Origin of the sequence: Candidatus Poriferisodalis sp., assembly GCF_965208555.1 — a bacterium.
GTDB lineage: Bacteria > Actinomycetota > Acidimicrobiia > Acidimicrobiales > Poriferisodalaceae > Poriferisodalis.
This window is the reverse complement of the sequence record NZ_OZ242342.1, coordinates 284791-515476: the sequence shown is the minus strand read 5'-3', so window position 1 is coordinate 515476 and position 230686 is coordinate 284791. Positions and strand designations below refer to the sequence as shown.

Below are 230686 nucleotides of genomic sequence, written 5' to 3'. Positions count from 1 at the left end.
CAGATCCGACTCGTCGAAGGTGGCGTGCATGTCGGGAAAGCCGTCGAGCACGCCTGAGCCCGGCGCTGCGACAAACGATCGGTCGTAGGCGAGGCTGAACACGGCGGCTGCATGGCCGGTGCCGTCTTGGGCGAAAGCGGCCGGCAAGTACTTGCCCCGTGCGAGACCGAGATGGTCGGGCCACAGCATGCGGACGCGTTCATTGGCCATAGGTGTTCCTCATCGCTGTCTGGGCCGGGACGATCAGCAGAAGCTATACGAGCCTTTCTCGGTGGAGGGCTAGCATCGGCTCGATCCATGGGAGGGGCTCATCATGAAACGACGCATCTTGGCTTTGCTGGCCGTAGTTGCGCTGCTCGGTGCCGCGTGCGGCAGTGACGACGACACCACAGAGGCCAGCGAGTCAGCCGGCGCGACGATGTCCAGCATCGATATCGACCACATCCTCAGCGCCGATCTGTCGGCGTGTGAGGAGGCCCCGACCGGCGACCCGATCCGCGTCGGCATGGCGATGGACTTCAGCGACGTGGTCGGCTTCGTCGACATCCCGGGCTCCAAGCTGGTGCCCTACATCGCAGAGCTCGCGAACTGTCGCGGCGGTTTCAACGGTCGGCCAGTCGAGGTGCGGGTCGCCGAAGTCGGTGACGACGCTGCGCTCGCCACCGAGGACCTCCTGGACTGGGGTGCGCACTTCCTGATCGGCCCGCCGTTCGCCGACTTCGCCCTCCCGATCCTGCAGACCACGGGCGGCACCGTCCCGCTGTTCGTGGCGGCATCCACCGAGCCGACCTTGGCAGACGCTGCCATCAACTCGTACCTGGTCACCTTCGACGATCACCAGATGTCGGGTGCTGCTGCCCAGTGGGCGCTGGACCAGGGCATCACCCGGGCCATCGTGTTCACCGAGGGCGAGGGCATTCCCTACACCGGCGTCAACCCAGATGCGTTCATCGCCGCATTTGAAGCCGGCGGCGGCGAGGTGGTGAGCGTGCAGACCTATGTCTGGTTCGTGGACACCGACTTCTCCTCGCAAGTGAACGAGATCGCCCAGATCTCCGAGAACAACGAGGTGGTCTTCTCGGCGGCATTGGGCTTCCAGGTCACCGCGCTGCGGGGCCAGCTCGAAGGCCAGGGTCTCGACAATCTCACCTACGTCGGCACCGACGCACTGGACGCCACCGGCATCCAGGTGGAGGCGAACAACGAGGGCATCGCCCACACGCCGCACACCAGCATCACTGCGGGCGACCGCATCGACTCGATGCTCGCTGCGTTCGAGGCCGAGAAGGGCGAGGCGCTCGAGAGCCGTGGCTTCATGGCGCTGTACGTCGACTCGATGTTCATCGGCATCCAGGGCATGCTCGACTGCGGCTGCGACGACACCGCTCAGATCGGCGAGGCCGTCCAGCAGCTCTCTGGTTTCCAGGGGCTGTCGGGCGAGATCACCTACGAAGGCACCAACGGCATCCCGCCGAAGGCAGTGCCGATCAACCGCATCGTGAACGGCGAGGACGTGCTCGTCGACACGATCACCATCAAGTAAGCGCACCATCAAGTAAGCACACGATCAAGTAGGTCCGTGCTCGAAGTCGAAGGCCTCACCGCTCGGTACGGCTCCATAGCCGCACTGCGCGGCGCGGCCCTCCGCGTCGGGTCCGGTGAGGTCGTGGGCCTCATCGGGCCCAACGGCGCGGGCAAGACGACCCTGCTGTCATCCATCGCCGGTCTGCTGTCGCCGGCCGAGGGCTGCGTGACCTTCGAGGGGAAGGACATCACCGGCAGTTCGCCGGAACAGCTCTTGCGCTCGGGCGTCGCGCTCGTGCCCGAGCACCGCCGCATCTTCGCCGACCTCACGGTCGAGGAGAACCTGCGGATCGGCGGCGTCACCGTGCCGGCCGCGAAGCGCGCCGAGCTGCTGGACGAGATGGCCGAGCGCTTCGTGGTGCTCAAGGAGAAGTGGGACGTCCCAGCCGGCTACCTGTCGGGCGGCGAGGCGCAGCAGCTCGCCATCGGGCGAGCGCTGATGTCGGCGCCTCGCTTGCTGATGATGGACGAGCCCTCGCTGGGCCTCGCCCCGGTGCTGGTGGACCTGGTGTTCGAGCTGATCGGCACGCTGCGCGATCAGGGCCGTACGTTGCTCGTCGTGGAGCAGAACGCCGCCCGGATGCTCGAGGTGTCCGATCGTGCATACGTGCTGCGCAGCGGCGAGGTGGTGGCCTCGGGCACGGGCCGGGAACTGAGCCAGCGCGACGACCTGTTCGACACCTTCGTCGGATCGGTCGTGGCGCCTGGCGAGGGTCAGCCCGCCGCAGGCTCGCCCGCTGCGAACGGCACCGGAGTCGGCACAGCGTGACTGAGCTCGCACAGAACCTCATCGACGGCCTCGGCCGGGGCAGCATCTATGCCCTGCTGGCGCTGGGCGTGGCAGTCGTGTTCGGCGTCATGCACCTGCTGAACTTCGCCCACGGCGAGCTCATCACCGTCGGCGGCTACGTCGCGCTGTGGACCCTCGGCGCAGGCTGGTCGTGGTACATCGTCACGCCGCTCATCGTGCTGAGCGCCGTGCTGACCTCGCTGGCGATCGAGCGGGTCGCCTTCTCGCGGGTGCGGGGCAGCTCCGACTTCACGCTGCTGCTGACGTCGTTCGGCGTCCACTTCGTGATCTCCGCCATCTTCCTGCTGTACGTGTCGGCCTCGGTCAAGCCGTTCGACCGGCCGTCGTGGGTCACCAACACCTACTCTGTCGGTCCGCTCAACATCGAGGTGTACGACACCGTCGTCATCGTCGTGACCGTGCTGACGCTGATCGGCACCACGCTGCTGCTGCAGCGGACCATGTTCGGGCTGTCCCTGCGGGCGGCAGCCGCAGATTTCGACACCGCCCGGCTGATGGGCGTGCGCTCTGACACCGTGATCCGCGGGGCCTTCGCCCTGTCGGGCTTGCTGGCGGGCATCGCCGGGGTCTTCTGGTTGATGCGAGCCGGCAGCATCAGCCCCAGCGCCGGCATCACGCCCATGCTCAAGGGCGTGCTGGCAGCGCTGATCGGCGGTCTGGGCAGTCTTCGGGGGGCGGTGATCGGCGGACTGGTGCTGGGGCTGGCGGAAGTGCTGCTGCGCTCACGCCTGCCCGACAGCGTCGCCAGTCTCACCGAAGGCGTGGTGTTCCTGCTGATCGCCCTGCTGTTCATCTTCAGGCCGCAGGGTCTCGTCACGGTCAAGCACGCCGTGCGGGTGTGATCGAGCTGCCCTGATGTTCCCGCGGCCCGGACGTGACGTCGGCTTCCCCGTAGCCGGATGCGCCCTGCTCTTCGCCGTCTTCCTGGCCGGCGGCCTCATCTACGAGAGCTTCCAGGGCCGAGCCGCCGAGCGCCTGGTGACGGTGATGCTGATCGATGCCATCATCGTGCTCGGCATCCAGATCTACGTCGGCAACACCGGCGTGCTGTCGTTCGGCCACATCGGCTTCGGTGCCATCGCCGGCTACGCCTTCGCGGTCTTCGCCATCAGCCCCGAAGAGAAGCTCAAGCGGATCCCCGACGCGCCGTTCGGCTTGAACGATGTGCTGCTGAACCCGGCACTGGCGGTTGGGGTGGCCATCGGGGTGACCGTGCTGGTCGCGCTCGTGGTGGGCATCGGTTTAGCGCGCTCGGGTGCGGAATCGGGGGCCGTCGCGGCCACCGTGATCACCCTGGCGCTGCTGTTCGTCACCCACGAGGTGGCGCGCAACTGGCCGGATCTGACCGGCGGCAACCGTGCAGGCCTCACCTTCAAGGTGGGGGCCGCGCTCGACAGCAGGCTTCCGATCTACCTGTGCCTGCTGGGAGCACTGATCCTGGCGCGGCTGTTCGCGCAGAGCCGCAGCGGCAAGCTCGCCGTTGCCGCTCGTGAAGACAATCTGGCCGCACGCGCCATGGGTGTGAACCCACTCGTGCAGCAGACAGCGGCCCTGCTCATCTCGGTCGTGGTGGTGAGCGTCGGTTCATCGCTGCGGGTGTACGAGAACGGCTCGATCTTGCCCGACGACTTCTTCTTCAACTACACGCTGCTGACGCTGGCCATGCTGATCGTCGGCGGCCGCAACAGCGTTACCGGAGCGCTCGTCGGCGTTGCGGTGATGACGATCGGACGCGAGCTGGCCCGCCGCCTCGGGCAGGACGGCTTCGAGGTGTTCGGGCTCGGTCTGGATGCGGCGCCGCTCGACTGGATCTTCCGCGAGAACCTGCAGACGGTCTTTTTGGGCCTGGCGATGCTCGGCTTCATGATCTTCCGGTCCGAAGGGCTGCTGGGGGACCGGGAGTTGGACAGCTGGCTGTGGCGCCTGTGGCATCGCCGCAAGCCCGAAGAGCAACCCGAGCCGCTGGCGGAAGTCGCTCCCGTGGGCTTGCACGCCGAGGTGCCCCATGAGGGCGCAGCACTGGAGGCGGGTGACATCGTCGTCGACTTCGGCGGCTTCCGGGCGCTCGACGGTGCCGGCCTCATCGTGGCGCCCGACGAGGTCGTGGGGCTGATCGGCCCCAATGGCGCCGGCAAGACGACGCTGGTGAACGTCATCACGGGGATGGTGGAACCCGCGGAAGGCTGGTTCAGGCTGGGCGAGCGCGAGCTCACAGCAGCTCCGAGCCACGAGATCGCCCGTGCCGGACTGCTGCGCACCTTCCAGAACCTGCGACTGTTCGACGCGTTGACCGTGCGCCAGAACGTGGAGCTGGCCGGCCGAGTGGCAGCACGGCACCGGCCGGGACGTCATCCCCAGGCCGATGCGCTCATCGGCGAGGCCGGATTGTGGGACGTACGGGACCGCCGCGCCCGCGAGCTGGACTACGGCAGTGCGCGGCGACTGGAACTGGCCCGAGCGGCGGCCATGGCGCCGACCTACCTGCTGCTGGACGAGCCCACCAGCGGCATGAGCGATGCGGAGTCGAACGAAATGATCCGGCGCATCCGGCATATGGCTGCCGCCGTCGATGCGGGCGTCCTGGTGATCGACCACGATCTCAACTTCATCACCGGCATCAGCGACCGCATCTACGTGCTCGATCAGGGCCAGGTGATCAGTGTCGGCACACCCGACGAGGTGCAGGCCGACCCCGCCGTGCGGGCTGCGTATCTCGGAGCCGAGAGCGACACCCAGACCTGACGCTGAGTACTCTCGGGAGCACTATGAGCACCGCAACGCTCGAACGGACGTCAGAGCCGCAGCGAATCTGGCATGAGGGCGACGCCGACATTCCCGCCGAGTTCCACGAGCTGCTGGTGCGGATGCTGAGCTACCACGTCGAGAACAGCGCGAACCCGCACTACACCGATCTGCTCACCAAGCTGTGGGACCGCTGCCTGCGGTTCGCGCCCGACGAGGCCACCAAAGGCCTGCTAGTCAAGCTCATGCAGCAGGAGGTGGAGCACGGCATCATCAACGCCCAGATCCTGGCCGGCCTCGGGGTCGACCATGTCGACCGCCCGATCGAGCAGTACGCGTTCCGGCACCCGATGGAGACCTTCTGCGACCTGTCGTACTTCCATGCGCTCATCGATCGGGTGGGCGTCTACATCGGCGAGACCTGGGACGGCGTGCCCTACAAGCCCCTGCTTGACATCGCCACGCGAGTGCACAAGGAAGAGCTGTTCCACTGCACGCTGGGGCTGCGGAACCTCCGCCTGATCTGCAAGACGCCCGAGGGACTTGCCGAGGCGAACGAGAAGATCCACTTCTGGTGGCCGGCGGCGCTCGACATGTTCGGCCGTTCCGATTCCGACTTCGGCGACGCGTACGTGCGGTGGGGTCTGCGGAAGAAGAACAACGCCGATCTCCGGCGGCAGTACATCGCCGACACGAGGCCGTTGCTCGACGAGCTGGGGATCGAGGTGCCGCCGAACCGGTTGAACCGCCGGTTCCTCTAGCCGGCTATGGATCCTGCAGCCGCGGGCGGACTCGCGGTCCGGGTGACGCGGCCGGCGCCGGAGGTGGCTTTCATCGAGACGTCGTCGTCGGCCCACTGGGAGTGCTTCTGGGTGGCTGAGGGGGAGCACACGCTCGTGGTGGGTGCGTTCGACCGGGGCGACAAGTCGACCCCCGAGCCTCGCATCCACGTGATCAACAAGCCCTATGGCTGGGACATGCGACCCGAATCCGATCCGCCCTCAGCCGGCGACGACCAAGACCTGCTCGTGGCGGTCTGGCAGCTGCTGAGCTCCAACTGAGCGGGTCGAGCGGGATTGCGTGTAGCGAGGTGTCGGGGTGAACCTGGAGACACTGGGCCAGGTGCTGGTCGAGACCGAGGTGGTCGTGGAACCCGAGTCGGTTGCGATGCTGGTGGATGCGCTGGGCACGTCCCACGCCACCGAAGTGGCGCTGCGGCTGCCGTTCTTCGGGCCGACGGTGGGCGGCGGCGATTCGGTGGTCGGGCCCATCGATCTGAGCCTTGAGCGGGGTCTGGCCGGTGGTCAGTCGTTCGAATGGCACCGCTCGTTCCGCCTGGGCGAACGGGTCTCGGTGGTGGTGTCGGTGGAGGACATCATCGACAAGGGCACGCTGCATCTGGCGACGGTGCTGTCCGAATACCGAGGCGCCGACGGCGATCTGATCCAGCGGCAGCGGACGGTGTTCGTGGAGCGAAAGCCGCCGGGAGAGCAGGCGCAGACTGCTGCGGCAGGCGACGGCGACGAGGCGGGGGAGTCCGCGTCATGAGCGAGCTGGACTTGACACCGGCGACCGCGCCCGCCATTTCGAGGGAAGCCATGCGCAGCTTCGTCGACGGTGTGGGCGACCCCAACCCGGTGCACACCGACCCCGAGTTCGCGGCCAAGGCCGGGCTGCCCGATGTGGTGGTGCAGGCCTCGCACACCACCGCGATCGCGCTCGACGCCCTCATCGCCCAATTCGGCGCCGACGAGATCCTGAATCTCGATATCCGGCTGCGCGGACCGGTCTTTCCCGGCGACGAGGTGACGGTGTCGCCGGTGAGTTTCGGCGAGCTGGATCGAGGCGTGGAATTGCGCAACCAGCGGGGCGACGTGGTCGCCACCGGCATCGTGGTGATGCGCGGCGACCCCGACGAGTGACCCCCACGACAAGAGAGAGCCCATGAGCTACGAGCACCTGCTGACCGAAGACCGCGATGGCGTACGCATCCTGACGCTGAACCGGCCCCAGAAGTTCAATGCCTGGAACGCCGCCATGCGGGCCGAGATGCGCGACGCGGTCGAGGACACGGCGATGGCAACCGGCATTCGAGCGCTCGTCATCACGGGCGCTGGCAGGGCGTTCTCGGCTGGCGAGGACGTCTCCGAGATGGGCGACCTGACCGAGATGGGGACCCGGGGCTTCCGTGCGGTGGCCCGCGGCATCCACTCGGTGTTCGATCTGATCGAGGCGCTCGAAATGCCGGTCATCGCCGCGGTGAATGGCGTTGCAGCGGGCGGCGGATTCGAGCTGGCGCTGTCGTGCGACTTCCGGGTGATTGCCTCCAATGCCCGTTTCGTCATGCCCGAGGCCAAGGTGGGGCTCATTCCCGGTTCGGGCGGCTGTTCCCGGCTGGTGCACTACGTGGGGCTGGGCCGTGCCAAGGAGCTCGTGATGCTGTCCCGCAACGTGGGCGCCGACGATGCCAAGGCGATGGGCCTCGCCACCGAGGTAGCCCCCGAAGGCAAGGCTGTGGATATCGCCTTGGAGCTCGCCGCGGAAATGGAGGCCTTCGCGCCCCTGGCACTGGGCATGGCCAAGACGGTGCTGAACACCTGCACCGACGTCGACCACGAGACCGGCCGGCGCCTTGAGCGTCTGGGCCAGAGCGTCCTCAAGACCACCGCCGACCACGCCGAGGGCGCCAGTGCCTTCCTCGAACGCCGCGCCCCCGACTGGCAAGCCCGCTGAGGCGCGTGCCAACCGATGGCAACCTTTGACGACGTGCGCAGGCTCGGGATGGAGCTGCCAGAAGTCGTTGAGTCGACCTCGTACGGGACTCCGGCGCTCAAGGTTCGCAAGAAGGGCTTCTGCCGGATGTGGGGCGAGCGCGAGCATCGTCGCGATGAGGTTTTCGACACCGAGGTACTGGTGCTGTTCTGCGATCTCGAGATGAAGCCCGTCTTGCTGGCAAACCATCCCGACGCGCTGTTCACTGTCCCGCACTACGACGGCTATGGCAGCGTGCTCGTGCGGCTCGCCGATGTCGACCTTGACGATCTCGCCGAGTGGTTGGAGGAGAGCTACCGCACCAAGGCGCCCGACACGCTCCTGCGCCAACTCGACGCCGACTGAAAACGACCTCCGCGTTCGGAAGACTGCTATTCGGAGACGAGGCGGGCGGGGAAGCCGCCTTTCGAGATCGGGCCCCAGCTCTCGATATGGAGCCGGAGCAGTACCTTGCCCTGGCGGTTCATGGCCTCGCGGTACTCGTCCCAGTCGGAATGCTCGCCGCTGATCACCCGGAAGTACTCCACGAGGCCGTCCATCGCCTCGGGAAGGTCGAGTACCTCTCCGCGACATTCGAGCTGGACCCACTCACCGTTCCAAGCATCCGACATGACGACAACCCACGCCTGTGCGTTGCGTCGCAGGTTGAGCGACTTGGCCCGGTCGGGGTAGCTGCTGACGAGTACCGCATCGCCGGCCTCGTCGAGACCCATGGTGACCAGCGATGCCTGCGGGCGGCCGTCCCGCCGCAGCGTCAGCAGCACGCCGTGATGCCGTTCCCGCACGAAGTCCCGCAGCTCGTCGCGTTCCACGATCCGGTCGGTCGCTATCGACACCATCCGGTCCTCCCTGGCTCGGCCCAACAGCTCCGGCAGTCTCGCCGAAGTCCTGCCGCTTGGCACTGCGACGCACGCTCTCAGAGCCCGCCGGTTCGCATGGCATGCGCGTACAGGGAAGAATCAGCCCCACGCCGTGCGCCGAGCCGGCGCAGATGAGGGGTGAAGTTCGAGATGTTGGAGCACTACCGGGTCTTGGATCTCTGCGAAGGCATCAGCCAGTTCGCCGGCTACCTGCTGGCAAGCCTGGGCGCAGAGGTGATTGCAGTTGAGCCGCCCGGGGGCGTGCGCAGCCGCCACGACGGGCCCTTCGTCGATGACCAGCCGGATCCGGAGCGCTCGCTGGGCCATTGGGCTTACAACCAGGGCAAACAGAGCGTCACGGCAGATCTGACCACCGACGAAGGTCGCCAGCGGCTGCTCGAACTGGTGCGGGGCGCTGATGCCCTCATCGAGGACGCGCCGGTGGGGCACATGGGCACGCTGGGTTTGGGCTATGACGACTTGGCCGCCGTCAATCCGGCCATCGTGCATGCCTCGATCACGCCGTACGGTTCGACCGGGCCTCGCAGCACGTGGGCCGGCTCGGATCTGACAGCGGTGGCCGGCAGCGGTTTCCTGCACGCCAGCGGTGACAAGGACCGTGCCCCGGTGCGTGTTGCGGGCGTGCCCCAGAGCTTCCTGCAGGCTGCGGCTGATGCGGCAGCTGCCACGCTCATCGCGCTGCGGGAGGCACAGCGCAGCGGCCGCGGTCAGCACGTGGACATCTCGGCGATGGAGTCCATGACGCACGGCCAGCCGGCGAATCTGTCGAGCCGTGTCAACGCCAACGCAGTGAATCGACTCGCCGGCGGCCTCAGTCTCGGCGGCGTCGACGTCCCGATGCTGTTCCCGTGCGCCGACGGCAACACGATCTGCGTAGCGCTGATGGGTGCTGCCTTCGCGCCCTTCACCGAGAGGCTCGTCGCGTGGGAGACCGAGGAGGGCTTCGCCGACGAGGAGCTGCAGGCCGTCGACTGGGAGACCGTCGCGACCGAGGTGCTCAGCGGCCAGCGCTCTCCGGACATCATCGCCAAGTCGTTCATGACCATCGCCCGCTTCATGGCAACCAAGACCACCGAGGAGCTGTGGGCCGCAGCCTTTGAACGGAATCTCCTGATCACGCCTTCGGCGTTGGTCAGCGATCTGCTCACCAACCCCCACTTCGCCGATCGTGACTTCTGGCGTGACGTCGACCTTGACGGCGGGCGCAGCGCCCGCTTCTGCGGTCCGCTGGTGCACTTCAGCGACGACGCTCCCGAGCGCACGCTGGTGGTGCCCAGGCTGGGCAGCGACAACGGCAGCATCGACACCAACCGGCAGCCCTACGCGTCGGCCGCGGCTGCCGCAGGTGACGGCCCTGCCTCGGACGGCGCCGAGTTGCCGCTCGCGGGCCTCAAGGTGGTGGAATTCTCGTGGGTCATCGCCACGCCGTCAGCGGTGCGCATCCTCGCTGACTACGGCGCCACCGTCGTCAAGGTCGAGACCGAGAGCCGGCCCGACACGATGCGCACGGTCAACCCGTTCGTCGACGAGGAAGCCCATCCGGACAACAGCGTCGGCTACGGCGTGTACAACGCGGGCAAGCGCAGTCTCAGCCTGGACCTCAGCAAGCCCGAATCGCGCCAGGTAGTCGAGGATCTGATCCGCTGGGCCGACATCGCCACCGAGTCCTGGGCGCCGGGCGCCGCAGCACGCATGGGCTTCGGCTACGACGACTTCTCGGCGATCAACCCCCAGATCATCATGCTGTCGAGCTCGTTGCTGGGCCAGAGCGGGCCGTACTCGAGCCTCGCCGGCTACGGGTTCATGGCCGCCGCCATCGCCGGCTTCTACGAGATCACTGGTTGGCCCGACCGGGGCCCCGCCGGCCCGTATGGTCCCTACACCGACTTCTTGGCGCCCCGCGTGATCGTGGCGTCCTTGATGGCGGCGCTGGAGCGGCGCGACCGCACCGGCGCCGGCTGCTACATCGACATCTCCCAGACTGAGGCAGCGCTGCACTACCTCGCGCCGGCCATTCTGGACGCCTCGATCAACGGCCGAGATCCGCAGCGGTGCGGCAACGAGGACCCGCACATGAGCCCCCACGGCGTGTATCCGAGCGCCGGCGAGGATCAGTGGGTGGCGATTGCTTGCACCGACGACCGCTGGCCGGCACTGGCCGGAGCGGTGGGGCTGAACGGCAACGGCGCGGCCGGCTGGAATCAGCCAGCCCGGCGGGAGAGGTCCGGCGAGATCGACGACGCCATCTCGGCGTGGACCTCGGAACGCTCCAATGTTGAGGCCGCCAAAGCGCTGCAGGCGCACGGCATCGACGCCTACCCGGTCAACAACTCGCAGGGATGCTGCGACGACGAGCAACTCACCGCCAGGGAGCACCACATCAACGTGCCTCAGAGCCATCGCGGCACCATGTGGACCCAGAACTGCCGGACACGCATGTCACGCACACCTCCCGTCGTGCGGCGGGGCGGCCCGTGCCTCGGTGAAGACAATTTCGAGGTGCTCACCGAGTTCCTGGGCTACGACGCCGACCGCATAGCCGATCTCGCCGCGGCCGAAGTGCTCGGCTGAGGAGCAGCGGTGGTCGGGGGCGGTTGGTGCCGGGCACAGTCGCCCGCGACGATGTCGTTGATCCGGTCGACCCTGGCGCCTTCAGAAGCGGGCACCGGCGCGCCGTTGAGGTCGAGCAGGTGGGGATGGAACGACCAGCCCAGAATCTCGTCGCCGTCGAAGTCGATCTGCAGGACGCCAGTGTCACCAGTGATGCCAGACCGGTAGTGCCACACGAAGTTGCCAAGCGAGTAGGCCACGAGCCTGCCGTCGTCGAACACCACCGGCTGCAGCACGTGCGGGTGGTGGCCGATGACCGCATCGGCGCCGTTGTGCAGCAGCTCGAAGGCGAAGTCTCGCTGCCGGCCCTCTGGGCACGTCATGCGCTCGATGCCCCAATGGACTACGGCGATCACCACGTCGGCCTCGCTCGCAGCCACCCGAACGTTGGCGAGCACCCGGTCGCTCTGGTACGCCGACGCGATCCCTGGACGTGTTTGGCTAGCAGGAAACGCGAGCGGCACCACCATCGAGGCGCCCACGAACGCAACGCGCACACCGGGGCGCACCTCGATCACCCGATGCCCGTACGCATCGCCGCTGGTCGCGCCCGCACCGAGCGCTATCACGCCGTTGGTCTCGAGGAGGTCGACCGTGTCGACGAGTGCATCGGGGCCGTAGTCCATGGCGTGGTTGTTGGCCAAGTTGGCGACATCCACGCCAGCCGCAGCGATCCGCTCGGCCGCCGACGGCGGCGCCCGGAATACGTACTTCTTGTCGGCGGGCTCACCGCGCTCGCTGATGACCATCTCCACATTCACGACCGCAACGTCTGCTGATTCCAGAGGGGGCTCAATGCCGGCGAACGGGTCGATGCCGGCTGCTTCGCTGCGATCCATCAGCACATCTCCGCCTGCCAACAGCGTCCACGTCAGGTCGGGCTGTGTCGTCGTCGGCATGACGGCAGTCGTGGAGGCTGCCGCAGACTTCGTTGCCGCAGCCGAGGTGACCGGCGCAGCCGATGGTGTCACCTCGTCCACCGCTACGTTGGACCTGGCTTCGCCAGTTGCTGGCTGGGCGACGGCCGGAGCTTCCGATGACGTGGGCGGAAGGGGCACGACCCGCACAGGGCTGGTGCTGCACGCCACCGCCAGAATGGCGAGGCCCGCCATGCCCGATGCAACGAGTGGCCGCCCCACCATCGAATTGAGGGTACGGCGGACGCGAGGCGGGCGTCCCTTGCTCATCGGCTGCGCGCCGCGACCTCTCGCACCAGTGGATGGTCGGTGTCAGTGGCGTCGCGACTCCGAACTAGCGTCGCGCTCGCGGGGCCGGTGCACGCCCTGCGCAGCGCTCCGTCCAGCCCATCAGGAGGCCTCAGATGTCACTCGGAGACACAGTTCAAGGGATTCTCGACCGGGGAGTCGCCGACGGTGATGTCGTGGGCGCGGTGGCCAAGGTCATCAGTGCCGACGGAGAGATCTGCTCGGCGGCGGCCGGCACCCGCGGCGCCGACAGCGACGTCGCCATGTCGAATGACACCGTGTGCTGGATTGCCTCGATGACCAAGGCCATCACGGGCACAGCGGCGATGCAGCTCGTCGAGCAGGGCAAGCTCTCACTTGACGGTCCGGCCGCAGAGGTGGTGCCGCTGCTCGGCGAACTCGAGGTGCTGACCGGGTTTGACAGCGACGGCAACCCGGTCACCCGTGCCCGCAACGGCGACATCACGCTGCGTCACCTGCTGACCCATACCGCCGGCATGGGATACGACATCTGGAGCCCCGAGCTCGGCCAGTACGAAGAGGCCACCGGGACGCCGGGTGTCATCGAGTGCCAGAAGCAGACGCTGACCATCCCGCTGCTGTTCGACCCGGGCGATCGCTGGTTCTACGGGACTGGCATCGATCACGCAGGCCAGATGGTGGAGGCGGCGTCAGGCATGTCGCTCGGCGAGTACATGGCCGAGAACATCTTCGGACCGCTGGGCATGACCGACACGGCGTTCAAGATCAACGACGACATGCGCTCTCGCATCTCGGCCATGCAAGCGCGGATGGAGGACGGCTCGCTGGTGGAGATGCCGTTCGAGATACCGCAGGAGCCAGAGTTCGAGATGGGCGGCGGCGGCCTGTACTCCACCGTCGACGACTACTGCCGCTTCCTAGCCATGATGCTGAACGGCGGCAGCCTCGACGGCAACCAGGTGGTGTCGCCGGGCACGCATGAGCAGATGGTCAGCAATGCCATGGGCGATCTGCGAGTCACCATGCTGCCGACGGCCATCCCGCCGTACTCATTCGATGCCGAGTTCTTCCCCGGTGTCGAGAAGTCGTGGGGCCTGACGTTCCAGATCAACGAGGAGCAGGCCCCGACCGGGCGCCCTGCCGGGGGCCTCATGTGGGCCGGGCTGGCCAACTCGTACTTCTGGATCGACCTGCAGAATCAGGTAGCCGGCTGCTACATCAGCCAGCAGGTGCCGTTCGCAGATCCGCGTTCCTACGGGCTGTACGAAGCCATCGAGACCGCCACCTACGACAGCCTCTAGGGCTATTCACGGCCTCACGCGGGGCCGAGCACGATGCAGCCGTTGTGGCCGCCGAAGCCGAACGAGTTGCTGATCGAGGGACCCGGCTCCCAGTCGGCCGCCTGACCGGTCACCAAGCGGAACTCCGCGAGCTCGGGATCGGGAGTCGTCCAGCCGGCCGTCGCCGGGATCTTGCGGTGGCGCATCGACAGCAGCACGGCAATTGCCTCCAGCGCCCCTGCTGCGCCGAGTGCGTGCCCGGTGACGCCCTTCGTGGAGGTCACGAGCGGACCGTTGGGGCCGAACAGCTTGTTGAGCGCTTCGGCTTCGGCGGCGTCGTTCAGCGGGGTCGACGTGCCATGGGCATTCACGTGGACGATGTCGTCGGGCGTGAGGCCAGCGTCATCGATCGCGAGCTGCATGCAGCGCAGCGCTCCGGCGCCGCCGGGCGCAGGTGCCGTGATGTGGTGGGCATCGGCATTTGAGGCGGTGCCGAGCACTTCGCCCCAGATCGTCGCACCTCGCGCGACCGCCGAGTCCCATGCTTCGAGCACCAGGGTGGCAGCGCCCTCCGTCATCATGAAGCCGTCGCGGTTCTTGTCGAACGGCATCGAGATGCCGCTGGTCGACAGCGCGGTCATGTTGACGAAACCAGCGGTGCCTACCGGCGTCATCACTGATTCGCATCCGCCGGCAATAATCACGTCAGCGACGCCGAGGCGGATCAACCGCGCCGCATACCCGATTGAGTGCGTCCCGGCTGCGCATGCGGTGGTGAGCACCTCGCAGGGCCCGGCCAGCCCATACCGCATCGAGATGGCGGCTCCGGGGGCGTTGGGCATCATCATCGGGACCATGAACGGCGACACCCGGCGCGCGCCCTTGCGATCGAGCACGAGCACTTGGTCTTCGAATGTCTGCAAGCCGCCGACACCTGTGCCGTAGATCACGCCGCAGCGATCCGGATCTGACGCGAGCTCGCCTGCGTCGGCCATCGCTTCAGCGGCCGATGCCATGCCGAGCTGAGTTGATCGATCGGCCCGTCGAGCTTCCTTGGGATTGTCGTAGAACGGCGCCGGATCGAAATCGTTGACGCGGCGTTCGCCCTCCGGCGGCTCGGAGTTCAACCCCTGCCAGAAGTCGTCCACGCCGGTTCCGGCGCACGAGACGACGCCGAGGCCGACGACAGCTACCCGACGCCCGTCAGTCATTGGCGTGACGCTCGCTGTCCATGACCCAGCAGGACAGTGCTCACAGTTTCGATTCGACCAGCTGGATCGCGTGGGCGACGGTGGTGACGTCTTCCAGTTCTTCCTCGTCCACGCTGATGTCGAACTCCTCTTCCAGAGCCATCACCAGCTCGACGAGGTCCAGGCTGTCGGCGTCGAGGTCATCGGCGAAGCTCGCCTCGGGCGTGACCTGCTCGGGATCCACGGCCAGCACCTCGACGGCACAGTCACGGAATCGATCCAACGTGTCACTCATGCTGATCCCCTCATGTGTGGGCGGTCTCCGCACGAGTCCCCGACGGCCGTGCGAACGCGAAGTGTAGGTGCCGCAGCGCTACGGCCCTGCACCGATTCGCCCTGCACCATTTTGTGCGGCACTCAATGGCCCATTCCCAGGCCGCCGTCGACGGGCAGCACGGCGCCGGTGATGTACGCGCCCTCGTCGGATGCGAGAAACGCCACTGCAGCGGCAATCTCGGACGGTTCAGCCACCCGGCCCAGCGGCACTGCGTCGGTGATGGCGGATTGTTGCTCGTCGTTCAATGCACCGAACATCTCGGTCGCGACCGGGCCGGGCGCCACGACATTCGACGTGATGCTGCGCGAACCGAGTTCCCGAGCAAGTGATCGGGCCATGCCCACCAGACCTGCCTTGGATGCGGCGTAGTTGACCTGTCCGGCCGAGCCCAGCAATCCGACCACCGAGGACACGAAGATCAGCCGCCCCCAGCGTGCGCGCAGCATCGGCCGCGCCGCCCGCTTGGCCATCCTGTACGCGCCGGTCAAGTTCGTGTCGACGACGGCTGCGAAATCGTCATCGGCCATGCGCAGCACGAGCTGGTCGCGGGTGATGCCGGCATTCGCCACCAGGATCTCCACCGAGCCCAGTTCTGCTTCGATGGATGCGTAGGCGCCGTCGACCGCATCGCTGTCGGCCTGGTCGCACGCCACCCACAGCAGGCGGCTGTCGTCGGGAGCCTCAGTGCGACTGGTGACCGCTACCCGGTGGCCCGCGTCGGCGAACAGCTGGGCAGTGGCCAGACCGATGCCGCGGCTGCCGCCCGTGACGAGGACGGTTCGTGGTGTTGCTAGGGGCTGATTCATCGTGGGCCGTGCACGTGACGCTGACAGTCGATTCGCGCTCAAAGAGGCTCTGGCTCGGGATCCGGCGCTCAGAAAGCCCGGGCGGGAGCGCCCGACCAGCGCAGCAGTGCCGACGCCGAGGTCATGCCGGCGCCGAAACCGACGAGCAGCACGTTGTCGCCCTCGTTGATCCGGCCGCTGCGCACAGCGTCGTCGAGTGCGAGCGGGATCGAGGCCGATGAGGTGTTGCCGGTGCGCTCGATCACCATGGCCGCCTTCTCATAGGGGATGCGCAGCCGCTTGCAAGCAGTCTCGACGATGCGGACATTGGCCTGATGGGGCACCACCACGTCGATGTCGTCGGCCGTCAGGCCTGCCTGTTTCATCGACTGGCGCGCCGATTCCTCCATCACCAGCACGGCCTTCTTGAACACTGCCTGACCGGCCATCTGGATGTAGCCGTCGTGCTCGCAGTACAGCTGCTCCTCCATGGAGCCGTCGCTCGCGACGTGCCAGCCGAGCAGGTCCGAGCCTTGCTCGCTTCGCTCGAGCACCGCGGCGCCCGAGCCGTCGGCGAACAGGATGCAGGTGGCCCGGTCATTCCAGTCGGTGATCCGGGAGAGCACTTCGGCACCGATGACCAAGACTCGCTCGTGGCCCATGGCGATCATGCCGTGGCCGGCCACCAGCGAGTAGACGAATCCCGAGCAGGCGGCGTTCACGTCCATGGCGCCGCAATCGAGGCCCAGCGCCTCCTGCACACGCGACGACGACGCCGGAACGCAGCGATCCGGCGTGGTCGTGGCCAGGATGAGCATGTCGATGCTCGACGGATCGACGCCGGCGACCTCCATCGCCGCTGTTCCGGCGCGTGCGGCCAAGCCGGCGGTGGTGCCGCCGATGTTCCGCTGCTTGATGCCGGTGCGCTCGATGATCCACTCGTCGGACGTGTCGACCATCTCGGAGAGATCTTCGTTGGTCACGACGCGCTCTCCGAGCGCCGTCCCGATGCCGACAATGCGCGCGCTTGATGCGTTTCCCACGCTGAGCGTCATCTGCGGCCTCCCCTTCAGGTACCTGCGGCTGTTCGCAGCCACGCGACAGGCTGCCGGGCCGTGACCCGTTCGCCTTCGACGGCCATAATCCCCATGACAGTACCCGCGAATGCGGAGCGCACTTCCTCTCCGGCCACATGGCCGATGACATCGCCCACCTTGACTTGCTGGCCGTCGCCGATGTGCGGGCTGAGCGTGAAGATGCCAGCGCATGGGCTGACGATGAGGCGCTCGGTGACATACAGGTTCTCGCCGCCCAGCACGGTCGGTGCCGAAGGCGCATCCGTTGCGAGCGCTTCCATCAGCGCGTCGATGTCAGCCGGCGTGGCGACCGCCATCGATGTCGCATCCCGATGCGTCCGCTTGGTCATGCCGGTCAGCACCTTGCCCGGGCCGAGCTCTACGAAGGTGGTGACGCCGGCGTCGGCGAGCGCATGGAGGCTGGCGCGCCACAGCACCGGGCTGGTGAGCTGCTGTGCGAGCAGCGTGCGCCATTCGTCAGCATCCGAACGCGGCCGTGCGTCGACATTGGCGACCACCGGCACGCTCGGCGCCCGAATCTCGACCTCGGCCAGCGCCTTGCGCAGTCGATCCCTGGCGGGCTGCATGAACGGCGTGTGGAATGCGCCGCCCACGGGCAGTTGCATCAGCCGTTTCGCCCCAGCCGCCTTGGCTTCGTCGCCGGCGACGGCAACGGCGTCCGGTGCGCCTGCGATGACGACCTGGCCCGGGGCGTTGTAGTTCGCGACCCAGACATCGCCGGGCGTGGCATCGCACGCCTCAGCCACGAGGTTGTCATCGAGACCCAGCACCGCAGCCATGGTCCCTTCCCGCTCGTCGGCGGCCACCTGCATCGCCTCGCCGCGCTCAGCGACCAGGCGGACGGCGTCGTCGTACGCCAGCGCACCGGTGGCAGTCAGGGCGCTGTACTCGCCCAGCGAGTGGCCGGCTGCACACGAGAACGTGGCGCCGGTGCGCTCGACCGCGTCGAGGACGACCATCGACAGCACGAACGTTGACAGCTGCGAGTTGCGTGTGTGGCGCAGCTCATCGGCGTCGGCCTCCAGCAGCAGCGCTGCGACGTCACGCCCGCAGGCGTCGGATGCCTCGGTCACCAGCTCCCACGATTCATGGGCGGTCCAGGCTTCGCCCATGCCGGGCTGCTGCGAGCCCTGACCCGGGAATGTGAATGCGAGCACTCGGCCTCCTACACAGCGCCGGTGCCGAACAACGGGTTGCTCCCGGGTGGCGACGCAGTGAACGCGGGACAAATGGTAGGTGGATCGGGGAACGGCGAGGGTGACAGTTCTGCCCTGAGGCGAAGCCGGGGCCCGAGCGGCCCGTGAGCGCAGCGAACAAGAGCGGGCAATGACTGGTGTTTCAGCGGGAGGGCTCGGACCGGCGCGTCGCCGCTGGATACGCTGAGGCGCCCCATTGCCCGGGTGGTGAAATGGCAGACACGGGGGACTCAAAATCCTCTGCCCTTGCGGGCGTGCGGGTTCGAATCCCGCCCCGGGCACTGAAGACGAGACACAGAATTCCGCAGATGGCTCATAGCTCGACCGGTAGGCTGACCGGTCCGCAGCCGCCGGGCCGGTAGTGCCGACCCCTTCGACCCAGCCGCGAGGAGAGCGCGAGTGTCCAAGCGAGTCGTGATCGCAGAGGACGAGGCCATCATCCGGCTCGATCTGCGCGAGATGCTCGAAGACGAGGGCTACGTCGTCGTGGCGGAAACGGGCCGCGGCGACGAAGCGGTGGAGCTGGCACGCCAGCACCAGCCCGAGGTGTGCATCTTCGACATCCAGATGCCTGGCCGCGACGGCCTCGATGCGGCACGCGAGGTTGCCGGAGACCGTACGTCTGCCGTGCTCATACTCACTGCGTTCAGCAAGCGCCATCTCATAGCGGAGGCCCGCGATGCGGGCGTGCTCTCGTACCTGGTGAAACCGTTCCAGCGCGAAGAGCTGGTCTCGGCCATCGAGGTCGCGTGGGGCCGCTTCACGGAGATGAGAGAGCTCGAGGACACGGTCGAGAGCCTCGAAGAGAAGCTGGAGACGCGCAAGGCCGTGGAGCGTGCGAAGGGCCTGCTCATGGACGATTTTCAGCTCTCCGAGCAGGACGCCTTCGAGTTCATCCGCAGTACGGCAATGGCCAACCGTGCGAAGATGCGGGACATAGCGCAGCAGATCGTCGACGGCCTGCTGACGCCCTGAGCATCCGAGGCGACTGCAGCGTCACCGAGTTGGGAGAGTTCCGATGTCGAAGCTCCTGCTGCTCGACGGGAATTCGCTGACCTACCGGGCGTTCTTCGCCATTCCCGAGGATATGGCCACCCGTTCGGGCCAGCCCACCGGTGCCGTCTTCGGCTTCACGTCCATGCTGGTCAATCTGGTGCGGGATCACCGTCCTGACGCCATTGCCGTGTGCTTCGACCGCCCCGAGCCGACGTTCCGGCATCAAGCCGAACCGCGGTACAAGGCACACCGCGACGAGACCCCCGCAACGCTCATAGATCAGCTCGGCCTGGTGCGGCAGGTGCTCGAGTCGCTGAGCATCCCGGCGGTGGACTGTGCCGGTTTCGAAGCCGATGACCTGCTGGCCACGCTGGCATCCGAGGCAGCAGGGCGCGGCGATGACGTGCTGATCGTCAGCGGCGATCGCGATGTGTACCAGCTGGTGGCTGACCCGCACATCCGCGTGCTCTACAACCGGCGGGGCGTCACCGACTACGCCCTCTACGACGAGGCGGGCATCGTCGAACGCACCGGCGTCACCCCAGTCCTCTACGTGCAGTACGCGGCGCTGCGCGGTGACCCGTCGGACAACCTGCCGGGCGTTCCCGGCGTCGGCGAGAAGACCGCTGCCAAGCTTCTCAACAAGTACGGCAGCGTCGAGGCACTGCTGGCTGCGGCATCCGAGCAGAGCCCGAAACTGGCCGAGAATCTGGCGTCGCACCAGGATGACGTGCGCCGCAACGTCGAGCTGATGGAGCTGCGCACCGACGCGCCGATCGACGCCACGGTCGACGACCTCCGCTGGGACAGCTTCGACGCCGACCTGGTGACGCGCACGTTCGAGTTCTTGGAGTTCGGCACCCTGCATGCCCGGCTGCGCGAGGCACTGGCCGGCACATCGCTCGACGGTCTGCTCGAGCCTGCCGCAGGCGCCGAGACGACCTCGCGGCTCGCCGATGTCGAACTGGTGCCGTTCACGGATCCGGCGGAAGCGGCGGCCTTGCTCAGCGGGCTGGCGCAGCGGTCCGAGCCCGTGTCGATGGGCTGCGCGTTCGAGCCCGACGGCTCGCTGGGGGTGCTGGCGGTCGCCGTGGATCCGTCAGCAGGCAGCGTGCTCGCCCTCGCTCCAGAGCTCCTCGAGATCGCCGAGGTCGCAGCGTCGATCGCGGAGCTGGTCGGGCGTGACGGACCCGGCGTCCACATCCACCAAGCGAAACCGCTGATGAGAGCACTCGCTCGGCTGCCAGGCGATGTCGAGGCCGGTGAAGCGCTTGCGGGGCTCGAGATCGATACTTCGATTGCGGCGTACCTCATCCATCCCCCCGAGGGCCGTGGCGAGCTGAGCACGCTGCTCGCGAGACACTGCAGGGTGGAGCTCGTCGAAGCCGAGACCGAGGGCCAACTCGACTTCGATGCCGTGGATGCCTCCGGCCCCCTCGGGCAGGCCACCGCGAGCCGCGACGCGCTCGCCGTGGCGATGCTCGCGCCGGTGCTCGACCGCGAGCTGGCAGATCTCGGGATGTCGGACCTCTACCGGAACATCGAGCGTCCGCTCATCTCGGTGCTGGCGCGCATGGAGGTCGCCGGAATCGGGGTCGACCGCGAAGAGCTGGAGACTCTGCGCGATCACCTCACCAGCGAGGTGTTCGCGCTGGAGGCGGAAGTTCGGCGGCTGGCGGGCCGGGACGATCTCAACGTCAACTCGCCAAAACAGCTTGCAGAGGTGCTGTTCGAGGACCTGGGGCTGCCGCCGCATCGCAAGACCAAGACCGGCTACTCCACGAACGCCGCAGCGCTGGAATCGCTGCAGGGTCTGCACCCGATCGCGGACCAGCTGCTCGCCTACCGGGAGGTGGAGAAGCTGCGCTCCACCTACGGCGTCGGCTTGCTGGAGTGCGTCGGGACGGACGAACGCATCCATGCCACGTTCAACCAGACGGTTGCCCGTACCGGCCGGCTCAGCTCGGAGGACCCGAATCTGCACAACATCCCGGTGCGCACCGAACAGGGTCGGCTGTTCCGGCGCGCGTTCGTGCCTGCAGACGGATTCGAGATGCTCATTGCCGACTACAACCAGATCGAGCTGCGGGTGATTGCCCACCTCTCCGGCGACCCCGGCCTCGTCTCCGCCTTCGAGGCGGGGCGCGACATTCACAGCGCCACCGCGGCGTCGCTGTTCGGCATCGACGCCGGCGATGTCTCCCCGCATCAGCGGTCCGTCGCGAAGATGGTCAGCTACGGCCTCGCCTACGGGATGGAGGCCTATGGGCTCGGGCAGCGTCTCGGCGTGCCGACCGACGAGGCGGCGGGAATCCTGAACGCGTATTTCGAAGCCTTCCCGCATGTGCGGTCGTTCATGGATGGGGTGGTCGAGCAGAGCCGCGAGCGGGGGTACACCGAGACGGCGTTCGGGCGTCGCCGCCCACTGCCCGAGCTGACGTCTCGCAACTTCCGCGTGCGTCAGGCTGCCGAGCGCCAGGCCATGAATGCCCCCATCCAGGGCTTGGCGGCGGACATCTTCAAGGTGGCGCTCATCCGGCTGGATGAAGCGCTGCGAGATCGCGCCGCCTCCAGCCGGCTTGTGCTGCAGGTGCATGACGAGGTGATCCTCGAAGTGGACCCGGTCGAGACTGCCGAGGTGAACGAGCTGACGGTCGACATCATGCGCAATGCCGCCGATCTGGCCGTCCCGCTGGAAGTTCATGTCGCCGTCGGCGCCACGTGGGCAGACGCCAAGGGCTGACAACTCGGTAGCCTTTCCGTGCGCTGTGTGCGGCATGCTCGGCCGCCTGCGCCCGTATTGCCGACCTGAGCATTCCCTCCGTGACCGACGCACTCGCCCCCGCCCCAGACATCGAAGAAACATCGCTCGAAGATCCCGCTGAGACTCCGCCAGACCCGCCGGGTGGCGAGAGCACCGGCGATGAGGGGGGCAACGGAGCCTCGCAGGGCGACTTCGGCACGTTCACCGATGCGGGCGACTACGTGCCGCGGACCGTCACGATGGACGATCTCGGCGACACGTCATTCGAGGACGCCATTGCGCAGACCATCGTCGAATTCGACGACGGCGACATCGTGGCCGGCACCATCGTGCGGGTCGACCGCGACGAGGTGCTGCTGGACATCGGCTTCAAGTCCGAGGGTGTCATCCCGTCTCGTGAGCTCTCCATCCGCCACGACATCGACCCATCTGACGTGGTGGAGGTCGGTGATCAGATCGAGGCGCTCGTCCTCCAGAAGGAGGACCCTGACGGCCGCCTGGTCCTGTCCAAGAAGCGGGCGCAGTACGAGCGTGCATGGGGCCGCATCGAGGAGATCCGCGAATCCAACGGGATCGTCAAGGGCCCGGTCATCGAGGTCGTCAAGGGCGGGCTGATCGTCGACATCGGCTTGCGCGGCTTCCTGCCCGCGTCGCTGGTGGAGCTGCGCCGTGTCCGGGACCTTGCCCCCTATGTCGGCCGTGAGCTCGAAGCGAAGATCATCGAACTCGACAAGAACCGCAACAACGTCGTGCTCAGCCGGCGTGCCTGGCTGGAAGAGAGCCTCAAGGAGGAGCGGGAGGGTTTCCTGCGAGATCTCCAGCGCGGCGAGCGGCGGACCGGCCGGGTCTCATCGGTGGTCAGCTTCGGCGCATTCGTCGACCTCGGCGGCATGGACGGCCTCATCCATGTGTCGGAACTGTCCTGGAAGCACGTCGATCACCCCAGCTCGGTCGTCAGCATCGGCGACGAGGTGACGGTGGAGGTACTCGAGATCGACCGTGAGCGCGAGCGCATCTCGCTCTCGCTCAAGGCAACGCAGCAGGACCCGTGGGAGGCGTTCGCGAACTCGCACCGGGTCGAGGAGCTGGTCTACGGCCGGGTGACTAAGCTCGTCCCGTTCGGGGCCTTCGTGCAGGTCGGCGACGGCATTGAGGGCTTGGTGCACATCTCGGAGATGTCCGCCCACCATGTCGAGCTGCCTGAGCAGGTGGTCACCCCCGGCGAGGAGCTGTGGGTGAAGATCATCGATCTCGACCTGCAACGCCGGCGCATCAGCCTGTCGATCAAGCAGGCAGCCGAAGGCGGTGTGGTCGCGGAGGAGTACCGCGAGGCGTTCGGTGATCACGCCTACGACGAGGAAGGCAACTTCATCGGCGAGTTCAGCTACGAGACACCTGCCGACGGCGAGGAGTCAGAGGCCGAGCGGGCGTGGCGCGAGTACTACGAGGAGCATGGCGAAGAGGCCTACCGCCAGGCCCTCGCGCACTACGAGAATCAGGGGCCGGAAGGCGAGCCCGCCGCGGCCGCGCCCGAGAGCGACAGCTAACCCGTCAGCTCCCTGCTGAGCCTGCACCTGCTGCCGTCGAGCCCCATTCGGTTGACTGCGGCCTGATGATCACCGTCGGGCTGACCGGTGGCATCGGCAGCGGCAAGAGCACGGTCGCCTCAGGCTTTACCCGCCGCGGTGCGGTGCTGATCGATGCTGACGCCATCGTTCGCTCACAGCAGGCACCGGGCAGCCCGGTTCTTGCGGAGATGGTGCAGCGATTCGGGGACCACATCGTGGCTCCCGATGGCACGCTCGATCGCGGCTCAGTCGCGGCCATCGTGTTCAACGATCCCGACGCACTCGCCGACCTGAACGCGATCACCCATCCTCCGGTCGGCCGGGAGATCCGTCGCCGGTTGGGCGAGATGGAGGGCACGGACTGCCTGGTCGTGCTCGACATCCCGCTGCTCGGCGAGGGGCTGGCGAAGGGTCAACGGCCTCGATACCGCACCAGCGGGATTCTGGTGGTGGATGTGCCGACTGACCTAGCAGTCGAGCGGCTCGTGACGTCGCGGGGATTTTCCGCCGATGATGCACGTGCGCGCATCGCCGCACAGTTGTCGCGCGATGAGCGACTGGCCATCGCCGACTGGGTCATCGACAACTCCGGCAGCCCGGACGAGCTTGAGGCCGCGATCGACGCGGCATTCACCTGGGCGAGCGCGCTGCCGCACATCGATGCAGCCCCATAGGAGCCGCGCGAGGTCTCAGTAGGCGATGGGCGTTCCGCAGTGGGGACAGCTGGGCTCGGGTGCTCTCATGTCGAATTGGGAGGGCTTGACGAGCAGGAAGCAGCCTTCGCAGAGGATCTCGTCTTCCTGCTTGGACGCTGAACGCGAGCCGCTGACGATGCCGATGTCGTCGTCGTCATCATCTTCGTCCTCGTCCTCTGACGCCAGTCGCTCCTTGAGGATCTCGCCGAGATCCGCCTCGAGCTCTTCGTCGTCATCGTCGTCGTCTTCATCGTCAGCGGGGCGCACTCCGGCGGGCACTTCGCGGCTCGGCTGGGCGCCGTCGTCGGACGACGCTGCCTGGCCTGCGTCCGAGCCGTCAGCATCCATCCCGCCGTCATCCAAGCCGTCGACGTCGTCCAGATCGTCGTCGAGGCCCGCCGCGTCCAGTTCCTCGTCTTCGAGGTCGTCGGGCACCGGTTCGAATTCGTCGCCCAGCAAGTCAGGCTCAAGCATGTCCTCGTCGAGCGCGTCGTCCTCGGACTCAGGTGCGTCTGGTTCGTCGCGGCTCATGGATGGTCTCGGGTCGTGGAGGGGTCGTGTTTCATCAGGTCGGCGGTCAGCGCGGCAGGATAACCACACCGGCTGCCCGCAGGGGAGCATCCCGGGTTTAGCCTCGCCCCATGGCATCGGTTTCGACGGCTCCGCTGCAGCCTGAGCCCGATCCTGACGCATCGCGGCAGGTCCGCCCCTGGCTTCCGACGCCGACAGCCGCCCACCCATTCCGGGTCAGCGCAGGTTTTGAGCCGGCCGGCGACCAGCCGCGCGCCGTGGCTCAGCTGGCGGACGGCGTCATCCGAGGGGACCGGTTCCAGACGCTGCTCGGCATCACCGGGTCGGGCAAGAGCGCCACGATCGCGTGGACGATCGAGCGAGCCCAGCGTCCGACGCTGGTACTCGCACCCAATAAATCCCTGGCGGCACAGCTGGCAAACGAGTTCCGTGAGTTCTTTCCCGACAATCGCGTGGAGTACTTCGTCTCCTACTACGACTACTACCAACCTGAGGCCTACATGCCGGCCTCGGACACCTACATCGAGAAGGACTCGAGCATCAACGACGAGATCGACCGGCTGCGCCACTCGGCCACGGCGGCGCTGCTGACCCGTCGAGACGTGATCGTGGTGGCATCGGTGTCTGCCATCTACGGGCTCGGAGCGCCCGAGGAGTACCTGCGCCAGATGCTGTACCTGCGCGTGGGCGAGATGGTCGACCAGCGCGCGGTGCTGCGTCGGCTCGTCGACATGCAGTACGAGCGCAACGACACCAACCTCGTCCGCGGCCGCTTCCGGGTACGCGGCGACACGCTCGAAGTCCATCCGGCGTACGAGGAATTCCTGGTGCGGGTCGAGCTGTTCGGCGACGAGATCGATCGCATCAGCCGCATCGACCCGCTCACCGGCGAGCGTCTCGGCGATCTCGAAGAGGTCACGGTCTTCCCGGCATCGCACTACGTCACGGGCGAGGACAAGCTGAGGGCGGCGATCGCCAAGATCGAAGCTGAGCTTGCCGAGCGGTTGCGCTACTTCGAGCAGGAGAACAAGCTGCTCGAGGCGCAGCGGCTCCGGATGCGCACCGAGTACGACCTCGAGATGCTCGCCGAGTTGGGCTACTGCAACGGTGTCGAGAACTACTCCATGCATCTCGACGGGCGGGTGTACGACGAGGCGCCGTACACGCTGCTGGACTTCTTCCCCGACGACTACCTGCTGGTCATCGACGAGAGCCATGTTGCCGTGCCCCAGTTGCACGGTCAGTTCGCAGGCGACCGGCGGCGCAAGGACACCCTGGTGGAGCACGGCTTCCGGCTGCCGTCCGCTCGCGACAACCGGCCACTGCGTTTCGACGAGGTGATGGACCGGCTGAATCAGGTGGTGTTCCTGTCCGCCACGCCGGGCGACTACGAGCTTCGCACGAGCTCGGCGGTGGTGGAGCAGATCGTCCGGCCCACCGGCCTGGTGGATCCCGAGATCGTGGTGCGCCCGACGAAGGGGCAGATCGACGACCTGATGGGCGAGATCGAACGCGTCACGGCCCAAGGCCAGCGCGTGCTCGTCACCACGCTCACCAAGAAGATGGCCGAGGATCTCACCGACTACCTGCTGGAGCTCGGCGTGCGGGTGCGCTACCTGCACAGCGAGATCGACACCATCGAGCGGATCGAGATCCTCCGGGACTTGCGGCTCGGGCATTTCGACGTGCTGGTGGGCATCAACCTGCTGCGAGAAGGACTCGACCTGCCCGAAGTGAGCCTCGTTGCGATTCTGGATGCCGACAAGGAAGGGTTCCTGCGCAGCGAGACCTCGCTCATCCAGACCATCGGGCGAGCGGCGCGCAACGTCGACGGCCAGGTCGTGATGTACGCCGACGAGTTCACCCCGTCGATGAACCGCGCCGTGTCCGAGACCAATCGCCGCCGCGGTCTGCAGCAGGCATACAACGCCGAGCACGGCATCGACCCGCAGACGATCCGCAAGGCCGTCACCGACATTCTCGAAGTGCTGCGCGGACCCGCCGAGGAAGCGCCGGTGCCCGAGAAGCTGGCCTCCGGCCGTGTCACTGCAGAGAAGGTGCGCGCCGCCTACGGCGACCTGCCCGCCGACGACCTGACCCGTCTCATCGCCTCGCTGGAGGAGGAGATGGCCGAAGCGGCAGCAGATCTCAGATTCGAATACGCGGCGCGCCTCAGAGACGAGCTGCGAGAGCTGCGCCGGGACCTACGCGACGCGAGCGCCTAGAGCACGACGACGGAGCGCAGGACCTCGCCGCGCTCCATCTTCTCGAAGGCTTCCTCGACGCCTGCGATGCCGATCGTCTCGCTCACGAACTTGTCGAGCGGCAGGCGATCCTGCAGGTGAAGGTCGATGAGCATCGGGAAGTCGCGGCTCGGCAGGCAATCGCCGTACCACGAGCTCTTGAGCGAGCCGCCGCGCCCGAACACCTCGATCATCGGCAGCTCGATCTTCATGGTGGGGTTCGGCACCCCGACCAAGACCACGGTCCCCGCCAGGTCACGCGCATAGAAGGCCTGCTCGTAGGTCTGGGGCAAGCCCACCGCCTCGATGGCCACATCGACGCCGTTGCCGTCCGTCAGCGCTTGGACGGCTGCGACGACCTCGTCGTTGCTCAAGCCCGACGAGTTGATGGTGTGGGTGGCGCCGAAGGATCGAGCCCACTCGAGCTTGCGCTCGTCGATGTCGATGCCGATGATCGTGTGAGCACCCGCGAGCCGCGCCCCGCAGATCGCGGCATCGCCGACTCCACCGCAGCCGAAGACGGCCACGCTGTCGCCACGCCCGACGCCGCCAGTGTTCATGGCGGCACCCAAGCCGGCCATGACGCCGCAGCCGATGAGGCCGGCAACCTGGGGCGGGGCCGCGGGGTCCACCTTGGTGGCCTGCCCCGCAGCCACCAGGGTCTTCTCGGCGAAGGCTCCGATGCCGAGGGCGGGCGACAGCTCGACGCCGTCGAGGGTCATCTTCTGCGTTGCGTTGTGCGTGGCGAAGCAGTACCACGGGCGGCCCCGGTCGCAGGACCGGCAGTTGCCGCAGACGGCCCGCCAATTCAGGATCACGAAATCGCCGACCTCGACGCTGGTGACCCCGTCGCCGACTTCTGACACGACGCCAGCGGCTTCATGCCCCAGCAGGAACGGGAATTCGTCGTTGATGGCACCCTCGCGGTAATGCAGGTCGGTGTGGCAGACGCCGCACGCTTGAACGTCGACGATGACCTCGCCGGGTCCGGGGTCGGGGACCACGATCGTCTCGACCGTGACCGGTTCGCCGACGGCTGCGGCTACGACACCTTGTACTTCGTGTGGCATGACCGCGACCCTAGTTCTGCTGATTACGGCGTCAGGTGCCCCCACAGCTATCGCGTCGGTGCTGTCTCTCGGACCGGCCGCACGAACTTGTGTTTGTGTCCGGGCTGCGGGAGAGGGTCACAGGTAGGATCGCCGGGATGGGTGAGCGGCTGATCGTCCGCGGGGCGCGGGAGCACAACCTGCGCAATGTCGATGTGGAACTGCCCCGCGACCGCATGATCGTCTTCACCGGCCTGTCGGGCAGCGGCAAGTCGTCGCTGGCGTTCGACACCATCTACGCCGAGGGCCAGCGGCGCTATGTCGAGTCGCTGTCGGCCTATGCACGCCAGTTCCTGGGCCAGATGGACAAGCCAGACGTGGACTTCCTGGAAGGCCTGTCACCGGCGATCTCCATCGACCAGAAGAGCGCCAGCCGCAACCCGCGTTCGACTGTCGGAACGATCACCGAGGTGTACGACTACCTGCGATTGCTCTACGCCCGCATCGGCATCCAGCATGATCCGCAGACCGGCGAGATCGTCCAACGGCAGACGGCGCAGCAGATCGTGGACCGGATCACCGAGCTCGCCGAGGGCACTCGCTTCGAGGTGCTCGCACCGGTGGTGCGGGGCCGCAAGGGCGACTATCACACGCAGCTCGGCGACTTCGCCCGGCAGGGCTACGCCCGCGTGCGTGTCGACGGCGAGGTGCTCGATCTCGGCAACGTCGACGAGATCGAGCGGCTCGACCGCTATGTCAACCATGACATCGAAGTGATCGTCGACCGGCTGGTCATGCGTGGCGACATCGAGCAGCGCTTGACCGAATCAGTCGAGGCTGCGCTGGGGCTGGCCGATGGACACGTATGGATCCACCTGGTGCCCGGCGGCGCCGGCGCTTCCAATGGAGACAGCGCTCCAGACGATGCGCCCGACATGCTGACGTTCAGCCAGCACCTGTTCTCGCCGGGCACCGGCCGCTCTTTCGAAGAGCTGGCGCCTCGCAACTTCTCGTTCAACTCGCCATATGGCGCATGCCAGACCTGCGACGGCCTCGGCACCCGCTACGAGGTTGATCCCGAGCTTGTCGTGCCGAATACCGAGCTGTCGGTGGCGGCGGGTGCGCTGGCCCCGTGGGCTGGGGCAACCGGCAAGTGGTTCACCCGGCTGCTCGAGGCGGTCGGCGAGCAGCACAGCATCCCGCTCGATGTGCCCTGGGCTGAGCTCGAAGCCGACCAGCGAAAGCTGCTCCTCGAGGGTGCTCCGGCGGGCGAGCAGATCACCGTGCGCTATCGCAATCGCTACGGCCGGTCGCGCAGCTACACCACCCGCTACGAGGGCGTCATCCCGTTCCTGCGCCGCCGTCACGCCGACACCGAGAGCGATTGGTCGCGCAACCGCATCGAGGGCTACATGCGAGAGGTGCCGTGCGGCACGTGCCACGGCGCACGGCTCAACGAGGTGTCGCTGGCCGTGCGGGTCGCCGGCCGGAACATCTTCGAGCTCTGCTCGGCATCGATCGGCGAGGCGGCGAAGATCATCGACGGCCTGGACCTCACCGAGCGGCAGCGCATCATCGCAGCACCGATCATCAAGGAAATCGATGCGCGGCTGAACTTCCTGCTCGACGTCGGTCTGGACTACCTGACGCTGAACCGCTCGGCGGCGACGTTGGCCGGCGGCGAGGCTCAGCGCATCCGGCTGGCGAGCCAGATCGGCAGCGGATTGGAAGGCGTGCTGTACGTGCTCGACGAGCCCTCCATCGGGCTGCATCAGCGCGACAACCGCCGCTTGATCGACACGCTGCTGCACCTGCGCGATCTCGGCAACACCGTGCTGGTGGTGGAGCACGATCTCGAGACGATCTCGGTGTCGGACTGGGTGGTCGACATCGGCCCCGGCGCCGGCGAGCACGGCGGCGAGATCGTCTACAGCGGACCGGTGAAGGGGCTGGCGTCCGCACCGGGCTCGGTGACGGGGGAGTACCTGTCCGGCGTCCGGGAGATCCCGATCCCGCCGCAGCGCCGGCCCCGTGGCGACGACCGCCTCACTGTCCGGGGCGCACGCGAGCACAACCTGCGCAAGATCGACGTCGAGTTCCCCCTCGGCTGCTTCATCTGCGTGACCGGCGTGTCGGGCTCGGGCAAGAGCACCCTGGTGAACGAGATCCTCTACAAGGCGCTGATGCAGCGGATCTATTCGTCCAAGCAGGTGCCCGGCCTGCACACGACGATCGAGGGCGTCGAGGCGCTCGACAAGGTCATCGATATCGATCAATCGCCGATCGGCCGTACGCCCCGGTCCAATCCGGCCACCTACACCGGCGTCTTCGACCACATTCGCAAGCTCTACGCGGCCACCAACGAGGCGAAGGTGCGGGGCTACCTGCCGGGGCGGTTCAGCTTCAACGTCAAGGGCGGGCGATGCGAGGCCTGCTCGGGCGACGGCACCATCAAGATCGAGATGCACTTCCTGCCCGACGTGTATGTGCCCTGCGAGGTGTGCAAGGGCGCTCGGTACAACCGCGAGACGCTCGAAATCCGGTTCAAGGGCATGACCATCGCCGATGTGCTGAACATGCCCTGCGAGGACGCCCTGGAGTTCTTCTCGGCTCAGCCGCCGATCCGCCGGCACATGCAGACGCTCGTCGACGTGGGCTTGGGCTACATCCGGCTCGGGCAGCCCGCCACCACCCTGTCGGGCGGCGAGGCGCAGCGGGTCAAGCTGGCCAGCGAGCTGTCGAAGCGATCCACGGGGCACACGATCTACATCCTCGATGAGCCCACCACCGGTCTGCACTTCGAGGACATCCGGCGCCTGCTGGGCGTGCTCGACCGGCTGGTGTCGGGCGGCAACACCGTGGTGGTCATCGAGCACAATCTCGATGTGATCAAGACCGCTGACTGGATCGTCGACATGGGTCCCGAAGGCGGCATCGGCGGCGGCACCGTCGTGGCTGCAGGCACGCCGGAACAGGTCGCAGCGACGCCGGAATCCCATACCGGCCGGTACCTGGCGCCGCTGGTCGGCTGAGCGACCACGGAATGCGCACGAGAGCCAAGGAGGACTCAGATGAGACTGCCCGAGATCACGCCGGAAGAACTGACCGGCGGCGGGCGCGAGGTGTACGACGCCTTGCGCAGCGGCCCGCGCAGCGCGGCGACATCCGACCTGAACGTCAAGAGCATCGTCGGCCCCTATGGCGTCTGGGTGCGGGCACCTGCCATCGGGGGCCCGACCCAGGCGCTGGGCGCCGCTGTCCGGTTCGCGGGCGGCCTCCCCGAACCGGTCAAGGAAGCGGCCATCTGCACGGTCGGGGCGCACTACCGGTCGAAGTTCGAATTCGCCGCCCATGAGCGTTTGGCTCAGATGGCCGGGATCGAACAGCGCCATCTCGACGCTCTCCGCGAGGGCAGGCCCGCCGAGTTCACCGGGCAGGAGGCGGTCGCTCACCGGGTCGCGGCGGAGCTGCTCGAGTCGCACCGCATGAGCGACGAGACCTACGCCGCTGCCGTCGCGGAGTTCGGCACCGAAGGCGTCATCGAGCTGGTCACCACGGTGGGCTACTACTGCTTGATCTCGCTGACGCTGAACGCCTTCGAGATCCCGCTGCCGCCCGATTGGGACGACCCCTTCCCCGACTAGGTCGCTGCTGGGGCGTCGGCTGCGTCGACCGTCTCGACCGGCGCCGAGCGCTCGAGCGGCAGCTCCACGGTGAATTCGGTGTACACACCGGGCTCGCTGTCCACCGAGATCTGGCCGCCGTGGCCTCGCACGATGTCGTTTGACATGGCCAGGCCGAGCCCAGTGCCCTCGTTGGTGGGCTTGGTGGTGAAGAACGGCTCGAAAATTCGCTGAACGACATCCGGCGGGATGCCGGTGCCGTTGTCTCGCACCTTGATCACGGCCGAGTCGTCGGTGCGTTGGGTGCTCAGCCAGATGGTCGGGAAGTAGGGCGTGTCGTCGCCCTCACCCAAGGTGACCATCTTGCCCGGCTCGCCGCCGAGGTCCCGCCAGCGCTCGTTCGCCGCGTAACCGGCGTTGGTGACCAGGTTGAGGAACACCCGGCCCATGTCCTGCGGGATGACCTCGAGCTCGCCTACCTCGGGGTCGAAGTCGCGCTCGATGGTCACGTTGAAGTCGGCATCCTGCGCTCGTGCGCTGTGGTACGAGAGCATGGCGTGCTCGTCGAGGAGCGCATTGATCTCCACCGGGCGGGACTCGCCGCCGCCCCGGCCCATCATGAGCATGCTCTCCACGATGCGGTTGGCCCGGTCGCCGTGCCCGCGGATGCGTGTCAGGTTCTCCTTGAGGTCGCCGGTGATCTCGGCGATGTAGTCGGCCTGATCGTCTTGCGGCTCCGGATCGGCGATCGCCTCCAGCAGTTCCTCGAGCAGCTCGTCGGAGGACTCGGCGAAGTTCTTCACGAAGTTCAGCGGATTCCGGATCTCGTGGGCGACGCCGGCGGTCACCTCGCCGAGGGCCGCCAGCTTCTCGTTCGCCACGATCTGATCCTGCGCGCGGTCCAGATCGGCGAGCGTCTGGGAGAGCTGCTCGTTGCGCTCGCTGAGTTGGCCCGCGAGTTCTTCGACCAGGTTGAGCCGCTGCACCTCGAGCGCGGCCTGGCGGAACTGCTCGAGCGCATCCGCCATTTCGGCCACCTCGTCCTGGCCCCCGGTCTCGACGGGCGTCTCGAGGTCACCGCCTGCGAGGGCCCGCATGCGATTCGAGAGCTGGCCGACGCGCCGCAGGATCCGCTTGCCGACGAACAGCCAGCTGATCAGCAACGCGCCGAGGATGCCGACGACGCTGATGACGACGAGCAGCAGGCGCCCGGTGCTCACGGCTTGTGCCGAGGCCTCGGTGGCCACGTCGACATCGGTTTCCACGGCGCCGACAAGCGACTCGATCTCGCTGACGAGTGCCACTCCCAAGTCCTGGTTCTCGGCCAGCTGTCGGCGCTGCGACTCCTCGATCTGCAGGCGTCGCTGCGTGACGTCGAACACGCTGCCGTCGTCGAGCCCGAGCGCGAAGAGCTGATCCACAGCCGGCCTCAGCTCATCGCCGCCCGCCTCGCCGAGCGTGGCGACGCTGATCTCGATGCGATCTCTCGCCGATTCGAAGCTCTCACGCAGCGGCTCGATCAACGCCGCCTGCGACGCGCTGAACGCGCTGGCGAGCAGCTCGGCGGATTGCGCCACATCGCCGCCCAATGCGGACCAGTGGCGGTACAGACGCACCTCTTCATCAGACCGGTGCACGGCCTCCGCGACCGGCGGGGTGCTGAGGTCCCGCTGCCCGGCCACGAGATAGAACAGCTGGTCGTCGAGTGCCGGCACGATCTGGTGTTCCAGCTCGCGCACGGCCGCATTCACGTCGGCCCGGAGATCATCCGCCTCCAGCCCGAGTTCGAAGAACTCGGGCATCTCGGCCTCGATAGCGGCGATGTTCGAGTTGAGCTGTGCGGCGTAACCGCGCATCTCGCCCAGCCACATTGATCCGGTGCCGCGATTCCACAGCAACTCCAGCTGGGTTTCGAATTCGGATCGTGCGGCCGCGATTCCCTCGACGACGCTCTCGAAATCCTCTGGTGTCGAAGACACGAGCGCCGGCCCGCCGGCCACAAGCCGGTTGCTGGACTCGGCGACTCCGAACGCGGCGCTCAGCTCTGGAATGGCCCCCTCGTTGACCTCCTTCTCGGCCTCGCCGACACGGGTGAAGGAGATCCAGGCGACGAGGCTGGCTGCCAGGGTCAGCAGCAGTGGCGCGGCGATGCCCGCATACATCTGGGTCGAGATCCGGTGATGTATCGCCGGCTTGCGGCCCTCACGCACCCTGTCGCTCCTGGAGATGTCGTCCTCGGTCACGTCTGCATCCGGGGCCGTCGTCGCTGCGTTGGTCATGGCTCTGTTCTTGTCAGCGTGTCGAGCGAGCGGTAGTTGCCGTCCGGATCGATCTGGGTGACGAAGACGGCATCGGAGCCTTGGTTGTCTTGGGTGATGGTGTCGCCGTCGCCGAAGTTCATCGTGAAGCCGTCGATGTCAAGGTCGTCGGCCCCCAAGATGGCGTCCAGGAAGCACTGACGGGTCACCGAGTTGCCGCATTCCTCCAAGCCTGCGATCGCAAGCCTGCCCGCGATGTAGCCCTCGAGCGAGACGAATCCCGGCACAGCCCCGGGATCGACCTCACGCAAGGCGGCTTGGTAGGAGGCCACGATCGGGATGGACTGATCAAACGGGAACGGCACGACTTGGGTGACGAGCACTCCCTCGCCCTCGGCGCCGAGCTGGTCAGCCAGCGCGTTCGCGCCCACGAATGACAGCGTGATGAACACGGGGTCGAACCCGGTGTTGCGCGCCCAGGAGATCAGTGTGCCTACCGGCCCGTATGCGCCAACCATGATCACGGCCTCGGGGTCGCCTGCCCTCAAGTCCAGCAGAGCGGACTTGATGGCCGTGGTGTTTCGGGGGTAGAAGCCGATCGCTACCGGTTCCATGTCGCGCCGCTCCAACGCCGCGAGGGCCCCGAAGTAGCCCGCGCGGCCGAACGAATCGTCCTGGAAGAGCACGCCGATGCGGTCGATGCCCAGGTCGGTGGTGAGCCGTGCCACCATCTCCTCGGTCTCCTGGGCGTAGGAGGCGCGCAAGTTGATGATGTTGGTCCAGTCGTCGTTCCGCAGGAAACCGGCCCCGGTGAACGGTGCGACATAGGGCACATCGGCGGCGGCGGCGACCGGCGTCGCGGATCGGGAGGTGGGTGTCCCGACCGCACCGATGAGGGCGAACACCTCCTGTTCCTCGATGAGCGCGCGGGTGTTGGCAATGGCCGCCTCGGGCTCGTACTTGTCGTCGAGCGACACCAGGTCGAGTTGCCGCCCGTTCACGCCGCCTGCCCGGTTGGCCTCCTCGAATGCGGCGAGTATCCCGAGCTGCATGCCCAGGCCGAGTTCGGCTGCGGCGCCGCCGAGGGCGGCGGACTGCCCGAACACGACCCGGTCTGCGTACACACCGGTCTCATCGCTGAGATTGTCGGGAACGGTCGGTCGGGTCGGCGCTGCGATCGTGTTGTCGGGGCCATCGCCGCCGGAGCTCGAGCCGTCGCCGGAGTCACTGCAGGCGCCGAGCAGGGCAGCGGCGGCAATGGCAAGAGCCGCCGCCGGGGCGCCTGCGCGCCGTCGCAATGGCAGGCGCAGGCGCATGGGCGTGCCGTCAGGCACCAGCCCGTGCGACCAGCGTCAGGTGGTTCTTGCCGTCGGCGTGCTTGTAAGCGAGATCTTCGGCCATCGTGCGCACGAGGTGCAGACCCAAGCCGCCGATCGATCGCTCCTGCAGCGGCAGATCGGTGTCGGGAGCCGGTTTGTCGTTCAGGGGATCGAAGGCAGCCCCGTCGTCGACCAAGGTGATCGTGACCGAGTTCTCGCCGCTCTCCAGCGTGATCTCGATGTCGCTGAGCCCGGTAGTGCGCCCGTGCGTGAGCGTGTTCAAGATGAGCTCTTCGAGGATGAGGTTGGACCGCAGGACCAAGTCCGGCGCCCAGTCGTCCAGTTCGGCCATCTCCTCGACGAACGCCACGATGCGCGGCAGCGCCTCGGCTGCCGCGGCGCCCGGCACCGGCGTGATGTTTAGCGAACGTCTCACGAGGCACTCCGGTGCAGTGCCAGGCAGGTGATGTCATCGGAGGCGGGCGCTTCGCCGGCGAACCCGTGGACAGCATCGAACACGGCGGTCATCGCTTCGTCGGCGCTCTTCGGCGGATTGCCAGCGAAGAGCTCGAGGAGTCGGGCGGTGCCGAACTCCTCGTGCTCCATGTTCATGGCCTCGCTGACGCCGTCGGTGTAGAGCAGCAGGGTCTCGCCAGGTTCGAGCGTGAACGTGTGCTCTTTCAGGTTCATCTGGAAGACCTGCTCGGGCGCCACGCCCAAGGCGATCCCGCCCATGGCGGGCAACCGCTCAGCGCTCCCGTCGACTCGAACGACGACTGGCGGGTCATGGCCTGCGCTCGAGTAGGTGACCTCGCCGTTATGAGGGTCGAAGACCGCCATGATCACGGTGACGAACATGAGCGTCGGGTTGTCGGCCTGCAGGACCCGGTTTGCCTCGATCAGCGCCTCCCGCGGCGAGCCGGTGCCGATGGCAGCACCCTTGAGGGCCGTCCGGCTCGACATCATGAACAGGGCAGCAGGAATGCCCTTGTCGGAAACGTCGGCAACGGTCGCGAACATCCGGTCGGTGGGAACGCCGACGTAGTCGTAGAAGTCGCCACCGACATTGCGCGCCGGCACCATATTGGCGTTGATCTCGTACCTCGCCGTCATCGGGAAGTCGGTGGGCAGGATCGACTGCTGAACGTTGGTCGCGATGTCGAGCTCGTTCTGCAGCGTCACCAGCTTGTCCCGCGAGGCCGTTGCCTCCCGCCACTGCCGTAGGTGTTCGACGGTGCGATCGATGGTGATCTGGAGATCGTCGAAGTCGACGGGCTTGGTGACGAAGTCGAACGCGCCACGGTTCATGGCGGTGCGGATGTTGCCCATGTCGCCGTAAGCCGAGATGATCACCGCCCGCAGGTCAGAATCCAGCGAGCTGAGCTGCGACAGCAGCGTCAGCCCGTCCATCTGCGGCATGTTGATGTCCGAGAGCACCAAGTCGATGGTGTCGTCGGCCCGCAGCTTCTCGAGTGCTTCCAAGCCGTTTCCGGCGAACTCGAATTGGTACTTGCCGCTGCGGATCTGTCTCCGCATCCGCTGCAGGACGAGCGGTTCGAGATCGGGCTCGTCGTCGACGACGAGGATGCGCCAGGGCTGGGACATGGGCGTGACTACGCCAGCTGTGCCTTCGCCTCGTCGAGCGTTCCGAACACCGTGATGATCTGATTGAAACCGCTGATGCGGAACACTTCGTCGACCGAGGCTGCAAGCGAGCAGACGGCGAACGGCGTCGAACTGCCGCCCAGATGCTGAGCGAGCAGCAGCAGGACGCGCAGGCCGGCGCTGCTGATGTAGTCGATGCCGCCCATGTCGAGGATGACGCGGCTGTCATCGCCCGAAAGAGCAGCCATCAGCGACTCGTGAAATTCGGCGGAGTTCGATCCGTCCACCCGGCCCGCGGGACTGATCACGTTCGTGCCTGCGTCCCGCTCCTGTGCGAGTTCCATATTGTGCAGCCTCCTGCGCAGCTACGAGATGCGGTAGGACCGCATCATGCCAGCCCCGGGGCAGGCCACAGACGGCTCCCCAAGATCAGGCTTCCGACGGCGAAACCTACTACACACCTTCGCGGTCTCCACCTCTTCGGCCCAGCCTCTTAACCTGCGAGTGTGGGTCTGCGTCCTGAAGGGGGATCAGTACCGGATGCGCCGGGCAGCTACCAGTTCTTGGACGCGGACGGGCGGATCATCTATGTGGGCAAGGCGAAGAGCCTCCGGTCCCGCCTGAACAGCTACTTCGGCGATCCCGCCGGTCTGCACCCCCGTACCGCGCAGATGGTGGCCTCGGCTGCGTCCGTCGAGTGGATCGAGGTGTCCACCGAGGTCGAGGCACTCATGCTCGAGTACAGCCTCATCCAGCGGCATCAACCGAGATTCAACGTCAGGCTGCGCGACGACAAGTCGTACCCGTTCCTGGCGGTGACGTTGCTCGACGAGTGGCCTCGCGCCATGGTCATGCGAGGGCGGCGCAAGCGCGGCAACCGGTATTTCGGCCCGTACGGGCATGCCTACGCCATCCGCGAGACGCTCGACCTGCTGCTGCGGACGTTCCCGATCCGCACCTGCAGCGACAACAAGCTGGCTACGCACCAGCGGCTCGGCCGGCCGTGCCTGCTGTATCACATCGAGCAGTGCGCAGGACCGTGCGTGGGCGAGATCGGGCGCGACGAGTACGACCGGCTGGTCCGCGAGCTGGTGCGTTTCCTCGAGGGCGACACCGATGCGATCGTCAACGACCTCGAACAGCGGATGGCCGACGCATCCACCGAGCTCGAGTTCGAGCTGGCCGCCCGGCTGCGAGACCGTCTCGCCAGCGTCCGGCGTGCGATCGAGAAGCAGCAGCTCGCCGGCACGCGCAACGAGGACTTCGACGTGATCGGCATCAGCGACGACGAGCTGGAAGCGGCAGTCCAGCTGTTCTTCGTGCGCAAAGGACGGGTGATGGGCCAGCGGGGGTTCGTTGTGGACAAGGTGGAGGCGCTCGACGGCCCGCAGCTTGTGTCCCGGGTGCTCTCGGGGCTGTATCACGAGGAGAACCCGCTGGGCTGGCCCAAGATCGTGCTGGTGCCCGAGCTGCCGTTCGAGCCCGGCCTGTACGAGCAGTGGCTGAGCCGCCAGCGCGGCTCCCGGGTGACGCTGCGTGTCCCGCAGCGGGGCGACAAGCGCGCGCTCATGGACACCGCACGTCACAACGCCCGGGAGTCGCTCGCACGTCACCGCTTGCGCCGCGGCAGCGACCACAACAGCCGGGCGCGTGCCTTGAACGAGCTGGCTGAGCATCTGCAGCTCTCCCGGCCGCCGCTGCGCATCGAGTGCTACGACATGAGCCACCTGCAGGGAACCAACTACGTCGGCTCGATGGTGGTGCTCGAGGACGGCCTGCCGCGACGCAGCGAGTACCGGCACTTCCGGGTTCGCAACGTCGCGGGCAACGACGACTATGCGGCCATGGACGAGGTGCTGCGCCGCCGGTTGCGGAACTACCTGGCCGAGCGCGATCTGCCGGCGTCCGAGCAGGGCCGCTTTGCCTACCCGCCGCAGCTGCTGGTGGTGGACGGCGGCAAGGGGCAGCTCGGCGTGGCGACTGCGGTGCTCGACGAGCTCGGGCTGCGCGAGCAGATCCCCGTGTGCGCCCTTGCCAAGCAGTTCGAGGAGGTGTTCGTGCCGGGTCGGTCGGAGGCGTTGCGCATCCCCCGCCAGTCCGAGGCGCTGTACCTGCTGCAGCGCGTGCGCGACGAGAGCCATCGCTTTGCCGTGTCGTACCACCGCAGGCTGCGCAGCAAGGCCATGAAGCGGGGAGTGCTCGACGGCATCACCGGGCTGGGGGACAAGCGGCGAGCGCGCCTCGTGCGCGAGTTCGGCAGCGTCGGAGCGGTCAAGTCGGCCTCGCTGGACGATTTGCGTGCGCTGAGCTGGCTGCCCGATGCCGTCGCCGAGGCGGTGTACGCCGCGGTCCACCCTGCCGAGGTGCTGACGGGTTCCTGAGCTCCTGAGGGGCTGAACCCCCGTACGCTCGTCGCATGGCTGGGGGGCCAGAGTTCGTCATCGTGGCCGGATCATCGGGCGCAGGCCGCTCCACTGCGGCCAATGCGCTCGAGGACGTGGGCTGGTTCGTCATCGACAACCTGCCGCCCCATCTCATCGGCGATGTGGCCGACATGGTGGCTCGCCCCGGCGCTCGCCTGCGGCGTGTGGCATTGGTGGCCGGCACCCGCGAATACCGGGAAGACCTGGTCACGGCGATCACCCAGCTGCGTGAGCGCAATGCCTCGGTGCGGGTCGTGTACCTCGATGCGCCGACAGACGTGCTGGTGCGACGCTATGACGACACCCGGCGCCGCCACCCGCTGCACACCGGCGATCAGCCGGCGGCGGTCCTGGCCGGGCAGCCGTCCAGCGCAGAGCCGGTGGCCGAATCGGTCGTCGACGCCATCGAGCTGGAACGGCAGCTGCTGGCCGATGTCCGTGAAACGGCCGATGTCGTCATCGACACCGGCGCCCTGAATGTCCATGAGCTGCGCGACCGGGTGCGTGACGAATTCGGAGCGCCGGGCGACGAGCCGCAGATGCGAACGGCGGTCATGTCGTTCGGCTACAAGCACGGTGTACCTACCGAGGCTGACCTGGTGTTCGACTGCCGCTTCCTGCCGAACCCGCACTGGGTGCCCGAGCTGAGGCCCTACACCGGGCTCCATCCCGGCGTGCGCGACTGGGTACTGGGACAGCCGGCCACCAGCACCTTCCTCGAGCACCTCATGCCGCTGCTCCAAGCGCTGCTGCCCTCCTATCGCGCCGAAGGCAAGTCGTACCTGACGATCGCGCTGGGCTGCACCGGCGGACGGCACCGCAGCGTGGCCATCGCGGAGCAGGTGACGCACTTGCTCGCCGGCCAGGGCCACGATCTCCACTGTCGCCACCGCGACATCGCCCGCTAGCCGCCGCTGGCCCGCTAGACAGCTAGCGACAGAACGGGCCGGGGCACAGGCAGCTCGCCGGGCTCGCAGAGCGAAGAGGACAGCAGCAGATGAGCGTGCGCGTGGGCGTCAACGGCTTCGGCCGGATCGGGCGCAACTTCTACCGGGCGGCTGACCGCCCCGACTGCGACATCGAGATCGTGGCGGTGAACGATCTCGGCAACACCGCCACCATGGCCCACCTGCTCAAGTACGACTCGGTGCTCGGCAACCTTCCGCACGACATCGCCGCTGCCGACGGCGGCATATCGATCGACGGCGAGATGCTGCCGGTGCTGTCAGAGCGCAACCCGGCCGATCTGCCGTGGGCCGACTACGGCGTCGACGTGGTGGTGGAGTCCACCGGCATCTTCACCTCGCGTGACAAAGCGGCGATGCATCTCGACGCCGGCGCGCCGCTCGTGATCGTCTCGGCTCCGGCATCCGGCGCCGACGCCACGTTCGTGGTGGGCGTCAACGACGCCGACTTCGACCCTGGCGCGCACAAAGTCATCTCGAACGCGAGCTGCACCACCAACTGCTTCGTGCCGATGGTGCAGGTGCTCGACCAGGCCTTCGGTGTCCAGCAGGGCCTCATGACCACCATCCACGCCTACACCGGGGATCAATCGCTGGTCGACGGTCCCCACGGCGACCTGCGCCGGGCCCGTGCGGCGGCCGTGAACATCATTCCGACCTCGACCGGTGCTGCACGAGCGACCGGGCTGGTGCTGCAGGCCATGGACGGCAAGCTGGACGGCACGTCGCTGCGAGTGCCGATACCGGACGGCTCGATCACCGATTTCACGGCAACGCTCGATGCCAGCCCCAGCGTCGACGAGGTGAACGAGGCCTTCGCAGCCGCTGCTGCCAGCGGGCCGCTCGCCGGAGTCCTGGACTACTCGGAGGATCCGCTCGTGAGCAGCGACATCGTGGGCAACCCGGCGAGCTGCGTGTTCGATGCGGGCCTGACCATGGCCATGGGCAGCATGGTCAAGGTGCTCGGCTGGTACGACAACGAGTGGGGCTACTCGAATCGGCTGGTGGACCTGGTGGGCATCGCCTGCAATCGATGAGCCCAGAGACGAACGGCGGCGGCAGCCTGCCGGCGCTTGAGGATCTCGAGCAGCGGCTCGGCGGGCTCGACGGCCGACGCATTTTGGCCCGCTGCGACTTCAATGTGCCGCTGCGCGACACGCCCGACGGCCGGCGCGAGATCAGCGACGACCTGCGCATCCGGGCCGCACTGCCGACTCTGCGCTGGCTGGTCGAACGGGGCGCCGCTGTCACCGCGTGCTCACACCTGGGCCGTCCCGCTGGCGCGATCGACGAGCGCTACTCGCTCGCGCCCGTAGCCGAGCGTCTTGCTGAGCTGGTGCCCGGCGTCGCGTTGGCCGAGAACCTCCGCTTCAGTCCAGGGGAGGCGTCGAACGACCCGGCCTTCGTGGACGCACTCGTCACTGGCGGCCTCGGCATCTCCTTCGGCGGTGCGCCGGTGGGTTCGGCCCCCTTCGACGGCTACGTCAACGACGCCTTCGGTGCCAGCCATCGGGCCCACGCCTCCATCGTGGGGCCGCCGCAGCGCCTGCCGAGCGCGGCGGGCCGCCTGCTGCACCGGGAAGCCGAAGTGCTCGGCGGTCTGCGAGCCGATGCCCAGCGACCGTTCGTGGCTGTGCTGGGCGGAGCCAAGGTCAGCGACAAGCTCGGCGTCGTCGAGGCGCTGCTGTCGGTAGTCGACACGCTGATCGTCGGCGGAGGCATGTGCTTCACGTTCCTCGCCGCACTGGGCCACCCGATCGGCGACTCGCTCTGCGAGCCCGATTTCATCGAGACCTGCGAGCGACTGCTGCAGGCCGATGCTCAGCGAGACAGTGCCAACGTCGTGCTCCCCAACGACATCACGGCACTGGATGCGGGGGGCACGGTGCGCCAGATGGGCCGCAGCCTGCCCGACGGCTGCCGCGGTCTTGACATCGGCCCCGGCTCGGCGGCCGAGTTCGACGACGTGATTGCCACGGCCAGAACGGTCTTCTGGAATGGCCCCATGGGTCTGTTCGAGGATGAGCGATTCGCCGCCGGGACCCGTGCAGTCGCGCAATCGATGGCCGATTCCCGGGCGTTCACCGTCGTCGGCGGCGGCGACAGCGCAGCAGCCGTGGCCCAATTCGGCCTTGCCCCGTACATGGATCACATCTCGACTGGGGGAGGGGCGGGCCTCGAGCTCATCGAGCACGGAGATCTGCCCGGTCTCGCCGCCCTGCGAGACTCACCGCAGCAGTGAGCGAGGCAGGGAGAGCCGCGATGAGCCGAACGCCGCTGATCTCGGGCAACTGGAAGATGCACCTGAATCATCTTGAGGCAATCCAGCTCTGCCAGAAGCTGAGCTACGAGCTGGCTCGCCACCGCTACGACCAGGTCGAGGTGAGCCTGCACCCGCCGTTCGTGGACCTGCGCAGCTGCCAGACGGTCATCGACGCCGACCGGCTCGAATTCAAGCTCGGGGCACAGAACTGCCACGACCAGGGCCAAGGTGCCTACACCGGCGAGATCTCGCCATCCATGCTGGCCAAGCTCGACGTGAGCTACGTCATCGTGGGCCACAGCGAGCGGCGGGCGCTCTTCGGCGAGACCGACGAGTTCATCGCAGTGAAGGCTGCCGCCGTCGCCAAGGCGGGCATGACACCGATCGTCTGCGTCGGAGAGACGCTAGAACAGCGTGAAGCGGGCCGGGCCGAAGAGGTGGTGAGCACTCAGCTTCGGGGCAGTCTCGCCAAGCTCACCAAGGCCCAGCTCGAAACCTCGGTGGTGGCCTACGAGCCGGTCTGGGCCATCGGAACAGGCCGGAACGCCTCCCCTCAGGATGCCCAGGACATGTGCGCCGCAGTCCGCGACGTCGTCGAGGGAATGCGCCGAGGCGCCGGCGCCCAGGTGCGCATCCAGTACGGCGGCAGCGTCAAGCCGGTCAACGCTCCCGAGCTGCTCGACCAGCCCGACATCGACGGCGCCCTCGTGGGGGGAGCCTCCCTGGACGCGGTGCAGTTCGCCCGCATAGTCCAATCGGCGGTGCATTTCTAGGTTGCAAGTTGTTCCCGCAGTGGGTACTATTTCTAACAGTGTCGGTGACCCCCGCCGGCACTTCCCCCTTCCAGGAGCAAGCCACATGGCCGTTCTCGATTCCATCCGCGACATGCAGGACCGCACCCTCGAGCAGATGAAGACTGCTCAGGAGCAGTTCGTGTCGATGAATGAGCGCGTCGCTGAGGCATGGCTGTCCGCCGTGCCGGCAACGTCGAGCCCCTTCGCGGAGTACCTGCCCAAGCCCACCGAGATGATCGACACCTACTTCGGCTTCTGGAGCCAGGTCCACGAGGCCAACAAGGACTGTGCTGCTCGCATCGCCGCAGCGTGGGAGCGGGCCAGCGAGGACGCCCAGGCCTGATGGCCGCTTCCGACCCTGACGCCGCTGACGCGGACGATCAGCGGTCGGCAAACCCGTTCCCCGGCTTCGATCAGCTCGGGGACTTCATCCGGGCCCAGCGCGAGTTGATGGAGTTGAGCCAGCGTCAGCTGGCCAAGATGGCTCACCTGTCGAACCCGTACCTCAGCCAGATCGAACGCGGCCTGCACGAGCCTTCCGTACGGGTGCTCAAGGCGCTGGCGGAAGCCCTCAACGTGCGCGCGGCCACGCTGCTGTCCTACGCCGGCCTGATGGACCGTGAGGACGTACCCACGGTGGTCGAGGCGGTCCAAGCCGATCCGAACCTCACGGACGAGCAGAAGGCGGCGTTGCTGGGCGTGTACCGCAGCTTCGACACCGGCGGCGAGTGACACCCGGTGAGCGGGTCCATGATCGCCGGTGACAGCATGTGGAATGTGGCCTTGCGCATGGGGGCTGCCGATGTGGCGCTCGGCTCGGCGCGCTGGTGGGCCTCAGTGCAGTGGGGTCTCGGCAGCGCTTCGGCGGTCACGGCGGCGGCACTGCGCTTCGGCGGTCGCACGGCGATCGTCGATGATGCCGGCTCGGTCGACTACCGCACGCTCGACCGTGCGGCGTCGAGCGTGGCGGACCGGATGCGAGCTGATTCGACACTGCCCGACGGCGGCCTCGGCGCCGTCGGCATCCTCTGCCGCAACCACCGGTGGTTTGTGACGGCGCTCGTGGCGGCCGAACGCGCCGGTTGCGACACCGTGCTGCTCTCGACAGCGCTGCCGGCGTCGAATCTCGCGGAGGTCTGCGAACGAGACGGCATCGCCGTGATCGTCGCCGATGAGGAATTCGCCGGAGTCGTTGCCCAGTCGGGAACGAAGGCCAGGGTGCTCGTCGCCGACGGGAGCAGCCCGGACGCGATGTCCCGCATCGCAGCGGAAGGCCGGCCGTGCTCGCCTCCCTCGCGACGGCCCAAGCTGGTCTTGCTGACGTCGGGCACGACCGGAGCGCCGAAGAGTGCCGTGCGGACGCTGAAGACGACGCGCGTGGGCGGGGTCGGCATGCTGCGACGCGTCCCGTACCGGCTGGGCGACCGCTACTTCATCGCCTCGCCGCTCTTCCACGCCTGGGGTTTGAGCCAGCTCGTCGTCGGCCTTGCCACTGCCAGCACGCTGGAGATGAGGCGGCAGTTCCAGGCCGCTGAGGTCGGTCAACTGCTCTGCGAGCGGCGCTACGACGCGCTCGTGGTCGTCCCGCTGATGCTGCGCCGCATCCTCGACCTACCGATCGAGCCCGATGCGATGCACCGGCCGCGCATGGTGCTCAGCAGCGGCAACGTCCTGTCCGGCGAGCTCGCCCAGGAGTGGATGGACCGCTTCGGAGACCGCCTGTACAACGTGTACGGCTCCACCGAGACCGCCATCGGGACCATCGCCGATCCCGTCGATCTGCGCGCGGCGCCGGGCACGGTGGGCCGCCCGCCCGATGGGGTGACGCTGACGATCCTCGACGATGACGGCATGCCGGCACCCAACGGCAACGCCGGCTGGGTTCATCTCGCCAGCACGGCCCAGTTCCTCGGCTACACCGACGGGAGCGACGGCGACCGGGCCGGCACGCTGATGTCCACCGGGGACATCGGCCGCCTCGATGCAGACGGCCGGCTTCACATCTCGGGACGTGCCAACGACATGATCGTGACCGGCGGCGAGAACGTCTTCCCTTCCGGCGTGGAAGAGGTGTTGGGACGCCATCCCGGCGTCGAGATAGCCGCCGTTGTCGGCGTCGACGACCCCGAGTTCGGCCAGCGGGTGGCGGCGTTCGTCGTTCCGCGCCCGCGCCGGCGCGTCGACGCCGACCAGCTCCGCGCCTGGGTCGCCGAGAACCTTCCGAGTTTCATGGTGCCGCGCGACATTCACTTCGTGGACGCACTGCCCATGACCACCACCGGCAAGGTGGTGCGACACCGTCTGGCGGTGCTGGGCCAGCCGGAGCGCGTCTAGCCCCTCCGGCCGGAGGCCGGAGCGTCAACCCGGGGCGGGCGGCCGGAACCTCAGCGCGGGGGCGGCGCGGGCACGCGGCCGAAGGTCTCGGCGGCGGCCCGGTCCACGTAGCGGGCAACTTCGCGCTCGAACGGGTAGGACAGATGCGAGCCCTGGTACCAGAGCATGTCGGGCCGATCCCAGTGCTCCCAGAGCGTCTTGACGTTGCCGGGCCGGACCCAGCGGTCGAGCAGCCCGGCGAAGATGTAGCGCCGCTGCGGGGGGACCTTGCACGGAAGCGACAGCGGCGACACCACAGACAGGATCTGCTCGTACGGCTCCCATGACAGCCCCCACTGCTCGTAGAACGGCGGGAGCAGCGGTTCGACCTGCCGGCGGGTGCCGCGAGCCAGGTCGCTTTCGGGGACGCCCGCGATGACCGCTGCCAGGTCGTCCTCCAGCGCCGCAGTCATGGCAGCCATGTAGCCGCCGAGCGAGATGCCCGACACCGCGACGGCAGGCGCCTCGAGCCGGTCGCGCACCCAGCCGATCACCCGGCGGATGTCCCAGGCGCCCTGCGCCACCGTGAACACCGTGTTCATGGCGCCGGCGTGGATGACCCGCGAACCGCTGACGCCGATGGCCCGGGGGCCGTGCAGCGGGAGCACCACGGCGATCACGTTGAGGCCCCAACGCCGGTGCAGGCGGTGCGCGTACAGCATCCACATGTCCATCTCGGGCTCGCCGGTGCGGTAGCCGTTGACGGCCACGACCCAGGGCCGGGGCCGATCGGGGTGCTGCAGCATCCACGCATGGGTGGTGCGCACCGGCCGGTAGCTCATCCAGCGGTCGCGCCCCGGCTCGCCGGGCCACGGCTCGAACTCGCTCGCGAAGCGGACGTGCCAGAAATCGGCATCGCCCGCAGAGGTAGCGCTGATCTGCACCCCGCTGTCGAGCGGCGGGGGAGTGCGGTGGTAGGCGGCCGGATCGTCGAGCCATCCGCATTCGGCATACAGGCTGCGGGCCTCAGCCAGCTCAGAGCGAAGCCGCTGGCGGAACGGCCCGTCGGGGATCCTCATGCGAGCGGACGCCAGCTCCAGCTGGATCGACCATTCGTCGATCATCCACTTCCACGCAGCCGCAGGCGTCTGGCGTACCGCAGGCAGGTCGTTCTCGTTGTGCCCGCGGATCCACTCGGCCACTGAGCCTGCTGCTCGGCAGCCGGCGCGCAGCGGCGACGCCGTACCTCGCGAGGCCGTGCTGCGGCTCGTCGGAGCGTCGGCGGTCATCGGCGGTCGGACATCCCTCTGTGATCGCTGGAACTCGCTCTACAGCGCCCGGGCATCGAGACGGGCGAGTGCGGCATCGGTCGACACCAGCATGCGCTCCAGCAAGTCTGCAAGAAGTTCGCGCTCGCTGGTGTCGAAGACGGTGAAGATCTCCTCGTAGATGCGGTAGGCACGGTCGACGAAGTACTGGTGGCGGGCCGCGCCGAGATCGGTCAGCTCGACCAGTACCTCCCGGTGGTCGCGGTCGGCCCGTCGCTTGAAGACGAGACCGTCGGTCTCGAGCCGGACGACTGCGCGTGTGACCGTGCTGGGTTCGACGTCCATGATGTCGGCGAGCGCCCGGATGGAGACAGGGCCCTGCCCCGCTACCGCATCGAGCGCTCGGAACTGACCGGGTTCGATCGACTGGGACCCGCCCCCGAGCACGTGCCGGCGCAGCCGTTCGACGGTCGGCCCCAGCCGCGCGGCGCGCCACAGGGCAGCGACTTTGTGATCGAGATCCCATTCGTCGCCCCAGTCGGCGGACTCGGGCGCCCAGGATTGCTGCGCGTCACGAACTCGTGGCAGCCCGAGGGTGCGACGAGTGCCGCTGCCCGTGGACTGCGCTGGGCCTCCGGCGCCCTGCTGGTCCGTATCGATCAAGTTCATCGGCTGTCTTCATAATCTAGCCGATCCGCTGCCTGCCCGCCAGCAGATCATTGCAGCGTGTCACACAATTTCCAGAAGCGAAATGCTCTTGTGACCTCGTCGCAATCTAGATATAGTTGCATAACGTCATGCAATTGATGGGCGACGAAGTCGGTCCCATCAGTTCATTCATTCGTTCCGGCAGGTGTCGAGCACGCCGCCGGCATTCGTGACAGCACACCGGACCCCCCCCCCCCCTGTATTCCGGAGGAACCAGACATGGCCAAGCAATGGCGTGAGATCTACGACGAGTGGGAGAAGGCCGTAGCGCCTGGTCTCCAGCAGTTCACCGCCTCGGACGGCTTCCGCGACTTCATGGCCGCCAGCGCCAAGGTCACCAGTGCCTTCACGGCTGAGTTCGAGCGTGCCAGCCGGCGTTGGCTGCACTTCTGGAACCTGCCCGCCGCCACCGATGTGCGCAAGCTGCGCCAGCAGGTCGCAGCGGTCGACCGTGAGCTGAAGGGTCTCAAGAACCTCGTGTTCGAGGTGGCTGCCGCTGCTCCCGGCGATGCGCCGCCGGCGACGAACGGCGCCGCACAGCCGATGTCGAGCAAGCCCTCAGCCAAGAAGGCGACGGCCAAGAAGGCTCCTGCCAAAACGGCATCGACTGCCTGAGCCAGCCGGCGACCCGTATCACCCCTCATCATCCTGAAGGAACACCAATGCCCCCGACCACCCTGACCAAGCCCGTGTCCCGCAACGGTGCCACGGGCGCCTCGCCGCAGACCGATGCCGCTGCATTCAACCCGTTCACCGGTTTTGTCCCGTTTGCCGAGATGTGGGAGACCGGCATGCGGCGCTGGTGGAACCTGACCCGTCATGTCATGGGCATCGACCGTGCCCCGGTCGGCCAGACTCCCCGTGACGCCGTGTGGAGCAACGGCAAGGCCGTGCTCTACCGCTACCGAAGCGAGAACCCGACCGTTCGCCCGCCGCTCCTGCTGGTGATGAGCCTGGTCAGCCGATCGTTCATCTTGGACCTGCAGCCGGGCAACAGCTTCATCGAACGGCTCGTCGCCGAGGGCTTCGATGTCTTCCTCCTCGACTGGGGCGTGCCCGACGAGGAGGAGGCCAACAACACGCTCGAGACGTACTGCGACGAGCTGCTGCCCCAGGCAGTGGCCAAGGTGAACCAGATGGGCGGCGAGGTCGGCATCACCGTGTTCGGCTATTGCTACGGAGGCCTGCTGACGCTGCTGTACGCGGCCGGCCACCCAGACGATCCCATCCGCAACATCGTGGTGATGGCCACCCCGGTCGACTTTGCCAAGATGCCGACGGTCATGACCGGTGTGGGCAAGGGCGGCATCGATCCGGAGCACCTGATGGATCACACCGGCAACGTGCCCGCCGAGGCCGTGCGGGCCTCGTTCACGCTGCTGACGCCCACTTCAGACCTCAGCACGGTCATGGACTTCTGGGAGCACCTCGACGACGACAAGTTCCTGAGCTCGTACCAGGCGATGACGTCGTGGACCCGCAGCCATATCCCGTTCCCGGGCGCCACGATGATCCAGACCGCCGAGATGTTCATCGAGGGGAACGGATTCGTGACCGGCGATCTGGTGCTCGGCGGCCGCAAGCTGGATCTTGCCGACATCACGGCGCCGTTCCTGAACGTGATCGCCGAGCGCGATCACATCGTGCCGCCTGAGTCCACCTACGGCCTCGACGAGATGGTCGGCTCCGACGATGCCACCGAGATGCGGCTGCCCGCCGGCCACGTCGGGCTCATCGTGGGCAACGGCGCCCGCAAGCGCTCGATCCCGTCGATGATCGGCTGGATGCTCGAGCACAGCGACGTCGAGGCCTAGAGGCGCAGCCGTGGCCCCCCGCAGCGTTGCGCTGGTGATGGGCTCCGGCGGCATCGTCGGCGGGGCCTTCCATGCCGGTGTGCTCAAAGCGCTGGAGGACGCGTGGGGGATCGACGCCCGAGAAGTCGACCTGATCGTCGGTACGTCCGCGGGCTCGATCTCTGGCGCGCTGGTTTCCGCGGGGCTCAGCCCCAGCGACCTCTTCCGCCGCGAGACGCGACAGCCCCTCAGCTCTGACGGCGAGCGCCTGCTCGGCGCCGCACGGGCACGGCGGGGCCCGAAGCGCCAGGCCACCGCCAGCTTCGGGGCGCCGATGGCACCGCACATCTGGATGCTGGCGGCGATGATGCCGGGCCGCGTGGCACCGGGTACGGCACTGGCCTCGCTGCTGCCCCGCGGCAGGGTGCCGACAGCGCACGTGGCTGACATGGTGCGCGGGCTGTTCGACGGGGAGTGGCCCACCCGGGTGGAACTGCGTGTGCCGGTGGTGGAGCTGGACGCGGGCGAACGGGTGGTCTTCGACGCCGACGGCCCGGCGACGCCCGCACAGGCAGTCGCAGCGTCGTGCGCCGTGCCGGCCGTGTTCGAACCTGTCGAGATCGACGGCACCGCGTACATCGACGCGGGCGTGCACTCGTCGGACAACCTCGATGTGCTTCGGGGAGAGTCCTACGACTTGGTCGTGGTGAGCTCCCCGATGGGCATCGCCGAGCTGCCCTCGGCAGCGCAGCCGTGGGAGATGCCAATTGCTGCAGCCATGGACTCCGGCGCGATGACGCTGGGCTGGAGCGCGTTGCGCGTCGCCAGCCGGATAACCACCGAATGCGAACGACTGAGCCTGACAGAGTGCGAGCGTGTGGAAGTCGTGATGCCGGCATCGGCCGACCTCGATGCGATGGGAAGCAACCTGCTGGACCCACGACGCCGACCGGCGGTAGCGCTGCAGGCATACGCCACGGCGAGCGAGCAGTTCACCGCCCATCCCCTGTAGCCAGCCAGCCCTGCGTTGGCGCCGGCTGCGCAGGCCGAGAGGCCGCATCGAGGGTCTCAGATCTAGAGTCTCAGCGTGCCTGCTGAAGAACCGACCGCTGCCGCTGAGCGGCCTCCCCTCGTCGATGGCCTCGTGGCCTTCGTGAAACGCGACTGCCCGACCTGCCGCGACGTCGAGCCAGTGCTGGCCGAGCTCGCCGACCACGCAGTGCGCAGCGGGACGCGCCTGACCGTGTTCACGCAGGACGATCCCGAGTTCATGGCCGGGCTCGGCGGGCAGTGTGCTGAGGTCACCCATGACCACGACCTGGCCGTGTCCTGGCATCACGACATCGAAACGGTGCCGACGCTCATGGCAGTGATGGACGGCCGTGAGATGGCCCGCACGGTGGGGTGGGACCGTCGCAGCTGGGAAGCGCTGAGCGGAGCCGACGCTCTCGGATCAGAGCTGCCGGACATGCGGCCGGGCTGCGGCTCGATGTCGGTGGACCCACTGCTCGCCGATGAGCTGGCACTGCGCTTCGGCGCGACGTCGTTCGCGAGCCGCAAGGTGGAGCTGGCATCGGCGGAGGACCCCATCGAGGCCGGATACGACCGCGGCTGGTCCGACGGGCTGCCAGTGGTGCCGCCGACCGAAGTGCGAGTGGCCGCCATGCTGGCGGGAACCACCCGGGCGCCCGGCGAAGTGGTCGCGGTGGTGCCGCCCGCCTTGGTCGAGTGCACGGTCGAGAAGGTGGCGGTCAATGCCGTCATGGCGGGCTGCAAGCCCGAGTACCTGCCGGTGGTACTGGCCGCCGTCGAGGCGGCATGCACCGACACGTTCAACATGCACGGGCTGCTGTGCACGCTGTGGTTCTCGGGGCCGATCGTGATCGTGAACGGCCCCATCCGCCGACGCATCGGCATGAACACCGACAAGAACTCGCTCGGGCAGGGCAACCGTGCCAACTCCACCATCGGGCGTGCCCTGCAGTTGGTGATCCGCAATGTCGGCGGCGGCAAACCGGGCATCGGCGGCATCGACCGCTCGGCGCTGGGGTCGCCCTCGAAAGTGGGCTGGTGCTTCGCCGAGGACGAGGAAGGGCTGCCCGACGGCTGGCCGCCGCTGTCAGTCGCCCGCGGCTTCGAGCCCGGCCAGGACACGGTCACGCTGTTCGCCGGGCACGGCCCGATCGGCTGCATCGACCAGGTGTCCCGGACGCCTGATTCGTTGATCCGCACGATCGCCCAGCAGCTGATGTGCGTGGGCAATCGCAAGCTGCCCACCGAGGCGATGCTGGTGATGACACCCGAGCACATGTCGACGTTCGCGGACTCGGGCTGGACGCGGGAGCGCTTCTACGAAGAACTCGAGCCGCTGTTGCAGATGGACCTGGACTTCGCAGTCAGCGGCGCTGGCGGCATGTCCGAGGGCCTGCCCGAGGGCTTCGTGCGACAGCTTCTGGGCGCCGAGGTTGCCGGAAACCAGAGCGGCTCGGTCGACGGCGGGCACGTGTTCGGCTCGGCCGAAGGCGCCGCCAGCGGCGGCCTGCGCAAACTGCCGCCGTGGTCGCCCATGGTGGTGCGCGCCGGCGGGGGAGCGGGCGGTTTCAGCGCCATCATCGAAGGCTGGGTGCCGGGCGCCAAGGGCAGCACCCCCATAACTCACCTGATACGCCCATAGACGGGCCTTCCCGACTCGGGGCCGCCGACAGGTGCCGGTAGCCTCAGACGCCGTGATGACGTGGATTGTCGGCGGGATTCACCTGCTGTCCGCCTTCGGGCTGATCGGCCTGGTGCTGCTGCACAGCGGCCGCGGCGGCGGCGTGTCCGACATGTTCGGCGGCACCGTGGGATCCACGGCGGCGGGCTCGACGGTCGCCGAGAAGAACCTCAGCCGCATCACGGTGGTGGTGGCCGTCTCATTCGGCTTCACCACGCTGATACTCGGTTTGCTGCTCGCCTGACGGCCTGGGCTTGCTGCTCGCCTGCGACAAGGAGCCCCCATGGGACGTCACGCCATCAAGACACCGCCGCACCACGCCACATGGCCGGAGTACTTGGCGATCTGGCAGGCCGCCGACGAGATCGAGGTATTCGAGTCGGCGTGGAACTGGGACCACTTCTATCCCTTGGCCCCGCCCTATGACGGTCCCAACCTGGAGGGCTGGACGATGCTGGCGGGCTTGGCGCAGGCCACCACCCGGATCCGTCTCGGCGCGATGGTCAACGGCATGCATCACCGCCACCCAGCAGTGACCGCCAACATGGCGGCCACGCTCGACCACATCTCGAACGGTCGCTTCGAGCTGGGCATGGGCGCCGGCTGGAACTTCATGGAGAGCGACGCGTACGGCATCGAGCTGGGGCCGCTGCGGGACCGCTCGGATCGGCTGGAGGAGGGCATGGAGGTGATCGTCAAGCTGCTGACCGAGACGACGACCACCCACAAGGGACGCTTCTTCGAGCTCACCGATGCCTGGTGCGAGCCCAAGCCGATCCAGGAGCGCATCCCGATCGTGATCGGCGGCCAGGGCCGGGCGCGGACGCTGCGAACGGCGGCCATGTACGCCGACCAGTGGGACATGACGTTCCCGCCCGATGTCGCTGCGTGGCGGGAGCTGGACGACGTCTTGCGGGCCCACTGCGAGCGAGTCGGACGTGACGAGGCTGAGATCGACCGGTCGATCCACCTCGGCTTCGAGGCCGACGGCGATATCGACAAGGCAGTTGCGGGCGCGCAGGATTTCTTCGACGCCGGCGTCGACATTGTCGTGTGGTCGTGGCGCGGCGAGCTGAACCCGGTGAGTCTCGATGCGCTCGCGACAGCTATTGACGAGGCCTGAACCCCGCCGATGATTCCGGGGCGCAGCGCTATGCTGACGCGCCCCGAAATGGCTGCGCAGCCAGCGGTTTCGGGCCTTCAGTCGGAGTGGCGGAATTGGCAGACGCGCTAGATTAAGGATCTAGTGCCCGAAAGGGTGTGGGGGTTCAAGTCCCCCCTCCGACACCCGGGAACCATGTCAGGGATTCCCAGGAGTTCCCAAAGGCACTGGTCAGAGGCAGTTTCTTGAGATTGCGGCCTCTCGGCAGTTCCCCCCTGTTACAGTCAGTTCCCACCTGAAGGGGGAACGGTTCCCCCCTCAGCAGGCGCCAAGGCGGAGCACATGGGGAATCTGTCGGCCAAGACCGTCGAGCACGCCCCGCGCGGCAAGCATTCGGACGGTGACGGGCTGAGCTTGGTGGTCAAGCCGAGCGGAGCGCGGAGCTGGGTCGTGCGCGTGAGCGTAAATGGCCGCAAGCGCGACATCGGAATCGGGCCCTGGCCGGCGGTCGGACTCGCGGGGGCGAGACAGCGACGAGACGAGATCAAGGCCGACGCGAAGGTGGGCAGGGATCCGACCACTCAGCGCTCCGACGTGCCGACTTTCGGACAGGCTGCTGAGCGGGTCTGCGACATGATGCGGCCGACTTGGCGGGATCCGCGCCACGGCGACATTTGGCTCGGAAGACTCCGAAGGCACGCCGCCCCGCTCTGGCACATTCGCGCCGATCGGATCACCCGGTCCGACGTACTGGCCGTGTTGCATCCCATCTGGCACTCCAAGCCCGAGATTGCGCGAAGGATCCGTCAAGGCATCCGCAAGGTGCTCGGTTGGGTCATGGCTCATCACGAGCACATCGTCGCCAACGCAGCGGGGGAGGGAATCGATGCGGCGCTCCCTCGCACCCCAAAGGTCGCGAATCACCAACGGGCCATCCACTACGACGATGTGCCTGACGCCATGCGGCGCATCGAGCACTCCGAAGCCTCGCCCGCGTCGAAACTGTGCCTGCAGTTCCTGATCCTCACTGGCGTGCGCAGCGGCGAGTCTCGGGGCGCGCAGTGGCCCGAGGTCGACTTCGACGGCGCCATTTGGACGATCCCCGCGGTCCGCATGAAAGGCGGCAACGTCGAGCATCGAGTTCCGCTCTCCAAGCAAGCCCTCGACGTGTTGACCGAGGCCCGTGAGCTCGACGACGGCTCCGGTCTGATCTTCCCCAGTCCGCTCCGGCACGGCCACGAATTGAGCTGGCAAGCGCTCCTAAAAGTGCTCCGTACGAATGGCGTCGACTCAACCGCTCACGGGTTCCGAAGTTCACTACGGCAATGGCTCCTCGAGTGCTCAGGCGCATCGTGGGCGGTGGCAGAAGCGTGCTTGGCGCACACACTCGGCAACAGCGTTGAGCGTGCCTACGTCCGGCAGGCGGACCTGTTCGACCAACGCCGCCAGGTCATGTCCGACTGGGCCAACTTCGCCGTCTCGTCGCTACGTTGAGAGCCGTCGCCGAACAGTCACTCGACGAACCGAAGAGAGCGGATGTCTCATTGGAACGCCTGCAGACCACTACGCGAGCTGACGTACATGCTGCGGTCAAGCGACGGCGACATCGGCGCGGCCGTCGACACAGCTGCGCATCGGCTGTCATATTGCGCGAGGTTGCGCGCGTGATGCAGGTGGGCCGGCGACGGCCGTGTGGCGTCGGTGGCTGCCTCTGGTACTGGCGGTCGTCTACACATTGTCCAAGGCAATCCGGGTGCCTGTAGTCACGACGACGTGTGTGTTGTGTCCGTTGCGCGGGAAGTGGCCGACGCGAATCACCGACCGGGACGGTCGCCCGCCGCTCTTCGTAGCGCCGATCCGTGGATCTGCCGTCCGCGTAGTCGGCGACATCGTGGCGTGGGCTTCCAGCCACGATGGCACCAATAGCACAAGGCGCGCCGCGGAACTCTTGGCTTAATTTTGCCTTGGCAAAATCCAGCGGTCGCCGGTGCATCAAGCATTACAGTGATGTGCATCGCCGTTGAAACTCCCATCGCTCTTCTCTGGCAGGCACCGCTAGCGTGTGTCACGGCCACGTTGTAGGCACGGGCCCAAGCATGGTGAGCGGTCGTCACTGCACCGCGAGGTCCGCTGGGGCGTCGGCTCAGCGGCCAACCTGCCTGGCTTGCAGTGGCTGACGCGCTAGTTCTGGACCGCGCTCGCGGCTTTCTTGAGGCCGTGGGCTACACCGGTGACCTACTGCAGGGCAACTATCCCGTGTGGATCCCAGGTTCGCGAGACGTCGAGATAGCGGAGCTTGTTGCGTTCGCAAGAAGTGCACCGAAGGACATGACGACGGCGCTAGTTGTTGTAGATATTGAGGACCCCGCACGGGCACTTCGCGTCGCGCTGGCTCTCGGTGCGCCATTCATCGTGCGGCCGCAAGGCGACCGCTTCGATTTGCGAGTCGCCGATCCCGAAGCCGCCGGAGCGCCCACCGAGTGGCGCATCGTTGATCAAGAAGCAGCCTCGGAGTTAAAGCCGTTACTGCAGCCCGAAGCAGCCACCAAGATCAAGGCGGGCTTGCGTCAGCTGCCATTATTTGAGTTACCGGTAAATTTCCTGGCAGCTGCGAGATCTGACAGCACTAAGAACCTGGGTGAGATTGTAGGAGACGCCCTCAGTTGGACTGCTCAGGCGCTCGCTCATTCGGGCGAGCGCAGGCGTAAGGCAACGCGTCGAGACCGACGTGACGCTGCACGCCTGGTAGTCGGGTCGCTTACGGCGCTTGTTTCGAGAGATGCCGTTCCTTCCGAGTTCGCGGGGTACCCAAACGTGCGTCATGATGCACTTGACGTTATCGAGCACGCGGCGGAGAGGTACCCCGATACATTTTCGTGGTTGAGATATGCGCCACCTAGCGAGCTGAATGTCCTCGCAGAACTAACACATGAGTTAGGGCTTGGCATCAATTACCGCAGTATGGATCCGCTCGTTCTGTGCCATGTCTATGAGCAGTCTCTTGTTGACACAGCCGAGCGACGCCGTTTAGGCATCCACTACACTCCGTCGGACTTAGCTACTCGCATGGTAGCTGAGCTACCGATCGAGCTAATTGATCCTGAAGATCGTTATGTGCTTGATCCGGCATGTGGCTCAGGATCGCTTCTAATCGCTGCTCACGAGCGTTTACGCCAACTGCAACCGCCAGACCGTACCCTCGAGGAGTGCCATCGAGATCTTCAACAACGTTTGCGTGGCTACGATATTGACCCATTTGCCGCCGAGCTCGCGCGGCTGGCGCTGCTTCTCAAATCGCAACCTGCAGGGAATGGATGGCGCATTGAGGCGACCGATACTCTAGCGATCTCGGATCTGCAAATGCGCCCACGAATCATCGTCATGAACCCGCCATGGAAGTTAGAGCGTAAAGGCAAACGACGACAACGAGCAGATCAGTTCATGAGATGGGCGGCCGATGTCTTGGTTCCGGGTGGCCTGCTAGGTGCCATCGTCCCAACATCTTGGCTGTCGGCCCGCAATAGTGCTGGTACTCGACAGCTCCTTGAGACCAATTTTGAAGTCTTTGACATTTGGAGATTGCCCCAGAACACATTCAAAACATCTCAGCAATCGCCATCGGTCATCTTGGCGCGCAAAGGCCGCAGTGCGTCCATTCCTGGATTTCGGGTCGTCAAACACGTTAAATCCAGCGAGCGCAGCACATTTCTGGCCGGATCCCCTCCTCAGGCCAACTTCTTAATCGGCCCTACCTCAATGCCATTGAGAGTGGGCATATCGCCGATGGAGTTCGGAGCAATGTCGAGTCCTCTCGGCGACATGGCATTGGTCGTCACGGGCCAGCAGCGGCTCGCAGGAGCGGAGGATCGAGGCGTTGGAATCCACTATCTTCCGAACTTCGAGAACACCGATCCGTACTCGCGAGTGTCCATAGAGGGACTTTGGCGCCTTAGATTCCCTCAGGACTTTCAGAACGCCCGCGGTAAGTCGATCTTGGGCCGCAAGAAGGTGCTAGTTTCTGCGGCTGGGGACCCAGGAACCCCGTGGAGACTTAAAGTAGCACTGGATCTTGACGGCATCGGATGCTCTAACGGTATGCGCGGCATCGCTCCGCTAGATCAATCGAACTCGGAAATCCTCTACGCGCTTATTGCGATCTTGGGCTCCGGTTTTGCAAATGCATATGCCGCGCAGTTTGGAAGCGATAGGAATATTCCGGCAGCGGTCATAAAATCGTTCCCAGTTCCAACTGATTACTTTGCGCTTGAGCGACTCGCTAGGCTTGGTAAAGCGGCAGTTGATGCTGCGACTAGTCCAGCCGCGCGACCCAACGAGCTCCATCGCTTACTCGATGAGATAGAGGTAGAAGTGTGGAGCACATATGACGTTGACGAACGCTGCATGGCTAGAGCACAGCGACTACTCGCCGATCATCTGGCTCCAGAGGGGCGAATCCGGTACACTTCGACGCCGATTCCTGACGCTTCAGAGAGTTCTATGATGTGGCGGGTAGGAGCAGTGCACGATGTTGATGGACCCGATGTCCGGATCTGGATCAACGGAGTCACACCGCTTGATGGTGTTTCAGTAGAACTACCACATCGAATGCCTGGATGGCTGATAAGGCCCGGCACAACCTTTGAAGCACGACACATCGAGGCTCCTGAAGATATCGAGTGCGCCGAATTCAAGTTTCAATCTATGTCGTGGCAAACAGATCCATTTGAGGATCTGCCAACAACGACTGAGAGAAATCAGGCCTAGTCGATGTCGGCGTCGGTGATGGTGGTTGATGTTGGACAAGGTGACTGCACGGTTGCGGTCGATACTGCCACTGGCCATGCCCTGATCGTCGACTGTAACATCGGTTGCTATGAGCAGGCAATCATAGCACTCGGACAGTTGGGTTTCACAGAAGTGCGTGCCGCAGTTGTGACCCACTCCCATATGGACCATTTTGGCGGGATGATTGAAGTTCTGACCTCGTTGGAAGAGCGGTTTACGGGTGTCCTGTACCTCAATCACGACACCATGATTGCGAATCCCGGAACCGTTGAGAGCCGCACCGGATTAAAGGGCCTACTTAAGCGAGCTTTGGTGTACGGCGATCGCGTTAGCAGAGCCCACGCGGATATCGGGCGCCAACAACTCGGAGACACAACTTCCTGGACATTGCTGGCGCCGACATATCCGCAACTCTTGCGCGCGGTCGCGGCGGGGCAACCCAACGCGGGCAGCGGGATAGTCCTGATCGAGTCCGAAGGCAGGAGCGCGATCATTGGTGGAGATGCTCAGATCAGTGCTTGGCGGGAAGCCATACGAATGATGCCCTCCCGATCGATTGTCCGCTGGCCCCACCACGGTGGAAAGATCGGCTCGGTCGTCTCAGCCGATGCTCACGGCGAACTGTTTCAATTGCTCGACCCGGCTGCGGTTCTTGTCAGCGTCGGTGCCAACAACAATCACGGGCATCCGAGTCCGGAATTCTTCCGCGCCGCCCAATCGCACAACAGCCAACTCCTATGTACCCAGGTGACTGCGCAATGTACCGGGGGGACGCCGGGAGGAGTATGCGCTGGCTCGATCCGTGTCGATCTCGCCGGCAGTCGACCACCTCACCCGACACCGTCAGAGCCAAACCACAGTGCATTCGTGCAGCAATTGCCAAATGCACATTGCGTTTAGGCGTCGTCGTTCGCAAGGGCCCGCACTAGCCGATGCGGCACGGCCCTCAGGGCGCGCTTGCTGTCGTGGAGATGGAGGCTGGTAGCAGGGTGATGGGTTGAGCTTCTTGCGCGAGCGTGGTGCTTGCGGGAACAAGCACGCCGCCAGGAGTCTCGAAGTCTCACTCCAATGCTCGCTCGACGCCCGCCGGGCGACGGATGCTGATGGAGTGGATCGAGGCCAGCACCACCCCGGCGGAGGTGGCTCGCCAGATGGGTGTGTCCCATGGCACGGTGGCGAAGTGGAGGCGCTGGTAAGGGGTCGAGATCGTGGCGCGGTTGCTTGAGCAGTGCAACCGGCCGTATTGCTCCCCGATGCACACTGATCTCAAGGGCGAGGAGCGGGCTTGTCGGCTGGGGCGCTCGGCCAGGCGAGGTCCTGCGCAGGTGACGGCGTGCACCGGTGTGCCCTCCCCTTGACGGTGTGGCAGGTGCGTAAGTGTCATGGGCCATGAACCTGCCAAGCTGGATGGATCGCCCACCGGACGGCTGATCCGTCGCTACGAGCGCACCGCGCCAGGCGAGCCGATCTATCTGGACGCGAGGGAGGTCGGCAGACTCTCGCTCGGCGGGAGCTGATGGGTCCACGGCGGAGGATCACCCAAGGCCAAACGTCGCTGCGAGCGACGCGACTACACCTACCTGAACGTCGCTCCCGACGACTACTCCCAGGTCGCTTACGTCGAGGCGGCTCGACAACGAATGGGCCGACACCTTGCGCTGGTTCTGGCGGCGGGCCCAGGACTGGTCCTGATTCAACGACCTCGCTGACGACGAAATCCTCAGCGACAGCGGCCCCAACTTCCGCTCGGACAAGTTCGCCGAGCTGCTCGCCGAAAGGCGAAACACCAACCGCCGCGCCGAGCCGTATCGGCTACAGGACAACGGAATGGCCAAGCGGTTCAAACGCACATTCGCTGACGAGCTCCTCCACGCTCGCAGATTCCGCTCAGTGACCGACCGCAGGGTCCGTTTGCAGCGCGGGGCGCACAACGAGAACTGCCACCGACAACGTCACCGAGCCGCCGCCTGACTCCCACAATCCCGGTGCAACAACAGGGGTCCAGGCCACCCTTGGCCCGAATCTGGGACCCCTGTCAGCGTCGTCGCCCCTCAGGTTCATATGGGGTTGCCGGCAAATGGCGAGCCTCGGACGGGACTCCGTCTTTTCTCAGGCACAAGTAGGACTACAGCAACTCAACTGCGGTGCGCGCGAGAAGACGAAGGACCGTGCTCACCGCTTGCCGACGCCGTCGATCCGAGGGTTGGCGCTTGTGTTCCTGCCTTGTCGAGGGTGTCTAGGTTTCATTGCTGCATCATCGTGGTGCCACGACGCGGGTTCTCAGTCGGCTGTGATCTCGTGGGGTGCTAGGGCGGGAGGTGCGAGTCCGGTCCAGCAGGCATGGATGGAGATTCTGAGGATGACGACGCGGCTGAATCGTCGCATGACGCAAGCGTGCCGAAGCCGAACGTGGCAAACCCGCCAAAGACAGCGGCAAGCGCCAATCTTCCCAGCTGATGGCGCCAGCTAATGGTTCTCTCCAGCCTCAGAACGCGGTCGGCGAGCACTTGGGGGGTGTGCACATCTCCCAACATGTCCTTCGTATCTCTGTCGCTAAACGCGCGGCGTCCTCCGTCTCCGGTGTAGGGATCCCGTGTGGCCTTGTCCAAGGCAGCGAACCAGATCAAGAATGTGGGCGTACCGCGTGAGATGACGACGGGCGACGGTCCTGCGTTGTAGACGGAGAAGCGGAGTCGGCCCTTAAAGCCAGGATCGACGTGAAATCCCGATACGTTCACCAGTCCGAGGGACTTGACGCGCGACTTCATCGAAATCAGGCCGAGAGTGTCTTTGGGGACGCGCACGACTTCCTCAGTCATGAGCTGGGCAAAGTGACCTGCTGGAATCTGGAGCTGCTCGCCGACTTCGAGATCCCTGAGGACCCTCTTGTCGCCGGTGACCAGCGCTTGCGGTCCCATCGTCAGCTCATAGGCGCAGTGCTTGACAAGCTTGGGGCTAAACGGGTCCACCAGTCGGTCGGCGCGGATGCGGTCGAGGATTGTCTCAGACGACCAAAAGCCGCTCATGCAGTTACCCCTGAGTTTTTCGCAGCGTCAATGCTCGCGAGCCTCTGCGCCCCACCGTCGATCCGCTGTCGCGCACGCTACGTCAGGTCAACTGAGGTTGATGGAAGGCGTTCGTTGCACACGGTTGCGAGCTTGACCCCGAAGACGGCAATGTCCGCCAACCGCTCGTCGCGAAACGAGTCCCAAGCTCCTAGGTCGACGGCATCTAGGAGCAAGCCCGCGAGCTTTGTCACGTGGAACGTGTAATGCCGCAGCTGGTCGACCTTCGAGAGCCCAAACACGTCCGGATGGAATCGGCGGTCGTGTTCCACCTGCGCGATCTGGACCTCGTCCCAGCTATGGGCTTTGGCGAGAGCGTCGGCTCCGACCAACTCCATCCGTTCCGCGCCGGTGCTGTGGGCGAGGAGGCTGGACGCCTCAACGCTCCGAATTCTGTCTTCGTACAGCTGACGTAGGGACAAGCCAGACTGATCGGCAAGCTGTGCGGCGACGCGTCGCATCACCTGTGCCGCTGCTACGACTTGGTGCGTTGTCGTCGGTTCGTTGTGTTCGATGTGCTCGCAGAAAGCGGCGCAAGCAGCTGCAGCGCGGACGAGGGCGCGAACCGCTTCAGTGAGCTCACCATCGTGTGGCCCGGTTCGAGCTTCTGTTTGGGAGTCGTCGATGACCATATTCAACCAGACCCGAAATTACATGCACGTAACTCTATCGCCAAGGGCACCGAGTATGGGACGGGCTGCAGAGACGTGGGTCCAAAGCGGCTCAACGCTAGGCGACGCCTCTCATAGGCGATCTGACGAGCATGCCAAGGCACACACGGCGGTGCGCCGAGCATGTAGGACCCTGGTTCGAGTGACATCGGTCGAGCACTGTTGGGAGTGTTGTGGAAACTAGAGGATTCCACACTCCCAGGCAGTCCTAGGACGCATCAGAAGAAGACCGGGCCGTGGGCCAAGTGGTCGCCCTGCCGAGGAGTCACCGAGAGTCGTCACTGCAACGCTGCAGCACCGGAATCAGCAGGGAGACGTTGCGTCGCCGCAAGTGCTGGCAACCCGGGTCGCGAGTCTCGAACGCATTGTCCGAATCTCGGCCTGGGTCGTAGGCACGGTCGCGAGCGCCGTCATCGCAGCGCTGATTGGTTTCGCTGTGAACTCCGCCCTTTCGAATGATGGTGACAGCGATGGCGGTGCGCCGGCTCCCAGCGAGCAATTGGGTTCGATTGCGCCAGACTCGTGGACGCCGGTCGCGCAGGCGCTCGCAGCTGCGACGGATTGGGTCAGCCGCGGGGTTTGTTGACGCGGCCGAGCTAGGCCCAGCTGAATGGCCGCCCGCAGAAGCCTTGTCCGAGGAGCGGCTCCGCCCAGCGGACGAACGCCGCGACCTGATCGTCGGTGAACGTTGAGCGGTGTCCGCGTCTGGCGAGGGTGTAGTGGAGTTCTGCCGGCATGACGGGTCCTGAGCCACCCCAGTACGTGTAGTGGTCAGAGACGAGCACTCGGTCGACGCCGGTGTCTTTGTTGAGATTGAAGGTGTTGGTTGCACCGCCGGCGAGGCTGTGGTGAGAGTCCATCTGGACGAACTTCCCTTGCGAGTTGGTGCAGTAGATGTTGTCGCCGTACTGGCGCTTCCTCGTTGCGTTCAGGATCGGGCGCTTCGGTTCGAAGCGGGGATCGTTCCAGAACTGGTCGAAGCTGAGCACCTCGCTGACCCTCATCACATAAACGACCTGGCCAGGCGGGAACCTGGTGGTTGTTGCCGTGCCGACGATGTGGTCGCCGACCTGCGCGACTCTTCTCACGATTGGTTTGCAGCAGGCGACTGTGCAGAAACCACCGAAGGGGTTCGGCGCGAAGCCGTAGTCCCTAGTGACGACGTACGAGAACAGCCGAGTCAAGAATCAGCACTGCTTGATTCGCTTGAGAGGCTGCTCGGGCCTTGGCTGTCCACCTGGCTCCTGCCAGCAGTCCTCGCCGTTGATCGCATCGACGATCTTGTCGCCTGTCCACACGACCACTGCGTCGGCGTAGTCCTTCGCTGCCTCGGGCAGCTCGACTCCGGCCTCACCGTGTTCGTACACAGCGACGATCCGTGTGCCCGTTTCTTGGGCGTACTCGATCTCCCAGTTGACCCAGTCGCTGTCCTTCGTGTCTTCTGAGACAAGGACCACCAGACAACTCGCCCAGTCGATGCGGGGCTTGAGGATCTCGTTCTTGATGTACTGCTCGTTCTGAGCGTCGTTGAATTTGTCCTCCGTGATGGACCCGTTCCTGACGTCCATGCCCTTCGTGGCGAGCAGGTCCCTGAGTTTTGCGACGTGCTCGTCATCTTCATGGATGTGGCTGATGAAGATATGGCGTTCGTCAGACATGGCCCACCTCCTAGAACCAAGTCGGATGGGTCCGACGCTAGCGAGGGGGTGTGACAGGTCTGTGTTCGCCGGTTGTTCGGCATGGTCCGACGAAGTGCGTCGCGGCTAGGGCCGCTTCTGGGCCGTCGACTCAAGTCGACTCACGACAAAGCTGAAGTGTCGGGCTCGGAGCAGAACAGTTCCGCTTGCCCGCATGATGCGTGGGCAGAGCTGGGGCTGAAACGTTCGGATCGGCCCAACTCCGTCGTCGCCGGGACGAAGGGCGCGTCCGGTACGTGCTCATTGAGCCCCCACTTCGGCGGGAACCACACCTCGAGAGGCGAGGGGTCAGCCTGGAAGCGCTGCTTTATTCTCGTGCGACCGGCCCGGCTCGCAACCTCAGGGTGCACGACCCTTGCGTACTTGTCCACCTCGCAGAACAGGTTCTGACAGTCGATGAGTTGGAGCGGCCGACCCCAGAGGTCCATGAAGTCCAGCCCGCGCTTTCGCACCTCGTCTAATTGGCGGTCAGCCGTCCAACGAATGACGTCCTCGACGGAATAGTCACCGAGGTCCGAGAAACACTTCTCGATCCCGCTCCGCGCCCCAGGGCCCGCCATCACGAACTCCATCTCCGAGTAGTCCAGCGCCGCGGTGTAGTTGATGTCTGTGACGAGCTGGTACGCCAGGAATGTGCCAACCCCCCGAAGTCCGAGGAGCAGCCCGAAGGCGTCAGCCATCGAAGCAGAACCGAGAAGCTGATCGGGCAGCCGGTCCTCCAGCATGGCCTGGATCAGCTGTAGGTGGCTCGAGTGCTTACGACCGCCACCTCGGGAGGCGGGCGGCATGATGTACGCCGCGGAGTAGAGCCGCTGCCCATTCCCGATGGCCTTGGTCATGACCGAGTCGTATCGTTCGACGTCGAACCCGGCAGCGGTGATCTCCCCGATCTCCGACTCGAGAAGTTCCCAGGTCGAGATCCGGTTGAACAGCTTGAACAGCAGCACCCGGAACACGACTTCCTCGGCCGACTGATCTCCTTGGTACGCCACGTGTCGGATCAGGTACTGGCTCACTCGGTCGGCTGCACGGTACGCATTGGTGAACCGAAACTCCCTCAGAACCGGGTCGTCCGTCCACGGGGGCGGAGCACCCTCCACTCTCTGGTGGAAGATCTCCTGTCTGCGCGTCGCGAACGTCCAATAGCTGTCGAAGACGACCGTCGGCGTGGGCGGCTTCATCGCGGCCCGCAGCGGCCTGCTCACTGCCGCAAGAGAGCAATCACCATGACCAGGGCGACAGCGCCAATCAGCGTCAGGTGAAACGCGATGATCGTTGGAGAGAGAGCGACCTTGAACCAGGTTGCAACCCTGTCAGCAACGGACCGCGTATCCATCGAGAAATCAACGTCGGCATCCTCGACCTCGCGCATCTCGTCGTACAGCGCTCGATACAGACGTTCTTGCCGGAGGAAGTAGGCATCGAGCCACCAGAAGGCGATCGCAGGTAGGTAGGCCAGGTAGACGAACAGGATCTCAGAATCGCCCGCTGCCAAGGCGAAGAGAGCTGATACCAAGACGACGGTCCAGCCCTTGAGCAGGAATGAGTTCTGACTCAGGCGATTGATGACGCCCTGAATGATCTGTAAGTGGGCAACTCTGTCGCTCATGATGGCCTTGAACGGCAAGAAGTGGCTTGACCCGGGCCATCGGATCGAGCCCTCTTCGCCGGATCGTACCGGGAGACGCGTCACCGATGCGGCCTCATCCCCGGGTATGAATTCGCCCGGCTACGTAAGGTGCCGATGTTGATCTGGTCGCTGACGCCAGCTCCGCCACCACCCCAGCGCCCGGCCGGCCCGTCTCGCCTAGATCGGCCACACGCCGGCGAAACTCCGCCAGATAAGCCCTCGGTGCCATCAAGCCTCCTCAATATTTATGACAACACAATCGAGCAACTTCCCCGCGCGACACCCAGGCTGCACCAGGTGTCAAGGAGTAACGAAGTTGGCCCAGTTCTGCATCAGCTGCCGGCGCTGATCCAAGAGGTCCGAGCGGATGTACGAGGCTTCGACACTATTGCCCACCACGTGGGCTAGCGCTGCCTCCCCGACTGTCCAAGGAGTAGCGGCCTGCTCCACACACCAGGTCTTGAATGCTGATCGGAAGCCGTGCACGGTCGTGGCCAAGTCCTGCGTGCGTAGCAGCTGGAGCAATGCCTGCGAACTCAGCGGTTCGCCTCGGCGTTGGGGGCTCGGGAAGACGAGTCCGCTGCCGTCGTCCAGTGGTAGGGCTGCTTCGAGCACCTCGAGGGACCGGCCGCTGAGGGGCACGCGGTGCTCGCGGTCGGCCTTCATGCGTTCGGCGGGAATCGTCCAGGTCGCGCGCTCGGCGTCTACTTCGGTCCAGCGCGCGCCGCGTGCCTCGCCTGACCGGGCAGCGGTCAGCACCAAGAACCGCATGCACAGCTTGGACGCTTCGCTCGCTTGCGATCGGGAGATCTTTTCCAGTGCTGCGGGAACTTCGGAGTAGGGGAGTGCCCGCTGGTGGCTCTTGATCTTGGGCATTGGCGGCAGCGCGCCGTCGATGACATCGCCAGCCGGATCGATGTCGACCCATCCGTGTGCCATGCCGTGCTGCATGACTTTGCGGATGCGCTGGCGCACTCGGCGCGCCGTCTCGGGCTTCGTGCCCCAGATCGGCATTAGGACAGCGATGATGTCGTTGCGAGTGATGCGCTGGAGGGGAACATCGCCGATTGTCTCGAACGCGTATCGCTCGAGGCTGGCGAGCCACTCGTTAGCAGCGTGCCTATTGCGCCAGCGCGGCAGATTCATGTCGTGAACACTCTTGGCCGCGACGGCGAACGTCGGGGCACTTCTGGCGCGACGAGCGCCGGCTGAACTGCGTCCCTCGACGAGGTCGGCACGCATCAGCGCGGCGCGCAGTCGGGCGTCGGCGAGGCTGACACCTGGATAACCGCCGATGCCGAAGTCCCGTTGCTTGCCGTCGACGGTCAGGCGCACGACCCATGATCGTGTTCCGCTGGGCTTGACGACCAGCGTGAGCCCGCATCCGTCCGTGTGCTTCCCAGGCGGTGCGTGTTCGACTGTCTTGGCGGTGAGGCGCTTGGAGGGTCGCACGAGTTCCCTTTTCTGGTTCCCTTTTTCCTTGGGAACTGGCGCCAACGCATGGGAACTGCTGGGAACGCCAATTCGCCCGAATGCGGTTCTGACCTGCGGTTTCGGGAACTCGTGGGAATTCCTGGCAGGTCGTCGACGTGGAGCTAAGGGGAACGAATAACTGCTGGCCAGCGGCGATTTCCGGCTCTGGTTCCCTAGAAATTCCCTAGGGATCGCTTGGGTTCACCCTTGTGTAGGGAGTTCTTCCGCTGAGGAACGCCGCGATTGGTCATGCCAGATCCGGTGTGGGCCTGCGACTGGTGGTCCCACTCGCAGCGGGCGATCTCAGTAGTCGCATGTGTCGCAAACTGGTCACGCTGCGATGACGAGTTCGGCGGTGGTGCTCCCTGAGTTTCGTATAGGCAGTGAGGCTCAGCCGCCGGACTTGACTCCCAATGGCTGTCCAGCGACACGCTCTTGGGCCTCGGTTCCGGCGCATTCTCGGAGACCTGCCCAATATGGGCTATCCCGTTCGCCTCTGATCTACGATCCACGCCCGGCGCCGAGCGACCATCGGCGCGCAGGGAGGTTGACGTGGACTTGGAAGAACGGCTCGCCAAGGTGCATGCCGAGTTGACCTCGGGGAGACTGAGGCTTGAGACGAACGTGCAAGTCAAGGTTGTGCGCCCGATCCTGCGCAGTCTTGGCTGGGATGACGCGGACTCCTCTCATCTGCGGGCCGAGTATCCGACTGACAATGGAAGGGTCGATGATGCGCTGCTCGATGGTTCGGGTCATCCTGCGGTCTTCGTTGAGTCCAAGAGGCAGGGTCATCTGCAGGATCCCGCTCGCCGTGACAGCGCGGAGCGGCAGTTGTTCGGCTATGTCAGGCATCAGCCGCCGCAGGTCTTGCTTCTGACCGATGGCGAGACGTGGGATTTCTACCTTCGCAGGGCACTTGGTTCGCCGGCCGAGCGCCGGTTTCTGTCGTTGTTCCTCGCCGAATCGTTCAATCTTGAGCGAGCAGCCTCGGAGCTGCGCACGTTTCTCGGTCGGGACGCTGTGGTCCAGGGTGATGCTCTTCGGGCAGCCCAGGCGCGACGGGCGCATGAGAAGCAACGCGATGCGAGGCGTCGCGAGATAGGGGCTGCGTGGCGAGCATTGCTGCAGTCGGCTGATGCGGCGGCGCAGTCGATGCTGGCCGACCGGGTCGAACAAGATGCCGGCCGAAGGCCTCCTCCTGCTGAGATCGCCAACTTTCTTCGCGAACAGAGCGATCTGACGTTGCCTCACGGTGATCTGACACCGACATCGCGTCAGTCGTACACCTACGAAGAGTTGTTCCCAGACGATCGGCCGAGAACTGACTATTCCCGGGACCAGCTTGAGCAAATGTCCTCCGTGGAAATGGCCGATGTCGTCGAATGGTGGGTCTGGTGGGAGATCGAGCGAGACGCGGAGCTTGACTCGGAGCCAGACGAATCGAGCAAGGACGTAGCGTTCGTGCTGCAGGCTCAGCGCACGTATGACGGTTGGGCGGCTGCCGCCAACGAGATCCGCCGAGCCGCCGAAGAGCATGTGGACATTCCGGCGTACCTCGAGTCTCTGAAGGTTGTCGAGCTGAGGGATCGGGCAGCGCAGCTCGACCTTGGTGTAGCTGGCTTGCGCAAGCAGGATCTCGTTGACGCACTCGCACAGGCGATCGAGTGGTTCGGAGACTGACGCTGCGTCGGCTCGCCGGCGACGGGGGAGATGAGATCATGCGGCCGTTAGCCTCCGATGCCGCATGCAGCTCGGAGTCGGCGCGGGAGATCGGATCGAGCGCTTCTTGCGCTCTCACCCGACCGGGCGGCTCGTCGTCTGCGTCGGTTCGGCAAGCGTCTCGGGCTTGGTCTGGTTGGCCGAACGCGCACCTCAGCGCCCGGTGACATTGCTGATCGGCGATCTGCAGGGCCGCAACTTCCAGCATGCGACGGACGCCGATCGCCGTGCGGCCTTGGCGTTCGTACAGAGAAGCGATGTGGATGTGCGCAACTGGTACCGCACTGCGCGCAGCTCAGCAGGCCGCTCCGAGGCTCACCTCAAGGTGTGGGCTGCATGCGATGAGCGTGGGGCACCGCATGCCTATCTCGTAGGTTCGGCCAACCTCACAACGGCCGGTCGAGCTGAGAACGTCGAGTTGATGACTGTTGTCGACAGTTCCGAGCACGACTACTTGGGTGGCGTGTTGGAAGCCCTCCTGGAGAAGTCCTGGTCGGCACGGGACCAGCTCTTGGAGCGAGTCGCGGGTCCCGATGCACGGGCAGACACTCCGCGACCGCACCGCCACGAGCCAGCAGCTCCGAAGGCTCAAACCGGCTGCCGGAAGCAGGCGGCAGCTCTCGCGGCCTGCGTGCTGGGATTCGGGGTGGCCGTTCTGGCGTCGGCAATCCGAGTGTCCGGCTTCCTCCGACACTCCAACTGACTCCCCGGTCAGTGAGCACACGCGGCAGCGCGTGCAAGACTCCGCCGACAGTGAGTAGCTAAGCCGTGAGAGACAGCAGTGCCCACTGCTTCGAGTCCAATCAGCGCGCAGCCGAGCACCTGACGATTCAGGCATCGCCAACTGGACCGACTATCGGGTCCCCGTCAGCCTGCTACCAACCTCTATGTCCAGAACACCTAGAAGTTCCCTAAGGCCCGCATGGGCTCACCGGTGTGCAGCGGAGCCTCAGCTCGAGAAACGCGGCAAACAGCCACGCTTAGTCGAACTCGCTGCCGAGCAAACTCGGTTTCCGGGTCAGACCCCGCAGCAGCCCATCCAGGTCACCGTGCGACAGAGACCTGAACACGCACTATCGGATGCACGATCGATGAGTCGGTACTCATACTGCAATGGTCCCCAGCACGACTCTGCCGTCGCCGAGTTCAGCTACCGGGCCGGAACTCAGGTCGACCTTCAAGCCCAACTTCGACAGCCATCCATCCGTAGCGCCGGGGCTGTCCGCGATCCTCACTTGGGCGTCAGTGAGCAGTGGGTCGTAACTCAACCACAGTTCGACAGGCAGGAACTCTTGACGGGGTATGCCCTTGAACCTCGGGGGCGGCGCGACTTCGGCCACTACCCAGGCTTTGCGGGTGTCCTCGCTCATCAGATCTCTCCTTACGCAGGCTGGGGTGGCCGCATCACTCCACGCAGTCCGGCTACAGGTCGCCTTCGGTGCAGCCATCGCCTTGAGTCCCGACGGTCAGCCGGCGCTAGTCGCCGGCACCCACGCCGACGCACCACCGTGCCCAGAAGTAACACAATATTGCTAACTTTTGTGTGCTGCTACACAGGATCACACCAAGCCAACGGCCGTTCGGGTCAGAGCCCGATGCACGCGCACATAGCGATCGCCTCCGAGCGCCCGGCTCCGCGCATGTACTTCCACAATGCCACTACAGGAGAGGACGATGGAGTGACGGGCAACATTCACACTGGGTCCCTTGGCCTGCACGAGTTCATGCAAGACCTCTTAAGCAACTGAGCATGTTTCGCGTGTGGCCAGAGCACGGCTTGCACCGAAGTGCCGGTCCGAACGGCAGTCAACATGGTGTCTTCCATGACTCACCTGCCTCCGTGGGGTCCATACCGTCGCGCGCCAACACCGATGCGCGGTGGCGCCTCGGCGCCAGGGCTACGCAATCCCACCCTTAGTCAGGAGTAGCACTGCCGTATGAGCTGGTCCACGGGAGCCTTTGCGTTCCTGCATCTGTCCCCGCAATGCACCGAGCGGGTACAGCGGTTCTTGCGCGATGAATGCGGACTGCCGAGCGACAAGCTGGTCGATGATCCGCACCTCACGGTGTACCACGCGCGTCGACCGCTCCCGAATCTTCGGCCCTGCGTCACTGAGTCGACGATTCGTGCCGATGTTCTTGAGACGCGATTCATGGTCATGGCACCTGGAGGCGAGAATCCACGACCGGAACTGAATCCCTCCCGTCGTTCGATTGGCTTGAGACTGACACGACGCAATGCCGCGATTCCGAAGATTCAGGATCTGAGAGCTGAGTTCTTCAAGTACGAGACGCCGAGAGTTCTCGGAAGCCGGGCTCCGAGCACGGCGTGGTCCAATGCATTCGGGGCTCGTCACTACCAGCCACACATCACGCTGCTCCGACCTCGGCCCAAAGTCCCAGTCAACCTCCGCGAACTCGGCGAGCTATTCCGTCAACAAGTTCAATCGCTCGAATTCGATCGATTCGAGATCAAACTCGTCTCGCGACGAGAGTACGAGTCCCGAGCTTGAGCCGGCCCCGCCCCCAGAGCCCTTGGCGCGCAGTCGACGACGCGACTGCCGTCTGTCCGCGCCCCTTACCCGCCCGTTGAGCGGTCTTCACTCCAGCTCGCGGGCCCTATGGTCGATTGTCTTTCTGAAGGCCATAATGTGCCCGCGAATCGACTCCAGCGTGGCGTTCTCTGGACCGACTATCGGGTCCCCTTCACGTCCGCTGAGCATCACTGCCAATACGATGGCGCTTGAACCGGTCACGGCATCGGCGACGGTCGTCCCGAAATCACAAGGCTGAGGCAGATCGCTCGAAACTCCCGCCACCTGACGCGAAGGGGTTCTCGTCGCCGTCCGTCGAGCGGTTTGCCGGCTTGCCCATCGCCTCTTCGATCTGGGTCACGAGATTCTCGAAGCGCTGATTGAAGAATGCGGCGAAGTTATCGTGGCGAAGTGCCATCGGATCGACTCCGTGTGACCGGACGATGGCGTTCAGCTCGGCCGGATCAATCCCGTCCCGCTCTTGCAGTCTTGTGAGGTACCGACTTGGCGCATCGCCCCCGATGATCTGGTTCGTCCGGGAGTCGATCGCCGTCTTGTTGACCACGCTGTCCAGAATGCCGCCCTCGATGCCGTGGTCTGCGCACCACTTCTTGGGAAAGATGTGGTGGATGTCGATGTTGTCGTCGAAGTAGGCGAGGACGTCGATGGGCTTGCCTGTTCGGAAATCGCGGCCGCCACGCTGCATTTGCAGCGCGTACAGCCCCTTGTAGGCGGCGCTGTTGCGAGTACGTAGCGTCAGCAGCCGTGCGGCCTGAAACTGGGACGCCGCGATCGTCCGGGGCGTCGGGCCGTTGCGCTGCACCCAGTCCACGACATCCTGCAGATCGATGCCGAAGCGGGTTTCGGTGGCGCCGCCGTACATCTCGCCGAACACTCCGCACCAGTACCACTGGCGAAGCCGTTGGGCGTTGCCGAGCCCGTCGGCCTCCGGGCCGAGCACTGCGAGAATCGAAGAGAGAGGCACCAGCTGTGTCGTGTACGGCAGGTCCCTCCCTGCGAAGATGCATTCGGAGTGCAGGAAGGGAACCCCCCTCAGCACGGCGTTGGTCGCGATGCCGGCCCACTTTTCGTAATCGGCCCGAGTGAGACGAAGCACGTCCTTGCGCTTGCACGAGACTGCCGGTGCCCGGTCGCTCTCGTGACCGCTGGCAACGTACGCGCTGCGCGCTTCATGTGTAGCTAGCAGCGTCACGATCTGAAGAAAGTCCGTGGCCTCGAACCGCGCAAGCACCGAGTGTTCGTTGAACTTGGACTTCCTGGTGTTCCAGTCATCGCGCAGATTGAAGTTCTCGGCGGCGAAAGTCGCGGTGAGTAATTCGAACACCGTGAGAGACACTCCACCGGTGTTGACCTTCTCGAAGACTTGACAGACAGCTTCCTTTGGTGTCGAGCTCGCCAGCTCGATCGCCGGCACCTGGTAGGACGTGAACGGCTTCACCACGGCTTCGACAAATCGCTTCCACTCATCCAGCCGCTCGTCGCGTTCACCTGGGCCGTTCTCCAGATAGGCAATCTGCCAGTCCATCGTCTCGCCGCCGTCGAGAACGATGTCGAGCGGAAAGTGACCAGCTTCGATTTCGGCTTCTCTGGTTGAAAGGTCGAGATCGACCTGCCGTCCAAAGTCCGAAGTAATCTTGCGATTCTCCGGCACGCTGACGATGCCGTCGTCCTCGCGATCGGTAGATGGGTCTATACAGGCATCGATGTTCGCGTAGTAGTGGCGCAATGTGTCCCGCCCCCCGGAATCGCGCGTCGGCACTGGGGCCGACGAATGCAGTGCCAGGTACAGCGAAGTCATCCGCTGCTGTCCGTCAAGCAACATGAACTCCGGCTCTTGGGGCTGATCGAGCTTCACGCCCTCGATGGGTCGAGGCCGAAACTGCACCTCCGGGTTACCCGTACGGAGCGTCATCACCGCACCGATGGGGAACGAAAGCGAGATCGAAGCGAGAAGACTCACGATGTGAGCGTCATCCCACACCCAGCCGCGCTGGAAGTCCGGTAACTGCAGCAGTCCGTCTGACGCCTTGCGAAGCAAGTCAGCAAGCGGCTCCTCGTTGCTCGTGAACTTCTTATCCATTCCGTCACACTCCAGTCTCAATGAACTTGGCGGCGAACCTACGGTGAGTCAGGGAGTGCCGCCGTTCCTCTTCGTGAGTCGTTGGCTGGGCGTGGCTCATCGGTTGCCGGATCTTCGGATCCGTCGCGTTCGACGAGCGCTTTGGTTCTCCGAGCGGCTGATTCGCCTGCAGAACGAGCTGCTGCGGCCGCGGCTGCGCCAGCGCGGCCCGCAGCCTGCGCGGCATCGGCCGTGGCTCTTCCGGCAGCAGCTGCCGCTCCTGCTGTTGCGCTTCCTGCTGAGGCCGCTCCTGAGGCGACTGCACGTCCAGTCTGCGATGCGTGTTCGCCGACGGCGCCGGCAGCCGCGGTCGCCGCTCGAGTAGCCGCACTTCCTGCTATCGCAGCGAGGTTGGCAGCGTTGTCGCCGACGCTGACAGCTTGGGCGGCAATCTGGCCCATCACTGAGCGCGCCTCGTCCTTGACGAAACGGCAGATCGCCTGGCGGACCACATCGAGATCCGCGGTCAATTCCATCTCTCTTGTGAGCTTGCTTACGAGGGCGCCCGCCATGATGCCCGTCAGCATCGCAACGCCAGCAGGGCCACCGGCGACCCCCACCAGCGCTATCGCGCCGAGGCTGGCGCCGGACGTGACAGCGCCCCGAAACGCACCGTCGACCAAATCGCCGTACTCGCCAGCAGATCGGGCCTTATGGAACGCACGACCCAACGCGACCACCGCGATCGGCATGAGCACCGGGTTCGTGCTGAGCGCCGTGCTCAGAGCCATGGATGCGGCGGTTTGAGAGAAAGTCTCGGTATCGGCGCGATTCCAGCCGAAGATCACCGAGACTGCCCCGACAGCGCCGCCGAGCAGGTCGGCAACGTCGAAGGTGTTGAGGTCGTAGAGCCACTTCTTGGGAATGCCGAAATTCGTGTCCAGCGAAGCAGCTACGGCGTCAAAGGTCTCCTTGTCCCACGTGGCGAGTGGCAGGCCCATCGGGGTCGACACGTCCCGCAGCAAGCCCTGGATTGCACCGAGCGTTTCTTGGACGAGAGTGTCGTCGGGGGACGCGTTGTGAGACGCTTCGAACGCTCCGAAGACCGTGTGCCCGCCGTCGAAGAGCCGGTGATACTTGCCACCGACGCCGGTCTCGATGAACTTGGCGTCCATGGCTCTGTCGTAGATGGTTGGCGCGCCTTTGACAGCGCCAGCGACGATGTCGTTTACGGCCGACGACAGGTCGCTGGCCACGATCGCCTGCGCAGAAGAGAACGCCTGTGCGGTGGCCGCGCGGGCCGTATCGAACACCCACTGTGCACCCCGTCCGACAGCGCGACCGGCCGCAGCTCCTGCCTCGGCGGTATCGCTGCTAGGAGCCCGCGCCACCGATGCGCCGGTCGTCACCGCCGATTTCGCACCTTCGCCGACAGCCCGAGCTGATGCAGCTGCGGTCGAGCCCGTCGCTTCTGCCGACCTGCGGCTACCTGAGACCGTCGCATGGGCTGCCTGCTTGCCAGCGGCGAGTGCCGAGTTGGCGAGGCGTCTCAGGCGTCCAGATTCATCATGCTCGACATCTGTTTGATTTGCGTCATCTGGTTCAGCTGCATTGGCGCGCTCAATCTTGGGCATAGCTCACTCATGCTATGGCGTCCACGGTTGCGCTGATCATGGGGATTGGGATCGCGGCACCGCCCCACACGGTCGGCAGTTGGCTCGCGGCCCCGGGGTAGGCGCCGACCACACAGATCGACGGAGCTGGCCGCCACCTGCAAGCGCCGTCGCTTGGCCGTGCCTGCGTACGTCGCGGGCTGTTGACAGAGAGATATCCCACGCAGGGGCAGGCGGGGTATTCCAGTGAGCTGGCAATCACGGGAAAACGACAGCGAGGGACGCAGCGGCTCGGCGCGCAGAGGAAGTCGCGAATGGTGGCGCCGATGAGGGGAGGGGGCGGTCGAACAAGCCATCAGCAACCTCCTCTTGAGACTGCTGGTGGTCATCGTCCTCGGGGTGCTGGCGGCTGTGCTCGGACTTGGAGCATGGCTTGGCGGCTGGTTCAGAGCCGACCCGCTCGTGCCAACAGACGGCGTCGAGCGCATCGAGTTGCTCGACCAATCCGAATCCCGTCCAGATGTGACCACGACGACTGAGTCCGAATCGGCGGCAACGACCACCGCACTACCGGCTGTCGCAGCGTCCACCGTGACGGTTGGGCCAGATGTCGCGAGACTCCAAGGGAACTACCGAGCGGCCGTCAAGCCCGGGGGCTGTGCTGGGGCGCCCGGAGACATGGAGGGTGACCAGTGGTGTTTCAAGATCGGGTACTCGACGTCCTATGTCGCTTGGCGGCTGAACAGCGAGCATGACTGGGCGATTCCGTTCGCTTTGCGGTCGCCTCCGGGCGACCCGACGCCCAACTGGGGCAACGCAGGCAATTGGGAACGCACAGCGATCCAGATCGGGATCGAGCCCCACGCTGAGCCCGCCATTGGCAACGTGGCCTGGTGGTCCACAGCGAATGCTCCCCCGTACGGGCACGTCGGAATCGTGGAGCATGTCGGCCTCTCCGAAGCTGGGAGCATTCGCTCAGTCGCAGTCTCGACTCTTGTGGATGATGAGGTGGTGATCTTGTCGGAGATGTGCACGAGCCTTGGCGGGAGCCTGCGATGCGGGTCGGTCGGCAGCCTTCTCGCAATTGCCGACTACTTCGACACCATCGTCGAGGAATAACGTCGATCGGCGACCGGTCTTGTCGGCATGGCCGGTCGGGCCGGATCACTGTCTGACACTCATTCCCTTCTCCTCTGCAATCTGGGCATGTGTCATGCCTTCGGCTCCGTTGTGGGGAACGCATGGACGCTGTTCAACCGTCGATGCTTCAGGCGCCATAGGTGCCATGCCTCGCGCAGTGCCGACAGGTCGCCGTCCAGCACGGCTCGCGCATTCGCGGCTTTGTATCCGGTGCGGTGGTCGACCACGAGCTGGCCAGGGGACAGCACGTAGCTGCGTATCTGGGACCCGAACTCGGCCGGGACTCGCTGGCCGACGAGTTGGGCGATCTTGGCAGCCTGCTGCTGACGCAGTCGGTGCGCCAGCCGGCTGAGCAGTGCCTCCTTTGCCATCGCCTTGTTACGGGCCTGACTACGCGACATGTCGCATGTGGATTGCAGACCGGTCGGTTCATGCACGATGCGGACCGCGGTGTCGGCCTTGTTGCGATGTTGACCACCGGGCCCTGAAGACCTGAACGTGTCGATCCGCAGGTCACCCTCATACAGTTCGACGTGGGCATCGTCCGCCGGCAGCACCGGCACCACCTCGAGGCTCCCAAATGACGTCTGCCGCTTGTCGCCGGTGCCATAGGGGGACATGCGCGATAGGCGATGCACACCGTGCTCAGCTAGCAGTAAACCGTACGCGCCCTGCCCGCTGACTCTGAGCTCGACGGCCGTGCAGCGGTCGCTCGCGTGCTGGGGCGATCTGGCGATCAGGTCGACGTCGTAGCCGCATCGCTTGCACCACTTGACGTACATATCGGCGAGCATGTGCGCCCAGGCTTGAGCCTCAATGCCACCGGCCCCGGCGGTGATCCGCAAAAGGGCATCGCAGTCGTCATGGTCGTCTGCCCGGCGGCAATGCGCCTCGAGTTCGTCGCATCGCTGCTCGATGTCTGCGAGGAGCGACTCAGTGTCCGGGCAACCAGTGGGGGAGCCTCCGGCGAGGTCTCTCAGTGCAGCGATCTCGCCACGGACAGCGTCAATGAGGTTTATCAGCCCGCTGGTACGCGACAGTTCGGCAAGCGTCGCTGCCGCGGCGTCTCGTTGGACCCACAGGCCGGGTCGGCTGGCTTGGGTGGTCAGCTCTGCAGCACGCTGTCGTAGTCAACGCTCGTCGACGGCGTCGGCTGCAACCGAGACGCGGTCCGAAAGATGGTCAATTCGTGCTGAGAAGTTCATCGCAGTGCTCCTGCGCCGTCATCGCGACGCCGCCACCAGCCTAAGCACGAGCATCGACGGCTGCGCTCCGCATGGCCCTGCTGGCTGGCCGCCGAAGCACCACTCGTAGTACATGACGCTCTCGGTACGTGGGCGCCTGCCATGGTCGATCGAATCGCGACGTCCGGCTTGGAGAACACTGGGTCTGGATACGTTCATTAATTCTTAGTATTTTCTGATGCATCAGAATATGCTGGCACGTGTGTGCCGGTTGCGGCCGCACGCAACGCGAGACCAAGGAGGAGACGCTAGTGCCAGCCGATCACATGCCAGATGTTCCTGCATTGCCAGCAGGCGCCGAAGACGCCACACCGGCCTCGCCGCGACTCGTGGGCGGCACATCGACGGTGCCCGACCGGGCGTCGGCTCCCGCGGCGGGGCCGCTGCGGGAGCTGTGGGTGGGCCGTGGGACGACCCCGAGTCGGCTCGCCTCGGTCACGATCCGCGTTCGGCATGCGTGGAGCGCTTCTGGATCGCTGTCTTGGGCCCGAGTGCCGTGTGGCTACTGCGGTTGCTTGCACGGGAGTTCGACGAACTGGCGCCGGGCGAAGACCTACGGCTGGATCTCGAGCTCACCGCCGGCAGGCTTGGGCTTCAGCACCGGGGCGGTCGCACGAGCACGTTCATGAGAACGACCGACCGCTGTGCCATGTTCGGTCTGGCGTACTTCACAGTTGACCCTGTGCTGATGGTGCGAACGCACCTGCCCGCAGTGCCGCGCCGGCTGCACGATCGCATCCCCCAAGAACTGCGCGACGAGGTCGAGCGCTGGATCCGCACGGGCGAATGCCCCGACTTCTCGCTCGGAGAGACACGCCTGCTTGCTTCGTGCATGCTGATGCTCGGCCACGGCCTGCACGAAGCAGCCGAGCGCCTCGTCACCCTCGGAGTGGCGCCCAACGCCGACAACGAGGCAACCGCATGGGCACGGGCGCAACGATGCACCCGACCCCACCCACGCCAACAACGCTGATCACCTACTGGGCCGTACCGACCGACAACCAGTCATCCACCGGACCGCATCGGGTCTGGCTCGGCTTCTTGGCACCGTCGCCGTAGTCCGAGCATTCCCGGGTCGACGTTGAGGTCTGCGCACACGGCGGCGCGCTCCAAGCCGTACGCCTGTGGCCCGCCGAGGTGCGTAGCCCGAGAAACGTGCGGGACGGTGAGCTGAATTCGTAGCAGGCAAATTCATGCCCAGTGATGGCTAGGCGCTCAAAGCTTGGCTCGTTCCCATGGGGCAGCCGCGCGCGCAGTTTGCGCCCGGAGAACGGACCAATTCCTGCGCGGATTCCGCCTCGATCGATGCAGTCCTTTGCCGCTTGGTGCTGACTTGAACGTGATACACACTCATATCTGCCGATACAGATAGGTCAGAACAATGCAGGCAAATTCGACACCTAGAACCTCCATGCGAAGGCTCAGCCGGCTCAACGCGGCGGCAATGGCCGCACTGCTTGTCGCAGGCGTGCTCGCATCCATTGCACTGCCCGCGAGCCATGTCGAAGCGCACCCCCAACGCGTACAGCGCTGTGCCTATGACCCTGTGCCCGTGTGCTGGTGGGTGAACGTTGCTCACACGCACGCACCACCACCCACCACGACACCGCCGGGTCAAGGCCACCCGGGTGGGACTGACGCAGAACAGCCGGACGAGGACGGGGATGACGGTCAGGGCGATCAGGATCAGTCGGGCCAGGGTCATCCTGGTGGGACGGATGCCGAGCAGTCGGATCGGCCCAACAATGACGGTCAGGGCGGCGGTCAGGGCGATCAGGATCAGTCGGGCCAGGGTCATCCTGGTGGGACGGATGCCGAGCAGTCGGATCGGCCCAACAATGACGGTCAGGGCGGCGGTCAGGGCGATCAGGATCAGTCGGGCCAGGGTCATCCTGGTGGGACGGATGCCGAGCAGTCGGATCGGCCCAACAATGACGGTCAGGGCGGCGGTCAGGGCGATCAGGATCAGTCGGGCCAGGGTCATCCTGGTGGGACGGATGCCGAGCAGTCGGATCGGCCCAACAATGACGGTCAGGGCGGCGGTCAGGGCGATCAGGATCAGTCGGGCCAGGGTCATCCTGGTGGGACGGATGCCGAGCAGTCGGATCGGCCCAACAATGACGGTCAGGGCGGCGGTCAGGGCGATCAGGATCAGTCGGGCCAGGGTCATCCTGGTGGGACGGATGCCGAGCAGTCGGATCGGCCCAACAATGACGGTCAGGGCGGCGGTCAGGGCGATCAGGATCAGTCGGGCCAGGGTCATCCTGGTGGGACGGATGCCGAGCAGTCGGATCGGCCCAACAATGACGGTCAGGGCGGCGGTCAGGGCGGCGGTCAGGGCGATCAGGATCAGTCGGGCCAGGGTCATCCTGGTGGGACGGATGCCGAGCAGTCGGATCGGCCCAACAATGACGGTCAGGGCGATCAGGATCAAGATGGAGGCCAGGACCAGGACGGAAACCGGCAGGACGAGAGCCAGGACGCTGGGGGACACCCCGGCGGGACTGACAGCGAGGATGCTGATCGGCCTCCATGCGGCGCAGACCAGGTGCTGCACCCCATTGAGAACGGACGTTGTGAGTCCTCTGATGACCCGCGCGGCCCTGCGCTCATTTCTTCGGATCTTGACTACAGCCCCGAAGCGGTGACGGTCGATGTTGGCGCGGACTGCAGCCTGACGTCAACTCACGGGAATCGTATCGTCCCGGTGCACGGCCCGGTTGCTTCGTTTGACACAACCATTCGCTACGAATGTGAGTTAGCGCACATGAGCATTGGGGCGTCTGCGAACGGCATCATGCTGTGCCTCGAAGATCGTGCAATTGGAAGCGGCACGGTTGATGCGGAACGCGATTCGTGCTTGGTCTTCTATGCCCCGTGGTGTTATGACGCCGACGATCCAGGTCAGCAGTACTTCACCCCAGCCCCGTATTCCCTTGATGAGAACCATGATTACTCGAGGCACATCAACTACGAACTGCCGTGCGGGACAACCGACAATGTCACAATCCTGCCTGAATCGGAGAGTGTCGTCCTTCATGTCGACCTCGTGCTCCAGCGTGAAGCCATCGTCGAGCGACCTCAGGCGCACGATAGGGACATCACGGCCACCTTCTCGGACAGCGGCGCGCCGAAGCATGCGATTGGGTCGACGAATGCATGGGTGACGGTGACCGATACCGTGACCGTGCTTCGTGCGGACACGAGCCCCACGCAGTTTGATGCCCCCTTGGTAGTCACCGGGGAATGCTCAGTCGACCAGCAACGTCAGATCAACCACATGGTCTGGGCTGGGCGATGGGCCTATGACCGATACGCGAATGCGGTCAGGGCCGGGGAACGAACAGAGGACCGCACGGAACGAGCTCGGCTGTGGTCGGCCATGATCGACGCAGAGGACGCACTAAGCGACTGTTCCGCCAGCCGCGCGCCGTAACCGGTACTCAACGGCAATCGGTGGAGTCAGTGCGCCAGGCAGCGCGTCAGTCGACCGCCGCGCTGGCTTCGCCCTCGCCGCGCGGGGCCGTTCAAGCAGCCCGCATTGAGGCCGATGTCGCCGACGAGGCGCGCTACTCCGTCGAGTTTGCTGCACGTGCAGGCTTGTGTGTCCATGCGTCTGGATGCCGAATCAGGCCGACATGTTTGTGTGATCTGATTGTGCAGGGGTAGTGTTCGCGGTCATGAGAAACGCTCGTATGCTCCGGTTGGTGTTGGCAGTCGCGGTGTGTGCGGCCGTGGTCGTCGTGTCCCCCGGGGGGGGGGGGGTCGGCGCCCAAGGAATGGGCTCCGACGAGGAGCCTTTGGACCCGTGCGCTCGCGTCGCTGCGGCCGAAGTAGCTGCTGCGGCTGATGACGATGAGATGGTGACGGTTCCCGATCCGGTGCTGTTGACGGCGCTGGACCATCATCTGGGCCTCGGGACCGGCGAGCCGGTCACCTGCGGCGCTCTGCGGTCGCTGTGGTAGCTCTCGACATCGCGGGTGGACACCCAAGCGGCGCCGATCCGGATCCTGGAGGGCCTGCAGTACGCGACGGGGTTGCGCGAGCTGTCGCTGTGGGGCAACGAGATCACCGATGCGCGGATGATCAGCTTCGCGGGGTTCGACTCGCTGTGGTACCTGTCGCTGGGCGCGAACCGGCTTACCGAGGTCGACCTGTCAGAGCTCGGGTCCCTGGGAGACGCTGTCGCTGAAGGCCAATCGCATCACGTCGCTGGACGACCTCAACGGCCTGGGCGACCTGTCGCGGCTGAAGCGGCTCAATCTGACGGCGAACCCGCTGTCGGGCACGCAGTCGATGCCGAACCTCGAGTGCCTCGAGACTCTGCACGTCCGCGAGGCCGGACTCGGGGGCATCACCTTGGCGAGCCTGCCCAAGCTGCGCGAGCTGAACCTGCGGGGCAACACGCTCAGCGCGCTGAGCCTGGGCGACAAGCCCGCCTTGGAGACGCTGGTGCTGACCCGCAACCGGGTCAAGTCGTGGGCGTTGCCCGCCCAGAGCGCCATCCCGTCGCTGACGAAGCTGCTGATCAACGACCAACGAGTCGCCTACACCTCTCTCGACGGCGACCGCATGAGCATCACCTTCCCCAACGCCAACAGCACACTCGAAGACCTCCATCTCCAGTACAACGACGTGCTCAACGATCTCGACATCGCCAATCTCACCGGACTCCGAACCCTCGACATCACCGCTAGCCGAATTTGCAGCACGTATGGAGATACGGGACCCAGCACAACCGTCGTGAGCAAAAAAAAGATCACGGGTAGCTGTCACTGCGGGGAGCGCACAGAGCGGATTCGGAGACTCCCAATCCCCGCACAGCATTTCGGTGCCCGGCGGCAACACCATCTCCATCAGTCGCGAAGGGTCTGCCGAATTCCGGCACATTGAGTGCCCGCCGGAGTCCGTCACCGCATCTCAGCTTCAATCGACCACCGCCGACTATGTCGGCGGGCTCTGAGCCGGGTTCCCCGTCGGGCGAGGCGGGTGAGCGGCGCAGTCGAAGAGACGTGGTGACTACGCACAGATCGACAGCCTTAGCGGGCGCCTATGGAGGCTCCCGGGAACCCCGGCTTCCTAGATTCGGCGTGGATGCCGGAGCGCTCGAACGCCCGCTGCGAAGTCAGTGATGTGGCGGTCGCCACGCGTCCCGGGAGGCGCGCTGTCGGCGCCCAACCTGGGCAGGGGCGATGCTGCATCAGCGCCACGCCCCCAGTCGGCCCTGATCGACCTGCCGAGCGCCGACAGCGGGATTCTCCCCGGCATCGGTTTGAGAACCCGCTCGCAGCGGCTGAATCAAGCGCTGACACCGAATTCGCAGCCACCGTCGGCATCCTGGGCCTAGACCTCACGGACCCCAGCCGTGCCATGCCGCGCATCGCCAAGGACGAAGCGGCGACAGCGGCCATCAGCGACGCCGTGAGCGGCCTGGGCACCGAGCACCGGGTCGTGTGCGCCGAGTCCGCCGATCCGCAGCCGTGGCGCCGAAACGTCGAGCGGGCAGACCTCGTGGTCGCATCCCCGCCCCACTGGAACCTGAAGGAATACCCGCTTTGGGACGGCCAGCTGGGCTGGATCAGCGACTGCGAGGAATTCCTCGAGCGGCTCGCGCCGGTGTGGCAGTGCTGCTTCGACGCACTGACGCCCGGAGGCCGCCGCCCGTCACGAGGGCCGAAGCGGCAAGGGCTCATACCTCGGCAAGCCGTACGAGCCGAACTCGGTGATCAAGAACGACGTCGAGCACATCCTGATGCAGCGCAAGCCCAGCAGGTACCGCTCGGTGCCGCTCGAGAACAGTGTCCTCAGTGTTATCCCCAGGGATATCCACAGCCGATGTTTCCGCGAGATCTGGGACGGGCCGCCCGGCGCGTCCACCAGCGAGGCCCCGGCTCCGTTCCCCGAGGAGCTGTCGGACCGGCTCGTGCGCATGTTCAGCTTCGTCGGCGACACCGTCGCGGACCCGTTCGCAGGCACCGGCACCACGCTCGTCAGCGCCGCAAAGGGGACGCAGCGGCATCGGCTTTGACATCGAGCCGGCCTATGTCGAAATGGCACGCCGACGCATCGGGCAGAGCCCGAACGCCCGAGTTCTCGGCTGAGGATCACACGACAACACGCGTTCGGACTGCGGCCAGCAGCACAGCGGGATCCGGCGCGGCCTCGCCGTCTTGGGCGCCCGCCGCGCCGTTCCCTACTGCGGCCTGGTGATCCCCGCCTTGACGAGCACATCGGCGGGCACGCCGAACTCGCGCCACGTCGCGCACTGGATCCCCTTGCGCGCCCCGTAGCTGGCGGCGTGGGCGACGAAACCCGCTTCGGCACTGCTCATGTCGGGCTCTGCCTGAAGAGCTTCGAGCTGGGCGTCGTTGCCACGGACGGCTTGCATCGCCTCCAGCCGCTTCATCGCTCTGAGAGAGCCCGACGCGAGCTCATCATCCAGCGCGGCGCTGCTTCAGTTTCTCAGGGCTCATTCGCCGCCCGGGCTTCGGCCTGGCCGACTCCAGGGCTTCTAGGTAGTCCCTCACCGCTGAGGCCTCGATCCGGCCGGCGGCGATCGCCGCCTTGTGCTTGTCGGTCATGGTTCGTTCCGCAATGGGGTCAATTGTGGCAGCGTTCGAGGCTCAGATCGCGTGGATCCCGCACGCGCGCAGGCGGCGCCGGCATCGGCAGGCGCAGACTGGCTCGCCGTTGCCCGGCGAACCGGCTCGACGCCGGGGTGCCCGCAGCCGTCACAATGTCAGCGCGAGTGTGGACCAGGGCCGGTCGCATGGCGGTATGCAATGCGACCGGCCCGAATTCGACGCACGACAGGCGACGTCGCCGCCGAGGCCCGCCCGCTAGTGTCGCGATCCCCGAGTGTGCCCCGTACGTCCACGATGCTCAGCCCGGTTGAGCCGCCCAACGCCCTTTGGCGCTACGTCCCGGCGTTGCGCAGGGAGAACGAAGAGTGGCGGCTGCGGCTCGTGCTGCACGACTTCGGCCTGGTTTGGGAGGACACCCCCGTGGCCGAGTGCACCGCGCTCGTCGCCACAGAGCCCGAGAGCATCGATCCCCGATGGGATGCGTTCCTGGCGGCCTATGCGGAGCATCGCTGCCTCGAGGACGGCATCGAGGTGCCGGAGTGGGCGGTGCAGCCCGGGCGGTACCTGCGCACGTTCTGGTACGCGGGCGGCTGCCCCGAGTACGACCGGGTGAGGACCATCGTCACCTGCCCGATCACCTTCGAAGCCCACGGCATCTGGTTCCCCAGAGAAGAACTCAAGGTCGTCTAGGCGCCGACCGGTTCGGCGGGACCGGCTTGGGAGATGTTCGCCGAGAACGGCGCTGTCGCAGGAGTCGGGCGGGGCCAGTGGCAGCGCTGCGACATCGAGGCGCCCGCAGCCGAATGCCGCACGCCTCATCCGTTCACGCCCGCCTGGACGAACGCCATCGAGTGCCTGCTCGATGCAGTCTTCAGTGCTGCGCCGCGTCGGTTGTCTCACCTGACGGCGCTCGAAGCCGCAGGCGTGCCGCTGGTCGCCCGGCCGCAACTGTCGTTCCCGCGTGAATCCGCCAGGACGGCGATGCCTCTGGGCATCGCAGTGTTCAGCGAACCCCGCGACCGCCTGTGCCTCTTCGCTGCGAGGCTGACCGAGCGCACGTGGATCTCGTCGCCCGAACGCGCTGCAATCGAGACTGCCCAGCACGACATCGCAGCGCGCCGATGGAACGAACGCATCGCATGGGTGTTGGCCGAGGGCGGCGGCAGCATTTTCGACGCCGACGAAGCCGTCGAGGCCAGCGACGCGCTGCAGATGCGGGCGGGACTGCGGCGTCTGTCGTTTATCGCGCACGCACTGCGTCAACTCGCTGCCAGCGACGCCTTGGGTCGTGTCCCAGACGAGTGGGCGGACATCGTGCGCGCCAGACGAGGCGATAGGTGGATTCGGCTGCGCCGGTCCGGGCCCACAGGTCGGACCGGCTGGCGAGGGCAGTCAGCTCAGCAGCGCGCTGGCGCAGTCAACGCTCGTCGACCGCGTCGGCCACAGCCGACATGCGGGCAGAGAGAAGGTCGATGCGTGCTGAAGAGTTCATCGAAGTGCTCCCTCGCCGTCGTCATGACGATGCCACCAGCCCAAGCAGGAGCAGCCAGAGCGGGGCTCCGCATCGCTCTCCTGCCTGGCTGCTATCGCTCGAGGTCGCGGTAGTAGCCGACGATGTCGAAGAATGCACCGATGTTGCCGCACTGCAGGCCGTCGCTCGTGGGTGCGCACGTGTGGATCTCGACCACGACGCGGTGGTCGATCATGGTCGAGACCGTGACGCTGTAGACAGATCCGTCGCCGGCGAGTTCGACTTGCTCGACGATGCCGACTCGGCCGTAGGCAGGGGCATCGGCTCGCGACCACCACGCGACATGGCCTTCAGTGGGCGTCTTCATTCGCGGGATCCTCAGCCGGTCGGCCTTTGCAGCCCAGTCGCCGGCATGGCCCCAAGCAGGCTCCGGAAGCACCGGAGGGGAGTTGTTGTTGAATGTGTCGTCTCCGGGGAGTGCGCTGTTGAGTCTCGACGCAACATACGAGGTCGAGTAGTCGATGTAGAAGCACCACTCGTCAATCATGAAGCTCTCGGTACGAGGGCACGCGCCAGGATCAATTGCATTGCGGTACTCGGTTTGCAGAATGCTTGCGAGCGAGGCCACTGTGCCAGGCGAGTCCGGCGCGGATGCGCTCGAGGCGTTGTCTGCGACCGTTGCAGGCGCTGTTGAGGTGCTCGCTTCATGCGGTGTCGGGCCGACTGGTTCGGGCGTCGACGGCAGCGTGCCGGCGCTAGTTGATGTGGGGCGAGCGGCCGGAGTGGTGGCCGCTGATCCTGCAGTCGCCGTCACCTCAAGCTGGCGCGACACGCTCTCGGTCGCTGATTCCGAGCCGCCCCACCAGCCCAGGACCCATCCCCCCAAGCCGAGAACCAAGAGGAAGACCCCGACGCCCACCTTGTAGAACAAACTGCCGAGAAACGCCTCAAAACCGCCACGCAGGCGATCCCGAATCCACTGGCCGGACTTGCCTGCCGGCTCGAATTCAGGACTCGAGGTCATAGCACCGATTGACGACCCTCCGGCCTCCCGATGGGCTTTCCGAGCGAGTGTCCAGGCGCACGACGGCGATTGTAGATCTGGATGTCCACGGCGAGCACCGGCGAGGGGCGGGTGCGCTGCTCTTGCGCAGCTCAGACGATCGAGACACCGCTCTAAGACATTGTTATTAATTTTCAGTGTGTTTTGATATACCAAGATATGCTGGCATGTGCGTGCCGATTTCGGCCGAACGTGACACGAATCCATGGAGGAGACCCCAGTGCCTGCTGATCACATGCCAACGATTCCCGCATCGCCAGCAGGCGCCGAGAACGCCGCACCGGCTGCACTGCGGCTTGTAGGCGGCACTTCGACGGCGCCCGACGCAGTGCTGGCGAGCACAGCGGGGCCGCTGCGCGAGCTGTGCGTGCGCCCGTGGGATGACCCCAAGCTGGCCCGCCGCGGTCACGATCCGCGCTCGGCATATGCGGAGCGCTTCTGGGTCGCGGTGCTGGGTCCGAGCGCCATGTGGTTCTTGCGGCTGCTCGCACGCGAGCTCGACGAGTTGGCACCGGGCGAAGACCTGCGGCTGGATCTCGACTCCACCGCGCGGCGTCTCGGGCTGCAGCATCGCGGCGGTCGCACGAGCACCTTCATGAGAACTGTCGACCGCTGCGTCATGTTCGGTCTGGCCCGCTTCGCCGATGACGGAACGCTGATGGTGCGAACGCACCTGCCGCCGGTGCCGCGCCGGCTCCACGATCGCCTTCCTCGGGAACTGCGCGACGAGATCGAGCACTGGTTCCGCACGGGCGAACGCTCCGAATTCTCGCTCGGAGAAACCCGCCTGCTGGCTTCGTGCATGCTGATGCTCGGCCATGGCCTGCACGAATCGGCCGAGCGCCTTGTCACCCTCGGAGTGGCGCCCAACGCCGCCAACGAGGTAACCGCATGGGCGTGGGCGCAACGATGCACCCGACCCCGCCCACGCCAGCACCGCTGACTGCCTACCGGGCCTTGACCGACCGGCAACCAGTCATCCAACAGACTCCATCGGATCCGGCTCGGCTCCTCGAAGCCGTCGTGATTGCTGAGTCGTCAAGGCTCCGGGCTTGAATTTCTGGATGAGCCGGGTATCGACATTGCCCAGCGAGGCATGCTCCTCACAGCCCGTCAGCGGGGACTGCTTTGGCGACGGATGCAGCCCGCAGCGGCGCAGCGTTGGCAGGCGCCCCGACGTGACGCGCCAGCCACCGACGCCGGATGCCACAGGGTGCTGACACATTTTGACTTTTGTGTAGTACACACGCGCGTGTACCCACACAGATAGGTCAAAACAATGCAACTGAACCCGACACCGAGAACCACCGTTGGAATGCACCGGCGATTGAGAGCGGCAGCCATGGCAGTGGTGTTTGTGGCTACAGCGCTCGCCGCTGTAGTGCTGCTCGCGAGCAGTGCCGAGGCGCACCCCCAACGCGTTCGGCGCTGCTCGTACGGCCCATTTCCCGTGTGCTGGTACGTGAACGTTGCTCACACTCATGAAGCGCCGCCCACCACCGATCCCCCAGATCAGAGTGATCCTGACGAGACTGACGTTGAGCAGCCGGACGTTGATGACGATGAGGGCCAGGACGGAGGTCAGAGCGAGGGCGATCAGAGCCAGGACCGCCCTGACGAGACTGACGTTGAGCAGCCGGACGTTGATGACGATGAGGGCCAGGACGGAGGTCAGAGCGAGGGCGATCAGAGCCAGGACCATCCTGACGAGACTGACGCTGACCAGCCGGACGTTGATGACGATGAGGACCACGGCGACATCCAAGCGGACGGCGGACGTCCCGGCGGAAGCGACAGCGAGGACGCCGATCTGCCACCGTGCAGCCGAGACCAACTCCCGAGCTCCAATCAGGAACGGATGCTGCGAGCCCTGTGATGACCAGCGCGGTGAAGCGCCCTCGGGGAGGAAGCGGCGGATTGAGGCCGCCAATTCAAGGGGACCTATACGTACGGATGGCTGCACACGGGGTCACTATGAGGATCGTTCCGTCACTGCTGTTGTCCGACGCGTTGTAGAACGTGCCGTGCGTCTCCATGCTGCCCGGATCGTTCAACACTCCCCGGATGAGCGCCTCGAAGCCCTCATGGTTGCCGTCCCACGCTGACACGCACGGCTCGAACGCTTCCGCTGCCGTAGCCGGGAACGCACTCGCGGGCTGCGTCGCAAGCGGCGCTGCGGTCGTGGCGGCAGCTCTACCCATGTGGAGCTGATCCGCTCACACGACTTGCCTCTCACCAGGCCACATGCAACTCGGTGGGTCCGCGGAAGGTGATATTGGGGAAGTAGTCGAGATCTTGACCTGTCGAAGCTAGTTTCAGCGAAGGCAAGCGCTGGGAGAAGATCTCGGTGACGGTCTGCGCTTCGAGCTTGGCGAGATTGGCTCCTAGGCAGTAGTGCACGCCTTTGCCGAATGAGATGTGCCGGCCTGCGTTGGGACGGCGAATGTCGAAGCTGTCAGGTTCGCTGAAGGTGCCCTCTTGTCGGTTGGCTGAGGCGAAGTTCAATAAGATTGCTGTGCCGGCGGGCACGTCGACGCCAGCGATGATCGTGTCACGGGTGGTGATGCGCCGCCACGAGATTTGGCTCGAGTTGAATCTCAAGACCTCGTCGACGGCGTTCGGTATCAGCGTGCGGTCCTCGCAGATCGCAGCCCACACGGTGCGACGGGGCAGCAGACACAGCAGGGTGTTGCAGATGAGAGCGGTGACCGCTTCGTGACCGGCGAAGGACAGGCCGTAGATGACTGATTCGACCTCGCGGTAGCTCAGATCGTCGGGGTTGGCCTCGTGGGCGTCGATCAGTTCGGACGTGAAGTCGTCGCCACGGTTGCGGCGCTTGTGCGCGGTGAAGTCCCGGCAATACCTCCAGTAGGCCAACATGTTCTCGGCGATCTCGACTTGCTCGGCTGCTGTGGGGCGTCCCCAGGAGAAGGCCTTGCGGTCGCCGCACCAGGCCTTGAGCTTCTCGTCATCGCTCTCGGGGAATCCGATGAAGCGGAAGATTGTCTCGCCTGGAAGCGGGAATGCGAAGGAAGTGACGAACTCCGCCGGCGGTCCGCTGGTGATCATCGCGTCGATCAGCTCGTGGCTGCGGCGCCGAATGTAGGGCTCCAGAGAACGAATCCTGCGATTCGAGAACCCTTGGCGGGTGTATCGGCGGATCCGACCGTGGTCCGGCTCGGGTCGATTTGACATCACCGCGGCCGGGTCGAAGTCCTCTGCTGAGAGGATCGCGGCCGCCTCGGGGGACAGCGGATACACCGGGTCTTGGACGTTTGTCGACGCGAATGTGTCGTGATCCGAGAAGACGGCTTCGATGTCGGCCATTTCGGTGACGACCACGCAGCCCACATTGGGGGCGTAGAACACTGGGTGAGCGGATCGCAGTGCCGACGCGATGGGGTATGGATCGGCCAAGTAGTCGTCATCGAGCGGACTCCATGTCCTGTGCACGGGACACCCTGCTGGAGCTGGTGGAGTCTCGGCCGGCTGCTGGTGGTAGGTGTTCTCGCTCATGGGAAGCTGCTCCTGCGGCTCGCCGGTGGTTCGCTGCCGCCGGCCGCTCCGCTCTCGGTGGTTCTGGCCGCGGATCGGCCGGAGCGGCTGCTGGCGGAGAGGTCGGACTTCGGCGCACTCAGGTAGGCGGCGCGCAGCAAATCAGGTCGCTGCTGGACTTGCCGCGCCGCGCCCCGCATTGCGATCTCTCCGCGGGCCATGACTACGGCGCTGTCGCCCACGTTCAGTGCCTTGTCGGCGAACTGCTCCACCAGCAGCAGTCCTATGCCGGTGTTGGCCAGACGTTCGACGGCTTGCAGCATCCGGTCGATGACGGCGGGAGCGAGTCCCAGCGAGAGCTCGTCGATCATCAGAACCCGCGGTTGCCGCAATATCGCTCGGCCCAGCACGACCATTTGCTGCTCGCCTCCCGACAGAAGGCCCGCGGCGACCGACGCTCTGGCCTTCAATTCAGGGAAGAGTTCAAAGGCGGGGCTGAGATCGGCGCGGCCCGCCGTTACGAGGAAGTTCTCCTCAACGGTCAGTTCTTCGAACACGGTTCGCCCTTGTTGGACGTACGCAAGTCCCGCTCGCACTCGGTGCTGCCGCGATGACCGTGTGATGTCCTTCTCGCCCAGCAATACTCGGCCGGCGCTGGGATGCACCACGCCGCTGATTCCGTCCAGAAGCGTGGACTTGCCCGCGCCGTTGGCGCCAAGCAGCACCGTCACTTCTCCAAGGGCAACCGATAGGTCGATGTTTCTGACTATTGACTGACCTAGCCGGTCGACTCGCAATCCCTCCACCCGCAGGACGGCAGGCTGCTGGCGTTCGGAGTGAGTTCTTTGGTGCTGTCCAGCTGAGGTCACTTCTCGGCACCCAGATACGCGGCCACAACCTTGGGTTCATCGAGTACATCCCGGGGCGAACCAGTTGCAATCAATTTGCCGAAGTCGAGTACGGCAATCGAGTCGCACAATTCAAGAATCACGTCGATGTCGTGCTCGATAAGCAGAACAGCCACGTCCAGGCGCGCCGTGACCGCCGCCAGGCAGTCCACGAAGGCTTCTCTGTCAGGTCCGGCCAGACCGGCCGTCGGCTCGTCGAGCAGTGCGATCCTCGGTTGAGGCATCAACGCGCCGCAGACTTCGAGGATTCGCCGTGATCCCACATCAAGGGTCGAGATCGGGGTCTGGGCAGCGGGGAGCGGGAACCAGTCGAGCGCTTCCGCCACTGGCGTGCTCTGTCGTGTCATGCACAAATCGAGGTAGCCGCCGACGGTCAGGTCCCGCGGCGTATGGCCCTGCTGGAAGGTCCGTCTGAGACCCCGCAATGCACGTTGGCGGGGCGGGAGCGCAGTGATGTCTTCACCGTCGAGAAAGAACCTTCCGGCATGGCCCGTCGTGAAACCGCTCAGTGCGTCCACCAGGGTCGACTTGCCGGCACCGTTGGGACCGATCAACCCGAAAATGCCCCCCTCGGGAACGGACAGGCTGACATCATCCAGCGCCTTGACCGCGCCGTAACTCACCGATACCTGCCGGATCTCGAGCACGGTGCCGTCGCTGCCGGCGCGGCCATGTCTTGGCGCCGACGGGCGCGACGCTGAAGTGTCGGTCCCCATCGAAGGGTTCTCGTGCCGCACAAGAGGCCTGCGGACAGCGGCCCGCACGGCTGCCGCTAGGCCGCCCTCGCCGCGGCTCAGCGCGACGACTCCCCCGACGGCGAAGAGTATCGGCGCGATGTCTCGCGGAAGCCCGATGTCGCTCAAGAAGTTGGGAACGAGATGGCCGAACAGTCCAGTGAGCAAGGCGCCCTCGAAGTGCCCTGCCCCGAACATGAGGGCTGAAGTGAGGATGGTCATGGACTCGATCGGCTGGAAGCTGGCCCCGCTCACTATGCCGTTGAGAGCAAGCAGCAAGGCACCGCCCACACCTGCGATGGCAGCACTGACCGCGAAGGCGGAGATCTTGGTGACAACGACGCTGCGGCCCATCGCGGCCGTGGCCCTCTCGCTGTGGCGCACCGAGAACCACCATCGGCCTATACGTGAACGCCGTAAAGCAGTTACCGCAGCCCCGATAACGCCGAGCACTCCAGCGCAGAACAAGAAGAAGCCCGCGTCGCTGTCTGCGAAGCCCGGCGGATTGACCCGATTGCCCTCGATCAGACCCGGAAAGCCGTCGGCGAACACAACCCTGGCTACGGCTGCGCTGAACAGCAGAGTGAACACCGCCAAGTTCAGGCCGCGCAGCCTGAGTGCGGGGACTCCGACGGCGATGCCTACCGCGAAGGGCACTGCTGCCGCGAACGGAAGCAATGCCAGATATGGGAGGCTCGTCTTGAGGTTCAGCCATCCAACGGTCCAGGCGCCTATCCCCGCAAAGGTCATCTGGCACAGCGACAACAGCCCGGCGTTGTCGTAGATCACGCCCACGCTCACTGCGACCACAGCCGTGATTACGGCGCTGGTCAGCAAGAACAGCCAGAACGGCCCGGCCAACTGCGACACGAATAAAGCGGCGGCGCAGTATGCCGCAGCGGCGGTCACATCAACGCGCCGCATCCCACACCTCCTTGCGCTGAGTCCACAGCAACACAGCGGCCGCGACCAGGAACGGGACGGCGCCTCGGAATTCCGACCATGTCTCGCGATAGGACGACACCGCCTCAACCACGCCCACGGAGATGCCGCCGATGAAGCTCAGCCCGAGACTGCGAAAGGCCCCGACGAGAGCCGCAGCCATCGCCGGGAAGACGAGGAATCCCAAGCTGGAGAAGCTGCCGGGAAGGTTCGACGCCACCACGAGCATCCCCACGGAGGACACGAAGCCGGTGAAGCCCCACACGAGCGCAGTCCGGGAGAACAACGGAACTCCGAGCAACTCAGCGACTACGGGCCGCTCTGAGATCGCTCGCACCTGAATGCCGACCCTTGTGGATCTGAGGACCCAGCCCATCGCCAGCACCGTCGCGAATGCGATTGCCAGCACGATCACAGTCGCTGCGGTGACCACGACACCGCCGATAGACACTGAGGCACCGGGGAGGATTACAGGTACCGCCTTAGGCGCGTCGCCGAACAGACGAAAGCCCACAGCGAATAGCCCCACCGTGGTGGCGATCATCGCAGCGGTTCGGATCGCGGCTCCGGCTTCGCCGAAGAGCCGGGCGAACAACAGCCCGATGGCTATTGACAGCGTGGACGATACGGCGATACCCGCCACGGCCGCCCACAGCAGCCCCCAGCCGCGTTCAACGGCGCCAGCGGCCAAGTAGGCGCCGAATGCGCCCACCACCGTTTGGCTGAAGTTGACCACGCCAGCCATCCGATGCAGGACAACGATGCTCACGCCCAAAATGGCGTAGGCGCCTCCCGCAGCGAGTCCGGCGAAGACCAGCGTTAGCACCGCCGCCCCTGCGGCTCAGCGGGGAAGTATCACCCACTCGTCGGCCGCGGTTACCCATCGGCCGTCGCGCAGCTCCACGAATTTCGACGCCTGGTTCGGAGCGTGGACGTCGCCGGGCCCGAAGGCGTATGGCGTCCCCAGCAGCGGCGTCTCGTATGGCTCAAGATTGAGCATGGCTTCGGCCACCGACTCCCGGTTGACCTCCCCGTCGATGCCGCGCAGAGCCTCGACGAAGATCGTGGCCGCCAAATAGCCGCCCTGAGCGAACGACGTGAGCGGCACACCTGCGCTCGTCATCAAGGCCTTCCAGTCGTCGAGCGCCGGAGAGTCCGAGCCATAGGGCTCGAACTCCGAATTGGCCTGGAGCCCGTTGCCGGCACTGCCCAACTGGGAGGCGATGGAATCGGTGTAGTAGGAGGTGAGTCCGATCCAGACGATGTCATCGAGACCCTGCGCATCGATGGCCCGCCCCACGGCCAATGCGTGCGGCTCGACGCCGTCGATGACGACCGCTTGGCAGCCCGCGTCGCGAGCCTGCAGCATCAGCGGCGTCGGATCGTCCTCGAGCGTGGCAGCCTTCACTCGGAAAGCAAGAGACTTGCCAGTAATCGACTCCCAGCGTGCCACCGCAGCATCAAATGCGGGCGCAAGGTCCGGGATGACAAACAGGTTGATGTTGCAGACCCGTTCCAGCGCCAAGGTCTCCGACGCGTAGTACAGCGAGACCGTAATGCCCGCGTATGGCCCGGTGTTCACCGGGGAGATGTTCGATGACAAGAAACACAACGGGTCCACGCCGGTGCCCTGGATCGAGTACACACCCTGCTCGGCGTAGAACCCCGAGTTGACCGCACACTCGAGCACGCTCGCTGACCCGACGAGAGCGACGACGTTGTCTTGTTCGACCAGCTTGCGAGCGGCAGCTGCGGCACCTTCGGGCGCGCCGCCGTCATCTTCGACAATCAGCTGAAGGGGCCTTCCGCTGATCCCGCCCTGATCATTGACGCGATCGAACACCGCCTTGGCCGCAGCCGACGCTTCAGGAAAGAGCGCTCCGCCGGTGAGTGAACTCACATTGCCGACCTTGATCGGCTCCCCGTCGGCCATTTCAGGCTCGTCTTCGGGTTCCTGCGAAACGGCCGCTGACGTATCGTCGGCTTCGCTGGTGCCGGCCTCATCCGGCGCGTCATCCCGAGTGGCCTCGGTGGATTCGGAGGAAGGTTCGCTTGCCGGCGCCGAGGTCTCGCCGGCGTCGGCTGCCGGCACCGTTTCTTGCGACGGTGCGCCGTCCTGGTCGTCACCGCACGACGCGGCAAGCAGACACACCGCGAGCGAGGCAGCCAACCACGCATGCAGCCTGAGGCGGCCATTGTGTTGTCTCATTGTCGTCCTCCTTGGGGTCTTCTGTCGGCAACGTGTAGGTGCATGTCTCACGACGCGCCTGCCAATGGCGAGGCCACAGTTCCAGCGACATGAACGCCTCCGGCCGGTATCGCGGCCACTTCGTGCCAGAGTCGAAGCTCGATCTCGAAGCCCAGATCGGCGACCATCGACAAGAAGGAGTCGAATATGGCTAGATGCGTCGGGTGCGACTTGGACCAGTCCTCCAGCGCCTTGAGGTCCCGAAACCAACCCACGAAACTCGTGGACTCAAGATCCTCGCCGTCGATGGTCTGCTCGCGAAGGAATCGGCTCGAGATGCAGCCCGTCTCAGGATGCTCGGCCAAGAAGGCAATCCCGGCAGCCAGGTTGGGCTCGACCTCAGTGAAGTAGAGGCGCCGCTCTGCCTCTCCGCAGTGCGCCCAGACTTGGCCCGATCGGATCAGGCACAGATTCCCAGGCAGCGGTTCCGCGGGTTCCGAAGCCAGATCCTCTTGGGCGCTGGCTGGTATGCGGTCGCGGGCCGCGCCCCAGTACTCATGGACATCAGTGATGTCGGCCGCCAACAAGTTCCGCACGCCTGGGGTTTTCTCGGGAGTGGAGTGAAGGGTCTCCCAACGATCGGATGGGATGATTGCGGTCTCGAGCATCACCCCGGGCCTGCGCAGGGCCTGGGAATGTCGACACCACCGCGTCTGCGACTCCGGGTCAGTCCAGTATCCGAGGAACACCGTCACCCCGTCATTGGTGTTGACGAGGCGAGCACGCTCGAGGTGATCGGGATTATCGGCGCCGCTGGTCAGCTCTGTCTTCAGTTCCTCGACAACCGCAGAGTCGACCTGGCCCCACACCAAAATGATCGAAAAAGCCGTGCGGGCGGGCAGATCGACAGCGCTCCAGGCCGGAACGTTGGGCACATGGTCCTCAGGCCGGTTGCCGGTCATCACTACCCCTCGTGCCGGTGTTCAGCCCGCCGGCAGCAGGGACGTTCCGTCATCCGTCCCGGCGCGGGCGTCGGCGACAGCCGGTACCGGCGGATCCGGCTCACCGACGATTTCGACCGCGGGCTGGGGACGCTTGTCGAACAAGAGCCGGGTGGCGTCGGGACGGGAATAGTGCCCGCTGGGGTCGGCAGCCATTTTCGAGATGGCGATAACCGACAGGTCGATTTCGGCGTAGACGAGCCCCTCGGCGTGCTCGTCCAGCAGATCGGAGAGGAGAGATCCGTCGGGACCGTAGACGCGGCTGCAGCCTCCGCCGCCGCCTCCAAGAAAAGCGGCGTGCTGGTCGTTGTCACAGAACAGCTCCATGCCTGCGGGGCCTGTGACAGTGGTCGCTGCGAGAGCGAAGTTCGAACCCTCCACCGCATAGAGCTGCGTGGCGTTCATGTTGACCTCCATGCCGAGGGCGTGCGCGCCGCCGCGATACAGGCAGAAAGAAGGCCAGCTGGCGACGTGGACTTGCTCGCCCTGGCTGTACATGGCGAACTTCGACAGCGGTTGTAGATGCTCCCAGCAGTTCAGTGCCCCGAGGCGGCCTATGCCCGGCGCATCGAGCACGTGCAGGTGGCTGCCGTCGCCTTCGCCGAACATGGCCCGCTCGACATGTGTGGGCTTGAGCTTGCGGCGGGTAAAGAGAATCTCGCCGTCCGGGCCGAAGATGAACTGTGCCATGTACAGCGAGCCGAAGTCCTTCTCGCTGGCACCCATCACCACGGTGATTTCGTTGTCTCCGGCAGCCTGTGCCAGACGGTTGAATCTGGCATCGCCGACCACGATCGAGTTGGCGTGATACCGGGGAACGAACCGCATGCCGATCGCCTGGGCGTCGAGCCACAGGAAGTGCGGATAACCCGGAATCCACAGCTCAGGGAAGGCGACCAGCCTCGCGCCCTCGGAGGCAGCTTCCGCTATCAGGGACACCGCCTTCTCGATTCCCGCATCGACATCAAGCCAGCACGGCTCGGCTTGGACGGTTGCTACCTTGAATGGTCCATCGACGCTCACCGTCAGCACCCCCTGAATTGCTTGCGGGCGCCAGAACTCGGCACCGTTGCACATCGGTGCTTGGCAACGTAGGGAGCGCGTGCGATCAGCCCTTCCCTGTGAGCGTGCAGTTCTTTGTCTGTCAGCGCACACATGACCCACTGCGCGCGGCCGAATCGTCGCTGCGCTTAGTCTCTGTTGTGTCAGCGCGCCAACTAGTGGCGGGGTGCGACATGAGCATCGCAGCGACAACTGACTCGGTATCGGCCAAGGAACGGTTCGACTTCTGGCACGAGGTGATTTGCACGGCGTTCGTTCGTCTCGAGGCCGAAACACTTCCGTCAGAGCAGCCCTTTAGAGCCGAGATCACGAGTTCAGATCTCGGCCCACTGACCCTCAGCCGAGTACGCGCCCAGCCTCACGCAGTGCAACGCTCCGCCAGGTTCATCAACGAAGAGCCCCGAGACGAGGTGCTGGTCTCGGTGCAGCTCCGAGGCAATGCCGTCATTCAGCAGGACGACCGCCAAGCGGTGCTCGAACCCGGGGACTTCGCAATGTACGACGCCACCCGGCCCTACGACCTCGTCATGCGCGAGCAGTTCGAAATGCTCGTGTTCCAATTCGACCGTCGATTCCTGATGGAGCGCTGCCCCTCACCCGAGCGGTTGACAGCGGTGAGGATGTCCAACGACACCACGGTCAGTGCCCCCGTCTCGGCCTTCCTGCGCTCGCTGGCGCCGTATGCGCTAGAGGACGAGAACTCGGTGTCGCGTCAGCTGGCTACGAGCGCACTTGACCTTCTCGGCGTGGCACTCGCCGACCGCTTCGGGGCAGACGGAAGCCCCAACGCCGGGCGCACCAAGCATTTCCTGAGAGCGTGCACCTACATGAATGCGTACGCATCGGACCCCGACCTTTCTCCGGCCCGTATCGCATCGTCGATCGGTGTGTCGTCCCGCTACTTGCACGCCATATTCAAGGATCACGGCATGACGGTGAATGAGTACCTGATGAAGCGCCGCCTAGCTCGATGCATGGACGATCTGCTCAATCCCACCGCCGTGAATCGCACGATCACCGACGTTGCACACAACAACGGCTTCAAGACATCCGCCCACTTCTCGCGTCGCTTCACCGAGGCCTACGGTTGCTCCCCCAGTCAGGTGCGACCAGCGGTTGGTTCCCGCAGCTAGCACCTGGGCCGGGGTGGACTGGTGGCAGCGGACGCCCAGGCGAGACGGCACGCCGGCCTCTTGCCGCAGACAGCCGACTTCGCTGCGAACCTTGAAGCCAGCCGCCGACACCTCGCCCGTTTCGCGGCAGCACCCACGCTGCACCTGATCGGCGGTGTGCCAACCGCCAGCGCATCGGGTGAGACCTTTTCCAACCAATCGCCCATCGACGGCACGCACCTAGGAGAAGTGGCCGCCGGCGATGCAGCCGACGTCGCCGCGGCGGCATCAGCGGCCCAAGACGCCTTCGAGGAGTGGTCAGCCAAGTCGGGCGAGCAGCGCAAGCGAATCCTGCACACTGTGGCCGACGTCATCATGGCCCGCGCTGACGAGATCGCCATCGTGGAGTCGGCGGACACCGGCCAGACCATTCGGTTCATGTCGTCAGCCGCAGTGCGGGGAGCGGAGAACTTCCGATTCTTCGCAGACCGGGCCCCCGCCGCATCAGACGGACTCGCCCTGCCGTCCGAGCACCATCTCAACTACACCAGCCGCCGAGCGATCGGCCCGGTCGGAGTGATCACCCCGTGGAACACCCCCTTCATGCTTTCGACGTGGAAAATCGCCCCTGCGCTGGCCGCGGGCTGCACAGTTGTCCACAAGCCCGCCGAGTGGAGTCCCCTGACAGCCAACCTGCTGGCCGAGGCAGCCGCTGATGCCGGCCTGCCAGCGGGGGTGCTCAACGTCGTCCACGGCTTCGGGGAGACCGCGGGTCGGGCCTTGACCGAGCACCCTGATATCAAAGCCATCGCATTCGTCGGCGAGTCGGCAACAGGATCGGCTATCCAGGCTCAAGGAGCGCCCACGCTCAAGCGAGTCCATTTTGAGCTCGGGGGGAAGAACCCGGTGATCGTGTTCGATGACGCCGATATGGAGCGGGCACTCGACGCGGTGGTGTTCATGATCTACAGCCTCAACGGCGAGCGCTGCACCAGCTCCAGCCGCCTGCTGGTGCAGGAGTCCATTCACGATGAATTCTGCGCACGAGTTGCTGAGAGAACGCGAGCCGTGCCTGTGGGCCACCCGCTGGATCCGGACGCGGTGATCGGGCCGCTGATCCACCCGCGCCACTGTGAGAAGGTCCGCTCATACATGGACATAGCGAGGGCTGAGGGTGCCATCGTTGTCGAAGGAACGCCGTGGGCTGACGCGCCTCGGGATGGCAACTGGACGGTCCCAACGTTGATCACCGGCGCTTCTCCCCGCATGCGAATCGCCCAAGAGGAGATTTTCGGCCCTGTGCTCACCGCGGTGCCGTTCAGCGGCGAAGCAGACGCCATCAAGATCGCCAACGACACCGACTACGGCCTCGCGGCCTACATCTGGACGAGCGAGATCGGTCGCGCCCATCGAGTCGCCCAAGCCTTGGACGCAGGGATGATCTGGGTCAACAGTCAGAACGTCCGCCATCTCCCAACCCCGTTCGGGGGCACCAAGGCATCGGGAATCGGCCGCGACGGCGGTGACTGGAGCTTCGACTTCTACATGGAAACCAAGAACACCAGTATCGCCCTCGATACCCACCACATCGCCAGGCTCGGTGTTTGAACGCGATGAGCCTGTACTACGCGCAAAAGTTCCTGTACCAGCTCAACCGAGACACCGCCGTACAGGACGCATACCGCAGCGACCCTCACAGCGCGCTGACCGGATATGAGCTGACCGACCAGGAGATCGAGGCTCTGACCGCCCCCGACATCGGCCTGCTCTACGTCTTGGGAGTAAACGGCCAGATCTTGATGCACTTCGCCGCATTCCACCAAGTCAGTTGGGCTGACTATCTCCAGCTGATGCGGGATGGCATCGCCGAACACGGTCCGGTGCGAGCAGGCGTCTACGCGATGACAGGTTACGAAGGAGTGGACAGCCGCGCAGCCGGCCTGGGCCAACAGAGCCGTGCCATTCATGGCATCGGAAATCCCAGTGAAGCAGGGTCCCAGCAATGACCTTGGTCTATGCAGGCTGCGTCAGCCACGCGCCGGGAATAACCGGCCGCGCAGAACAGGCCGACCCCGAATTGCGTGACGAGTTCTACGCGGCTTACGACGACATGCGACAGGCCATCGAAGCCAGCGGCGCAGAGGCGATGATCGTCCTAGCAGCTGAGCACTTCGCAAACTTCTTCATGGACAACATGCCCAGCTTCGCCATTGGTATGGCCGACTTCTACAACGGCCCCATCGAGGACCCAGCGTGGTTGGGCATCGACCGGTTCCGAGCTCCAGGCGACCGAGACCTATCGCAGCGGCTCATCACACAAGTCATGCAAACCGTCGACGTGGCCTACGCCGAGGAGTGGAAGCTCGACCACGGAATCGCCGTGCCCCTGCACTTTCTGACTCCTCGTTTCGACCTGCCCATTGTCCCGACCAACATCAACTGCCAGGGACCGCCTCTCGCGCCGCTGCACCGAGCCTGGGCTTTCGGCGAGGCACTACGACGGGCTGCCGACTCGGTGCCGGAGAATATCGCCTTGGTGGGCACCGGCGGCATCTCCCACTGGCCAGCCACACCTGATTCGGGCACGATCAACGAGGCTTGGGATCGCGAATTCCTTGATCGGTGGCAGCGAAACGACCGCGAGTCGCTGCTTGGCTATGACGACCTGTCTGTATACGCGGAAGCCGGCCAAGGCGGCTTCGAGATCCGCACCTTTGTCGCCATCAGCGGTGCAGCCAGCGGCGCTACCGGCACAGTTCACTTCTATGCCCCGATTCCGATCTTCGCGGTCGGCTGCACCGTGGCCTCCTATGACCTCGCCCTAGGTGCTGTGCCCAACTCTGTCTGAAAAGCAGCTCACACGGCAGCACCAAGAGCGGCACTGCGCACAGCCCAAGTTGAATCATGCTGCATTTGCTGTCCTGCTGGGCTGATTTGTCAGAGTCGGCATATGTGTGTGACCTGTCTGTGCAGGGGTAACGTGCGCGGTCATGAGATTCGCTCGTGTGTCGGCGGGCTCTGAGCCGGGTTCCCCGCTGCGCGTGCCGGCTTCGACCGATGCCGCCGATCACGGCAGCCGCGCTGGGCGGATCGTGGCGGGAGCGAGTCCGGCTGGTTCGCTCGGCGGCGGGGGTGACACCGAGCGTCCGCAGGGGGCGTGAGCAGCCGCGGCGCAGGCCGTGCCGCAGCGGCAGCGGCGCTGCTGGCGGCGACTTCGTGGCTGGCGGTCGGCGTCGGCGCCGACCCCTCGGGCGCAGCCAACACCGCCGCCGAATACCTGGTCGACGGCGACGACGACGGGGTCGCCGGCAGCCGGCCCTTTGCCGGCCGCGACCGCTACGACACGGCGCTGCTGCTGGCGCGCCGGTACGCCGCAGTCCGGGGCGGCCTGGGCTCAGTGCGCACCGCGATCGTGGTGTCCGGCGAGTCCCCGCCCGACGCCGCTGCGGTCGCCGGCCTCGCGGGCATCGAGAATGCACCGGTGCTGCTGGTGCGGCCCGGGGGACTGCATCGGGCAGCGGCGGAATTCCTCGAAGACCACGACGTGAAGCAGATCTTCGTCGTCGGGGGACCCGCAGCGGTGCCCGACGACCTGGTGCCGCAGCTCGCCGGCCTGGTCTCGCAGCCGCAGGTGACGCGCCTGGCGGGCGAGGACCGGTACGCGACAGCGGCAGCAGTCGCGTCCCACATCGGCGGCAGGGCGACCTGGTGCACCTCCAACGACTCGACCGCGGTGCTGATCAACGGCGACGCGCGCTCCGCGATCGATGCGGCGGCCATCGGACCGCTGACATACGCCTTGGGGCTGCCGACCGTGCTGACACGCACGTCGCGACTGCCCGAGGCAACAGCACGGTTCCTGCGAGAGCACGACATCGACCACGCGGTGGTCGTCGGCGGTGCTGACGCAGTGGCTGAGTCCGTCATCACCCAGCTCGGCCATGCAGGAGTGCCACACACAACGCGCCTCGAAGGCTCAGGCGCCGCGCAGACCGCAGCCCGCATAGCCGACCTGATGCACGGCGACTGCGCCTTCGCGAGCGGCCGGCGCGCCTCGCTGGTGGCGCTGGTCGGCCGCGAGGCGGCGATGGACGGTCTGGCTGCAGCACCGCTGCTCGGCGAGGGCCTGGGCAGCGGGCGGGCGCTCCCCGTGCTGGTTGCCGGCGACTCGCTTCCCGCCGACACGGCGACGTGGCTGGCTGCCACGCCCGTCGAGGCGGACCGGCTGAAGACCCACCTGCGCATCGTGGCGATCGGCGGCAGCGGCGCCGTCAGCAGCGAGGCGATGGCCGCCGCCGTGAAGGCCGCCACGACCGGGGGGCCGTTCACCGCGACCATCGCGGCGCGCGCCGGCGAGCGCAGCTTCACCATCACCACCAGCGATGCGCTCAACGTGGAACTGCCCGACGCGCAGGGCAAGGCACATGACCTGCTGTACATCAACGACGTACCCGTGCATCTCGCGCCCGTGGGCGGCCTCGACGTCCTCCCGGGCGAACCGTGTCTCGAGCCCCGACGGTTCAAGATCAACCTGCGGCACCCGCTCGAGGCCGGCGACGTCATCGAGCTGCGGCCGACCGAGGTCAGGTTCGGAGCGCGCGACGACCGGAGGCCCTTCAGCCCGGCGAGGCTCGTGGTGCCCGAACCGGCAGTTGACACTGCGGCGCCCAAGGTCCGCATCGTCGCCCCGGCGGGCAGCGAGTCCCTGCTTGCGGTCATCAGCGACGACAGCGAGCTCGACGAGATCATCGTCAATCCCCGCCAGGTCAGGGTGATCACACGACGCGGCACGGCGGTCGTCGCCGCCGAAGACACCCCGGAGGTGCTCCCCCTGCACGAGGCAGCAGTGTTCGCCCTGAGGCTGACCGCGCCGACGGGCTACACACGGCCCGCGGCCGGCGGCAGCGGCAGCGAACTGGTCGCACCGGGCGGCGCATACCGGCTCGAACCCGGAGACCGGATGCTCCTGCGTCACGGCGTCGCCGTCGACGCGGCCGGCAATCGCAGCAGGGCCGGCAGTGTCAACGTGACCGCCCCGCAGCACTCGCTGCGCGCGGTCAGCATCAGCGTCGCTGCGGCCAAGACGCGCGACGAGGCCTCCACGGACGCGGTCTCGGGGGACGCCGACGACGACCTCTCGGGCGCTCAGGCGCTGCTGGCCGGCACGCTGCGCATCACGGCACGAGATAGCGGCGACGCAGCGGGAGCGCTGGGCATCACCTGGGAGGTCCGCACCAGCCGTCTCAGCACGCACGATCCCGCCGTCGAGCAGATCGGCATCGACATAGCAGTGTCGAGCCGCGACAAGATCATCAGCATCCGGTTCGCCAGCGGCACGCCGAATTTCGGTCAGCTCGCCGACGCGCTCAACGCCGACGCCGGCTTCGCACGGCACTTCGAGGCGGACACCCCCGAGGGGATCTGCGCGGGCCGCGCTCAGACCGTCGACCTCGCCCACCCCGACATGGACGGCGCCACCCGACTTGCCGGCGGCGTCACCGTCGCCGAGGTCACCGTCCGGTTCAACAACCTCGTCCGCCGCTACCGCAGCGAGAGCCAGAACCTGCCGTGTCCTCAGTCCGGGACGGGGGTCGGCCAAGAGGCTGTAGCGGACGCGGAGGCTGGGGCACGCGAATTCGTCGAGCACGTCCTCGCGGGCATCGTGACCGATTTCACCACCCTCGCCGCTGCAGAGGGGGCCGGCGACATCTTGTTGTTCGAGGCGCCGGTGCCCTATGACCAGATGAAGTTCAGGTACACCACGCTGGACCCCTCACGCGGCTCGCTGCTCGGTGTCTCCCGCTACGACGTGGTCGAGATTCCCGCCGGCGCGATGTGCGGCTATGGGGCCGATGACCCGGCCACCGGCGAGGACGAGAGCCTCAGCGTCAGTTCACGGCTGAGACCGCAGCGACGCTGAATCGCCCTACAGATCGCACTGTCACCCGGGTGCTTCCGTGCGCTCGGCGACCATTCCGTGGCCCTTGAGCCCAGCGGATGGCCTCGCTGGAGGCGGGTGCCGGTGCTGTGCCGATCGTGCCGTGCTGACGGAGCCATGCTGATGCTGTGGTGATGGAAGAGTGCTGACCTGAGTGTGCTGTAGAGTCGGCCCAACAGTGTCGGCAGCTACTCGGTGTCGGCAGTTGCTTCGAAGGAGCGAGTGGTGGACGGTGCGATCGGGCGTTCTGTGCGGGGAGGATCAGCGCGATCGGCGCGCCGCCTCGCAACGGTCTGTGTGGTTGCGGCCGCGCTCTTGGCAGCCGGCTGCACCGCAGACGACGAGCCGCAGGCCGACATGCCCGACGCGTCCGTCGTCGAGACCGAAGAGGTCACTGCGGCGACGGCCGCCCCAGCTACAGCACCGAGTGCGACGACATCGACGCCGGCAAGCGCAGAAGCCGAGCCGGAGCCGGCGGGCGATGATGTCGATTCAGAGCCGGCGGGCGACGATGTCGAGGCCGAGCCGGCGGGCGACGACGCCGAGGCTCAGCCTGACGAGGCAGCGGTCAGCGACGGGCCGCCGCCGAAGTCGGATGCCGCGGCCTACACCCGGTTCGTCGTGAGCCAGGCCATCGACCTCTACGACAGCGCAGGGTTGGATGCCCTGCTTGACGAGGTCAACAGCCCCGACAGCGTCGACGGCCAGTGGTACGTCTTCGTCGTCGACTCCGACGACACGATCATCGGTCACTACGACGACAACCGCCTGGGGGCTGACCTGAACGGCTGGATCGGCACCGACGTCAACGGGTACGTCTTCGGAGCCGAGATGCTCACGGCCACCCAGGCCGGCAAGTGGGTGCCCTACGTCTTCTCCAATCCGGCGAGCGGCGCACTCGGCGACGAAGACTCGTTCGAGTTCAAGAACGCCTGGGTGGTGCGTCACGACGGCCTGTTGTTCGGCTCGGGCTGGTACGTCGACACCGAGGAGTTCGCGCCTCAGCTCTTCTCGGAGGCGGCCGAGCATTTCCGCAGCGGCGGGCTGGAGGCTTTCCTCGAGTTCTCCACCGAGCCCGGAGGCGTCAACACAGGCCTCATACCGCTCGCGGAGTACTACAACCGCACCGTCACGCTCGACGGGCTCTTCACGGGAATCGCCGCTGCTCCCGACGGCACGATCCTGGCACACATCGATCCCGGGCTCATCGACACCGACATTGAAGATCTCCTGGGGCCCGCAGTGCGCAATGCCACCGCCGAAGGCGGCTGGATCACCGCCGACGACAACCCTGAAGGCATCGGCCCCGAGACCATGCGCATGTGGCTGATCGACGTCGACGGAACCCTCATCGGCGGCGGCTGGTACCGCCTCGCTGAAGGCGGCTGAGCCGCGAATGGGGGACAGCTCTGCGCCCGCTCAACGGAGACCGCTCGTTCTGCAGACGCCGCGAATCGTCCGCGGCACCGCCTGAGAAAGGAACCGTCATGGACAGGTCGATCCGCGAAGCTCGCCAGCGCGAGGGTTCTGCTCGGAATTCGCTCGCTCATTGGCGAACGATGCTGTCGCTTCTTGCAGCATTCGTGCTCATGGTGGCGACGACGGTGAATCCCGTCGGCGCTCAGGAATCGTCCGAGTCGTCGCCCGAAGACTCTGTCGGTGACGATTCAGAGACGCAGACAGAGTCGATGCCGCCGCTGGTGATCGGCGGGGGCAACTCCGCCGAAGTTCCCAGCGGGTTTTCTGGCGTCTTGGGGCGGTTCCACATCGTGGCGGATCGTGTCGTAGCGGATGACGACTCCGCTGTCGGCGACTCTGCTGACAGCGACTCGGCGGATGACGACTCCGCTGACACCTGTGCGGACGACGACAATGCTGACGATGAGGTTCAATGGTCGCTGTCCGGCCCCGACAGCGACCTCTTGCAGATCAGCAACAGCGGCGTGCTGTGCTTCGCGGCGCCGCAATATGCGCAATTCGTGGGCGGAAACGACGCCAATGGCGACGACGTGTTCGAGGTCACGGTAGAAGCCAGCACCAGCGCTGGCCGCTCCGGGTCTGCCGACACAAGTGTAGGCGTCATCGGCGACGGACCCCGGGTGATCGACATCCATCTGGGTCCTCCGAACCCCGACGAACGCTTGATCCTCAAGGGCGAGCGTTCTGTCTACTATCCCGGCGACACCATCAGCGCCACGGTCACGTTCGGCTACGGCGACGCTCCGATATCAGTTCGTGTCGGGGGCTCACCTCGGCTGATGCTGAATGTCGGAGGCACAACCCGAGTCGCCGAGTACAGCTCGTCGCATCAGTCGCAGGTCTTCTTCGAATACACCGTTGCCGCCGACGATGAAGACGCTAATGGAGTTTCGATTGACAAGAATTCTCTGCGCCTCAATGGCGGTTCGATAGCCGACAGCAACGGAAGCAAGTCGCCCTTGACGTATTCCCAGGTGGCATCCAGTCCCGATCACGTGGTGCGTCCGGTGCCCTTCGAGATAACGGGTCCGACATCGTTGACGAGGTACGGGGGGGCCAAATTCGTCTACAGGTTCACCACGGCTGAAAACAAATGGGTGAGGTGGATTCTGATTGGCCCAGACAGCCAGCACTTCCAAGCATCAGGCGAAGTCGGTGACAGCGGCAAAACAGTCGATCTGCTTTTTGCCAGCCCCCCAGATCACGCCACGCCGCTCGATGGCGACGGCCAAAACGACTACGAAGTGACCATCGTCGCCATTGCGGAAGAAGACATCCTCCATGCGGAAGAAATCGGCTTCGACATCGGCAGAATTGGGGGATACGAGGCGTCTATTGACCTCGTGGTGACTGTCGTCGCTCCTCCTCCCGAAATCGACAATATCTCCTTCGGTCAGAGTCCTGGCAGGAACGTCTCATCGGGTACGAGTCTTGATGACGGCAACTACGCCGTCGGTGACGTCATCACGGTGAATGTCGAATTCGACACGAGCGTCACGGTCACGGGCACGCCTCAGATCGCGCTGGACATCGGCGGGGTCGAACGCCTGGCCGATTACCACAGCACTGACGCAGCGGTGGTCGTGTTCCGCTACACGGTCGTCGAAGGCGACGCCGACAGCGACGGCGTGACGATTCCTGCGAACTCCCTGCGGCTCAACGGCGGCACGATCGCCAACGCCGATGGAACCGCAGCCGAGTTGAAGCACACCGCGGTCGAAGGCGGCTCCTCTCAGAGGGTCGCCACTCCAGGCGGGCTGTAGAGCCCCGATAGATCTGGTCCGCAAGCAAGGAAGTTGACATGGACCGGCCAAAGACCCAATTTCGGAGGCCCCAGGCCGAGAGGATTGCCGGGCACAACAGCTCCCTGACTTCGGTATCCCGGCGGCTGATACAGCTTCTTGCTGTGTTGGTGCTCCTGCTGGCAGCGGCGGTGAGTCCCGCCGGCGCCCAAGAATCAACTGAATCGCAGCCCGAGGACGCTGGCGGAGAAAGCGCCGTTGACGACCGTGCCCGCACGCTGACGCCATGGCTCCACAGGGTGAGCGAGTCGGGCACCGAGACGAACCGCACGACAGTGCGGGCTGACTTCATTGTTCGTGTCGCATTTCTTCGCGACGGGTCAGCAGTGCAAGTGACAGATTTCGACTTGGACAGTGTCGAAGTGGTCAATGGAACCGTCTTGAGAGCCATCGATCATCATCGCGGCCCGCATATCAAGTTCTTCGAGATTCGACCCGACTTCGGCGCCGACTCTGAGACTTTGACGGTGTCGGTTCCGGCAGGGAGTGTGGAGTTCGAAGGCGAGACGAATGAGGCGGGCTCGATTGAGTTTACGATTGGCGCCCCGTTGACGGTTGCTTGGGAATTGCAGTCTCCCGAGCCGATTACCGCTGCCGAATTCGATGTTCAACTGCGCCTTTCACACCCGGTGGTTACTGCCGCTGATGATGGTACGGCCTTCGAAGCATGGTCGGATATCGACGTCACGGGAGGCTGGATAAGCGATGTTCGGGGCCTGAGCGATCCGCAGCTGTACCACCTCACGCTACGTCGGACTGATCTCGGCCGAGGGTCGGTAACGCTCCATGTGCCCGCGAAGCGGTTCGTGATACGTCAGGCGAGCCAGGTTCATGAGTGGAATCAGGAATCGGAAATCCTGACGGTGACGACGCACCCAGTGCCGCTGACGCTCCAAGGGCGCACGTCCTATGCGGTCCCCAGCGGGTTCAGCGGCGATGTGGGGTCTTTCAGTGCGACAGGTACCAGCGAGAACGTCGAATGGTCACTGTCCGGTCCTGACAGCGACATGTTGCAGATCAGCAGCGACGGCGACCTGGGCTTCGCCGCCGCGTACCAGTACTCAGGCGGCGACGACTCCGACGGCGACGATGTGTACGAGGTCACCGTGGAAGCCAGCACGAGCGGCGGCCGCTCCGGGTCCGCCGACGCAACCGTCACGGTCCAGGGCGACGGGCCTGCGGTGCTTGGCCTCGATTTCCGCCTAGCTGGAGGCCCTGTGTTCTACCCCGGTGACACCATCCGCGTCAGGGTCCACTTCGGCGACCCCGCGGCTCCGCAATGGGCTCAGCTCGAAGAGCCAGTGGTGGTCGACGGTGCACCTCAGTTGCTGCTCAACGTCGGTGGCACTGCACGAACCGCCGAATTTCTCTCCGCACGCGGGCCATATGTATTTTTCGAATACACCGTTGTCGACGGCGATGAGGACAACAACGGCGTCTCGATTGACTCCACTTCCCTGCGGCTCAACGGAGGCTCAATCACTGACAGACGGGGAAGGCACTCGCCGCTGACGCACGGCCCAGTGACGGACAGTGCCCCACACCTGGTTCAGCCGCCGCCTTTCGAGATACTGGGCTCGTCATCGGCGACGGTCTACACCGGAACCGACGAGTCAGTCGGCACCTTCAGCGTTACGAAGTACGGCGCGTATGTGTCTTGGTCCTTGGAAGGCGCAGACAAGGACGACTTTCGACTCACCGACGTCGATGATGGGGTTTCACTGGAGTTCGCCAGCCAGCCGCATCACGCCGAGCCACTCGATGCTGACGGTGACAGCGACTACGAGGTGACCATCGTTGCCAGCTCGCAAGTCTTCGAGGGTTACGAAGCGACGCTCGACGTCGTGGTGACCGTTTCGGCAGCTCCTCCCAGGATCCAGAGTGTCGAGTTCAGTTCGAGTCGCGTCGGCGGCAACTATTTCGTCGGCGATGTCATCACGGTGAATGTCCGATTCGATTCCGGTGTCACGGTGACGGGCACCCCGCAGATTGCGCTGGACATCGGCGGAGTCGAACGCTTGGCCGACTACGCAGGCAGCGACGGAGCAACGGCCGTGTTCCGCTACACGATCGTCCAAGGCGACTCCGACAGCGACGGCGTGACGATTCCCGCGAACTCTCTGCAGCTCAATGGCGGCACGATCGTCAACGCCGACGGAACCGCAGCCAAGTTGAAGCACAGCGCGGTCGAAGGCGGCTCCTCTCAGAGGGTCGCCGCTCCAGGCGGGCTGTAGGCCCCGACAGGTCACCGAGAACTACCGAGAAAGCGAAGTCGGCATGAACAAGAAAGGCATCCTGATGCAAGGGTCAACAGGCCGAGACAAGAAGTACAGGTTGACAGCCGGGTTAGCCGGCCGGCCGTCCCGACTGCTGATGTCGCTATTGGCTGTCTTCGCGCTCCTGGTGGCGACGGCAGTGAACCCCGTCGGCGCCCAAGACTCGACCGAGTCGACGCCCGAGGAGTCCAATCCAGACCGGGATCCCTCGCGCGATCTTCTGAACCTTGACGATGACGGCCGTCAGTCTCCGAGATTGCAAGGCATCTGGTCCGATGGCAGCACCGTGTGGGTGAGCGACGGGCATATTGCCGACAAGATATTTGCTTACGACTTCGATTCCGGCGAACGCATTGCCGGCAAGGACTTCGACGGGCTGCGAGTCGACTGGCACAGAAGTGTTCGTGACATGTGGTCTGACGGGACTATCATGTGGGTGGTCATAGACGACGGCCCCGATTGGCTGTTCGCCTACGAGCTCGAGTCCGGCCAGCGCCGGAGCGAGCGAGACATCGACCTCAAAGAAACGGTAGCCCATGGCCAAGGAGAGTGGGACTCGAGGGGCAACGATATTCCGATAGGACTGTGGGGGAACGGCACTACTGTGTGGGTGTCGGATGACGATGGCGTAATTTATGCCTACGACTTGGAGTCGGGTGACTTCTTGGAGGAACGGTCCTTCGGCACCGGTGTAAGCGAGCGAAACTCGGCGCGTGGCATTTGGTCTGACGGACTCACCATGTGGCTCCTCGAAGGCAAGTCCAAGCAGATCCTGGCCTACGAGTTGGCCACCGGCCGCCGTCAGCCCCACTATGACATCGACGCCGACGTCGATGCCTTCTCGCAATTCACCTACGGAAGCGATACCGGTCCGGCAGGCCTCTGGTCTGATGGCGTCACCATGTGGGTGCCATTGGTCGAATTCGTCCTCAACGAAGGAACCTACGCCGCTAACCAAGGAATCTATGCCTTTCATATGCCCGAACGGCCGGCCCTGAAATCGCTCGGACTGAGCGACGCCGGCATGTCGCCCCGGTTCTCGACCGAGACCACCAGCTACCAGAGCGGCACTGTGCCCACCTGGCTCGACTCCGTCACGGTCACCGCCGAGGCGACGTCATTGACCGTCTCCGGCGATGCTCCTTCGGGCATTGTTTCCATCGAACCCGCCGACGCCGATCCGGACGAGGACGGCCACCAAGTAGACTTGAGTCCGGGAGCCAACACGATCACCGTCACCGTCACCGCTGCGGGCGGCACAGCCAAGGTATATTCGATCGAAGTCGAGCGAGACTATCCCGAGACCTTTGACCGGGTGCCAGAGCACGATGTCGAGTTCTCGCCAGAATTGGTCCAATCTCACGGGGGCAATATCAATCCTGGCGGCCTGTGGTCGGATGGCACCACCATGTGGGTTGGCGATTATCATTCAAACAGTGTGTTTGCCGTGAACCCCAAGACCGGGGAGCATGAGCCCGCACGCGATATAGGTGTCAGCTACACGATATGGTCATCGGACGGCTTGTGGTCGGATGGCACTACTATGTGGATATCCGACCCGTCTAACCCCAATGAGAGGCGGTTGGCCGCTCACAATCTCGAGTCCGGAGACCACGAGCCTGAGCATGACATCGAACTGCCAGTCGAAAACGGGCGTCCGAGCGGATTGTGGTCTGACGGCACAACTATATGGGTAGCCAACAGATCCAGCCAGCGGATCTTTGCCTATGACCTCGCGACCGGCGTTCTGGATGACACTTTGAGCTTCGAGACGGCCAGCGGCAATCGGAATCCGTCCGGGTTGTGGTCCAATGGAACCACGATGTGGGTGACCGATGACAACGACAAGACGACGGTCTATGCCTACGCGCTGGAGAGCGGCGCCGCGTTGACCAACTTCTGGTTCCACCCGGATGGCGATGGCGCCAACACGACGAAGCGCTCGCTGTGGTCTGACGGAGACTTCATGTGGCTGGGAGAATTCGCCGAACCCGAAGGCGACGACTTCTCTGGCACAGGCTCGCTCAAGGCCTACAAGATGCCCCCGAGTGCTGCGCTGGAATCACTCGAGATCGGCAGGGCCGTCGATACTGGGAGCGGAAGCGGAAGCTCAGCCAAGTCATCTACTGCCGCGACACCGGCAGAATCGCAAATTGAGTACATCGACTTCGGCACGTTCGCGCCGTTCACTCCGAACTACCGGGCGACCGTGAACAACCGCGTGAGCAATGTGTTCGTATCAGCGACCAGTGAGGTGAGCGACGCCACTGTCCAGATCGAGCCCGGCTCCGGCACTGGAAATCGGCACCAAGTGAACCTGGACGTGGGCGAGAACGAGATCACCATCTTGGTTCATTCCGCGGACGGCTCGAACTGGCAGACCTACACGGTCACGATTCACCGGAACCCCGTCGGGGGGCTCTAGGAGAGGCACTGTCAGACCGTCACCCCCCGGCATGACGGCCCTGGCAACCCCGACAGTGACACTCGGGAAGTTTGTGTAAGCGGCGTGGTCTGAGGGTCCGCAGCTGAGGGCTGAGGGGCGTTTTGTCGCGGCTGTGGCGGGTTGGTTCGGGCGTGCTGTGGGTAGTGTGTGTGGGCTGGCATGATGGTGTCAGGCTGGTTTGGCTGGGGGTTTGGGGTGTCTGTTCGGGGTGCGGTTGGCGGTGTGGTGCGTCGGTGGTGGTCGGCGGTGTTGGCGTTGGTGTTGGTGGCCGGTGTTGCGGCGCCGGCGGGGGCTGAGGATGTTGGTGCGGGCGATGGTGACAGGGCGTGGGTTCGTGTGGGGGGCAGCGATGTTTCGTTGGGCGCGGGTCATGTGCTGCCGTATTCGCTGTGGTCTGACGGTGTGACGCTGTGGGTGAGCGATCCGGTGGCGGGCAGCGTGCTGGCCTATGACCTGGGGTCGGGCGAGCGCCGCGCGGATCGTGATGTGGACGGGTCCGCGGTGGGGTTCTGGATGCCGATGGGCGTCGGCGGGGACGGGTCGGTGCTGTGGGTGAGCGATCTGGCGAGCGAGAAGGTGTACGGGTTCGATCGTGCCAGCGGTGCGTTGTCGCCGGCGCGCACGGTGGTGCCGGGGTTCTCGCCGCGTGATGTGTGGTCTGACGGGGTGACGCTGTGGGTGGCCGATCCCGACGGGGGCGTGTTGGCGGCATTCGACGCCGCCACCGGCGAGACGCTGGCGGGTCGGTCGCTGGCAGGGGTGGTGGGGTCGGGCACGCGTGGGCTGTGGTCCGACGGGACCACGATGTGGGTCGCCGACGGCCCCGCGGCGGCGATCCGGGCCTATGAGGTGGGGTCGGGCGAGCCGAGGCCGCAGTCGGGGTTCGACGGTCTGGCCGATGCGGGGAACTCCGAGCCGGCGGGGATCTGGTCCGACGGCGACACGATGTGGGTGCTGGACCACCTGCAGCACCAGGTGTTCGCCTACCGCATGGCACCCAACAACGCACAGCCGCCCCAAACCCAACACCAACACCAAGCCGACCAGCAACACCAAGCCGACCAGCAGGACCAAGGTCAGCAGCAGGGCGAGGAGCAGCAGCAAGAGGCCGACCAAGCCGATCAGCAGCAAGAACAAGCCGAAGACAACGCCCAAGAGCAAGAGACAGGCGACGAGCAGCAGGACGCCGACCAGCAGGACGCCGACCAGCAGGACCAGCAGCAGCAGGGTCAGGCTGATGGGCAGGCCGACGAGCAGCAGAACGGCGACGAGCAGCAGGGCGATCAGCAGCAGGTGGTGGTGCGGGCTGAGGACGAGATCGGCGAGGTGGTGGTGTCGAGCGGTGCTGCGGGTGAGTTGACGGTGTCGTGGGAGGCGCCGGTGCTGGTGCCGTTCGAGTATCGGGTGAGCTGGGCTCGTGAGGATCTGGAGTTCTTGTCGTTCCGGTTCGCGAACGAGGCTCATCGCGGCAACGAGTGGCCCTCAGGTGATGCCACGTCGGTGACGCTGAGCGGTCTCGAGGAGGGCGCCGTCTACAAGGTGCAGCTGCGGGCGCGGTTCCGCGACGCCCGGGGCAAGGTGTCGGCGTCGCCGTGGACCGACGAGACCACAGCGACCCTGCACTCGGCGACGACGCTGCTCGCCCAGCAGCAGGCCGACCAGCGCGACGAACAGGACGACGGCGAGTCTGCCCAGCACCAAGGGCAGGGCACCCAGGACGAGCAGGACGCCGAGGAGCCCCAGATCGAGCTGCCCCCACCGCAGATCGAGTTCGTCGAGATCGTCGAACAAGACGACGAGGAAGAGCCCGTCGCCGCCCAGCAGAACACCGACGACGAAGCCGAGGAGTACGTCCCATTCGCCTCTGACCGCGACAAGAACTTCGTTCCGGCGCTTCCGAGGCTCGGTTCGGCCGGCCAGTTGGTGGACGTCCCGACGGACCTGTGGTCTGACGGGACGACGGTCTGGGTGCTCAGTGGGGGGCGCAAGTGGGTCTATGCGTTCGATTGGGACACCGGCACGCTCCTCAGCACACTCAATCTCCAGCAACTGCTGGGAAACTCGAACGTCAAGGGGATCTGGTCTGACGGTGAGACCCTGTGGCTGGCCGACGACTACGGCCTCAGGTCGAAAGTCGTCGCCATGGACATCGACACTGGCAGCTTGCTGCCCGACGAGGACTTTGCGCTCCCTATTGACCCGTGGGCTTATCCGGCCGATCCCGAGTCGCTGTGGTCTGACGGAGTCCTCATGTGGGTGCTCGACCAATTGACGATGCGCATACATGCCTACGAAGTCGACAGCGGCGAACGGGTGAGTTCCCGCACCATCACTCTCGCCCCGCAGATCGCGCAGAAGCGGGTGGCTCAGGGCATCTGGTCCGACGGCGTCACCATGTGGGTCGCGAACAGCTCCAAAGGCAAGCTGTTCGCCTGGGACTTGGCGACCGGCGTCCGCCGCAGCCAGCTGGATTTCACAGTGAGCAAGTACCGGAGCGAAGGAATCTGGTCCGACGGCGTCACCATGTGGGTCGCGAACAGCTCCGACGGCAAGCTGCACGCCTACAACATGCCGGTCTCGGCGGCGCTGGAGTCGCTGTCGGTGGCGGGTGTGGACTTCGGGGTGTTCCAGACCGGCACGTTCGCCTATGCGGGCACCGCAGCAGCCGGCACCACGTCTGTGACGGTGACCGCTGCGGCGGCATTCCCCGACGACGCGACGGTGACGGTCGCGTGGGAGGCAGCCGACGGCACGACCGGAACGGGGACCACGGCGACGCTCAGCGCTGGCGACAACACGATCACGGTGACGTCGTCCTATGACGCCGACGGCGACCCTGACACCGACAACGCGGATGTGCGCGTCTACACGGTGACCGTGACCGTTCCGCCGGCAGCCGACGACAACAGCTAGCGAGCGGCACCGGGCACACGCCGTTTCGGAACGAGCGGTGACACGCCGGCGGGCGCTCGGGCGACTGACGGGCCGAGCCCGCGCGAAGCCGCACCAGTCAATAGCATGTTCCTACCAGCACTTGAGTGTCGGCACAGATGTAAAATCGGCTCAGGATGAGCCCGAATCGGATCGTAGGTGGGATGCTCATGGGAGCCTTGGACAAGTCATTGCGGAGCGTCTGGCCGCCACGCCGGACCGCTCGTCGAATAGCTGTTGCGGCGCTCGCATTCGGGCTGCTGGTGGCCGTCGTGGCGGTCGGACCCGCCTCCGCGCAGGACGAGGAGACCGACTGCGCTGCGAGCACGGCGACTACGTGCTCGGTGACCGTTGGCGGCGCTCAGGTCAGCGGCACGCAGACGTCTGACGACGACGTGGACTGGTTCTCTTTCTCGGCCACAGCGGGACAGAGCTATCTGGCGATCCTCGGGTCGCAGCGGTACCTCACCGGGGTGTATGACAGCACGGGCAATTTGCTGCCGGGCACGAACCGGCCGTACCAACAGAATGGCGGCCTGGGCCAGATCAGCTACGCGTTCGACGAGCGGGACCGCCTTGGCAACTACCAGGGCTTCTCGGTCAGCGAGACCGGTACGCACTACATCTCGGTGAACAGAGGGGGCCTCTCGTTCCATGACTCGTATTACGTGGAGCTCAAGACGCTGACCGACGACTTCACCTCGACCACTGCGACCACCGGGACGGTGGCCGTGGGCGGCTCCATTGACGGGAACGTCGACTTCAGCTTCGATGTGGACTGGATCAAGGTTGTCTTGGAGCAAGACGTCAACTACGTCGTGACCATGACCGCCCGTCCCTTCAGCTCCGCTATGCGTTACCACTTCGGGCGGTCCCACATGATGGCGGAGATCGTCGGCATCTACGACTCCTCGGGCGCCAAGCAGGCGAGGACCTCGGCAAAGCCGGCCAATGAAATCGACTACGACTTCGACGAGGCCATCGTCAGGTTCGAGCCTGCTTCGGCAGGGAACTACTTCATCGCCGTCACAGGGCACGGCACCGACAACGGCCCCTACGCGGTCTCGGTGGTCGGGGATACGGCGATCAAGTTCGGCTCGCCGGCCTATGCGGCTGTGGAGGGCGGCACCGCAGTCACCGTGGAAGTGGTCGTTTCCGAGGCTCCCACGACAGCGGTGACGATCCCGCTGAACGTCTCCTATGGCGGCGACGCCACAGCCGAAGACCACTCCGCGATCCCCGCGTCGGTGACCTTCGACGTGGCTGCGACCACGGCGACCTTCACCGTTTCGGCCAGCAACGACAGCGACGACGACGACGGCGAATCGGTCACGATCAGCTTCGGCGACCCGCCGTCGGGCTACGCCGCCGCGGGGTCCACCACGGTGAGCTTTGTGGACAACGACGGCCCGGTCCTGGTTGGCAATACCGGCCAAACCGAGAAGTCCGCCGAAGCCCTCGTCGACCATGACTACGCGCAGCAGTTCACAACCGGCAGCAACACCGGCGGCTACAACTTGACCAGCGTCGATGTCCGCCTCGAAACCGAGCGCGGCAGCAGTGTCGCTGCCCCGACGGTGAGCCTCGTCAGCGGCACATCACCCAGCACCGGCACCGCGACCGCGCTCACGGCTCCCGCCTCGCTCGATGCAAGCTCGGCCCCCAAGAAATACACCTACACCGCCCCGTCGGGCACCAGGCTTGACGCTTCCACCAGCTATTGGATCGTTGTCGAATCTGCCGCGACCGGCGGCGAACACGTCCATTGGACGGTCACCGAGTCCGACGGAGAGGACCGCTTCTATCCCGGCTGGAGTATCGAGCACGAAGTGTGGCGCCGCAGCGCATCCGCCGTCGGCTCCTACACGGCCCAACCAGACCCAGGCCGCTCCATGATGCTCCAGATTCACGGCACGCCGGTCGGCGGTCTGTAGCTCCACAAGGTCGGGTGGTGATGACTCGGTTGGGTGTGTTCGGGCGAGGCTGGCTGGGCCGGGCGGCGCGGCTGGTTGCGGTTGCGGTCGCGGCTGGGGTGCTGGTGCCGGTTGGGTCTGGTGGCGCTGGCGCGCAGGAGCCTGCGGCGTTCTCCCGGTTGCCGGATGCGGAGCTTGACACGCTGGCTGCGGCGGGCAATGAGTATCCGAGCGCGTTGTGGTCGGACGGGGCGACGCTGTGGGTGGCTGATCTGGTCGAGGACAAGGTGTTTGCGTACGATCTCGCGACTGGCGTGCGCCGGCCTGGCGATGATGTGGATTCGCTGCGTGGGGCGGGCAACACGTATCCGATGGGAATGTGGTCGGACGGGTCGGTGCTGTGGGTGTCCGACGGCGCCGATTCCAAGGTGTACGCGTACGATCTGGCCACCGGTGCTCATCTGCCGTTCTTGGGCATCGAGACGCTGGATGAGGCCGGCAACAATTGGCCGCGGGGGCTGTGGTCGGACGGCTCGACGCTGTGGGTGGCCGATTACTGGGACGGCAAGGTGTACGCGTACGATCTCGCCACCGGTGAGCGTCGGCCTGATGATGATGTCGATTCGCCTGATGCGGCGGGCAATGACCGTCCTACGGGGTTGTGGTCGGACGGCTCGACGCTGTGGGTGGCCGACATGGCCGACGACAAGGTGTACGCGTACGACTTCTCGACGGGCGCGCGGCGTCCTGCTGGGGATTTCAACACCTTGGCCGCTGCGGGCAACGGCCGTCCGGCGGCGCTGTGGTCGGACGGGTCGACGCTGTGGGTGGCCGACAGCGGCAAGTCGAACGACGACGGCGAGTCGAGGCTGTTCGCGTACCGGATGCCCGACAGCGCGCTGCTGCAGTCGCTGACGCTGAGCGGCGTGGACTTCGGGGTGTTCTCCGCGGGCCGGTTCTCCTATTCGGTGCGGGTGCCGTCAGCGACGACGCAGACGACGGTCGCCGCTGCGGGCTCGGGAGCGTCGGTTGTCATCGCGCCCGCGGACGCCGACAGCAGCACCGACGGCCACCAGGTCGACTTGTCGCCGGGCGCGAATGCCATCACGGTGACGGTCACCAACGGGACGCTGACCGAGACCTACAACGTGGCCGTGGAGCGCTCCTCGCTCGGCGCGGTCGACGACGACGCGTCGCTGAGCGCCTTGAGCCTGAGCGGTGTGGACATCGGCACGTTCGACGCTGCCGATCGCCGCTACGAGGCAGTCGTGCCGTCCACGGTCGCTTCTGCCACGGTGACTGCCACCCCCACCGACGCGGACGCGTCGGTCAACATCACGCCCGCGGACGCGAACTCGGATCCCGACGACGGCCATCAGGTAGCGCTCGGGGCGGGCGCCAACAACGTCGCCGTCACCGTCACCTCGTCGGATCTGACCGTGTCGGCGGTCTACACGGTGCGCGTCACCCAGGTCGACGCTCCCGCCGTCACCGACGACGCTTCGCTGAGCGCGCTCACCGTGGCCGAGACCGACACCGACACCGCAGTCGGGATCGGCACCTTCAGCGCCGACGCCTACTCCTATGCCGCTGCGGTGGACAGCTCGGTCGGCTCGGTCACCCTCGCGGCGACGCCTGCTGACCCGCACGCGTCGGTCACCATCACACCCGACGACGCCGACACCGCAACCGACGGCCACCAGGTCAGCCTCGCCGCGGGCGCCAGCACCGCCGTCACCGTCACGGTGGTCTCCTCCGACCTGTCCGCCACCGCGCAGTACACGATCAGCGTGGGACGCGCCTACACCGACGGCGTCATCCGCCTCGACCCCGACACCACGCCCGTCGCGTCGATGTGGTCCGACGGCGACGTCTTGTGGGTCACCGGCCCCGACTGGGCCCACGCCTACGACCTCGACACCGGCGCACGCCAGACCGACCGCGACTTCCGGCTCACCCACGCCCACGACATCCACGGCGACGACCTCAACGACGGCAGATTCGAAGGAGGAGGCCTGTGGGGCGACGGCGAGCACCTCTACGCCCTCGAAGGCCTCTACGGCGGACTCTACGCCTACGACCCCGCCACCGGCGCACGCCGACCCGCACACGACCGCAACGGAACCAGACCAAACCGGCCGTCGCTCAACATAGCGGAAATCGCCAATCCTCATCCTGAGGGCATCTGGTCCGACGGGACCACCATGTGGATCGCCGACAGCGACTTCAATCGCGTGGTGATCATCGACCTCGCCACCGGCAGCTATCAGAGCACGAAGATCAGGGGTGTCGGAAGGCGCCATGGCAACAGCAACCCCCGCGACGTGTGGTCCGACGGCGACGTTATGTGGATCCTCGACGACGAAGACGACAGGATCTACGCCTACGACATCGACGACGCCGACCGGCATACCAGCCTGGAGATAGGCACGCTGGGCAGAGTCGGCAACGACGATCCCGCTGCAATCTGGTCCGACGGCGACACCATGTGGGTGCTCGACAGCGAGGACCTCATCGTCTACCCCTACACGATGCCACCGCGTGCGCGGCTGGCGAGCCTCTCGTTCACCGACGTCAGCTTCGGCGGTCTGCGCAGCGGCGTCGACAGCTACAATGCCGCAGCCGCCAACACCGTGAGCGCCACCACCGTCGCCGCAGCCGCCACGGAATCCGGCGCGACGGTGACCGTCAGCCCCGCCGACGCCGACAGCAACACCGACGGCCACCAGGTCAACCTGTCGCTGGGCTCCAACACCGTCACCGTCACCGTCACGCTCGGCGCCCAGGTCAGGACCTACACCGTGAACGTGGTCAAGATCAACGTCGCGACCCTTTCCTCGGACGCATCGCTCAGCACGCTCAGCTTCAGCGGCGCCTCCACGTTCACCCCCGGTGATTGCCCCTGCAGCGCTCAAGTCGACAACGACGTCACTCAGACCACCATCACCGCTGCTGCGACCGACGCCAACGCGACGGTGACCATCAGCCCCGCCGACGCCGACGCCGACGCCGACGGCTACCAAGTGAGCCTCGCACAGGGCAGCAACCGCATCACGATCACCGTGGTGTCCTCTGATCTGTCCACGAAATCGGTGTACTCCGTGAACATCTATCGCCGCGGCGCGGTCCGGGTCGGGGGCACTGATGTGAGCTTGCGCGGTGTGTGGTCCGACGGCAAGGTCCTCTGGGCGGTCGACGGAGTGTCGGACACGCTGCTCGCCTTCGACTTGGAGACCCTCGAGCGTCTGCCCGACCGCGACTTCGACCACTTCGAGAGTGGCCGCTGGCCGACCGGGCTGTGGTCCGACGGAGAGACGATCTGGATCATCATCCACAAAGACAAGACCGCTCGCGCATACTCGCTGGCCACCGGGGAGCGCCTGCCCGATAGCGACATCGCGATCGCGTTGGCTCGGTGGGGGTGGGGCCTGTGGTCCGACGGCGACACCATGTGGGTCACCGACAGGTACCTTGACCGGCTATTTGCTTTCGACATGTCTCCTGGGCCATGGGACCGCGACGACGGGCGTTGGATCCGATCGAAAGACCTCGTCCGGCTCGCCAACTTCGGCCGCGATACTCCCGACCACTACGGCAACGACACTCCGGGCGACCTCTGGTCCGACACGGTCACGATGTGGGTGCCCGACTTCTACGACTCGAAGCTGTACGCCTATGAGCTTGCTACTGGTGATCGCCAGCCGCAGCGCGATGTCGACGTCCGGGGGACGAACGGCGAGCTGACCCAACCGCAGGGAGTGTGGTCTGACGGCCACACCATGTGGGTGACCGACAGCCGCAGCGACAGCATCGTGACCGTGGATGCGCCGGTGAGCACGTTGTTGGCGTCGTTGGCGCTGAGCGGCGTCGACTTCGGCACTTTTGACAAGGGGACGAGGGATTATTCGGCGACGGTGGCCGCCACGGTGAGTTCGGCGACGCTCACCTATGAGGCGTTCGACCCCGATGCCGAGGTCGTCGTCTCGCCCGCCGACGCCGACACCGACACCGACGGTCACCAGGTCGGTCTTGCGGAGGGCGCCAACACCATCACGGTGACGGTGACGGCGCCCGACGGCACAGCCACGGTGTACACCGTCACCGTCGAGCGGGCCGCGGCGTCGCCGCCTCCGAATGTGCGATTCGTGCCCGGTGAAGACCTCGCTGCGCAGAAGCAGTCCGAGGAGAAGCAGTCCGAGGAACAGCAGTCCGAGGAACAGCAGTCCGAGGAACAGCAGTCCGAGGAACAGCAGTCCGAGGAGCAGCAGTCCGAGGTGGAGGGGCAGGGGGAGTCGGAGCAGCGGGTGCTGGTGCTTGATGAGATCGGTTCGGTGGTGTTGTCGAGCGGTGCGCCGGGGGAGCTGTCGGTGTCGTGGTCGGCGCCGGGGCTGGCGCCGTTCGGGTATCGGGTGATGTGGGCTCGGGAGGATCTGGGGTATCTGTCGTATTGGCAGTCCGATGAGACCCATCGGGGCAACGTGTGGCCTGCGCCGGATGCGTCCTCGGTGACGCTGTCGGGTCTGGAGGAGGGCGCGACGTACAAGGTGCAGATCCGCGCACGGTTCCGCAGTCTGGAGGGCAAGGTGTCGGCGTCGCCGTGGACTGATGAGGTCACGGCGGTGGTGTCGTCGTCGCCGGTCGCCCAGCAGCAGCAGGCCGACGAGCTGGGCTCCGATGAGCAGCAGTCTGACGAGTCTGAGCAGCAGGCCGACGAGCCCGAGACCGAAACGGACGGGTCCGGGTCGGGGTTGCCGGCGTTGACGGCGAGTTTCGAGGAACTGCCCGATGCGCATTCGGGTGCGGGCACTGATCTGGTGGTGCGGGTGCGGTTCAGCGAGCCGTTGGCGGTGAGCTATGTGACGATGCGCGACGGCGGTGCGGTGTTCGTGCAGTCCCCGCATCGGGTGGTCAAGGCCAAGCGGGTCGAGGGTCGCAGCGATCTGTGGGACATCACCATCAGGGTCGGCGACGATCGCAGGCTGTCGGTGACGGTGTTCAAGGGCTCCGGCTGTGACGGCGAGCATGCGGTGTGCACCGCGGACGGGCGGCCGGTGTCGCAGGCGGCCCAAGTCTTCATCGAAGGGCCCGGCTCTGATCCCGACGGCGACCTCTAATCGGTGTCTTCGATGAGCTCGGCCAGCAGGTCGAATGCGGGAATGCTCTGGTATCGATACCACGCATAAGACCATATGGACAGACGGAAATCGCCGATGGACCAGCCCTCGGCTGCATCCTCGTCAAGCGATTTCGTGCCCTGAACGACCCATCTCTCGCCCTCTGCGCGGAGGTCCTTGTTGTGAATCGTGAACGACAACCAGTACGTGGTGTCGGGCTCGAGGATTACCGAGCCCGACGGCACCGTGAAGACTGCGTCAACGATGGTGTGCACATTCGCGTTCAGCGACCAGCGGTCGCAGTAGGGAAGCGGCAAGAATCGACTCGGATCGGTGAGGGTCGCCAGCAACGTGCCACATCCGCCCCCGTCCCATGGGACTGACCGGTCGGCGGACTCCCATATCACACCGCCGGGCGCGGAGCCGTCGTTGCTGTGCAGCGTCACGAGCGGGTCCGGAGTTGTGCAGAGACTGTCCCCGCGCCGACCGCGTACCTTGATGCCGTTGAACCGGTACCGCCCAGCGCTGCCGGTGGTGAACGAAACCACCTGGGGCGCCGGCCCCACGGTCGCCTCGCCACTTCTGACATAGCCCTCCCACGGCCCGTCGCTGTTGCCGAAGCGAAGATTGGAGACCAAGACCCCTTCGGCCAGCTCGGCTTCTTCGTCGTCGGTGTTCTGCTGGGCGGCGACGGGCTCTTCCTCGTCGTCTTGTTCGACGATCTCGACGAACTCGATCTGCGGTGGGGGCAGCTCGATCTGGGGCTCCTCGGCGTCCTGCTCGTCCTGGGTGCCCTGCCCTTGGTGCTGGGCAGACTCGCCGTCGTCCTGTTCGTCGCGCTGGTCGGCCTGCTGCTGGGCGAGCAGCGTCGTCGCCGAGTGCAGGGTCGCTGTGGTCTCGTCGGTCCACGGCGACGCCGACACCTTGCCCCGGGCGTCGCGGAACCGCGCCCGCAGCTGCACCTTGTAGACGGCGCCCTCCTCGAGACCGCTCAGCGTCACCGACGTGGCATCACCTGAGGGCCACTCGTTGCCGCGATGAGCCTCGTTCGCGAACCGGAACGACAAGAACTCCAGATCCTCACGAGCCCAGCTCACCCGATACTCGAACGGCACCAGCACCGGCGCCTCCCACGACACCGTCAACTCACCCGCAGCACCGCTCGACACCACCACCTCGCCGATCTCGTCCTCAGCCCGCACCACCACCTGCTGCTGATCGCCCTGCTGCTCGTCGGCATTCTGCTGCTCGTCGGCCTGATCCTGCTGATCTGGCTGCTCTTGCTGCTGTTGGTCCTGGTGGCCTTCGGCTTGCTCTTGCTGCTCCTCGCGCTGCTGCTCCTCGGCGGCGTTCTGCTCGTCGCCCTGGGCCTGCTGGTCGTCCTGCTGCTGACCTTGGTCCTGCTCGTCGGCGTTCTGCTCGTCGGCTTGGTCCTGCTGGTCGGCGTTCTGCTGGTCGGCTTGGTGTTGCTGGTCGGCTTGGTGTTGGTGTTGGGTTTGGGGCGGCTGTGCGGTGTTGGGTGCCATGCGGTAGGCGAACACCTGGTGCTGCAGGTGGTCCAGCACCCACATCGTGTCGCCGTCGGACCAGATCCCCGCCGGCTCGGAGTTCCCCGCATCGGCCAGACCGTCGAACCCCGACTGCGGCCTCGGCTCGCCCGACCCCACCTCATAGGCCCGGATCGCCGCCGCGGGGCCGTCGGCGACCCACATCGTGGTCCCGTCGGACCACAGCCCACGCGTGCCCGACCCCACCACCCCTGCCAGCGACCGACCCGCCAGCGTCTCGCCGGTGGCGGCGTCGAATGCCGCCAACACGCCCCCGTCGGGATCGGCCACCCACAGCGTCACCCCGTCAGACCACACATCACGCGGCGAGAACCCCGGCACCACCGTGCGCGCCGGCGACAACGCACCGCTGGCACGATCGAACCCGTACACCTTCTCGCTCGCCAGATCGCTCACCCACAGCACCGACCCGTCCCCGCCGACGCCCATCGGCATCCAGAACCCCACCGCGGACCCGTCCACATCACGATCCGCGCGGCGCTCGCCCGACCCCAGGTCATAGGCCAGCCCACACACACCACCAACGCTGCGGAAGCGTGCGCGGACCCGCACCGTGCAGGCGGCACCCTCCTCCTAGCCCGTGAGCGTCACCGAGATGGCTCGGGGGAGTCTGGTCCAACGGCGCGACCACGGCCGACAGGATCAACGTGCTCGACGACGCATCATCGGCCGCCGGCGGATCTGAGCTCTGTGCGCCCGCAGGCACTGCGCCCGCCCGACACCGCGTCACCCAGAGCACCCCTATATCGATGGATCGGCATGTATGAGCTGGTCAAATCAAGGTGAGCTAGCCTCGATGGGTGTCCCGGGACACGCAAAACCCGAGGTGAATCATGGCCCCAAACGCCCAGAAGCTCGGTGCGCCGCGCAGGCGCACCGCGATCGCAGTCGGCGTGCTTGGGCTGGCCGCGATGGCCGGTTCGGGGTTGGTGCCGCCGGCCTCGGCGCAGCCGCACACGGCCCTCACCGCGCTTGAGCTGTCGGGTATCGCTCTGCCGGACGGGTTCTCGGCGGACACCTATCACTACGAGGTCCGGTTGGAGAGCGCCGACTCGGTGTCGCCCACGACGGTGTCGACAACGACAGTCCCCGGTGCCGAGGTTGCGATATTGCCCGGCGACGCCGACCCCGACACCGACGGCCACCAGGTCGAGCTGTCCGCCGGACCGAACACGATCGGCGTGATGGTGCTGCACGACGCCCAGGTCGACGTCTACACCGTGGCGGTCTTCGTGGCCGGCACGGCCCTCAGCGACACGGCGACACTGTCGGCGGTCTCGTTCAGCGGCGCGCAGCCGTTCGATTTCGACGGCAGCGATCTCGACAATGCCGAATATGTGCTGGCGCTGCCGGCGTGGCAGCAGTACACCACCGTGAGCGCGGCGGCGACCGATGCATCCGCCGAGGTCAGGTACCACCCGCGTGACGCGGACATCACCACCGAGGGCCACCAGATCCGTCTCGACCGCTGGCTCGCCACCACCGCGCGGGTGGAGGTGGTGTCGGGGGACGGCAGCACCCGCAACGAGTACGTCTTCCGCCTGGGCCGGGACACGGGCCCGGTCGGCGCCTACGGCGATCTCCATCCTGACAACGACGCTCCGAGGGGCGTCTGGTCTGACGGCGAGGTCATGTGGGTCATGGACACCAAGGACGTTCGCGTCTACGCCTACGACCTCGAGACAATGGCGCGCCTGCCCGAGCGCGACATCTCGGATCTCTCCCGTGTGCGCACCGGCGACTCGGCTGTGCCACGACGACCTGCCGGCGGCCTCGCATCGGACGGCGAGGTGATGTGGGTTGCCGAGCGCCTTGTCGAGTCGGGGCTGAACCGGTCTCCGAGGCAGTCCAGCGCGGCCCGGGTCTCCGCTTACCGGCTGGACACCGGCGAGTACGCCGGATCTGAGTTCTGCCTCGGGAAACTGGGCAACTACGGGTATCACTACCAGAACGAGGAGGCCACGGGCCTGTGGGTGCACGACGGCATCTTGTGGTCCGCCGACCCCGAGGTTGCCTGGAACACCAGCCACGAGGCCTCGCTGTGGGCCTACGACATTTCCACCGCGAGCTGCAGCACCGACGTCAGCGTCATCGGCGACTACACCTCGCGCATACACCTCGAGCGTGCGCTGCTCGACACGCTGTACCTCGAAGGCAACACCGACCCCGCAGGCGTGTGGTCTCCCGACGGAAGGCACATGTGGATCGTCGATCCCGCCGACGACCACATCTACGTGTACGACAACACCGCCGAGTCGTACCCCTACGCAGGGATATCGAGACCGTCGCTGGACACGCGCCTCGAGCACCTGGAGATCGACGCGTCGCTCATGCACGCGGTGGGCAACGACGACCCGTGGGGCATCTGGTCCGACGGGTGGCGGCTGTTCGTGTCGGACACGGTCGACCGCCGCGTCTATGTGTACGAAATGCCCACGGCGGCGCTCGAATCGCTCGAGCTCACCGGCATGGACATCGGCGAGTTCGACTCGCTCGAACCCGTCTACGACCTCGTTGCGCCCGCAGCCACGACGTCCACCACGATCGCCGCCGCGGCTCACATGGCGGAGGCGAACGTGACGATCGTGCCCGAAGACGCTGACCCGGCCGACGGCCACCAGGTGGAGCTGGCCGAAGGCGCCAACGAGATCACGGTCACGGTGGCCAACGGCGGGATAGCGCGCACCTACACCATCAATGTCACCCGGCTCGCCGAGATCCCTGCCCAGCAGCAGGGGGAGCTGTTGGGTGAGGAGCCTGAGGAGTTGGTGGCTGCTGAGCAGCGGTCCGAGTCGGGGTCTGAGTCTGAGTCGGGGTCTGAGTCTGACGGGTCTGACGGGTCGGGGTTGCCGGCGTTGACGGCGAGTTTCGAGGGCGTGCCTGATGCTCACGGGGGTGTGGGCACTGATCTGGTGGTGCGGGTGCGGTTCAGCGAGCCGTTGGCGGTGAGCTATGTGACGATGCGCGACGGCGGTGCGGTGCTGGTGAGTTCTGAGCATCGGGTGGTCAAGGCCAAGCGTGTGGAGCGGCGCAGCGATCTGTGGGCCATCACGATCCGGGTCGGCAGCGAGGGCACGGTCGCGGTGACGGTGCCCGAGGGGTCGGGCTGTGAGGGCGCGAATGCGGTGTGCACCGCGGACGGACGGCCGGTGGCGGAGCGGGCGCTGGTGTTTGTGCCCGGTCCCGGCTCTGATCCCGACGACCCGCGCGTCGACGGGTTCGGGCCCCACGCCCTCGACGCCGGCTGAGGGCGAGACCGACGCCCACCAGCCCGACACCGACAACGCCGATGTCCGCACCTACACGGTGACCGTCACCGTTCCGCCGGCAGCTGAGGGGCGTCTTGTCGCGGTGTCGCGGGTTGGTTCGGGCGTGCTGTGCCGTGGTGGCGTGTATGGGCTGGCATGATGGTGTCAGGCTGGTTCGGCTGGGGGTTTGTGGTGTTTGTTGGTGGTGCGGTGCGCCGGTGGTGGTCGGTGGTGCTGGCGGTGGTGTTGGCGGCCGGTGTGGCGGTGCCGGCGGGTGCGGGCGTGCGGGGCCGCGAGATCGGCGAGGTGGTGTTGTCGAGCGGTGCGCCGGGGGAGCTCACTGTCTCGTGGGAGGCGCCGGGGCTGGCGCCGTTCGAGTATCGGGTGAGCTGGGCCCGCGAGGATCTGGAGTTCTTGTCGTTCCAGTCCGAGAACGAAGCCCATCGCGGCAACGAGTGGCCCTCAGGTGATGCCGCCTCGGTCATATTGACCGGCTTGGACGAGGGCGCGACCTACAAGGTGCAGATGCGTGCGCGTTTTCGCAGCGTCGAAGGGAAGGTCTCGGCGTCGCCGTGGACCGATGAGGTCACCGCGGGGGTGTCGTCGTCGCCTGTTGCTCAGCAACATCATGGTCAGCAGCAAGATCTGCAGGTTCAAGGCCAGCAGCAGGGACTGCCCGATGAGCAGCAGGGGAGCGAGCTCGGCGAGAACGAGATCGGCGAGGTGGTGTTGTCGAGCGGTGCGCCGGGGGAGCTCACTGTCTCGTGGGAGGCGCCGGGGCTGGCGCCGTTCGGGTATCGGGTGAGCTGGGCCCGCGAGGATCTGGAGTTCTTGTCGTTCCGGTTCGTGGATGAGGAGGCTCATCGCGGCAACGAGTGGCCCTCAGGTGATGCCACCTCGGTCACGCTGAGCGGCCTGCAGGGGGGCGCGACCTACAAGGTGCAGATGCGTGCGCGTTTCCGCAGCGTCGAAGGGAAGGTCTCGGCGTCGCCGTGGACCGCCGAGACCACAGCGGCGGTGCTCGCCCAGCAACAGGCCGAATTGAATCGGGTCCTCGCGCCAGGATTCGTGAGGAGTCCGGAGCGTGATGTCCTTCTGCAGCGGCACTCCACCCACCCGAATCCCACCGGCGTGTGGTCTGACGGGGTCACCATGTGGATCGCCGATGACAGAAACCTCGACAGGGCCTACGCCTACGAATTGGCCACTGGAGCCCGTGACGCCAACAAGGACATCAGCACCCTCGACGATGCCGGCAACGACTTTCCGCGGGGTCTGTGGTCCGACGGCACCACCATCTGGGTCGCCGATGCGGGCTACGGCCAAGAGCTCTACGCCTACGATCTCGACACCGGCGCCCGCGACGCCGGCAAGGACATCAACGCGTCGTGCTCAGCGGGGAATTGCGACCCCATGGGCCTTTGGTCCGACGGCACAACGATGTGGATTGTCGATTGGGGGGATGCCAAGATCTACGCATACGAACTGGCCACTGGTAACCGCGACGCCGACAAGGACTTCAGCACCCGGCGCGCCACCGGCAACGGTACGCCGCGGGGGCTGTGGTCTGACGGGCTCACCCTGTGGGTCGACGATGCGTACGACGACAGGATCTACGCCTACGACCTCGCCACAGGCAACCGCCGGGCCGATCTGGACTTCAACACCCTGGCGGCCGCCGGGAACGGCGATCCTGTGGGGCTGTGGTCCGACGGGACGACTATGTGGGTCGTCGACCACCAGGACGAAAAGATCTATGCGTACAACATGCCGGTCTCGTCGGCGCTGAAATCGCTGTCGATCTCGGGTGTGGACTTCGGATTGTTCCAGACCGGCATCTTCGCCTACTCGGGCACGGCAGCGGCAGGAACGATGTCGGCGACGGTGACCGCGGCGGCGGCATTCGCGGACGACGCGACAGTGACGGTCGCGTGGGAGGCAGCCGACGGCACGACCGGCACAGGAACCTCGGTGACGCTGTCTGAGGGCGAGAACACGATCACGGTCACCTCGTCCTATGACGCCGACGGCGACCCCGACACCGACAACGCCGACGTCCGCACCTACACGGTGACGGTCACTGTGCCCCCCGCAGCCGACAACAGCTGACCGGCAGCCAGCAGCAGATCGACTCTCGGGGCTCGCTGTCGGGCTGAGAGTGTCAGCCTTGGGGGTTGGCGCCTGGGCGGGTGGCGCCGGGCTGGGCGCGTGCTGCTGGGTTCGAGATCGCCAGTGCGGTTGCGCTGCGTCTGTGCTGGTTCGTGAGTGCCGGTATGGGTGTGCTATAGGTGGGCGCGGTGTCGGGTGGGTTCGGCTCGTCGGGCATCGATGAGCACGGGAGGGGTGTGCTGTGAGGGATGGCGCGGTTTGGGAGGGTCGAGACGGCACGGCTGTGGTGCCTGCCGCCGGTGTGTGGCGGCGTCGTGGCCGTTCGGGGCTCGTGGGTCCGTCGGGCCGTTTGGTTCGTTGGGGTGCGCTGGCGGCGGCGGTGGTGCTGGCGGCTAGTGCGGTTCCTGCGGGGGCGCAGAGCACGGACCCGCCTGAGGACTCGATGACGGATCCGCCGCCGGCGGCCGATGATGCGTCGTTGAGCTCGTTGAGCCTGTCGGGTGTGGACTTCGGCGGCTTCTCGGGGGAGGTGCTGGTGTACGCGGCGAACGTGGCGGGCGATGTGCCGGTGACGACGGTGACGGCGACGGCGGCCAATTCGGCGGCTGAGGTGTCGATCCTCGCTGACGACGCCGATACCGAGACCGACGGGCATCAGGTGGGGCTGATTCGGGGCCGCAACTGGGTGCGGGTGTCGGTGACTTCCGCGGACGGGATGGTGCAACAGCAGTACGAGGTGATGGTGGTGCGTGATCCGGGGGAGGCGCTGAGCCGCAATGCCGACGCGGACATCGGCATCCACGGCGACCCGCCGCAGGACGGATGGGCCTATTTCAAGGGCGTGTGGGGCATCAACGACCGGCTCATGCTGATCGGCCATGGCGGCAGCCCCCAAATCCGGGAGGCGTGCACGATCCAAAGCTACGACTTGGCGACGGGTCTGCAATTGGATCCTCGGCTGCTGGATGACCCGTTCCTGCCGGGGTGCAGTCCCTTTCCCACGCTGAACGCGGTCGTCAACGGCGCGTGGTCTGACGGGGAGATCGTGTGGGTCTCGTATCTGCATCAGAAGGTCATCAGGGCCTACAACCTCGAGACAGGCGCGTTCTTGCCTGAGCGGGCGATCAGCACGTCCAAGGCGAAGTCGGGGTCGCAGCTGCTGCGCGGGGTGTGGTCTGACGGCGAGACGATCTGGGTCGCCGAGAACTATGCCTTGAAGGTGTTCGCGTTCGATCTCGGCACCGGCGAGCGCCGGCCCGATGCCGACATTGCGCTGGAGACGGGGGCTGACAGAGTCGACGCCGGGCTGGCGGAGAGGTACAAGATCTTCGGGCTGTGGTCCGACGGGAAGACGATGTGGGTCGGCGAGGGCTGGGCCGCCTCACAGATCTTCCCGGGACCCAACCGCATCTGGGCCTACGACCTGGAGACAGGTGCGCGAAAGAGCGACCTGGACATCCCCGACCCGCTCGGCACCAACAGCACCGCATACGACGGAGCCAACATGGCGGGGTTCTGGTCTGACGGCACCACGTTGTGGGTCAGCGAGACCCGGTATTCCGAGTCCATCAGGGCGTTCAACATGCCCGCCAACGCGCTGCTGGCCTGGCTCAGGCTCAGCGACGCGGACATTCCGTTCTCCGCGGACCGGTTCGAGTACTCGGTGCGCGTGCCGCTGGAGGTGTCGCGGGTGACGTTGTCGGCTGCTGCGGCGTTCTCCGACTCGGAGGTGTCGTTCTCTGTGGCGGACGCCGACGCGGAGGTGGGCGGCGTGCAGGTGGACTTGGCGGAGGGGCTGAACACGGTGGTGGTGACGTCGGCGAACGGCGGCGATACCCGCACCTACACCGTTCGGATCAATCGCGCTGACCCGCCGCCCCCGCCGGTGCCGTTCAGCGCGGAGCTGTCGTCGTTGGCGGTGAGCGGTGCGGAGCTGACGTTCTCGGCGGATCAGCTGATCTATGAGGCCGAGGTGGCTGCGGATGTGGAGAGCGTGACGGTGTCGGCTGTGGCTGCTGATGAGCGGGCGTCGGTGACGGTGCTGCCCGCGGACGCCGATCCGGTTGCCGATGCGCATCAGGTGAGCCTGTCTGTGGGCGCAAACGTGGTGACCATCACCGTGAGGGCGGGCGAGGAGATACTCACCTACACGGTGGTGCTGACCCGACCAGCCGGCACCGGCGACGACAGCGACGACGCTGTGGGCGGCGAGAGCGACAGTGACGGTGACGGCGGTGAGGGACCGGTTTCGCTGCAGAAGGAAGAGCCTGAGGAGTTGGCGGCTGCTGAGCAGCGGTCCGAGTCGGGGTCTGAGTCTGAGTCGGGGTCTGAGTCTGAGTCTGAGTCTGAGTCGGAGTCGGGGTCTGAGTCGGGGTCTGAGTTTGACGGGTCCGAGCCGGTGGGGCCGGCGTTGACGGCGGGTTTCGAGGGTGTGCCTGATGCGCATTCGGGTGCGGGTTCCGATGTGGTGGTGCGGGTGCGGTTCAGCGAGCCGTTGGCGGTGAGCTATGTGACGATGCGCGACGGGGGTGGGGTGTTCGTGCAGTCCCCGCATCGGGTGGTCAGGGCCAAGCGTGTGGAGGGTCGCAGCGATCTGTGGGACATCACCGTCAGGGTCGGCGATGATCGCAGGCTGTCGGTGACGGTGTTCAAGGGCTCTGGCTGTGACGGCGAGCATGCGGTGTGCACCGCGGACGGGCGGCCGGTGTCGGAGGCGGCCCAGGTCTTCATCGAAGGCCCCAGCAGCTAGCCAGTCGCCCGACGGCGACCGCCGCGACGGTGACCCGGCAAGGCTGGGAAGCGCCGCTGCTCGCTGCGGCTGGATGTGCGTCGTATCGGTAACAGTGCGCGCGTCGTGTTGGTGCAGTAGAGGCCGTCGGTTTGGTTCGATAACGTTGCCCGGAATGGGGCCGGGAGTGCCGGACGGCTATTTGCCGCGGATCGTGGACAGCGAGCTCGACGTGCTGTGCGCCGAGCTGCCCGCTGTCGCGTTGGAGGGACCGCGGGCGGTCGGCAAGACCGAGACTGCGCTGCGCCGGGCGACCACTGTGCATCGCTTGGACGACATCGCCGAATTCGACATCGCTCGCGCCGATCCCTCGCGTCTTGCCAAGGGCCATCCGCTGGTGCTCATCGACGAGTGGCAGAGGTTGCCGGAGTCGTGGGATGTCGTGCGCCGTGCGGTGGACGCTGACCCCCGTACGCCTCGGTTCTTGCTGACCGGCTCCGCAGCGCCGGCACAGGCGCCGACGCACTCAGGTGCAGGCAGAATCGTCACGGTGCGCATGCGGCCACTGTCGCTCGCAGAGCGCGGCCTTTGCCCCCCCACGGTGCGTCTCGGCAGCCTGCTCGCAGGCGGCGGCGCGGCGGTGGAGGGAGCTAGTTCGCTGCGGCTGGAGGATTACGCCGAGCAGATCACCGGATCGGGCTTTCCTGCGCTTGTCGGGAGTTCCCAGCGGGCAGCAAGGGCCTTCTTGGACGGTTACCTGGACCGCATCGCCGAGCGTCACGTCCACGAGCAGGGCCGCACGCTGCGCAACCGGGCAGCCCTGCGTCGATGGATGGCCGCCTATGCCGCCGCTACCTCGACAACCGCGGCATTCGAGAAGATCCGGGACGCGGCATCGCCGGGCGAGGCTGACAAGCCGACCAAGGCCACCACTATCGCCTACCGCGCGGCGCTGGAGGGTCTGTGGGCGATCGAGGAACTGCCCGCGTGGCTGCCCTCCCGCAACCATCTGCGCCGGCTGGCCGCAGCACCCGTGCACCAGCTGGCCGATCCGGCGCTCGCAGCGCGCCTGCTCGAGACCGATGCCGACGCCCTGCTCGAGGGGCGTGACAGCGGCCGGCGCATTCCCCGCGACGCCAGTCTGCTCGGCGCGTTGTTCCAATCGTTGGTCACCTTGTCAGTGCGCGTGTACGCGCAAGCGAACGAGGCCAAGGTGTTCCATCTGCGCACTCAGGGCGGAGAGCACGAAATCGACCTGATCGTCCAAGGAGCAGGCGGTCGCGTCGTGGCGCTGGAGGTGAAACTCACCCAGACCGCCTCCCACAGCGACACCCGTCACCTGCGATGGCTCGCAGAACGCATCGGACCCACGCTCGCCGATGCCGCAGTCATTACCACCGGGCCCGAGGCGTACCGGCGACCCGACGGCATCGCTGTCATCCCTGCCGCACTGCTCACCGCTTGAGCACCGCTGTGCACGTCCATGCCGTCTTGACACAGACCTGCCTGTCGCCGCCGCGAATAGACTGACATCAGTGCGCCAGCACGGGGTATCGCCATCACGAGCGCGCCGCAGACTCGAGCGGTTGCAGAGCGCATCGCGGCTCTGAGGCATCGGGGAACAACATGATCAATCGCAGCAGTGCGGGATTCGGCAGCCTCGTTCGGCAGCTGTTCGGTTCTGCTGCAGGACGAGGGCCACGTCGGCCGCGTCGCGCGATGTGCGCGCTGGCGGCATGCGTCGTGGGGTCAGCGGTGCTGGCGACAGCAACGGGGCCTGCCTGGGCACAGAGCAGCGACGCGACCCTCTCGCAGCTTTCGATGAGCCACGTCCGCAGAGGCGTTTCCGTCACCGGCTTCCATGTCGGCAACCCCCAGTACTTCGACTACACCACGCTGGTCGGTCCCACCGTCGCTGAGGCGGTCGTCACCGCAGAGGCGTCAAATCCCTCGGACACGGTGACGATCAGCCCTGCTGACGCCGACCCCGACACCGACGCGCACGAGGTCGCCCTCGCCGTCGGCACGAACGTCGTCAAGATCGTCGTGCAGCCCTCAGACGACTCCGAGCCCAGCACCTACACATTGACGGTGACCCGGCTGTCGGATGCCCCCTTCGAGCGTGACACCACCGAGGAGCACTTTTTCGGCTGGGAGATCGAAGACCCGTACTCGGTGGCATCCGACGGAATCCACATGTGGGCCGCCGGCCCGCTCTCGGCCACCGTCGTCGCCTACGACCTGGCGAGCGGCGAACGTCGGCCGGCTCTGGACATCAGCCCCGAGGCCCATCCGCACGTCGGCTCGTCCCATGGAGTGACGGTGAGCGGGACAACGCTGTGGGTCCTCGACCCCTCGAACCAGAAGATTCATGCATTCGACGCGGCCACCGCCGCGCCGCTGCCCGGCCTGACCTTCGACTCGCCGGCGTCGCCGGGCGAGGCGTGGACCGACGGCGAGACCTTCTGGGTGCACAACGGCGGGCTCGACAGCATCGCCGCCTTCGATGCGGTGACCGGCGAGCATCTCCCTGACAAGAGCCTCACGACGCTCGTCGAGGCGGGCAATACCGCGGTGGGGGGCTTCTGGTCAGACGGCGACACCATGTGGGTCTCAGACTGGAACACCAGCAAGATCTTCGCTTACGACCTGGCCACCGGCGAACGACAGCCCTCCAGGGACTTCGACACGCTCGCCACCACGCTTGCCGGCATCGGCAACCATCTCCCCGCCGGATTGTGGTCGGACGGGAACACCATGTGGGTCTCCGACTTCCGGGTCGACAAGGTCTACGCCTACAACATGCCGCCTACAGCGATGCTGTCGACGCTGGAGATCGAAGGGTTCGACTTCGGCTCGTTCCGGCCCGGCCGGCGGCACTACTCGCTGCACCTGCCGATGAGCACCGCCTCGGTCACCCTCAGGGCCTCGGCAGCGTCGCGCAGCGCCCAGGTGTCGATCAGCCCCGCCGACGCCGACGACACCGTCGACGGGCACCAGGTCGAAGTGGGCACTGACCCAGCCGCGGTGACCGTCTCGGTGGTCGACGGCGACGTCTCCACCTCGTACACCGTCCGGCTGTCCCGCTCTCAGCACGCCACGGTGTCCAGCGACGCAACGCTGTCAGCGCTCGAGCTGACCGATGTCGACCTCGGCGTCTTCGACAGCATCGACTACGACCATGCCGGTACCGTGGACAACAGCGTGTCCCGCACCACGGTGACCGCAACGCCTGCCGACCTCGGCGCTTCGGTCACCATCAGCACGCCTGACGCCGATGCTGCCGACGGCTACCAGATCGACCTGGACGTCGGCACCACTTCGTTCGAGGTCACGGTGGACTCCTCCGACGGTCAGCGCACCCAGATCTACCGCGTGAGGGTTGATCGAGCCGCAGTCGGCGACTACGGCTGGGCAGCTCACCGCGACATCATGCTCGACGACATCAGCGCCACCAATGGGGGTTCGTCCCATGCGGGCGGCGTGTGGTCTGACGGCACGATCGTGTGGGTCGTCGACCAGAGCCGCAGCGTCATCTTGGCGTACGACCGCGACAGCGGGACCCGGCTGCCCGAGCGGGACATCGTCGACCTGCGCACCTACGACGAAGACTGGAACTTCACCGGGAACTGGGATCCCCGGGGCATCTGGTCAGACGGCGACGTCATGTGGGCTGCCGACTGGGTCGACGACAGCGTGTTCGCCTATTCGCTGGCAGACGGCACCCGCCGGGCCGAGGCCGACTTCGAGTTGGCGTACGAGAACAATGAGGCCAGGGGCATGTGGTCCGATGGCACCACCATGTGGATTACCGATGTCCACAAGGTGTTCGCCTATGTGCTCGAGACCGGCCAGCGCGATCCCTCGAAAGACCTTGACGGCCTGAGCGAGGCCGGCAACTCGTCGCCGTGGGGCCTGTGCTCCGATGGCGAGGTCTTGTGGGTGACTGACACGAGCGATGCCAAGACATACGCATACAGCCTCGATGACGGCTCGCGGCTCCCCGAGCAGGACTCCCCAGTCCTCGCGGCCGCGCCGCGGGGCGCGTGGTGCGATGCCAGCCATCTTTTTACGACCAGTTCCGCACGTCGCGTCCACGTGTTCAACATGCCCCAGTCCGAGGAGGAGCAGCAGAGCGAGCAAGAGCGGTCCGACGATCAGGAGTCGGAGTCTGAGGGGCCGTTGTTGGTGTTGGAGCAGCGGGTGTTGGAGCCTGATGAGATTGGTTCGGTGGTGGTGTCGAGCGGTGCTCCGGGGGAGTTGTCGGTGTCGTGGGGGGCGCCGGGTTTGGTGCCGTTCGGGTATCGGGTGATGTGGGCTCGTGAGGATCTGGGGTATCTGTCGTATTGGCAGGCTGATGAGGCCCATCGGGGCAACGTGTGGCCCGACGGCGGGGCGTCCTCGGTGACGCTGTCGGGTCTGGAGCAGGGCGCGAGCTACAAGGTGCAGATCCGCGCACGGTTCCGCAGCCTGGAGGGGAAGGTGTCGGCGTCGCCGTGGACCGGTGAGGTCACGGCGGTGGTGTCGTCGCCGGCCGCCCAGCAGCAGGCCGACGAGCCCGATTCCGCCGAGCAGCAGGCCGCCGAGCCCGAGACTGAAACGGACGAGGCCGAAGCGGTGGGGCCGGCGTTGACGGCGGGTTTCGAGGGTGTGCCTGATGCGCATTCGGGTGCGGGTTCCGATGTGGTGGTGCGGGTGCGGTTCAGCGAGCCGTTGGCGGTGAGCTATGTGACGATGCGCGACGGGGGTGGGGTGTTCGTGCAGTCCCCGCATCGGGTGGTCAGGGCCAAGCGTGTGGAGGGTCGCAGCGATCTGTGGGACATCACCGTCAGGGTCGGCGATGATCGCAGGCTGTCGGTGACGGTGTTCAAGGGCTCTGGCTGTGACGGCGAGCATGCGGTGTGCACCGCGGACGGGCGGCCGGTGTCGGAGGCGGCCCAGGTCTTCATCGAAGGCCCCAGCAGCTAGCCAGGCTGCACAGTCTCGACTCAGTTGGTTGCCGCGCAGCGGGTCAGCGAGACCCGGTGGGCCGAGGCCGTGTGTTGTGTCGCGGTGTGGTGGGTTGGTTCGAGCGTGCTGTGGTGCGTCGGTGGGTGTCGGCGGCGTTCGACGCGGCGACCGGCGACGCGTCGGAGGGTCGGTCGCTGGCGGGAGTGGTGGGGTCGGGCACGCGTGGGCTGTGGTCTGATGGGGCCACGATGTGGGTTGCCGACGGCCCCGCGGCGCGTATCGACGCGTACGATCTGGGGTCGGGCGAGCAGGTGCCGGCGTTGGGGTTCGGCGGTCTGGCGGACGCGGGGAACTCTGAGCCGGCGGGGATCTGGTCTGACGGCGACACGATGTGGGTACTGGACCATCTGCAGCACCGCGTGTTCGCCTACCGCATGGCACCCAACACCGCACAGACACCCACCGACCAGCAGGACCAAGCCGATCAGCAGAACGCCGACCAGCAAGCCCAAGGTCAGCAGCAAGACGCCGAGCAGAACGCCGACGAGCAGCAGCACGGGCAGGCAGATCAGCAGGATCAGGCCGACGAGCAGCACGGCGACGAGCAGCAGCAAGAGCAGGCAGATCAGCAGAACGCCGAGCAGCAGCACGGGCAGGGCGGCGACGAGCAGCAGGACCAGCAGCAAGAGCAGGTGGTGGTGCGCGCTGAGGACGAGATCGGCGAGGTGGTGCTGTGGAGCGGTGCTGCGGGTGAGCTGACCATTTCGTGGGAGGCGCCGGTGCTGGTGCCGTTCGAGTACCGGGTGAGCTGGGCGCGGGAGGATCTGGAGTTCTTGTCGTTCCGGTTCGCCAACGAGGCTCATCGCGGCAACGAGTGGCCCGCCGCAGACGCCACCTCGGTGACCCTGTCGGGTCTGGAGGAGGGCGCCGCGTACAAGGTGCAGCTGCGGGCGCGGTTCCGCGACGCCCGAGGCAAGGTGTCAGCGTCGCCGTGGACCAACGAGACCGCCGCCACCGTGCACTCGGCGGCGTCGCTGCTCGCCCACCAGCAAGCCCAACAGCGCGACGAACAGCAGGGCGTCGACGAGTCGTCTGTGCACCAAGAGCAGGGCACCCAGGACGATCAGGACGCCGAGGAGCCCCAGATCGAGCTGCCCCCGCCCCAGATCGAGTTCGTGGAGTTCGTTGAGCAAGAGAACGGCGACGACGAAGAGCCCGTCGCCGCCCAGCAGAACACCGATTCCGAGCCCGCTTGGACGCTTGTCGGCAACCTCGGATCGTGGGGCAGCGCGACCTGCAGCACGGTCATTAGGGATGCTCACCTGGGCCTCTCGGGCTGGGCTGTGTACTTCAATACGGGCACGAACCCCGAGGGATGGGAACTCGATGAGATCGAGATGGACTTGCTCGAGGGCGTCGGCATCGATGTCGAGCAGTGCCCGGCGGCGCATTGGCTGGGCGTTGATGTGCCGTGCATCGCTCTCGAGGGGCCGAGTCCGATAACTGAGGGGCTGAACACGTTTGTGCCGACGACCGACGGCGTGGTTCTGTCGGGTGATTCCTCTTATGCCATCGTGTTCTCCCGCCGGTCGGGGCTGTCGGAGGTCACGCCTCGGCTGAGCTGGACCAACGCATACTCGGAGGGCGAGACCCACAGTGCCTCGGCGGGCTGGACCTTGGCCGAGCTTCATCGGAAGAAGTATGATGACTCGTGGTCCAGGCTGCTGAACACGCAGGATGCGCAGGTTTCCGGCGTGCACTGGACCAAGGAGATCCCGTCCAATCTGGTGTACCGCACCGAGATTCCGGGGTACGACAATTTCGGAGGCGAGCTGCGTTTCCGGGTCGTGGGCAGGCCGGTGGGCGGTCAGGTGAATCTGGCGCCGTTCTTCAGGGACTGGAAGGTACCGGACGGTGCGGACCCGTTGTCGTTCGCGGTGGATGAGGACCGCGGTGGGGGCGCGGCCGTCGGCTCTCTGAGAGCGCGCGATCCCGACGGCGACGCGTTGAGCTTCACCGTCAGCGGCCAAGATGTCGACGCGTTCAACGAGGACTTCGTGATCGATGCCGCTGGCAGGGTGCTGGTCGCGCCGGGCCGCAGCTTGGACTATGAGAGCCGGTCGCGGTACTCGGTGCGCGTGAGTGTGTCCGACGGGGTGGACGAGGCAGGGCAGATCTCCGATTCGTCCGATGACGAGGTCGCGTTGACCGTCACGGTGAGAGACGTGCCCGAGACCGGAACGCTGACGTTCGATCCGCCGTCGCCGGTGGTGGGCCAGCCGGTCACCGTCAGCATCCATGACTCAGACGGCGAAGTCAGTCTCGTCAAGGTCGCTTGGTACCGCGGGACCTCGGAGACCGTGTCGAGGACCGACTACGCCGACTACGAGCGCATCGGCTACTACGAACCCGGCTGGTCTATACCGCAGGCGTACTCCGGGGAGTCCTACACCCCCACCGAGGACGACGTCGGCAAGTACCTGATGGTCTACGCGTACTACTGGGACCGGCTGAGCGGCGGCAGAATAATGCACGACTTGCGGGCGGTTCGCACCCCGGGGCAGGTCGTGGCGGCACCATAGAGCGCCAGGCCGACCATGGCTTCGAGCAGGCGTACGAGAGCAGTGTGGATTGGTGTGCAGCAGCACACCGATGCGGAACAGACTCGGCGCGTTCGAGCACGATGTCGACTTCGTGGCCGTCGTAGTCGCGTAGGTGATAGATGTGCGCGCCGGCGCCTGGGTCGGATCGGGCACGGAAGGGGTGTGCTGTGAAGCGATGCGCAAACTCAGGCGACGATGAAGGTCGGGTCCTGGTGCGAGGCGTTGGTGTGCGACGGCGGGGCGGTTCGGTTCGTTGGGGGGTGTTGGCGGCGGTGGCGGTGCTGGTGGCCGGGATGGCGGTGCCGGTGGGGGCGCAGAACGGGGATCCGATTGTGGATCCGCCGCCGGCGGCTGATGATGCGTCGTTGAGCTCGTTGAGCCTGTCGGGTGTGGATTTCGGCGGCTTCTCGGGGGAGGTGCTGGTGTACGCGGCGAACGTGGCGGGTGATGTGTCGGCGACGACAGTGACGGCGACTGCGGCCAATTCGGCGGCTGAGGTGTCGGTCCTTTCCGAGGACGCCGACGAGGACACCGATGGGCATCAGGTGGGGCTGATTCGGGGCCGCAACTGGGTGCGGGTGTCGGTGACTTCCGCGGACGGGATGGTGCAGCGGCAGTACGAGGTGATGGTGGTGCGTGATCCGGGGGAGGCGATGAGCCGCAATGCCGACGCCGACATCAGCATCCACGGCGACCCGCCGCACAGCGAATCGACGTACTTCAAGGGCGTGTGGGGCATCAACGACCGGCTCATGCTGATCGGCAGTGGCGGCGTCCTCTATCACGAGTGTTCGATTCAGAGCTACGACCTGGCGACCGGTCTGCCGCTTGACCCTCGGCTCTTGGATGACCCGTTCCTGCCGACCTGCAATCCCTTTCCCAAGAAGCTCGAGGTCGAAAGCGGCGCGTGGTCTGACGGCGAGATTCTTTGGGTCTCGTATCTGCATCAGAAGGTCATCAGGGCCTACGACCTCAAGACACGCGCGCTCTTGCCTGAGCGGCACATCAGCACGTCCAACGCGAAGTCGGGGTCGCAGCTGCTGCGCGGGGTGTGGTCTGACGGCGAGACGATCTGGGTCGCCGAGAACTATGCCTTGAAGGTGTTCGCGTTCGATATCGGCACCGGCGAGCGCCGGCCCGATGCCGACATCGCGCTCGAGACGGGGGCTGACAGAGTCGACGCCGGGCTGCCGGAGCGGTACAAGATCTTCGGCCTGTGGTCCGACGGGAAGACGATGTGGGTCGGCGAAGGCCACGGCGGCCCAGCGCTCTACCGGGGTCCCCGCCACATCTGGGCCTACGACTTGGCGACAGGCGAACGAAAGAGCGACCTGGACCTCCTCAACCCGCTCGGATCCACATATCGCGGCGACAACATGGCCGGCTTCTGGTCTGACGGTGCGACGATGTGGGTCAGCGAAACCCGGTGGGCCGAGTCCATCAGGGCGTTCAACATGCCCGCCAGTGCGCTGCTGACCTGGCTGCAGCTCAGCGACGCGGACATTCCGTTCTCGGCGGACCGGTTCGATTACGACGCAGTGGTGCCCTTGGAGACCTCACAGGTGACGTTGTCGGCTGCGGCGGCGTTCTCCGACTCGGAGGTGTCGTTCTCTGTGGCGGACGCCGACGCGGAGGTGGGCGGCGTGCAGGTGGACTTGGCGGAGGGGCTGAACACGGTGGTGGTGACGTCGGCGAACGGCGACGACACGCGCACCTACACGCTTCGGGTCTATCGCGGCGACCCGCCCCCGCCACCGACCCCGCCGGTGCCGTTCAGCGCGGAGCTGTCGTCGTTGGCGGTGAGCGGTGCGGAGCTGACGTTCTCGGCGGATCAGCTGATCTATGAGGCCGAGGTGGCTGCGGATGTCGGGAGCGTGACGGTGTCGGCTGTGGCTGCTGATGAGCGGGCGTCGGTGACGGTGCTGCCTGCGGACGCCGATCCCGGCACGGATGCCCATGAGGTGAGCCTGTCGGTGGGCGCAAATGTGGTGACCATCACGGTGAGGGCGGGCGAGGAGATTCTCACCTACACGGTGGTGCTGACCCGACCAGCCGGCACCAGCGACGACAGCGACGAAGCTGTGGGCGGCGAGAGCGACGGTGAGCGACCGGTTTCGCTGCAGCAGGAAGAGCCTGAGGAGTTGGTGGCTGCTGAGCAGCGGTCCGAGTCTGAGTCTGAGTCTGAGTCGGGGTCGGAGTCTGAGTCGGGGTCTGAGTCTGAGTCTGAGTCTGACGGGTCTGACGGGTCGGGGTTGCCTGCGTTGACGGCGAGTTTCGAGGGCGTGCCCGATGCTCACGGGGGTGCGGGCACTGTTTTGGTGGTGCGGGTGCGGTTCAGCGAGCCGTTGGCGGTGAGCTATGTGACGATGCGCGACGGCGGTGCGGTGTTCGTGCAGTCCCCGCATCGGGTGGTCAAGGCCAAGCGGGTCGAGGGTCGCAGCGATCTGTGGGACATCACCATCAGGGTCGGCGATGATCGCAGGCTGTCGGTGACGGTGTTCAAGGGCTCTGGCTGTGACGGCGAGCATGCGGTGTGCACTGCTGATGGGCGGCCGGTGTCGCAAGCAGCCCAAGTCTTCATCGAAGGGCCCGACACCAGCAGCTAGCCAGGCTGCGCAGTCTCGACGCTGAGGCAGCAGCCGACCTTCGATGCTGCACATGACTCGCCCGACGTGAGCCGGCCGGCCGCGGCGAGCGGCTAACGGGCTGCGCTGGGGGTGGCGATGCGGTAGCCGCGGCGGGGCACGGTGACGACCACGTCCGCGCCGGTCGCGGCGTCGCCGAGCTTGCCGCGCAGCCGCTTGACGGTGCTGCGGACCACCGCGCTCGAGGTCGCAGCGCCGTCCCCCCACACCCGCTGCGCCAACTCGCTGTGGCTGAGTGTGCGGTCGGGGTCGCAGGCAAGCTCACGCAGCAGGCGACGTTCGAGCCGGGACAGTCGCACCGGCTCGCCCCGCACCCACGCAGCGCCGTTGTCGAGGTCGATCGTGCAGTCGCCGACGGTGGCCGAGTTCGCCGCATGCACGACCGGCGCCGCAGGCGAGTGGTTGCGGCCGCTTGCGACCCGTACCCGGGCGAGCAGCTCGCCGGCCGAGAACGGTGTGGCGATGTAGTCGGTGGCCCCTGCGTCGAGCGCCTGGCGGACGGCGTCAGGGCGGGCGTGGTCTGCCATGACGATGATGGGCGCCGCGGTGGCGCCGCGCAGAGCTGCCAGCGAGCCGTTGCTGGCGCCGGGATCTGCGCCGAGCCCCACCAGCACGGTTCGCGGCGAGACGTCGACCGCTTGCTCAGCGGCCTCCGCGGCGTCTGCGGCTTCGACGACCTCGAATCCGGCCGAGGTCAGGGCTTGGAAGGCCACGTGGCGGGTGCGTGCGTCGTCAGCGACGATCAGCACGCGCTCTCGGGGCGAGCCGAGGTCTGACTCGCCGTCCGACGCGCTGGGCTGGTGGGCGCTCGCCATGCGGCCGACGAGCTCGGTCATCTGGGTGGCCTGGGCGTCGATGAGGTGCACCAGCAGCGCTGTGTCGGCCCGGTCGAGCCAGTGCAGCGACTCGAGCAGCGTGGTGGTGGACCCCTTGACGGAGAGAATGCGGGTTCGCAGCTCTTCCCTGAGGCGTTCGAGGTTGCGCCTGCCGCTCCCCGCAGTCGGATCGGAGGTGTCGGGGTCTTCGGCACCGAGGGGTGCCATGGTCACGATGACCGATTCGAGGCCGCCGTCGGGGGCAGTCATCGGCGTGGCATTGATCGACACGACCAGCGACCTGCCGTCGCTGCGGGTCATCTCGATGCGCTCGCCGCGCACGATCTCGGCTGCGGGGAGTATCTGGGCCAGCGGCAGCTCGAACAGGGAGATCTCCTGACCGTCCTCGCGCCGAATGGTCATGATCTCGAGCAGGCGCGCCGGCGGCTCATCGGGGGAGTGCAGGTCCTTGACAATCCGCAGCGCTTCCCGGTTGACCATGACCGCGTCGCCGGAGGCATCGAAGACGAGCACGCCGACGGGGGAGGTGTCGATCAGCGCTCGCAGCGCGTTGTGCGCGTTGTCGGCGTCGCGGCGACTGCGAGCGTTCTCCACGACGAGCGCGGCCTGCGAGGCGAAGATGTCCAGCGCGGCCTGATCCCCGGCGCCCAGACGCGACCCGTCCTTGGTGCTGGCCAGATAGATGGCGCCGATCGTGTGGTCCTCGAGCCGGATGGGCGCAAGCATCACCGACTCGATCGGCACGGAGAAGTCGAATTCGGGAAGACCGTGCCTCGCGCAGTAGGCGTCGAAGTCGTCGATTCGCCACGACCCCTCGAGCTTGCGGAAGTGCTCGTAGAAGTCGAGGCTGTGGGGGCTGGCAGAGAGCAGGGCGTGCTCGGCGTGAGAGGTGCCCGAGCTGAGGAACAGCTCAACGACTCCGGTCTCGTCGACGACGGTGATGCCGCCGAAGCGGGCGCCGACGAGGGCGCGGGCGCTGTCGATCACGAGCTGCAGGACGCTCTCGAAGCTCATGGCGTCCCCGATGCGCCGGATGGCGTCGCTGAGCTCCCGCATCCGGTCGCGTCCCGCATCAGATCCGTCACGGTCCAGGGATGCGGGGGGCGACAGCACCGCAGCGTCGGCGGTCTCAGATCGCATGTCCGGCTCTGGGTTCGTCACAGCGTGCTCAATCCTACCGTTGCGCCAAATTGATGCTGCAAGCGTGCTTGACATCGTTCTATCGACATACTCGCACCATTTCGAGGCAAATGATTGACTCATTCATCATAAAAGTGCTCATTTCGACCCAAATTTGTTGCGAATGTGACAACATCAGGTCAGGCAACTCGTATGATGGACGCGCAAGCGTTTCGGCGTGCATGCGCACGCCGGGGCGTCAGTCACGAGCCAGCCAGGAGCGGAAAGGGACCATCGGTGCAGAACACGACCCGCAACGACTTCCTGTCCATGCTCGACGTCGCGCGATTCGGTGCGTGCGTCGCTGACGTCGGCGGCGAGGTCATCTACTGGAACCGTCGCGCGGAGGAGATCTCGGGGATCAGCGCCGCCGAAGCCCTCGGGCGGCGCAGCCATGACCTCATGCGCGCGCTGGCCTCCGACATGGCGTCGAGCCCGCCGGACCCCGGCGAGGCGCCCGATGGCACCGAGAGGCCGGCCGCGGGCACGACCCAGCTTGCGCTGGTTCCCGTGGTGCTGACCGACCTCGCGGACCGCGAGACGCTCGTCGCCTACCTGTTCGACGCCTCGTCCGTCTCCGCTGCAGCCGGCTCGACCGGCTTTGCCGCGGACGCGTTGCGCGCAGCGCGCCGCTCAGCTCCTGACGCCGGCGCCGGCGCCGGCGCCGGGGTCAGCAGGCTGTCCCCGCGCGAGGAGGAGATTCTGCGGCACATGGCCGCCGGGGCACAGACCGAGCAGATCGCCGAGGATCTCGACATCAGCATCCACACCGTGCGCAACCACATTCGCGGGCTGCGGACCAAGCTCGGCGCGAGGACCAAGCTCGACGCCGTGGTCATCGCCATGCGCGAGGGACTGCTCTAGCCGCTGACCTCGGCGCTGCAACGCCAGCAGGCGCCGCCGACGGCGGTGCCTGACTCTCTTGGGTCAGCCTGAGCGCCGACGTGTCTGATACGTACGTGTCTCAGGCAAGCATTCTTGGTATGGTGCCGGGCCGCTCGACGCCGGTTCGCGTCTCGGCTTCTCCCCCTCATGTTCCGGTCGTACTGCTGTGCCTAGAGCGCGCCTGTTGTCTGCTGTGCCCAGAGCGCGCCTGTTGTCTGCCGTGCTGTGGCGCTGGTTGGTCGGTCTGGTGCTGGTGTGTGTCGTGGGCCTGGTGCCGGTGGGCCCTGCGAGTGCCCACGAGCACCTAGGCGATATCGAGTTAGAGCGCTTCGGCGGTGCGGATCGGTACGCAACGTCGCTGCTGGTGGCCGAGGCGGTGGCCGCAGATGCCCGCGGGTCGCTGGAGTGGGTGGTGGTGGTGTCAGGCCGGAGCTGGCACGACGCCGTGGTGGCGTCGTCGGTGGCCGGGGATCTGGAGGCCGCGATCCTGCTGACACCGAGAACGGGTCTGCGGCCGGACGCGATGGCCTTCCTGGCCGAGACGGGCGTGTCGAACGTGCTGGTGATCTCCACCGGGGACGCCGTGCCGACCGCCGTGGACGAGCAGCTCACGGCTGCGGGCCTCGAGGTCGAGCGCCTGGGCGGCGCAGATCAGTACGAGACGTCGGTGTTGGCGGCGCGGCGGCGCACCAGGGGCGCTGGGCACCTCGGGCCGGACGGTGTTCTTGGCCAGCGGCGAGGTGTTCGCTGACGCTCTGGTGGCGGGTCCGCTCTCGGCGTACGGGGGTCACCCGGTGCTGCTCACTCCACCCGATGGGTTGCATCCGTCGGTGACCCGGTACCTGCAGCAGACCCCGGTGGATCACGCGCTGGTGATGGGCGGCACGGCGGCGCTGGCCACCGAGGTGTCCGCCGGGGTGGAGGCGCTGGGGATTGGCGTGCGGCGCGTCGCCGGGGCAACACGGATCAGCACGGCATCGCGCCTGGCGGCCCTGGCCGCTGCCGAGATGACCGACCGATGCCCGCGGCATGCCTACCTGGGCCTGGCCCGCGCTGATGTGCCGTTCGACGCGTTCGCGGCGGCGCCGCTGCTGGCCCGGCGCTGCGCGGCCCTGGTGCTGGGGTGGACAGGCGAGATTCCCCGCAACACCGCCAGCTACATCAACCGGTTCCGAGCGCTGCACCTCGACGGCATCACGCTGAACGTCTTCGGCGGCAACGCCGCCATCTCGCAGACAGCCCTCGACGCCTACATCGAAGACTCCTCCCAAGCCGGCCCCGCCGGCGGTGGCGGCGGTGGCGGTGGCGGCGGTGGCGGTGGCGGCGGCGGCATCAGCACCGGAACCGGCGCCACCGGACAGACGGCGCGCCAGACCCGAGGAGCGCAGATACTGCTGCCGGGTGTGCCCCAGGACGTGCGGATCACCGCCGAAGGCGACACCACGCTCGACCTCACTTGGAATCCGCCCAACAGCGACGGCGGCGATGCTGATCTGTCCTACGTGGTGCAGCACCGGGTCGGCTCGACGGGAGGTTGGTCGTCGTCGGGCGTCAAGAACGACGACAGCACCGCCGAGATCGAGAATCTCGTCAACGGCGTCACGTACCAGGTCCAGGTCGCGGCCCGCAACAGCGCCGGCACCGGGACCTTCGTCGTCGTCCAAGGCACGCCAGTGGGAACCAGGGCCCCGGGCGAGCCGGCCAATCTCTCGCTGACCGCCGGCCGCAACCAGCTCGCAGCGAGATGGCAGGCGCCGTCGGAGCGGGGCGGGTACGCGTCGGTCACCTACGAGGTCGGCTACCAGGAGGCCGGCAGCGGCCTCTGGAACACGTTCGCCGCCGACGAGAGCGGCACCTCGGTGACCATTCCCAACCTCAAGAACGGTGTCACCTACGAGGTGCGGGTCGCGGCCAAGAACGCGGTGCTGTCCAGCGGCTACGTCACCGAAGAGGCCACGCCGGTGGGCAGCGGGCCGAGCGTGCCCCAGCACGTGACGGTCACGAACCGCTTCGGGAGCCTCGACGTGTCGTGGCAGGCGCCCTCGAGTATCGGCGGCTACGACGCTGCGCACCTGAGCTATTCGGTGCTGTACCGCAAGACCAGCGGCGGCACCACGATGACGTTCGCCAGCGACGAGCGCGGCACGTCGGTGTCGATACCCAGCCTCGAGAACGGTGTGGAGTACCAAGTGCAGGTCGCGGCCAAGACGCCGGCCGGCTCCAGCAGCACGGTCACCAGGCGGGGCGCACCCATCGGCAATGCGCCCGGCGCCCCGACGATCGACACCGTGACGGCCGGCAACGGCCAGTTGCAGCTCTCGTGGTTCGCCCCGTCAAACACCGGCGACTACGCCGCTTCGTTCCTGACCTACGTGGTGGAGCACCGCGAACAAGGCACCACAGGGAGCTTCCTGACCACCGGGGTGACCATCTCGGGGACGAGCGCCACCATCAGGGGCCTCGACAACGGCGTCGCCTACGACGTGCAGGTCGCCACCAAGAACCCTGCCGGCACCAGCGGCGTCGCCACCGACACCGGCACGCCGGTCGGAACAGCACCGGGGAAGCCTCGCAGCGTGAGGTTGACACCGGGCAACGGCACGCTGCGAGTCGACTGGCAGAAGCCGTCGAGCACCGGCGGCTACGCGGATTCGTTCCTGACTTACACCGTGCAGTACCGCAAGGGCAGCACCGGCGACTTCACGACGTTCGCGTCGGGCCTGTCGGCGCTGACCTCGACCATCACCGGCCTCGACAACGGCGACGAGTACGAGGTGCACGTCGAGGCGGCGAACAGCGCTGTCGCGACCTTCCTCAGCGGCTTCACGACGCCGGTGAAGGGGACTCCGGTGGGCGATGCGCCCGGGGTGCCCCCGAGCGTGTCGGTCACGGCTGGCAAGGGCCAGCTGGAGGTGTCGTGGTCTGCACCGGCGGAAACCGGGGGCTACACGACCGCACAGTTGACCTACTCGGTGCAGTACCGCAAGGGCACCACCGGGGGCTGGTCGACGCATGCCTCCGCCCAGACGGCCACGTCGGCGACAATCCCCGATCTCGACAACGGCGACCTGTACCAAGTGCAGGTGGCCGCGAAGAATCCCGCGCCGCGCATCAGCCCCTACAGCGAGCCCGAGTCGGCGACGCCGGTGGGGGACGCGCCCGGCGTGCCCACGGGCGTCTCGGTGACGGTGGGCAACGGTCAGCTCACCGTGACCTGGGCAGCGCCGTCGGACACCGGCGGGTACGCATCGGCGCATGTGACCTACACCGTCGAGGTCCGCGAGGGCAGCGGCGGCACGTGGTCCGACGACGGCGTCACCGTGTCGGGCCGGCGAGCGACGGTCACCGGCCTCGACAACGGCACCGAATACCTAGTCCAGGTCGCGACGGTGAACCCGGCGGGTACGAGCGCCTTCACCGCGCAAGCGACGGATACGGCGGGCACGCCGAAGGGCACCACGGCCGGTGCGCCGGCCATCAGCGGGGTGAGCGCGGGCAACGGAACGCTGCAGGTGTCGTGGACCGCCCCCACCGACACGGGCGACTACGCCAGCTCGTTCCTGACCTACCCGGTGCAGTACCGCAAGGGCACCAGCGGGCCGTGGGAAACCCTCAGTCCCGAACCCGACACTTCGCCCGCCTCGATCTCAAGCCTCGACAACGGCGACCTGTACCAGGTGCAGGTCGCCGCCAAGAATCCCGCGGGCACCAGCAGCTTCATCACCACCACGGGCACCCCCGTCGGGTCCGCTCCCGGTGCGCCCACGATCGGCACGATCACCGCCGGCAATGGGCGCCTGACCGTGCCGTGGACCGCACCCACCGACACCGGCGACTACGCCGACACGCACATCTCCTACGTGGTCGAGTACCGCGAGCCGGAGCTCGGTGGGGGCTGGCTGAGGTCCGGGGTCACCGTCTCGGGAACGAGCGCCACGATCACCGGGCTCGACAACGGCGTCACCTACGAGGTGCAAGTGGCGGCCAAGAACCCCGCCGGCACCGGCAGCGTCGACACCGACACCGCTACGCCGGTGGGCACCGCGCCGGGCGTGCCCCGCAGCGTGGGGGCGCAGGCCGGCGGGCGGGCATTGCTCGTGTCGTGGACAGCGCCGTCGAACACCGGCGGCTACGACGCCTCGCTGCTGACCTACAACGTGCAGTACCGCGAGACCGACCCCACCGACACCGAGCCGTGGCTCGACGGGCCCCAGGGAGTGTCGGGCACCTCGACGACCATCCCCAGCCTCGCCAACGGCACCGAATACGAGGTGCAGGTGCAGGCCGTGAACCTGGCGGGTCGCAGCGCCTACTCCACCCCGTCGGCGAAGGGCACGCCGCTGGGCACCGAGCCCAGCGAGGCGCGCAACGTCACCGTGACGCTCGAGGGCGGCGGCAAGCTGGAGCTGTCGTGGGACGCCCCGACCGACGACGGCGGCTACACCGACATCACCTACGTGGTCGAGCATCGCGAGGCCGACACCAGCGGCAACTGGTCCGCCGACGGGGTCACCATCACCGGCACCACTGCCGTCATCCGCGGCCTCGCCAACGACACCGCCTACGACGTGCGGGTCGCGGCCGCCAACACTGCCGGCACGGGCCCGTTCACCGAGGTGTCTGGCACCCCGGTCGGCACCGTGCCCGGAGAGCCGGGCGACGTGGTGATCACGGCCGAGAACAAGCGGCTCAAGCTCGACTGGACTGCGCCCACCGAGACCGGCGGCTACAGCTCGCTCGACTACGTCGTGGAATACAAGGAGAACGGCGACGACGACGACTGGCGGGTGTTCGGCGAGAACGCCGCCAACCGCGCCAACACCACCACCACCATCACGGGGCTGATCAACGACCTCGACTACGACATCCGGGTCACCGCCGTCAACGAGAAGGGCCGGGGCACCGAGTACCAGTCGGCCGGCACACCCGTCGGCTCGGCACCGGGCACCCCGAGACACGTCACGGCTCGGCCAGACCACGAGTCGTTGCGAATTACTTGGAGCGCGCCGCACAGCACCGGCAGCTACAGGGCCGGCGCGCTGGCCTACACCGTCGAATGGAAGGAGAACGGCAGCGCCGACGCCTGGTCGGACACCGGGGTGACCATCACCGAGACGACGGCGGAGATCACCGGCCTCACCAACGGCACGGCCTACGACGTGCGGGTCGGTGCGTCGAACCCCGTCGGTGCTGGTGCTGCCTACGGCACGGCAACCGCGACGCCAGCCAAGAGCTTCGTACCGCGTGATGTCGAGGTCACCGGAGGCCGCGGCAACAACAACTTGATCGTGTCGTGGTCGGCCCCAGCCGCGCCCCAGAGCGAGATCGGCACCTACGACATCCGTTACCGCCTGCGCGATACGGAGCCCTGGACGACAGTCACCGACCGGACATCGCCCTACACGATGTCCTCGCTGACTCGGAACGACTGGTACGAGGTGCAGGTCGGCGCCAACGACACGTCAGGCAGCGACACGGTGTGGTCGAATACCGTCACCCGCAAAGTAACGGCTGCACCCTCCGTTCCCCAGAAGCTGGCGGACAATGGCCGGCTCTTCGAGGACAAGCTGCACCTCAGGTGGAAGGTCCCTCCGCCGAGGACGTGCATTTACACGTACAAGATCCAGTGGCGCCGACCCGGCGAGAGCTGGGATCCCGTCAACCGGCAAAAGACCGTCGCCATGTCGTGTGGCGCGGAGGCGTACGGGAAAGACGTCTCAGTCGAAGGCATCAAGGACGACGACGGCGACGGCACCGAGTGGGAGATCCGAGTCATCGCCCGCAACGACGGCGGCGACAGCCCGCCGTCTGACGTATTCAGCTACACGATGCTGCACTCCGAGGCTGAGTACAACTACTGGGTCGAGGAGAACTTCATCGAAGTGCTCGAGGACGACTGGCCGTGGCTGCGCACGGTGTGGCGATTCGTCGACGAACGACCCGGCACCAGCATCACGATTCACAGCCAAGGCACTCCTGGCGTCTACCGTTCACATATCTCGACGATTCCGCTGGCCGAACGGGACAACCTGCCGGCTTCGAGATTCAATGACATCGGGCTGGACGAGAACCTCAAGCGAGACGACCCAGAGCACATCAGCGCGTTGCTCCATGAGTACGCACACGTCTGGACGTTGTCGACTGACATCGCCGACTACATCGCGCAGGACGGCGGCGATGCTGCCATCGCCGCCTTGTCCCTCCTCTACGTGAACGAGACGTACTCCAACCGGGTATGGCGCGACAGTTGGTGCACCGCCCACGAACTACTGGCCGACCTGATCACCTACGTGGTGATGAAGGACGCAAAACGCGACGTCGAGGCCGGCGATCTGTCCAATCCGCACCACCTGTTCGTTCCGCTGACTCTGAGTGTCCCGTATCCGTACCGGGTGAGAGACTATCTGAGCTATTGGTGGACGTGCGACAAGGTCACCACGATTGTCGACCGTGAGCCGACGAGTGCCGACGAGGACTTCATCCGCGACGTGCTGGCCGGCGACCTTCCCGACTGGTTCACGGACACCTACGGCGGATCTGCTTCCGACCTCCGCTCACGCGACTATGACGGCAACGCGAACCGGCTGTGGACTCATGTTCGCAGATTCCAGTACTACGAGGAATGGGGCCAAACCAGCTATCGGGTGGTGCCGGTCGTACACTTCAGCACGCTTTTTGGCGGCTATTGCAGCAACTCCGCTGCGACGCATGCAGCTATGACCCCCGGTACCCCGAACGCGGGACGCAACCCGTGGATCAACAACGGCTGCCCGCTCGAAGACCCCGGCCGGATCGACCTCGAAGCCGGCGCCGGCCGCATCGACGTCAACTGGTACAACTCGCGCAACATCAACACTGACCGGGTCGACGAGATCGAGATCCAATGGAAGGCCGACGGCGAGGAATACTCCGACGACATCGCCGACGGCCGCACCGCCACGGTTGCCCAGGGAGCGCTTCCCTACCGCATCACTGGTACCGCCGGCACGCAGTTGACCGTTCGCCTGCGCTTGGTGAGCGGCAGGTATACCAGCAACTGGGTTGAGGAACAGCAGACCATCGGCGCCTGAATCGGGTGCGTCGGTTCACACGATCATGGACACAGCTCTAGCCGCTGATCTCGGCGTCGCCGGATCCGCCGGCATCGTTTGGCACAGCATGAAGGGTTTCGCGCGTCATCGCAGTGCGGCACACTTGTGCCCGTGAGTGTTGACAGTGTTGTAGCGGCACAGTTGGAGCCCCCTCGGGACCTCGACTGCGGCGCTCGCATCGGCAGCGGCGCGTGCGCTGGCGGCGGGCCGGCGTGCGGGGCCGGATCGATCCTGTGACGAACGGCCGACCCACCCGATCGCGGGGGGGGGGGGGTTCACCGGACGGGTCGGCGTGCGGCTCGCGTTAGCGGCGCTGGCGTTGGCGCTGGTCGCGGGCGTGCTGGGGCCGATCCCCGCCAGTGCCGATCCTGACGCGCAGGGGCCCGGCGCGGACGAGATCGGCGAGGTGGAGGTGTCGAGCGAGGCGCCCGGCGAGCTGACGGTGTCGTGGGTGCCGCCGGCCGAGGAGCCGCACGAGTACCGGGTGAGATGGGCCCCGCAGGACGCGGAGTATCTGTCGTACTGGCAGCCCGACGAAGAGCGGCGGGGCAACGAGTGGCTGCCGGGTGACGCGACCTCGCTGACGCTGAGCGGCCTCGACGAGGGCGGCACCTACAAGATCATGCTGCGGGCCCGCTGGCGCGACGAGCAGGGACGGTTCTCTGCGGGCCCGTGGACCGACGAGATCACTGCGGTGGTCTCGCGCCCGCCGTTGACCGCGCAGTCTCAAGAATCTGAAGAGCCCGACGAAGACGGCGAGGCCGACGAGCCCGACGATGACGGCGAGGCCGACGAGCCCGACGATGACGGCGAGGCCGGCGAGCCCGGCGAGCCCGACGAGGCTGGGCAGCCCGACGGCCCCGGGCTGTCGGCGCTGTTCGAGCTGGTGCCGGCGGCGCATGGAGGCCCGGGCAGCCAGACGACCGTGCGGGTGCGGTTCAGCGAACCGCTCGACGTGAGCTACACCACGATGCGCGACGAGGCGTTCGAGGTGGACGGGGCGCGGATCACCCGCGCGAAGCGTGTCGATGGTCGCAGCGACCTGTGGGATCTCACCTTGGAGGTGACACACGACGGCGCGATGACCCTCACGCTCCCCGCCGGCGACGGCTGCGACGCCCAGTTCGCCGTGTGCACCGCGGACGGGCGCGCGCTGGCGTTCCCGATCGAGGCCGTTATCGCAGGCCTCGAGGACGAGCCGCGGGTCGCCCGCTCCCATTTCGAGCACGGTCATCTCGAGGGCGTCGTGCTGAGGTCGTTGGCGCTCCACGACCCGGTGCTGGGCTACGAGCTGGTGCTCGACGAGCTGTTCCATCCCGACCGGGCGGCCTACACCACGACCACCACCGCCGATGCGCGCTACGTGTGGGTGACCGCGGTGCCGGCCGACGACCCCATGACCGTCGAGATCGGCCGCCTCGTTGACGGCGTGTTCGAGCCGAGCGGCACCGCGGCCGACGGCGACTGCGGGTCCGAGTCGGTGTCGGAGGAGGTGTCGGAGCCCCCGCCGCCGATCTGCCGCCGCGTCGAGCTGCTCGAGGGCTCCACCGACATCGAGGTGCGCCTGGAGTCGACCGACGACGAGGGCAACACCGAGCAGCACCGCTACACCGTGGTGGTCGCGAAGCTGGCCGGGCCCGAGGCGCCGCTGGTTTACCGCCACGTCCCGCTCGCCGGCGACTACAGCTCCAGTCCTCACGGGGTGTGGTCTGACGGCGACACGGTGTGGGTGGCCCTGCGCGACGGGGGCCGCCCCGCGAGAGTCGCCGCGTACGACCTCGCCAGCGGTGCCCGCAACGACGCCTTGTGCCTGTGCTCGATCACCGCCGCCGGCAACGGCGCCCCCTGGGGCATCTGGTCAGACGGCACCACCATGTGGGTCGTCGACACCGATGACACCAAGGTGTACGCGTACGCGCTCGCCGGAGGCGAACGCGACACGGCCAAGGAATTCGACCTGCACGCCGACCACATAAATCCTCGCGGTATCTGGTCCGACGGCACCACCATGTGGGTCGTCCAGCAAAATTCGAGCAACCAAAAGGTGTTCGCGTATGCGCTCGCGGGAGGCGAGCGTCAACAGACACAAGAGTTCGACCTGGACACGGGGTGGAGTGCAGACCTCAATGATCGCCATGGGATGTGGTCAGACGGGCACACCGCATGGGTTGTCGACGGCACCGCTCGAGCAGTCATCGCACACCGCTTGTCCGACGGACAGCACGAAGCGGCAAACAGCTTCAGTCTCACCCTGGAGGGCGCGACGTTCGCTTCGGCGGACAATCGCGACGAGCAGCCATTCGGGGTGTGGTCTGACGGCGTCACCATGTGGGTCTCCGTCCGCCCTCTCAAGACGAACCAGTCTCATGTCGGCACCAGGCTGCTCGCATATCGGATGCCGGCGGGGCCGCGGCTGGGCTCGCTGAAGGTGTCCTACGGCGATGCCGGCGGCAACCTCGTCGAAGCGGATATCGGCCGTTTCCTGCCCGCCACGACCCGCTACAGCACCGTCGTGCCCGCGACCGCCGAGACGGTCACGATCGAAGCCGAGGAGGCGTACGCCGACTGGCTCACGACGTTCTCGACAACCGACGCCGACCTCGACGCCGCTGGGCACCAGGTGCAGCTCGAACCGGGGCTCAACACCGTGGAGATCACCGTCACCTCACCCGACGGCTTCGAGGGCGCCCCCGAAGACGGGCACATCACCCGCACCTACACCGTGGAGATCAGCCTGCCGCCCTCGTTGCCCGGCGCCCGCAACCCCCACCGCGACATCCTGGTGGGCGAGGCAGGGCTCGGCGCCATCTCGGGCATCTGCAGAGCCGGCGACACGCTGTGGCTCCTGGAGTTTGCACCGGCAGGCATGCGGCACGCGATCCGGGCGTACGAGTATCCCGAGCTCGTTCGGGATCCGAGCAAGGACTTCGAAATCACTGCTGAAGCCAGCGTCTTGGGCATGGACTGCTACGACACCACGATCTTGGTGTGGGAGGAACACAATTTTGAGGCCACCCATGTGCATGTCTTCGATTCGGAGACGGGCGAGCGGATCCGCGGGTTCTTCGCGGATCCGGCCTACTGGGGAGGCCTGTTCACTGACGGCTTCACCTTGTGGTCAGGAGCCGGCGGGACCACGCTGTACGCCTTCAATGTCGCGGACGGCTCGCGTACGCCTGACCGCGACATCACGCTCGACCCAGACAACGATCGCCCGCGTGGCATCTGGTCCGACGGGACCACGCTGTGGGTCGCGGACCACCGCGAGCGTGAGGACCCCCGCGATGCACACGTGTACGCGTACTCGTTGGTCACGGGCGAACGCAAGCCGGGGTTGGACATCAGCGGGATTGCCCAGGATCCGAACGAGATCTGGTCTGACGGCGAGACGATGTGGATCGCGGCCAGCCTCACAAGCTCGCCAGAGGGGCGAGTCTTTGCCTACAACCTGCCGCGGGGGCCGGTGCGGCCGTCGTTGGCGTCGCTGTCGATCGACGGCGACCCGCAGCATCTCAAGCCGGGGCGCCTCGGATACCTGGTGCTGGCCGCGCAGGACACCGTCACGCTGTCGGCGACGGCAGCGCAGGCGGACTGGACGGTAACCGTCACGGCGGCAGCGCCCGGCGCCAGCCCGCAGACGCTGTGCGCCGACGGCACGACCGATTGCACGGTCACGGTGCCGCTCACGAAGGGCACCGAGCCCAACACCGTCACCATCACGGTCACCGACCCGACCCCCGATGCCGCCGCTGATCCGCCCGAGCTGGCAGAGCGCATCTACACGGTGCTGATCGACCGCCCCGACTCGAGCCGGGCGGGGTCATTGCAGCGACGCATCGACCTCGACCCCGTGGGCGGCCCCGGCGACGCCGAACTGGGCTGGCTGTGGTCCGACGGCGTCACGCTGTGGACCCTCGACAGCGGCCCCCGCGAGCTCACGGCGCGGGCGTGGGACTTGGCCAGCGGCCGCCGCACCCCCGGCTCAGACATCATCAGCGACGCGGATCCCGGTCTCGGGACCGGCCTGTGGTCCGACGGCGACACCATGAGGATCCTCGTGACGGGTTTTGACTCTGGCGATTATGTGTACGCGTTCGACCTCGTCACGGGCGAGCGCCGGCTGGCCGCTGAGACTCTGCCTCATACGACTTCACCCTTGATAGTGCCTCCCGAGTTCGTGCGGGATTCGGTTGGGCTGTGGTCCGACGGCGACACGATGTGGATCGGCGACGACCGCACCGACAAGATGGCGGCGTTCAAGCTCGCCACCGGCCGCCGCCGACTCGATGCCGACATCGACATCGCCGAGTTGAGCGAGCGTGCCGACTTGTGGTCCGACGGCGAGATCGTCTGGGTGCTGTGCGGCAACGCGATCTGTGCCCGCGAGCTCGTCGGCGGCGCCCGCCGGACAGATCTCGACTTCACCGGGCTCGCCGCCGCCGGCAACAGCCGAGCGGCAGGCATCTGGGCCGACCCCGCCGCCGGCATCATGTGGGTGCTCGACGCCGAGGACCGCGCCGTGTACGGCTACCAGATGCCGCCCAGCACCGCGCTCGACCGCCTCACCCTCACCGGCTCCGGCACCGGCACCGAGCGAGACGGCGACGACTTCCCCTTCGGGTTCGACCCCATCCGGCTCGACTACCGCGTCCACGTGCCCGCCTACGGCGCGGGCGAGCCCGAGCCGGCCGCCATGACGCTGCGCGCCGACACAGCCGACGAAGCGGCCACGGTCGAGGTCGCGTACCGGCACGGCGACGCCGCCCCCGCGACAGCAGACGAGGGTGTCCCAGGCAGCTACGAGATCCCCCTGGCGCGGGGCACCACCGACATCACCGTCACCGTGTCGGTCGGCGACCGCTCTCGCATCTACCGGCTCGAGGTCGACCGGCGCACCATCGTGCCCTACGCCCGCGCCCCCGACCACGACCTGACATTCGACAGCCGATTGCCCGAGGGCTGGCTGTGGTCCGACGGCACCACCATGTGGGTCTCCGACAAAGAAGAGGGAAAGATCGTCGCCTACACGGTCTCGACGGGATCGCGTGACGACACCAAGGACATCTTGCTGGACGAGTCGAATCCCAAACCGGACGGCATCTGGTCGGACGGGACCACGATGTGGGTCGGCCAGGGACGGGTTCGCCTTGACGGCGCATTTGCCGCCGCCCACATATTCGCCTACACGCTCGAGGACGGCGAGCGAGACGAGTCCAAGGAGTTTGCACCAGAGGACAGTGCTCCCAGTGGCGTCGCAGGGCTGTGGTCCGACGGCACGACCATCTGGGTCGCCGGAAACGCCCTAGAAGACGGAGTCGGCAACTCGATCTTCGCGTACACGCTGGAGACAGGCGCGAGAGACGCATCCAAGGACATCGGGCAGCTCGACTGGCACCGCGGACCCACCGGCATCTGGTCTGACGGGACCACCATGTGGGCCAGCAGGCGAGATAACGGCAAGGTCTACGCGTACACGCTGGACACCGGCGCTCGGGACGAGTCCAAGGACATCGACACGCTCGTCGGCCACGGCGCCCGCTCCCCGCTGGGGATCTGGTCCGACGGCACCTGGCTGTGGACCTCATCCGCCCAGGGAGGCAGCACCAACAAGCTCTACGCCTACAACCTGCCCCGGGCGAGCAGGCTGATCAAGGAGTTCCGCATCGAAGGCGCCGACACGTCCGCGTTCGACCCTCGTCTCAGAAAGCAATCATTCGCGCTGCCTGAAGGCCTGCGCTCGCTGACCGTGACCGCAGTGCCCGCCGACCCCCTGTCGCTCGTGGGGTGGACGCTGGAACAAATAGGGCACGAAAGTAGGGGCCTCTTCCAGTACGGGCAACCGACGCCGCCGCTCGACTTGACCCGATACCCAGGAGCGCTGCCGTCCGGCGGTACGCAACTTTTTCTAAAGGTACGATCTCCTCTAACGGCTGATCCGCCTGCAGGCTCGGACCCCTATCTGGTTTTCGTGCGGGACCGATATCAGATTATTGACATCCACGCATCTGTGTGGGAAGACGCCGGCGATCGTGACCTTTCGCGCTACATCGAGACCGAAGAAGCAGGCCTCGACCGGACTTTCGGGGTCTGCGCGACTGCGGACACGTTCTGGATTCTCGAGTGGGGGCTCTCAGGATCGCCCAACGTAATTCGGGCGTTCGACCGCTCCGACCTGAGTCGAGACTCGAGCAAGGACATCGTGCTCACGGACATCGCACCCGAGAATGTGTATCATCTCGATTGCGACGGCACGACGCTCTGGCTGTACGAGGAAGGCTCAATCGACCTGTCAGTGCATGCCGTGAACTCGCAGACTGGTGCACTCGTCCGCACTCTCGACGTGGGCAAAGACGACCTCCTTATCGGTCCCGGAGGAGTGGCGACGGACGGTACGACCGTGTGGGTCGGAGAAGACAACCCGAAGCGGCTCTACGCGTTCGCGGCCGCCGATGGGGAGCGATTGGCCGGCGAGGACATCGATCTGCACGCGGACAATGCCCTGCCGCGGGGCATCTACCTCGACGGCACGACGGTATGGGTCGCAGACCAGGCCGACGGCTTCGTGTATGCGTACCGGCAGGACACCCACGCCCGCGACCCCGAACTGGACATCGGAGGCATTGGTGGCAATGCCTGGGACATCTGGTCGGACGGTGAGACCTTGTGGGTCAGTTACAGCCTCGGCGGTGGCTCTGCGGGGCCGGTTCGCGCCTATGTGATGCCGCGGCGCACGGCGCTCACGGCGTTGGGGGTGTCGGGGGTGGACGACCTGGGGTTTGTGCGCCCGCGCGGCGCTTCGGACACCGCGAACTACAGCTACGCGGCGACGGTGCCGTCGGGGTCCACGTCGGTGACGGTGAGCTACACCAAGGAGTACTCCGCGGCGACGGTGACGGTGGCAGCCGCCGAAGCCGGCGCCACGGTCACCGGCGACGTGGTGGACCTGGGCGGGCTCGACGAGGTGACCGTGACGGTCACGGTGAGCTTCGGCACCGAGTCTGAGGAGTACACGATCGTGCTGACCCGCTCGGCGCTGGCCGCCGTGAGCAGCGACGCGTCGCTGAGCGCGCTGAGCGTGCAGGACCCCGACGGCGGCGAGGTCGCACTGGGTTTCGCTGCCAGCCAGTTGAGCTACCGCACCCGTGTCACGGCGGAGGTCACCTCGGTGACGCTGACGGCGCAGCCCGCCGACGGTTCCGCATCGGTCGAGGTGGCCGCCGACCCGTCGGCGACGTGCACGGGCACCGTCGCCCAGACGTGCGAGGTGGCGGTCGCGCCGGGAGACAACACGGTGACCGTCACCGTGTCGGCATCCGACGGCGTCGCCGAGCGCCGCTACACCGTCGTCGTGCACCGCACCGAGGCGCTCGCGGCCGAGCCGTCACGCGACATCGAGCTGGAGGGCGCCTGGGCGTCGTCGCTGTGGTCCGACGGCGAAACCCTGTGGGTGCTCGACCGAGGCGTGACCCGGATCGAGAACGGCGCGATCGTCGATCCAGCCCTGGCGGGCGACGCCGCTGCGCGCCTGCACGGGTACTCGCTGGCCACCGGGGCACGCGACCCCGACCGCGATATCGCGCCGGTCGCTCCCGAGTCCGACGACCCGACCGCGATCTGGTTCGACGGCGACAACCTGTGGGTCGCCGACGTCGTCGACCAGGTGGCCTATAGGTACAGTTGGCCTGACGGTGACCGCCGTCCCACCAGGAACCTCGGGGCCAGTACCACGGGACTGTGGTCGAACGGGAGCATCCTGTGGGCCGCCGAGGCGCTCGGCGACGATCTGCGTGCGTCTCCGCTGGCGCGACCGGGCCGCATCTCGAACCGCGACATCCGGGTGCAGTCTTCGGCCGGTGATCCCGCGATCTGGGGTGTGTGGTCTGACGGCGAGACGATCTGGGCCGCCGACTGGGCCAACGGGGCGCTGAGTGCGCACTCGCTCGCCGACGGGTCGCGCCGCGCTGCGCTCGACTTCGACGTGGCGGCGGCGGGTGTGACCAACCCGGCCGCCCTGTGGTCCGACGGGGTCACCATGTGGGTGTCGGAGCTGCAGAGCCGGCGGCTGCGAGCGTTCGCGATGCCGCCGAGCGCCGCGCTCGCGTCGCTGCGGCTGAGCGGCGACGGCGTCGACGCCCCGCTGGCGCCGCGGCGCCCCAGCCAGCAGGTGCGGGTGCCCGCGAGCGTCGCCTCGGTCACCCTGCACGCGCAAGCACTGTGGCCCGACTCTGCCGTCGAGGTCCGCCTCGGCGACGTCGTCCAGGCCTGCGACGCGGCGGCCGGCTGCGCGCTGGCGCTCGAGAACGGCAAGAACACGGTCACGGTCACCGTCACCTACAGCGGCACCGCGACGCCCGCCGGGGTCGGGACCCGGGTGTTCGAGATCGTGGTGAACCGCACCGACGCCGGCGACAGCGCCGAGCTCGCCTCGCTGCGGGTGCACGGCCCCGACTGCCGCCCCGAGCCCGACCCCGCCGACCCCGATGTGAGCATCGGGGTGTTCCGCGCCGAGCAGCTCGCCTACAGCGGCACCGTGCACTGGTGCGCCGAAACCGTGACGCTCACCGCGACGGTGCCCGACGGCTCAGGCGCCGAGGTCAGCGTCGCCCTCAACGGCGACGCGGTCGGTACCTGCGACCCCGCCGCGGGCTGCGAGCTGACGCTGGCGTCGGGCGACAATACGGTGACGGTCGCCGTGGTCTCCGCCGACGGCACCGTCACCCGCCGCTACACCGTCGAGCTCTACTGGGCCGCCCCCGCCGCCCCCACCCCATGGCGCGACTTCGACCTGGACACGGCTCCGATCAGCATCTGGTCCGACGGCGAGACGATGTGGGCAACGGGGTACGGCGTCGACGGGCACGCGCATGCGTATCGCTTGTCGACCGGGGAGCGGTTAGCCGATGACGACATCGAAGAGGACCCCAACGACAATTACGGAGCAGCTACTGGTCTGTGGGGCGACCGCCTGGGCTCCATCTGGCTCCATTTCGAAGCTCTGGCCGCAGTTCGACGCTACGACGTGGCGAGCTCAACACTGGGGTCCACCGCATATCGATTGCCAAAGTCTTACTGGGACCTCTGGTCCGACGGAGACGTTCTGTGGAGTGGGCTGCGCGCATGGGACCTCTCGACCGGTGAGCGCCGCGCCGATCTCGACGAGGCATTTGCCGATATAGACGCCGACCCGCTTCTGGGAGTGTGGTCCGATGGGGACACGATGTGGGTCGCCCACTATAACGACACCAGGATCTACGCCTACGAATTGGCCAGCGGCGCGCGCCGTGAGGACCTCGAGTTCGACACCCTTGCCGAGCGGAATAATGGGCACCCCAGAGGTCTCTGGTCCGACGGGATCACGATGTGGGTGGGTGACGAGGGCGACCAGAAGGTGTACGCGTATGCGATGCCGCAGATCGAGCCGCTGCTGGGGTCGCTGTCGGTGGCAGGCCTCGACCTGGCGCTGGAGATGGGCCGGTTTGACTACCGGACGCGGGTCCCGCCTGGTGCCAAGCGGGTGACGGTCGAGGCGGCGCCGTTCCTGCCGGGCGGGGTGGTCAGCGTGCAGATCTCACCTCCCGACGCCGACGCCAACCCTGCCAACGGCCACCAGGTGAACCTGTCGGACCTGCTGAAATGCGGCGAAGACGAGCAACCCGACAGGTGCATCGAGATCACCGCGACCACCGAGGCCAACAACCACCGTGCTGCTGCGTCGCGCACCTACACCGTGGTCGTGTCACGCGGCAGCCAGAATCGCTCCAGCAGCCGCGCCGAGCTCGCGCGTCTGCGCGTGTTCAGTGCCCAAACGGACGACCCCGCCGACGCCGAGACCGGTGACCCATTGGAGCTGAGTCAAGCCTTCGCCGGCCGGTGGCTGGTGAGAGCGCCGTCGGGCACGGACGCGGTGCGCATCGAGGCTGAGGCGCGTGATCCCGACGCGTGGATGTGCATCGAGTCGGGCGGCGAACGAACCTGTGACGAAGGCGCCGAGGAAATGGAAGTGGCGCTGGCGGCCGATGCGCTGGTCGACGAGGCGACAGTGGTGGTGACCTCGGCAGACGGCACCACTACGGCAACGCACCGGATCTCGGTCCGGCGCGCCTCGGACACACCGGCCGCCCCGAACCCCGCAGCCAGCATCTTTGCTAGGAGTGCAATTTTGATCCCCGACCGCGATGGCTGGGGTATCTGGTCCGATGGGACCACCCTGTGGCTCGCGAACCTTCGAGCCCAAAAGGTGTACGCCTTCGCGCGAACCGATGGGTCGCGCCGGCCGGGCCGCGACATCGATCGCGATGAGGACAACGATGCCACGTCCGGTATCTGGTCGGACGGGCAAACGTTGTGGGTTGCCGATTCCATAGACAACAAGCTGTATGCGTATGCGTTGGCAGATGGGTCGCGCCGGTCGGGCCGCGACATCGATCTCGACAATGACAATGACGATCCAGAGGGTGTCTGGTCGGACGGGGACACCGTGTGGGTTGTCGATTCCTTTCTCGGGAAGCTGTTCGCGTATGCGTTGGCGGATGGGTCGCGCCGGTCGGGCCGCGACATCGATCTCGACAATGACAATAAAATCGCACAGGGTGTCTGGTCGGACGGGGACACCGTGTGGGTTGCCGATTCCTTTCTCGGGAAGCTGTTCGCGTATGCGTTGGCGGATGGGTCGCGCCGGTCGGGCCGCGACATCGAGCTATTGCCAGCAAACGGCTTTCCGCAAGGAATGTGGGGTGACGGGGCGACGCTGTACGTAATGGATGCGGTCGGCGTTTTGTTCGCCTACAACCGGCATGCCATGGCGGCCCGGCTGCGCGAGCTGAAGGTGTCGTATGCGGATCTGCGCATCGGCGCGGAGCCCGGCGCGACGATCGAGGCCGACATCGACTTCCTGCCTCACCGGTTGGGCTATCGCTACACGGTGCCCGCCCGGGTCGAGACGGTCACGATCGCCGCGGCGGCGGCCGCGGCCGACGCCGAGGTGGCGAGGGTCACAGTGGCCGCCGGCTCAGGTGCCGCCCGCACGATCGCAGGCGAGCCTGACGGCGGTGAGTGGCGGGTGCCGCTGGCTCCGGGCGACAACACGATCACCGTCGCCGTGACCGCAGGGGAGCACTCGCTTCGGTACACCGTGGACGTCCACCGCGGACATCCCGGCAGCCAGGACCCGTCCCGCGACGTTCTGCTGCGCGCCCCGATCAGCGTGTTCACGGGGCATTCCGGCGTGTCGGGCGTCTGGTCCGACGGCGACTACTGGTGGGCCGTCGACCCGGGCGACCTGCTGCTGTGGGCGTTCGAAGCCGAGACCGGCGTGCGCAGCCGCGAGCACGAGATCGTTCTCGCCCCGGGGGAAGCCTTCGCTCAGCGCGGCTTTGGCGGGACGTCCAGCGGGGACTACGACATCCGCACTGCGATGTGGTCCGGCGAGTGGCACGGCGAGCAGATCGTCTGGGTGGCTTCGTTTTCGACAGCGGTGCTGGCCTACGAGCTGGCCAGCGGGCACCCGCGGCCCGACCTGGACCTCCCCGTTGGTTTCGAACTCGGCGAATCAGCCGTGGTGGGGCTGTGGTCCGACGGTGTGATCATGTGGGTAGCGTTCGAGGACCAGACCATCGAGGCTTGGGACATCGCCAGCCGCACGCATCTGCCTGAGCGCGACATCACGGCGCTGGCGGGCGTGTTCGACGAGCTGGCTGCGACCGACATCAACAGTCATGCCTTACCAGGGGATATCTGGTCCGACGGGGACGTGCTGTGGTGGGTCTCGAACTCACTCGCCAATGGAGACATCCACGTGTTCGCAGTCTCGCTGGTCACGGGAATGCGCCTGCGAACCATGGACTTCGCCGTGCGCGCCCACCGCCCAACGCCCAAGTCTTCGTTCGCCACGCGAGGCATGTGGTCAGACGGGGTCACCATGTGGATGTTCGACTCGCGACGAGGCGACGAATCGGAGCTGCTCGCCGTGCACATGCCTGCGCCGCGCCCGAAGGAGCTGACCGAACGCGCAGGCGACGACTTCTACGGCAGTTATCACCGACCCGACCGACCCGAGAAGGCCGTCGGCGTGCTGCGCTTGGGCGAGACCGGCACGGGCACCCTGGCCGCCGGCGACCGCGATCTGTGGCGGCTCGACGTGCCGGCGGGCCGCACCTATCGCATCGAGGCCGTCTTCGGGAACAGCCCCGACACGGGCACCGGCGGCAGGCTGAACGTGAGCTTCCGCCGCGGCGGCGACGACTTCCTCACCGGCCTCAGCTCGATTTTCGACGACAACCGCGAAGACGGCCGCACGTTCGTGCACCTCGCCCACAGCGGGGCCACCCACTACGCCGCCGTCGCCGCCAGAGACTTCCGCCCCGACGGGAAGAGCAACACCTACACCGGCCCCTACACCGTCACCGTCACCGACATCGGCAAGACCGTGGCCGTCGTGGAGAACCTCCACGTGGCCAACACCCCCAAACAGGGCAACAAGGGCGTCGAGCAGATCCTCACCTCCACCGAGCGCAGGAGCACCCTTACCGGCCACCAGCCCGCCTACCAGGCCGCACAGGGCTTCACGACGGGCAGCAACGCTGTCGACGTACACCGCATCGACCGCGTCGAGGTCCAGTTCCACCACGCCAACACCACCGGCAGCATCAGCCTCTCAATCAACGCGGCCTCAGAGGGCAAACCGGCCCAGACGGCCACGTGCACCTTCGAGACCGACAAGTTCGCCCCGGGCCTGTACTTCGGCAACCAGCCGCACAACGACGACAGCGTGATCCCCAAGAAGCACACCTTCATTGCCTCATTCGGCTGCTTCCTCAATCCCGGCACCGAGTACTTCCTGGTCTTCGGCAACCTCTACGACAACAAGGAGCTCGAGATCGCCACCGGCGACTCGGGCACCGCTCAGTGGTCGCCGAACGGGCAGGGCTGGACCATCGCAGACGGCATCCAGATCAAGAGCGCAGGAGCGACCTCATGGCGGACCTCCGACGACAACGTGCTCCGCATGCGCCTGTGGGCCGAGTCCAACTAGCCGCCCGCTTCGGCGCCCGCCGCCGCCGGCGAGCCATCACCGCCGGGCGCGGTTGATCGTGACGGTGTAGGCGGTCTGCTGGCTGCGATCAGCGGAGACGACGTCGACGACGATGCGGTTGACGCCGGTGCTCAGCGCGATCTCGTAGCCGTCGGTGCCGGGGTCGCTGTCGGCGTGGGAGATCGTCACCTCAGCGTTGGCATCGGTGGGCGTGACGGTGAGCGTGGCCGACGTCACGGCGTGGACGACGTTGGCGCTGTAGCCGGTGGTGGTGCTCGCGAAGGCGCCGATGTCGATGCCGCTGAGCGACAGCGCGCTGAGGCTGGAGTCGCTGGACAGCGTGGCCGAGTCGATTTGGGTGACCACGACGGTGTAGGCGGTGCTGTGGCTGCCGTTGGTGACAGTGACGGTGACGGTGTTGGGGCCGCTGGCGATATCGACCTGGTGGCCGTCGGTCGCCGTGTCGGCGTCGGCGGGGGTGACGGCCACCGAGGCGCCGTTGCCGGCTTCGGCGGCGGTGGCGGTGACGGTGGTGGAGGTCACCGTGTTGGGCACCCACAGCGCGTAGCGGCGCTTGCCCGCCGCGAAGTCGAAGTCGATGCCCGACAGCTCCAATGTCGCCAGTGTCGCCGATGCGGGCATGCGGTAGGAGTAGATCCTGCGTTCGTGGTTGTCTGAGACCCACATGGTGGCGCCGTCGGACCAGATGCCCTTGGGGCTGCGGTTGCCTGCTGCTGCCAGGGTGTCGAAGTCGAGGTCGGCCTGCCGGGCGCCGGTGGCGAGGTCGTAGGCGTAGATCTTGGCGTCCTCGTCGTCGGAGACCCACAGCGTGGTGCCGTCGGACCACAGCCCCGAAGCCCGGTGGTTCCCGGCATCGTCGAGGCCGTTGACGTCGCTGCTGGAGCGGCGGGCGCCGCTGTCGAGGTCGTAGGCGTAGATCTTGTCGTCTCCGTGGTCGGCGACCCACATGGTGACCCCGTCGGACCACAGCCCCTTCGAGTGGTGATTGCCCGCCGCGCCCAACTCGTTGATGTCGTCGGCGGGGCGGCGAGTGCCCGCAGACAGGTTGTAGGCGTAGATCTTGTCGTCCGCGTCGTCGGACACCCACACGGTGGTGCCGTCGGACCAGATGCCGTTGGGGTTGCGATTGCCCGCGCCGGCCAGCGCGCCGATGTCCTGGGAGGCGTCAGGCGCCATGGTGGCCAGGTCGTAGGCGAACAGCCCGCCGCTGAGGTCGGTCACCCACAGCGTGAACCCGTCCGACCAGATCGCCCGCAGGTGCCGGTTGTTGCCGGCCAGCGGCTCGAAGTCCTCGAGCACCCCCCAGCCGAACACTTCTGCGGTGGCCCGGTTGACCGTGACCGTGTAGGTCTGCCGATGGTTGGCGTCGGCGGAGTCGACGGTGACGGTGATCGTGTTGGCTCCCTCGGCGAGATCCACGTCGTGGACGTCGGGCGTGCCGGGGTCGGCGTCGGCGGGCGTGATGGTCACCGTGGCGTTGGCGTCGGTCGGCGTGGCGGTGACGGTGGCGGAGGTCACGTCGTTGGCGACGTCTGCGCTGTAGCCCGTGACGGCGTTCGAGAACGCGCCGATGTCGATGCCGCCCAGCGACAGCGCGCTCAGCGTCGTGACGTCGGGCAGCACCGCCGCGTCGACCACGGTGACCACCACGGTGTAGACGGTCTGCTCGTCGCCATGGGTGACCGTGACGGTGATCGTGTTCTCGCCGGTGTCGAGGTCGACGTCGTGGACGTCGGCCGTGCTGGTGTCGGCGTCGGCGGGGGTGACGGTGACCGTGGAGCCGCTGCTGGCTGCGATGGCGGTGACGGTGGTGGAGGCGACCGTGTTGGGCACCCGTGCGGTGTAGCTGAGGCGGCCCGCGGCGAAGGCGCCGATGTCGATGCCCGACAGCGCCAGCGATCGCAGCAATGCGCTCGCTGCCATGTGATAGCTGTAGATCTTGATAGTGGTGTTGTCCGAGACCCACATGGTGGTGCCATCGGACCAGATGCCCTTGGGGCTGACGTTGCCGGCGTCGGCGAGCGTGTCGAAGTCCAGATCGGCCCGGCGGGCGCCGCTGGCGAGGTCGTAGGCATAGATCTTGGCGTCCTCGTCGTCGGACACCCACATGACGGTGCCGTCGGACCACAGCGCCGCGGGCCGGTTGTTGCCGGCGTCGGCGAGCGTGTCGATGTCCTGTGCGGCCCGGCGGGCGCCGCTGGCGAGGTCGTAGGCGTAGACCTTGGCGTCGTAGTGGTCGGCGACCCAGATGGTGGCGCCGTCGGACCACAGTCCCTTCGGGCGGCCGTTCCCGGCATCGTCGAGGCCGTTGACGTCGCTGCTGGAGCGGCGGGCGCCGCTGTCGAGGTCGTAGGCGTAGATCTTGTCGTCCCTGTCGTCGGACACCCAGACGGTGGTGCCGTCGGACCAGATGCCGTTGGCGTTGAGGTTGCCCGCCGAGCGCAGCGTGTTGACATCCTTGGCGGAGTCGCGGGCCATGGTGGCCAGGTCGTAGGCGAACAGGCGGCCGCTGAGGTCGATCACCCACATCGTGGTGCCGTCGGACCAGATCGCCCGCAGATGCCGGTTGTGTCTGTCCAGCGTTTCGATATCCCCAAGGACGCCCCAGCTGAACTCGGCTTCCGATGCGCGGCCGACGTTGACGGTGTAGGTCTGCCGGCGGCTCCCGTCGGTGGATTCCACGGTGACGGTGATCGTGTTGGCGCCCACGGCGAGGTCGACATCGTGGACATCCGCGGTGTCGGTGTCGGCGTCGGCGGGCGTGATGGTCACCGTGGCGTCGGGGTCGGTGGGCGTGGCGGTCACCTCGGTGGAGGCGACGGTGCTCGCGACTGCCGCGTTGTAGCGATCGGTGCTGGGTGAGAACGCGCCGATGTCGATGCCGCTGAGCGTGAGCGAGCTGAGCGTGGCGTCGTCGGAGACGCTGGCCAGGCTCGTCTGGGTGACGACCACGGTGTAGACGGTCGTGTCGCTGCCGTTGGTGACGGTGACGGTGACGGTGACGGTGTTGTCGCCGCTGTCGAGGTCGACTTGGTGGCCGTCGGTGTCGGCGTCGGCGTCGGCGGGCGTGACGGCCACCGTGGCGCTGCTGCTGGCTGCGGTGGCGGTGACCGTTGTGGAGGTGACCGTGCTGGGCACCCGCAGCGCGTAGTCGTGCTGCCCGGCGGCGAAGCCGATGTCGATGCCCGACATCTCCAACGAGTGCAGCAGGCTGCTGGCCGGCATGTTGTACGCGTAGACCACGTCGTCGCGCCGGTCCGAGACCCACATGGTGGTGCCGTCGGACCACAACCCGTGCGGCCAGTTGTTGCCGGCGTCGGAGAGGGTGTTGATGTCCTTGCCGGCGTCTCGGGCGCCGGTGGCGAGGTCGTAGGCGTACACCTTGTCGTCCAGCGCGTCGATGATCCACATGGTGGTGCCGTCGGACCACATCCCGAACGGGAACGTGTTGCCGGCGTCGGCGAGGGTGTCGATGTCCTTGCCGGCGTCTCGGGCGCCGGTGGCGAGGCTGTAGGCGTACACCTTCTCGTCCCAGACGTCGGCTATCCACATGGTGGTGCCGTCGGACCACAGTCCGAACGGAGACGTGTTGCCTGCATCGGTCAGGGTGTCGAAGTCTCTGTCGGCGTCTCGGGTCCCTGTCGCGAGGTCGTACGCGAAGATCTTCGACTTGTTCCAATCGGCAACCCAGATGGTGGTGCCGTCGGACCACAGTCCTCCAGGGGCGCCGTTTCCGGCGCTGCGCAGCGTGTTGATGTCATTGTCGGAGTCTCGGGCGCCGGTGTCGAGGTCGTAGGCGTAGATGACGTCATGGGTCCGGTCGGCGACCCACATCGTCGAGCCGTCCGACCACACGCCGGTGAAGGCCGTGTCGGTGGGCAGCCACCGCAAGGGGAGGTCATGCACCGGATTCCGGCCGAACGCTGCTGCGGAAGCCCGGTTCACCGTGACCACGTAGGCCCGAACCTGGGTGCCGTCGGCGGACCTCACGGCGACGGCGATCGTGTTGGCGCCCACGGCGAGATTCACGTCGTGGTCGGCGCCGGTGTCGGTGTCGGCGTCGCCGGGAATGATGGTCACCGTGGCCTGGGCGTCGGAGGGAGTGGCGGTGACCACGGTGGAGCCGAGCGCGTTGGCGACTTCGGCCGAATAGCGGCCGAAGTCGCTGTTGAAGGCCTCGATGTCGATGCCGCTGAGGGTGAGCGCGCTGAGGGTGGCGTCATCGGACAGCGTGGCGGTGTCGAGCTGGGTGACCACGACGGTGTAGGCGGTGGTGGCGGTGCCGTTGGTGACGGTGACGGTGATGGTGGTGTCGCCGCTGTCGAGGTCGACCTGGTGGCCGTCGGTCGTCGTGTCGGCGTCGGCGGGGGTGATGGCGACGGTGGCGCCGCTGGTGGCTGCTGCGGCGGTGACGGTGGTGGAGGTGACCGTGTTGGGCACGTTCGCGGTGTAGCTGCGACGCCCCGCGGCCAAGGCGCCGAAGTCGACGCCCGTCAGCTCCAGCGACCCCAGCAGCGCGCCGGCGAGCATGTCGTACGCGAAGACCCTCCCTGCGTCGTTGTCGGCAACGTACATGGTGGCGCCGTTCGACCAGATGCCCTTGGGGCTCTGGTTGGCGTTGTCGCTCAGGGTGTCGAAGTCGAGGTCGGCGCGTCGGGCGCCGGTGGCGAGGTCGTAGGCGTAGATCTTGGCGTCCTGGTCGTCGGAGACCCACAGCGTGGTGCCGTCGGACCACAGTGCCGAGGCCCGGCCGTTTCCGGCGTCGTGCAGGCCGTCGATGTCCTTGGCGGCGTCGCGGGCGCCGGTGAGCACGTTGTAGGCATAGATCTTGTCGTCGTAGTGGTCGGCGACCCACATGGTGGTGCCGTCGGACCAGATGCCCTTGGGGCTCCAGTTGCCGTTGTCGCGCAGGGTGTCGAAGTCGAGGTCGGCGCGTCGGGCGCCGGTGGCGAAGTTGTAGGCGTAGATCTTGGCGTCCTCGTCGTCGGACACCCAGATGGTGATGCCGTCGGACCACAGGCCGTTGGCGTTGAGGTTGCCCGCCGCATCCAGCGTGTCGATGTCCTTGCCGGCGTCGCGGGCGCCGGTGTCAAGTTCGTAGGCGTACAGGCGGCCGCTGAGGTTGGTCACCCACGCGGTGGTGCCGTCGGACCAGATGGCACGCGGCGAGGCGTTGGCCGAGTCGAGGTCGAACGACTTCGCCGAGTCGCTGGCGGTGGCCGCCGCGGGCGGGCTGTGCACGATCGGCACCAGGCCGCCCAGCACGGCGGCGATCGCGCACGCCGCCACGATGCGGCGGGCGGTGAGGCGGGGGCCGCCGCGCGTCCGCCGGCTGTGCTGTTCTTCAGTGAGGGTCGCCACGGGCACTTCCCCTTGTCGCATGACAGTCACGGGGCAGCATAGATGGCCCTGTTGAGCTAGCTCAGACGTGGCAACCACCCCGGCCAGCGACGACCGGGCGGGGCCTTCGCGGCAACTCGCTGTTGCCGCGAAGGCCCCGCCTGTGGTGGTGGGGGGGGGTTCGTCTAGCGGTGGGCGCGGCTGATCGTGACGGTGTAGGTCGTCTGCTGGCTGCGGTCTGCCGACGTGATGCTGACGGTGATGAGATTGACGCCAGTGCGCAGCCTGATCTCGTGTTCGTCGGTGGCGAGGTCGCTGTCTGTCGGGGTGATCGTCACGAACGCGTCGGGGTCGGCGGGGGTGACGGTGAGCGTGGTCGCGGTGACCGGGTGCAGGACGTTCGCGCTGTAGTCGGTGGTGGTGCTCGCGAAGGTGCCGATGTCGATGCCGCTGAGCGACAGCGCGCTGAGGGTGGCGTCGCTGGACAGCGTGGCGGTGTCGGTCTGGGTGACCACGACGGTGTAGACGGTGGGGGCGCTGCCGTTGGTGACGGTGACAGTGATGACGTTGTCGCCGCTGCTCAGGTCGACCTGGTCGCCGTGGGCGGTGGTGTCGGCGTCGGCGGGGGAGACGGTCACCTCGGCGAAGGCGCTGGCCGGCGTGGCGGTCACCGTGGTGGAGGTGACCGTGTTGGGCACCTTCACGACATAGCGGTGCTGCGCGGGGGCGAAGTCGATGTCGATGCCCGACAGCTCCAGCGACTCCAGTGCGGAGTTGGTGGGCATGAGGTAGGAGTAGATCCTGCGGTCGTGGTTGTCGGAGACCCACATGGTGATGCCGTCGGACCAGATGCCCTTGGGGCTGCTGTTGCCCGCATCGGCGAGCGTCTCGAAGTCCAGATCGGCGCGGCGGGCGCCGCTGGCGAGGTCGTAGGCGTAGATCTTGGCGTCCTGGTCGTCGGACACCCACATGGTGGTGCCGTCGGACCACAGTGCCGCGGGCCGGTTGTTGCCGGCGGCACGCAGCGTGTTGATGTCACGGGAGGCTCGGCGGGCGCCGGTGGCGAGGTCGTAGGCGTAGATCTTGTCGTCGCGGTGGTCGGCAACCCACATGGTGGTGCCGTCCGACCACAGCCCCTTGGGGTCCCGATTTCCGGCGCGTACCAGCGAGCCGAAGTCTCTGGCAGGGTCGCGTCGCCGGGCGGTCAAGCTGTAGGCGTAGATCCAGCCGTCCGCGTCGTCGGACACCCACACGGTGGTGCCGTCTGACCAGATGCCGTTGGGGTTGCGGTTGCCCGCTGAGCGCAGCGCGCCGAGATCCTTGGAGCCGTCACGTGACATGGTGGCGAGGTCGTAGGCGAACAGCTGGCCGCTGAGGTCGGTCACCCACATGGTGGTGCCGTTTGACCAGATCGCCCGCAGATGCCGGTTGCCGCCGGCCAGCGGCACGATGTCGGCCAGCACGCCCCAGCCGAACTCCTCCGACGCGGCGCGGTTGACGGTGACGGTGTAGGTCTGGCGGTGGTTGCCGTCGGCGGAGTCCACCGTGACGGTGATCGTGTTGGCGCCCTCGGCGAGGTCCACGTCGTGGACACCCGGCGTGCCGGTGTCGGCGTCGGCGGGCGTGATGGTCACCGTGGCGTTGGGGTTGGTCGGCGTGGCGGTGACGGTGGCGGCGGCGATGTCGTTGTCGACGTCCGCGCTGTAGCTCGTGTCGGTGCTGGAGAAGGTGCCGATGTCGATGCCGCCCAGCGACAGCGCGCTCAGCGTCGTCACATTGGTCAAGGCCGGCGGCTCGAGCCGGGTGACCACCACGGTGTAGACGGTCTCCTCGTCGCCGTTGGCGACGGTGACGGTGATCGTGTTCTCGCCGCTGGCGAGGTCGACATCGTGGACGTCGGCGGTGCCGGTATCGGCGTCGGCGGGCGTGATGGTCACCGTGGCGCTGGTGCTGGCCGGCGTGGCGGTCACTGTCGTGGAGGTGACCGAGTCGGCCACCTCCACCGCGTAGTCGAGACGGCCCGGTGCGAAGTTCACGTCGATGCCCGACAGCGCCAAGGACCGCAGCCCCGAGATGGCGGGCATGTTGAAGGAGTAGATCTTGTCGTCTTCCCAGTCGAGGACCCACATGATCGAGCCGTCAGACCAGATGCCGATCGGGTACGAGCTGCCCGCAGCCCGCAGGGTGTCGAAGTCCAGATCGGCCTTGCGCTCGCCGGTGGCGAGGCCATAGGCGTAGATCTTGTCATCCTCGGGATCGGCGACCCACATGGTGACCCCGTCGGACCACAACCCACGCGGAGATGCGTTGCCCGCGGCGCTGAGCGTGTCGATGTCCTTGTCGGCGTCGCGGGCGCCGGTGTCGAGGCGGTAGGCGTAGATCTTGTCGTCCTCGGCGTCGGCGACCCACACGGTGACCCCGTCGGACCACAGCCCACGCGGGTCTGCGTTGCCCGCGGCGCTGAGCGTGTCGATGTCCTTGTCGGCGTCGCGGGCGCCGCTGTCCAAGTCGTACGCGTAGAGCTTTTCGTTGTAGCCCGAATCGGTGACCCACATCGTGACCCCGTCAGACCACAGCCCACGCGGAAACGCGTTGCCTGCCGCGTCCAGCGTGTTGATGTCCTGGCCGGCGCGACGCGCGCCGGTCGCCGCGTCGTAGGCGAAGATCTTGTCGGGAAAGTCGTCGTCGAGCCAATAGTCCTCGGCGACCCACATGGTGGTGCCGTCAGACCAGATGCCCCACGGTTCCTGGTTGGCCGCGTCCAGCGGCTCGATGTCTGCCAGCACGTTCCAGCCGAACGGGGCCGTGGAGGCCCGGTTCACCGTGACGGTGTAGGTGCGCTGGCGAGTGGCGTCGGAGGAGTCCACCGTGACCGTGATCGTGTTGGCGCCCACGGCGAGGTCCACATCGTGGACGTCGTCGGTGTCGGTGTCGGCGTCGGCGGGCGCGATCGTGACCGTTGCGCCGGAGTCGGCAGGGGCGGCGGTCACGGTGGTCGCTGACACGCCGTTGGCCACGTCGGCCCTGTAGCCGGTGGCGGTGTCCGAGAACGTGCCGATGTCGATGCCGGACAGCGACAGTGCGCTCAGCATGGCGTCGTTCGAGGTGCTGGCGAGGCTCGACCGGGTGACGACCACGGTGTAGGTGGTGGGGGCGCTGCCGTTGGTGACGGTGACGGTGATGGTGTTGTCGCCGCTGTCGAGGTCGACTTCGTGGACGTCGGTGATGGCGTCGGCATCTTCGGGCGTGATGGTCACCGTGGCGCTGTCGCTGGCGGCCGCAGCGGTCACGGTGGTGGAGGTGACCGTGCTGGGCACCGTCAGCGCGTAGCTGTGCTGTCCGGGGGCGAACGTCAGATCGATGCCCGACAGCTCCAGTGAGCTCAACGCTGTGCTGGCCGGCATGTTGTACGCGTGGACCCGGGGGGAGACCAAGCCCGCGACCCACATCGTCGAGCCGTCCGACCAGATGCCTGTCGCAAGCAGGAGGCCGGGCAATTCAGCGAAGTCAAGATCGGCGCGGCGGTCGCCCGTGGCGAGGTCGTAGGCGTAGATGTCGTCGCCGCTGTTCGCGATCCACATGGTCGAGCCGTCCGACCACAGCCCCGATGGACTGCCGACGACGCCATCGGTGTCGATGTCCTTGCCGGCCTGGCGGGCGCCGGTGGCGAGGTCGTAGGCGTAAACCTTGCTTTCGCTCCAATCGGAGATCCACATGGTCGAGCCGTCCGACCACAGCCCCATAGACGAATGGTTGCCAGCCGACGTGCTGATGTCCTTGTCGGCCTGGCGGGTGCCGGTTGCCAAGTCGTAGGCGTAGACCTCGTCGTCGTTCCAATCGCCGATCCACATGGTCGCCCCGTCCGACCACAGCCCCATCGGCACCGAGTTGCCGGAGGTTTCGAGAGTGTCGATGTCCTTGTCGGCCTGGCGGGCGCCGGTGGCGAGGTCGTAGGCGTAGACCTCGTTGGCGGTCCACTCCGCGACCCACATCGTCGAGCCGTCCGACCACACGCCGCTGACAACCGGGTACTCGGAAATCCAGCGCAGTTCGAGTTCACGCGTGGTATCGCGGCCGAATGCTGCCGCGGAGGCTCGGTTCACCGTGACGGTGTAGGTGCGCTGGCGGGTGCCGTCGGTCGACTCCACGGTGACGGTGATCGCGTTGTGACCCAAGGCGAGGCTCACGTCGTGGACATCGGGTGAGTCGGTGTCCGCGTCGGCGGGCGTGATGGTGACCGTGGCGTCGGGGTCTCGTGGCGTGGCCGTGACTACGGTGGATGCGACGCTGTTGTCGACATTGACCCTGTAGCGGTCGGCATCGCCGTTGAACGCCCCGAAGTCGATGCCGCTGAGCGTCAGCGCTCCCAGGGCGGCGTCACTGGACAGCACGGGCGTATCGATCTGGGTGACCACGATCGTGTAGGCGGTGGTGGAGGTGCCGTTGGCGACGGTGACCGTGATGGTGTTGTCGCCGGGGCTCAGGTCGACCTCGTGGGCGTCGGTGGTGTCGTCGGCGTCGATGGGTGTGATGGTCACCGTGGCGTTGGCGCTGGCTGGCATGGCGGTGACGGTGGTGGAGGTGAGCGTGCTGGGCGCCCTCGCGGTGTAGTTGTGGCGCCTCGCGCCGAAGGTGCCGATGTTCAGGCCGGTCAGCTCCAAGGACCGCAGCTCCGAAGACTGCGGCAGGTTGTACGCGTAGACCTTCGAATCCTCATTGTCGACGACCCACATGGTGGTGCCGTCGGACCAGATGCCCTTGGGGCTGCGGTTGCCGTTGCTGCGGAGGGTGTCGAAGTCGAGCTCGGCCCGGCGGGCGTCGGTGGACCAGCGGTGGCTGGGGTCCAGGTCGTAGGCGTAGATCTTGTCGTCGTGCTGGTCGGCGACCCACATGGTGGAGCCGTCGGACCACAGCGCAGTGGGGCTGGCGTTGTCGGCGTCGTCGAGACCGCCGATTTCCTTGCCGGCCCGTTCACCGGTAGTGAGGTCGTAGGCGAAGATCCTGGTGCGGAACGAGTCGGCGACCCACATGGTGGTGCCGTCGGACCAGAGGCCTTTCGGCGTGTTGTTGTTGGCTGCGTCGAGCGTGTCGATGTCCTTGCCGGCACGGCGGGCGCCGGTGCGCAGGTCGTAGGCGTAGATCTTGTCGTCAGCGTCGTCGGACACCCAGATGGTGGTGCCGTCGGACCACAGGCCGTTGGCGTTGTGGTTGCCCGCCGCGTCGAGCGTGTCGATGTCCTTGCTGGCGTCGCGGGCGCCGGTGTCAAGGTTGTAGGCGAACAGGCGGCCGCTGAGGTTGGTCACCCACGCGGTGGTGCCGTCGGACCAGATGGCACGCGGCGAGGCGTTGGCCGAGTCGAGGTCGAACGACTTTGCCGAGTCGCTGGCGGTGGCCGCCGCGGGCGGGCTGTGCACGAGGGGCACCAGCCCGCCCAGCACGGCGGCGATCGCGCACGCCGCCACGACGCGCCGGGTCGTCCGGCCGATGCCGCGCGCCCGCGGGCCGCGCCGTGCCGAGGTGAGTGGTGCCACGGGCCTCTTCCCCTCGTCGCATAACAATCGCGGGCCAGCCTAGCCAGCCCAGTTCAGCTAGCTCATTGATGTCGATATATGCGACGGCTGCTGAGGTGGCACTAGCGAATGGGCATGCTGTAGGAGTAGATCGCACGGTCGTGGTTGTCGGAGACCCACATCGTGGTGCCGTCGGACCAGATGCCCTTGGGGCTGCTGTTGCCCGCGTCGGCCAGGGTGTCGATGTCGAGGTCGGCCTGCCGGTCGCCGGTGGCGAGGTCGTAGGCGTAGATCTTGGCGTCCTGGTCGTCGGACACCCACATGGTGGTGCCGTTCGACCACAGCGCCGCGGCCCGTTCGTTGCCTGCCTCATCGAGGTCGTCGATGTCCTTGTCGGCGTCGCGGGCGCCGGTGGCGAGGCTGTACGCGTAGATCTTGTCGTCCGAGTGGTCGGCGACCCAGATGGTGGTGCCGTCAGACCACAGGCCCTTGGCGTGGCCATTCCTGGCGGAGCGCAGCGTGGCGATGTCCTTGTCGGCGTCTCGGGCGCCGGTGGCGAGGCTGTAGGCGTAGATCCTGTCGTCCCGGTCGTCGGAGACCCACACGGTGGTGCCGTTCGACCAGATGCCGTTGGCGTTGCGGTTCCCCGCTGAGCGCAGCGCGGTGACGTCCTGGGAGGCGTCACGCGTCATGGTGGCTAGGTCATAGGCGTACAGCCGGCCGCTGAGATCGGTCACCCACATGGTGGTGCCGTCGGACCAGATCGCCCGCAGCTGCCGGTTGCCGTCGGCCAGCGGCGCGACGCTGGGTTCGCGCACCACATAGTCGGCAACGGACTGCTCGGAGGATTCGAGGGCTGAGTAGGTGGGCATGTTGTAGGAATAGACCCTGTCATCGCCCGCGTCAGACACCCACATGGTGGTGCCGTCGGACCACATCCCCAGCGGATCGCCGTTGCCGGCGGCCGCCAGGGTGTCGAAGTCGAGATCGGCCCGACGGGCGCCGGTGGCGAGGTCATAGGCGAAGATCTTGACGTCGTTCCCGTCGACGACCCACATGGTGGTGCCGTCGGACCACAGCGGCCCGGGGGTGCCGTTGCCTGCATCGGCGAGGGTGTTGATGTCCTTGTCGGCGTCGCGGGCGCCGGTGGCGAGGTCGTAGGCGTAGATCTTGTAGTCGAACCAGTCGAGGACCCACATGGTGGTGCCGTCGGACCACATCTCGGTGGGGAAGTTGTTGCCTGCATCGGCGAGGGTGGCGATGTCCTTGTCGGCGTCTCGGGCGCCGGTGGCGAGGTCGTAGGCGAAGATCTTGTCCTGGCTGTGGTCCGAGACCCACATGGTGGTGCCGTCGGACCACATGCCGAGGGCACTGGTATTGCCGGCGTCGTCGAGTCCGACGATGTCTTTGTCGGCGTCGCGCGTCTGGGTGGCCAAGTCGTAGGCGACCAGTCGACCATCGAGATAGGAGATCCACACGGTGGTGCCGTCAGACCACACGGCCGACTGCGGCCCGGTGCTGCCGGTCAGCGATTCGATGTCCTCGAGCACGTTCCAGCCGAACGGCGCTGTGGAGCCCCGGTTCACCGTGACCGTGTAGGTCAGCTGGTCGTTGCCGTCGGAGGAGTCGACGGTGACGGTGATCGTGTTGGCGCCCAGGGCGAGATCCACATCGTGGGCATCGGCGGTGTCGGTGTCGGCATCGGCGGGCGTGATGGTGACCGTGGCGTCGTCGTCGGCGGGAGTGGCCGTGACGACCGTGGACGAGACGCTGTTCGCGACGCCTGCCCGGTAGCTGAGGGCGCCGCCGGAGAAGGCGCCGATGTCGATGCCCGACAGCTCCAACGATTCCAGCAGGGCACTGGGCGGCATGTTGTACGCGAAGACCCGGTGGGCGCTCGGATCGGAGACCCACATCGTGGAGCCGTCCGACCAGATGCCGCGCGGATCGCGGTTGCCTGCGGCGACCAGGGTGTCGAAGTCGAGGTCGGCGCGGCGGTTGCCGGTGGCGAGCTCGTAGGCGTAGATCTTGTCGTCCTCGTGGTCGGAGACCCACACGGTGACACCGTCGGACCACAGACCGCTCGGTTGCCAGTTGCCCGCGTCGAGCAGCTTCGCCCTGGGGATGTCCTTGTTGGCGTCGCGGGCGCCGGTGTCGAGGCTGTAGGCGAAGATCTGGGCGATGACCCTGTCGGCGACCCACATGGTCGACCCGTCCGACCACATGCCCGACGGACCCACGTTCAACTCGGCGCGCGAGGTGGCGATGTCCTTGTCGGCGTCGCGGGCGCCGGTGTCGAGGTTGTACGCGTAGATCTTGGGTTCGCCCCCTATCGGGGAATCGCCGTCCAGCCCGTCGTCCCACACCGCGCAGCTGTTCTCATAGCACTCGAGGGAGAGGTGGTCGGCGACCCACATGGTCGACCCGTCCGACCACAGCCCCCGGGGATTCGCGTTGCCTCCCGCGCCGTCCAGGGTGATTCCCTTGCCGGCGGCGAGGGCGCCGGTTTCGCGGTCGTAGGCGATGATCTCGTCGCTGACCGCGTCGGCGATCCAGACCGTGGTGCCGTCCGACCACAGGCCGAAGGTCGGCGAGTGATTGGAGACCCGCCGCCGGGAAACGTCGATGCGGACATCTCGCGGCGGATTCCAGCCGAACGTTGCGGCGGAGGCCCGGTTCACCGTGACCGTGTAGGTCTCTTGGCGGTTTCCGTCGGTGGACTCGACGGCGATGTCGATCGTGTTGGCGCCCTCGGCGAGGTTCACGTCGTGGACGTCGGGTGTCGAGGCGTCGGCGTCGGCGGGCGTGACGGTCACCGAGTCGCCGGCGTAGGCGGGCGTGGCGGCGACAACCGTGGAAGCGACGTCGTTGGCGACATCGGCGGAGTAGCTGCCGACCTGGCTGTCGAACTCGCCGAAGTCGATGCCGCTGAGCGACAGCGATTCCAGCACGGGATCGACGGTCACCGTGCCGGGGTCGAATCGGGTGCCGACGTATTGGTAGAGCACGACGGTGTAGACGGTGGTGTTGGGGCCGTTGGTGACCGTGATGGTGATGGTGTTGTGGCCGGCCTTCAGCTCGACCTGGTGGTCGTCGGTGTCGGGGTCGGCGTCGGGGGGCGAGATCGTGACCGTGGCGTCCCAGCTCTCGGTCCTGGGATACACGGTGGTGAAGTCGTACCTGTCGGTGGTCCATGAGTAGTAGTCACGCTGGTCCTGGTTGAAGCCGATCGCTGTGCCGCGCAGTGTCAAGCCCCGCAGCTGCGAACTCTGCGAACGGCTGGACATGTAGTAGGCGAACACCTTGCCGGCCCTGTTGTCGACGACGTACATGGTGGTCTGGTCGGACCAGATGCCCTTGGGGCTGGCATTGCCGTGCCTGTGCAGGCCGTCGAAGATCCGATGGTCCACGAGGTCGCCGGTGTCGAGGTCGTAGGCGAAGATCCTGGCGTCCGCGTCGTCTGCGACCCACATGGTGGTGCCGTCGGACCACAGCGCCGAGGCCCGGTCGTTGGTTGCGTCGTAGAGCGTGCTGATGTCCTTGTCGGCGTCGCGGGCGCCGGTGTCGAGGCTGTATGCGTAGATCTTGTCGTCCCAGTGGTCGGAGACCCACATGGTCACCCCGTCCGACCACAGGCCCTTCGCGTCGTGGTTGCCTGCATCGTCGAGCGCGTTGATGTCCTTGTCGGCGTCGCGGTCGCCGCTGTCGAGGTTGTATGCGTAGATCTTGTTGTCTTGGTCGTCAGAGACCCAGATGGTGGTGCCGTCGGACCACAGGCCGTTGGCGTTGCGGTTCCCCGCTGCGCGCAGCGTGCCGATGTCCTTGTCGGCGTCGCGGGCGCCGCTGTCGAGCTCGTAGGCGAACAGGCGACCGCTGAGATCGCTCACCCACGCGGTCGTGCCGTCGGACCACAGAGCTCGTGGCATGGCGTTGGCCGAGTCGAGATCGAACGACTTCGGCCCGTTGCTCAGGGTGGCGAGGTACCAGTTGAAATCGATGTCGGAGTTGGCCCCCGCAGGCTGGCTGTGCACGACCGGCACCAGACCGCCCAGCACAGCGGCGATGCCGCACGTGGCCAGAATGCGCCGGGCAATGCGGCGCCCGCGTCCTCGCGCTCGCTGAGCACGCTGTCGATCAGGGGAGTGCGTCATGTGCCGCTTCCTCTAGGTGAGTGTCGGATGGAGTGATCCGACCGCCGGCCACCCCGCCGGAACGTGGCAGTGGCCATGGATGTCTGCCGGTGTCTCGGGGATCAAGCGGCGGCGAATATAGCAGGACGGAATCGGCACACGAGTGTCATCCCGTTGAGAGATTTCTCGAGCCGCGGGCACGGTCTGGCGTCGTTCTTTCCCGTGCCAGCAGGGTCGATGCACATCGATGCCGCTGCGTCTGTGGGCTGGCAGCGATGTCCGCAGCGTCGCTCAGACATGCTGATATGTTCCTGCCGTCATGTCAGTGAAACCATGTCAATCGGCCGCGGGCACGAGGCCGGTGCATCCCCCCCCCCCCCCCGCTTAGGCGCCCATGAGGCTGTTTCGCGCCGCAGCGGCGCTGGTGTTCGCGGCGTCGCTGGTGCTGGTTTCGGCTGGTCCGGTGTCGGCTGCGAACAGCCAGCCGTTTTTTCTTGACGGCCAGAACGGTTCGAGGCTCGCTGACGGGGAGTCGCTGACGTTCAGCGTGTCCGAGCACGCATCAGTGGACGAGATCGTCGGCTACGTCTACGTGTCGGACTCCGACCACGACGAAGTGCAGATCACCGCGAGCGGCTCCGGCGTGAACAGGGCATTCATCATCGACAAAGACGGCGGCAAGACGTTGCGGATACGGGTCCGCGGTCGGCTCGATCACGAGACGCGGTCGTCGTATGCGGTCTCCGTCACGCTCCGGGACAACCAGGACTCTGCGGGGAACGCGGACACGGCCGTCGACGACACGGTCGAGGTGACGATCAACGTCACTGACGAGGACGATCCCGGCAGGCTCTCGGTCAGCGGGGCCTCCCAGGTCGATGCCACGCTCCAAGCGAGGGTGACCGACCAGGACCTGACGTCGGCGGAAGCCGTCTCTTGGCAGTGGTCCCGCGGGGACCTTCCCGGCGGAGCGTTCGCCGACATCGCCGGCGCGACGTCTGCGAGCTATACGGTCACCGACGACGACGACGCAAAGCACCTGCGTGTCACCGCGGGCTACGACGACGGCCATGGGTCGACCAAGTCGTTGACGCTCACCACGGCGCGGGTCGGCACGCTGGCGTCCAACGTGATGCTGTCTCCCAAGTCGAGCAGCGAACATCCTCCTAGCGCGCAGGGATTCACCACCGGCAGCAGCCCCGACGGCTACGACGTGACCTCAGTCGGCCTCCACGTGCACCGGGACAGCGTCACGGACCCGGTGCTGGTGCGCTTGCACGCCGCCACTGCCGACAGCGGACCGGGCGCGGCGCTCGCCGAGATGTCCGGTCCCGCCGCAATCCAGCCGAACGCGGTCAACACTTTCAGCACGCCTGCGGGTCAGCGGGTGCGGCTCGAGGCCGACACGGCCTATTTCGTCGTCGTCACCACGCCGGAGGGGTCGAGTCGCGCCGAATTGACCGAGCTCGATGTCGGTGACGCCGAGGACACAGGCAAATCGCCCGGCTGGGGAATCCACGAGGATGCTTGGTCTTACGGCTTCGGCGGCCCCCAGAACGAGGGGAGTTGGGGCAAGCGGGGTCACCGGCTGGCGATCCATGTCGGAGGCGTGCAGCGGTCGGGGTCGGGCAATAGCGAACCCGCGTTCGGCCAGTCCTCGGTGTCTCTGCCCGTCGACGAGAACGCTGAGCCGGGCACCGTGGTGGGCACTGTGGCGGCGGCCGCGGACAGCGACGGAGACGTGGTCTTCTACTCAGTGGCGGCGCGCTCGCCCTCGGCGCAGCACCAGACCGGCTTCGACGAGTTCAACGAGGCATTCGCCTACGATCACGAGACGAGCCAGATCACCGTCCGCGAGTCGGCTGTGCTCGACTTCGAGAACGGCACGACGGAGTTCTTGGTGACGGTGCAGGCCACGGACGGGCTGGACGCCTCGGGCTACACCGAGCCGATCGATGCCCGCACCGTCGACGACACGATCGAGGTGACGGTCCGCGTCGAGAACGTCGACGAGCCCGGCATCGTGAGCTTCGACGGCACGCCGGAGCTGGACGTCGAGATCACAGCAGAGCTGAGCGATCCCGACGGGAGCGTCACATCCGCCTCGTGGGCATGGGCACGCGCCGACACCGACGACGGGCCGTTCTCTGCGATCTCCGGCGCTGCCGGCGCCTCGTACACACCCGGTGTCGGCGATGTGGGCAAGGTGCTCAGAGCCACCGTGACGTACCACGACGCGTCGTCGGCCACGGTTCAGCGGCAGGCGCACGCCGTCACAGAACCGGTGAGCGGCTCGACGGAACCGCAGTTCGTCGAGGGTACCGCGACCTACAGCATCGAGGAGAATTCCCCGGGCGGCACCCCCATCGGCACTCCTGAGGTGCTGCTGCGCAACAGCGCCGACCAGAGCAGGCTGGCTTTCACCGTCACTGGCGCCGACGCCGCCGCGTTCGACACCGACGGCCCGCTCAGCCTCGACGCCTCCACCGGCGCCATCACCGTCAACGACGCAAGCAGCGCCGCGGCACTGGACTTCGAGACCAAGCAGACCTACACGGTGACCCTGGAGGTCACCAACGGCGTCGACGACAACGGCGATCCCGACACCGCAGCCGACGACACCATCGACGTCACCATCGACATCGCCAACGTCGACGAACAGAATCCCGACGGCTTGGTGACGTTGCTCCCGCTTGGGACCTTTCTCATCGCAGGGAGCCAAGGCGATCCCGATGTCATCAAGGGCAACCCCACTTGGCAGTGGTGCAAATCCGCCGGCGAGAACGGCCCGTTCCATGAGGTCGGCAGTCCTTTGACCTCAAGCACGAGTAGTCGCACGTTGACCTCGGCCGACCACGGCACGTACCTACGGGTTGTGGCCACCTATGAGGACGGGCATGGCCCGGACAAGAAGGCCTACCGCGACTACATGGTGCCCGGCACCGGCGGCACCGTCGACACCACCACCGACCGGTGCGACGACGGCACCGTCACCGAGCAAGTCAACAGCGCCCCGGAGTTCGGCCAGGCGTCGGCGACGGTGTCGGTGGACGAGAACGCGACGTCGGGGCTGCTGGGCACGTTCCTCGCGGCTGATCCCGACGGCGACGCGCTGGTGTACACGGTGACCGGCGCCGACGCTGCGGCGTTCGACGCGGGCGGCTCGTTCAGCTTCGACGCCTCCACCGGCGCGGTCACGGTGAGGGCCACCGCGGCGATCGACTACGAGACCAAGACCTCCTACAGCGTGGTGCTCAACGTCAGCGACGGCAAGAACCCCGCAGGGGACCCAGACCCGGCTGTCGACGACACGCTCGTTCTGACCATCGAGGTCGTCAACGTCGACGAGCCCGGCACGGTGGACTTCGACGTGGCGCCGACGCAGGGTGTGCCGCTGACTGCGTCGCTGACCGACCCCGACGGAAGCGTCACCGCTGAGCAGTGGACATGGGCACGCGCCGACAACCCCGCCGGGCCGTTCGCCGCCATTCCCGGCGCCACCAGCGCCGCGTACACGCCCGCCGCCGGCGACCTGCGCAAGGTGCTCAGAGCCACCGTCGCCTACCACGACGCGTCGTCGGCCACAATCCAGCGGCAGGCGCATGCCGTCACCGCAGCAGTGAGCGGATCGGCGCCGCCGGAGTTCGGCCAGGCGTCGGCGACCGTGACAGTGGACGAGAACGCCACGTCGGGGGTGCTGGGCACGTTCCTCGCTGTCGACCCTGACGGGGACGACGTGGCCCACACCGTGACCGGCGCCGACGCTGCGGCGTTCGACGCGGGCGGCTCGTTCAGCTTCGACGCCTCCACCGGCGCGGTCACGGTGAGAGCCACCGCGGCGATCGATTACGAGACCAAGAACTCCTACAGCGTGACGCTCAACGCCAGCGACGGCAAGAACCCCGCAGGGGACCCAGACCCGACTGCAGACGACACGCTCGTTCTGACCATCGAGGTCGTCAACGTCGACGAGCCCGGCACGGTGGACTTCGACGTGGCGCCGACGCTGGACGTGCAGCTCACAGCAGAGCTGACCGACCCCGACGGAAGCGTCACCGCTGAGCAGTGGACATGGGCACGCGCCGACAACCCCGCCGGGCCGTTCGCCGCCATTCCCGGCGCCACCAGCGCCGCGTACACGCCCGCCGCCGGCGACCTGCGCAAGGTGCTCAGAGCCACCGTCGCCTACCACGACGCGTCGTCGGACACGATCCAGCGTCAGGCGCATGCCGTCACCGCGCCCGTGAGCGGATCGGTGCCGCCGGAGTTCGGCCAGGCGTCGGCGACGGTGTCGGTGGACGAGAACGCCACGTCGGGGGTGCTGGGCACGTTCCTCGCGACCGACTCCGACGGCGACGATCTGGTCTACACGGTGACCGGTGCCGACGCTGCTGCGTTCGACGTCGGGGCGACGTTCGAGTGGGATACGACCACCGGCGCGGTCACGGTGAGAGACACCGCGGGGATCGATTACGAGACCAAGACCTCCTACAGCGTGGTGCTCAACGTCAGCGACGGCAAGAACTCCGCCGGGGAGGCCGATCCTGCTGTCGATGACACGCTCGCGTTGACTGTCGATGTCGTGAACGTCGACGAGCCCGGCACGGTGGACTTCGACGTGGCGCCGACGCTGGACGTCATGTTGACTGCGTCGCTGACCGATCCTGACGGGGCTGTCACGGCTGAGCAGTGGAGCTGGGCGCGTGCCGACGATGCTGCGGGGCCGTTCGCGCCCATTACTGGCGCGAACGCTGCTGCGTACACGCCTGGTGCCGATGATCTGCGCAAGGTGCTCAGGGCGACGGTCACCTACAACGACGCGTCGTCGGCCACGATCCAGCGTCAGGCGCATGCCGTCTCCGCGCCCGTGAGCGGATCGATAGAACCGGAGTACGCCGAGGCGACGGTGACCTTCTCCGTCGAGGAGAACTCAGCAGGCGGCGCAGACGTCGGCACCCCGACGGTGCTGGTGCGCAACGTCGCCGACCAGTCCAGGCTGACGTTCGCGGTCACCGGCACCGACGCCGCCGCATTCGGCGCGAACGGCCCGTTCAGCTTCGATGCCTCGACCGGCGCCATCACCGTCGCCGACTCAGCCACCGCTGAGGGACTGGACTATGAGACCAAGACGACATACTCGATGTCGTTCACTGTCACCAACGGTGTCGACGACCACGGCAACGCGCAAGACCCGCCGATAGTCGACGACACCATCGATGTGACGATCGAGGTCGTGAACGTCGACGAGCCCGGCGTGGTGGTCTTCGACGTGGCGCCCGTAGGGGATGTCGTGATCACGGCGACGCTGACCGATCCTGACGGGGCTGTCACGGCCGCGCAGTGGAGCTGGGCGAGCGCCGACACGGCCGCGGGGCCGTTCACCGAGATCGTCGGGGCCGACGCTGCCGCGTACACGCCTGGTGTCGACGAGGTGCGCAAGGTGCTCAGAGCGACCGTCACCTACCGCGACGCGTCGTCTGCCACCGACGAGCGCGAGGCGCACGCTGTCACATCATCAGAAGTGGGCGGATCGGTGCCGCCCGAGTTCGCTTCTGCGACGGAGACGGTGACGGTGGAGGAGAACGCCGCATCGGGAACGCTGGGCACATTCCTCGCGACCGATCCCGATGGCGACGATGTGACCTACACCGTCACCGGCGACGATGCTGCCGCGTTCGACGTCGGGGCGACGTTCGAATGGGATACGACCACCGGTGACATCACGGTGAGGGACACCGCGGGGATCGACTACGAGACCAAGAGCTCATACAGCGTGGTGCTCAACGCCTCCGACAACAAGAGCCTCGCCGGGGAGGCCGACCCCGCCGTCGACGACATGCTCGCTTTGACGATCGAGGTCGTCAATGTCGACGAGCCCGGCGTGGTGACCTTCGACGTGGCGCCCGTAGGGGATGTCGTGATCACTGCGACGCTGACCGATCCTGACGGGGCTGTCACGGCTGCGCAGTGGAGCTGGGCGCGCGCCGCTGACGCGGCGGGGCCGTTCATTGACATTGCGGGCGCGGAGTCTGCTGTGTACACGCCCACTGTTGATGACCTGCGCAGTGTGCTCAGGGCGACCGTTGCGTACCGCGACGCGTCGTCGGCCACCGACGAACGCGAGGCGCACGCCGTCACATCAGCAGCAGTGAGCGGATCGGCGCCGCCGGTGTTCGAGGTTGCTGCGGTGACGGTGAGGGTGGACGAGAACGTGACGTCGGGAACGCTGGGCACGTACCTCGCGACCGACCCCGAAGGCGACCCGCTGGCGTATTCGTTGACCGGCGCCGACGCTGCCGCGTTCGGTGTCGGGGAGGCGTTCGAGTGGGACACGGTCACCGGGGCGGTCACGGTGAGGGCCACCGCGGGGATCGACTTCGAGACCAAGAGTTCCTACAGCGTGGTGCTCAATGTCAGCGACAACAAGAACCTCTCCGGGCAGGCCGATCCGGCGGTCGATGACACGATCGAGTTGACCATCGAGGTCGTGAACGTCGACGAGGAGCACGCCGACGGCTTCGTGCGGCTCACTCGTGACGGCAATACGATCAACGTCGAGCACCGTGGCGACCCGGACGGTCTGGTGGGCCATCCCACCTGGCAGTGGTGCAAGTCGGCTGCCGAGACCGGGCCGTTCTACGAGATCGGCGCCGTCAATACCGCGAGCACGACGTCGCGCAGCATCCAAGACTCCGACAACGGCATGTATCTGCGTGTCGTGGCCTACTACGAAGACACGCTCGGCTCGGGCAAGAACGCCTACGACGACGTGATGGTGCCCGGCAGCGGCGGCACCGTCGACACCGCCGCCGACCGGTGCGACGACGGCGCCGGCGGCGGCACCGACAGCCAGCCGGTCAACGGCGCCCCGGTATTCGAGGTTGCTGCGGTGACGGTGAGGGTGGACGAGAACGCAACGTCGGGAACGCTGGGCATGCAGCTCGCGACCGACCCCGACGGAGACAACCTGACCTACACCGTCACCGGCCCCGACGCTGCCGCGTTCGACGCCGGGGAGGAGTTCGAATGGGACCCAGTCAGTGGTGAGATCATCGTTCGTGACACTGCGCTGATCGACTACGAGACCAAGAGCGCCTACAGCGTGATGCTCAATGTCAGCGACAACAGAAATGCCTCGGGCGGCAGCGACCCAGCTATCGACGACACGCTCGCCTTGACCATCGACGTTACTGACGTCGACGAGTTTGTCGCCGCACCGTCGATTTCAATACCTGGCGTTCAAGCGCCTCGTGGCGCTTCGGGCGGCAGTTCTGGCGGTTCTGGTGGCGGTTCTGGTAGCGGTTCTGGTGGTGGTGGTGATTTTGATGTTGGTGTGGCGGTGTTTGTGGTGGCGAATGGGTGGTCGCCGGCTGATGTGGGGGTGGCGTCGGTGTTGGCGGCGCGTACTGATGGCGGGGTGGTGACCTACACGGCGGGTGATGTGCTGTCGGCTGAGACTGCGGTGCTGGTTCGGGAGGCGTTGCCTGCTGAGGTGGTGATCGTGGGCGGCACGGCGGCGGTGTCGTTCGGCGTGCGCAGCGGGATCCGGGCGGCGTCGCAGGATTCGGGTGTGGTGCGTGTGACCGGTGCGGGCCGCGTTGAGACGGCGGCGGCGGCGGCGCGTCGGGTGCTGGGGGTTCCGTCGTCGGCGGGGCGGGTGACGGTGGTGGTGGCGAACGGCTGGTCGCCGCCTGACATCGGGGCGGCGGCGTCGCTGGCGGCGCGTACTCGCCGTTCGGCGGTGCTCTATGCCCAGCAGGGGGTGCTGCCTGAGGAGTCGGCGGCGGTGCTGCGCGACTATGACGTGGCGCGGGTGGTGCTGGTGGGAGGCACCGCTGCGCTCAGCAGCGCCGTGGAGGACGAGGTCGCCGCTGCGGCCGGTGCTGATGCTGGCATCACGCGGCTGATGGGCGCGGACCGTGTCGAGACCGCGGCGGCGGCGGCGCGTCGGGTGCTGGGCAGTCCCGCCGGGGCGCCCGAGGGCGTCACCTTGGTGGTGGCCAACGGCTGGTCGCCGCCCGATGTGGGCGTGGCCGCGGCGTACGCGGCGGCCACCGACAACGCCGCGGTCGCCTACACCACCGGCGGGTCGCTGCCCGAGGCGACCGCTGCGCTCATTCGCGACTACCGGCCCGCCCGCGTGGTGATCATCGGCGGCCGAGCAGCGGTCGCCGACACCGTGCGCGCCGCCATTTCCGGCACCGCGCCCGACAGCACCCACATCCGCCGCATCACCGGCGCCACCCGCACCCACACCGCCGCCCAAGCCGCCCGCAGCATCCTCCGTCAACGCAGCTGACACCCACCACCACAGCGCCCCGACCCAGCGACCCGGCAGCGACTCGACTAGCCGTTGTCGTCGGGTGGCGAGATCGAACGACTTCGGCCCATCGCGCTCGGTGGCGAGGTACCAATTGAAATCGATGTCGGAGAGTGTCAATCCTGTATTGCACGAGGTTCGGCCGGCTCCTGGGACAGCGACACCTCGATTCGGGATCCGAGCTCGAGGGACAGCTCGGGATGTCGCCAATAGACCTTGTACTGCCGTGTCTGCTGGGGCGTGTTTGTCTGAAGGAACCCGCGCGTGGCGTCTCGGAAGCGGAACTGCCGGTCCTCGATGCGCAGCACCCAGTCGGCCGGCATCACATGGTCGTAGCCGTAGAAGTCCAGGGCCTCGGTATGGGTTCGCCCGTCGGCGTCGACCCGGTAGCCCCGGTACCACGCCAGTATCAAGAACTCGTAGCTCACTCCGTCCCGGGTGTGCGTTCTCGGCGTCAGGTCGCCGAAGCGGTTGAGCTTGTTCTGGAAGCCCCAGTAGCCATTCGTCGATTGATCGAGTGAGCCGACGGTCAGGGTCGCGACCCAGAACGCCGTGGAGCCCCGGCCGGGCTCGGACCATTCGCTCTCGGCGCCGTCGCCTTGGGCCCTCACAGCGACCTCGTATGCAGTGTCGGCCTGCAATCCCGTGATCTCAGCCGGCGAGGCGGCGACGTCCTGCGGTCCGTCTGACCACTCTGACGCACCCACGGCGCGGTACCGCAGGTCGTAGCCCGTGATCGGAGTCTCGGGATGCTCAGGTGCCGTCCACCGCACCGATATCGAGTTCAATCCCGCATCTGCGACGGTCGGCCGGGCGGCGGCCGAGACGGTCGTCTCGACCCCCTCGGTCGTCTCCGTCTCATTGTCGTCGGCGCCCTGCTGTTCGTCGTGCTGTTCGGCTTGTTGGTGGGCGAGCAGCGACGCCGCCGCGTGCACGGTCGCGGTGGTCTCGGCGGTCCACGGCGACGCTGACACCTTGCCTCGGGCGTCGCGGAACCGCGCCCGCAGCTGCACCTTGTACACCGCGCCCTCCTCGAGGCCGGTGAGGGTCACCGAGGTGGAGTCGCCCCCAGGCCACTCGTTGCCGCGATGAGCCTCGTTCGCGAACCGGAACGACAAGAACTCCAGATCCTCACGCGCCCAGCTCACCCGATACTCGAACGGCACCAGCACCGGCGCCTCCCACGACACCGTCAGCTCACCTGCAGCACCGCTCCACAGCACCACCTCGCCGATCTCGTCCTCAGCGCGCACCACCACCTGCACCTCGGCGTCCTGCTGCTGGACTTCGGCCTCGTGCTGCGCGTCAGCGTTTCCTTCTTGCTGGGCGTCGCCCTCGGCCTGGTCGTCCTGCTGCTGCCTGTCGGACTCGTGCTGATGCTGCTCGTCGGCTTGCCCAGACTGTCCCTGCTGCACATCGGCTTGGTCGTCCTGCTGCTGCTCGTCGGCCTGATCCTGCTGTTCCTGGCCCTGCTGCACGTCGGCTTGCTGGTCCTCTCCCTGCTGACCCTCGGATTCGTGCTGCTGCTGGACCTGTTCGGGCTGGTCGGTGGGTGCCTGTGCGGTGTTGGGCGCCATGCGATAAGCGAACGCCTTGAGCCGCAGATGGTCCAGCACCCACATCGTGTCGCCGTCAGACCAGATCCCCGCCGGCTCAGAGTTCCCCGCATCAGCCAGGCCGTCGAACCCCGACTGCGGCCTCGCCTCGCCCGACGCCAGATCGTACGCGTCGATACGCGCCGCTGGACCATCGGCCACCCACAACGTCACCCCGTCAGACCACAGCCCACGCGTGCCCGACCCCACACCCGCCCCGACAGAGCGCAACGGACGGGCATCGCCGGTCGCCGCGTCGAACGCCGCCACCTCGCCCCCACCCGCATCCACCACCCACAGCGTTTCCCCGTCAGACCACACATCACCCGGCGAGAACCCCGGATCCACCGTGCGCCCCCCCAACAGCTCACCGCTCACCACATCGAACCCATACACCCTCTCGCTCGCCAGATCGCTCACCCACAACACCTCACCGTCACCGCCGACCCCCATCGGCATCCACAACCCCACCCCCGACCCGTCAACATCACGACCCTCACGACGCTCACCGCCCGCCAGCCCATAGGCCAGCACCGCACCCACCACCGGATCAGCCACCCACAACGTCACACCGTCAGACCACAATCCATACGGCAGCACAAAACCGGCACCCAACGAAACATCACCACCCGCCACACGACCCCACACCCTGTCACCATCGCCCGCACCAACATCCTCAGCACCCACCGGCGCCCCAACCCCAACCACCAACACCACCACCAACAACACCGACACCCACCGACGCCTCACACCGCCAACAAACACCCCCAAACCTCCCAGCCCAACCGGACCAACACCATCATGCCAGTCCACACCCACCACCAACAGCGCGTCTGAGCCAGACCTCGCCCGCTATACAAATCTCTTGTTAGACCCGCCAGCGGGGTGGGGTCAGGGACGTGCTCGTGCCCAGCCGGCGAGGTGCTCGACGCCGATAGTGCCGCCGTTGCGTGCTGTGCGCCAGCCCAGCGGCAGGTGCCAGCAGCGTTGCGCCCGCGAGACCAGTCGGGGTCGAAAGATCGCGTGCATCAGTCGCGCCGCGGAGTGAGCAGCGACGCAGATCGCCACTGCTGCGACGGGGGTGCTCGGGCTGCCCGCGGCGGACTCCAGGACTCGGTCGAGCCAGGCGGGCAGCTCGAAATAGCTGTGAGCCACGACGGCGAGCGCCGCAATCAGCACGAGCAGCGGGACGATCGCCAAGGGCGTGGGCAATATCGGCAGCGTTGCGGTGGACGCCTCGTGGGTCCACGAGGAACCCAGCCGACTCGATGTCGTCGCTGTTCGCGCCTTGACCTGCCTGTCGCCGGCCCATCGCACGGTCGTGATGATGGCGTCGCCGTCGTGGAGAAAGCCGTCGATCGTACGGGCGAGCCCGTCGGCTTCGCTCGGGCTGAGCATTGCGGCGCGGCCTGCGGCCGGGATGATGTGGGACAGTCGCCATCGCCGCTTGTAAATCTGCTGAGGCGCTGACGCGTCGATTCGCGGGTTGCACCCGGCGGCGATGGCGAGCTGCGCGACGAGATCGCTGTCGTCGCCCTTCGACAAGAAGCTGACCCACACCCGGTGCCGGGAGCCGTCGCAGACACGCACGACCGTCAGGCTCCGGCGCAATCCGATGCCCTTGGGGCGCGCGAGCGCGGACCGCGCATGGCTGGGGATGGGGGGTGAGCTGCCAGCGGTGAGCTCCCACCATTTCCAGTTCCCGTGCCCCAGCGGGTTGCGGCCCGAGATGAACACGACTGCTCCCACGAGCACGGACCCGCCGATGAGGACTATTGCAGTGATCACGTGCGGCGGCCTCCTCGTGCAGTCCTACCACGATCGCCGCTGTCGGGCCCATGACCGGCCAAGTGAACGTGAGCGCCGGTTGCGACGTTTGGCCGCTCCTGACTGTTGCGCAGCAGTCGAATGACTGCATTCTGGTCTGTGTTAACTAGCCTGTCCATGTCATTCGGTGCAGGGATTCAGCAAATGCATGTCAAACGGTGGACACAACGATGCGCTGCCGCCCGGCGAGCCGACGTGGCGGGCGGACGAGATGCCGCCGCTGCCATGAGACGTTCTACTGGCGTCTGGCGGGGACCTCCAGCCGCCGCATGAGAGCTGCTCGCATCCTGCTCGCATCCTGCTCGCATCCTGCTCGCATCCTGCTCGCGTGCGCGTTGGCGGCATCGTCGCTGAGCCTCGTCGGCGCCCGAGCGGTGAGCGCCGCGAACACCTCAGGCGAGCTGTTCGTCGATCCTGACGATGGGCAGACAGTGCTCGGGCAGGGCGGAGTGCGTCCGCTGGCGGGCCGTGACCGCTACGACACCTCGGTGCTGGCAGCGTGGCGATTCGCGCGCCAGCGCGGCGGCCTCGGGGCGGTCTCCACGGTGGTGCTGGCTTCGGGAGCATCGATAGCGGACACGTTCGCGGCGGCAGGTCTCGCGGGCTACCACAAGGCACCGGTCATGCTCACCCAACCGGATCGGCTGCCTCAGCAGGTGGCCGAGTTCATCGACGCCCACGACGTCTCGACGGTCATCGTCATGGGCGGCCCCGCCGCAGTCGGCGAGCGGGTGGTCGCCGAGGCGGCCTCGCTCGAGGCGGAGCCGACCGTGCGGCGGGTGGCCGGTGCGGACCGGTACGGCACGGCCGCGGCGGCGGCCAGGGAACTTCCCGGTGACACCGCCTGGTGCGGTGCTGAGGGTTCCGCTGCGCTGCTGGTCAACGGCGATGACAAGCGTCTCGCCGAGGCTGTGGGGCTGGGATCGGTGGCGTTCGCCCGTGAGCTGCCGATCCTGCTGACCCGTCGTGACGAGCTGCCCGATGCCGCTGCCCAGTACCTGCGGCAGGCGGGCATCGAACGGGTGGTCATCGTCGGCGGCACCTGGGCGGTGTCCGGGACGGTCGTCTCGCCGCTGCTGGCCGAAGGAGTCGACGAGGTCAACCGAGTGGCGGGCAGCTCGGCAACGATCGGCGCAGCCGCGGCGGCGCAGCTGTTGACGGCGACGTGCCGCGACGAGCTCATGCCGTCGCAGAGCGTGGTTGCGCTGGCCGATCCCCGCTCGCCGATCGAGGCGGCAGCGGCCGCGCCGCTGCTCGCAGTGGGAATCGACGACTCCGGTCCGGTGCCGCTGCTGCTCGCCGGCGGCCCGCTGCCGCTCTCGGTTCGAAGCTTCCTGGCCAGAACCCCGCGCGATGTCGGAGACCGCAGGAACCACCTGCTGGTGGCGGCCATCGGCGAGATCGACGACGAGACGATGGCCGAGGCGATCGCTGCGGCGGCATCGGCTCGGCCGCTGAGCGCCCAGATCCGCGTCGCCCCAGGCGACGACATGCTGCGCATCAACTTCAGCGAGAGCCTCGAGGTCGACGTCTCGCGGTTCAAGGGCAGGGTGCGCGACCTGCTGTATGTGAACGGAGCCCCCGCCTGGATCGAGGGAATCGATCTGCTCCCACGCGTCAGCAGCGATCCGTGCGGCCTGTTCTCGTCCGTCGAGGTGACCGTTCATGACCCCTTCGAAGCCGGCGACCTGATCGTGCTGGAGACGGCCGAGGGCTGGCACAGCACCAACGACGACCGGCGCTCGATCGGCGGCGACATAGAGGTCGTGCAGCCGCCCCGCAGCGTGTCGGGCCGGCCGTCGATCACGGCGATCGCGCTCGTCGGCCAGACCGACCTCTGGGTTTCAGTGCAGGCCCCACAGTTCCGCGACCCCGCTGTCGGCGACGTCGACGAGATCACCGTCAATTCCGGGCGCATTCGGGTGATCGCCGACAGCGGCGCCCCGGTCGGCGTCGGCTCCCCGACGCGCGTGCGTCTGGACCGTTTCCTGGGGACAGCGCTGTACTCGTTCCCGCTGCTGTCGGAAGGCGGCCAGTATGCGCTCGCGCCCGGCGACCGGGTCGTGCTGCGCAGCGGCGTGGCGATCAACGAGCGCCGCCAGCGCAGCGCGAGCCGCGGCGTCACCGTCACCGCGCCCACAGCGCGCCTTGCCATCGAGTCGGTGCTCGTCGGGACGCCCAATCCCGGCGTCGACGACAGCGTGCGGACGGCGCGCCCAGAGAAGATTGATGGCATCAGCACCAGAGCGAAGGCTTCGCTGGGCGCGTCCGTCGACATCGTGGCCAAGTGGTCCGGCTCGGCGGCGGGCGCAGCAGGCAACGGGTGGCGGATCGACAGCCAGACGTCCATGAGTGCATTCGGGGAGGTCGGCGACGATCCGCCGGTGACGCAGGTGTGGGTGGAGTCGAGCAGCCGGCGCATCACCATCCGCCACATCGATGCTCCCGGCGACGAGACGCGGAGCCAGACCTACGGGGAACTCGTGCAGATGCTCAACAGCAACGGCGACTTCTCGCGGCATTTCTCGGCAGAGCTGCGCGACCCCTGTGCAGGCGACGACGAGACCGTGGACCTCGGCGAGGCAGGCTTCACCGGCGACATCGAGTTCGAGGGCGGGATGAGCTCGGTCAGCTTCCTTGTCCCCTTCAGCGACTATGTCACCGAGTATCTGGGCGCCGGCGAGAGCCTCGGTGAGACTCCGGATGCGTTGATAAGGGACATCCTCGGCGGGCTGCTGCCCGCGGACGCAACGTGGGGCCCTGAACAGCTGGAGATCGCGGCCCCGGTGCCCGGCAGGCACGTCGTATTCCGGTTCACCACCACCGAGCCCGAACACACCATCGCCCAGGCGATCAACGTCCGCCGCGAGCTGATCGAGCTGCGAGAGGGACTCGCGAGGGGCTCCGACGATCCGAACACCGAAACCGATGAGAGCGTCAGCGCCGGACGACGCCTGTTCGTCGTCTCCAGCCGGGACTCTCGGCTGCACCGTGACTGGCCCAGGGGAGCTAACAGCAGCCCCTGAAACCCGCCCGCTCGGTTACCCGAGAAACCAGGTGACACCTGAGCGGCGAGAAGTCAGTACTCTCGCATGCGGGCCAGCCTCTTCGGTGCGGGAAACAACTCAACAGCGTCTGCCAGCTAACCCGCACCGTTGAGGCTGGCCTCCTCGCGCACTGTACTGTCTGGCAGTGAGGATTCGCCACCAGTACACGTTCGCTCTGAGGGGCCCGTGCCGACAGCAGATCGGCCTGGTGGGCGGTGATTCACGGCTCAGAACCTCTCACTGATGTGCCGAAACCACACCAATTAATACGAAAACACGCTACATTGACGCCCGCGGCAAAGAAATCGCGGCATCATCGGACTCTTGAGGATTCGCCATTTGGCGAAGGCTCTTTTCACACTTCTCAGTGAGCCTCCATATGATTAGCGCGCTTTTCTTCCCGGTAGCGCCGCAGCCCGGAGCAGCCGATCGTGTTTTCTCGTCGGTGTTCTATGGATGCGGCCGAGACGGTTAGCTTCAGCTCGGTTGCCACACCCCGAACAATGAAATGCATGCCCCGGATACGAGTCTGACGTATTCCTGCTAGTTCAAACGCGGACTAGCGTGCCGGTGGCGTACGTGGCCTGTTTCCTTAGACGGTTTGGCGGAGCGAGCTCGCGAGGACCCGTCTCGCCGGCCGGGGCGGGTCCTCTCCCAGCGTGCGCAACAGCGGCGCGCGGCGCTCCCTCGTCAGCCGGTGGGAGAAGGAACATCACAGCCACTGAGTTGAACCTCGAAAATCGGGCAGCGAACAGCAGATTTTCAAGAAAAATGAACGGGAGCTCCGCTCCATCCGACGGCCGGCCGCGTTGCTTGCGGCGTCATCGTGTCGAACTGGCCGACGGGCCCGGCAGCACCTCGGGATGTCCTCGTATGACGCCTCTGTCATCGTGAGGAACGACTGCGGCACTGTGTCGGTTCACGTCGACAAACCTCCGAAAGCGTGCGACTTCAGGCCCTCGCTGTAGATCAACGCAGGCAGGTCGCAAGAGTCTTCGATGACGTCAGCGCATCGATCTCGACCGTCATCTCATTGCCGGCAGCCGGTTGGGATGATGTGATTGTGCTGGTTCGAATGTGCTGTATGGTGGCGGATCGTTGTCGGCACCTTCGTCGGCAGGTCAGTGTCGGTGCCGGCGGTGTTGTCGGCTGTTTTGTGGAGGCTGGTGCGATGAGCGATTCGGTGCGGTTCGGTGCGGCTGCGGGTGTTGGGCGCGTGGCGGGTGCGCGAGGTGACGGCTGGTCGCCTGTCGTAATCCCCCCCCCCCCCCCCAAGAAGCGGTCGCGGGGTGAGGCGCTGGGCGGCGGCGTTTGCGGTGTTGGCGCTGTGCGCGTCGCAGGCGGTGCCGGTGGGTGCCAGCGAGTCGGTGCCGGAGCTGGCCGAGGTGGCGGTTGCGAGTGATGCTGCGGGTGAGCTGAGGGTTTCGTGGGAGGCGCCTGAGCTGGCGCCGTTTGAGTATCGGGTGCGGTGGGCGCGCGACGATTTGGAGTATCTGTCGTGGCGACAGCCCGATGAGGCCGGTCGGGGCAATGCGTGGCCGGCTGGGGACGCGACGTCGATGACGCTGAGCGGTCTGGCTGAGGGCGTCGGCTACAAGGTGCAGATACGGGCGCGGTTCCGCACCGCTGAGGGCAAGGTGATGGCGTCGCCGTGGAGCGATGAGCTCACCGTCACCGTCGCTGCCGCGCTCGCGCCCGTCCAACAGCAGCAGCAGCAGGCCCAGCAGGACGAGCAGGCCCAGCAGGAGGCCCAGCGGGACGAGCAGTCCCAGCAGCAGGCCCAGCAGAAGTCTGACCCGCAGCAGGATGAGGAGTCGTCGCAGGGCGAGGCCCAGCAGTCCGAGCAGGCGCAGGAGGGGTCTGGGCTGGGCTGGGGCGAGGTCGGCGGGTTTGTGGTGTCGAGCGGTGCGCCGGGGGAGTTGACGATTTCGTGGTCGACGCCTGATCCGGTGCCGGATGATTATCGGGTGATGTGGGCGCAGGAGGATCTGGGGTGGCTGACCTATCGGCGGCTGGGCGATGGGGAGACCCGCGGGAATCTGTACCCGGCGGGCGATGTGACGTCGTTCACGCTGCGGAACCTGCCTGTGGGCGTGTCCTACAAGGTGCAGATGCGCGCCCGCTACGGCGTCACCGGTTCGGGGCCGTTCGCTCGCACCGAGCGCAGCGGTCCGCTCACCGATCTGGCCACCGTCGAGATCGCCGACACGGTGCCGCTGCCGGGCGCGCCGCGGCTGATGGGCACTGCGCTGGGCCCGTTCGGGGCGGTGACGCTGTCGTGGGCCGCGCCTGCCGAGGGCGGCCCCGTCGAGGGCTATCGGGTGTGGCGCGGCCCACGGCCTGACGAGCTGGCGGTGATCGCGGACGGCCTCGCCGCTGAGGTGACCACTTACACCGACACGACCACGCCGCCGGGCCAGACGCTGCACTACGCGGTGCAGGCCTACAACGGCACCGGCGAGGGGCCCGCCTCTGGCGCCCTCAGCGCTGCCACGCCCGCGCTGCCCCAAGCACGCGCCGAGCCGGTGCTGATCGAGCCGGTGCTGGTCGAGTTCGTCGATCCCGAGCCGCTCATCGCCGCCCAGCAGAACGCAGAGACCCCGCTGGTCACCAACTTCGCCCGTCGGCAGACGCAAACCATTACGCGATCGGTGGCGACGCGATTCCACGCAGGCAACACTGGAACCTGGCGGCTCAACGCGATCGAGCTGCAGATGGCCCGCACCGACCCCTCCCTTCGCAACGCGGCGACTGTGGGGGTGCATGCCAACCACAACGGCCGGCCCGGCGAGCTCCTGTGGGAGCTGACCCCGCCGTCGGACTACCTCACAGACGCCGACGACGACTTCCGCACCTACCGGTTCAGCGCGCCCGAAGGCGCCATCCTCGAAAGAAACACCTTTTATTGGGTCGTCTCGACCGATGAATCCACTGGTGCCGCGGGCTACATCCCCGCTTACCGGGTCGCCATCGGCGGCGCGGAGGAGGGCACCGGGTTCAGCATCGCCAACGGGAGTTTCAGCGGATTGAATCTCACGACCATTTTGTCGTTCCCGCTGAAGATGGCGGTCTGGGGCGCCCAGTTCGATGAGCCCCACGATGAGGCGTCGCGCAGTGTGGTGGCTGCGGGTGGTTCGGTGGGGGGTGCGTTTCATCGGTCGCGTGATGTGGACTGGTTCAAGATGACGGGTCTGGAGGCGGGCCGGGTGTATGTGGTCGATGTGCTGGGCGAGCAGCATGGGGGCGGCAGCGCCCGGCGTGCGGCGATCGTGGGCATCTACGACGCCGACTCGACGCGGCTCGACAACGACGGCAGCGGTGGCGACGACGATTATCAGTTGCACGAGGTGGGGGGCTTTGCGCGTCGTCGCGCGTATTTGTCGCCGCCGTCGGATGGGGATTACTTCGTGGCGGTGGAGCTGCCGCATCTGTCGGGTGGGGTGTGGGCGTTCTACAGCGATGTGGTGTCGGATCCGGCGTCGGCGCCGGCTGGTGCGCTGGTGGATCGCTGCCACAGATGCGGGCTCCGGGAGGCGTATGTGGTGCTGTCCACCTATACGGTGGCGGTCACCGACCTGCGCAGCACTGATGTGACGCATAATCTCGGTTCCAATGTCGCTGCCGACATTGCCACGGTGGCGGTGGGGTCGAGCGTCGAGGGGTTCTTGCACGACAGCTTCACGCTCGGCGCGCTCACGACCGGCGCGGGCGCGCAGCTGGTGCGGGTGGAGGGGCTCGAGGCGGGCCGCCGCAACCAGTTCACGCTCAGGATGCACGACATCGGCGGGTCGCTGCTCAACGACGTCAGGCCGCAGGTGAACCTTTTCACCCTCGACGGCTCCGATCCCGAGGGGCTGAGAGGCCTTGTCAACTTCGGGGTTTCGGGGGGCTTTTCACGCGCCCGCGGCTCCTGGGAGCACTATTTCAACCGGACCCCCGGGGATTATGTGCGCACGGCGGCCAATTTCGAGAACGAGGGGCTCGTCATAAGCGCCGTAAACGGCTCCGGCGGGGAGCCGCCGGCCAAGTATTTGGGGTCGCGTTACACGCTGTATGCGTGGGGCGAGGCCGAGGATCCCGTAGGGGAGGCCCCGGGCGAGGACCTGCCCGGCACCGACGGGTGGCGCTGGCAGCTGCGCCGGCATCTGTTCACGCCGGGGTTCGTGAGCGCCGACGCCGGAGAGGCGGCGGTGTCGGCGACGGTGGACCGTGACGGTGACAACGACTGGTTCCGGGCGTGGATGAGCATGCACGACTACAACACCGTGACGGTCACCCAGACCGCGTCGGCGGGCTGTCTGCGGGTGCGCATGTACCAGTCCCCCAGGCTCATCGACGTGGCGGTTCCGTGGGTCCGCGGCGAGAGCGAGTGGTCGAACGCGACGCGCATCACCGCCGCCTGGGACCCCTACTACGACCACGGCGGGCCGCGCGAGCAGTTCACCTTCGAGGGCATCCACTACATCAGCGTCGAGGCCGGCCCGCTGTACACCCACAACACCGACAGCACCACCCGCTGCACCCTCGCCGGGCTGAGCAACACCCAGCGAGCCAACTACACCCGATCGAACCCCCGCACCGAATACACCGTCTCCTTCACCAACAACTAGCCGCCGTCGCGTCGAGTGGGGGAGCAGGTGCGGGGAGCCCGACAGCGTCTCCTGGAGGACCGGAGGGCTCCCGGCCCCCCCCGCACCCGGGTGCCCCGTCGGCAGCAGCGAAGCTGCCGCGGGGCGGCTCAGGTGAACAGCAGCAGCAACAGCGAGATGGCTGCGAAGCCGCCGATCACGATGGTCAGCGCCCCGGGGATGCCTGCAGGCAGCCGTCTGCGCCGCAGCAGGAACCGGACCGGGGCGAACAGCGTGCTTTTCACTCAGAGGCGTTCCCGTCCCCGCTTTGGGAGTCGCTTACGTCCACGGTGAATGACGCCGAGGTGACCGTGCTGCCCGACTCGGAAGCCTCGTCGTCGTCGGAGGGCTCCGAGAAGGTGACGGTCACGGACTCGTCATCGAAGTCGTCGTCGGCGAGGGCCTCGATGCTGATCGACCCGCGGGTGGTGCGGGTGCCGTCGACGGTGGTGCCCTCAGACACGGTGACGCTGACCGCGGAAGTGTCGGAGACGTCCACGACCCAGTCGGTGAACGCCGGGTCGCCGCTGCACCAGTAATGGGTGTAGTCGATGCTGGCGGTCGATCCCTCCGCCAGGCTCACCGAAGCGGGGCTGAAGCTGAGGCTGACTCGGCAGTTCGCCGACGTGGCGGCCAGCGCCATCGGCACGGCAATCGCTGCGGCACCCGCTGCGATGACGACCGTGAGAATCAGCAGCGGCCGCCGCCTGCTCTTTCGGGTGCCGTGTCGGGAGGAATGAGGTCGTGATGGCATCAGCCTGCTGCACCAAACTCTCCTACGGCAGTTAGCTGTCAGCATATCCGCTGATATGTGCCGGTCTGTCAATGTCAATACAACTCAGCGGTGCTGGTTGCTGCCCGGCGGAGCGGTTCCGAGGGCGGCTCGGAGCCATTGCCGCTGGCGGTCGCCGAGCGAATTGGACGGGAAGGCAACCGCTATCAGGTCTTCGATGCCCTCGACGGTGGCGACGCCGGTGATCTGAGCGAGACGCCGGATGTCTTGGACATCGGTACGGCGTGCGGAACGCGTCTTCATGGCCTGCATGTGGGCCGCACTGGCCGCAGCAACGATCAGGTGGGGATGCTCGAGCACCGCGATGGCTTCGCGCCGATCCGGGGATGGCATGTAGGGGGTGGCCTGCTCGTTGAGCCATGTCGTGGGCCAGCTGCGCTCACGGGCGATGGCGAGCACCGCTTCGATCACGGCGCCGTAGTCGCCCTCGATCGCACCGCCGATCACGTAGAGGCGTGCGTGAGCACCTCGGCGCCTCAGCCGTTTGGCAAGCTCGAACAGCGCCGAACGGAGATCGTCGGCGGTGAAGGGTCGCACGATCAGGTGACCGTGAGCTCGTCTTGTGGCAGCCAGACGCCGTGGCGGCCGAACGCGGACGGGGTCGCAGCCACGGTGCGCGCGCGGTCGAATCCGAAGCAGCCCCCAGCGAACCAGCAATCGGACAGGAACCGGCTGGGATGCTGTGTCCACGCAGGGGGATCGGTCTCCGCCTCGAGGCTGAGGTGTTCCGCGAATGCGGCGACGAGAGCATTCCAGCGAACATCGATCGGCAGAGGCCCGACTGCGACGAGCGTTGGATGCACCTGCGCGGCCGTGTGCTGCCAGACCATCGCGAAGTCGTGCAACAGCAGCCGCAACCGGAATTCGTCGTCGCCTCGGCGCAGCGCCGCCACCTAGTGGGCGAGCTGGTTGGGAGTTTCGCGGCGTGCAGCCATGATCGGGTCTCAGCCTTGGACGCTCTCGAGGCGGTTCGGGGGCCCGGTGTCGATGCTCGAGCGCGTCACGCGGCTGCGGCCGGCCTCGCATCGTCCAAAACCATGCCGTCCTCAGGGCTGCACTTGCGTAGGGTCGGTGCATCGACGCGTCTGGGATGAGCGACATGTCTGACATGCCCCGCTGGGACCCATATGAGTTCGCCACCGGCAGAGCTTGGGACGACATCGCCGAGCTCGCCTCGGTTGTGGTGACGAATCTGCTGGTCGTCGGCGACGTGCACGGCGAGGCCAGACACCTCTCCAAGGCGGTCGATCTTGCAGTCGACGTCGGCGCGGGAGCGATCGTGCAGGTCGGGGACTTCTGGCTCGCCGATGCGACTTGGAGCCGCCTGAATCCGCTGGAGTCGCAGTTCATGTGGACCGCGCACGACGCACCGCTGCCGATCATCGTCGTCGACGGCAACCACGAGGTGTGGCCCGCGCTGAGCAGCTACGCCCGCACGCCGGCCGCGCAGGCGGCTGTGGCGTCGCGTCGGCCGCTGCACTTGGGTGGATCGATCTGGTGGGCATGGCGGGGAAGCGTTTGGACCTGGGGCGGCCGGACATTCGGCGCGCTCGGCGGCGCGGTGTCGCCGGATCGGCACAGCCCCGCACGGCGCGGCTACCGCTGGGACGACGAGGCCACCACCGGCGCAGACCTCGATCGGCTGATGGCGAACGTCGACGCGGAGTTCGGCGGCAGCCTCGACGTGCTGTTCACCCACGACGCCCCAGCACAGGTCCGAGGGCTCAAGGCAACAATGCCCGGCGTGCCGTGGGACCTTCGCGAGGCCGCGAAGCATGGGCGAGGTCTGCTGCGTGAGGCTGTGGAGCGAACCCAGCCTTCGTTCGTGCTGCACGGCCACTGGCACCGCACCCACCGCGAACGCATCGGCGAGGCGACCGAGGTGTTCGGGCTCAGCGCCGACGGCATGGCAAATAGCGCTGCCCATCTCACCACCCATCCCGCACTCGGGGTCCGCTACATGGGCTGAACCCGACAGCGGCCATTGAGAAGCGGCTGAGCGCGGTCGCGCTCATGCCGCCTCGCCGACGATGCCTGCCGCCCGTGGCCGTTCCTCGATCCAGGACTCGATCTCGTCGGTGCGCCAGCGCACGCTTCGCTCGCTGACCCGCAGCGGCTCGGGGAAGTCGCCGCGGCGCATCGCTCGGTACAGCGAGGTGGTCGATAGCCCTGTGAGCCGTTCCACTTGGGCTCGGGAGAGCAGCGGCGTGAAGGTTGGGGGGGTGTCGTGTTTCATGGCTGGGATTGTCCCGTGAGCAGTCCGACACAGACCGACATAGTCCGACACGGACCGACTTCGCACGACCTGGCCCGCCGCGATGCGTCGCGGCGCTTGCCGCTGCGGGTGCCGCGGGCTGTCGCGTGGGCCGTCGGATTTCGGAACACACTTTTGCATTGAAATGCCGATGCCCCTATCGCGTGCAGTTAGCTGTGCATGACGCAGGGTCGCGACAGAGAGGCCGCGGCGGGGCTAGCGGCGATGCTTGCGCCGCCACTCGTACAGCGTCTGGTACAGCCCGGAGCGGGTGATGCCGCATTGCGCGGCGAGGTCCTGGACCTGCACGCCGTTGGAGGCTGCGTTGTGGGCTGCCTCGAGCCAGTCGTCGTGCGCTTGCTTCTTGGCGGCCGCGGCGTCCAGGTATCTCTGGCGCATCTGGGCGACGTGCTCGAGCTGGTCCGCGATGTTGCGATAGCGGGACTCGGGCGTGAGGCGGGCCCGGTTGGCGACCCGACGACGCGGCGTGCGGGATGGTCTCGCCTGCTGGGTCGGCTCGTCGCCGGGGTCCGCGGCTTCGGGCGCGGGGCGACCCGCCGGCCGTGGGGGAGTGCCGTCGTCCCACAGCCGGCCCTGCGGCTCGGGTTGCGGAGTTTGCTGCGGATGCGGCGAAGACGGCGGGTCCGAGGCAAGCGGCCGCTCGGCGGCGCGGGACCTCGCTGCCTCGACCTGTTCCCGTGTCGCAGCCCGCGGCCGGCTCTTCGCCATGGCGGAAACCTAATGCACGATCTCCGGGCGATGTACAGCTAACTGTTCGGGATGCAGGTATCGAGGATTGGGCACACTCGCATGAGCGAGAGCGACACTTGCGGCACCGCGCACCGATGCGCAAAGGGTGCCGTTCGGCAGCGGCTGCATTCCGTTCGACTTCGAGCGCACGATCAGCACGACCCCGCTGGCCTTCGGGGCGCACCGCATCTGGACACCCGCAGTAGAACTTCTCGTCGTCTAGGGCTGCGTCCGGCGAGCCATCTGCCCCAGCAGGTGTGAGGATGCCAAGGGAGGTGCGTCGGGTTATGCGAGGTTGAGCGTCTCGGCGAGCTCGCGGGCAGAGCTGCGGCACTCTGTGAGCGCGTCGGTGTCGGCGCCGCACGTCCGCACTCGAGGCCATGAGAGATCCTGCCGGTCGCCGCACTCTCCGAGAGCGTCGGCGTCCGCGCCCTCGGCCTCGAGTTGGTCAGTGACGTATGCGGCGAGAGCCAGAGCGGCGCGGGCGGCTGCCTGCGCATCGTCGGGGTCGGCGTCGTCGGGGTCGACGAACGCCGGAGCAGCGAGCCGCTGCCAGACATGGCGTTCGGGATCGGGCAGCGTTGCGATGAGTCGGCGGGTGTCCCCAGAATGCGGTGGCAGTTGCTGCAGCCGGTGGACGTGGGCGACCCGCGCGGCGCTGCGCACCGCACTCAGCGCCCAACCGACGGTGCGGGCGCTGGCCTCGCCGCCGGGCGTGTCGCCGCGGCGATGGAAGCTCTCGATGCTCCACCATCGGCCCAGGGTGAGCCCGAGGCTCTCCAGGCGCAACAGGGCCTCGCCGAGGGCGGTCAAAGGCAGCTCGATCTGCTTGTCCCAGTCGATCTCGGAAGGATCGAGGCGGTCGAACAGCTCGACCGCGTCGGCCGCGATAGCCGATTCCAGGGCAAACGGCAGCGGGCTGCGCGCCGCCCAGGTCGGCGCATCGGTCGCCACCACGTCCACGCGGTAGCCCACCGCTTCCTGTGCCGCATAGCTGAGATCGTTCTGGAAGCGGCCGTGGCAGACGTCGCAGTCCAAGTCGTCCGCCGATGCGAGCACGGCGAGCAGGTCGATGTCGCTGTAGCGGCGCGTGTCGCCGCGGGCGACCGAGCCGAACACCAGCACGCGTCCCACGCCCTCGCGCCACAGCGCTTCGGCGGCGCGGCGCGCGTCGTCGATCGTCGGAGGGTTCCAGGCCATGTCCCCATCGTCGCTCATCGGCCCTGCCGCAGCGAAGCCGTTTTCTGCCCGCATGTCGCAATCAGGTCGGGCCGGCGGCGCTCATCGGTGCGACCCGGGCGCGAGAAGCTGACGGGCGCAGCGGAACCTCGGACTGCTGGACCGAACCCGAGTCGGTATGATTGCATTGCAATCGTTCATGGCGAATCAGCCGGTTCTGGAGGCGGAACGATGGCGAGCATCACGATTCGGAACCTGGACGAGCACGTCAAGACCGGGCTGCGCATACGGGCCGCGGTGCACGGCCGCTCGATGGAGGAGGAAGCTCGGCGCATACTGCGTGCCGCCGTGCAAGCCGATGCGGCGCCTGCCGATCTGGTTGCATCGATTCGCGAACGAGTCGATCCGCTCGGCGGCGTCGAGATGGCGCTGCCCCTGCGTGAGCCGATGCGCGAACCGCCCCGGCTCGGCTAGCCGACATGTTCGTCTTGGACACCAACGTCGTTTCGGAGCTGATGCGCCCCGTCCCCGAGGCGACGGTGACGGCGTGGGTGGCGGGCCAGGCGACGTCTTCGCTGTACCTGACCGCTGTCGGCGAGGCAGAGCTGAGGCTCGGAGTTGCGATCATGCCCGAAGGAGCGCGCCGCGATGCGGTTGGCGCAGCAGTTGAGGCGCTCCTTCGGGAGGACTTCGCAGGCCGGATCCTTCCCTTCGACAGCGAAGCCGCGGCCGCCTATGCAGCGCTCGCTGCGAGCCGTCGGGCTGCCGGCCGCCCCGTGGCGCAGGCAGATGCCCAGATCGCAGCGATTGCTGCAGCCAACGGCATGGCCGTCGTCACGCGGAACTCCGACGACTTCGTGGGCACCGGCGTCGAAGTCGTGAACCCTTGGCCGCCCCGCTAGGGACATGGCGGGCACCGACGACACGCAGCGGCGCACTGCTGATACCTACGAGTACCTGCCCGACGGCTACCCGGCTCATATAGCGGACGCGTTCGAGCGCTTCGGCGACATCTACGACGAGATCTGCGCGGAGCTGTTCGATCATCACCCGTTGCTCGGCACCGAACCGCCTGCTGAGCCGGGGCCCTCACGCCGTGGAGGCCGGTGGCAGAGAGGGGCTCCTCAGCGGCAGGTGAGCAATCGGCGGTGGCTTTCGATCACCTCGGCGTCGAGGTCGAGCCTTTCGAGGGCCCAGGCGACGATGTCGTGGGCTGCGTCGTAAGCGGTCGCAGCCCAGTCCGGGTCGACGCGTCGGGTGCGCTGGCCTGGTTCGTCTTGTCCGTGATTGCGCCAGAAATGCATCTCGACGAGCAACGTCGCGCGGTTGTCGACAGCGTGCTCGAAGGCTTCGGCGACCCATGACGGCTGCGGCGCCAACAGGTCCGACAGCGTGTCGCCCTTAGGGGGAGCTGCGCCAAGGGTCGCGACGTGCATGACCCGCGCTGCGGCGAGAATCGTCCGATAGGCGCGGGCCAGCATGGAGGTGTGCCGCACTCGGCGGCGGTGCTCGGCGAGCACAGCGTCGTCGCGGGCGAGCCTGCGCTCGTTGTCGGTCACGCTCTGGCAGTGCTGCAGCGTCACGATCTCATCCGAGACGGCCTCGAGCCGATCGGCTAGCTCAGCCTCGTCGCTGTCGGGTCGGCCGATCGGCTTGGACCAGTCGACGGCGTCCGAGACGTAGCGGTGCGTTTCGAGCTCGATCGCGTACGCCGCGATGTGCGCCTCGAAGCTTGAGCGCACCTGCGTAGAGCGGATTCTCCACTCGGGCTCGTCGGTGAGGAACAGTTGGATCGGGAACTCGCAGACCCGCCGGACGATCCTCTCCAGATCGAGCTGACGCTTCAGTCGGATGCTGTAGTCCAAGTCGGCGTCGATGGCAACAAGGTCGATGTCGCTGTGGGGCCCGGCGCGTCCGCGTGCCACCGAGCCGAACACCAGCACGCGTCCCACGCCCTCGCGCCACAGCGCCTCTGCGGCGCGACGCGCGTCGTCGATCGTCGGCGGACTCAGGGCCATTGCTTCATCGTGGTCCATCGCACCTGTTCGAGCGAAGCCGTTTTCCGCGTCCAGCAATCGTTGGCGTGCGCCCGTCTCAGCAGCCGCTGCCGTCGCGTCGGCTCGGCGGACGACCGCTCTGGCCGCCGCAGCCGGCGGGGGAGAGGTTGCTCCTCAGTCTCGAACCGCTTCTCCAGGAAGCAAAGTGAAGTGCAGGGCATTCGAGGGCTGCACCACCGCGAAGTCGCGATGGTTGAGCGTTGCAATCCGCGTTGCGCCCATCCGCTCGGCAATGGCCACGATCGCAGCATCGACAAATCCGAGGCTCAGGTTCTCGTAGGTCTCGACGAGGCGAGCGGCACGGAAATAGTCCTCGTGCAGCAAGTCCACGACCTCGAATGCTCCCCCGAGAAGGACATCAAGGAAGTCAACTTCATGTGCCGTTCCGAGCCGCCGACGAAGCATCGCACATGTCTCGACTACCACCGGGGCCGGAAGGACGAGTCGTCCTTCGGATCGGAGTAGGTCACCGCACGCCTGGTGATCAGACTCGCGTCGGTTGCGCGCTGCGAACAGGACGCTCGTGTCGAGAATCAACACGCCGGCTCAGTCGAGGTCGAGCGAATAGTCGGAGGGCTGGGCCTGAAGTCGCGCAAAGTCGTCGCTGATCGCCTGGTGCTCTCCCAGGAGTTCGTCTGCCAGTTGCTCGCGGGCACGACGTATGTCGAACATCTCACGCAACGGCACGTCAGCACCGCCGATGAAGGCCTCCAGGGCCCGCCTGCGACTGGCTCGTTCGACAAGTTCGCAGACGAACTCGTCGACGGTGATGCCGCGTTCGTCGGCCTGCGCAGCTACCGCGGCTGCGACATCGTCCGGCAAATGAACGACCCTCGCCATGAGACGCAGGGTACTCATCGGCGGCGACCGCTCAGAGCGCCCGGCTTCTTGCGGCAGATCCGGTTCGAGAGCGTCGCTGTCAGCAGGCGTCGTCGCTGCGTGGGGCGATGTGGTAGGTGAGGTCGGGGTCGTCGTCGAAGAGCTCAGCGGCGATGGTCGGGTAGATCTGCGCGAACTCGGCCCAAGCCTGCGCGATCGCGGGGTCTTCGCCCGGCGGTGTTCTGTCCACCCACTCGATCTCGCCGTCGATGTCGATGAGATTCGGATGCGCAGGCGTGTTCGGCTCTGTCGGTTCCGGCTCATCGTTCATCGTCGCGGCTCCTGGTTGCTGGGCTTGGGCTCTCACACGATGTCGCTCGCGGCACGAAGCAGCGACTCAGCGCCGTGCGTCGGCGCAGCCGCGTCCAGTGTCGCACGCTTCAGCATTGCCAGGGCCCTATGTGCGCGGTATGTACAGCAAACTGTGCGCGACACGGTGTCGCGCATTTGAATGCAAGCGTGTGTCCCCCAGAGCGGCTCCGCAGCGCGACACCCGCGACGCGCTGCGCGACAGCCCCGCGACACCCCGACCCGCCCGTCGAGATCGCAAAATGTCGTGATAAGTCGTGCGAGGTCGTGCCGTGTAGCGCTACAGGCACAACGCTGCGGCCCATGGAACACGCCCAACCTGAACCGCAGGCCCCGCTGCTGCTGTCCCGTCCCGAGGTGGAGCGGCTCACCGGGCTGTCGACCAGCTCGCTGTATCGCGCCATGCGCAGCAGCGATTTCCCCGAGCCGCTGCGCATCGGCAAGCGGGCGGTGCGCTGGCGCTACGACGAGATCCGAGCCTGGATCGAGGAACGACCCCGAGCGTCAGGCATCGTCGGCAAGGCCGCATGACCCACGGCTCGAAGGGCGCGCCGTGTGCAGCGATCACAGCTTGCTGAGGTAGTTGGTGTCGTCTCTGACGGTGCCGAAGTCGGCTTCGTCGAGATAGTGCGTCCAAACGGCGCGGCCACGCAGATGCAGAGCTCGCTTCCGCACCGGCGGTTTCCACCAGAGCGCCCGCTCCACGCGCTTGCCCAACGACATCGCTTCTTCGATGGCGGGGAAGAGGTCGGTGTCTCCAGACACGACCACGGCGACGTCGTAGAGGTCCAGACGGGCACCGCGCACCAGGTCGAGGGCGAGCAGCACATCGATGCCCTTCTCCTGGCCTACCCAGTTGGTCACTTCACCTGTGGTTGACCAGCCAGTGGCTTGGTAGCGCATGTTTCGAGTGTGGAAGCTGACCCCCGGCAGTCTGGTCCATCGTGCAGTCTGCCGATCAAAAGCGACGCGCAGGTCACGATGGCTCTGCCAGCCCGGACGTCCTCTGTACACGTGAACTTGGCTGAGCAGCCGTTGCGGGTCCACGGTGCGTCCGTGTTCGCACAGGAGTTCCCCGAGCAAGTCTGGATGCACATGGCCGACAGTCGGCGGGTCGAAGTCGGGATTGCCGAAACGCGCTCGCGTCCCGTGCCAGGAATTCTGATAGTCCAGGAAGACGGCGACTTCGGTGCTGTCTGGATTGGGCATCAGACAAAGATAAGCCCCGCCATGCCCGGCAGAGCCGGCCAGACGGGGAGGAATAGACGAACTGTAGCGCGGGTGGCCACCTGCTGTCGCACTCGTGGCGAATCCGGCCAGCGGCTGGTGCGACACGGGCTGTTCGGGCGGCGACACATGTGCGGCGAAGTCCGATCACCGCGGCGCGCGTGTGCGGGCGCGCAGCGCGGCGTGGGCTTGCTGCCATGCTGCGAGGACTTCGGCGGCGTTGCGGGCGTCGTCGAGGCCTCGGTGCTGGGTGCCGGCGAACTCCTTGCCGATCATCGAGCACGCCGCCGGCAGGCTGCAGCCGTCGATTCCCCGCCAGCGGGCGAATCCGCGGCGGATGTCGACGTGGCGGGAAGCGAACCAGCCCGGCAGGTCGACGCCGTGGAACTCGGCGTCGTACGCGAACTGGCGGCGGTCGTAGACGCCCCACGAGCACAGCCAGTGGTCGCCGGGGCCGGCCCAGTCGACGAACCGCTCGAGCACGTCGGGGAACGGTTGTGCAGCGTCGGCCTCACGCTGGGTGATGCCGGTCAGTTCACCGCAGAGGTCGCTGAGCATGGGGTGGCGCACCGGCCGCACCACTTCGGAGAACCGGGCCTGCTCGGCCCAGTCGTCGCCGAGGCGCACTGCGCCGATCTCGATGATCTCCCGCTCGCTGTCGGGGAACTGCAGACCCGCCCAGCAGGTCGCCTCGACATCGACCACCACCCAGGCCACGCCGCCGAGTCTAGGAACGCGTCACCGGCTCGATCCCCTCCGCTAGCGACGTGGCCCGAAGGTGTGTAGCACGATCTTGTTAGGTTCTCAGGCAATCTCTCAGGTCGATGTCGCTGGCAGCGAGGTGAAGTCGGGCTTGAGTACATGTCACACCCCTCCATCAGCATGCGCACAGCGCACTTGATTGCGCAGTATCGCCAGAAAGGACACATGAATGGCTGAGTTGACCTACGAGATGCTGCGGGAATCTGTGGCTGGCGGTGCCGTCGCGTTGCGCTCGATCATGAGTCTCCAGCCTGCCGAAGGCGAAGGCGGCAAGGTGTTTCCGCCCACTTATTCGGTGGAGCGCGGCGCCGTGCACAAGTACGCCATTGAGGAACGGCAGGTCGGCGACCGTGTGTCGACGACTGTGCTTCTTGACTCAGTGGCATCGCAGGCGAATCGGGCTGAACTGGCGCTCCTGGAGGGCTGGGAGGCCGAGCAGTTGCGCTTCCCGGTGCCGTTCGTGGACTTCTCGGGCGAACCCGATGTGAGCGACATCGGGCGGTTGACGGTGCTCGAAGCGCCGCACCGACTCGCTGACGCGATCTTCCGGGACAGCCTGCTTGATGGAACGCTGTTCCGCTTGTCCGAGGTTGGTAGGGCGATCACTGACGCCCAGCCTCGCAACGCGACGGCGATGTTCAGGTACGCGCCAACGGCGTTGCTGTTCGGCCAGTGGGATTCGACGGGGCCGAAGGGCGGTTTGGGTGCCAAGTTCCAGCGGGCGTACGTTGCCGAGATTGTGGGCGATTGCGCGGTACCCGGCAAGGGTGTGGCCAGCAGAATCGATCCCTTTCAGATCGAACGGGCCGCTGCCGTTCTCCTAGAACACAGGGACAGCGAACAGTTGTGGACGCTCGACCCCGAAGAGGCAGAGAGGGATGCGAAGGGGCGACCCAAGCCGTTCAAGAAGGATGGCCGACCCTCCGAAGCGCTGCACGGGAACATCACGCCGAGCTTCCACACAAATGCCGACGGCAACGTCATCAACGGCGGAGTAACCGTTTCCTCCGCTCGTCAGACGACCGTGCTGTCGCTAGCGGCACTTCGTCGGCTCAGGTTCGCGGATGTCAGCCGCGAAGCGACCGTGGCTGCCCGCACAGCGGTGGCCGCGCTGGGCGTCGCTGCCATCGCCTACGGCTATGAGATGGACTTCGACCTACGGTCGCGTTGCCTGCTCATCCCCCAGCACGCTCCCAACGTCGAACTCGTGTGGCGAGACGGATCCGAGCCAGCAATCGTCGAGCTTGGCCGCGAATCAAGCGCAGCACTCGTCAAGCGGGCAGCAGCCGAGGCGGACGCAGCGGGCCTCGGCTGGGAGGCCGGTGAGATCCGCTTGGAGCCTGCGCCCAAGCTCGTGGAGCTGCTTCGCCGCAGCAGGGAGGTGTCAGCCCGAGAGGGAGCAGCGGACGCCTCATGATCGCCATCGAAGTGACACTCTTGACCGGCCGCTACGTCGCGACAGCGCATCACGACCGGCACGAGCACGAGTGGCCGCCGCACCCTGCCCGCTTGTTCTCGGCATTGGTCTCGGCATGGGCTGACTCAGATACCCCAGACCCTGCAGAACGCGCAGCGCTCGAGTGGCTGGAGGCACTTGGCGCTCCTACGATCTCAGCCTCGCTGCTAGACGATGTTGTTGCGCGGACGCCGGTGGGCTACTTCGTCCCGGTGAACGACGCGGCAGTAGCGACTGGCAGCGCCCCAGCCGCAAGGGTGCTGCCCGAGGGAGTGTTGCCCCCCTCGACCTATGCATGGCACAAGAATCGGAGTGGCAAATTCCAGCGTGGCGGCGAACGCGGTGATTGGATAACGGGCCGGGGCAAGCAGGAGCGTCAGTTCCCTTCGGTGACACCGCCGTGTGCGATCGTCACATTCGCATGGAGCGACACGCCCGAACTTCACATGGCGGGATCGCTCGACGGTCTCCTTGCCAGAGTGACGCGCATCGGACACTCATCCTCGCTTGTGTCGTGCCGATTGATTGATGACTGTCCTGAGCCGACATTGCTACCGGGATCTGGATCGCTTGTACTCCGTTGTACCCAGCGTGGTCAACTTGCGGCGCTGGAGGCGGCTCACCGACAGCATCAGGGAATGCGTCCGCGGGCACTGCCGTTTGTCGGAGTCCGGTACTCCGAGCAGACGGAAGCAGAAGAGCGTTCGCCGACGGCTGTGCGGCCCGACAACGCGGGCGATCTCGTTGTGTTCGAGCTTCCGATCGGCCAGCGCCGCTTCCCGACAATCCGAACGGTGGAGCTGACCGAGGCACTGCGCGGCGCGACCTTCCGCCACGCGGACGACCCGCTGCCGGAGGGTTTGAGCGGTCATCTGGCCGATGGCAGACCCAGCCGGCATCCCCACGTCGCGTTTCTGGCGCTGCCGAATGTCGGCCATGACTACGCAGATGGCCGGATCATGGGCCTCGCGGCGATGCTTCCTGCGTCGCTTCCTGAAGAAGCGGCCAATGCTGCCTATCGCGCGATCGGCACCTGGGAGCAGGCTGCGCCGCAGGGCCGGTGCCGTCTGACGCTCGGCGGCGAGGTCATGGACTTGCATCGCAGGCAGCCGCCATTCGAGCTCAGCACGTTGCGTACCGCCACGTGGTCGCGGCCTTCGTCGGAGTGGATCAGCGCAACGCCGATCGCGCTCCCGAAGAATCCCGGCCGGTTGACCTCCGGGTCGCCGGCTGCGCGGGCGCGGGCATGGGCGGCGGCTGAGGAAGAGGTGCGTCAGTCGTGCATACACGTCGGGCTGCCTGATCCGGCCGCAGTTGCAGTGTCGCTGGACCCGCTGCTTCCCGGCGCGCGGCCAGCCGGTCACTACCCCGCCTTTGTGCAGGGCACTCGGCGGGGCGAAGGCGTGCGTCGCCGATTGGTGCACGCTGCGGTGCGGTTCGATCAGGACATCAGCGGACCGCTCGTACTGGGCTCGGGCAGATTCCTCGGCCTCGGCCTCATGCGACCTGCCCCGACGCGCTCCTCGCCCGCCGATGACGGCCAGCCCGTAGGGCGGCGATGAGCGCCGAGGCACTTGTTGCGACCGAATTCGGAACGTTTTTCCGGTCAGTTCACGGGTATGAACCGTATCCGTGGCAGACGCGTCTGACAAACCAAGTCCTCGCCGAAGAGCGATGGCCGGACGTGATCGACCTGCCGACCGGCGCGGGCAAGACAGCAGTGCTCGACACAGCGGTCTTCGCGCTCGCCGTCCGCCCCGAGGTGTTCCCGAGACGCATCGTCTTCGTCATCGACCGCCGCATCGTCGTCGATCAGGTGTGCAAGAGAGCTCGACAGATCAGTGATTCCATTCGCGCCGCGGACAGCGGAGTGCTCGCCAGAGTGCGCGGCAGGCTCAGCGAGATCGCTGGCGATGCTGATGCACCGATCGGCGTCTCTGCGCTGCGCGGCGGCATCCCGCTCGACAACGACTGGGCGATACGGCCAGACCAGCCGTGGGTGATGGTCTCCACGGTGGATCAGTTCGGTTCGAAGCTGTTGTTCCGCGGCTACGGCATCAGCGAAGCGATGTGGCCGATCCATGCCGGGCTAGCGGGCAATGACTGCCTGGTCATCCTCGACGAGGTTCACCTGAGCAAGCCGTTTGCCGCCACGCTGCAAGACGTGCGCAGCGAGCCATCGGCCAACTCCTTCAACAGCTCCTTGCTGCCCCAGCGGGGCGGAATCGTCGAGATGTCGGCCACGCCTTCGATAGTGGACGGCGTCAGGTTCGCACTGCAGCCTGAGGCCGACCTCGAAGGCGACAGCGAGGCCGTGACACGGCTGCGACGCATCGCTCGGTCCGCCAAGCGTGCCCGTCTGGTCGAGGCAGCCGGCCGTGACGCGTACTCGGCGCTGCCTAAAGAGATCGTGCGAATTCTCCAGAGCGACCTGCATGACTCGGAGCGAAGCATCGGGGTGATCGTGAACCGCGTGCGCACGGCGCGCGAGGTGCAGCGGGCGCTGTCTGAGGCCGGCGTCACGGCGCACCTTCTCACCGGTCGCATGCGACCGCTGGACCGCCAGCGACGACTCCGCAAGATCGAAACCCTGGTCGACCCAGACAGGCGCGACCCCGATGCGGAGCGCACTGTCGTTGTGGCGACCCAGGCCATCGAGGTCGGTGCCGACTTCAGCTTCGATGCGCTCGTCACCGAGGCATGTCCGTTCGACAGTCTCCGCCAGCGTGTCGGCCGTCTCGACCGCCGCGGCACCTTGGCTGAACGCACAGGCGAGCCCGCACGCTGCTGGGTGCTTGGCCTCAAAGCAGAACTCGCGAGCAAGCGGCCCGACCCGGTCTACGGGGAAGCCGTTCGGGTGACGTGGAACGAGCTAGCTGACCGGGCCGGCGACTGTCCGATCGACATCGGCCCCGCGAGCAAGCAACTCGACGGCTTTCCCCAAGAGGCGGGCGCGCCAGCCCGAACGGCCCCTTTGCTCCTGCCTACGCACATGGACGCGTGGACCCAGACAAGTCCCGAGCCTCTGGTTCAGCCCGGGATCGGTGACTTCCTGCACGGTTTCGACGAGAATCCGCCCGAACCCGAGGTGTCCATTGTGTGGCGCCGAGATCGCAGCGCAGAAGCGCTTCGATTGGTGCCGCCCCGTCCACCAGAACAGCTGTCGGTGCCGCTCTCGGCGGCGACGGCATGGCTGCGAGGCGCCGAGGAGACACCGGTCGCCGATGTCGCGAGCGCGGTTGTTGACGCTGGGCGAGACAGGGCTGACGATGCGTTGACCGCTCCTGTGTCGAGATCAGTCCTGCGGTATGTCGGAGGCAACGACATCGTGCAGGAAGTCGATGTCGAGGACATCGGGCCCGGCGATGTGCTGCTGGTTCATCCCCACGTCGGCGGCCTCAGCGAAGGCACTTGGAACCCGCTGCACGCTGAGAAGACTGACACTCGACCAAGCGCCGGCGGCGGATTGGCGGTGCCTGACTCGGAGGTGGATGATCTCGGCGACGAAGCCCAGTGGGCCTACCAGCGTCGCCGCACGATACGACTCGATCGACAGCTCGAATACCAGCTCAAAGAGTGGCTCGGTGACGATGCGCCGACGCTTCCCCGGCCGATCAGCGACGATGCAGCGGCCGACAGCTTCGCTGAGGAGAACCTGAGCTCACCCAAAGAGAGCGCACGGCGGTGGATCGACGATGTGCTCGCTCACGCCCCCGTCGCGGTGCCGATGCACTTGCAGTGGCTCGCGGGCGATCCAGACGCCGATGAGGAGACAAGACTCGGCACGCTTCATGTCCTGAAATCCGGCGAGTTTGACATCGAGATGGTCAGCGTCCCGGTTGACGGGCTGAGCCCTCGCCAGCCATCGGAGTCCTACTACGTCCTCGCCGAGCGCTCCGTGGAGTCGACGACGCTGTCGAACGATGACGATGCATCGTTGACAGGCACCGGAGTGCCGTTGGCAGCACACCTCAGCGGCGTAGGCCATCGTGCTGAAGAGTTTGCGGCGCGACTCGGGCTGTCGTCGGCGCTGGCGAGCGATTTGACACTCGCGGGCGAACTGCATGATCTCGGCAAGATCGATCGCAGGTTCCAGGCGCAGATGGTCGGACACGATCCCGTCAGGCTGGCGATGCAAGCGACCCCGCTCGCGAAGTCGCTTCGAGGCGTTCGCACCCGCCGTGACGCCTGGCCGCCAGTGCGCCACGAGGTCGCCAGCGTTGCCCTGGCGCAGTCAGCAGAAGAGGTTCTGCGCCGCGCCCATGATGCCGACCTGGTGCTCCATCTGGTCGCAACCCATCACGGACGAGGCCGACCGTTGCCTCGCATCGTCCGGGACGACTGCCCTCAATCCCTCAGGTACGACATGAGGGGCGTCGTGCTGAGCACTCGGACCGACTTCAGCGAGACACCCTTGGCGCTGGACATGGCCGATCGCTTCTGGCGGCTCTGCGCCAAGTACGGGCACCACGGCCTCGCCTGGCTCGAAGCCATCCTCCGTCTGGCCGACCACCGCCAAAGCGAGGCCGAAGCGCTCGGCATTGGCACCACCGATTCGGAGGCCCGCTGATGGCGGAGCTGGAGCTACCGGGATTGTCTGGCAGCAACCCGCTCGGGTTCATGGCTGCGCTCGGCGTGCAGGTGGCGCTTGCCGAGACGAATGGCGAGCTGCGTCTTGGGTGGACCGACTCGCTCGTTCCTGCGGCAATTGTCGACTCGGAGTTTGATGTTGATGAGATCGTCGCGCGAGTTGTCTCGGTGTCCAGGAGCTGGGCGTCAGGACCAGCGCTGAATCCAGCGCCTACCCGCGACGACGTCAAGTTCCCGGCGAATGCGATCCGGGACTACCTAGACCAAGCCCGTGGTTTGAGGGATGGCGCCTTGGCGGCATCGTTGGTCGCCGAGAACAGTCTCGATGCGGTGTCGGGAACGAAGGCGAAGCCGACAGACCTTGACTTCACATCCGGGAATCAGAAACTCCTTGACATGATGAGACGGGTCCTAACCGAGACGAGTCCTGACGACATTGCAGGGACCGTGTTGGGTGCATGGCAATACAGCGACAGACTGCCTTCGCTCGGCTGGGACGTTGTCGACGACCGCCAATACGCGCTTGAGGCGTTCGACCCCACAGACTCCAAGAACAATCCGAAGCTCTCCTGCCCGGGCGCCCAGTGCCTTGCCATCTTGGGCATGGCCAGTTTCTCGGCGTTTCGTGGTGGCCGGAAGACTGCGACAACGGCCTGCCACGGCACGTGGAACCAAGGCTGCTTCTCGTGGCCTCTTTGGGCCCACCCGGTGTCACTCAGCGTTTCGCGGACGCTTATCTCGCATGCATCGATTCCGCCCGACGACGTGGTTAGCGCGGGTTCAGATTCGCTGAGGTCTCGGTCCCGTCAGTTCGCCGGCTGGGGACTCTTCCAAGTCCTAGCTTCGAATATCGATAGGTCCAGCAAGTATGGGCGGTTCGGTCCTCCTCGGGTGATTTGGCAGCGTGACTGAGGCACCCGATCTTGTTCCGGCTCGGATGGTGAACGAGTTCGTGTACTGCCCGCGGCTGTTCTATCTCGAGTGGGTGCAGAGCCGGTTCGAGGACAATGCGGACACGGTTCATGGCCGTTATGTGCACCGCCGGGTGGACGAGGGCGGCGGGCGTATGGGTGGGTCGTCGGAGGACGATCCGGTGAGCAATGCGCGCTCGGTGCTGGTCAGTTCAGAGCGCCTGGGGCTCATTGCCAAGACGGACATTGTTGAGGGCTTCGACGGCAGGGTGGTGCCGGTGGAGGTGAAACGCGGCCGACCGCCCAAGCATGGTCCTGCCTGGGAGCCTGAGCTGCAGCAGTTGGCCGCGATCGGGTTGATCCTGCGTGACAGCGGTTACGACTGCGATGAGGGCCAGTTCTATTTCGCGGCGTCCCGCGAGCGCACGACAGTGGAGTTCGACGATCGCTTGCTGGGCAAGACGCTGGACACCGTCGAGCGACTGCGCGGTGTTGCGGCAGCCGACGACGCGCCGCCGCCGCTGGTGGACAGCCCGAAATGCCCGCGCTGCTCGCTGGTAGGCATCTGCTTGCCCGATGAGACCAACTTCCACGCCGGTCGCGAGGAGAAGGCGCCGAGGCGTCTGACGCCGCGCGACTCGGAGGCACGGCCGCTGTATGTGACTGAGCAGGGCGCTCGCTTGGGGATCAGCCAGCGGCGGGTGGAGGTGAAGGTCAACCGTGAAGTGGTGCGCAGCGACCGCCTGATCGACATCTCGCAGATCAATCTGAGCGGGAACGTGCAGGTGTCGACTCAGCTGCTTCATGCGGCGTTCCGGGGGGACATTCCGGTGTGCTGGTTCAGCTATGGGGGATGGTTCCAGGGGATCGCCCACGGCCTGCCGTCCAAGCATGTGGAGCTGCGCCGGCGCCAGGTCGCGGTGGCGGCCCAGGCGGGGCTGCCGCTGGCCCGCCAGATGGTCGTCGGCAAGATCCGCAACTCCCGCACCTTGCTGATGCGCAACTCGCGCGAACCGGTGGATGCTGCGGTCGGGCAGCTGAAGGATCTGGCGGCGAAGGCTGCGGAGGTCGATTCGATCGAGTCGCTGCTGGGCATCGAGGGAGCCGCGGCCCGCTCGTACTTCGGCAGCTTCGCATCGATGCTGAAGGACGACCGGCTGGGCACGTTCGACTTCGCGGGACGCAACCGGCGCCCGCCACTCGACCCGGTGAACTGCCTGCTGTCGTTTCTGTATGCCTTGCTCGTCAAGGATCTGACGGCTGTGGCGTATTCGATCGGCTTCGATCCGTACTTGGGCGTGTACCACCGGCCGAGATTCGGGCGGCCTGCTCTCGCTCTCGACCTGGCAGAGGAGTTCCGGCCGATCATCGCCGAGTCGGTTGTCATCAACGCAGTGAACAACGGCGAAGTGTCTCAGAGCGGCTTCGTCATCCGTGCTGGGGGAGTGGCGCTTGAGCAGGCGGCACGCCGTGCCGTCATCGCGTCGTACGAAAGGCGCCTCGACCACGAGATCACCCATCCCACCTATGGCTACAAGATCACCTACCGGCGTGTGCTCGAAGTGCAGGCTCGGATGCTCGCAGCAGCGATGCTCGGCGAGATTCCCGAGTATGTGCCGTTCACCACGAGGTAAGTTCGTGAGCGGTCGCCGTCGGTATCTCGTGTCCTATGACATCAGAGATCCGCGGCGTCTCCGGAAGGTCCACAAGGCCATGAAGGCATACGGCTGGCCGATGCACTACAGCGTTTTCATCAGCGACCTAGACAGCATCGAGCTGATCAATCTCAAAACCGAGCTCGGCGAAGTCATCCATCACGGCGACGACACCATCGCGTTCGTTGACCTCGGAATGCCTGCTGAGCGAGGCAGAGACTGCTTCGACTTCCTCGGCAATGCGCCGCCATTGCCCAGCTCCGGGCCGGTTATCGTCTGATGCGAGCGGTCCGGTCAGGCCCTGATCCCCGGGCAGCGCTCGCAGCCCCGAAGTACGGGCCTAATCTGCACCTTGACAACCGAATGAACCGCTTCGCGAGCGCCTCTACGCGTAGAGCGCTCGCAACCGCTTCCGAAACCGCTGGTCAACACCAGTAGATTTCGAGAGGGGTTTGGCCGATCAATTGATCGGCCCTTCATTGAAGCTTGGTCAGAATTGATCGGCCCTTCATTGAAGCGGCTGTCAGGAGCGGGTCGCGTGCCGCAACGTTTGGCCGATCAATTGATCGGCCCTTCATTGAAGCTTGGTCGGCGACGTACACCCAGCGGCGTGCTCCCCGCAGTTTGGCCGATCAATTGATCGGCCCTTCATTGAAGCCATGCTGAACGACGCAGTGCGCAACTCGAGCAGCGCACGGTTTGGCCGATCAATTGATCGGCCCTTCATTGAAGCGGGATCGACTCGGCGATCCTCGCCGAGATGGACGACGACGTTTGGCCGATCAATTGATCGGCCCTTCATTGAAGCGTGCCGCCTGGGAGAATGAAGGGAGGGGCACCCTCAGTTTGGCCGATCAATTGATCGGCCCTTCATTGAAGCGTGCAGCGGCCCAGCTCGATTAGGCGCTTGCGGATGGTTTGGCCGATCAATTGATCGGCCCTTCATTGAAGCTCGAGACGAGCCATCTCCCGCACGGAGAACTCGCGTGGTTTGGCCGATCAATTGATCGGCCCTTCATTGAAGCGAGGCTGCCGCAGTAGTCCTCGGCGAGGTACCTGATCGTTTGGCCGATCAATTGATCGGCCCTTCATTGAAGCCTGTATGCCCGACTTGACAACCTGGCGATGATGGTGTGTTTGGCCGATCAATTGATCGGCCCTTCATTGAAGCCCGTACACCGCTGTGACTGCCAGAATCCACTGCTCCATGGTTTGGCCGATCAATTGATCGGCCCTTCATTGAAGCCCATGTCTGATCGGACTACGCGCCAGCGACCGTCATGTTTGGCCGATCAATTGATCGGCCCTTCATTGAAGCGCGATCCTCACCGACGCGATGCCGCTGATCGACGACGAGTTTGGCCGATCAATTGATCGGCCCTTCATTGAAGCGCTGTGGCTGCGGGTGGTGCGGTCGCACCGCATCCGGTTTGGCCGATCAATTGATCGGCCCTTCATTGAAGCCCGTTGCCCCATTGCTCACGCTGGCGCCCGCGCTCTGCGTTTGGCCGATCAATTGATCGGCCCTTCATTGAAGCGGTGGTGGCGCCCACCGGGGTGGGCGAGGCGGCGGGCTGTTTGGCCGATCAATTGATCGGCCCTTCATTGAAGCATCGTTCCCGCCCGGTAGCCCCACCACGCGCTGGTGAAGTTTGGCCGATCAATTGATCGGCCCTTCATTGAAGCCTCATTCGTCGCATCCCTTGAGCGTGAGCCGGACGATGTTTGGCCGATCAATTGATCGGCCCTTCATTGAAGCGTCGCGCTCGACATCGAAGTCGATGGAGTCACGACCGAGTTTGGCCGATCAATTGATCGGCCCTTCATTGAAGCTACACCTACGCCTACTACGGCAGCCCATCGGTAGTCGCGTTTGGCCGATCAATTGATCGGCCCTTCATTGAAGCTTTTCGATCTTCGCGGCGTTCCACTGCTCGGGCGTGGTCGTTTGGCCGATCAATTGATCGGCCCTTCATTGAAGCTGTCTCCTGTTCTCCAACCCTGAGGGGCTGGCGGTGAGGTTTGGCCGATCAATTGATCGGCCCTTCATTGAAGCGTCGTTGGGCATCCACACTTCGACCAGCCCGAGCCGGGTTTGGCCGATCAATTGATCGGCCCTTCACCGCTGCGATGTTGGCACGACGATGACATCGTTACGCGATCCGTCATGCGTGGAGATGTGCGGGGCTGACGGCCTCAACGGAGTCCGTTCCGTGTGCAGTTGCTGCGGGAATGACTTACGTGCTTACCCGCTAGCGGAGCAGTCGTGACGCGGCGTGAGCGATGAGCGCGGCGAGGTCGGCGGCCTCGGCTTCGCGTTCGCGCTCGCTCAGATCGAGATCGAGGATGGCCCTGGAGTGCTGCTGGGAGAGACGGCGCAATTCGGTAACGCCGTCAGGGTCGAGTTCACCATCGGCGACAGTCTCGGTGGGCTCAGCGCGGTAGGGAGCGGTGCCGACCATGCGCGCGACGCAGCCGGCGATGATCAGCTCCAAGTCGGCCACGTCAGCGCTGGCGTGGGAGTTCGTCTGCCATATGCCGACCGTGGTGCGCAGCATCGCGAGTTCAGCTGCGTCGAGCGGTGGGGTCCGCGGCGGGGTGGCGGGGCGACGCTTGCGCCGGAACATCAGCGGCGCGGGCGGGGTGGGATGGCGGTGACAGTTTCGATCAGCGTGTCGAGCTGGGCCTTGATCCGGTCAGTCTTGGAATCGAGCGGGTCGATAAGCTCGCCGAGCGCTCGGGTCGATGCTCGCATCGCGCCGCGCCGCACCGGCGTCACCGACCACGCAGTCGATCTCGATCTTGATGCCAGTGATCTTCGCGTCGAGATCGTCCAGAGACGCAGGGTCGGTCAACACCGTCACTCGGCCGCCATGCTGAGCGATCCGGCTGCCTGACGCAGAGCCCCGCAGTAATCATCCGAGAGCCGCTCTTCTCCGCAGCCTCCGCGATGGCTGCGAGCACGAACGCGGCGAACGTGATCGCCAGCGGGTCGGGTTTGCCGAGCGGCCATTGGAACTCGGCAGTGAAATCTTGCTCGATGGTCTCAGCACGACCGTCGAGGCTCATCGCCTACCTCGCGGCTGCGGCTTAGGGTCAGTCGCAGCGACCGCGTGGGCGATCCGCTCGGCGCTGTCGGGAACGACCGGCTTGTCAGGCTCCGGCTCGCTGGACTGAGGGGTGGTTACCATTTCCGCAACGTAGCAAATTGTGCTATACAGCTAACTCGATTGAGCCCTTTGAGCTGGTTTGGCGGTTGCTGCCAACACCCGCCCCGCTCGGGGCCGCAGCCGACGTGTCGGAGGACTCCGGCGTTGCCGTGGTCCCCTTCGGCGCAGCGACGAACCGAACCGCGTCATCGCCCGCGTCGCTGTGGCTACAGTGCCCCCAATGCAACCGAACCACATCGAACCCGATCACGCGCTCGCTGTGCGAGCCTCTGGCAGCGTCATGGACTACATGATGGACAGCAAGCTACGAATGCAGTCGGGCGAGGTGCGCAAAGCCGCTGAACGCTGGTGCGATGCCTACGACGCCGTGCTCGCCCACATCAAGAAAAACCGCTAGCCGTGGCGTGGTCACGGAAACCCGACACCCCAGCCGGCCGGCGGACACAGCGCGTGTTCATGGCACTCGCCATCACCGGCTGGCTGATCCTGCGAAACACCGACGTGCCCGCCTTCGGTCAGGTCCTGTTCTGGGTCGCCGCCGCAGCAATCGCCATCGCGTACCGGCCCGTCGAGAAGCATCGCAAACGCAACCCGCACGACCTACGCAACCCCGAAGAACGCCCCCAGCACCCAGCCAGGGACCCTCAGACCACGCCCGATACACAAAATTCCTGACAGACCCCATCTCCTGCCCGATCTGCAGGTCGACGAGAGCACCACGATTGAGCTTCTTCACTCGGGTCGATGGGCAACCGTGAGGGTCCGCGTTGTATGGACTTCCGATGTGGCGTTCGATGCTGTGATCCTCGCGCCGGAGCTTCAGTTGTCGCCGAGCTTCGACCTAGAGCCGACGGCGGGAAACATGGTGCTCGGCCAGCAGGTCTATTTCTGCGGATTCACAAATCTCGCGCCGATGCCTCACGAGACCATCAATCGTGGATTCCCCGTACCCGTCGTTAGGCAAGGCATCTAGGTGTCGTGGACATAGAGGTTGGCTTGACGCGGTCTTGAGCGTTGCTTCAGTTGGCTGCGAGGGCGGTGAGGCAGTGCTGGGATCGTTGGGTCATGGCGGTTGTGAGGGTGTGCACGATCGGTGCTTGGCGCACGTCTTCGGGGAGTTCGTCGGCGGCGCGGGTGAACGCGCCGGCGAGGGCTGCGGCAAGCGCGGCTGCGCGCAGAGGTCCTTCGGCCGGCGCGATCCCTATGGCGGCGGCTGCGGCTCTCCATGCTGCGGGGTTGTCGGCTGCGAGGATGCGGCGGTCTGGCAGTGCTGACATGGCCATCGTGTGCGAGCTGATGAGGTCGGGTTCGTAGGGCTGCATGGACCAGATGTCATACAGCGGCGCGAGCCGGTGGCCGGTGTGGGCCAGCTGCAGGCCGTAGTTCTTCGCGTGGCCGTCGAGGTTGCAGACGAGCCAGTTGAACACGAGCGCGTCGAGAAAGCGCCGCTTGTCGGTGTCGGGCTCGGCGGAGTGCTCGGCGAACAGGCGGGCGAAGCGGCTGATGGGGTGCCCTCCGAAGTCTGACTGGTAGATCCCGATGTCAGGCTCGCCGCAGGCTTGGTGCAGATCTTCTTGGTGGGCGCGGGCCACGGTGCCGTTGGGACTGGTCGGCCGGTCGTCTCGAGTGACGGCGATGACGCTGTGGCTGCCGATGCGCAGAGGCTGCGATCGCGCTGCCGCCAGGCCGCAGTGGCGGGCGGCGGCGAGGCAGAGGTGTTCGTTGATGGCCTGGTCTTGTAGGCCGGGCATGGAGGGCTTGAGGATGTGCGTGGAGGCGTTGGTGCCCCATGGTTCTCCCCAGCGGTCGCCGTCGCGGACCAGGGCAGTCTTGGACTGCGCGCCGGCGAGGCTCCAGGCGGATCGCGTGCCTTCGCGTCGCCAGTTCTTCTCGCGCACCAGTTGGTCGACGAAGCCTTCGAGCTGAGCCGTGCTGAGCCAGTCGATTCCTGAGGGACGCTCGTGAAGTCCGGCGGCGGCGCCGTAGGAGAATGTCTGGACTGCGCCGGGCAGGTCCAGGCCGACTGCGGTGCCGAGCACGTCGAAAGCGCTGTGAGACAGGGCGCCGTGTCTGGCTGCCCAGCGGCGCCGCACGAGCTGATTGGTGGGAAGCAGCCCGTCGAGCCAGCCGCTGATGCGTCGGCCCACTACTGGTGGCCCTGTCAATGGCATGGACACCGACAGCGGCACCGCGGCGGGGTCGGCGGCGTAGTCGTCGCTGTAGGCGAAGCGCAGCTCGCCGCGGTGGTGGTCGAGGACGCCGGCGGGCTTGCCGCAGATGTGCACAGTGAGAGGCTCGGGGGCGTTCATGGCACTTGATTTCGGCATCTGGGTCATCTCAGCGGGGTTTGCGGGGTGGTGCGGGCTCGAATCCTCGTGCAGCCAAGCCCAAGAAGAGGCGGCATTTTGTGGTGCCTCCGTTCCATCGGGGGCCGTCACCGTGTCGGCTCAGGAAGGCCGCCTTGTCGGCTGTCCTTGTCTGTGCCTCCCTGCGACACCACCACAGTCCGATGATCGACTCCCAGCACAGGTCGACGATCGCATAGGCGGCGATCCACAGGTATGCGGCGATTCCGAGGCTCAAGAGCAAAATCAGGCCGCTGTTCAGCACATACACGGCGAGATCCCAGTTGCCGGCCCCGCGTGGCATGGCGTAGCGGATTGTGGTCTGGCGCAGCAGGAGGAAGCCGGACGCGCCGAAGCTGAGAATGAACCAGATCGCGAATCGGACTCGTCGGTGTCGTTTCAGTCGCCGCCGCATCTCTTGTTCGATTGAGGAGTCGCTCAGGTGCTCGCCTGCTGGTTCGTCGGGCATGGCGTCGGCCAGCGCGAAGCGCTCTTCCAGGTGACCCCACAGCGAGGTCGGCTCGCGGCATGTCGTGACCGGCACGACGAGCCAGATCGCATTGTCGGGCACGAGCCTCCGGACACGGCTGTACACCGTCGGCGAGCCGTCGAGGAGCGGCGAGTACTGCCGCAGCGTCAGGCGCCCACACGGCTGGTCCGCGTACTCGGTCACGAGAGCATCCACCACCAGGCATCGCACGGTGGCGTCGTCGTTGAGCATGTCGTGTGCCGACGCGAGCACCACCAGCCTCGTGCTGCTCGAGGACTGCGGGACAGCGCGCAGTGATCTCGACAAGTGCCTGCGGTTCTCCTTGGCGTGCACTTCGACGTCCAGCTCGAATGCAGCCTGGTAGCTGCTGCCGTCTGTCTCGTCGGTGGCGACGAGCGGCCGGTAGTGCCATTGAGTGATGGCGAAGCCGCCCTTGGGTTGGGTGTCCATCGTCAGGAGGTAACGGCGCAGTGCGCGGCTGGCTCGCAAGCGCCTGGTCTTGGCGGGCTTGACCTGCAGCGGTATCCATCCATGCTCCCGAATGTGTTGGCACAAACGTTCGGCGGGCAGACCGAGGCCGCCGCTTGCGACTCGCGTGGCGACGCGGTCGCGGGTCTTCTTGGCGGCACTGCGGGCTGCGCTGCGGCGCCGGACCCAACGCTCGGTCAACCTCCTCCCAAGCGTCCGGAGATAGGGGAGCATGGCCGACGTCGCGGCGAGCGCCACCAGCGCTTGGCCTTCCCCGCTGCTGAAAAACGTCCAGATGCCGCCGTCGCTCATGCCCGGCTCGCCACGCAGTCCACGGCCGGCACCTCATAGATCTCGCTGCGGCGATCGGGCACGACTGAACAATTGGGCGACGCCATAGCGACGGAGTGGGCGAGGTGCCGACTCATGACCGTGAGATGCCTGGGACCGAGCACGGCGAACTGCGATAGCGAGGCCGTCGGTGACACACAGCCGAGTTATACACACATGCGCTGTGTCGAGGGGCGATCTGTTGTCACACCTGCCGACGGCCACTAGTTCATCTGTCCGGCTTGTGATCGGCGCCGACGGTCCAGATGTGGGTGTCGCGGCCGCTGTTGGCGTGACTGTTGAAGATGATCCGCTTGCCGTCGGGGGACCAGTGGGGGTTCAGCTCGGTGCCCTCCGTGGCGGTGATGTCGGTAACGGTGCCGGTCGCGACGTCGAGGACTGCGATGTTGGTCTCGACGTTGTTGGGGTCGTCGCGCGGCCCAGCGATGCGCGCCAGCGCGATCTGAGTGCCGTCGGGGGACCATGCGAGCTTGCTGAACCAGTGCGGCGAGGGTTCCCAGGAGCGGAGGTTGGTGCCGTCTGTGTTCATCACGCCGAGCCGAAGGCCGGTGCCCACGGCGAGCTGCGAGCCATCAGGAGACCATGCCGGGTGCGACTCCCAGCCGCCGCCCTTGTTGATCTCCGCCTGATTCGCTCCGTCGGCGTCGACAATGACGATGTAGCGGTCGGTGCCGACGGGCGGCGAGACGGTCCGGTCCTGCCAGGTGGTGCGATGGAACGCGATCTGGGTGCTGTCAGGGGACCACGTGGGGTAGTCGTCCTCGACGGTGCCCTCGGTGATCCTGGTCAGGTTGGTGCCGTCGACGTCGGCGACATAGATGTGCCGTCGTTGGCTCGCATAGCCGGTCCCGCCCTCGAAGCTGAGCACCGACAGGGCGATCTTGGTTCCGTCCGGCGACCACGCAGGCTGGTTGAGCGATGCGCCGGGTGTGCGCAGCACAGCGGTGGCGTTGCTGCCGTCGGCGTCGGCGATCGTCATGGTGCCGACGTGGATGTAGGCGATCTTGGTGCAGTCGGGCGACCAGGCGGGCTCGCGGGCGAACGTGGTGCCGGCGATCAGCTGTGATGGCGGATCAGTGCTGTTGCCGCCGCAGTCGAGCGCGGGCTCGGCGATGTCCGGGTCGAGCGGGCTATCGGCTTCGGGGCCGAGGTAGCCGTCGAGGGCGTCCTGGGAAACAGCGGCTTCGCCACCGAACACCGTCAGCGTGACCCCGTCGTCGTTGGCGCTCCGGACGCCGTCGAGAAAGCTCGATGTGCTCAGTGGGATCTGCTGCGGGTCGGTCAGCAACAGCGGGGCGCACTGGCGAGCCATCAGCGCCGCTGCGCTGAAAGAGTCGAACGGCACCCGAGCACGCGCCAGACCGACCTCGGCCCCAGCGAAGCATCCGCCGCCGACGAAGTCCGCTGCGTATTGGCCGGTGAGGACCGCAGTCTCGAATCGGGTCGCTCCGGCCATGCGGTCCACGGCGATCCCCAGATCCGCGACAGCGGACTCGACCTCGGCGGACAGCGCGGCGCTGCCGCCCAGCAGCAGAACACGCTCGATGCCGGCGCCAGAAAGGAAATTGGCCACCGCAGAATGCAGTTCGTCGCTGCCGCTCAGCAGCACCGGCACCTGTCGGTGCGCCGACAGCGGACCCGCAACCAGCGCGTCGGCGAACACCTCGCCGTTGGCGACGACTGCGACCTTTCCGCTGACGTCTTGACTGCCCTGGCCGACCAACCACCGCGCTACAGACGCGCCGGTCTGGTAGCGGTCGTCACCGCCGAGACGCGCCACCGACATTCCGGCCGCCTCGAGCGCTCTGAACACGTCGGGCGACACCGTCGTGTCTGGCCACTCGCCTGTCGTGACCACGGTCACCTTGGTCGCGCCGACGCTTTGGAGGAATTCCGCAGCGTCTTCGCGCAACCGATCCGGCGGTGTCATCAGCACCGGCCCCGCCACACGACCTGCAACTGCTGCGGCGACGACGGCGTCGTGCCAATGGCGACCCGAGACCATCACCACATGCTCCAGCGTCCCGCCGGCGTCGGCCGCCGCCGCTTGTGCCACCAGCAGCGACGTCGCATAGCGATCCGCACCCCCGTAGCGGACAATCTTCACCGAACCGGGTTCGACGGCTGATGTCTGTGCCGACGCGATCGTCGCAGGCGCCACGACAGCGCCAAGCGCGATGACACATGCGAGCAAGCCGAGGACTGCTCGTCGATTCGCTGCAGGCAGACGAGAGCGACGTCGCGCCACAGCGCGGTGGGTGTCAGACACAGGTGGGTCCCTTCGGTCAGAGGGTCGAGGTTTGTCACCAACACCGACGCAGCAACCGAGCCGAAGGGACCCGTGAGGGACCCTCTGAGATCTCTGGTTGCATGCGCCGCAAGAAGCGACGGTGCTGGTGACGAGCCAAACGGTAGCCGCTCAGCGCGCCCGGAGCGCAACAGATCGGCCACAGGCCCTGGACGATGGATGCCGATGACGACACGTACTGCGTCCAGACCGAGATGAACGCGTCACCGAATCGCGTGTGCGCAATCCCGATCTACTATCGGCAGCGCCGGTCCGCTTGAAGAAGTCCCCGGTGCCACTGACCCAGCATCCAGCGAGGGGGTGGCACCGGGGCGGGCGACCGGTATCTCGGGGATCAGACGGCGGGGCCAGCCGCACAGCCAGTACGGAAGCTCCGTCGTCTGATCCTCAAAGCCGTCTCAACGCGCCACAATACCAATGCAGCGCACGGGCGGCGAATGCTCGGTCCGAAACCTGCGTGTGAACCGAATGCACCCGAGCGGAGACATACAAAAATCATCGAATAGGTCTGGTGATTGACAAAAGAGGTTTCGCCAGATGGCGAGACCTCCTCGCAGTGGAAGCTACCGGCAACCCTGCTTGGGGCGAGGATCCGCCAGAAGGCGAAGCCACCGCCTCAAGAGCCGACAGCGCTCCGACCGTCATTCGCCTCACCGTCACATTGCAGGTCTACGGTCGGGCTCATGCAACGCGACGATCACCAGCCTTTGCCGTATCGGGCCGAGCCGGCACAGGCCCGATGGCTGCACAACTACCGAACGCTGCACAAAGCGACCGGCGTCGACCCTCTTCGCTGGCCCGAGGCCGACTCGGTCAATGGCTGGCACTATGCCTGGTGGGCAGTCGACTTCGCAGAGCCAGGTGGCCCGCGTCTTGGCGTCGTCGACGTGCTCACCCGAGAAGACCCTGAGAGATGCACATGGCCGCATGCTGAGGCCGTCGCAGCGATCAGTTCGGCATGGCCTACCGGCCCTATTGCGATCCCCGAGACGACCGGCCACCGCGTCTGGGTGCCTGCTGCGCTGCGGCTGCCTGCCACGACCCATGTCGGCGAGGATGACGATCTCGACGCCGAGCGGGACATGTTCGAGCTGGCCGCAGCAGCCACGAGATGCCCGACATTCCTCAGCGGAGAGCCATTCCACGAATGGTGGAGCGAGCTCGACGCCGTCGCCGTCGGCTACGAAGCTGACACTTTCGATGTGGTGACCATGCACATCACTGCCTGGCTGCTGCACCCCGAGGACTGCCTCGGCGAAGTCGAATGGGAATGCGTACGCCGCAGACCCCCGCACGGCGACTTCACGCTCGAGGACGAGCACCAGCTCGACAGAGTGGGACGACTCGGCGCGATGGTCGACGAGTGGTGCCCGATTCCCGAGGGCGACCCGGTACTCGCCGAAGCCATCGGACACGCCTACGACGTGCTCGTCGAAGCACCCGAACTGGACTCGCACTGGCTGCTGCACCGGATCAGCCTCGACCCGAGCGGCCCGTCATGGTGGTGCCGCTGGTGCCCCCAGCGCGAGCGCCGACCCGCCCAATACGTCACCGGCGGCCCCGACGGCACCGTGAGCTGCGCAGCGCACCTGCCCGAAGCAGCCCGGCTCGAACTGGCTCTGAACGCACACGAGCTCTGATCCCCAACTACCTCGCCCGTGCCCAGCCGGCAACCTGAGTGGCGCTCAGCCGTACACTCCGAAAGCGTGTCCGCAGGCCCATCGGCAAGTGCCAGTAGTAGCGGATTCCCGATACGACGCTCGGGAGTCGGAGCTCCCTAGCGAGCGAATCAGCCATCCACAGCGCACCGAAGATGGCAACGCCAACCTCCAAAGCCGAGATCTCATCTCGCATGACGTCGGCCAGATAGACGATGGGAATGAGCTCGATCAACCATGAGTGGATGAGGATCAACGCGAGATACACGGCGGCAGCCAGCGGAAGAAGAACGGATGGCGAGAGCTTGCAGGATCGGCTCTCATGGCGCACCTTTGAAGCCCATTTGTTCGAAAGCGGCCGAGACGTGGTCGCCACTCGTGCAAGTACGCCTTCGCCTCGGCGCGGCCACCGCACCGTCGTCACGATCGCGCCTCCGTTCTTCAAATTGCGCTCTGCGGCCGTCGTGAGCGAATCCGCGTCCGTAGACTTGACGGCTGCCATATCGCGTTTCGACCCTTGTATGAAGTCGCCGATACGCGAGACTCGCCACTTCGGGAATTCCAAGACGAAGGGCACGTCGCCGTCTTCTTGAACGGCGCACCCGGCCGCCTCGGCCACTGAGTCCACAAGCTCCTCGGCGTCGCGGCTGGGAACGACGCTGATCCAGACATCGCACGGCGAATCCGGCATTTCGGCCGCCTTGTACCTGACGATCGACAGGTAGCGAGAGCGCCACCCCGGGCTGCGCGCGCCCAATGACTGCGCTGCGTCGCTGACATCAACCGCTGCGCCGGTGGGGAGGATTCGCCACCATGTGCGCGTTCTGCATCTCCGCGGGCAACGTCTCAAGAAGCGAAGTGAAAGCACAACGACGGCAACAGCGACCACTTCAGTCCAGAAGAAGGTCACTTCAAGTCCAATCTGGGCGAGTCACGGCCCGCTGCATTGCTCGTCTGCAGAGGTAGGCACTGCCAGCGCCGCGACCGAGACTGCCACAGATATGGCATATCAAGCTGGAGGCATCTCGGCCCGCGGCGGCCCGCTGGCGTCACGCGCGGGTGAGCTCACGCGGATCGACGCTGGGTACTCTGAGCTCGTGGCCGAAGCGGCACGAACCGTATTCATCACTGGTCCGGGGTGGTTTGTCCGCGCCCGTGACCTGCCCGCGCTCATCGCGGATGACGACGGCCGCGGGCGCACGGTGGGCATCAGCCAGTTCTGCAAGGACTGGGCGCCCTCAGACCATGCTCGCCGCCTGGAGATGATCGCCGAAGCGCCCCGCCGGCTTCATTGGTGGCATCGCTTCGGCGCCCGCCGCTTCGACCTACGCCGGATCGCTGCGGTGGTCGATGCGCTGTGCGAGCGCGACGACGTTCCGACCCCCGAGTGGGCCAGTCCTCGGCGTGCGCGCCGGCCGGTGACGCTCATCGATCCTGACTTCGAGTCGGATCCCTGGAACGACTACGTGAGAGCCGAAGCGCCTCCAGCGTGCGCACGACACGAAGTGTGGTTCCGGCCCGTCGACCTCGAGGACCACCGGGTCCACGGCTTCAGCTGACTCGAGCCCCGGCACACCGAGCGGACCGCGACGCCACAGAGAAGCGAGGGACTTGAATGGGGGAACCAGGGGGAACCGGAGACTCAACCCCAGCTCTGACCTGCACAAAGACAATCCCTCCTCCCCGAATCTCAAGCGAGCAGCGCCCGAGGCAGCGGCTTTCGAGCACGCAACCGACGCAGCTCGGGGAGAGCTATGCCAACTGTGTACGTTGTTGGTGTGCACACGAATAGCGAACAGTAAGGCTGGGTCGATGACGCGCCGGACGGGTCTCGAGGTCGAGCGCGAAGCGCGTTGGGCGCTGCTGGAGGCGCTGGGCCGCGTGGGCGCCGCTGGCGAAATCGTTGATGGCGACGGCGGAGAGTGGGATTTCGTAGTCGACGTACAGGGCAGCCGTTTCGCGGTGATCGCGAAGACGGTGGTGACTGCCGGCAGCGTCCACGACATGATCGGCCGCTATGAGGGCTCTGGGATGCCGGTCGTCGTGGTTGCGGACCGGATCGCCCAGGGGGCGAAGGACAGGCTGCGCGAGGCGGGGTTGAGCTTCTTCGACTTGCGGGGCGAGCTGCGCCTGACTGCGTTGCCGCTGTTCATCGACACGGTCCTGAGCACCGGCCGCGGGCACGACCGGCCGTCGAGCGCGCCGTTGA

The 230686-nt window shown here is 66.5% G+C and carries 159 protein-coding genes, 2 tRNA genes, 2 pseudogenes and 1 CRISPR repeat array (2 of these 164 running past the window's edge); of the genes and pseudogenes, 95 read left to right on the top strand and 68 right to left on the bottom strand.

Going from position 1 to position 230686, the window contains the following annotated elements:
- A protein-coding gene (locus ACOGXE_RS02425) for a glutamine synthetase (protein WP_419932360.1) crosses the window boundary here: on the bottom strand, window positions 1–210 show its beginning. 1095 nt of this gene lie to the left of the window's left edge; only the first 210 of its 1305 coding nucleotides appear in the window; its start codon is at window positions 208–210; its stop codon lies off the left edge, out of view.
- 103 nt (window positions 211–313) lie between these two features.
- Between ACOGXE_RS02425 and ACOGXE_RS02420 the strand changes: the two genes are divergently transcribed.
- From ACOGXE_RS02420 to ACOGXE_RS02375, 10 genes are read left to right on the top strand one after another with little or no spacing between them, the layout of a single operon-like run.
- A complete protein-coding gene (locus ACOGXE_RS02420; RefSeq protein ID WP_419932359.1) occupies window positions 314–1543 on the top strand; it encodes an ABC transporter substrate-binding protein in 1230 nt (409 codons plus the stop codon).
- Between the two features lie 36 nt (window positions 1544–1579).
- Window positions 1580–2353, top strand: coding sequence for an ABC transporter ATP-binding protein (locus tag ACOGXE_RS02415; RefSeq protein ID WP_419932358.1), 774 nt, complete (start codon window positions 1580–1582; stop codon window positions 2351–2353).
- Window positions 2350–3237, top strand: coding sequence for a branched-chain amino acid ABC transporter permease (locus tag ACOGXE_RS02410; RefSeq protein WP_419932357.1), 888 nt, complete (start codon window positions 2350–2352; stop codon window positions 3235–3237). Before ACOGXE_RS02415 ends, ACOGXE_RS02410 begins: the two co-directional genes overlap by 4 nt.
- 13 nt (window positions 3238–3250) lie before the next feature.
- Window positions 3251–5137 carry an ATP-binding cassette domain-containing protein gene (locus tag ACOGXE_RS02405; RefSeq protein WP_419932356.1) on the top strand — a complete coding sequence of 629 codons (1887 nt, stop codon included), beginning with the start codon at window positions 3251–3253 and terminating at the stop codon, window positions 5135–5137.
- Between the two features lie 23 nt (window positions 5138–5160).
- On the top strand, window positions 5161–5898 hold the full coding sequence (locus ACOGXE_RS02400; RefSeq protein ID WP_419932355.1) for a Phenylacetic acid catabolic protein: 738 nt from the start codon (window positions 5161–5163) through the stop codon (window positions 5896–5898).
- Window positions 5899–5904: 6 nt separating this feature from the next.
- Window positions 5905–6198, top strand: coding sequence for a hypothetical protein (locus ACOGXE_RS02395; RefSeq protein WP_419932354.1), 294 nt, complete (start codon window positions 5905–5907; stop codon window positions 6196–6198).
- A gap of 37 nt (window positions 6199–6235) precedes the next feature.
- Entirely contained in the window at window positions 6236–6685 is a 450-nt protein-coding gene (locus ACOGXE_RS02390) for an FAS1-like dehydratase domain-containing protein (protein ID WP_419932353.1), read from the top strand.
- Window positions 6682–7059: a MaoC family dehydratase gene (locus ACOGXE_RS02385; protein ID WP_419932352.1), complete on the top strand. Its 378-nt coding sequence runs from the start codon at window positions 6682–6684 to the stop codon at window positions 7057–7059. Before ACOGXE_RS02390 ends, ACOGXE_RS02385 begins: the two co-directional genes overlap by 4 nt.
- Window positions 7060–7081: 22 nt before the next feature.
- Complete coding sequence (locus ACOGXE_RS02380; RefSeq protein ID WP_419932351.1) at window positions 7082–7870, top strand: enoyl-CoA hydratase/isomerase family protein; 789 nt, start codon at window positions 7082–7084, stop codon at window positions 7868–7870.
- A gap of 15 nt (window positions 7871–7885) precedes the next feature.
- Window positions 7886–8254, top strand: coding sequence for an MmcQ/YjbR family DNA-binding protein (locus ACOGXE_RS02375; RefSeq protein ID WP_419932350.1), 369 nt, complete (start codon window positions 7886–7888; stop codon window positions 8252–8254).
- A gap of 26 nt (window positions 8255–8280) precedes the next feature.
- Here ACOGXE_RS02375 and ACOGXE_RS02370 read toward each other — a convergent pair whose 3' ends face one another.
- Window positions 8281–8748 carry a PPOX class F420-dependent oxidoreductase gene (locus ACOGXE_RS02370; RefSeq protein ID WP_419932349.1) on the bottom strand — a complete coding sequence of 156 codons (468 nt, stop codon included), beginning with the start codon at window positions 8746–8748 and terminating at the stop codon, window positions 8281–8283.
- Window positions 8749–8919: 171 nt separating this feature from the next.
- Here ACOGXE_RS02370 and ACOGXE_RS02365 point away from each other — a divergent pair.
- Together ACOGXE_RS02365 and ACOGXE_RS02360 are read left to right on the top strand one after the other, a co-directional pair.
- A pseudogene (locus ACOGXE_RS02365) lies at window positions 8920–10023 on the top strand (CoA transferase); the annotation flags it as partial.
- Between the two features lie 33 nt (window positions 10024–10056).
- Window positions 10057–11361 carry a CaiB/BaiF CoA transferase family protein gene (locus ACOGXE_RS02360; RefSeq protein ID WP_419933470.1) on the top strand — a complete coding sequence of 435 codons (1305 nt, stop codon included), beginning with the start codon at window positions 10057–10059 and terminating at the stop codon, window positions 11359–11361.
- On the opposite strand, the gene ACOGXE_RS02355 is transcribed toward ACOGXE_RS02360, so the two are convergent.
- On the bottom strand, window positions 11310–12542 hold the full coding sequence (locus ACOGXE_RS02355) for a CapA family protein (RefSeq protein WP_419932348.1): 1233 nt from the start codon (window positions 12540–12542) through the stop codon (window positions 11310–11312). The two genes, ACOGXE_RS02360 and ACOGXE_RS02355, sit on opposite strands and share 52 nt — an antisense overlap.
- A 179-nt stretch (window positions 12543–12721) precedes the next feature.
- On the opposite strand from ACOGXE_RS02355, the gene ACOGXE_RS02350 reads away from it, so the two are divergent.
- On the top strand, window positions 12722–13888 hold the full coding sequence (locus ACOGXE_RS02350; RefSeq protein WP_419932347.1) for a serine hydrolase domain-containing protein: 1167 nt from the start codon (window positions 12722–12724) through the stop codon (window positions 13886–13888).
- Between the two features lie 14 nt (window positions 13889–13902).
- Here the strand turns inward: ACOGXE_RS02350 and ACOGXE_RS02345 are convergent, their stop codons facing one another.
- From ACOGXE_RS02345 to fabD, 5 genes are all read right to left on the bottom strand, one after another.
- A complete protein-coding gene (locus tag ACOGXE_RS02345; RefSeq protein WP_419932346.1) occupies window positions 13903–15078 on the bottom strand; it encodes a beta-ketoacyl-[acyl-carrier-protein] synthase family protein in 1176 nt (391 codons plus the stop codon).
- A 40-nt stretch (window positions 15079–15118) separates the two neighbouring features.
- On the bottom strand, window positions 15119–15352 hold the full coding sequence (gene acpP, locus ACOGXE_RS02340; RefSeq protein ID WP_419853812.1) for an acyl carrier protein: 234 nt from the start codon (window positions 15350–15352) through the stop codon (window positions 15119–15121).
- A 122-nt stretch (window positions 15353–15474) separates the two neighbouring features.
- On the bottom strand, window positions 15475–16200 hold the full coding sequence (gene fabG / locus ACOGXE_RS02335; protein ID WP_419932345.1) for a 3-oxoacyl-ACP reductase FabG: 726 nt from the start codon (window positions 16198–16200) through the stop codon (window positions 15475–15477).
- A gap of 68 nt (window positions 16201–16268) precedes the next feature.
- Window positions 16269–17234 (bottom strand): beta-ketoacyl-ACP synthase III, encoded by a 966-nt coding sequence (locus ACOGXE_RS02330; protein ID WP_419932344.1) that lies wholly within the window; start codon window positions 17232–17234, stop codon window positions 16269–16271.
- A 14-nt stretch (window positions 17235–17248) separates the two neighbouring features.
- The gene (gene fabD, locus ACOGXE_RS02325) at window positions 17249–18433 is read right to left on the bottom strand and encodes an ACP S-malonyltransferase (protein ID WP_419932343.1); all 1185 of its coding nucleotides are present in this window, start codon (window positions 18431–18433) and stop codon (window positions 17249–17251) included.
- 237 nt (window positions 18434–18670) lie between these two features.
- Here fabD and ACOGXE_RS02320 point away from each other — a divergent pair.
- The 5 genes from ACOGXE_RS02320 to coaE all read left to right on the top strand — a co-directional run bounded on the left by ACOGXE_RS02320 (window position 18671) and on the right by coaE (window position 24474).
- A tRNA-Leu gene (locus tag ACOGXE_RS02320) sits at window positions 18671–18753 on the top strand.
- Between the two features lie 118 nt (window positions 18754–18871).
- Complete coding sequence (locus tag ACOGXE_RS02315; protein ID WP_419932342.1) at window positions 18872–19447, top strand: ANTAR domain-containing response regulator; 576 nt, start codon at window positions 18872–18874, stop codon at window positions 19445–19447.
- Between the two features lie 43 nt (window positions 19448–19490).
- A complete protein-coding gene (gene polA / locus ACOGXE_RS02310) occupies window positions 19491–22211 on the top strand; it encodes a DNA polymerase I (RefSeq protein ID WP_419932341.1) in 2721 nt (906 codons plus the stop codon).
- A gap of 260 nt (window positions 22212–22471) precedes the next feature.
- Window positions 22472–23779 carry a 30S ribosomal protein S1 gene (gene rpsA / locus ACOGXE_RS02305; protein ID WP_419933469.1) on the top strand — a complete coding sequence of 436 codons (1308 nt, stop codon included), beginning with the start codon at window positions 22472–22474 and terminating at the stop codon, window positions 23777–23779.
- A gap of 65 nt (window positions 23780–23844) precedes the next feature.
- Window positions 23845–24474 carry a dephospho-CoA kinase gene (gene coaE, locus ACOGXE_RS02300; RefSeq protein WP_419932340.1) on the top strand — a complete coding sequence of 210 codons (630 nt, stop codon included), beginning with the start codon at window positions 23845–23847 and terminating at the stop codon, window positions 24472–24474.
- 15 nt (window positions 24475–24489) lie between these two features.
- Here the strand turns inward: coaE and ACOGXE_RS02295 are convergent, their stop codons facing one another.
- Window positions 24490–25026, bottom strand: a complete 537-nt coding sequence (locus tag ACOGXE_RS02295; protein ID WP_419932339.1) for a hypothetical protein — start codon at window positions 25024–25026, stop codon at window positions 24490–24492.
- A 110-nt stretch (window positions 25027–25136) separates the two neighbouring features.
- Between ACOGXE_RS02295 and uvrB the strand changes: the two genes are divergently transcribed.
- The gene (gene uvrB, locus ACOGXE_RS02290; protein ID WP_419932338.1) at window positions 25137–27251 is read left to right on the top strand and encodes an excinuclease ABC subunit UvrB; all 2115 of its coding nucleotides are present in this window, start codon (window positions 25137–25139) and stop codon (window positions 27249–27251) included.
- Here the strand turns inward: uvrB and ACOGXE_RS02285 are convergent.
- A complete protein-coding gene (locus tag ACOGXE_RS02285) occupies window positions 27248–28339 on the bottom strand; it encodes an S-(hydroxymethyl)mycothiol dehydrogenase (RefSeq protein ID WP_419932337.1) in 1092 nt (363 codons plus the stop codon). The two genes, uvrB and ACOGXE_RS02285, sit on opposite strands and share 4 nt — an antisense overlap.
- Before the next feature lie 137 nt (window positions 28340–28476).
- Here ACOGXE_RS02285 and uvrA point away from each other — a divergent pair, with 137 nt between their 5' ends.
- Window positions 28477–31350, top strand: a complete 2874-nt coding sequence (gene uvrA / locus ACOGXE_RS02280; protein ID WP_419933468.1) for an excinuclease ABC subunit UvrA — start codon at window positions 28477–28479, stop codon at window positions 31348–31350.
- Window positions 31351–31389: 39 nt separating this feature from the next.
- Window positions 31390–31962, top strand: coding sequence for a carboxymuconolactone decarboxylase family protein (locus ACOGXE_RS02275; RefSeq protein WP_419932336.1), 573 nt, complete (start codon window positions 31390–31392; stop codon window positions 31960–31962).
- Here ACOGXE_RS02275 and ACOGXE_RS02270 read toward each other — a convergent pair.
- From ACOGXE_RS02270 to ACOGXE_RS02250, 5 genes are read right to left on the bottom strand one after another with little or no spacing between them, the layout of a single operon-like run.
- Window positions 31959–34220 carry a sensor histidine kinase gene (locus ACOGXE_RS02270; RefSeq protein WP_419932335.1) on the bottom strand — a complete coding sequence of 754 codons (2262 nt, stop codon included), beginning with the start codon at window positions 34218–34220 and terminating at the stop codon, window positions 31959–31961. The two genes, ACOGXE_RS02275 and ACOGXE_RS02270, sit on opposite strands and share 4 nt — an antisense overlap.
- Window positions 34217–35533 (bottom strand): ABC transporter substrate-binding protein, encoded by a 1317-nt coding sequence (locus tag ACOGXE_RS02265; protein ID WP_419932334.1) that lies wholly within the window; start codon window positions 35531–35533, stop codon window positions 34217–34219. Before ACOGXE_RS02265 ends, ACOGXE_RS02270 begins: the two co-directional genes overlap by 4 nt.
- Window positions 35526–35954, bottom strand: a complete 429-nt coding sequence (locus ACOGXE_RS02260; protein ID WP_419932333.1) for an ATP-binding protein — start codon at window positions 35952–35954, stop codon at window positions 35526–35528. The genes ACOGXE_RS02265 and ACOGXE_RS02260 overlap by 8 nt, the downstream gene beginning before the upstream one ends.
- On the bottom strand, window positions 35951–37123 hold the full coding sequence (locus tag ACOGXE_RS02255; protein WP_419932332.1) for a PP2C family protein-serine/threonine phosphatase: 1173 nt from the start codon (window positions 37121–37123) through the stop codon (window positions 35951–35953). The genes ACOGXE_RS02260 and ACOGXE_RS02255 overlap by 4 nt, the downstream gene beginning before the upstream one ends.
- Window positions 37124–37131: 8 nt before the next feature.
- Entirely contained in the window at window positions 37132–37467 is a 336-nt protein-coding gene (locus ACOGXE_RS02250; protein ID WP_419932331.1) for an STAS domain-containing protein, read from the bottom strand.
- Between the two features lie 162 nt (window positions 37468–37629).
- Here ACOGXE_RS02250 and uvrC point away from each other — a divergent pair, with 162 nt between their 5' ends.
- The 8 genes from uvrC to ACOGXE_RS02210 all read left to right on the top strand — a co-directional run bounded on the left by uvrC (window position 37630) and on the right by ACOGXE_RS02210 (window position 45902).
- Window positions 37630–39504: an excinuclease ABC subunit UvrC gene (gene uvrC / locus ACOGXE_RS02245; RefSeq protein ID WP_419932330.1), complete on the top strand. Its 1875-nt coding sequence runs from the start codon at window positions 37630–37632 to the stop codon at window positions 39502–39504.
- Window positions 39505–39539: 35 nt separating this feature from the next.
- Complete coding sequence (rapZ, locus tag ACOGXE_RS02240) at window positions 39540–40454, top strand: RNase adapter RapZ (RefSeq protein WP_419932329.1); 915 nt, start codon at window positions 39540–39542, stop codon at window positions 40452–40454.
- An 89-nt stretch (window positions 40455–40543) separates the two neighbouring features.
- Window positions 40544–41548, top strand: coding sequence for a type I glyceraldehyde-3-phosphate dehydrogenase (gene gap, locus ACOGXE_RS02235; protein WP_419932328.1), 1005 nt, complete (start codon window positions 40544–40546; stop codon window positions 41546–41548).
- A gap of 26 nt (window positions 41549–41574) precedes the next feature.
- On the top strand, window positions 41575–42753 hold the full coding sequence (locus tag ACOGXE_RS02230; RefSeq protein WP_419933467.1) for a phosphoglycerate kinase: 1179 nt from the start codon (window positions 41575–41577) through the stop codon (window positions 42751–42753).
- Window positions 42754–42773: 20 nt separating this feature from the next.
- Window positions 42774–43547 carry a triose-phosphate isomerase gene (gene tpiA / locus ACOGXE_RS02225; protein WP_419932327.1) on the top strand — a complete coding sequence of 258 codons (774 nt, stop codon included), beginning with the start codon at window positions 42774–42776 and terminating at the stop codon, window positions 43545–43547.
- Between the two features lie 85 nt (window positions 43548–43632).
- Window positions 43633–43911, top strand: coding sequence for a hypothetical protein (locus tag ACOGXE_RS02220; protein WP_419932326.1), 279 nt, complete (start codon window positions 43633–43635; stop codon window positions 43909–43911).
- Window positions 43911–44300 (top strand): helix-turn-helix domain-containing protein, encoded by a 390-nt coding sequence (locus ACOGXE_RS02215; RefSeq protein ID WP_419932325.1) that lies wholly within the window; start codon window positions 43911–43913, stop codon window positions 44298–44300. The genes ACOGXE_RS02220 and ACOGXE_RS02215 overlap by 1 nt, the downstream gene beginning before the upstream one ends.
- Window positions 44301–44306: 6 nt before the next feature.
- The gene (locus tag ACOGXE_RS02210) at window positions 44307–45902 is read left to right on the top strand and encodes an AMP-binding protein (RefSeq protein ID WP_419932324.1); all 1596 of its coding nucleotides are present in this window, start codon (window positions 44307–44309) and stop codon (window positions 45900–45902) included.
- 50 nt (window positions 45903–45952) lie between these two features.
- Here ACOGXE_RS02210 and ACOGXE_RS02205 read toward each other — a convergent pair whose 3' ends face one another.
- Window positions 45953–47170 carry an alpha/beta hydrolase family protein gene (locus ACOGXE_RS02205; protein ID WP_419932323.1) on the bottom strand — a complete coding sequence of 406 codons (1218 nt, stop codon included), beginning with the start codon at window positions 47168–47170 and terminating at the stop codon, window positions 45953–45955.
- A gap of 39 nt (window positions 47171–47209) precedes the next feature.
- Window positions 47210–47818: a MarR family winged helix-turn-helix transcriptional regulator gene (locus tag ACOGXE_RS02200; RefSeq protein WP_419932322.1), complete on the bottom strand. Its 609-nt coding sequence runs from the start codon at window positions 47816–47818 to the stop codon at window positions 47210–47212.
- A gap of 258 nt (window positions 47819–48076) precedes the next feature.
- On the opposite strand from ACOGXE_RS02200, the gene ACOGXE_RS02195 reads away from it, so the two are divergent.
- The 10 genes from ACOGXE_RS02195 to ACOGXE_RS02150 all read left to right on the top strand — a co-directional run bounded on the left by ACOGXE_RS02195 (window position 48077) and on the right by ACOGXE_RS02150 (window position 59150).
- Entirely contained in the window at window positions 48077–48472 is a 396-nt protein-coding gene (locus ACOGXE_RS02195; protein WP_419932321.1) for a poly(R)-hydroxyalkanoic acid synthase subunit PhaE, read from the top strand.
- 47 nt (window positions 48473–48519) lie between these two features.
- Window positions 48520–49671 carry an alpha/beta fold hydrolase gene (locus ACOGXE_RS02190; RefSeq protein ID WP_419932320.1) on the top strand — a complete coding sequence of 384 codons (1152 nt, stop codon included), beginning with the start codon at window positions 48520–48522 and terminating at the stop codon, window positions 49669–49671.
- A 10-nt stretch (window positions 49672–49681) separates the two neighbouring features.
- On the top strand, window positions 49682–50662 hold the full coding sequence (locus ACOGXE_RS02185; RefSeq protein WP_419932319.1) for a patatin-like phospholipase family protein: 981 nt from the start codon (window positions 49682–49684) through the stop codon (window positions 50660–50662).
- A 75-nt stretch (window positions 50663–50737) separates the two neighbouring features.
- A complete protein-coding gene (locus ACOGXE_RS02180) occupies window positions 50738–52324 on the top strand; it encodes a thioredoxin (RefSeq protein WP_419932318.1) in 1587 nt (528 codons plus the stop codon).
- A gap of 55 nt (window positions 52325–52379) precedes the next feature.
- Window positions 52380–52607, top strand: coding sequence for a preprotein translocase subunit SecG (gene secG, locus ACOGXE_RS02175; protein ID WP_323673339.1), 228 nt, complete (start codon window positions 52380–52382; stop codon window positions 52605–52607).
- Window positions 52608–52646: 39 nt separating this feature from the next.
- A complete protein-coding gene (locus tag ACOGXE_RS02170; RefSeq protein ID WP_419932317.1) occupies window positions 52647–53486 on the top strand; it encodes a TIGR03560 family F420-dependent LLM class oxidoreductase in 840 nt (279 codons plus the stop codon).
- 80 nt (window positions 53487–53566) lie between these two features.
- Window positions 53567–53650: transfer RNA gene (locus ACOGXE_RS02165), tRNA-Leu, on the top strand.
- A gap of 157 nt (window positions 53651–53807) precedes the next feature.
- Window positions 53808–54959 (top strand): tyrosine-type recombinase/integrase, encoded by a 1152-nt coding sequence (locus ACOGXE_RS02160; RefSeq protein WP_419932316.1) that lies wholly within the window; start codon window positions 53808–53810, stop codon window positions 54957–54959.
- A 675-nt stretch (window positions 54960–55634) separates the two neighbouring features.
- A complete protein-coding gene (locus ACOGXE_RS02155) occupies window positions 55635–58229 on the top strand; it encodes an HsdM family class I SAM-dependent methyltransferase (protein WP_419932315.1) in 2595 nt (864 codons plus the stop codon).
- Window positions 58230–58232: 3 nt separating this feature from the next.
- Window positions 58233–59150 (top strand): ComEC/Rec2 family competence protein, encoded by a 918-nt coding sequence (locus tag ACOGXE_RS02150; RefSeq protein ID WP_419932314.1) that lies wholly within the window; start codon window positions 58233–58235, stop codon window positions 59148–59150.
- Between the two features lie 160 nt (window positions 59151–59310).
- On the opposite strand, the gene ACOGXE_RS02145 is transcribed toward ACOGXE_RS02150, so the two are convergent.
- Window positions 59311–59634 (bottom strand): hypothetical protein, encoded by a 324-nt coding sequence (locus ACOGXE_RS02145; RefSeq protein WP_419932313.1) that lies wholly within the window; start codon window positions 59632–59634, stop codon window positions 59311–59313.
- Here ACOGXE_RS02145 and ACOGXE_RS02140 point away from each other — a divergent pair.
- Complete coding sequence (locus tag ACOGXE_RS02140; protein ID WP_419932312.1) at window positions 59633–59767, top strand: hypothetical protein; 135 nt, start codon at window positions 59633–59635, stop codon at window positions 59765–59767. The genes ACOGXE_RS02145 and ACOGXE_RS02140 overlap by 2 nt on opposite strands.
- 789 nt (window positions 59768–60556) lie before the next feature.
- Here ACOGXE_RS02140 and ACOGXE_RS02135 read toward each other — a convergent pair.
- From ACOGXE_RS02135 to ACOGXE_RS02105, 7 genes are all read right to left on the bottom strand, one after another.
- Window positions 60557–61276 carry a dCTP deaminase gene (locus ACOGXE_RS02135; protein ID WP_419932311.1) on the bottom strand — a complete coding sequence of 240 codons (720 nt, stop codon included), beginning with the start codon at window positions 61274–61276 and terminating at the stop codon, window positions 60557–60559.
- A gap of 77 nt (window positions 61277–61353) precedes the next feature.
- A complete protein-coding gene (locus ACOGXE_RS02130; protein ID WP_419932310.1) occupies window positions 61354–61953 on the bottom strand; it encodes a hypothetical protein in 600 nt (199 codons plus the stop codon).
- 629 nt (window positions 61954–62582) lie between these two features.
- Window positions 62583–63170, bottom strand: coding sequence for a hypothetical protein (locus ACOGXE_RS02125; RefSeq protein WP_419932309.1), 588 nt, complete (start codon window positions 63168–63170; stop codon window positions 62583–62585).
- 3 nt (window positions 63171–63173) lie between these two features.
- Window positions 63174–63644, bottom strand: coding sequence for a TIR domain-containing protein (locus tag ACOGXE_RS02120; RefSeq protein WP_419932308.1), 471 nt, complete (start codon window positions 63642–63644; stop codon window positions 63174–63176).
- Between the two features lie 140 nt (window positions 63645–63784).
- Window positions 63785–64888: a nucleotide kinase domain-containing protein gene (locus tag ACOGXE_RS02115; RefSeq protein ID WP_419932307.1), complete on the bottom strand. Its 1104-nt coding sequence runs from the start codon at window positions 64886–64888 to the stop codon at window positions 63785–63787.
- Window positions 64885–65292: a hypothetical protein gene (locus ACOGXE_RS02110; protein ID WP_419932306.1), complete on the bottom strand. Its 408-nt coding sequence runs from the start codon at window positions 65290–65292 to the stop codon at window positions 64885–64887. The genes ACOGXE_RS02115 and ACOGXE_RS02110 overlap by 4 nt, the downstream gene beginning before the upstream one ends.
- Before the next feature lie 321 nt (window positions 65293–65613).
- Window positions 65614–66765, bottom strand: a complete 1152-nt coding sequence (locus ACOGXE_RS02105; protein ID WP_419933466.1) for a tyrosine-type recombinase/integrase — start codon at window positions 66763–66765, stop codon at window positions 65614–65616.
- Between the two features lie 456 nt (window positions 66766–67221).
- Between ACOGXE_RS02105 and ACOGXE_RS02100 the strand changes: the two genes are divergently transcribed.
- A complete protein-coding gene (locus ACOGXE_RS02100; protein WP_419932305.1) occupies window positions 67222–68466 on the top strand; it encodes a hypothetical protein in 1245 nt (414 codons plus the stop codon).
- Window positions 68467–68530: 64 nt separating this feature from the next.
- Window positions 68531–69208, top strand: a complete 678-nt coding sequence (locus ACOGXE_RS02095; protein WP_419932304.1) for a hypothetical protein — start codon at window positions 68531–68533, stop codon at window positions 69206–69208.
- A 400-nt stretch (window positions 69209–69608) separates the two neighbouring features.
- Here the strand turns inward: ACOGXE_RS02095 and ACOGXE_RS02090 are convergent, their stop codons facing one another.
- Window positions 69609–69875, bottom strand: coding sequence for a hypothetical protein (locus tag ACOGXE_RS02090; RefSeq protein ID WP_419932303.1), 267 nt, complete (start codon window positions 69873–69875; stop codon window positions 69609–69611).
- 567 nt (window positions 69876–70442) lie between these two features.
- Between ACOGXE_RS02090 and ACOGXE_RS02085 the strand changes: the two genes are divergently transcribed.
- Complete coding sequence (locus ACOGXE_RS02085; protein WP_419932302.1) at window positions 70443–71018, top strand: hypothetical protein; 576 nt, start codon at window positions 70443–70445, stop codon at window positions 71016–71018.
- 268 nt (window positions 71019–71286) lie between these two features.
- Here the strand turns inward: ACOGXE_RS02085 and ACOGXE_RS02080 are convergent, their stop codons facing one another.
- Window positions 71287–73140 carry a GmrSD restriction endonuclease domain-containing protein gene (locus ACOGXE_RS02080; protein ID WP_419932301.1) on the bottom strand — a complete coding sequence of 618 codons (1854 nt, stop codon included), beginning with the start codon at window positions 73138–73140 and terminating at the stop codon, window positions 71287–71289.
- A 38-nt stretch (window positions 73141–73178) separates the two neighbouring features.
- Window positions 73179–74528, bottom strand: coding sequence for a hypothetical protein (locus ACOGXE_RS02075; protein ID WP_419932300.1), 1350 nt, complete (start codon window positions 74526–74528; stop codon window positions 73179–73181).
- Between the two features lie 573 nt (window positions 74529–75101).
- Here ACOGXE_RS02075 and ACOGXE_RS02070 point away from each other — a divergent pair.
- A complete protein-coding gene (locus ACOGXE_RS02070; protein WP_419932299.1) occupies window positions 75102–75851 on the top strand; it encodes a CHAP domain-containing protein in 750 nt (249 codons plus the stop codon).
- 92 nt (window positions 75852–75943) lie between these two features.
- On the opposite strand, the gene ACOGXE_RS02065 is transcribed toward ACOGXE_RS02070, so the two are convergent.
- Window positions 75944–76429, bottom strand: a complete 486-nt coding sequence (locus tag ACOGXE_RS02065) for a peptide chain release factor-like protein (protein WP_419933465.1) — start codon at window positions 76427–76429, stop codon at window positions 75944–75946.
- Between the two features lie 30 nt (window positions 76430–76459).
- Window positions 76460–76987 (bottom strand): annotated as a pseudogene (locus tag ACOGXE_RS02060) (PCRF domain-containing protein); the annotation flags it as partial.
- Window positions 76988–77510: 523 nt separating this feature from the next.
- Between ACOGXE_RS02060 and ACOGXE_RS02055 the strand changes: the two are divergent.
- Window positions 77511–78089, top strand: a complete 579-nt coding sequence (locus ACOGXE_RS02055) for a hypothetical protein (RefSeq protein ID WP_419932298.1) — start codon at window positions 77511–77513, stop codon at window positions 78087–78089.
- 234 nt (window positions 78090–78323) lie between these two features.
- On the opposite strand, the gene ACOGXE_RS02050 is transcribed toward ACOGXE_RS02055, so the two are convergent.
- On the bottom strand, window positions 78324–79673 hold the full coding sequence (locus tag ACOGXE_RS02050) for a hypothetical protein (protein ID WP_419932297.1): 1350 nt from the start codon (window positions 79671–79673) through the stop codon (window positions 78324–78326).
- Here ACOGXE_RS02050 and ACOGXE_RS02045 point away from each other — a divergent pair.
- The 4 genes from ACOGXE_RS02045 (at window position 79665) to ACOGXE_RS02030 (ending at window position 83144) form a co-directional block, all read left to right on the top strand.
- On the top strand, window positions 79665–80552 hold the full coding sequence (locus ACOGXE_RS02045) for a hypothetical protein (protein WP_419932296.1): 888 nt from the start codon (window positions 79665–79667) through the stop codon (window positions 80550–80552). The genes ACOGXE_RS02050 and ACOGXE_RS02045 overlap by 9 nt on opposite strands.
- 244 nt (window positions 80553–80796) lie before the next feature.
- Window positions 80797–81081 (top strand): hypothetical protein, encoded by a 285-nt coding sequence (locus ACOGXE_RS02040; RefSeq protein ID WP_419932294.1) that lies wholly within the window; start codon window positions 80797–80799, stop codon window positions 81079–81081.
- A gap of 331 nt (window positions 81082–81412) precedes the next feature.
- A complete protein-coding gene (locus ACOGXE_RS02035) occupies window positions 81413–82009 on the top strand; it encodes a hypothetical protein (protein WP_419932292.1) in 597 nt (198 codons plus the stop codon).
- Between the two features lie 829 nt (window positions 82010–82838).
- Window positions 82839–83144, top strand: a complete 306-nt coding sequence (locus tag ACOGXE_RS02030) for a DNA methyltransferase (protein WP_419932291.1) — start codon at window positions 82839–82841, stop codon at window positions 83142–83144.
- A gap of 165 nt (window positions 83145–83309) precedes the next feature.
- Here ACOGXE_RS02030 and ACOGXE_RS02025 read toward each other — a convergent pair whose 3' ends face one another.
- Entirely contained in the window at window positions 83310–83522 is a 213-nt protein-coding gene (locus tag ACOGXE_RS02025) for a hypothetical protein (RefSeq protein WP_419932290.1), read from the bottom strand.
- 28 nt (window positions 83523–83550) lie between these two features.
- Window positions 83551–83697 (bottom strand): hypothetical protein, encoded by a 147-nt coding sequence (locus ACOGXE_RS02020; protein WP_419932289.1) that lies wholly within the window; start codon window positions 83695–83697, stop codon window positions 83551–83553.
- 297 nt (window positions 83698–83994) lie between these two features.
- On the opposite strand from ACOGXE_RS02020, the gene ACOGXE_RS02015 reads away from it, so the two are divergent.
- Both ACOGXE_RS02015 and ACOGXE_RS02010 read left to right on the top strand, forming a co-directional pair.
- Entirely contained in the window at window positions 83995–84390 is a 396-nt protein-coding gene (locus ACOGXE_RS02015; protein ID WP_419932288.1) for a hypothetical protein, read from the top strand.
- 33 nt (window positions 84391–84423) lie between these two features.
- On the top strand, window positions 84424–85305 hold the full coding sequence (locus tag ACOGXE_RS02010) for a hypothetical protein (RefSeq protein ID WP_419932287.1): 882 nt from the start codon (window positions 84424–84426) through the stop codon (window positions 85303–85305).
- Here the strand turns inward: ACOGXE_RS02010 and ACOGXE_RS02005 are convergent.
- On the bottom strand, window positions 85284–85718 hold the full coding sequence (locus ACOGXE_RS02005; protein ID WP_419932286.1) for a CHAP domain-containing protein: 435 nt from the start codon (window positions 85716–85718) through the stop codon (window positions 85284–85286). The two genes, ACOGXE_RS02010 and ACOGXE_RS02005, sit on opposite strands and share 22 nt — an antisense overlap.
- 736 nt (window positions 85719–86454) lie before the next feature.
- Between ACOGXE_RS02005 and ACOGXE_RS02000 the strand changes: the two genes are divergently transcribed.
- Complete coding sequence (locus ACOGXE_RS02000; RefSeq protein WP_419932285.1) at window positions 86455–87177, top strand: hypothetical protein; 723 nt, start codon at window positions 86455–86457, stop codon at window positions 87175–87177.
- Window positions 87178–87210: 33 nt separating this feature from the next.
- Here the strand turns inward: ACOGXE_RS02000 and ACOGXE_RS01995 are convergent, their stop codons facing one another.
- The 8 genes from ACOGXE_RS01995 to ACOGXE_RS01960 all read right to left on the bottom strand — a co-directional run bounded on the left by ACOGXE_RS01995 (window position 87211) and on the right by ACOGXE_RS01960 (window position 96531).
- A complete protein-coding gene (locus tag ACOGXE_RS01995; RefSeq protein ID WP_419932284.1) occupies window positions 87211–87987 on the bottom strand; it encodes a hypothetical protein in 777 nt (258 codons plus the stop codon).
- Between the two features lie 479 nt (window positions 87988–88466).
- Complete coding sequence (locus tag ACOGXE_RS01990) at window positions 88467–89750, bottom strand: cytochrome P450 (RefSeq protein ID WP_419932283.1); 1284 nt, start codon at window positions 89748–89750, stop codon at window positions 88467–88469.
- Window positions 89747–90535 carry an ABC transporter ATP-binding protein gene (locus ACOGXE_RS01985; protein ID WP_419933464.1) on the bottom strand — a complete coding sequence of 263 codons (789 nt, stop codon included), beginning with the start codon at window positions 90533–90535 and terminating at the stop codon, window positions 89747–89749. The genes ACOGXE_RS01990 and ACOGXE_RS01985 overlap by 4 nt, the downstream gene beginning before the upstream one ends.
- A 59-nt stretch (window positions 90536–90594) precedes the next feature.
- Window positions 90595–92295, bottom strand: coding sequence for an ATP-binding cassette domain-containing protein (locus ACOGXE_RS01980; RefSeq protein ID WP_419932282.1), 1701 nt, complete (start codon window positions 92293–92295; stop codon window positions 90595–90597).
- Window positions 92282–93139: a branched-chain amino acid ABC transporter permease gene (locus ACOGXE_RS01975; protein ID WP_419932281.1), complete on the bottom strand. Its 858-nt coding sequence runs from the start codon at window positions 93137–93139 to the stop codon at window positions 92282–92284. Before ACOGXE_RS01975 ends, ACOGXE_RS01980 begins: the two co-directional genes overlap by 14 nt.
- A 15-nt stretch (window positions 93140–93154) precedes the next feature.
- Entirely contained in the window at window positions 93155–94522 is a 1368-nt protein-coding gene (locus tag ACOGXE_RS01970; protein ID WP_419932280.1) for an ABC transporter substrate-binding protein, read from the bottom strand.
- A 47-nt stretch (window positions 94523–94569) separates the two neighbouring features.
- Complete coding sequence (locus tag ACOGXE_RS01965) at window positions 94570–95463, bottom strand: phenylacetaldoxime dehydratase family protein (RefSeq protein WP_419932279.1); 894 nt, start codon at window positions 95461–95463, stop codon at window positions 94570–94572.
- 21 nt (window positions 95464–95484) lie between these two features.
- Window positions 95485–96531, bottom strand: coding sequence for a carbon-nitrogen hydrolase family protein (locus ACOGXE_RS01960; protein WP_419933463.1), 1047 nt, complete (start codon window positions 96529–96531; stop codon window positions 95485–95487).
- 206 nt (window positions 96532–96737) lie between these two features.
- Here ACOGXE_RS01960 and ACOGXE_RS01955 point away from each other — a divergent pair, with 206 nt between their 5' ends.
- From ACOGXE_RS01955 to ACOGXE_RS01895, 13 genes are all read left to right on the top strand, one after another.
- Window positions 96738–97697, top strand: coding sequence for a helix-turn-helix domain-containing protein (locus ACOGXE_RS01955; protein ID WP_323672379.1), 960 nt, complete (start codon window positions 96738–96740; stop codon window positions 97695–97697).
- 21 nt (window positions 97698–97718) lie between these two features.
- Window positions 97719–99284, top strand: a complete 1566-nt coding sequence (gene hpaE, locus ACOGXE_RS01950) for a 5-carboxymethyl-2-hydroxymuconate semialdehyde dehydrogenase (RefSeq protein WP_419932278.1) — start codon at window positions 97719–97721, stop codon at window positions 99282–99284.
- A gap of 5 nt (window positions 99285–99289) precedes the next feature.
- Window positions 99290–99682, top strand: coding sequence for an aromatic ring-opening dioxygenase subunit LigA (locus ACOGXE_RS01945; protein WP_419933462.1), 393 nt, complete (start codon window positions 99290–99292; stop codon window positions 99680–99682).
- Window positions 99679–100524 (top strand): extradiol ring-cleavage dioxygenase, encoded by an 846-nt coding sequence (locus ACOGXE_RS01940; protein WP_419932277.1) that lies wholly within the window; start codon window positions 99679–99681, stop codon window positions 100522–100524. The genes ACOGXE_RS01945 and ACOGXE_RS01940 overlap by 4 nt, the downstream gene beginning before the upstream one ends.
- Before the next feature lie 142 nt (window positions 100525–100666).
- Window positions 100667–100837 carry a hypothetical protein gene (locus ACOGXE_RS01935; RefSeq protein ID WP_419932276.1) on the top strand — a complete coding sequence of 57 codons (171 nt, stop codon included), beginning with the start codon at window positions 100667–100669 and terminating at the stop codon, window positions 100835–100837.
- Window positions 100834–103596, top strand: a complete 2763-nt coding sequence (locus tag ACOGXE_RS01930) for a cell wall-binding repeat-containing protein (RefSeq protein ID WP_419932275.1) — start codon at window positions 100834–100836, stop codon at window positions 103594–103596. Before ACOGXE_RS01935 ends, ACOGXE_RS01930 begins: the two co-directional genes overlap by 4 nt.
- Before the next feature lie 315 nt (window positions 103597–103911).
- Window positions 103912–105003: a hypothetical protein gene (locus tag ACOGXE_RS01925; RefSeq protein ID WP_419932274.1), complete on the top strand. Its 1092-nt coding sequence runs from the start codon at window positions 103912–103914 to the stop codon at window positions 105001–105003.
- Between the two features lie 299 nt (window positions 105004–105302).
- Window positions 105303–106856, top strand: coding sequence for a hypothetical protein (locus ACOGXE_RS01920; RefSeq protein ID WP_419932273.1), 1554 nt, complete (start codon window positions 105303–105305; stop codon window positions 106854–106856).
- 38 nt (window positions 106857–106894) lie between these two features.
- Complete coding sequence (locus ACOGXE_RS01915) at window positions 106895–109129, top strand: hypothetical protein (RefSeq protein WP_419932272.1); 2235 nt, start codon at window positions 106895–106897, stop codon at window positions 109127–109129.
- A 100-nt stretch (window positions 109130–109229) separates the two neighbouring features.
- Window positions 109230–111596: a cadherin-like beta sandwich domain-containing protein gene (locus ACOGXE_RS01910; RefSeq protein WP_419932271.1), complete on the top strand. Its 2367-nt coding sequence runs from the start codon at window positions 109230–109232 to the stop codon at window positions 111594–111596.
- Window positions 111597–111974: 378 nt separating this feature from the next.
- A complete protein-coding gene (locus ACOGXE_RS01905; protein ID WP_419932270.1) occupies window positions 111975–114530 on the top strand; it encodes a cadherin-like beta sandwich domain-containing protein in 2556 nt (851 codons plus the stop codon).
- Window positions 114531–114718: 188 nt separating this feature from the next.
- Window positions 114719–116482, top strand: coding sequence for a choice-of-anchor R domain-containing protein (locus ACOGXE_RS01900; RefSeq protein ID WP_419932269.1), 1764 nt, complete (start codon window positions 114719–114721; stop codon window positions 116480–116482).
- A gap of 20 nt (window positions 116483–116502) precedes the next feature.
- Entirely contained in the window at window positions 116503–121575 is a 5073-nt protein-coding gene (locus tag ACOGXE_RS01895) for a cadherin-like beta sandwich domain-containing protein (RefSeq protein WP_419932268.1), read from the top strand.
- On the opposite strand, the gene ACOGXE_RS01890 is transcribed toward ACOGXE_RS01895, so the two are convergent.
- On the bottom strand, window positions 121572–123605 hold the full coding sequence (locus tag ACOGXE_RS01890; RefSeq protein ID WP_419932267.1) for a hypothetical protein: 2034 nt from the start codon (window positions 123603–123605) through the stop codon (window positions 121572–121574). The genes ACOGXE_RS01895 and ACOGXE_RS01890 overlap by 4 nt on opposite strands.
- A gap of 371 nt (window positions 123606–123976) precedes the next feature.
- Here ACOGXE_RS01890 and ACOGXE_RS01885 point away from each other — a divergent pair, with 371 nt between their 5' ends.
- The 7 genes from ACOGXE_RS01885 to ACOGXE_RS01855 all read left to right on the top strand — a co-directional run bounded on the left by ACOGXE_RS01885 (window position 123977) and on the right by ACOGXE_RS01855 (window position 141387).
- The gene (locus ACOGXE_RS01885) at window positions 123977–126391 is read left to right on the top strand and encodes a cadherin-like beta sandwich domain-containing protein (protein ID WP_419932266.1); all 2415 of its coding nucleotides are present in this window, start codon (window positions 123977–123979) and stop codon (window positions 126389–126391) included.
- Window positions 126392–126550: 159 nt separating this feature from the next.
- Window positions 126551–128500 carry a fibronectin type III domain-containing protein gene (locus ACOGXE_RS01880; protein WP_419932265.1) on the top strand — a complete coding sequence of 650 codons (1950 nt, stop codon included), beginning with the start codon at window positions 126551–126553 and terminating at the stop codon, window positions 128498–128500.
- A gap of 241 nt (window positions 128501–128741) precedes the next feature.
- Window positions 128742–131249, top strand: a complete 2508-nt coding sequence (locus ACOGXE_RS01875; RefSeq protein WP_419932264.1) for a cadherin-like beta sandwich domain-containing protein — start codon at window positions 128742–128744, stop codon at window positions 131247–131249.
- 154 nt (window positions 131250–131403) lie between these two features.
- On the top strand, window positions 131404–132693 hold the full coding sequence (locus ACOGXE_RS01870) for an ATP-binding protein (RefSeq protein ID WP_419862421.1): 1290 nt from the start codon (window positions 131404–131406) through the stop codon (window positions 132691–132693).
- Between the two features lie 356 nt (window positions 132694–133049).
- Window positions 133050–136196, top strand: coding sequence for a cadherin-like beta sandwich domain-containing protein (locus ACOGXE_RS01865; protein WP_419862420.1), 3147 nt, complete (start codon window positions 133050–133052; stop codon window positions 136194–136196).
- Window positions 136197–136309: 113 nt separating this feature from the next.
- Window positions 136310–138760 carry a cadherin domain-containing protein gene (locus tag ACOGXE_RS01860; RefSeq protein WP_419932263.1) on the top strand — a complete coding sequence of 817 codons (2451 nt, stop codon included), beginning with the start codon at window positions 136310–136312 and terminating at the stop codon, window positions 138758–138760.
- A 248-nt stretch (window positions 138761–139008) separates the two neighbouring features.
- A complete protein-coding gene (locus tag ACOGXE_RS01855; protein ID WP_419932262.1) occupies window positions 139009–141387 on the top strand; it encodes a cadherin-like beta sandwich domain-containing protein in 2379 nt (792 codons plus the stop codon).
- Between the two features lie 92 nt (window positions 141388–141479).
- Here ACOGXE_RS01855 and ACOGXE_RS01850 read toward each other — a convergent pair whose 3' ends face one another.
- Window positions 141480–143402 (bottom strand): winged helix-turn-helix domain-containing protein, encoded by a 1923-nt coding sequence (locus ACOGXE_RS01850; RefSeq protein WP_419932261.1) that lies wholly within the window; start codon window positions 143400–143402, stop codon window positions 141480–141482.
- Between the two features lie 276 nt (window positions 143403–143678).
- Here ACOGXE_RS01850 and ACOGXE_RS01845 point away from each other — a divergent pair, with 276 nt between their 5' ends.
- From ACOGXE_RS01845 to ACOGXE_RS01830, 4 genes are all read left to right on the top strand, one after another.
- The gene (locus tag ACOGXE_RS01845) at window positions 143679–144305 is read left to right on the top strand and encodes a LuxR C-terminal-related transcriptional regulator (protein ID WP_419932260.1); all 627 of its coding nucleotides are present in this window, start codon (window positions 143679–143681) and stop codon (window positions 144303–144305) included.
- Between the two features lie 241 nt (window positions 144306–144546).
- Window positions 144547–145077 (top strand): cell wall-binding repeat-containing protein, encoded by a 531-nt coding sequence (locus tag ACOGXE_RS01840; protein WP_419933461.1) that lies wholly within the window; start codon window positions 144547–144549, stop codon window positions 145075–145077.
- A complete protein-coding gene (locus ACOGXE_RS01835; protein WP_419932259.1) occupies window positions 145046–151396 on the top strand; it encodes a fibronectin type III domain-containing protein in 6351 nt (2116 codons plus the stop codon). The genes ACOGXE_RS01840 and ACOGXE_RS01835 overlap by 32 nt, the downstream gene beginning before the upstream one ends.
- Window positions 151397–151709: 313 nt before the next feature.
- Window positions 151710–164447 carry a cadherin-like beta sandwich domain-containing protein gene (locus tag ACOGXE_RS01830; RefSeq protein WP_419932258.1) on the top strand — a complete coding sequence of 4246 codons (12738 nt, stop codon included), beginning with the start codon at window positions 151710–151712 and terminating at the stop codon, window positions 164445–164447.
- Window positions 164448–164483: 36 nt separating this feature from the next.
- Here ACOGXE_RS01830 and ACOGXE_RS01825 read toward each other — a convergent pair whose 3' ends face one another.
- From ACOGXE_RS01825 to ACOGXE_RS01815, 3 genes are all read right to left on the bottom strand, one after another.
- Window positions 164484–169829 carry a cadherin-like beta sandwich domain-containing protein gene (locus ACOGXE_RS01825; protein WP_419932257.1) on the bottom strand — a complete coding sequence of 1782 codons (5346 nt, stop codon included), beginning with the start codon at window positions 169827–169829 and terminating at the stop codon, window positions 164484–164486.
- Window positions 169830–169993: 164 nt separating this feature from the next.
- Window positions 169994–175339, bottom strand: coding sequence for a cadherin-like beta sandwich domain-containing protein (locus ACOGXE_RS01820; RefSeq protein WP_419932256.1), 5346 nt, complete (start codon window positions 175337–175339; stop codon window positions 169994–169996).
- Between the two features lie 101 nt (window positions 175340–175440).
- Window positions 175441–179469 carry a cadherin-like beta sandwich domain-containing protein gene (locus ACOGXE_RS01815; RefSeq protein WP_419932255.1) on the bottom strand — a complete coding sequence of 1343 codons (4029 nt, stop codon included), beginning with the start codon at window positions 179467–179469 and terminating at the stop codon, window positions 175441–175443.
- A 373-nt stretch (window positions 179470–179842) separates the two neighbouring features.
- Here ACOGXE_RS01815 and ACOGXE_RS01810 point away from each other — a divergent pair, with 373 nt between their 5' ends.
- Complete coding sequence (locus tag ACOGXE_RS01810) at window positions 179843–187747, top strand: cadherin domain-containing protein (RefSeq protein ID WP_419932254.1); 7905 nt, start codon at window positions 179843–179845, stop codon at window positions 187745–187747.
- A 137-nt stretch (window positions 187748–187884) separates the two neighbouring features.
- Here ACOGXE_RS01810 and ACOGXE_RS01805 read toward each other — a convergent pair whose 3' ends face one another.
- Both ACOGXE_RS01805 and ACOGXE_RS01800 read right to left on the bottom strand, forming a co-directional pair.
- The gene (locus tag ACOGXE_RS01805) at window positions 187885–190098 is read right to left on the bottom strand and encodes a fibronectin type III domain-containing protein (protein ID WP_419932253.1); all 2214 of its coding nucleotides are present in this window, start codon (window positions 190096–190098) and stop codon (window positions 187885–187887) included.
- A gap of 156 nt (window positions 190099–190254) precedes the next feature.
- Window positions 190255–191151, bottom strand: a complete 897-nt coding sequence (locus ACOGXE_RS01800; RefSeq protein WP_419932252.1) for a hypothetical protein — start codon at window positions 191149–191151, stop codon at window positions 190255–190257.
- A gap of 308 nt (window positions 191152–191459) precedes the next feature.
- On the opposite strand from ACOGXE_RS01800, the gene ACOGXE_RS01795 reads away from it, so the two are divergent.
- Window positions 191460–194216 carry a cell wall-binding repeat-containing protein gene (locus tag ACOGXE_RS01795; protein WP_419932251.1) on the top strand — a complete coding sequence of 919 codons (2757 nt, stop codon included), beginning with the start codon at window positions 191460–191462 and terminating at the stop codon, window positions 194214–194216.
- Window positions 194217–195526: 1310 nt separating this feature from the next.
- Window positions 195527–198847, top strand: a complete 3321-nt coding sequence (locus tag ACOGXE_RS01790) for a fibronectin type III domain-containing protein (RefSeq protein WP_419932250.1) — start codon at window positions 195527–195529, stop codon at window positions 198845–198847.
- A 128-nt stretch (window positions 198848–198975) separates the two neighbouring features.
- On the opposite strand, the gene ACOGXE_RS01785 is transcribed toward ACOGXE_RS01790, so the two are convergent.
- The 4 genes from ACOGXE_RS01785 to ACOGXE_RS01770 form a co-directional block, all read right to left on the bottom strand.
- Complete coding sequence (locus tag ACOGXE_RS01785; protein ID WP_419865392.1) at window positions 198976–199110, bottom strand: hypothetical protein; 135 nt, start codon at window positions 199108–199110, stop codon at window positions 198976–198978.
- Window positions 199107–199619, bottom strand: coding sequence for a hypothetical protein (locus tag ACOGXE_RS01780; RefSeq protein ID WP_419932249.1), 513 nt, complete (start codon window positions 199617–199619; stop codon window positions 199107–199109). The genes ACOGXE_RS01785 and ACOGXE_RS01780 overlap by 4 nt, the downstream gene beginning before the upstream one ends.
- A gap of 84 nt (window positions 199620–199703) precedes the next feature.
- A complete protein-coding gene (locus ACOGXE_RS01775; RefSeq protein WP_419932248.1) occupies window positions 199704–200195 on the bottom strand; it encodes a hypothetical protein in 492 nt (163 codons plus the stop codon).
- 2 nt (window positions 200196–200197) lie between these two features.
- On the bottom strand, window positions 200198–200551 hold the full coding sequence (locus tag ACOGXE_RS01770) for a hypothetical protein (protein WP_419932247.1): 354 nt from the start codon (window positions 200549–200551) through the stop codon (window positions 200198–200200).
- Between the two features lie 206 nt (window positions 200552–200757).
- On the opposite strand from ACOGXE_RS01770, the gene ACOGXE_RS01765 reads away from it, so the two are divergent.
- Entirely contained in the window at window positions 200758–201627 is an 870-nt protein-coding gene (locus tag ACOGXE_RS01765; protein WP_419932246.1) for a metallophosphoesterase family protein, read from the top strand.
- A gap of 42 nt (window positions 201628–201669) precedes the next feature.
- On the opposite strand, the gene ACOGXE_RS01760 is transcribed toward ACOGXE_RS01765, so the two are convergent.
- The 3 genes from ACOGXE_RS01760 to ACOGXE_RS01750 all read right to left on the bottom strand — a co-directional run bounded on the left by ACOGXE_RS01760 (window position 201670) and on the right by ACOGXE_RS01750 (window position 203880).
- Window positions 201670–201894: a helix-turn-helix transcriptional regulator gene (locus ACOGXE_RS01760; protein WP_419932245.1), complete on the bottom strand. Its 225-nt coding sequence runs from the start codon at window positions 201892–201894 to the stop codon at window positions 201670–201672.
- A 234-nt stretch (window positions 201895–202128) separates the two neighbouring features.
- Window positions 202129–202641 carry a hypothetical protein gene (locus tag ACOGXE_RS01755; RefSeq protein WP_419932244.1) on the bottom strand — a complete coding sequence of 171 codons (513 nt, stop codon included), beginning with the start codon at window positions 202639–202641 and terminating at the stop codon, window positions 202129–202131.
- Between the two features lie 306 nt (window positions 202642–202947).
- Window positions 202948–203880: a nucleotidyltransferase family protein gene (locus tag ACOGXE_RS01750; protein WP_419932243.1), complete on the bottom strand. Its 933-nt coding sequence runs from the start codon at window positions 203878–203880 to the stop codon at window positions 202948–202950.
- A 192-nt stretch (window positions 203881–204072) separates the two neighbouring features.
- On the opposite strand from ACOGXE_RS01750, the gene ACOGXE_RS01745 reads away from it, so the two are divergent.
- Both ACOGXE_RS01745 and ACOGXE_RS01740 read left to right on the top strand, forming a co-directional pair.
- Entirely contained in the window at window positions 204073–204315 is a 243-nt protein-coding gene (locus ACOGXE_RS01745; RefSeq protein ID WP_419932242.1) for a FitA-like ribbon-helix-helix domain-containing protein, read from the top strand.
- Between the two features lie 5 nt (window positions 204316–204320).
- Window positions 204321–204743 (top strand): PIN domain-containing protein, encoded by a 423-nt coding sequence (locus tag ACOGXE_RS01740; RefSeq protein WP_419932241.1) that lies wholly within the window; start codon window positions 204321–204323, stop codon window positions 204741–204743.
- Between the two features lie 222 nt (window positions 204744–204965).
- Here ACOGXE_RS01740 and ACOGXE_RS01735 read toward each other — a convergent pair whose 3' ends face one another.
- From ACOGXE_RS01735 to ACOGXE_RS01720, 4 genes are all read right to left on the bottom strand, one after another.
- Window positions 204966–205859 carry a nucleotidyltransferase domain-containing protein gene (locus ACOGXE_RS01735; protein ID WP_419932240.1) on the bottom strand — a complete coding sequence of 298 codons (894 nt, stop codon included), beginning with the start codon at window positions 205857–205859 and terminating at the stop codon, window positions 204966–204968.
- A gap of 153 nt (window positions 205860–206012) precedes the next feature.
- Window positions 206013–206438 carry a type II toxin-antitoxin system VapC family toxin gene (locus tag ACOGXE_RS01730; RefSeq protein ID WP_419932239.1) on the bottom strand — a complete coding sequence of 142 codons (426 nt, stop codon included), beginning with the start codon at window positions 206436–206438 and terminating at the stop codon, window positions 206013–206015.
- A 6-nt stretch (window positions 206439–206444) separates the two neighbouring features.
- Window positions 206445–206738 (bottom strand): hypothetical protein, encoded by a 294-nt coding sequence (locus tag ACOGXE_RS01725; protein ID WP_419932238.1) that lies wholly within the window; start codon window positions 206736–206738, stop codon window positions 206445–206447.
- 79 nt (window positions 206739–206817) lie between these two features.
- On the bottom strand, window positions 206818–207048 hold the full coding sequence (locus tag ACOGXE_RS01720; RefSeq protein WP_419932237.1) for a hypothetical protein: 231 nt from the start codon (window positions 207046–207048) through the stop codon (window positions 206818–206820).
- 341 nt (window positions 207049–207389) lie between these two features.
- Between ACOGXE_RS01720 and ACOGXE_RS01715 the strand changes: the two genes are divergently transcribed.
- A complete protein-coding gene (locus tag ACOGXE_RS01715) occupies window positions 207390–207617 on the top strand; it encodes a helix-turn-helix transcriptional regulator (protein ID WP_419932236.1) in 228 nt (75 codons plus the stop codon).
- Between the two features lie 33 nt (window positions 207618–207650).
- Here the strand turns inward: ACOGXE_RS01715 and ACOGXE_RS01710 are convergent, their stop codons facing one another.
- Window positions 207651–208442 carry an NYN domain-containing protein gene (locus tag ACOGXE_RS01710; protein WP_419932235.1) on the bottom strand — a complete coding sequence of 264 codons (792 nt, stop codon included), beginning with the start codon at window positions 208440–208442 and terminating at the stop codon, window positions 207651–207653.
- Window positions 208443–208460: 18 nt separating this feature from the next.
- Window positions 208461–209030: an exonuclease domain-containing protein gene (locus ACOGXE_RS01705; RefSeq protein ID WP_419932234.1), complete on the bottom strand. Its 570-nt coding sequence runs from the start codon at window positions 209028–209030 to the stop codon at window positions 208461–208463.
- A 214-nt stretch (window positions 209031–209244) separates the two neighbouring features.
- Here ACOGXE_RS01705 and cas7u point away from each other — a divergent pair, with 214 nt between their 5' ends.
- The 6 genes from cas7u to cas2 are packed head-to-tail and all read left to right on the top strand — an operon-like array spanning window position 209245 to window position 217967.
- On the top strand, window positions 209245–210492 hold the full coding sequence (gene cas7u / locus ACOGXE_RS01700) for a type I-U CRISPR-associated RAMP protein Csb1/Cas7u (protein WP_419932233.1): 1248 nt from the start codon (window positions 209245–209247) through the stop codon (window positions 210490–210492).
- Window positions 210489–212093, top strand: a complete 1605-nt coding sequence (gene csb2 / locus ACOGXE_RS01695; protein ID WP_419932232.1) for a type I-U CRISPR-associated protein Csb2 — start codon at window positions 210489–210491, stop codon at window positions 212091–212093. The genes cas7u and csb2 overlap by 4 nt, the downstream gene beginning before the upstream one ends.
- Window positions 212090–215101: a type I-U CRISPR-associated helicase/endonuclease Cas3 gene (gene cas3u, locus ACOGXE_RS01690; protein WP_419932231.1), complete on the top strand. Its 3012-nt coding sequence runs from the start codon at window positions 212090–212092 to the stop codon at window positions 215099–215101. The genes csb2 and cas3u overlap by 4 nt, the downstream gene beginning before the upstream one ends.
- Entirely contained in the window at window positions 215101–216033 is a 933-nt protein-coding gene (locus ACOGXE_RS01685) for a hypothetical protein (protein WP_419932230.1), read from the top strand. Before cas3u ends, ACOGXE_RS01685 begins: the two co-directional genes overlap by 1 nt.
- Window positions 216026–217666, top strand: coding sequence for a CRISPR-associated endonuclease Cas1 (cas1, locus tag ACOGXE_RS01680; RefSeq protein ID WP_419932229.1), 1641 nt, complete (start codon window positions 216026–216028; stop codon window positions 217664–217666). Before ACOGXE_RS01685 ends, cas1 begins: the two co-directional genes overlap by 8 nt.
- A gap of 4 nt (window positions 217667–217670) precedes the next feature.
- The gene (gene cas2, locus ACOGXE_RS01675) at window positions 217671–217967 is read left to right on the top strand and encodes a CRISPR-associated endonuclease Cas2 (protein ID WP_419932228.1); all 297 of its coding nucleotides are present in this window, start codon (window positions 217671–217673) and stop codon (window positions 217965–217967) included.
- A 170-nt stretch (window positions 217968–218137) separates the two neighbouring features.
- Window positions 218138–219816: a CRISPR direct-repeat array (repeat unit 36 nt; unit sequence GTTTGGCCGATCAATTGATCGGCCCTTCATTGAAGC).
- Between the two features lie 123 nt (window positions 219817–219939).
- Here cas2 and ACOGXE_RS01670 read toward each other — a convergent pair.
- Window positions 219940–220245: a hypothetical protein gene (locus ACOGXE_RS01670; RefSeq protein ID WP_419932227.1), complete on the bottom strand. Its 306-nt coding sequence runs from the start codon at window positions 220243–220245 to the stop codon at window positions 219940–219942.
- A gap of 68 nt (window positions 220246–220313) precedes the next feature.
- Entirely contained in the window at window positions 220314–220466 is a 153-nt protein-coding gene (locus tag ACOGXE_RS01665; RefSeq protein ID WP_419932226.1) for a hypothetical protein, read from the bottom strand.
- 611 nt (window positions 220467–221077) lie between these two features.
- On the opposite strand from ACOGXE_RS01665, the gene ACOGXE_RS01660 reads away from it, so the two are divergent.
- The 3 genes from ACOGXE_RS01660 (at window position 221078) to ACOGXE_RS01650 (ending at window position 221830) form a co-directional block, all read left to right on the top strand.
- Window positions 221078–221254, top strand: a complete 177-nt coding sequence (locus ACOGXE_RS01660; RefSeq protein ID WP_419932225.1) for a hypothetical protein — start codon at window positions 221078–221080, stop codon at window positions 221252–221254.
- 59 nt (window positions 221255–221313) lie between these two features.
- Window positions 221314–221532 carry a hypothetical protein gene (locus ACOGXE_RS01655; RefSeq protein WP_419932224.1) on the top strand — a complete coding sequence of 73 codons (219 nt, stop codon included), beginning with the start codon at window positions 221314–221316 and terminating at the stop codon, window positions 221530–221532.
- A 109-nt stretch (window positions 221533–221641) separates the two neighbouring features.
- Entirely contained in the window at window positions 221642–221830 is a 189-nt protein-coding gene (locus ACOGXE_RS01650; RefSeq protein WP_419932223.1) for a hypothetical protein, read from the top strand.
- Window positions 221831–221876: 46 nt separating this feature from the next.
- Here the strand turns inward: ACOGXE_RS01650 and ACOGXE_RS01645 are convergent, their stop codons facing one another.
- The 3 genes from ACOGXE_RS01645 to ACOGXE_RS01635 form a co-directional block, all read right to left on the bottom strand.
- Window positions 221877–223184, bottom strand: coding sequence for a HipA domain-containing protein (locus tag ACOGXE_RS01645; protein ID WP_419932222.1), 1308 nt, complete (start codon window positions 223182–223184; stop codon window positions 221877–221879).
- 10 nt (window positions 223185–223194) lie between these two features.
- Window positions 223195–224472 (bottom strand): hypothetical protein, encoded by a 1278-nt coding sequence (locus ACOGXE_RS01640; protein WP_419932221.1) that lies wholly within the window; start codon window positions 224470–224472, stop codon window positions 223195–223197.
- A 247-nt stretch (window positions 224473–224719) separates the two neighbouring features.
- Window positions 224720–226672, bottom strand: coding sequence for a cell wall-binding repeat-containing protein (locus ACOGXE_RS01635; RefSeq protein WP_419932220.1), 1953 nt, complete (start codon window positions 226670–226672; stop codon window positions 224720–224722).
- A gap of 830 nt (window positions 226673–227502) precedes the next feature.
- On the opposite strand from ACOGXE_RS01635, the gene ACOGXE_RS01630 reads away from it, so the two are divergent.
- Window positions 227503–228459: a hypothetical protein gene (locus tag ACOGXE_RS01630; RefSeq protein ID WP_419932219.1), complete on the top strand. Its 957-nt coding sequence runs from the start codon at window positions 227503–227505 to the stop codon at window positions 228457–228459.
- Between the two features lie 7 nt (window positions 228460–228466).
- On the opposite strand, the gene ACOGXE_RS01625 is transcribed toward ACOGXE_RS01630, so the two are convergent.
- Complete coding sequence (locus ACOGXE_RS01625; RefSeq protein WP_419932218.1) at window positions 228467–229387, bottom strand: hypothetical protein; 921 nt, start codon at window positions 229385–229387, stop codon at window positions 228467–228469.
- 91 nt (window positions 229388–229478) lie between these two features.
- On the opposite strand from ACOGXE_RS01625, the gene ACOGXE_RS01620 reads away from it, so the two are divergent.
- Complete coding sequence (locus tag ACOGXE_RS01620) at window positions 229479–230036, top strand: hypothetical protein (RefSeq protein WP_419932217.1); 558 nt, start codon at window positions 229479–229481, stop codon at window positions 230034–230036.
- Window positions 230037–230289: 253 nt separating this feature from the next.
- Window positions 230290–230686, top strand: partial view of a hypothetical protein gene (locus tag ACOGXE_RS01615; RefSeq protein WP_419932216.1) — the start only. 644 nt of this gene lie beyond the right edge of the window; the window shows 397 of its 1041 coding nt (coding positions 1–397); its start codon is at window positions 230290–230292; its stop codon lies off the right edge, out of view.

What these genes read in the sequence shown, in the direction of transcription:
- ACOGXE_RS01620 (WP_419932217.1), top strand. Translation starts at nt 229,479, where the DNA reads ATGGCATATCAAGCTGGAGGCATCTCGGCCCGCGGCGGCCCGCTGGCG.
- ACOGXE_RS01865 (WP_419862420.1), top strand. Translation starts at nt 133,050, where the DNA reads ATGAGCCACGTCCGCAGAGGCGTTTCCGTCACCGGCTTCCATGTCGGC.
- ACOGXE_RS01810 (WP_419932254.1), top strand. Translation starts at nt 179,843, where the DNA reads ATGAGGCTGTTTCGCGCCGCAGCGGCGCTGGTGTTCGCGGCGTCGCTG.
- cas7u (WP_419932233.1), top strand. Translation starts at nt 209,245, where the DNA reads ATGGCTGAGTTGACCTACGAGATGCTGCGGGAATCTGTGGCTGGCGGT.
- ACOGXE_RS02375 (WP_419932350.1), top strand. Translation starts at nt 7,886, where the DNA reads ATGGCAACCTTTGACGACGTGCGCAGGCTCGGGATGGAGCTGCCAGAA.
- ACOGXE_RS02275 (WP_419932336.1), top strand. Translation starts at nt 31,390, where the DNA reads ATGAGACTGCCCGAGATCACGCCGGAAGAACTGACCGGCGGCGGGCGC.
- ACOGXE_RS02420 (WP_419932359.1), top strand. Translation starts at nt 314, where the DNA reads ATGAAACGACGCATCTTGGCTTTGCTGGCCGTAGTTGCGCTGCTCGGT.
- ACOGXE_RS02035 (WP_419932292.1), top strand. Translation starts at nt 81,413, where the DNA reads ATGCCGAACCTCGAGTGCCTCGAGACTCTGCACGTCCGCGAGGCCGGA.
- ACOGXE_RS01670 (WP_419932227.1), bottom strand. Translation starts at nt 220,245, where the DNA reads ATGCTGCGCACCACGGTCGGCATATGGCAGACGAACTCCCACGCCAGC.
- ACOGXE_RS01755 (WP_419932244.1), bottom strand. Translation starts at nt 202,641, where the DNA reads ATGGCGAAGAGCCGGCCGCGGGCTGCGACACGGGAACAGGTCGAGGCA.
- ACOGXE_RS01655 (WP_419932224.1), top strand. Translation starts at nt 221,314, where the DNA reads ATGGCACTCGCCATCACCGGCTGGCTGATCCTGCGAAACACCGACGTG.
- ACOGXE_RS02400 (WP_419932355.1), top strand. Translation starts at nt 5,161, where the DNA reads ATGAGCACCGCAACGCTCGAACGGACGTCAGAGCCGCAGCGAATCTGG.
- cas3u (WP_419932231.1), top strand. Translation starts at nt 212,090, where the DNA reads ATGAGCGCCGAGGCACTTGTTGCGACCGAATTCGGAACGTTTTTCCGG.
- ACOGXE_RS02295 (WP_419932339.1), bottom strand. Translation starts at nt 25,026, where the DNA reads ATGAGCCGCGACGAACCAGACGCACCTGAGTCCGAGGACGACGCGCTC.
- ACOGXE_RS02150 (WP_419932314.1), top strand. Translation starts at nt 58,233, where the DNA reads ATGTCGGCGTCGGTGATGGTGGTTGATGTTGGACAAGGTGACTGCACG.
- ACOGXE_RS01940 (WP_419932277.1), top strand. Translation starts at nt 99,679, where the DNA reads ATGACCTTGGTCTATGCAGGCTGCGTCAGCCACGCGCCGGGAATAACC.
- ACOGXE_RS01955 (WP_323672379.1), top strand. Translation starts at nt 96,738, where the DNA reads ATGAGCATCGCAGCGACAACTGACTCGGTATCGGCCAAGGAACGGTTC.
- ACOGXE_RS01980 (WP_419932282.1), bottom strand. Translation starts at nt 92,295, where the DNA reads ATGCGGCGCGTTGATGTGACCGCCGCTGCGGCATACTGCGCCGCCGCT.
- acpP (WP_419853812.1), bottom strand. Translation starts at nt 15,352, where the DNA reads ATGAGTGACACGTTGGATCGATTCCGTGACTGTGCCGTCGAGGTGCTG.
- ACOGXE_RS02255 (WP_419932332.1), bottom strand. Translation starts at nt 37,123, where the DNA reads ATGTCCCAGCCCTGGCGCATCCTCGTCGTCGACGACGAGCCCGATCTC.
- secG (WP_323673339.1), top strand. Translation starts at nt 52,380, where the DNA reads ATGACGTGGATTGTCGGCGGGATTCACCTGCTGTCCGCCTTCGGGCTG.
- ACOGXE_RS01750 (WP_419932243.1), bottom strand. Translation starts at nt 203,880, where the DNA reads ATGAGCGACGATGGGGACATGGCCTGGAACCCTCCGACGATCGACGAC.
- coaE (WP_419932340.1), top strand. Translation starts at nt 23,845, where the DNA reads ATGATCACCGTCGGGCTGACCGGTGGCATCGGCAGCGGCAAGAGCACG.
- ACOGXE_RS02145 (WP_419932313.1), bottom strand. Translation starts at nt 59,634, where the DNA reads ATGACACTTACGCACCTGCCACACCGTCAAGGGGAGGGCACACCGGTG.
- ACOGXE_RS01645 (WP_419932222.1), bottom strand. Translation starts at nt 223,184, where the DNA reads ATGCCGAAATCAAGTGCCATGAACGCCCCCGAGCCTCTCACTGTGCAC.
- ACOGXE_RS02350 (WP_419932347.1), top strand. Translation starts at nt 12,722, where the DNA reads ATGTCACTCGGAGACACAGTTCAAGGGATTCTCGACCGGGGAGTCGCC.
- ACOGXE_RS01885 (WP_419932266.1), top strand. Translation starts at nt 123,977, where the DNA reads ATGGCCCCAAACGCCCAGAAGCTCGGTGCGCCGCGCAGGCGCACCGCG.
- ACOGXE_RS02215 (WP_419932325.1), top strand. Translation starts at nt 43,911, where the DNA reads ATGGCCGCTTCCGACCCTGACGCCGCTGACGCGGACGATCAGCGGTCG.
- ACOGXE_RS01725 (WP_419932238.1), bottom strand. Translation starts at nt 206,738, where the DNA reads ATGGCGAGGGTCGTTCATTTGCCGGACGATGTCGCAGCCGCGGTAGCT.
- ACOGXE_RS01880 (WP_419932265.1), top strand. Translation starts at nt 126,551, where the DNA reads ATGGTGTCAGGCTGGTTCGGCTGGGGGTTTGTGGTGTTTGTTGGTGGT.
- ACOGXE_RS02085 (WP_419932302.1), top strand. Translation starts at nt 70,443, where the DNA reads ATGAGCTGGTCCACGGGAGCCTTTGCGTTCCTGCATCTGTCCCCGCAA.
- ACOGXE_RS02090 (WP_419932303.1), bottom strand. Translation starts at nt 69,875, where the DNA reads ATGAGCGAGGACACCCGCAAAGCCTGGGTAGTGGCCGAAGTCGCGCCG.
- ACOGXE_RS02005 (WP_419932286.1), bottom strand. Translation starts at nt 85,718, where the DNA reads ATGATTGACGAGTGGTGCTTCTACATCGACTACTCGACCTCGTATGTT.
- ACOGXE_RS01795 (WP_419932251.1), top strand. Translation starts at nt 191,460, where the DNA reads ATGAGAGCTGCTCGCATCCTGCTCGCATCCTGCTCGCATCCTGCTCGC.
- ACOGXE_RS02040 (WP_419932294.1), top strand. Translation starts at nt 80,797, where the DNA reads ATGAGAAACGCTCGTATGCTCCGGTTGGTGTTGGCAGTCGCGGTGTGT.
- ACOGXE_RS01765 (WP_419932246.1), top strand. Translation starts at nt 200,758, where the DNA reads ATGTCTGACATGCCCCGCTGGGACCCATATGAGTTCGCCACCGGCAGA.
- ACOGXE_RS02190 (WP_419932320.1), top strand. Translation starts at nt 48,520, where the DNA reads ATGCCCCCGACCACCCTGACCAAGCCCGTGTCCCGCAACGGTGCCACG.
- ACOGXE_RS02405 (WP_419932356.1), top strand. Translation starts at nt 3,251, where the DNA reads ATGTTCCCGCGGCCCGGACGTGACGTCGGCTTCCCCGTAGCCGGATGC.
- ACOGXE_RS01685 (WP_419932230.1), top strand. Translation starts at nt 215,101, where the DNA reads ATGGCGGAGCTGGAGCTACCGGGATTGTCTGGCAGCAACCCGCTCGGG.
- ACOGXE_RS01895 (WP_419932268.1), top strand. Translation starts at nt 116,503, where the DNA reads ATGACTCGGTTGGGTGTGTTCGGGCGAGGCTGGCTGGGCCGGGCGGCG.
- ACOGXE_RS02170 (WP_419932317.1), top strand. Translation starts at nt 52,647, where the DNA reads ATGGGACGTCACGCCATCAAGACACCGCCGCACCACGCCACATGGCCG.
- ACOGXE_RS02285 (WP_419932337.1), bottom strand. Translation starts at nt 28,339, where the DNA reads ATGCCACACGAAGTACAAGGTGTCGTAGCCGCAGCCGTCGGCGAACCG.
- ACOGXE_RS02220 (WP_419932326.1), top strand. Translation starts at nt 43,633, where the DNA reads ATGGCCGTTCTCGATTCCATCCGCGACATGCAGGACCGCACCCTCGAG.
- csb2 (WP_419932232.1), top strand. Translation starts at nt 210,489, where the DNA reads ATGATCGCCATCGAAGTGACACTCTTGACCGGCCGCTACGTCGCGACA.
- ACOGXE_RS02135 (WP_419932311.1), bottom strand. Translation starts at nt 61,276, where the DNA reads ATGAGCGGCTTTTGGTCGTCTGAGACAATCCTCGACCGCATCCGCGCC.
- ACOGXE_RS01735 (WP_419932240.1), bottom strand. Translation starts at nt 205,859, where the DNA reads ATGGCCCTGAGTCCGCCGACGATCGACGACGCGCGTCGCGCCGCAGAG.
- ACOGXE_RS01915 (WP_419932272.1), top strand. Translation starts at nt 106,895, where the DNA reads ATGGACCGGCCAAAGACCCAATTTCGGAGGCCCCAGGCCGAGAGGATT.
- ACOGXE_RS02270 (WP_419932335.1), bottom strand. Translation starts at nt 34,220, where the DNA reads ATGACCAACGCAGCGACGACGGCCCCGGATGCAGACGTGACCGAGGAC.
- ACOGXE_RS02095 (WP_419932304.1), top strand. Translation starts at nt 68,531, where the DNA reads ATGCAGCTCGGAGTCGGCGCGGGAGATCGGATCGAGCGCTTCTTGCGC.
- ACOGXE_RS01870 (WP_419862421.1), top strand. Translation starts at nt 131,404, where the DNA reads ATGGGGCCGGGAGTGCCGGACGGCTATTTGCCGCGGATCGTGGACAGC.
- ACOGXE_RS01660 (WP_419932225.1), top strand. Translation starts at nt 221,078, where the DNA reads ATGCAACCGAACCACATCGAACCCGATCACGCGCTCGCTGTGCGAGCC.
- ACOGXE_RS01630 (WP_419932219.1), top strand. Translation starts at nt 227,503, where the DNA reads ATGCAACGCGACGATCACCAGCCTTTGCCGTATCGGGCCGAGCCGGCA.
- ACOGXE_RS01715 (WP_419932236.1), top strand. Translation starts at nt 207,390, where the DNA reads ATGGAACACGCCCAACCTGAACCGCAGGCCCCGCTGCTGCTGTCCCGT.
- ACOGXE_RS01965 (WP_419932279.1), bottom strand. Translation starts at nt 95,463, where the DNA reads ATGACCGGCAACCGGCCTGAGGACCATGTGCCCAACGTTCCGGCCTGG.
- rapZ (WP_419932329.1), top strand. Translation starts at nt 39,540, where the DNA reads ATGGCTGGGGGGCCAGAGTTCGTCATCGTGGCCGGATCATCGGGCGCA.
- ACOGXE_RS02160 (WP_419932316.1), top strand. Translation starts at nt 53,808, where the DNA reads ATGGGGAATCTGTCGGCCAAGACCGTCGAGCACGCCCCGCGCGGCAAG.
- ACOGXE_RS01815 (WP_419932255.1), bottom strand. Translation starts at nt 179,469, where the DNA reads ATGACGCACTCCCCTGATCGACAGCGTGCTCAGCGAGCGCGAGGACGC.
- ACOGXE_RS01920 (WP_419932273.1), top strand. Translation starts at nt 105,303, where the DNA reads ATGCCGCCGCTGGTGATCGGCGGGGGCAACTCCGCCGAAGTTCCCAGC.
- fabG (WP_419932345.1), bottom strand. Translation starts at nt 16,200, where the DNA reads ATGAATCAGCCCCTAGCAACACCACGAACCGTCCTCGTCACGGGCGGC.
- ACOGXE_RS01850 (WP_419932261.1), bottom strand. Translation starts at nt 143,402, where the DNA reads ATGCGATCTGAGACCGCCGACGCTGCGGTGCTGTCGCCCCCCGCATCC.
- ACOGXE_RS02025 (WP_419932290.1), bottom strand. Translation starts at nt 83,522, where the DNA reads ATGAAGCGGCTGGAGGCGATGCAAGCCGTCCGTGGCAACGACGCCCAG.
- ACOGXE_RS02355 (WP_419932348.1), bottom strand. Translation starts at nt 12,542, where the DNA reads ATGGTGGGGCGGCCACTCGTTGCATCGGGCATGGCGGGCCTCGCCATT.
- ACOGXE_RS02010 (WP_419932287.1), top strand. Translation starts at nt 84,424, where the DNA reads ATGTTCGCCGAGAACGGCGCTGTCGCAGGAGTCGGGCGGGGCCAGTGG.
- ACOGXE_RS01720 (WP_419932237.1), bottom strand. Translation starts at nt 207,048, where the DNA reads ATGAACGATGAGCCGGAACCGACAGAGCCGAACACGCCTGCGCATCCG.
- uvrA (WP_419933468.1), top strand. Translation starts at nt 28,477, where the DNA reads ATGGGTGAGCGGCTGATCGTCCGCGGGGCGCGGGAGCACAACCTGCGC.
- ACOGXE_RS02120 (WP_419932308.1), bottom strand. Translation starts at nt 63,644, where the DNA reads ATGTCTGACGAACGCCATATCTTCATCAGCCACATCCATGAAGATGAC.
- ACOGXE_RS02015 (WP_419932288.1), top strand. Translation starts at nt 83,995, where the DNA reads ATGCTCAGCCCGGTTGAGCCGCCCAACGCCCTTTGGCGCTACGTCCCG.
- ACOGXE_RS01945 (WP_419933462.1), top strand. Translation starts at nt 99,290, where the DNA reads ATGAGCCTGTACTACGCGCAAAAGTTCCTGTACCAGCTCAACCGAGAC.
- ACOGXE_RS02110 (WP_419932306.1), bottom strand. Translation starts at nt 65,292, where the DNA reads ATGAGCGACAGAGTTGCCCACTTACAGATCATTCAGGGCGTCATCAAT.
- polA (WP_419932341.1), top strand. Translation starts at nt 19,491, where the DNA reads ATGTCGAAGCTCCTGCTGCTCGACGGGAATTCGCTGACCTACCGGGCG.
- ACOGXE_RS01760 (WP_419932245.1), bottom strand. Translation starts at nt 201,894, where the DNA reads ATGAAACACGACACCCCCCCAACCTTCACGCCGCTGCTCTCCCGAGCC.
- ACOGXE_RS01900 (WP_419932269.1), top strand. Translation starts at nt 114,719, where the DNA reads ATGGGAGCCTTGGACAAGTCATTGCGGAGCGTCTGGCCGCCACGCCGG.
- ACOGXE_RS02020 (WP_419932289.1), bottom strand. Translation starts at nt 83,697, where the DNA reads ATGACCGACAAGCACAAGGCGGCGATCGCCGCCGGCCGGATCGAGGCC.
- ACOGXE_RS01740 (WP_419932241.1), top strand. Translation starts at nt 204,321, where the DNA reads ATGTTCGTCTTGGACACCAACGTCGTTTCGGAGCTGATGCGCCCCGTC.
- ACOGXE_RS02385 (WP_419932352.1), top strand. Translation starts at nt 6,682, where the DNA reads ATGAGCGAGCTGGACTTGACACCGGCGACCGCGCCCGCCATTTCGAGG.
- uvrB (WP_419932338.1), top strand. Translation starts at nt 25,137, where the DNA reads ATGGCATCGGTTTCGACGGCTCCGCTGCAGCCTGAGCCCGATCCTGAC.
- ACOGXE_RS02380 (WP_419932351.1), top strand. Translation starts at nt 7,082, where the DNA reads ATGAGCTACGAGCACCTGCTGACCGAAGACCGCGATGGCGTACGCATC.
- ACOGXE_RS01935 (WP_419932276.1), top strand. Translation starts at nt 100,667, where the DNA reads ATGAGATTCGCTCGTGTGTCGGCGGGCTCTGAGCCGGGTTCCCCGCTG.
- ACOGXE_RS02200 (WP_419932322.1), bottom strand. Translation starts at nt 47,818, where the DNA reads ATGAACTTGATCGATACGGACCAGCAGGGCGCCGGAGGCCCAGCGCAG.
- ACOGXE_RS02140 (WP_419932312.1), top strand. Translation starts at nt 59,633, where the DNA reads ATGGGCCATGAACCTGCCAAGCTGGATGGATCGCCCACCGGACGGCTG.
- tpiA (WP_419932327.1), top strand. Translation starts at nt 42,774, where the DNA reads ATGAGCCGAACGCCGCTGATCTCGGGCAACTGGAAGATGCACCTGAAT.
- ACOGXE_RS01970 (WP_419932280.1), bottom strand. Translation starts at nt 94,522, where the DNA reads ATGAGACAACACAATGGCCGCCTCAGGCTGCATGCGTGGTTGGCTGCC.
- ACOGXE_RS01780 (WP_419932249.1), bottom strand. Translation starts at nt 199,619, where the DNA reads ATGCCATCACGACCTCATTCCTCCCGACACGGCACCCGAAAGAGCAGG.
- ACOGXE_RS01640 (WP_419932221.1), bottom strand. Translation starts at nt 224,472, where the DNA reads ATGAGCGACGGCGGCATCTGGACGTTTTTCAGCAGCGGGGAAGGCCAA.
- ACOGXE_RS01990 (WP_419932283.1), bottom strand. Translation starts at nt 89,750, where the DNA reads ATGAGCGAGAACACCTACCACCAGCAGCCGGCCGAGACTCCACCAGCT.
- gap (WP_419932328.1), top strand. Translation starts at nt 40,544, where the DNA reads ATGAGCGTGCGCGTGGGCGTCAACGGCTTCGGCCGGATCGGGCGCAAC.
- ACOGXE_RS02195 (WP_419932321.1), top strand. Translation starts at nt 48,077, where the DNA reads ATGGCCAAGCAATGGCGTGAGATCTACGACGAGTGGGAGAAGGCCGTA.
- rpsA (WP_419933469.1), top strand. Translation starts at nt 22,472, where the DNA reads ATGGACGATCTCGGCGACACGTCATTCGAGGACGCCATTGCGCAGACC.
- ACOGXE_RS02080 (WP_419932301.1), bottom strand. Translation starts at nt 73,140, where the DNA reads ATGGATAAGAAGTTCACGAGCAACGAGGAGCCGCTTGCTGACTTGCTT.
- ACOGXE_RS01745 (WP_419932242.1), top strand. Translation starts at nt 204,073, where the DNA reads ATGGCGAGCATCACGATTCGGAACCTGGACGAGCACGTCAAGACCGGG.
- ACOGXE_RS02345 (WP_419932346.1), bottom strand. Translation starts at nt 15,078, where the DNA reads ATGACTGACGGGCGTCGGGTAGCTGTCGTCGGCCTCGGCGTCGTCTCG.
- ACOGXE_RS02370 (WP_419932349.1), bottom strand. Translation starts at nt 8,748, where the DNA reads ATGGTGTCGATAGCGACCGACCGGATCGTGGAACGCGACGAGCTGCGG.
- ACOGXE_RS02330 (WP_419932344.1), bottom strand. Translation starts at nt 17,234, where the DNA reads ATGACGCTCAGCGTGGGAAACGCATCAAGCGCGCGCATTGTCGGCATC.
- ACOGXE_RS02395 (WP_419932354.1), top strand. Translation starts at nt 5,905, where the DNA reads ATGGATCCTGCAGCCGCGGGCGGACTCGCGGTCCGGGTGACGCGGCCG.
- ACOGXE_RS02250 (WP_419932331.1), bottom strand. Translation starts at nt 37,467, where the DNA reads ATGGAACTCGCACAGGAGCGGGACGCAGGCACGAACGTGATCAGTCCC.
- ACOGXE_RS02205 (WP_419932323.1), bottom strand. Translation starts at nt 47,170, where the DNA reads ATGACCGCCGACGCTCCGACGAGCCGCAGCACGGCCTCGCGAGGTACG.